Below are 230,686 nucleotides of genomic sequence, written 5' to 3' on the forward strand. Positions count from 1 at the left end.
TCTATCAATATGCCCATGTTTGTGTCATACCGAGCTTATATGAGCCTTTCGGAATCGTTGCCTTGGAGGCAATGGCCAGTCGGCGGCCCCTCGTACTCTCGGATACAGGCGGTCTGGCTGAAATCATTCGGCATGGCTTGGACGGCTACAAAGCTCTGCCGGGACATGTCGATTCGCTGGCATGGCATATTACCGAAATGCTGCTGCATCCCAAATTAGCCACCAAAATGGCCGACAGTGCCTACCAACTGCTGCTGAAAAACTACCAATGGAACCATATCGCTGCGCATGTTCAGGAGGATTATCGCAAACTAACCCACAAGCTCTCCGACATTCCAGTTACAGTAAAAAGTTAATAACTCTGAGGAGGACCCACTATGAAGGCTGTTATTATGGCTGGAGGCAAAGGCACGCGGCTTCGCCCCCTTACCTGCCATCTTCCCAAACCCATGGTGCCTCTCCTGGGAAGACCGTGCATGGCCTATATTATTGAGCTGCTGCACAAACACGGCATCCAGGACATTGCCGTCACGATGCAGTATAAACCTGAAGTGATTCGCGACTATTTTGGCGATGGAGAAGCATTTGACGTTAATCTCCACTATTTTGAAGAAATGAGTCCACTGGGTACAGCCGGAAGCGTCAAGCAGGCGCACGAGTTTCTCAACGATACCTTCGTCGTCATTAGCGGTGATGCCTTAACCGATTTCGATTTGGAACAGGCGCTCGCTTTTCACAAAGAAAAACAAGCCAAAGCTACGTTACTGCTGACCCGTGTCCCTCATCCGCTGGAATACGGTGTGGTCATGACCGATCAAAACGGCCTGATTACCCGCTTCTTGGAGAAACCAAGCTGGGGGGAAGTGTTCAGCGACACGGTGAATACCGGCATCTATATCATGGAGCCGGAGCTCCTGGAGCGCGTGCCGCCGGGTCAGGAATTTGATTTTAGTCAGCAGCTTTTTCCGGCATTGCTTCAAGAAAATAGAGGGCTCTACGGCTACGTCAGCAGCGGATACTGGATGGACATCGGCAACTTGCAGCAGTATCGGCAAACCCAGTTCGATATGCTCGATGGCAAGGTACAGCTCCATATCCACGGCACCCAAATCCAGCCTCGCGTCTACATCGCAGACGATGTAGAGACCAGTGAAACAGCCCGCGTCGTTGGACCTGCTTTTATCGGTAAAGGGAGTAAGCTTGAGGACGGGGTGGAGCTCGGAGAATACTGCATCGTCGGGGAAAATAATCGGCTTTCCAAGGGCAGCAAGCTCACGCGCAGCGTGCTATGGGACCATAACCACATCGCCCCCCATAACGAATTAGAAGGTTCTACGCTAACCAGCCGCATTGTTTGCAAAGAAGCCTCGTATCTCGGCGAAGGGTCGGTCGTTGGCAATCATGTCATTATTGGGGAAAAGAGCCGGATCGAGCCTCATGTGAAAATATGGCCCCATAAACAAATTCGCGATAAATCCCGCCTTCATACTTCTCATATATGGGGGGAGCATGCTGCCAAAACGCTATTTAAAACCCGCGGAGTCAGCGGCCTTCCAAATCTGGAGCTAACGCCCGAGATGACCGCCAAGTTCGGCACAGCCTACGGGGCAACTCTTGCTGCCGGCAAAACACTCACTGTAAGCTGCGCCCCGCATACCTTCACTCGTTTGCTCAAGCGTGCTTTGACGGCAAGCTTGCAATCCGTCGGCACGCATGTCATTGATTTGGGAGATTGCCTGGCTCCGGCAGCTTCGTTTGCCATTCGTCACTTGGGCGCCGCAGGTGGTATCCATCTGGATTGGTCCGGTAAAGAGAACGAAAGGTGCCTGCTGGCCTGCATGGATGCCGAAGGGCTGCCTATTACAAGATCCGCCGAGCGCAAAGTGGAAAACAGCTTTTGGCAAGAGGATTACGGACGGGCATCAATGGAACACCTCGGCAGCTATAAAGATGAAACACATTGGTTTCAGACCTACGTCCGTACGTTGTCTGATGAAATCGCAGATGAAGGAGAAACATTGCCCCTATCGAGAATGAAGATCGTCATTGAAGCCAGCCCTTGGCTGCAGCCTTATCTGGTGCCGTTTTTCGAGAAATTGGGACTGGAAGCGATCCATGTGACCACAGCAAATAATCAGGTACCACTTCCCCTGTTCACATCGCTAGCCGGGGCTAACTTAGGTTTGCGCATGTTGGACGACGGCCGCACCTTGCAGCTTGTGACAGAGAAGGGAGAGCTTGTCGATACGGATTTGCAAACCGTTTTCCTGTACCTGTGCTACCTGCACAGTCGACCAGGAGCAACCATTGGCGCTCCAGTCAGCGCGCCTGAGCTCCTGGAGAGCATGGCCGAGGGACTAGGCGCAACAATCATTCGCACCAAGGAATGGGAACGAGCCATTCTAGAAGCCACGGAGCAGGCGCGGATGCATCCTTTGTTCGACTCGCTTTTTGCCATCGGACTTGTCGTTCTTCATCTGGGGAGAACCGGTTTACCGCTGTCAGAGCTTCTATCTCTGATTCCGAGTTTCTATCTGCACCGCGAGCAAATCGATTGCCCATGGGACGCCAAGGGAGAAGTGATGCGGAGTATGATGAACAAGGCCAAGGACACGCCTGTTGATTTGGTGGACGGGATCAAATTTTATCATGAAAATGGTTGGATTTTGCTGCTGCCCGATAGTGAAGACCCTGTTTTTAGGCTTGTCGCCCAGTCTCAGAATCCGGCTCTTGCCGAAGAGCTTGTCCATTCGTACCGAGACCACATTCTAAATGTGTTGCAATAAGCATACTATATGACAGATATATCCATTAGCGGGTGATCCGAAGTCTTAAGATGAAGGGGAGAGCGGCGTGAATATGATTCCAAGTGTTTCCAGGCAGATCGCTTTTGTGCAGTATGACGATCAATCTTCCAGTATGACGGTTCAATATCATACCGGTTTCAAGGCATCTTATACGAATATTAATCAGGATGATTATCTGTTGATTCTGAGTTCTGTCAATCGATATGATTCTTTAATGAGGCTTACGGAGACCCGGTACATGGAAGGTCAACCTCCAATTAAGTAAAGCACATACAGGAGATCTCCCCCTTCTTGAAAGGAGGAGATTTTTCGTTTCCTAGGTGCGTATGCTACAATGTTGTCCGAATGGTTTATCCCATTTATTTCCCATTACGACCTAAGAAAAGGTGAGTCTGATTCCTACTCAAGCTTTCTCTGCCCATTCCAATGACAGGGACACACTCCACTTGTTGGTGCAGTCATCGGCTAATCTTTTTGCTTATTGGCAGCTCTCTTCGAGGAAAAAAAGGATGGTGCAGGATCACTTCGGAGCGGACTGGCTCCTGCTTCAGCCCACTCTGCGTTTTTATGAAACAACTGTCGAACAAGCCGTCAGCACTCATCTGTCAGATACGATTTCTGAACTCCCCCTTCCACAAGGAGAATGCTGCTTCCTGAACGGTTTTCTACCCGGCCGATTGTACTTCGCAGAACTCGGCATTAAGAATGAGCAGGGACAATTTCTCCCGCTTCTGCGTTCTAATACGATTCAGACTCCCCATATACATACGAAGCAAGAATTTCCTTCAAACGCTGCAACACTGGAAAACCAAGTTACCTACAGGCCTGCTGCCGTTTCCATTCAGCTTAAGGCTCCTATAGCTCATGAGTATTTCTCGGCCTACTCCGTGTACTTACCCAAGTGCACACCCCCAGCAGATTCGGAATTCGGAGGCGATCTCGATTGAGCTCAAACGTACACGGTTATGTTGCTTTGCTCCTGCATGCCCATATCCCTTACGTGCGTCATCATAAAGCGGAAATCACGTTAGAAGAACGTTGGTTTTTCGAAGCGGTTGTGGACAGCTATCTGCCTCTCATTGAAATGATGGATCGGCTGCTTGAGGAAAGCGTGCCCTTCGCGCTGACTTTATCCCTCTCTCCGCCGCTGCTTGCTATGCTGGAAGATACCGGCTTGCAGAAACTGCTTCGCAAGCATCTGGCCTCCCTCTGCGAGCTTTCCCAGCGCGAGGTGATTCGCCTATGGGGCCATGCCGACTTCGGCCCCACGGCCAGGCTCTACGCCGATCACTATCATCGGCTGCTTGCTCTGTACGATCGCCTGCGTGGCGATCTGATCGGGAAATTCCGCAGCCTGAGAAGCTCAGGCTGCTTAGAGTTAATAACGTGCGCCGCGACACATGCCTTCTTGCCCCTGGTCAAGAACGACGCCGCGCTGCGCGCGCAGCTTGAAGCCGCCGTCCAGGAATTCAGGCGGCATTTCGGATCCGCTCCAGCAGGCATCTGGCTGCCGGAGTGCGGCTACACGCCTGCCGTGGAGCCGCACTTGCAGGCGCTGGGGCTGCGCTATTTCGTTGTGGATGCCCATGCGTTTGCCGCGTCTGGGGCATCCACAAGCCATCCCCTGCGCACGCCAAATGGCGCGTGCGCCTACGCTCGGGACCTCGAAGCCGGCGCTCAAGTATGGAGCGCCGAAAGCGGTTACCCGAGCGCCCCCGACTATCGCGAGTATTACCGCGATATCGGCTTTGACCTCGGCCGCAGCGGCGGGGCCGAGTGGGAGTACTTGAAGCCCTATGTGCTGCCGGACGGCGCACGCATTCATACGGGCTTCAAGTACCACCGCGTCACCGGCAAAGGTGACGCCAAAGCGCCCTACCACCCGGCGCTCGCCGCGCAGAAAGCTCAGCAGCATGCTGAGCATTTCGTCGCCAGCCGGGTGGCGCAGCTTCGGCGCTGCGCGGAGCAGCAGCCGCAGCCGCCGGTCATCGTATGTCCATACGATGCCGAGCTGTTCGGGCACTGGTGGCACGAAGGCCACCAGTGGCTCGAGGCCGTGCTGCGCGGCCTTGCCGCTGCGCGCTGCGAGACGGCGACATTAGGCGGCTACGCAGCCGTCTATGCGCCGACCACGGCGGCCACGCTGCCGGAGTCCAGCTGGGGCCGTGGCGGCTTCGCCGAGGTCTGGCTGCAGCCGCGCAGCCAGTGGGTGCATCCGCTGCTGCACGCGGCGGAGGATCGCTTGGTGCTTGCGGCGTTTAAGCACCGGAAGCCAGAGCTGCTCAGCGGCCTGCAGGTTCGTGCGCTGAATCAAGCCGCGCGCGAGTTGATGCTCGCGCAAAGCAGCGATTGGACCTTCATCCTGGATGCGGAAACGGTAACCAGCTATGCTGTGAAACGAATCGAGACACATCTCGATTCTTTCCATAAATTATTAGATACAGTTGACGGTGATACGGGTGAAATAACAGACAAAGCGCTTTCCGAGCTTGTGCTGACCCTGGAGCGGCAAACGCCTTTTTTACCCGAGGCGCATTACCGTCTTTTTCAACCCGCTTCATCGATCAGCTTTTTCCCTGATGCCTCCGAGCGTTCATGCCATGTCCCTTCACAGCCGGATACGCTTAGGCCTCTACGCGTTCTGATGCTGGCCTGGGAATATCCGCCACGAGTTATCGGGGGTCTCGCCAGAGCCGTTCGTGATCTATCTGTTCAGCTTGCTGCGAGTGGTCTGGAGATCCATGTCGTCACATGCTTGGCTCCCGAATGCTCGTCCTACGAGCTGCTCGACGGCGTGCATATTCACCGTGTAGACGTATTTTCTTCCGCTGAACCCCTTCATTTCCTGGATTGGGTGTTTCAGATGAACCTGGCCTTCTCGGATACCGTCCAGCGCTTATCCGCTCAAGGACAACAATTCGATATCATTCATGCACATGATTGGCTCGTCTACTATGCCGCGAAAGAGTGCAAGATGGTCCTGCACCTCCCTCTGCTGGCCACGATTCACGCGACGGAGTCGGGACGCAATCTGGGCAAGCTGGATACGCCCGCGCAAAAGCGCATTCATGCCCTAGAAACTAAATTAGCGCACGAAGCCGATCACCTGGTGGTCTGCAGTCCTTATATGCTGCAAGAAGTTATGCACCTTTTTCATACTCCTTTTCATAAAATGACCCATATCCCTAATGGCGTTATGCCATTTCGGGTACCGGGTGCTCATGGTTCAGCGGTTAACCCGGAGCTTTCTCGCGTACTTTTGGTGCCGCATGGAGATGCTGCTCGTCCCATTATCGCTTTCCTCGGAAGGCTTGTTTATGAGAAAGGCGTGCACCTCCTCATTAGCGCCATGCAGCACGTTCACAAGGAGTATCCTATGGCTCAGTTGGTTATTGCCGGTACGGGACCGGAACTTGAAGCGCTCCAACTCTCGGCTGCCCCACTCGGCGACAGTGTCCATTTCACCGGTTTCCTGGACGAATGGGACAAAAGCCTGCTATTACACCATGCTGAACTTTGTGTATTCCCCAGCCTTTACGAGCCGTTCGGCCTTGTGGCCTTGGAAGCGATGGCCAGCGGTACACCGCTTATCGTTTCGGATACGGGAGGTCTGTCCGACATCGTAGATCATGGAATTAACGGATATAAGGTTCCTGCAGGTGATGCTGACCTGCTTGCTTGGCAAATTGTTCAGCTTTTACAAAATCCCGCTGCCGCTTCTGAACTTGCCGCTCAGGCTTTGGCCACAATTCACGACAACTTTGGATGGGAGCAGATCGGTGCCATCACAGTTACTTTGTACACGAAATTAATCGCTCACGAGCAGTCATCGGGTATAATCCCGCATCAAAAGGAAATAATCAAATAATATGGACATCTATGCCAAATGAAAGCGCACCCAGTTGAAATTTTCAGAATTTTTTCAAAGAATCATTGATTCCTTGGTAATTATTAGGTAACCTATTGGCAGGCCTTGTGCTCGCAGTGCTCGGTTTTGAACAGATTTTGCACTTGGTTGAACTTACTGAACAATCAAACAAAAGAGTGGGGAAGTGATTGTATTGCCTAGACATCTGGTCATCGGAAACGGAAAATTTCTTATTAATCTCGATCAGCATTCCTATATGCGAGATCTGTACTATCCTTTCGTAGGCCAGCTTAATCATATTGGCGGTTATCAGTGCCGTGTCGGTATTTGGGTGGATGGTGACTTTGCCTGGCTGAATTCCCCCGAGTGGCAGTTCCAGCTTGGTTATGTGGAAGATTCTCTTGTTACTGAAGTAAGAGCTACGCATCCTGGTCTTGGCATCACTTTACTCATGAATGACGGTGTTCATCAGCGAGAGGATATTTATATTAAACGGATCCAAATTACGAATCACAAACATACCGTTCGCGAAGTGAGGATGTTCTTCAATCAGGACTTGCTCATTAATGAAACCGAGGTCGGCGATACCGCTGCCTTCTATCCTTTGACGAATACGGTATTCCACTATAAAAAAGACAGATACTTCATGTTCAATGGCAGCACCGGAACCGAAGGCATTTATCAATACTCTACAGGTGTCAAAAGATTCTATAACGCGGAAGGCACATGGCGCGATGCGGAAGACGGGCATCTCATGGGCAACGCCATTGCGCAAGGGTCAGTCGATAGTACGATCTCCTTTCGAATGTTTGTGCCGCCAAATGCCGACCAAACACTCTTCTACTGGATGGGTGCAGGCAAAACGCTTGAGGAAGTCAAGAAGCTTGACGCCTACGTCAAAGACAGCCACCCCGGCAAGCTGCTCGATCGCGTAACGGTTTACTGGCAGCGGTGGGCGAATAAGATCGAAAGGGATTACGGAGATTTGAATCCCGATGTGCAGCGCCTTTTCAAACAAAGCTTGCTCCTTGTCAGGACGCAAACCGATGTGAACGGCGCGATTATCGCCGCGAACGATTCGGACATCATGCAGAGCAACCGCGATCATTACAGCTACATGTGGCCTCGGGATGGCGCCTTGATCGCTTACTCCATGTCCATGGCCGGCTACCAAGGGATGATTATTCCTTTCTTCAACTTCTGTGCGAATGTGCTGTCTCCTGAAGGTTACCTGCATCATAAATATAATCCGGACGGCACCGTAGGCTCCAGTTGGCATCCTTATATTCATTCCGGACGTGTCCAGCTCCCTATTCAAGAAGATGAAACAGCCCTTGTGCTCTTCGCTCTCTGGGCTGATTTCCAGAAAAATGGAAGCCTTGAGTTTGCCCAATCTCTCTATCGCAATTTAATTCGCAGAGCGGCCAGATTCATGTCCACTTATATCGATCAGGAATTGAACCTGCCGAAGCCGAGCTACGATCTATGGGAAGAGCGTTACGGGATCTATACCTTTACCGCCTCAGCGGTGTATGGCGGACTTATCGCAGCTTCCAACTTCAGCAACCTCTTCGGGGATGAAGAGCGCAGCAATCGCTATAAGCATACGGCGGAGAAAATTAAAGCCGGTATTCTCAAGCATCTTTGGGATGAAAATGAAGGCCGATTCGTTCGCGGTTTGTATATGGAGGACGGCGAATGGGTCAAAGATATGACGCTCGAAAGCTCGGTTTACGGAATATTTGAATTCGGCGTCCTGCCTGCCGATGATGAGCGTGTTGTCGGTACCATGAAAGCGAATAAAGAAGGTCTCAGAATTAAAACAAATGTCGGTGGCATTGCCCGCTATCATCATGATTATTACTTCCAACGTTCCACCGATATCGAGAATGTACCCGGAAATCCTTGGATCATCTGTACGCTCTGGATCGCTGAGTGGGAAATCGAATACGCCAAAACACTCGCTGATCTTGAAGCCCCTCGCCAGACGCTAGAATGGGTCGTCAAACACGCTATGGAAAGCGGCGTCCTGTCGGAGCAATTGGATCCTTTCTCAGGCGACCCGGTCTCCGTCGCTCCGCTTACCTGGTCGCATGCGACTTATGTGCTTGCCGTTGTGAAGTACTTGAACAAATACAAACAGCTTTCCAAACAATAATGTAACCGGAGCCGCCGTGTTAACACTTTTTCTGAATAAGTGCTAACCCGGCGGTTTTTTTGCTGCCCCCATTAACTTCGATTCAAACCTTTGCTTTGGACATAACGTGTAAAATGATGCACCGGTACTTTGCTTTGCAGCACGGCGACATGCTTGTGAGACCACGTATCATTGCGTGTATTCTCATTACGGCCCGCATAATAGGCACTCATCTGCTCATCATACTGATCAATCTGCACTAGCTGCTCCTCCCTGCTGGCCATATAGTGATTCTCAAAATAAACGGCCGGCACCGGCAGCCGCGGCTTAATGTCCGTGTGTTGGTCCGGCACGCCAATCGCCATGGCAAAAAGCGGCACGACGTACTTGGGCAGCTTAAGCATCGTATCTAGACGGGCGATGTCTTTGGCGATAGCGCCGATAATCACCACGCCAAGCCCCAATGACTCCGCAGCTAAGGCTGCATTCTGGGCAGCAAGCGCGGCATCGATTACGGCAATTTGGTACAGCGCCGAGCTCTCCAGCATTGACTCCATGTTCTTCGCTTCCTCTTCCGTCCCCCGCACCGTAACACGGTGAAGATCCGCACAGAAAATGAATAGGTGGCCGTTGGTAGCCACATAAGGCAATCCGGTAATAGCTCCCAGCTCCTCTTTCATTGCCGGTTCTGTAATCCCAATTAACGAATAGGACTGCATGAAATTGGACGATGACGCCATTTGCGCAGCCCGCACAATTTGCTCGATTTGCTCGCGAGGCACCTGTTCCTCTTTGAAACGTCGAATCGATCGGTGGTTCATCATTGTCGCCAGCACTTCATTCATTATTCCTTCACTCCTTTGGGTTTTGTGGGGATTAACCCCTTTTGAAGTATTGTTTCCTGGAAACCATATTATCGCAAGGGATTTGCATTGTCAATATTGTTTCCTGGAAACTTTATTTGCAGGAGCTTTTTTGTTATACTTATCCTGAATAGAGAGGCGGGTATGACCATGATCAATAAGCAAAAAGAGCCCTTTGTGCGCGAGATCATCGCTTCTTTTACGAAGCTGGCTCAGCGTGTTCAAGAAAATGATGACGAAGAGCATCAATGGCTTATTCAGCACTGCAGCAATCCAGCTCTCATTGACATCATTAAAGAGATGACCGTTATGATGCTGCACGTGCTGGATGCCGTCGGTAAGCTGGAACCGGTAAATGGCATTACCATCTCCAAAAGATTCGACATTCCGAAAGGCAGCGTCTCCAAAATCACGAAAAAGTTAATAACGCTCGGGCTTATTCAAACCGAATCACTGCCCGGCAATAAAAAAGAAATCATTTACCGCACCACTTCACTCGGCTTGGAACTCTTTCACCTGCACGCTCAGCTGGATCGCCATCTGGAAGAGCACACTTTCCGTGTCATGGACAAATACGACGCCGATCAGCTTCGTTTCGTCAGCACTTTCCTGCAGGATCTCATGCAGACTTCCTGGATTGAGCAAGAGCAGCCGCCTGCACCAATAAAAAAGCCGCAAGACCCTGTTAAGTAGTCTTGCGGCTTGACTTGCAGCTTGCAGCTTGCGGCTGGCTGTACCCTCAATCAAACGAATAACTCGACGCATACGTCTGCGCATCCCACAGCTGCTCCAGCTCCGATGGCTCGCTGCATGCTACTCTGAACAGCCACCCTTTATCATAGGGCGACTCAATCAGCATCATCACTGCCCGCTCCAGCAGCATATTAACAGCGATGACCTCGCCGGATAACGGCGCAAGCAAGTCATGCTCATTTTCGGCGGTCTCCAAGGAGCCGGCATAATCACCTTGCCCAAGTACAGCTCCACGTTCCGGAAGCTCGATGAATAACACCATCCCCCACGCAAGCAAGCCGATTTCCGTTAGGCCGACGACAGCCTCATTCCCTTCTATGCGTATCCAATAATGATCTCTTGTATATTGCAGATGCGTTGGTACGGTCACGTTCATTCTCCTTCATGAAGAAAAGCTCCCCTCGCCGCATTCGCATGCCAGCTAAGAGGAGCTTGTCTATGTAAAAAAAGCTTATTTTACGACAAGGTTTTTGTCGCCTGGTTTCCAGTTCATTGGGCACAATCCGCCGGATTGAAGCGCTTGAAGCACACGAAGTGTTTCTTCTACGCTGCGGCCTACATCGTTGTGGTTAACAACTTCGTATTTCAATTCGCCTTCTGGATCGATGATGAAAAGACCACGAAGTGCGATACCTTCTTCTTCGATAAGAACGCCGTAGTCACGTGCTACGGATTTCGTGATGTCAGCAGCAAGTGGGAATTCCAATTTGCCAAGACCGTTGTCGTTAACAGGTGTATTGATCCATGCTTTGTGTGTGTGGATGCTGTCGATGGAAACGCCAAGAATTTCAGTGTCCAATTCTTTGAATTGAGCAGCAGCATAGCTAAGCGCTGTAATTTCTGTCGGACATACGAATGTGAAGTCCAATGGGTAGAAGAACAATACTAACCATTTGCCTTTGTAGTCGGACAAAGATGCTTTGCCAAACCCTGTACCGTCACCTGTAGCTGTCTCCATTGTAAAATCAGGAGCTTGTTTACCAACTAAACGCTCTGCCATGTGTATAATTCCTCCTCAAATCTATCTTCTTCGTATAAAATGGTATCATCCGAATAGATGAAAGTCAATAATTAGACCACATACAACATAATAATTACTTTAAAATATGAAAGGTCTTTGAACACGTTTAATTCCGCTTCCTTTTCCATCCAAGTTGGCGCTGTGCTGCCTTCGTTTACCTATTTCCCCCATAGCCATAATAGGTTGACACCACCACTTTTTAAGCGCGTGGCCTAGACAGTCTCATTCTATGTTTACCCACTCATTTTCCCCAAGCATCACTAAAAAAAGAGCTTGCTCGCTGCAGCACAGATGCTTAGCGGACAAGCTCTTATTCTTATTTGCGCATAGCGTCTACAATCAGTTGGCCCATAGCCAATGTTCCGATTGCTTTGCTCTTATCGACAGCGATGTCGCCCGTGCGGTTGCCTGCATCAAGCACTTCTTTTACAGCGCGTTCGATGGAATCCGCTGCATCGTGGTAACCGAACGTCAAGCGGAACATCAAAGCAACGGATAGAATCGTTGCGATTGGGTTGGAGATACCTTGGCCTGCAATATCAGGCGCAGAACCGTGTACCGGCTCATACAAGCCGAAGCTGCCTTCGCCAAGCGATGCGGATGCCAGCATCCCGATAGAACCTGTCAGCATTGCAGCTTCGTCGCTCAGGATGTCGCCGAACATGTTCTCTGTCACGATGACGTCGAAGGAAGACGGACGGCGCAGCAATTGCATGGCACAGTTGTCTACAAGCACGTGCTCAAGCTCAACATCCGGATAGTCAACCGCAATACGGTTAACCGTTTCACGCCATAGGCGGGAAGTTTCCAGAACGTTTGCTTTGTCAACGGAAGCAAGCTTTTTGCGGCGTGTGCGGGCAATGTCAAACGCTTGACGAGCAATACGCTCGATTTCAGAAACGTTATACGCGCAAGTGTCTACAGCTTCTTGACCGTTTGCCGTTTCGCGACGGAATTTCTCACCGAAGTAGATACCGCCTGTCAATTCACGAACAACGATCAGATCCGTTCCTTCAAGTACTTCCGGCTTCAATGTGGAAGCTTCTTTCAAGCAGTCAAAAATGAAAGCCGGACGAATGTTAGAGAACAAACCAAGCGCTTTACGAATACCGAGAAGACCTGTTTCCGGACGCGTTTCTTTCGGGTTGTTATCCCATTTCGGTCCACCTACAGCACCTAGAAGAACAGCATCTGCGGATTGACAAACTTTCAATGTTTCTTCCGGAAGTGGTGTACCTGTTTGATCAATGGCAATTCCACCGAACAAAGCATGCTCTGTTTCAAATTGGTAGCCGAAAAGCTCTTCGGTACGTTTCAATACTTTTTCCGCTTCTGCAACGACTTCTGGACCAATGCCGTCTCCAGCGATTACAGCAATTTTTTTCACATCTGCCATGACTGTCATTCACTCCTTAAATTAGTAAAGCTGCTTGGTAAGCATCTCTATCGACTATATGATGCTCTCATTGTAACATAAGATAACCCTTTTCATTAGATATAAAATCTATTGCTTTAATAGGTTCCTCCTATAACCTTCTAAAACAGAAACTAAGCTCCTTCTAAAAATAAGGATATTGACACCTTTCTGAGTAGTAACTATAATAGTTACAACGGTGGTGAATGGTTTTGAAGCAAATCAGTACACGTTTTTCAATCGCTGTACATACACTTTCCCTGATTGCCGTAAGTTCGACCGAGGACTGTACAGGGGATTACATTGCGGGAAGTGTGAATACCAATCCTGTGGTCATCCGAAGAATTATGGGTTTGTTGAAAAAAGCAGGATTAGTGGAGGTACGCCCAGGAGTTGGGGGCGCTTCTCTGCTCAAAACACCGGAGGACATTACGCTTCTGGATATTTACCGGGCTGTACACGTCATTGAAGATAACCAATTATTCCGGTTTCACGAAGATCCCAATGAGGGGTGCCCCGTCGGGCGGAACATCGAATCCGTTCTTCAGTCGGAGTTAAGCGAGGCTCAATCCGCTATGGAACATAGGCTGGCACAGACGACTTTGAGTCAACTTACCATGAAGTTCAAATAAGTAGGAGCTCCATATAGCGAGCTTTTATTTTATATATAAGTTGTAACAGTTATTGTTATAACAAAAATGATTACAACAAAAAATTTTAGGAGGATTATAACATGAAAATTTTAGTCACAGGCGCGACAGGGAAATTGGGATCGAAAGTAGTAGAAACATTGTTGAAAACAGTACCGGCAAGTCAACTGGCTGTGAGTGTCCGTAATCCGGAGAAAGCCGAAGGCTTGCGTGCTCGCGGCGTAGATGTTCGCCTAGGGGATTTTGATCGTCCAGAAACCTTGCAAACTGCTTTTGCAGGGATCGATCGCTTATTAATCATCTCCGCGGATGGAGATACGGAAACAAGAATTCGTCAGCACACCAATGCTGTAGCTGCTGCAGAGCATGCTGGCGTTACATTTATTGCCTATACGAGCATAGCTAATGCAAGTGACAGCACCAATTTCCTGGCTCCGGTGCATCGTACAACAGAAGAAGCCATCGTCAAAACCGGCATTCCTTATACCTTCCTGCGCAACAACTGGTACCTGGAGAATGAACTGTCGAGTATTCAAGGCGTGGTGGCTGGAGCTCCGTGGGTGACCTCTGCCGGCTCTGGCAAGGTGGGTTGGGCACGGCAGCAAGAATACGCGGAGGCGGCAGCGGCTGTGTTAGTTGGAAATGGACACGAGAATAAAATATATGAGCTTTCAGGTCAACTGCACACGCAAGATGAGCTCACGTCCGCTCTTGGTGAGGTGCTAGGCAAGGAAGTTCCTGTACAGCAGGTCGATGATGCCACTTATGCGGATATTTTGAAAAGCGTAGGGGTACCCGACTTCGTCGTCCCTATCCTTGTAGGTATTCAACAAGGTATCCGGGAAGGTACGCTTGAGATTGAAAGCGATGATTTCGAGAAGCTGCTGGGCCGCCCGGCAACGCCAATTCGCGAAGCACTGGCACAGATCGTGAAGTCGAATTAATTTTCGCCCTTATAGATATATAACAAAAGGACTATCTCAAAAGTAGAAACATCTACTCTCGGGATAGTCCATTCTTTTTATACGCTTTGAAGGTAAGATTCCATGGCTTTCGCCAGTTTTTGCATACCAAGAATCGTGTTCTCACGATCTGTGTGCGTGTAGTTCAAGCGCATCGTATTGTACTGTGGGTTCTCCGCATAAAATGTGGACCCCGGAACAAAAGCTACGCCTTCTTTTACCGCTATTTTCAGCAGATCTTCTGCGCGAATACCTGGTGGAAGTTCCACCCAGATGAACATGCCGCCCTTCGGTTCTTCCCACTTCAGACCCGGCCAATTCAACTCTTTCAATAGACCCGACATGAACTTCATCCGATCCAAATATTGCTCACGAATCAGAGAAATGTGCGCGTCAAGATCAAAATGCTCAAGCAGATGATACAGGGTTTGCTGATCAATCGTACTGGAGTGCAAATCCGCCGACTGTTTGAAGCGAGCGATTTGACGAATGAGCGTCTCATCTCCCATCACCCAGCCTGTCCGGAAAGCAGGCGCTACCGTTTTGGAGAAAGTGCTCGTGTACACCACATTACCACCCTCGGCTTTACCGCCAAGCGAGAAAATGGATGGATACGTTTCATTCTCATCAAATTGAATTTCACCATAAGGGTCATCTTCAAGAATCAGGACATCCGCTTCGCGGCAAATGTTCAGCAATCCTTGACGACGCTCTAAGCTCCACGCACGGCCTGCGGGATTCGAAAATGTCGGAATGACATAAACCAGCTTCGGATTATGCTCAGCCACCTTGGCAGCCAAATCCTCAAGAATCATGCCGTCGTTATCGCTATCAACGGAGTAAATTTTCGCGCCTTTGGCTTGAAAAACTTGAATCGCCGCCAAGTAAGTCGGTCTTTCAACCAAGATGATATCGCCTTCATCAATGTATACGCGCGTCAACAAATCAATCGCTTGCTGAGAACCTGTCGTTAGCAGCATCTCGTCTGGTGTGACGTGCATGTTTTTGGCAGCCATACGTTTGCATAAGGATTCGCGCAGCGGCTTGTACCCTTCGGTTAATCCGTACTGCAGCGCTGATTTCCCTCCGCCAACAACTCGTTTAAACGCATCGCTTACCGCGTCCAATGGGAAAAACTCTTCCGCTGGCAATCCGCCGGCAAAAGAAATAATTGAGCTGCCTTGTGTCAGCTTCAGAATTTCTCTTACCGCCGAGGATGAGAAACCTTCTAGCGATTTGGAAAATCGATATTTCATAATGGACGCATCCTTTCGCATTTGTAGAAAGCACCCCTCCTCTAGCTTGGAGGTGAGGTGCTTATCTAGTAGTCCCGTGGACTTAGGGTTATTAAATCAACGTAACGTTGCTTCTATTGCTTGTTGGGGTTTTGCGTTTATCAATAAGTCTGTTCACAGCGTCCAGGTAAGCCTTGGCGCTTGCTTCCAGAATATCTGTCGAGATGCCGCGTCCTTGAACGGACACATCGTTCTGCTTCAGAACGACATGCACTTCCCCGAGCGCATCTTTCCCGTGAGAGACAGACTTGATGGAGTAGTCATCCAGCTCGACTTCTTCCTTCGTCGCTTTGTCAATGGCGTTGTAGATCGCATCAACAGAACCGTTACCCACAGCGCTTTCCGTCACTTCGCCGCCGTCTTGGAAACGAACGTGCACGGTCGCTGTCGGTGTCATTTGATTGCCATAGGCCACTTGAAGCGTGCCAAGCGCAAAAACTTCCGGCGTTTCGATCAGCTTCTCTTCGATCAGCGCACGGATATCTTCGTCTTCCACCTGCTTCTTGCGGTCGGCCAAATCCTTGAACTTGCCGAACGCCACGTTCACTTGCTCGTCTGCGAGGTCGTAGCCGAGGTCGATCAGCTTCTCACGGAACGCATGGCGTCCGGAGTGTTTGCCCATCACGAGCTTACTCTCCTTGACCCCAATGGTCTCCGGGGAAATAATCTCGTAGGTCGTTTTCTCTTTGAGCATCCCATCCTGATGGATGCCGGACTCATGAGCGAACGCGTTAGCGCCGACGATCGCTTTGTTGCCTGGCACCACCATGCCGGTCAGCTTGCTGACCAAACGGCTGGTGCGGTAGATCTCGTTCAACACAAGCGATGTTTTCGCTTGGTAGAAGTCCTGGCGTGTTTCCAGCGCCAGCACAACTTCCTCGATCGAGGTGTTCCCTGCTCGCTCGCCAATGCCGTTGATGGTGCCTTCGATTTGATCGGCACCATTCAGAACCGCCGCTAGCGCGTTAGCTGTCGCCATGCCAAGATCGTCATGGCAGTGCGCGCTCAGCTGGATTTTCTCAATGCCTGGGACCGTGTCCTTCAGCATTTTGAAAATATTCCCGTAGTCGTACGGTGTCATATAACCGACTGTATCGGGAATATTCACGACCGAAGCGCCGGCGCGGATCGCCATTGCCGTTACTTCTGCGATGAAATCAAGCTCCGTACGTCCGGCATCCTCGAGTGAAAACTCGATTTTGCTGAAATACTTCTTCGCATATTTAATCGCAGCTTCCGCTGTCTCCAGCACTTGGTGCTTCTCCATCTTCAGCTTATGCTTCCGATGGATCGGGGACGTCGCCAGGAACAAATGAATGCATGGGTCTTGAGCGCCCTGCAGCGCTTCACGGACAGCCTCGATGTCCGTCTCCTTCGAGCGGGACAGACCGATTACTGAGGCGTTCTTAATCGCTCTAGCTACGGCATTAACGCCTGCCAAGTCACCAGGTGATGCAGCCGGGAAGCCGGCCTCCATCCGATCGACACCCAGCTTCTCTAGTTGAAGCGCGATTTCGACCTTCTCCTGTGTGTTCAGGTTCACGCCTGGCGATTGTTCTCCGTCTCTGAGCGTTGTATCAAAGATGTAGATTTTGCGCACCATGGTCACCTCCTAAAAGATTTCTAGTAAATGAGTTAAAACCTAATTCAAACTGCTGACCGTTGCGATCTTCAGTATTTGTCTCCGATCGTTTCTTGAAAACCTGTCCCCTGATTGGAATGAAACAAAGGTCGGGACATGTTTTCAAATACGAACGCTTCGCTTCTCCGACAAACACTGAGCTCTCCACTGAGCATTTCGAAGAAGGCTTTAAAAATTTACGCCTAAATTTTTACTCGTCTACATAGTATTCACAGGGAGTGACTGGGAAATTCTCCGCAATCACTCCCTGTGGGATGAATAACTATATGATTTAATAAGGCATTACATTACTTTTTGATCCAGTGCATCATTTCGCGCAATTGAGCACCCGTAACTTCGATTGGGTGTTGAGCTTCGTTGCGGCGAGTCGCGTTCATGAACGCGAAGTTGGATTGGTTCTCCAAGATGAAGTCGCGAGCGAATTTACCTTGTTGGATGTCAGCAAGAACAGCTTTCATCTCTTTTTTCGTTTCAGCTGTGATGATGCGAGGTCCTGTTACATAGTCACCATACTCCGCTGTGTTGGAGATGGAGCTGCGCATGGAGGAGATTCCGCCTTCATACATCATGTCAACGATCAATTTCAATTCGTGCAAGCACTCGAAGTAAGCCATTTCTGGAGCATAACCAGCTTCAACCAATGTTTCAAAACCTGCTTTAACCAGTTCAGAAGCACCGCCACAAAGAACTGCTTGCTCACCGAACAGATCCGTTTCTGTTTCTTCACGGAAGGAAGTTTCGATAACCCCTGCGCGAGTACAGCCAATACCTTTTGCATAAGCAAGTCCGATTGCTTTTGCGTTGCCTGTAGCGTCTTTCTCGATCGCGATCAGACCAGGAACGCCGAAGCCTTCAACATAAGTACGACGTACCATGTGACCTGGGGATTTAGGAGCAACCAAGAATACATCTGTACCTTCTGGAGCAACGATTTGGCCAAAATGGATGTTGAACCCGTGGGAGAACATCAAAGCTGCGCCTTTTTTCATGTTCGGTTGAATGGACTCACGGTATACGCGAGCTTGCGTTTCATCCGGCATCAAGATTTGAATAACATCAGCGCGTGCTGCTGCTTCTTCAACGGATACAACTTCGAAACCGTCATTTTTTGCTGCGTTCCAGGAACGGCCTTCACGAAGACCAATAATTACGTTCAAACCGCTGTCACGCAAGTTTTGTGCTTGAGCGTGCCCTTGGGAACCATAACCAACAACTGCAATCGTTTTACCTTTAAGTACCGCTAAGTCTGCATCTTTTTCATAGTAAGTAGTAACTGCCATTTCGTATAAATCCTCCTTTGATATGATGAATCCGTATTGTCTACCCCTTGAGTGGGTGTTTCAACGATTAACTCTGAACAACTAGCCTTTTAAAGCGCTAAAGAGTCCATCGCTCAAAGCCCCACTCAAGGAGGCTTTCCCTACTTTTTCATATTGTTGACTATTATTTTATTTAACTGAGCCCCGAATCATCGCCGTTGCTCCCGTACGGGAGAGCTCACGGATGCCGTATGGACGAAGCAATTCTACCATAGCATCTATTTTATCTGAATCTCCGACAACTTGCACGATAATTGAAGATGGACCGATATCGACAACCGCGGCACGGAATGTTTCGACAATTCCGAGTATTTCTGGACGCATGATAGGTTCAGCATTTACTTTAATAAGTGCTAATTCTCTAGCGACCATCGGGTTGGAGCTGAGGTCGATGACTTTAATGACATCAATCAGCTTGTACAGCTGCTTGGAAATTTGCTCCAAAGTGCTGTCATCCCCCGTTGTTACAATAACCATTCGGGAAAGTCCGAGTTCTTCGGACTCCCCTACAGTAATGCTTTCGATATTAAAGCCTCTGCGTCCGAACAAACCGGATACTCGCTGCAGAACACCAGGCTGATTGTTTACGAGTACGGAAACTGTATGTTTAGTTGTCGTCATCATTCCGAATCCCCCATTAACATGTCGCTAATTGTATCGCCCGCTTTAACCATCGGGAACACGTTCTCTCCTTTTGGTACGACGAAATCAATCAAGACCGGTCCAGGTGTATCAAGCGCTTCCTGCCAAGCTTTTCTTGCTTCTGCCTTCGTCGTGGCACGCAGGCCTTTCACGCCGTAAGCTTCGGCCAGCTTCACGAAGTCAGGGCTGCCGGCCAAATCAATATGGCTGTAGCGGTTGTCATAGATGATTTCCTGCCATTGACGAACCATGCCAAGTACTTGGTTATTCAAAATAACAATTTTCACCGGAATGTTGTGAATTGCACAGATCGCAAGCTCTTGCGCGCACATTTGAACGCCGCCGTCGCCATTGATGGATACAACCAGCTTATCCGGGTTCCCCATTTGCGCACCAATTGCGGATGGGAATCCAAAGCCCATCGTACCAAGTCCACCGGACGTTACCAGGGAGCGAGGGTTTTTGAATTTGTAGAATTGAGCAGCCCACATTTGGTGCTGACCTACGTCAGTTGTAACAATTGCTTCACCGTTTGTCGTTTCGCTGATCATTTCAACCACATATTGTGGCTTCAATTCGGTTTCTGTATCACCGTATTTAAGCGGGAACTTCTCTTTGTTCGCTTGAACTTCAGCAATCCAAGCTTCGCTTTTCGCAGGCTTCGCTTTAAGATTCGCTAAAGCAAGAACAGCTTTCACATCGCCAACACACGGGATATCTGTTTTAACGTTCTTGCCGATTTCCGCAGGATCCACATCGATATGTGCGATTGTTTTCACCTTTGGTGCAAAACCGTCCAAGTTCATTGTCACACGGTCATCGAATCTCGAACCGATGGAAATCAGGAGGTCCGCATTCTGAATGGCTGTGTTCGCCGTGTACGTTCCGTGCATCCCCGGCATTCCGAGCCATAGCTCGTGGGCACTTGGGAATCCGCTGAGTCCAAGCAGCGTAGTCGCTACCGGAATTTGCGTAGCATTCACGAACTCGATCAGCTCTTTGGAAGCGTCTGAGTAGACAACGCCGCCACCTGCGATAATCACTGGACGTTCAGCTTCTTCAATCGCTTTGAGCAACTTGTCAACTTGCAGCTTGTTAGGCTGAACAGTCGGGTTATAGCCGCGGATGTTTACTTCATTTACCGGCTTAAATATCGTTTTATGAGCGGAGACATCCTTTGGTATGTCAATGAGAACCGGACCTTTACGACCTGAGTTCGCAATATGGAACGCTTCATGAATGATGCGCGGCAGATCTTCTACATCACGAACCAAGTAGCTGTGTTTCGTAATCGGCATTGTAATCCCCGTAATATCTGCCTCTTGGAAAGCATCCGTACCGATAAAGTTCGTTGCAACGTTCCCTGTAATAACAACGAGCGGAACAGAATCCATATAGGCGGTAGCTATCCCAGTGACGAGATTCGTAGCCCCCGGTCCTGATGTAGCGATACATACGCCAACCTTGCCTGTGGAACGTGCATATCCATCGGCAGCGTGAATGGCTCCTTGCTCATGTCTTGTCAGTAGGTGGTTAAAATCGGAAAAGCCATGCATCGCATCGTAGATGTACAGAACAGCGCCGCCCGGATATCCAAAGACGCAATCCACACCCTCCAGCAATAAGCTTCTTAGCAAAATCTCAGATCCTGTGATCAGATCCGGCTTCATCAGCTTGTCAATCAGTTCTTCTTTTGACCTCTTTGGTTCAGTTTGAACATTCATTGTGATCCTCCTCTCAAAAAGTAAGTCCATGTTATACTTCGAGCTTTCTTAGACAATAAGAAAAACCCCTGTTCATCCCGTACACGTACGTAACGTGTTAAACGGGACGAAAGGGGTTTAAGCTTCCGTGGTACCACCCAAATTTGCTACATGCCTCACAGCATACAGCCTTAGCAGGTATGTTCGCATAGAACAATACCCTCAGCACGATAACGTGTGCTTTTCCGATTCTCCCTAGTGCTTACAGACAATGCCGTAAGTCTTCAGGAAAACAGCTCCGAGGTGACTTCGTACGTAAGGGATTAAGGCGATGGTTTCAGCAAGTCCAACGCTCTCTGCGCATAAGTGCCCTTATGACTTCTTCCTCTTCATAGCCGATTTATTCGTGAACACCATCCGTTAAGATGATATTAGAGATTATTATATGCATCCCCGGAGCATTAGTCAATAGCATATCGAATAAAACAAACGAAAGTGAGGGAATATACTACCAATTCAGGAAATGAGGGCTTCGCTGATGACATCTTCTCTGAAACCCGCTCTCCCTTTATCGACCGATTTGCATACGAACATCTCGAGACTGAGAGAAGCGCTTGGCGATTCTCCGGACATCATTATTCGCTTGCTCGATATGCAGGTTACACAGGATCACCTCTCTATTGCTTTACTCTACATAGATGGGCTTGTCCAATCAGAATCTATCCATAAGCACCTCATTGAGCCCTTATTAAATGTTCAAGCAACTGAGCAAACAAGCGAGCAATATTGCGGCGTTCTCGAAATCCTGCAGCAAACCATTTCCGTTGGCGAGCTTTATGAAGCCAAATATGATAATGAGCTGCTAAATGCTATTTTAGAGGGCAGCACTGTTATTTTAGTCGATGGATTCGATGAGGCTTTTTTCGCCTGCACGAACGGCTGGGAGAAACGAGCGATCGAAGAACCGCAATCGCAAACCGTGATTCGGGGACCGAAGGAAAGCTTCACGGAGGATATTCGAACAAACTTGACTCTGCTCCGCAGAAAAATCAAGTCAGCTGATCTTCGCTTTGAAAGTATGAAGATTGGACGTTACACCCGGACGGAGATCATCTTGGCCTATCTGGATGGTGTCTCCAACGAGAAAGTGCTGAGTGAAGCACGCAGACGGCTTAAACTTATTGATACGGACAGTATTCTGGAGAGCGCGTATATTGAGGAATTTATCGAGGATAAGGGCTATACGCCTTTTCCCACCATGTTAAACACCGAAAGACCCGACACTGCAGCAGCCGGTTTGCTTGAAGGACAAATCATCATTATGGTCGATGGAACACCCTTCGCTTTAGTGGCTCCCGTGACGTTCTTTAAGTTCCTGCAATCCAGTGAGGACTACTACCAACGATATGATATCGCATCCTTCGTGCGCCTGATCCGCTACGCATCTTTTTTCGTCTCTATGCTGCTACCGTCTCTCTATATCGCGATTACCACGTTCCATCAGGAGATGCTGCCCACAACACTGCTCATCAGCCTCGCTGCTCAGCGGGAAGGTGTGCCTTTCCCAGCGCTTGTGGAAGCGTTCCTGATGGAGATCACGTTCGAGGTACTGCGGGAGGCAGGTGTGAGGATGCCCCGCGTTGTCGGGCCCGCGATCTCCATTGTAGGCGCGCTTGTCCTCGGACAAGCTGCTGTACAAGCCGGCCTCGTATCCGCAGCGATGGTCATCGTCGTGTCATTTACAGCCATCTCCAACTTTGTCACGCCCGCGATTAACTTGGCTGTAGCAGCACGACTCATCCGCTTCATGCTTATGCTGCTAGCTGGTTTACTCGGACTGTTCGGCATTTTATTCGGCTGTATGTTCATTCTTATTCACATGTGTTCACTTAAATCATTCGGCCTTCCTTATATGGCGCCGATTTCTCCGTTTATTCCGTCCAATGTGAAAGATATCTTCATTCGTCTTCCATGGTGGAAGTTAATCACAAGGCCGTTGGTTCTGACCAAGAACGTGTATAGACAGCGTCCAACAGCAAAAAATCCAAAGAAAAAATAACTGCGCACGGAGGAGACTGGATGCATGCGAACCAAGCGCCGAGTGGTGTTGACAAGCCTGATCTCTCTCGTTATTTGCTGCTTATGCACGAGCTGTTGGGACCGGACTGAACTAAACAAGATCGCCATTACCGCAGCAACCGCCGTCGATTGGGAGAATGACCACTGGAAAGTCTCTTATCAAGTTGTCATCCCTCAGTCCATTTCCAGCGCAGGTGGAACAGCGATTCAGCAAGCTCCTGTTTTGGTGTTCTCTACGAACGGGGACTCCATTCAATCTGCCGTCCAAAGAGCCAGTTTAGAGATGCCTCGTACGATGTTCTTCGCTCATAACCGAGTCGTTGTCATTGGCGAAAGTGCAGCTCGGAAAGGGATTTCTCCCATCATTGACGTTTATTTAAGAAGCGCGAACTCCAGGGAAACCGTAAGCTTGCTCGTGAGCAGAGACGAAGGACGAAAAATTCTGGAGCAAATTTTACCGCTTGAAAAAATTCCAGGCGCCGCATTAAGAAACATGGTGCTCAACGAGGACAAAACCGATGGCAACCTTAAACAAGTCATGATTTATCAGCTCGCGATGAGAATGGCTAGCGATTCCGGTTATTCCACCCTCCCTGAAGTGTTTATCTCAGGCAAGGGTATCGAATCGACCTCAATTGAAAATTTAAAGAGCACCAATTTCGATACCAAGCTCAAAATGGGACGCATTGGCGTTTTTCAAAAAGATAAGCTCGTCGGCTGGATGACCGGACATGAAGGTTACGGACTCAGTTGGCTTAAAGGAGAGATCAATCAGTCCACCTTATTTTTCGGGTGCTCGGAGAAAAGTGAGAAATCTCGCTCCGCCATACGTATTACCAAGGCTTCAACCAAGCTGACCCCCGTAAATATCCAAGGCAAGTGGATCATCCAAGCTGCTGTAAAAGCCAGCGGACAACTGCTTGAGAATGGGTGTCTGATTGATGCCTCAAAGCCGGAAGGCAGTCGTGAAATGGAGAAGCTTATCGGAGAAACGATTTCGGAGCTTATGTTAACTTCCTTAAGTAAAGCTCAAAGCATGAAAGCAGATGTCCTTGGATTTGCAGGTCTTATTCATCGAAAGGATCCGAAAGCTTGGGAGAAGTTAAAGCCAGACTGGGAAGAATATTTTGCCCAAATCAAGATGGAGTCCTCTTTCCAAATCGATATTGAGAACATTGGCATGAACAGCAAGTCCGTGAAGCAGCTTATTGAGATCGACAATCGCTAATGGCACTCGGAAGAAGAAGGAGTCTAACCGCATGGAACGAATCAGTAACTACCAAATTGCCGTTATGATTATTCTTTTCCAAATCGGCAGCACGCCTTTATTTGCCATTGGCAGCAAAGCGAAGCAGGATTCATGGGTTGCTATGATCGTCGCGGCAATCATCGGCTTAATCCTGCTGCGAATGTTCCTCTATATCCAAAGCATCGCGCCGGATCAATCTCTCATCTTCTTAATGCGAATGTGCTTCGGCAAAATAGCAGGCGGCATGCTAAGCTGCTGCTTTCTTATTTACTTTGCTTATGAATCCATGAGAAACGTGCGCGACTTCGGCGAAATCACAAGCGTTACCCTGCTCACGCGAACGCCCAAATTTGTCGTCATGCTGCTCGTCATCCTGCTGGCCGCCTATACGATCATTATGGGCATTGAAACCTTTTGCCGCGTTGCCGAAAGTTTAATATTACCCATACTTTTTAGCTATAGCATCCTTTGTCTCCTCATTTTTGGTTCCAAATTAGTCAAGCTTGAGCGGATACAACCCATTATGGAAAAAGGCTTCAAGCCCGTTCTAACGGCAGCTTTTCCCGACCTGGTCTCTTTCCCGTTTGGCCAAATGGTCGTCTTCCTGATGTTTTGGCATCTCATGTCAGACAACAATAAAGTGAAACGCATCAGCATTTCCACCTATCTTGGCGTAGCGGTATTCCTTGTTGGCATGAATATGATAAATGTATTGGTGCTTGGCCCTTCCTTAATTGGCAACAGCACCTTGCCCTTTTTGCAGACCGTGCAGTTAATTCAGGTTGGCGATATTTTTGAACGGCTGGATGTCTTCGTAACCCTGCTGCTTTTTCTCGGCCTATTCGTGAAACTCACAGCGTTCTTCTGGGCGGCGTCTTATGGGGTTTCCCAGCTCACAGGCTGCAGAGCCAAGGTTTCTATTGGTATAGTCGGCGCTGTAATTTTCGCTTCTTCCTTTCTTGAGCCTAACTACACCTATCACATCTGGTTGGGTCTAGCGGTGAGTGTTAAGCTGTTCCCTATTTTTCAAATTCTGCTTCCCCTCGCCATGTTCATCGCCATTTTATTCCGCAAGCTCAAGAAAAATCCACCTTCAGAGGATACACCAGCCCCCCGCGAGAATGCTTGTTAAAATAAAAAAAGCTTGCCCCCTTGCGGGGACAAGCTTTCAGTACGCGAAGCGAAGCTTACGCGTTTACTTTTGCTTTTGCAGCTGTTGCCAAATCGTTGAACGCTTTAGCATCGTTTACAGCCAAATCAGCCAAGATTTTGCGGTTGATGTCGATACCAGCCAATTTCAGGCCGTGCATCAATTTGCTGTAGCTCAAGCCGTTTTGACGAGCGCCTGCATTGATACGAGTGATCCACAGTCTGCGGAAATTACGTTTCGTTTGGCGACGGTCACGGTAAGCATACACTAAAGATTTCATTACTTGCTCTTTAGCTGTTTTAAATAAACGGTGTTTGGAACCGAAATAACCTTTTGCCAATTTCAAAATTTTCTTACGACGGTGAGCGCGAATAAATCCGCCCTTGACTCTTGCCATTGTTAACTACCTCCTGGGATGTATAAATAATGTTCGAATGCTAAAGAATTAACCTTTGATTAGTGTCAGTTGTTGTTGCAAACGACGTACATCGCCAGGAGCCATTACTGGGTTCGTGGACAAAACGCGTTTTTGCTTGGATGATTTACCGGAAAGCAAGTGGTTCTTACCTTGTTTGTATCTCATCACTTTGCCTGTGCCAGTAATTTTGAAACGGCCTTTCAGGCTGCTGTGTGTTTTCATTTTCGGCATGGTGTGTTGTTCCTCCTAATTTAGTATACCGCCTAGGTTGTTGCCTTCGGCGTTAAGATCATGATCATGCTTCTTCCCTCAAGCTTAGGAGCGCGCTCCTGTGAGGAAATGTCGGCTGTTTCAGTAGCCAGACGTTCAAGCACTCTGCGACCAATCTCCGAGTGCGCTATTTCGCGCCCGCGGAACCTGACGCTGGCTTTCACTTTATCGCCATCGCCAAGGAACTTAATCGCATTGCGAAGCTTCGTTTGGAAGTCATGCTCATCGATTGTCGCGCTTAAGCGAATCTCTTTGATATCCACGATCTTCTGGTTCTTACGAGCTTCTTTCTCTTTCTTCTGTGTTTCGTAACGGAATTTACCGTAATCCATAATGCGGCATACCGGCGGCTTCGCCGTTGGTGCCACATTTACCAAATCCAGGTTCGCGTCTTGTGCGATTTGAAGAGCTTCGCGAATTGGCGTAATGCCAAGTTGTTCTCCGTCCGCCCCGATCAGGCGTACTTCCTTCACACGAATCTCGTCATTAATCATATGGTCTTTGCTAATAGTGTTCCACCTCCAGAAAGTATGTACCTCTATCCAATATAAAAAAGATGTGGGCACGGTAACGGCCCACATCTTCATCAATAACAGGTTTAAGCAACCTATTGAGCATTCATGATGATTCATTCAAACCAGCCAACAGCGTAGTTGGTCAGGTGAGAAGCGGGCGCTTCTGCTTTTACTTGAAGTATAATATCATCTCGGTGAAGAAAAGTCAACTGACTTGTTTACTTTTCATTTCATCCAGGCGAATGACGCGTGTATGCTCCGTGTGGCTCCATTGCTTGTTGTTTTGCGTAAAGAACGCAAAGAACGTAATCGGCCACCAAGAGACCATAAACACAGGATATAAAATTAAATATTTATATACTTGGCGCGGCGCCTTCTCAATCATCATAGAGATTGGCAGCAGCACGAAAATGGCAAAACTTACAGAGTTAAAGAAAACCGGATTGATGTCAGCAAGCATCGGTGTTTCGGACCAGCCCGGCGTTACGGATTTGATCCATAGCAGCACGGTGATAATCGCTCCGAAGAAAAAGTTATATACGTTAGCGGAGTAAATAGCCGCGTCAATCTTCGTCCAACTGCCTTCTTTGATCCCTTGCCACAATAGCGGGAAGAAGTAACGCTTGGCTACGTCAAAGTGTCCTTGCATCCAGCGCAGACGCTGTTTGGCAGAAGCTCTGAACGTAAGCGGCTTCTCATCGTAAACGAACGCTTCGTAATTGTAAGTCGGTCTGATTCCCATCTTGATACAACGCATCGAGAATTCCAAATCCTCAACAAGGCTGGTAGCTCCCCATCCAATCTGCTTCAACAGCTTGGACTCAAAACACATGCCCGTACCGCCTAGGTAGTTGGCAAGGCCCAAGTTCGTGCGGGGCATCTGCCAGAAACGGTTTGCAAAGTAATACGAAATTGCGTAAGAACCGGTAACCCAAGAATCGTTCGGATTCTTGCTATCTAAATAAGCCTGAATAACTCTGGAGCCGGAGCATAGATCATTGTTCATGTGAATCAGGTAGTCCGGGCTGGCGAGATTGTCGGCATCGAACATGACAACCGCGTCATACTGGCGTTCGCGCTTCCAAAGCTCCTTCAGCATCCATTCAATCGCATACCCCTTGCCTCGCAGGTTCGGGTTGTGGCGCTCCATGGCATAAACGCCATGACTGCGCGTAATTGCAGCCGTGTTATCCGTACAGTTATCACAAATCACGAAGATATCATAGAGCTCTTTGGGGTAATCCAAAGACTTCAGATTCTCGATCAATGCGCCAACGACTTGCTCCTCGTTATGAGCTGCAACCAGGACAGCAAACGATTTCTGCGGCGCAAATTTCTGTTTGTTTCTTGGACGGTACCATCCGAAGAATGTTAAGAAAAACTGATACGCACCGACGAGCGCCAAGCCAATCTGAAACGTAAGCACAATCTTGTCAAGCATGAAGCAAAGTCCCCCTTTTTGTTTATGCACACAAGCTATCTTTTTATACGCATAGTGCGCAATTATGTACAGGTGAATTAACCGTTCTTGATTTTCCTCTCTTTCCCCCTATTTGTCAAAGTCTACAAAAACCGAAAAATAGCCAGTTCTCAGAGATTTAAGGGGAACGGACACATACTTTACCGCATGTGCTTGAAATCAGATCGTTAAAGTCCTGTTTTCAACGTTTTTCATTTTATTGTGTACAAAAAGTTCACCATTTAGACCAACCAGCAACCCCTCATGTGTTTCGGGTTTATTATAATTCACGCGAGCTTCCCCTGACAACTTTTGCCGGGTTCGATCAAGCAACCGTTCCTGCGAGCTTTTCTGAGGTATCCTTCATAACATTCGCTGGGTTTCCACGCAGAGAGTCCGTCATCAGAAAAACTCATTCACAAGAACCATAACACCCGACTTACAGCATAACGGACTTCGCAACGTCGATGCCATACGACCTAAGCACTGACTTTCTTTCGGGCATTTTCAGCCTGAACCGCGCTGCATCGACATCAAATCCAATAAATCCCAATTTGAAAGGGGTTACAAAACAATCGTAATGGAACGGGATAGCACTTCGACATTTAGGGTAAAATGAAAGGAATACTCTACCATTATTTCCATCATTCCATCTTTTTACCCGAGCTTAAAAGTGTAAACGTATGGTTTCTAAAAATTTATTACTGCGTTAATCTCCTTTTAATAATTGATCTATATAATTTGAAATAACAGATATCTCAAGTTTCGAAGGAGGCTACTACTCATGAGCAGAGTCGTGAACTGGCTTCAGCATCATGAAACACGCATGTTCCACTTTGTGAATCAACGTATTCAGCACTTCTTCCTCGATCACTTCTTTTCTAGAATTACGCATTTAGGAGGAGCTACGGCGACGATCGTGATTTCACTTTGCTGTGCTTTATTTGGGCAAGGAGCATTGCAAACCGCTGGTATTCAAGCGCTAATCGCCTTAACCATCAGTCATATACCGGTTGCTATCATTAAAAAGAAATATCCGCGGCTCCGCCCTTATCTCGTACATCCTCAAACGATCACGTATAAAAATCCATTAACGGATCATTCTTTTCCGTCCGGACATACAACCGCTATCTTCTCTATCATCATTCCGTTTGTGGCAGCCATGCCTATTCTTGGTATCATTCTTTTGCCGCTTGCTTTCATCGTTGGTCTATCACGTATCTACCTAGGGCTGCATTATCCTTCGGATTGTTTAGTCGGCAGTTTGATCGGTACGGCAGCATCACTAACAACTGTAGCTCTATGGGGGTAAAATGAATGGATGCTGGTCAGGGTAAAAAGCGGGTTCTCATCCTCTCTGAAGGTTTCGGAGCAGGTCATACGCAAGCAGCTTATGCGCTCGCTGTAAGCTTAGAAAAGCGATGCACAACGATTGAAACACGTGTATTGGAACTGGGGTCTTTCCTGCATCCGACTATTGCGCCATGGATTATCCAGGCTTACAAAAAGACGCTAACCACAAATCCCAAGCTTTATGGCCGGTTATACCGCTCTCAGTACAAGAAATCGTTAAATCCGTTGACGCAATTAGCACTGCACCGCATTTTTTACGCACAGACCGCAGAGATTATCCAGAACTGGGCTCCCCAAGCGATCGTCTGCACACACCCTTTTCCCAGTGTCGTCGTGTCCCGGCTCAAACGAGCTGGCCTTGCCATTCCGCTGTGCACCGTCATCACGGATTATGACGTACACGGAACATGGGTCAGTCGTGAAGTGAATAAATACATGGTCTCTACAGAGGATGTCAAAAATAAGCTGCTTGGTCGGGGAATCCCCGCGGCTCAGGTCGAAATTACAGGGATTCCTGTCCACCCGAGTTTCCGTGTGGCGCACGATAAAGCCATCATCCGACAGCAGTTCCAATTAGCCGCGATGCCTACGGTACTCGTCATGGGCGGCGGTTGGGGGCTAATCGGGGGCGATTCGCTCAGCGAGCATCTCGTTGAATGGAGAGACCGCGTGCAGTTCATCTTTTGCCTGGGAAACAATGCCAAAATATTAACGAAACTTTCCGCGGACGAACGGTATCAGCACCCGAACATCCGCCTGCTCGGATTTACGCCAGACATCGATAAATTAATGGAAGTTTCAGACTTATTGGTTACCAAACCAGGTGGAATGACCTGTTCAGAAGGTCTTGCCAAGTCCATTCCGATGCTGTTCTATGATCCGATCCCAGGACAGGAAGAAGAAAACGTGCACTACTTTACCGAAAAAGGTTTCGGTGAACCGATCCGTTCCGCCGATACAATCTCAAACTGGTTGGCGATGCTCGTCAGCCGTTACACGGATGTCCAGGCCAGACGCGTATGGAATTACCGTCAACGAATGAACACGCCTTCAGCGGATTGTTCAGAGGTTATTCTTCAAGTGATGGGCTAACCATCATGAAACGTACAAAGAGGCTGCCCCTCAAGTCATCGAATGACCAAGGGGAGCCTCTTTTTTGATTAACGCTAAGTTTATTCCGCTTTCGCTTTGTTCAATTGATCGAGATGAGCGGCCAGCACGTCCTGACCAATCACCACTTCACAACGATGGATATTCATTCCCTTTGTGGCGAATTTCGTTTCGTACTCCGTCATAACATGATCCGGGTGAAACCCTTCAGCATGCAGATTCAGGGAAATATTGCGCATTCTTAAACCCATATCGGCAAAAGAATTCAACGAGAATTCAAACAGCGATTGCGAATCGGTTTTCAAATGAATCTCGCCGTTTGCATTCAAAATTTGCTGATACTTGGCCACGAAACCTGGATGTGTCAACCGTCTGCGAGCATGCTTTTTCTTCGGCCACGGATCACTGAAATTCAAATAAACCCGCTCCAACTCCCCTTCAGCAAAAGCTTCTTCAATATGTTCGATATTGAACAGCATCAGCTTCAAATTCGGGATATTAGCCACTGATTCTGATTCAGACTCTTCTTCGGTATGAATCTCATGAGCGATCTTTGCTTTCTCACTCGCTTTGCGGATCAGCTCATCATACATATCAACGCCAATGAAATTAATATCGGGATATTTCTTGCTCATTTCACTGATGAAACGCCCTTTCCCCATCCCAAGCTCAGCATGAATAGGGTTATTATTGCCAAATAACTCCGCCCACTTGCCTTTATAATCTTTGGCATTGAGAACAACGAGTTCCTTCTGGCGTTCAATATCTTCTCGAATTCCTTTTCTTCCCCGTAACCGCATCTATTATTTGCCTCCTACACGTACAAGCTATCGAATACAAATCATAGACCATTCTTGGGAAAAAATCAAAGGGAATTACACTTCCAGTTCGTGATATTCAATGGTTTTGGAGGTGGCGGGGAACAACTTGCGATCCAGGGAGCGAATCAGTTTTTGTCTGGCTTCCTTTGATACATTCGGATCGGCCACAAATTTCACACCGCTGCTTAACGCTTGAGCTTCCTTCACCGTAAGTTCAACGGACAAAGTGTCTGTCGATAAAGTAGAAGTCATCACGAATTTTTCACCTGCTCTCCTATTCAGCTTTTAATGGTAGTTTCGGTTTGGAGAGATAGGATTATGAATGGCAGATCATGAGAAAAACTTATTCAGATCCATGCCGAAGTGTACAGGCGTTACAGCAGTGTTCTATGTTGTATTTTTTGCAATGAAAGACAGCATTTACCGTCAAATCAAGCATTTTGTTGTATAAAAAGTAATGTAGGCCTGGCGTATTATGGGTAAACTTCGCCTACACAAGAAAAACGCCCTCCGTCAGGAAGGCGTACATTATTCATTCGTTATTTGTAACTCTCGTCTCTGTTTCTATTGCCACCTCTTAATCCCGCCAACCCTATTAACCCAACCAGTCCAAGCCATCCCCAATTCATACTCTTGTCAGATGTCGTGGTCGCATAAGCGCGATAAGATGACGTATCATAATTGCCGCGATTCGTTCCCGTGCTTGTCGTGCTCATCCGATCCATAAGATTATTGCCATAGCCATTGATTTGGCCTAAAACGCCAGTACCCGTGCCGGTACTTTTTCCCGTATACGTATTAGTCGTTGTTCCGTCATTTCTATACAAGCCATCTATTCTGTGTGGATGAGCAGTTGGAGCCACAGCATTTGGACTTGTAATCGGAGTTGTAACTCCATTATACGTATTCGTGTTGGTCATCGTCCCCGTTCCGTTCAATAAACCAGTTCCAACGCTAGTCCCCGTCGTAGCGTCGTAAGTACTTCCCGAATAGCCCGATGTCGTCGTAGTCCCCGTCCCCAAAGTCCCTGAAGTACCCGTATGAGTGTTCATTGTCGGTGTACTCATGTTAGCGTGCGCCCCAACTGCCCCAAAGCTCAATGCTGTCGTCAAAGCTACCGCCAATGTCACTGTACGAAACTTTTTCACTTTTTCATTTCCCCTCTCGGCATATGATCGTCATGCAAAGTTATCATGCTCCGATAAGCCCTCTTTTAACGGGGAAGTTGGTGGAAAGACAGGGGTCGCTTTCATGTTTATTTTTCGCTACAATAGGGTGGAAGGAAAGGAGTTCTAATCTGATGTCTACAATGATACAAGAATCGCCTCAGCTCTGGGGGGATAAACGTTTCCATACATGGAATTATGAAATGCGCGAAGCCTTCGGCGGCAAAGTGTTTAAAGTCATGCTGGACGCAGGCTTCACTTGTCCAAACCGCGATGGCAATATTGCAACCGGCGGCTGCACGTTTTGCAGTGCGCGTGGCTCAGGCGATTTCGCTGGAAGCCGCCGCGACGATCTCGTTACGCAGTTTAACAAGATCAGAGATCTCCAGCATCAAAAGTGGCCGGATGCCCAATATATCGGCTACTTCCAAGCTTATACCAATACGTATGCACCCGTGGAGCAGCTTCGCGAGTATTATGAAGTCATTTTACAACAGCCAGGCGTAGTAGGCTTATCCATTGCAACGCGGCCCGATTGCTTGCCGGATGATGTCATTGAATACTTGGCAGAGCTGAACCAGCGAACCTATCTTTGGGTCGAAATGGGCTTGCAAACCGTTCATGAATCAACGTCCCAGTTGATCAATCGAGCACATGACACTCAGTGCTATTTGGATGCTGTGGCTAAGCTCAGGAAGCATAATATCCGCACGTGTGCGCACATTATTTACGGATTGCCTGGGGAAACCCATGAGATGATGCTGGACACCGGCAGAGCTGTCGCTCAAATGGATGTGCAAGGCATCAAAATTCATTTGCTTCATTTAATGCGTAAAACACCTATGGTGAAACAATATGAAGCCGGACTGCTCCAATTTCTTGAAAAAGATGAGTATGTGAAGCTCATTGTCGATACGCTCGAATTTCTGCCACCGGAAATGATCGTTCACCGGCTAACCGGAGATGCTCCTCGCGATTTGCTGATCGGACCGATGTGGAGCCTTAAAAAGTGGGAAGTACTAAATAGCTTCGATAAACTATTAGCAGAAAGAAATACATGGCAAGGCAAGTATTGGAAAGGCAATATGGCAAGTCCAACAAATAAATAACGGCTGGGATCAAACCCATTTCGATTTTGAACCGTTTCCTATTATATAGTGAGAGCTTATATGGAGGAGATGGGTGCGATGAAGAAAAGGGTTGGAGCAGCTTTTGTTGGGTTCATGCTAGTCCTGTCAGGATGCGGAGCGGCGCCGGAAACATCGGCGCCGGTTTCTGTATCGCCGTCATCGTCCGCGACGGCAAGTGCCACGCCTGCCCCAACGGCGCAGGTGGCGACACCTACAGCCGCGGCCACGCCAGCGGCAGCTACAACAGCGCCGGCCACACCGGTGCCGGCGGCAAGCAGCACGCCGCAGCCAAGCGCAGCGGCGGCGACACCTAGCGCAGCGGCAGCAACCGCTGCGCCAGTGGCGTCGGCTACGGCGAAGCCGACGCCGGTGCCTACACCGACGCCCGCGCCTGCGAGCGCGGCGCCAACGCCATCCGCGAAGCCGGAGGCTGCTGATGGGGGAACCACCACAGCAGCGCAGGCGCAAGCGCTGTTTAAGGAGAACTGCATGGCCTGCCACGGGGCTGGCCTTGAAGGAGATTTTGGGCCGAACCTGACGAAGGTCGGTTCGCGCAAAACCAAAGATGAGATTGTGCAGCAAATCATCAAGGGCAGTGGCGATATGCCACCTTTCCAGAAAGCCTTAAAGGCGGAAGAGATCGAAACGCTGGCCACCTGGCTGGCAGCCAAAAAATAACTGTCGCTCACCAGCACATCAGCATGGAGGCTTTCTTCATATGGGTTTTGTTTCTGTTTTAGGTTATGCTCATCAACTAATCGGCCAGCGTGTTCAACCAGGCGATACCGCCATTGACGCGACACTCGGCAACGGCGTCGACACCGTCTTCCTCGCGAAGCTGGTGGGACGCCGCGGCCGCGTGTACGGCTTTGACATCCAGCAGCAAGCGCTGGATCAAACGAAGATGCGTCTGGAGAAAGAACTCCCGGACGCATCTTCTTCTGTGCACATGAGCCTGTGCAGCCATGCGCTCATGGAGACGGCTGTGCCGGAGGACCGCCACGGCAAAGTGGCCGCGGTCACCTTCAACCTCGGCTACCTTCCAGGGGCCGATCCAGCAACGATCACGAAGCAGGAATCGACAATTCCTGCGTTGGATGCCGCGCTCCGCCTGCTTCGCAAAGGCGGCATCGTGACCATCGTGCTGTATAGCGGGCACGATGGCGGCTCTGAAGAAGCCGCAGCCGTCGAAGCTTGGGCACAGCAGCTTCCGCTCGCAGCTTATCAGGTGCTGCGCTATCAATTTATGAATACTAGTACGCATGCCCCCTATCTCTTGGCTCTAGAAAAAAGATAGACCCATGGTATAATGCTAGAGAGTAGTAGGTTTACTCCTTTACTACCTATTAAATACATAGAGAGAAAGTAGGGATAGCAGTGAAATCATACCCGCTTCAATTTCAACCTGAAATGAAAGAACGTGTCTGGGGAGGCAGAGCCCTGGAGAAGTTTGGATTTCAGCTGCCGGAAGGCGCGATTGGCGAAGGCTGGATGATCGGCGATCACCCGAACGGAACAACGAAAGTGATTAACGGAGAGCTCGAAGGTCTTGGGTTGGACGAAATCCGCGAAAAATACGGTAAAACGTTATTCGGCACCAAAGGCTTTTCCGAAAAAAACGGACGTTTTCCACTCCTGATTAAACTTTTGGATTGTGAAGACGATCTGTCCGTTCAAGTTCACCCCAATGATCACTATGAACATTTGGCCGCGGGAGAACTAGGCAAAACCGAAATGTGGTACATCCTAGACGCCAAACCCGGCGCCAAAATTATATATGGCATGAAGGAAGGCGTTACACGCGAAAGTTTGGCGCAAGCCATTAGCGAGAATCGTATTTTGGACTGCCTGCAGGAAGTTCCTGTAGAAGCCGGCGATTCCTTCTACATCCCTGCCGGTACTGTTCATGCGCTTGGCTCTGGCGTATTGGTGGCGGAAATTCAGCAAAACTCCGATACGACTTACCGTCTGTATGACTACAACCGTCCGGGATTGGATGGCAAACCGCGCGATCTTCATATTGAAGATTCACTGAACGTCATTGCCTATGAAGGTTCAGGCTCCACGCGCATGAAAACAAACCTAAGCGAAACGAGCACATGGCTGACACTAGCCAAGTCTCCTTTTTTCATCGTCGAAAAAGGTTTGGTAGGACCTAAGTGGGAGCTTAGCACATCACCTGAAAGCTTCGTGATTCTCGTCATTGCTGACGGAAATGGCACGCTTCAATGGGAAGATGGCAGCATCTCCACCAAGCCGGGCGACTGCTTCCTGCTTCCAGCTGATCTGGGCAGCTACGCGTTAGAAGGAAACATGACGGTGATTCGCAGCTACTTGCCTTAATACTTAACGGGCACCAGCCACATACAAAAAGCGCTCCAACCGACATCAAATCGATGTGGTGGAGCGCTTTTTATTTAGGAGTGCCGCCTATTCTTCCGATAGGGAGCTTTCTTTTAAAATAACGTCATGTGCGCCGCCCTCTACTAGGCTGGTTGCCGAAACAAGCGCAATTCTCGCTTTGCTTTTCAGCTCATCCAAAGTTAGCGATCCGCAGTTGCACATCGTGGATTTAATTTTGCCAAGTGTTTTATCCAAGTTCTCTTGCAGGCTACCCGCATAAGGGACATAGGAATCCACGCCCTCTTCGAATAAAAGCTTGCTTTTGCCACCTGTGTCATAACGCTGCCAGTTGCGGGCACGGTTGGAGCCTTCGCCCCAATACTCTTTCACGAAGTTGTTGCCTACTTTCAGCTTTCTGGTTGGACTCTCGTCGAAACGGGCGAAATATCTGCCAAGCATCACGAAATCAGCACCCATAGCTAGAGCTAGCGTAACGTGGTAGTCATGCACGATACCACCATCGGAACAGATCGGAATATATGTCCCAGTTTCTCTGAAATACTCGTCTCTCGCTTCGACGACTTCCATGATGGCGGAAGCTTGACCGCGGCCAATCCCTTTTTGTTCCCGTGTGATACAAATCGAACCGCCGCCGATTCCTACTTTCACGAAATCTGCACCCGACTCCACGAGGTAGAGGAAGCCTTCACGGTCGACAACGTTGCCGGCCCCGATTTTCACGTTGAAATTTTCTTTCACGTACTGAACCGTTTCACGTTGATATTCACTGTAGCCATCAGAGGAATCGATGACCAGAATGTCCACTCCCGCCTCAACAAGAGCAGGAACTCTCTCTTTATAATCCTTGGTATTGATGCCCGCACCAACAATATAACTTTTGTTAGCATCAAGAAGCTCCATCGGATTTTCTTTGTGCTCATCGTAATCCTTGCGGAAAACAAGCGTTTCTAGCTTCAATTGCTCATCGACAATCGGCAAACAGTTCAGCTTGTGATCCCAAATTAAATTGTTCGCCTCCGATAAAGTAATACCTGATTTTCCGTAAATCAGTTTATCAAAAGGCGTCATAAACTCACGAATCGGACGATCCAGCGGATCACGGCTTTTGCGGTAATCGCGACCTGTTACAATACCCAGCAGCAAGCCGTTCGCTGTACCGTCGTCCGTAATCGCTACTGTGGAATGCCCCGTCTCTTCTTTCAATGCCAGCACATCGCTTAATGTATGATCGGGCGTCAAGTTAGAGCGGCTTACGACGAAGCCAGCCTTATACCCTTTCACTTTCCGTACCATCTGTGCTTCCTCTTCGATCGACTGCGAGCCAAAAATAAATGAAATCCCGCCACAACGCGCCAAAGCAATAGCCATTCCATGATCGGATACGGCTTGCATGACAGCAGATGAAAACGGGATATTGAGCGAGATTGCAGGCTCCTCGCCTTTATTGAACTTGACAAGCGGTGTTTTGAGCTTAACATTCGCCGGTGTACAAGCTTTTGTTGTCAGGTTAGGAATTAACAGAAACTCGCTGAATGTGCGGGATGGTTCCAAGTAATACGTAGCCACTTTACAATTTCCTCCTCATCGATCCATAGGTAAATTTTTTCAATCGTATCATTGAACCTCACCTGTGGTCAATGGTTTTTTCAGGAAAACGTATATTTACCCCTTCCAGATCTGCGTTCCAGCCTCACCGTTCATATATTCCATGTACGAAGGCGTGATGTCGAGGACGACGTAGTTGGGATCCTGCGGACCATCAAACCACTTTGCCATCTCGTCTGTCCACAGCTTTTCACGCAGCGTATTATCCTTGCTTATCGTCGCTGTCGCTTGAATTTGCAAAATATCAGAGGACTTCCTCCCATCATACCCAACCAGGATATGGACATTGGGATTGTCCTTCACCTCGTCCACTTTATCCGTCTTTCGATTCGTAGTTAGATACAGGGTCAGCCCTTCATGATGCAGTGCCATATAGCGCACTTTCGGCTTCGTTCCTTCAACCGTGGCAAACGAACAAATTTTATTGGCATCAAGAACTTGTTCAATCTGCTCTTCCAGTTTATTCTTCGTCTCAATCATGCAGCAAATCTCCTTTCAGATCAGGTGCTAGTTTAGCAAGTAAAGCAAGCAGCCTATGGGTCAACTCCCCTAGATTACCCTGAAAAGGACTGTTTTTATGCGAAAAAAAGCCCCGCTCCCCTCATTATGACGAAGGGCGTGGGGCTTTCTTCTAGACAGTCGCCGTCTGGTGCAACGGCATACTGTAGCAGCTAGCCGGTAGCTGGGCATCCGGCGGGAAGTGTACGATAAGCAGCTCCTGACTGGAGCTGTCGATCTCACCCGTTTGCAGATAAGTCTGCAAAGCGAAAGGCAGTACCTCAAGCATCGCATGCTTGTGGAGATCTTTTTCATTGATGCGCAGCAGATGGAAGTCGCCGCTTGCCAGCTCCGGCTGCTCGGCCAGAAGCTTGAGGTAAGCGTTCTGTTCGGATTTCTCCAATGTGAAATCCCACCAGATTTTACGCGGCTTATACTTATGTCCCAGGAAATAATCCAGCTTCATGAGACCTTCGATAACAGGCATGTTCTTCGCTTCACGCCCCAGGAGGAACTCGCGCAGGCGGGTAAATAAATCCTCGAGCTGATGCCCGATTTTCTGCCAGCCTCGGCCTTCCCAGAAGTCTCCGAACTCTTGGAAGAAATCGAAGGCCGACGCAAATTCATGAGCGATCAAATATTTGACCGTATGGTCCATACGGTGCGCATTCCAGTATTTCTCGAGCACGTCCTCTACTCGCTTGATGCGAATTAGATCCGTGAACGGGAGGATGTCATTGCCCAGAATTTCATACGGCGCATGATCCATATAAACGTAGCCATATTTATGCGCGTCTTTGCGCATCCCAGTGCCGCGCAGCATTTTGAGGAAACCAAGCTGCAGCTCTTCCGGTCCTAGCTCAAAAACATCATTAAACGTCTTACGGAATGATTGGTAGTCCTCTTCAGGAAGACCAGCGATCAGATCAAGATGCTGATCGATTTTGAAACTGTTTTTCACCTTGGAGACGGTTCGGCTCAGCTTCATGAAGTTTTGTCTGCGCTGCACCAGCTCATTCGTGGTGTCATTCGTGGACTGTACGCCGATTTCAAAACGGAACGTGCCCGGCGGCGCATTTTCAGCCAAATAATCGAGAACCTCCGGCCGCATAATATCCGCCGTAATCTCGAATTGGAACACGACGCCGCGGTGATTGGCAATTAGAAATTCGAAAATTTCCATCGCATAATCCCTTTTGATATTAAATGTCCGGTCAACGAATTTAATCAGCTTCGCGCCTGAATCGATTAAGTACAGAAGATCCGACTTTGTCCGTTCCATATCAAAGTAGCGCACGCCCACCTCAATACTGGAAAGGCAGAATTGGCAGGAGAACGGGCAGCCGCGGCTCGTTTCGAAATACACGACACGGTTCGCCAAACTCGGCAAATCTTCTTTGAATCGATGCGGTGATGGGATGTCATCGAGCTTGAGCTTCGGTCGGCCCGGCATAAGCACGACTTCTTCACCTTTGCGGTACGCAAGCCCGTATACGAAGTGGTATTTGCGCGTCGTCGAAATTTCCGTCAGCAATTGGTGGAAGGTCTCTTCGCCTTCGCCCATAACGATGAAATCCACCTCTGGGATGCGCTCCATCCAGTACTCCGTATCGTAAGATACTTCAGGGCCGCCGAGCACGATGAGGATTTCGGGCCTGATTTTCTTAATCATTTTAATAATATGAATCGTCTCTTCAATGTTCCAAATGTAACAGGAAAAGCCCAGCACGTCCGGCGCCCTCTGGTACAGGTCGGAGACAACGTTCATCACTGGGTCTTTGATCGTATATTCGGTAATTTCAAAATCAAAATCCTTCTCGCAGAACGCTTTCAAATAGCGCAGCGCCAAAGATGTATGAATGAATTTGGCATTCAGTGTCGTTACTAGTACTTTCATTGTAAAAAGACCTCGTTCTATTCTCGTTTATCGTACTCTCTAATTCTACACGAAAACCGAGGAAATACAAAGGTGCAGAGAAAGGTGCACGCTTCGCAACGGTTACAGCACCATATCATCGTCCAGCTGCGGATTTTCATAGGGAAACTGCAGATATGAGGCTTCTTGGATCGCATTTTTCCATCTTTCGGCATAAGATTGCAGCTGCTGTTCGACGTCTTGAATCCTTTGCTGCAGATCGCTGCTGCTCTCAGCCGTGCCGCTTTGCAGCGCCTGCTGCAGGGATGTGCGTTCTTCGAACCACTGCGTTAATTGATATAAAAGCATAGGGAACCCCACCTTTTCTCACACATTGAGTAAGTATAAGTATTCCTTAAGTATTCCCTATGCCGGGGGTGCGCATACTGATGTAAGACGTCGCCTCAGCGCGGAATTTGCTTCACTGCCACTGAGTTGCATCGATTACTCCTGCTAATTGCCAGACTCCGATCCACTTTCTCGCAGACTAACTGGAGTTTCACCTCATCTGCCAATAACAAATTCCAATAATTAAGCGATGAATTCCGCTTATGCCTTACTCAGGGAACTCCGGTCCCCTATTCTGGGGAATATAGCTGTTTCCCCTAACATAGGGAAACTACAGGGTCTTACTTCGTGTCATTGACATGAATTTCACGTAAAACCGGTAAAATAGCGGACGCTAGTTCCCATCGCAGGCGAAAACCGTGCCTTTTCTGCGAAATAGCGCACCGTAGTTCCCCCGCCGCAAAAAACATACTGCAAAAACCAATCGATGAATTCCGCTATGGCCTTACTCAGGGAACTGTGGTCCCCTATTCTGGAGGAATACAGTTGACATTCACACTAACAAACTACGAAAGCAGCGCCCCGTCCTGCACAAGCAAAGCCTGCAGCTCGGCAATATCAATCTCGCTCGGCAGTAGGCCGTGCTTAACGGCAAGGCCGGCAGCCGAGCCAGCCGCTTGCCCCGTTGCCATGCAGCTCGGAGTCAGGCGCGTCGTGGCTAACGCTTCATGCGTCGTCGAGATACAGCGCCCTGCGGTGAGCAGGTTCTCGATCTTTTGCGGGAGCAGGCAGCGGTAAGGGATGTCATAGGCGCCATCGCCTTTGACCCAGGCTGCCGTTACGCCTTTGCCGGAAGGATCATGGATGTCGATCGGATACCCGCTCCGCGCGATGACATCCTCAAAATGGCGGCCTTGCACGACATCGTCCACCTGCAAAGCATACTGGCCGTCGATGCGGCGCGTTTCTCGAATGCCGATCTGGGCGCCAACCGATGAGATCGATGCTTTTTCGAAGCCAGGCAAGTTATTTTTCATGAACTCCGCCACCATCAACACCTGCTTGCGTCCAAGCTCTTCCGCTTCGGTCAAATCCTCCACGTTAGTACCGTCAAGCCCTTGTACACGCGTAGTATTGACCAATACTTCGTCCTCTTCAGGCCCTGTGAAGAAAAGCACCTGATCGCGATTGATCGGCAAATTCGCTTCCTTCCAGTGCTTGAAGTAACCCAGAACACCGGACAACGGCAGTTCAGCCAGTTCAGAGAACGGTGTTTTTTTATAAAACTCATCCGGATGGTCGATCATGTACTGCTTCACGCCCGCCAAATCCACGCCGCGCATACGGAATTTCATCGTCATCGGCTGTGTCAGCTTATCCCCGTCACGGCCTTGCAGGCACGGAGCGCCAGATAAGTAAGCCAGATCGGCATCCCCCGTCGTGTCGATAAATATTTTGCCGCGTACATCGATTCTCCCGGATTTGGACGTAAGCTGCACCGTTTGAATACGGTTATGTGCGGTCTCCACCTGATCGACAAAGCTGTGGAAAAGCAGCTTAACCCCCGCTTCCTTGAGCATATCCACCGCCAGCACTTTGTAAATCTCAGGGTGGTACGGCGTTATAGTGTTCACGAATCCAACGGTATCTCGGAGATGCCCCGGGGAAGCATTCATCGCCATAAGACGATCGATGATCTCCTGCGCAAGTCCTTTGATCACCTGCTTGCCTTCCGTCGTATGAAAGGTCATCCAAGGATATACAAGCGCAGCCGTTGACATCCCGCCAATGAACCCATACTTTTCGATTAAAACCGTCTTAGCCCCGCTCCGCCCTGCAGCAATAGCTGCATTAACCCCTGCCGGACCTCCCCCAACAACAACAATATCCGCTTCTATGATTTTATTCATCTCGATCTCTCCCTTGTATCGAATTCAGAACTTAGAATTCAGGCTGCTGTCTCGCTTTTCCCAAGTATAGTTGAAATTTAACTTTCAATTTAGTTTAAAATTAGTTTAAAATTACTACATACTTGTACAAGGGGACTCCGGAATTTATGCGCAAAAGAATAACGCTCCATGATCTCGCCGCTCAGCTTGGCTTAACGATTCAAACGGTGTCCAAGGCACTTCGCGGATTGCCTGGCATGTCTGAACAAACACGAAGCGAAGTATTTAAGCTTGCGCGCGAGCTTGGTTACATGACCAAAGACCAGAAACAAACACTGCAGCTTGATCATATCTCTCCGTACCCTGTCGTTCAGCGCAGATTTGTACTCGTTCAAAATAAGATGTCTCTGAATTTCAATCGCTTGCTGCTGCAAGGCCTTCATGAGCGGTTCATGGAATTCGGACATACCGTCCAACCGCTGCTCATCCCGCCGGATTTAAAGCCCTCACAATTTGAAAGCTGGGCGGAAGATCAGGAGCTGCTATATGCAGAAGGGATCTTCATCGCGCCGAGAATGAATCACGATCTATTGGAACAGAAGCTGCTGGAGCTGGCGCTGCCACGGATTTTGCTCAATTTCCCCCCACCGGAATCAAAAGTGGATAGTGTCATTTGGGATGTGTACGAAGCGATGTTCCAGGCCGTACGCAGGTTATTCCGAATGGGACATCGGAATATTCTGTACGTGGGAGATACGCAAGATCAGCGGGGTTTCGTTATTCGGTGGCAAGCGTTTTGCGAAGCCATGAAGGAAGCCGGCTATGCCGTCGAACCGCGGGAGCACGTCACCAAACGCGATGGCACAGACAAGTGGCTGCATGATGTGGAGCAGCTCTATCAACAGCGCAAGCCAACGGCTGTTATTTGCGGCATCGACGAAGAGGCTGCGCCAGTGTACTACACCCTGCGCCGAATGGGCGTCCAAATTCCGCAGCAATGCTCATTCGTCGCGCTGCTCAACGAGCAAACCGATACGCTCCCGCTGTGCTCGCGCCCGCAGCTGCCGATCCGGGAATCGGGCTATCGTGCCGCAGACCGGATGCTCTGGCGGATTGCCAACCCGCATTTACCCTTCGAACACGTGCGGATGCAAGGGGAATTTTTCATGGGGAGCACACTATCTATGCATAAATAATAAAAAGAGGGCAGCTTGACTAAGCTCCCTCTTACTCTTCTACACTGGTATAATAGTTAGCGAGTTTTTGAAGTTCGGCTGCTTTCATGACATTCCCCCGCTTCTTCTCCTGTCCAGACAACCAAGCCGCAAGTAAACCTAATCTGAATTCTGCTCTTGCTTTCTTCTCAATGAACCATTGGTCAAAAATACCTGGCATAATTTCCTTATTGCGCATAAAACGAAACAATCTAGTACAGCGATCATACATCTCCGCTTCGTTATCCTCGTGATGCAGGGTCTGTTTGATATGTTCAAAGAAATCAGGAAGATCGCACTCGATCTTGCACTGTAAATATAACTGCTTACGATCCGTTTTTAAAATTGAGTTTTGATCTTGATCATAGGTAAGCAGCTTTTTCAAATAATTAAGATAAACCTTTAAATTTTTCAGGGCAATAGGTAACGGCACCGTTGGAAAAATCGCATCGCACAAATCTTCTCTGGTTGAAGACGGGTGCAAAACCAAATAGACGAAGATATTTCGGGCATAACGTTTGTTCCAGCCATCCAAAATTTCCTGTCCGTTCACGCTCACCCGAAATCCGAATAAAAGTTCCACTTTCATGACGGGTTCCGGATTTTTTCTGCTAGGGATCAACGTTTGAAGGTAAGTATCCCACATGTGTTGAACGGAACTTGCCATTTCCGACGGCTCCATGTCTTCCACTTCTGCCGGTCGATTCATCTTCCTTTGAATAAAACCCTTGATCCATTCGACCGTTACATCAGGCTGATCGATAAATATGGCATTTGCAGCATTGGGAACGATATAAAACGTAGCGTCCGGAATAAGCTCGGCCGTCATATTTTGGAAAGAAGAAGGATAAACTGTATCACATTCCCCAGCAAGCAGCAGGGTCGGACTTTGAATCCATGATAATTCACTGACAGGTCGTTGCTCAATATGCAGCTTAAATAGTTTCATGTAACTTTCAACAGGCATTTCTGCATACATGTTGTACAAACGCTGAGCTTCCTCATGTCGAAACGGATGGACCGTTAACGAAGGGAGAAGAAAATGTTGGAGCATATAGCCCATACCGTATTTTTCAATCAAATCCATATAGTTCTTAATGACAGTGCTCCCACTCGTCTCTGGAAACAGCACGTTAATCGAGATAAGGACGAGACATTTCACTAGCTTCGGGTACCGGATGGCGAAGAAAATGGCCAAGGACCCTCCAAAACTATGTCCTATCAGATGAAAATTTTGCAGATTCAAGTGCCCAATTAACGTATACATATCATCGACAAATAAGTCCCATGAGATTTCGCCTAAGGTTGGTTCACTTTTTCCACATCCACGCAGATCAACAAGCAGCAGATGATAATCCTCTTTTAAGCCGTCAATCAAGTGTCCCCATCGTGAGGAGTCAAAACCGTTTCCATGAAAAAAAACGATCGTTTCTTCGGAGTCGCGCGTGGATGTAATAAATTCGTAGTAAAGGCTAACGCCATTGACTTGCGCAAAAGACACCGATGCACCACCATTCCGTTCTATGTTAGGTTCTATCATATAAGGAACGGGGCATTTAAACAATATGACTAGCTGTACAAAAATCTTTGGAGGTTTCCACCTTCTATACAAAAAAAGCGCAATCCGCAGAGTGCACCTTCCAAAGCTTTCTATTTAATTCGCAATGCGCAGTGGCGTTTTCACAATAACCATGGCGTTCGCGATAGTCACTCTGTAGCCTAGATTAACAGCCTCAGAAATAATCATGACAACTTGCTCTTGATGCAAAGCGGTTGCGGGAAAAAACTTTTGGTAAACAGTGCGAACATCCTCATATACCAACTCCAAAACTTCAAACGGAGGTAACACCGTGTTATAGTACTCATCAATAAAAGCATCGCTTTCTATAAATACATCTTCCGTAGGCAGGTTGTAGCCCCTGGTCTCCAGCACAATTTTGGCAATGCGATTACCTTTAATTGCTGCATAACAAATAATATTGTCTCTAAATAGCTGCATTTCTTCCGGATTCAAAATCTTCAATTGCGGCGCTGCACCCGTCAGGAAAACCTCCCACATGGTTTCCAGCATAACCTGCATATTCTGCAAGAGCGTGTCCGCATGATCGTCGATCGCCGCTTTCGTGTTGCACAAAATCGTTTCACGGTTCTCATTTAGTCTTGTATTCACAGTCGCCATATAAGAGTCCAACTTCGCTTGATTCCGCTTGATGGCTGCAATTTCTTTGGCAACAACGCCTTTTTCCATCTGCTCCTTCACAGCCTCTAGGAAGGGTCTCTGCTTCGTTACGTACCAATAATAACGACCAGTCCCCTGCTCAAAAGATCCCTCAATCCAGACAACAGGCTGAGAATCAATCGTATCAAAACCCAAGCCGGTCGTATGCAGCAATGGGAATCTTTCCATCTTTTTTTTATTTCGGTCAAAGAATGCGATATAATGGTTCGTCACCGCAAGAATGCCCTGATTGGCTTCTGGGTGACTTGCCTCTGTAAGAAAATGCGGCGTTTCGCTTGTTTGCTCCCGAACATACGTGATTGCTCTCGTTCTATACAAAAATTGAATCCCTTGCATGAAGATCCTGCGTGCTTGCCGGAACGTTAAGAAATCGAACGATTTTCCCATTTTGAAAAGTACCCGCCCTTTCATCTATGTAAGGAGCAATATTCTTTTGATATGTTCTAACTATACGCTTTCAGAGGTTACACAAAAGTTACAGACGCTTAGTTTTCCGCTTCTACACACATGAAATTCCATGTTAACGTTTCTATTGTTTTTGTGAACATGATATATTGTTAGACATACACGATTAGATCGGCGTGCGTTTTTATTGAAAAGGAGGTCATTTTATGCCAAAAAAGCAAGGCAACCATCAAAGCCCTGGCAAAAATCAAAATCACAACCCCAAGCTCAAAATCAGCAAGAGCCAAACGCATAAACCGGTTTCAACCAAAGCCATTACGGAGGCGAACACGCGCCAGTATACGGTTAAGGAAGCAACGGAACTTCTGCCCTTTTTATTGGAAAAGCTTTCCGGTGTTGGCCGGAATTCTGTGAAAGCGACCCTCGCACGCGGTCAGGTTTCTGTGAATGGAAAAGCGGTCACCGCTTACAACCACCCCCTGCAGCCTGAGCAAACGGTAACCATCAGCAAAGAGAAGATCGTAGAAAATATCCCGCTCGCCGGGATGTCCATTCTGCATGAAGATGAGGATGTTATCGTCATTCAAAAGGATTCCGGGCTTCTATCGATCGCAACCAATCCGGAGGAAAACCAAATTACCGCCTACCGCCAGCTGACGGCACATGTGCGTAACCTTGATCCGAAAGCCCGGATTTTCGTTGTGCATAGACTCGACAGGGATACTTCAGGTGTCATGATGTTCGCCAAAAACGAAAAAGCTCAGCAGCATCTGCAAAACACCTGGCAGGATAGTGTGAAAGAGCGTACATACGTAGCCCTGGTGGAAGGGTTGGTCAAAAAGTCAGAAGGAACCGTTACTTCCTGGCTGAAGGAGCATCCCAAGTCTCTTAAAATGTACTCAACACCTTATCCAAATGACGGCCAGCACGCCGTAACGCATTACAAAACGCTACAAGCGAACCGGAGCTTCTCCCTGCTTGAAGTTAATCTGGAAACCGGACGTAAGAATCAAATCCGCGTCCACATGCAGGACATCGGACACCCAGTCGTCGGCGATAAGAAATATGGGTCGAAGACAAAAGAAATCGGCCGCCTCGGACTTCATGCGCGCGTACTTGCCTTTTTGCATCCGACAACGGGTGAGCTGCTGCGTTTTGAAACGAACATTCCCAAGGTGTTCATGAACCCTTTCCGTGAATTGCCCGCAAAAAAATAAGCCAGTAGGAGTTACTACAAATGCGAATTGTTGTGCTTGACGGTTATACGTTAAATCCCGGCGATTTGGACTGGGACGGTTTACAAGCTCTCGGAGAAGTGATTGTCTATGAACGCACCGCTGAATCACAGATTGTGGATCGCGCGGCTGATGCTGACATCGTGTTAACGAACAAGACGCCGCTTTCCGCAGCCACGTTACAACAGCTTCCTAAGCTTCGCTACATTGGCGTCCTTGCGACGGGTTATAACATCATTGACTTACAAGCAGCTAAGGAGCATGACATTCTTGTGACCAATGTTCCTGCATACGGCACGCAATCGGTTGCTCAGTTGGTTTTTGCTCTATTGCTGGAGTTTTGCAACCGAGTACAGCAGCATAGCGATAGCGTTGTAAAAGGGGGCTGGTCCAGCTCAATCGACTTCTGCTACACGGTATCTCCTCTCATGGAGCTAAGCGGCAAAACGATCGGCCTTATCGGCTTAGGCCAAATCGGCAAGCAAGTAGCGCTCATCGCCAAGGCCTTTGGCATGAACGTAGTAGCAACAGGCAGCGGTAGACGTACACCTGAGCCTGTCGAAGGTCTTACTTGGGTTTCGCTTGGCGAGCTTCTGCAGCAGTCCGATGTCATCTCGCTCCACTGTCCATTGACCCCAGAGACCAAAGAGCTTATTAATGCAGACCGAATTGCACTTATGAAGCCTACGGCTTTCCTCATCAACACGGCTAGAGGCGGTCTTCTGAATGAGGCTGATGTTGCGCAGGCCTTGAACCAAGGGCGTCTGGCAGGCGCCGGGCTCGACGTCTTGACGGTAGAGCCGCCAACGCCGGATAATCCCTTGCTGCATGCGCGAAATGTGCTCATCACCCCGCATATTGCTTGGGCGACCAAAGAAGCACGCGCCAGGCTGATGATGACAGCCGTTAACAATGTGCGTGCCTTTCTTGAAGGGCAGCCACAGAATTTGATTGGATGATAAGCGGACTGAGATTCAACAGATATGAGATAGAGGAAGATTCAACAGATTTGAGATAGACGAATGAGTTGCAAGAGATATGAGATAGAGGAATGAGACGCAACAGATATGAAAAGAGGACCGAGACTCCCGCCTTTGTGGGGATTTCGGTCCTCTTTAGTGTTAATAGTGCTACCTTTGTGTCCTTATGGAACTACATGGCGCTATTTGGCGTGAATTGTGGGAAATAGCTAATTTGGCGGAACTATAGGGCGCTATTTCCTTGCTCACGGTCGGTTTTCTCCGAGAATCGGGAGAATAGCGGACGCCAGTTCCCTTCCCTGCCGGAAAAGGTGGCTTTACGTCTAAATAGGGGACTGTAGTTCCCCTGTTTGGTACGGCTAGTGCTGCAGATCATAGCCAGGGCGAGTTAGCGCAAGGCCTACTTCAACAGTGCCGCATAATCCATCTGCGGCACAATGCCTGCCTCTGCTGCACGCTGAAGCAGCGTCAAAACAGCGCCATACCCGTCATCGCCAAGATTAGCGGTGAACTCATTCACGTACAGGTCGATGTGCGCCTGAGCGACCTGCGGGTCCATCTCCTGCGCGTGCTGCATGACGTAGTCGCGCGAAGCTTCCGGATGCGCCCACGCGTACTCTACCGAGGCGCGGGCCCAGCCCGCAAGCGCCTCAAGATCCATCGAGCGCCGCGCTACAATGGCGCCGAGCGGGATTGGCAAGTTGGTGTCTTCTTCCCACCAACTGCCCAAATCTTTGAGAAGCGCTAACCCGTACGACGGGTAGGTAAAGCGCGCTTCATGAATCACGAGGCCGGCGTCAATCTGGCCGTCCCGCACCGCGGGCATGATCTCGTGGAACGGCATGACCACGATTTCGCCGACGCCGCCGGGGACGTTCTGTTCCGCCCAGAGGCGGAACAGCAAGTACGCGGTCGAGCGCTCGCTTGGCACGGCGACCCGGCGTCCGCTTAGCTGAGCCGGGTCAGGATTTGTTCCGCCGGACTGCGTCAGCACGAGCGGGCCGCAGCCTCTGCCCAAGGCGCCGCCACAGGGCAGCAGGGCGTACTCTTTCAGCACCCATGGGAGTGCGGCGTAAGAGATTTTGAGCACGTCGGGTCCGGTGCCGTCGGCAGCCAGCTTATTTGTAATGTCGATGTCGGCATATAAGACATCCAGCTCCGGAGCGCCGGGGATTAAGCCGTGCGCCCAAGCATGGAACACAAAAGTATCATTGGGACAAGGTGAATACGCAATTTTCATTTTAAAGCACCTCCGCTAAGACTGAACTTGCTGCTTCTAAAGCTTGTAGAGCGTCCCCGATGCGCCAGGCATCGCGGTCACGCGGACCAACCGCGTTGGAAATCGCGCGGATTTCAATCACAGGCACGCCGCGCAGTGCAGCGGCCGTGGCAATGCCGAAGCCTTCCATGGCTTCGGCGGCGGCTCCGGGCACGCGCGCTGCAAGCGCGGCAGCGGTAGCGGCCGTCCCGGTAGCTGTCGCTACCGTGAGCACCGGCGCTGTGCGCGCGCTAAGGCCGGCGGCTGTGAGCGCCGCCGTCAGTCGCTCGGCTATGCCGGCCTCAACGCTGACGCGCGTTGTGCCGAAGCCGAGGTCGTCGAGGGAGCTGAAGCCGTCCAGCAGCTCCACCCCAAGATCCGCGGCGATGATTTCGCTCGCGACGACAAGCGATCCGATCTCCGCTTGTCCGGGAAATCCGCCGGCAATACCGGCGATAACAACCAAATCATACGGTGCTGCGGCCAACACCATGGCACCATTAACGGCTGCTGCCGCAAGGCCTACGCCAGCTAATGCGAATTCAAACCTGCTGTCATGGCCAAGCCCCCGCTGCACAGCATCCCTTTCAGGCGCTACTGCCGTCATTATAAGTACACGCATTATTAGGCCAATCCCCTTTTTAATCAAAAACCATGATGAATACTCTGTCTATTATTTTACATGACTAGAACTAAATAAGAAACTTTTGAGCACTTCCGCTCCTGCCGTCTTGACTTCGCAATCTAATTTAATTAATATCTAATTAGATAAATAATAAATTAGTTTTGTAAAGAAGGTGCCCCGCCATGCAGTTAGATAAAATTATTACCTACCATAAAGCGCTGTCTGACGCGACGCGTATTCGCATGCTCATTTTGCTGAGAGACGGGGAACTAAACGGTCAAGTGCTTGCGGAGAAACTAGGCGTTACGCCCGCTACAATTACGCATCATGCCGCTAAGCTCCGTGAAGCCAGCCTCATTCACGAACGCCGAGACAAGAATACGATTTATTTCGCGTTAAATGAGTATTTTATCCGCAGCAACGCCAGCGCGACAGCCGATCTCATTTTCAAAAATCAGAAAGGAGAATCCGCAACCATGCAGTCCGAAGACACCCGTCAGAACCTGAAGCAGTCCATCATTCGCAACTTTTTCACACAGGACGGCAAGCTAAAGCATATCCCTGCTCAGCTTAAAAAGAAGCTGATCGTTCTGGGACACCTCATTGACCAGCTCGAAAAGGGGCGCACCTACACGGAGAAAGAGCTGAACGAATGGATTAAACAATATCATCCCGATTTTGCAACGATTCGCCGGGAGTTTATTATGCATCAGTTTATGTTCCGGGAAAACGAAGTTTATGAGCTGAATCCGCCCGAAATGTGGGCCAAATGGGAAACTCTATCGTGATCAGCCCCGCATCGCAACGTCAAGCGGATACATCCCCAAATAAAATGAATCACTATGGACATTCATCCATACATCATCTAGATGAATGACATATAGTAATTTTGTGAAGGGAGGGATAGACATGAGTTGTGGATGCGGAACAACCTACAATGGAGCTGCTGTAGTCCTCGTTTTATTCATCCTCTTGGTTATCGTATTAAGTACCTTCGGATTTGGTTGGTAATGACGATTACAAGCGGCTGGGACGATGAATTCGTCTCGGCCGCTTACTTTTTTATGAGCTTTTACGTTATAATGAAAGCCTGTATCAATCTCTACATATATGACCTATTCAGGATGGAGACGAGGTATTGTGGCTACTCCGATTTTAACCATTGTGGTCCCTTGTTATAACGAAGAAGAAGTTCTTCCGGAAACGGTATTCCGGCTTAGTGGTGTCATCGACGCCCTCATTACCGATCAACTGGTCGCAAGCACAAGCACCATGCTCTTGGTTGATGATGGCAGCAAAGACGCAACGTGGTCGCTGATCGAACGCTTTCACGCCTCAAACACCTTTGTTACCGGGCTAAAACTGGCTCGAAACGCGGGACATCAAAGCGCCTTGCTTTCCGGTCTTATGCACGCCAAATCTTATTCCGACTGCGTGGTATCGATTGACGCGGATCTGCAGGATGACACGGATGTGATCCGAGAGTTCGTTCTCAAATTCCGCGAGGGCTTCGATATCGTCTACGGTATCCGGCAGGACCGGTCTGCAGATACCTTTTTCAAACGGGCAACCGCGCAAGGTTTTTATAAGCTAATGACTTCCCTAGGGGTAAAAATACATTACAATCATGCGGATTTTCGCTTAATGAGCAAGCGTACTCTCGATAATTTGGAGAAATTCCAAGAGGTTAATTTATTCTTGCGTGGCATGGTGCCGCTGCTTGGTTTCCCGTCCACTCAAGTGTATTACACTCGGAAAGAACGTTTCGCTGGAGAATCCAAATATCCGCTGCGCAAGATGCTTGCCTTCGCTTTCGACGGCATCACGTCTTTCAGCGTAACTCCGATCCGTTTCGTTACATTAATGGGATTCGTCCTGTTTCTTCTTAGTGTCGTTGCCGCCCTCTATGCTATTGTCGGCAAACTGCTGGGAGCCAATGTGACAGGCTGGACTTCACTGGTTTTATCGGTTTGGTTCATTGGCGGTGTGCAACTGCTGGCGCTTGGTTTAATTGGCGAATACATAGGAAAAATTTATAAAGAAGTGAAGCAACGGCCGCTTTTTGTCATTGAAAAAGTATTGAAAGGGAGCGCTCAGGATGCTCAGGAGCAAGAGGAGTTGCCCGTAACCCCTCCATCCATCCCGGCTGCTTCAAACCGACGATAACATGATACAACAACGATTATTGTCATTGTTATCAGGAAGCTTCTTACGATTTTTACTTGTCGGCGTTTTTAATACTTTGGTTGGTCTATCCGCCAGCTTCGCTTTTTTTAATGTGCTGCATCTGAACTATTGGCTCTCAACATTCGCGGGAAATACGTTAGGTGCTATCGTCAGCTACACGCTAAATCGAACGTTTACCTTCCGCTCTAAGGCCAGTGTGGGCAGCAGTTGGTGGAAATTTGCGATCGTTATTTTAAGCTGTTATGGCTTGTCTTATAGCTGCAGTCTGCTTTTGGCTGAAGCCGCAGGCGTACTGTGGCCTGAGTTGCGGGCGGATTGGCTGCACAATGGCGCTATTTTGGTTGGAAATGGCTTGTACACCATTGGGAATTATTTGGGGCATAAATATTTTACATTTCGGGCTAATGGTCCCACCAGCCGTGGGGTATCCTAATCACCAAGAGGTGATGCCTAATGGCACGTAGAAGAAGCAACCGGGCCATCGTGCCCGGATCCGAGCATGGACTCGGAATTCTTAAAGCTCAAGTCATGCGAAATCAAGGCTATAACGTGAATCCAGAGCGGCCTGATTTGGTCAAATATGAGGTCGCCCGAACGTTGGGAGTTCCCCTGCAGCAAGGGTACAACGGCCAACTGAGTTCGGAAGACGCGGGTAGGGTTGGCGGTCCCATTGGCGGGGCAATGGTCAAGGAACTCGTGCGCATGGCGCAGCAGAAATTAGCCGAGCAGCGCCCCCCGCAATGATCCGCTTCCCAAGAGATGCCATAATCCGCCGCGGCTGCACATAAACTAATAGCAAGCTGCTTGCAGCGCTATTTTCTATGCAAAAGTCAGGTGATGATGGTCGATGAATCCTCCAGGCAACCGTCCGCCAAAGCCCGATTGGAAAGGGCTCACGGCGCAAGCCGGCGATGTGCTGGGCCCTGAATTCTGGCAGGACATTGCCAGTATCATCCCGTTAACCGGGCCAAGAATCGATATGTATGAAACACCGCAAGAGCTTGTCGTTGTCGCGGAGGTTCCCGGGTTGTCTGCCCCCGAGCAGATTCAACTATCATTTCGCGATCAATCGTTGTTAATCCGGGGACATCTGGTCCGGCCTTATCAGGTGCTTGATGAGCAAATGCGGCTGTCCGAGCGTTTCTTCGGAGCTTTTGAGCGGACCATTCGCTTACCCGGAAGAGCTTTGACCGAACAAATGCGGGCGCAATATCATAACGGTCTGCTCATTATCCGCATTCCTTTGGCGCCACCCGATGGGGAAAAGGTTATTCCTATTCAGTTCACATAACGTTCAACCGCCTTATGCCGCCGGAGACGCTGTCACCTGCCCGCAATAGGATCGAGGTTGAGCGTTATTTGTTTTGGGATTTTTGGAAAAGAGAAATGAATCTTCGTTTGTCCCCATATAATTAAAAAGAGAACATTCGGAACAGCGGATTTGGAGGGGATTATTGTGGTACGCATCCAATTTCAATCAATTCATATCGACAGCCTCGCGGCATCATCCAGTGTGAACAAGGGAACGAATCGGATCGTCGGCAGGCGGCACTCCGTGAAGACCAATCAGGGACTCGGAGAAGTGGATGGCGAGGGCAATGTCGTGATCGGCGGTAAACATGTCGTTAGCGATGGGGACCGCATTGATTTCCAACCTTTTATCCGAAAGAGCTGAGAATCAACCATGTGGTTTCAAAAGAAAAAAACGCCGCCTCCCAAACCACCAGGAGCCAGAGAGGTGTCGCCACCGCCTTCACCAACCGGAGCGACCTTACGCGCTAGATCTGAGCCCACTTCTACTACTACGACTTCCCTTACTGTTCAACAATTAGAAAAGCGCCTGAAGAAACTAGAAGAAGAGTTATCCAACCTGACCGCCAAGCATCCACAGATTCATATAGATACTCTGCATGTTCATCAGCCTGTCTTAGAAAATCTAACCTTTCGTTTGGATCACTTGGATATCAAGGAACTGAGCGGCTCCTTAAATCTGGGTAACAACTTCGGGGCTAAGCCCAATGAGAAAAAAGACCCTCACGATGAGGCAATGGCACGTGCTCAAGTGACAAAAGAGCCGCCCGCTGGCGCTTCAAGGCCAACCCCTCCCCCTGCTAAGGGATCGTCACCCGCTTCAGCGGAGCCGAGCAGCGACGGCGCGGCGTCAACGACAGAGCGTACCGCCACTGGCTACAAGTACACACCACAATCCAAAACGAAATGAGGTGTTTCGCCTTTGTCCTCCTTCATGTCCCCGACGTTTATCATCGGCTCGATCCGAATCGGATCGGTTGAAAGTGCATCCTGTATCAATATGGGCAACAATTGGCCAACCGATTTTCAGAGCAACCAGAAGACTGTACAAGGTTTTGGCGCTGTGGAAGGCGACAACAACCAGTTAGTCGGAACACGCTCCATGCTCAATGACTCCGACTTCCTCGACATGCTCAATGTCGGCGATAATGAAACGCCTGATTGGCTTCAGGAGATGATTACGGCGCAGGCGGAAGCCTCCGGCTTTACCCCAACGCCAGGAGCCAAGAAGCCGGAAGAAGTCATCAGCACGACACAAACGCCTGACTAAAGGTGAATGGAAGCTGCTTTAGACCCGGCCAATAACGAGATCTCCTTTGGTATAAGGCGCGTCGATAATATCATTATCATGAACCGTGTTAACATTATTCACGACATAATTGTTCTCGCCGCTTACTTCACCTAAGCCGGAATTCGCTTTGCCGCTTGTTGTCCAATACACTTGTGTATTCGTCCCGATAAAAATGCCGGAAGCATCCGATATCGCATTCACATGAATGGCGTCAAACTGAATAAGCGGTGGATCTAGCGGAATGGCCGAAAGAGCTGCTCTCTGCATGCGACTCACCTCACTCGATTAGGCTTGATTCGTGACAGCCGGTTTGAAATCCTGATCATTAATTGGAGCATCAATAAAGTCATTATCAAAAATCAAATTCACGATGTTGGCGGAAATCGAATTCCCGATGAATTCACCGGTTCCGTAATTGTTCTTACTGTGGGAATCCCAGCTCGACTGTGCATTCTCACCGATCCCGATGGTGGCATTTGTATTCTGATTGTTGATATTGATCATGTTAAAAACGATGGAACTCGGCATAGTGCTCACTCCTATCATTGGTTGACAAGGCTATGGGATAAATCCTGTATGCTAGCCTATTCATTCGTCAACCAATTGGTGTACGAATAACCAGAAGGTCGTAAGTGCCAGGAGTCCACTCGGTCTTGATATCCACAAAAAGGGCTGCGCCATTTTGGCACAGCCCTCACCTTTTACCTTACTACCAGAAGCCACCGAAGCCAGGGCCAAAGCCAGGGCCAAAACCACCAAAGCCGAAGCCAGGGCCAAAGCCTCCAAAGCCGAAGCCAGGGCCAAAGCCACCACCGAATGCAAAAGGTGAAGTACCAATTGCTAACAGATCAAACAGTACCAAAGGGATAATCGCTTTAACTTGAACTGTTTTACCTTTTTGTGGAGCTACGATCAACGTGTTTCCACTGATTCTTACCAATTTACCGGACACGCTTGTTCCGTCTTTCTTAAGAGCCACAATTTGTTTGCCGACCAATTTACGAACGTCTTCTTTACGAATTTGGGATGCCACGAAACGTCCACCTCCTTTTAGCCACCAGGGATACATTGCTCTACAGTGTACTCCTGTGTAGGTAACATCGCTTGGATAGCTGTCCACCCACCCGGAAAAATAGTCGTTTGTCTATAAAAAAATGCCATTTTTCCAGGCCATACACCTAGAAAAACAGCATTTTATCAATAATGGCTTATCCCTTACGAATCTTTCCAAGCTCTGTTGTGATAGCGTCGATCTCGCTGATACTGAATCTATCTTTACTTGCGACCATGTCGTACAAATCTTTGAGGTCCTCATACACTTCCGCTTTCACATTAGAAGCCTTAATGGAACCTCCCGTAGCCATGCGCAGCTTCCTCTTTATTTCTTCAAACATAAATTCCACGTTCTCTTCCGACCATTGATTTAAATCCATGTTAGACCCTCATCCTTCCCAGCTATTCTTCCCCTATATTAATGCACATGGGGGCTAATGTAAAATACAAGCTTCACATAGGCAAAAAAAAGAAGAAAGACCCTCGTCTCTCTTCCTTAAGCTAGTTATATGGCATTGGTGATCGGCACATGTGGACCAACCATTTTGACAAGCGGCCGCTGCTGCTCATAAGAATCTAGGTCCAAGCTTACGCAAATGAGACGAATGTGCTCATCAGCCAGCTTGCGGGCTTCTTCATAAGTAATTTTAAACTGGATGCAATACGAGATGAGGCCGTGTAAAGACATAAACAAATTCCAAGGAAGAGTAAACTTTCTGCTTTCGAAACCAGGCTGGTCCGTAACAACCTGACGAACGACGATGGAGAACATTTCGAGGCATTGCGCTTGTTCGGTACGGGAATACTGCTGAAGTTCAGGTTCATTCAGCATGAACATCATTTCATAGTGGTTCGGATTGCTAAGTCCAAACCAGACGAACTCCATCATTAACTTTTGAAGCAAATTCACGCTAAATCCATGTTCACGCACGATCATTTCTCGTTGACGCTGCATCAGCATGGAGAAATCGTCTTTAATTAACGCGTAAAACAATTCCGCTTTCTCAGTAAAATGATAATATAACGCACCATGACTGTAACCCATTGCTTTTGCGATGCTGCGCATCGTTAAAGCGCGATAGCCAAAAGTGGCGAACAAATCCCGCGCCTCGGTAAGTATTCGTTCTCTGCTAAGCTCTTGCGCGACTGCTTTCCTAGCCATTCCTATCCCTCCGCATCCTTAGCCTATTTAATTTTGTTTAGTCTTGAACCTGCCTATTCGGGCAGGTTCTTGTGAACGATGTACTCGTTCTCTCCAGCGATAATAACACCTTGACCTTGCGTAAAATCTGTTGCCCAGTTGATAAAAGCATCCGCTGCCGCTGCCAAAGGATAGCAAGTTACTGTAACCTTGTCAGTAAAATCAATATCCCCGAGAAGCATTCCCTGATTTCTCAGTTCATTCTCGATTTTGCCATACCACGTATAATCAACCTCAATCATCACCCTCTGATGATTCACTTTGTAAATCGGTTGTGCAGCTTCAATGCCCACCACGGCTCCATCCGTATAAGCCCGAATGAGTCCGCCCGCGCCGAGCATGATGCCGCCGTAATAACGGGTTACGACGATTGCGATATTCTTGAGCCCTTGATGCTTAATCACTTCCAGAATCGGCTTACCTGCCGTGCCGCTCGGTTCTCCGTCATCAGACTGTTTCTGAATCTGGTCCCTGTCTCCGATGACATACGCACTGCAGTTATGTGTAGCCGTTTTGTGTTCCTTCTTGATCGCTTCAATAAAGTGGATAGCCTCTTCTTCTGACTCCACAGGCTTGGCATGACCGATGAAACGCGACTTCTTGATGATGATTTCCGACGATCCGTACGATTGGATTGTTTTGAAATTTGCTAGCATAGCCGACCTTTCTTGGTAGAAGGAAACAACTGTTTCATTACATTCTACACACATCTTATGACTTCGACAATATTGTAAGAAAATTTACCACATAAATAATGGTAATTTTCTATGAAAAAAAACGACCTATCCGATTGGATGGATCGTTTGGTTCGTTACGTTCGTCATTTACTTCTGTAAACGTGCTTCCAGCTCCGCTTTTTCTTTCTCATAACCAGGTTTACCCAGAAGCGCAAACATGTTCTTCTTGTAAGCTTCAACGCCCGGTTGGTCAAAAGGATTCACACCCATCAGGTAACCGCTGATGCCGCACGCTTTTTCAAAGAAGTACACCATATATCCGAAGGAGTAAGGCGTCATATCCGGCAGCGTAACGATCAGGTTCGGTACGTGTCCGTCCGTGTGAGCAAGCATGGTTCCTTGGAACGCCTTTTTGTTCACGAAATCCATCGTTTTTCCGCTTAGGAAGTTGAGACCGTCCAAATCATCAGCATCTGTACCGATTGTAATATGGTCAGCCACTTGGTCGACTTGAATTACCGTTTCAAACAAAATGCGATTGCCGTCTTGAACGAATTGGCCCATGGAGTGAAGATCTGTCGAGAAGTCTACGGAAGCCGGGTAGATGCCTTTGTAGTCTTTCCCTTCGCTTTCGCCGAACAGCTGCTTCCACCATTCCGAAACGAAATGCAAGGACGGCTCATAGTTAACGAGAATTTCAATCGTTTTGCCTTTGCGGTAAAGCGCGTTACGAACAGCAGCGTATTGATACGCTTGGTTCTCGCTAAGCTTCGGATTCGCAAACTCGCGTTGAGCATCCGCAGCACCTTTCATGATCGCTTCTACATCAATACCAGCTGTCGCGATTGGCAGCAAGCCAACAGCCGTCAGAACGGAGTAACGTCCGCCTACATCATCCGGGATGACGAAAGATTCGTAGCCCTCTTCATTGGCCAGCGTTTTCAAAGCGCCTCTCGCTTGATCTGTTGTTGCGTAGATACGTTTGCGAGCGGCTTCTTTGCCATATTTCTTCTCCAAAAGTTCACGGAAAATACGGAAAGCAATCGCCGGTTCTGTTGTCGTACCGGATTTCGAAATCACGTTAACGGAGAAGTCCTTGCCTTCCAACAATTGAAGAAGGTGTGTTACATATGTAGAGGAGATGTTATTTCCAACGAAATAAATCTCAGGCGTTTTTCTTTTATCTTTCGGCAAAATGTTATAGAACGAATGAGAAAGCATTTCAAGCGCAGCGCGTGCTCCCAAATAAGAACCGCCAATCCCAATAACGACAAGCGCTTCGGAATCGGATTGAATTTGTTTAGCAGCCGCTTGAATGCGAGCAAATTCCTCACGGTCATATTTCTCAGGCAGATCCACCCATCCTAAATAATCAGAGCCGGCACCTGTTTTGTTATGCAGCTGATCATGTGCCAGTTCTACCTGTCCAGACAAATAATCAACCTCATGTTGGGATAAAAAGGACAATGCCTTGCTGTAGTCAAATTGTAGCTTAGAGCTCAATATGCTCGCCTCCATCTCTATTTTTTTCCTTTTCCTAGCATACTTATTTGCTTGTACAAAAGCAAGTAAAGAAGGCATTCACAGGTTAGATTTCCCATGATAAAATGATTCCAGAGGTGAATGATCATGAAACGTATCGGCTTTATCGGACTTGGCACAATGGGCAAACCCATGGCTGCTAACCTTATTCAAAAAGGTTTTATGGTAACCGTTTATAATCGTACTCCCGAAAAAGCGGACGAGCTGGCTCGTCTTGGCGCTGAAGTGGCTGCAACACCCGCGGATGCCGCCCGTCATTCAGATGTACTGATTACCATGCTTAGCAATGACGCTGCTTTGTTGGATATATTCTACAGCGAAGAAGGCGTTCTAAGCGGTATTCATCCGGCTCTTACGATTATTGATTCCAGTACCGTTTCCCCACAAACAAGCCAAAAGCTGGCCGAGGAGCTTGCCGCCCATTTCGTCGATTTCCTCGACGCGCCTGTCACAGGCAGTAAACCTGCTGCCGAAGAGGGTTCGCTCGCGTTCATGGTCGGCGGCAGCCAGGAAGTGTTTGAAGAACATGAGCAATTGTTCCTTGCGATGGGCCGTAAAGCCCTTTATCTAGGTCCCTCCGGCGCCGGTTCCTATGCCAAGCTTGCGAACAATACCATGGTGGGTATTAACCTGCTTGGTTTTGCGGAAGGCTTGTCTATTGCATCCAAAGCAGGGGTTAACCTCGAGAAATTTCTAGAAATTGTCCGCTCTGGCGGCGCAAACAGCAGAATAGTCGACCTCAAAGGCGATAAAATATTAAATCGCGATTTCAGCAATCAATTCTCCTTGAAGCTGATGCTCAAGGATCTCTTGCTTGCTCAAGGACTCGCTAGTAACTTCCAATTACCGGTTCCACTGCTGCAAACAACGGCGGGCTTATTCCAAATGGGATTAAGCAAGGGCCTCGGCGATGAAGATTTGAGCTCCATCATCCAATGTTACGAAGACTGGATGGGGCAGCAAATCGCTAAACCTAGCGAACCTGCTGCTGCCCAAGAAAAGTCGGCATCTCCGCTTTCTGGCCGTGAACGCCGTCGGAACACACGTGTGAAGCTGGACATCAACTTGAAGTTGTCCATCTATCAATGGGAGCAGGAAGGTTCCTTCTCCGGGCAAAACATCGACGGCACGCTTTTCGACTTATCGGAAAGCGGACTACAAATCACTACCGCTGCGCCACTTGCACCGGATATGTTCATCGTTATCCACTTCCCGCAGGAAGCGGAGCTCCCACCAATCACCGCTCGCGTGATTCGGATCGAGACCAATGGCGATAAATTCCGCTATGGCTGTATGCTTTCCGGCCTGCCGCCTTATGTGCGGATTAAGCTGGAGAAATATATTGAAGAGCATATTGCTTATGCTTTGTAGAGGTTAGAAGTGCTTGAAGCATGAATAAAAGAAAAATATGAAACTATGAAAACATAGTTTCATGTAAACTCATTGATGTGAAGAACACCGTCTTTCCTATTGGGAGAGGCGGTTTATTTTATTTGGAGGCACGGAAGCTTTGGAACAAGTAAGAGACTTTTGAGGCTTCTATTTTGATACATATTAGCTTAAATGCAAGAATAAGAGTCGGTAAAGACTCTTATTCTTACAGGCTCATCACAGCTGCCCGGATGCTTTCCGGAGCTCGTCCGCCAAGCGATGGAACTCCGCTCTAGCTTCTGCATCCTCGGTGATTGTCCAAGCGGCGGACAGAAACATAATTATTTTATCCGCATCTTCACAACTCATCATATACTCCCCTTTCCCTTCAATCTGATCAAATCTCGTGAGATCGCTCCCTTCAATAATACGAATCAGTTTGTCCGCATAGAGCGGATCGGTTGCGTAACCTGCTTGCTGCAGCTTCTGGCAGGCCAATCGATAGTCCAGTTCATGCAAGACATTGGCATACCTGGGATTCTGGGTAAGAAAATAGGAATGGTCACGAATGCTTTCATACCAACTGTCATAAACACAGAAGCCATCTACAATTTGCAGCCATCTGCCGTTAATAAACTCCTGAGTAACTAACTGTTGCCCGCTCCCCTTGATGCCAAACAAATTGTTGCCTGGCGCATGGTTGCCCCAGCCACTTTCCAAAATTGCCTGAGCTATCGTCACGCTAGCCAAAATACCGAACTCCCGCATATTTGCTTGGGCAGCAGGTGCCACTTGCTCGATAAAACGATCTTTGTTCATAGACCTTCACTCTTGTTGCGAAGCACTTGAATCATTTGTTTCAAAAAGCTGGGCAGCGGCAGCCCTAACCGTCCATAATTTTCAGTGATCGAGATAAACTCATTGGCCAAGTAAAAATAGATTGCCCCCGTCATCATGATATTCGTGTCGAGTAATAGGTCCATGCGGTGAGCCAGCATGATGACAAGCAGCATCATTCCTTTGCGGGTAAGCCCCCAGAAGCCAACTTGGCTGTTCAGACCGCGCTGTTCCTTCATGGAGGCCGCAATACCTGTGACATAGTCTACGGCGATTGTCATAAGGAAGAGTCCCAGTAATTCACTCAACCCGCCGAAAGCATAGGTCACACATGCGCTAAGCGCAGCCAAAATCGAGCTGAACATAACTTGGTTCATCGGTTTCGCTCCTTTCTTTTGAGATGAGAGGAAGAATGGTTGTGTTTTCAAAATATTTACCATGAGATAGATGCCACACCCTCCATGCTGTTCGCTGATTCGACGGTCATTTTTAACTCCCAATACTTGTTGATGTTGGTCGTTTTGTGGGTGAGACTGTCTGTGAACAATGTCTTAAATTGATCAATCGTATGTGGCTGAAGTTTGTTGCTAGCTTTCCAAATGATAGGTTCAGAGACTAGATCAGCTATGATTGCGTTGAGCATCGTGTTGAGATTCGTTTGTGCTTCGTAGTCGAAGTCGTAGGTGTGGTTTGCGCCTAAAACATTGGAGGTGAAACCTGATAGTATTGCTGCGTTGCAGGCTGCGTTGAGTTCGGCTGTTTTTGAGAGTTTAGCGTTGGCGATCTGGGACTCGGGTGTTGGCTGCATGGCTTTCCATGCGGATTGTAGTTCTTTTTCCGTCGGTTGCGGTTGCTCTAGGTGCCATTGCGCGATATATGGCCCGTTGCCGTCTGAATCGTCTTGGACGATGAAGTCGGTTAGTGGCTGTGCATGCGGGAATAGAGATATGATTGTTTGTGGTATGTTCATGGTTTCCTCCTATGCGATTCTAGTAATATCAAGTGCTGAACCAGGAGCGAGCGCTGTTGCACTAGACGTTGTGATGTAAAACTCTACATAATCACCTGCTAACAAATCGATCATTGCTGAGAAAGGAATGGTTGGACTTGATGCGGCTGTTCCGTTGTTTACATTTAGGTAACGGATAGGTGAACCGTTTTTATACATCGTAACAATATAATTTAAAGACGTTGTCATACCTGAAGAGAAGGTTAATGAGCCAACGAAACTATATGTCCCCGCACTACCTTTTGCTGTAAATCTACTACTAATAAATTCGGAAAGATTATCTGGCCCTGAGGCTTGAAATAAGATCTTAGTTGCTGTAGATGCTGTAAGACTTTGTATAGTGTTACTTGCAGCGGCAACTCGGCTTCTTGAATCGCGTGTGTTATCTCCCCAAGGGTTGACAACAAATCCTTTATTGATCATACCAACGTTATACGTTCCGAATTGAATGTTTCCACTTGGGACCGAACCACTGTATGTTAAATTGGCTCCATCTGCTGCAACTAAAACATAATTATTTGAAGTTCCAGTGCAATTTGAAACAAGTACACTAGATCCATACTGTGCAGCAACAGCATTTTCTTTGTTACTAATTGTGCAATTGAGTACTTGACCGTTTTGGGAAACAATGCTAAAACCTGCAAATGATGATACACTAATTGTTTTGCAATTATTAAATATTGTCATTCTTCCGTATTCTGCATAGAACCCGTTGCCTGTCGTGGAAGTACATGTAAATCCTTCTACTACTGTGGTTTGACAACGAATAATAGATATAGCATTTAAGGAAACCACACCAGATGCAACTAATTGAACCACACCAGAACCATTAAACCCGTATAACACCGCAGTTTCCGCATATGTTCCTGTTGCCACGTTTACACGTACGGTATGATTTACCATTTGAGGAATTACGGATATAGCTTTATTAATTGTCTTAAACGGTTTTCCTACGCTCCCGTCATTGTTATCTGCTCCATTTGTAACATCGACATGCAAAGTTATATCCGCGGCAGTCTTTTGCGGTAGGCTATAAATCTGATATGCTAAAGTCTCATTAGCTCTGATTCGGGCATCATTATCCGCTTGATTAATTACCAATTGATCGAGAATTACCTTAAAGTTGCTTGCAACTTCACCTGTTACTGCTTGTACTGGTGACGTGAATAAGTGTTGATCTAACGCTACATAAGAGACTTCATATGCTGCCGTTTTGTCGTAGTTCAATATAGAAGATATAGTTGCTGCTCCACCTCCATACCAATAATCAGTTGTGTTATTATTAGAAAGTTGCCAAGTAGGGTCTAACTTACCGTTTCTATAAACAGATAGAATTCGATTTGTTCTTTTCATCAATGGAGACAATGAGATTTGATTTAACTCTACGGACGTTCCTGATACAATGTCGGGTATCACTTTCTCACGAACAATAACACCTTGGCTCACTTCGATCTGATTAAGTCCTTTGTGTAGAGACATGCTGCCGTCTACTTGAATTTCTTCAAATGTAGGCGTAACTAATTGATAGCTGAGCTTATAAGGAGTGAATGCTCCCGTACTAGGTGCAGGCGATGTTGGAAGTATATTTGTACCACCTGCCATAGTGCTCTCAGTAGGCGCACTGTTATACGTATTTAATCTGTAGCACCAGCCCTTATTACCCGTTCCATTATATTTATTTACAGGATTCCCCGTCGTAATATCATACATGACCCAGCCGTTGAAATACGCTTGTATCTCTTGTGATGTAGGTATGTAGCTTTCGCCCCAACCACTATCTGCGTCTGCAATCCCAAGATACAAAAATTTATAATTAGTATCTGCCCACATTACATCAGGAGCATTTACGTTTTTAGCTAAAATTTTTCCGTTGTGCTTCACACCATTTGGAAAAGTTTCGCCAATATTAGGTAGCGATAAACTAACAGTTTTGCACCCAGAAAAGCTAGAACCAAAAGTCCAATTCAAATTTCCATCCAACACCATATCTTTGAAGCGCTTCTCTACGTAGAATCTGCCATTTCTTTCGAACAATGTGTCATACACTGTACCATCCACACTTGAAGCAAGTTGTACGTTAGGAAACGCAAGCATATCATCATTGCGTGATGTGAATGCCTTAGCTGTTGATCCAAGGTTTAACATGACATTGCTGAAAGTGAAAGTACCTGCTGCATCATTATTGCATTGTGCAACCGCGTATACTGCATTAAGTGGGGCAGTACCGCTTTCACCTGAATCTGAGATTAAATTTTTACTTACGTCCAGCCAGCGCATATTAAAAAATCCATGTGAACCACCTGTTCTCACTCCACTAATTGTATACGATTGACCCGGTATAACTGAAAACATGAAACTACAATCCTGATATGCGCTCGTTGCATTAATTGTAACTTTGTAAGGATCGTTAACAATGGCGTTGGCATGTATTATCCACTCATTAAAAGGTGGTAATAAATTTTCACCATATTTAATTACATAAGGTGCATTCACATGTTTAACATTGTCTACATATGGGTATTTAGCAGCGACCTGTGTTGATGTCATATCTCCAATCGCATTGTACTCAGTTTGCGATAATTCATAAACACGAATTGCATCAAAGTATCCATACTGTCCAATTGAACCGTTAACCACTAAATTTGCAGTTGTATTAGGTTTATCAACTGATGGGTTTGCTGTTACATATACGGTTTGGAAGTTCGATGTATTTGTCACAACCGGAGAGCTACCTAAATCTCGCCCATCTATGCCACCCCACGAAACAGCGGATCCAATCGAGGAGTTTCCATTCTTCACATCCCCAACCAAAATATAGTATTTACCCGCTTTTAATCCACCAGGAATGAGATAATTTGTTGCCGCATATGTGCCCATTGCTAGTGTCACTTTAAAACCCTTGTTACCTAACGTCTTATTCGCAGAGTCAAGTACATGTATAGATTGGTAGTCTCCCCACCTCCCCACATCCTCACAATTCCCATCCCGCCCCAACAAATTAACCAACGTCCGCCCCGTTATCCGCAAATTCTCCAGCGGTGCCGTTTGCGGAACATCAACCACCTGCAGCCCGTTCACTAAATTCACGGGGGTCGGAGCCGCGTCGGCGAACTGTGCGCCGAGCTGTGCATCAACTCTATCCCAGTTATCGTTGAGCATCATATTAATATCAAAGGTATCATTCCCGTCCGTAGACGGGTTTTTCTTATAAAGTCCCAAGTTCGTGGTCGTGCTAGGCATAAGCTTGCTCCCTCCTTATGAAACGGGAATAAATGGCGCAAAGTCGGTCATTTTCCTCGTTTGCAAGTCTTTTATAGTCATCGTCTGATGAAGTTGGTTAAGCAGAAAATATTTGTACTGGTATACGACCTGCAAATGGGCCGGCTTAATTTCCTCAATGGCCGCCTGCAGGTCACCCAAGTTCGGCGGCGTACCCAACGTGTCGACGAAGCGCACGGTGAACTGGTACAACGCCGGCTGCTGCGTGACCTCGACGGCACCACGTTCATACGCGCTGGCCACGCTATGCAGCAGCTCAACGGTGACGGTGCCGACACCGCGCAGCTTCGCATGGATCACCGCCCGGCGCTGATCGTCAGGCTTGTCCGGCACCGTCGCGATGCCGAGCTCAGCCTCCCAGGCATCCAGCCCCCACGTAGCGGAGCTGACAAAGAACTGCTGCAGTGTCTCCTCCAGGGAGACACGCAATTGATCCAGCTCCGCGCCCTGCGCTTGCAGGATAGAGTCCATGACCCGCGACGTTTCGTAATAGTCGGGCAAGTAGCCCTTCATGCGCCTTCCGCTTGGGGAAGTGACGAAACTCATGTGAGCGTCACCTCCCCCAAGACAGCAACGCGACCGGCAGCTACCACAACGTTGGCGCTCATACCATTCACCAGCAGATTGCTGTAATCTTGCACCCCCTGTGTATCGAGCAGCAGAGAACCAATACGAACGTAACGTACATTGGGATCAGAAGAGAACGCCAGTTCGGATAAATAGTTACGAACAGCCACGGCGAAATCTTGTTTCACCTGATCGAGCGTTCTTGTGCCATTCAAGGAAAGATTGGCCTGCAGAGCGATGGCAATTTCAGAAGCCGGCTCGACGGTAACGATCGCACCGATCGGTGCTTTGCCCGTCAGTGGCGGAGCCGGGTAAATATACTGCTGCACGGCAGCCACGGTGGAAGGGGACGCGCTTCTTTTATCCGTGCCGATGATGACAACCTTCACCGTCCCGGGGCCGTTCCATAGCGGCTGCACCTGAGCAGCTCCAACGCCGGCAATATCAAGCGCCCAGTTGAGATAGTCAGCTCGATTACCGCTTGTACCCGGGGAGCGTACTTTGGCATAATAACGGTTCAGCAGCGAGCTGTCGCTTTCAGTATCTTCACCGCCGACCATCGGGGTGACATTCGTCACGCTGGTGATTCCGGCGACCGGCGCTACAACGAAGACAATGGACTCACTCGGAACATTACTGCCCAAACCTCCTAATACAGCCTGAGCTTCCAATGTCACGCTGCCCGAGCTGTCGATAACAGCGGGGACCATCGTTTCAAAAAGCAAGGATGCCGTCCCCTGCACGGCATCCGCCAAAGTGCCGATACGCGTGCCTGGTGGAACCGCCGTACCCGGCGAACCCGTAAACCGTACGGTGCCGGCGGCCTTCACTTCAGCCTTGCGCATTACTCCGTGCTCCGCACAACGCAGGTCCAGATAAGGACCGTAAGTCGTTCCGGCAAATCCCCGCCGCAAGACTTCCTGCGATTGAATCGCCGCCAGCGCTAGCTCAATAGAGGCCGGAGCCAATGCATCCCACATGTAGGAACCTTCGGATTTATCCAAATCGGAAGGCAAATTGCCCAACATACGGCCCCGAATCGCTTCTTCTGTTTGTTCAGCCAAATAATTCGGTATAACGGTCATGTTAATTAATCACCACATTTCCTTGAATATTTTTCTTATCGCCTCGCACATTTATAATTTGGCATTGAAACGAACACTCGCTTTGATTCCACGTCCATGTAAAAGGCCCTACACTCGCCGTACGCGGATCAACCATCAGAGTCTCTTTCGTAATACGGGCAATTTCCATTTCATTGGCTGGTTTGGATAATTGTCTGGCTATCAAATCATCAAACTCCTGACCATAAGCCCGTGAATAGGCCAGATAAGTATAACGCTGGGTGAGCAGAGCTTTCTGACACCATTGCAACCAAGCCTCCGTGTCGCTGCACTCGGCTATTCGTCCTGTCTGCGTCAACACGAACTCCCCAAGGGCATAATCAAACTTCGGACTACGTCCGAATCCAACTGTCCCCCTTCCCGTACCTGTTCCTAGCAATGGCAGCTCACTCTTTTCTGTAACCGCGAGCGGAAATAAATTCGGCATCTATTTCACCACCTTGCACAAAATTACGGCATCATTCCCATCATTCACAGGTATGGTCAGCACACGGTCCCCCACCTTCAAGCCGGATTGAAACGCAATCCGTACTTCTTCAACCTCTGATTCGGAAAAAGCAAATCTTCCTTGCCCGGTTACCGGCACATTACCACTGGTTAAGCCCGTAACCGTACCGCTGATCGTAAAAGACGGCAGAAACAGCTTGGTCATCCAATCCGCCACATAGTAGTCAGAAATCTCATGTTTGAAACCATCAAGTTTCAACCCGCCTGCTGTGATTGTCCCTAGCTCAGCGGGCATTCCTACTACAGCTGAGCTCGCGTGAACAGACATGCGGTTGTCTAAAGCAGCTGCCAGTTTTTTATACGGATTCATTCATATAAAACCTCCTTCGAACCAACTCAGGGCTGCCCAGTTCCAGCACCATTTTGCCGGGATCCCCAAGCTCGTGTCTGACCGTCATAGCAATCAACTCCATCCCGCTTCCAGCCAGATCGACCTTATCACCAGCACGAATAGTGTTAATATCGAGCGATGTTACACTAATTGTTTCCTGTATGCCGGAAAGCATGGCTTTCGCCGCTTCTTTGGCTTCGCTAATGGATCGATAGCTGCTGTCCTGCACGATTTTCTGCAGTGTACCCAGTTCGGCATACTCGCCTTCTTCGATAACTAAAACTTGGGCTGCGCTCTCATCTCCTGCATCTTTGGTCCCGAGTACTTTCACTTTGGTTACAGCACCTTCCAGCGTTCGTTTTTGCATGATGTTCATGACATTTTCACTCGGCTCCAGCGACCATACGACAGAGTTAGAACCGATTTCTACCAGCTCCAGACCGTTTACTGTCATACGTGGCCGATACATCGATCCGCCTTTCCGAGCGGTTTCTTTCAAATCTTTCATGATCATGTTGTAAATCGTCTCTGCTCGATAGATGGACTTCGCAAGCTTAACTTTTGTGTCCGGCAAATCCCCCACATTAATATTCCAGCCCGTGGCATAACGGCGTATGCGTTCACTTGCCGTCATTCCTGCGGGAAACACAAATTCATCCTCCGACTTAGCCAAATAAATCGTACGATCATACATCGTCACTGTCAGACGATCAGCCCGTTCATAGCTATTTTCGCACTGCCAGACAACGGCGGGATGGAGTAAATCTTCTTGCTTCGAACTACCGTAGGGTATGCCTACGACTCGTACATCCTGACCTGGTTTCATACCTGGAAAATCCGGAGTGACGACGATTGTAGCCTGTGCCCTGTATGAAATTTCATCAAGCGCCTCTTCAAGTGTCAGCTCATAAATGAAGTCTCGAAGCGCATAGGACCCATCCAGCCAAATATCATAAGATCCATCCGAAAGGTTATTTGTCATACCGGCATCACCAACTCCTGCCCAGGTAAAATCAGATCAGGATCGTCGCCGATAAGCGTACGATTCCCTTCGTAGAGGTCACGCCAGCGGCTGCCTGAACCGAGCTTCATTTTCGCAATAGACCAAAATGAATCACCCGGCTGTACCTGATAAGTAGCAGAAACCGGCTTAATATCAGGCCTTGTCTGTCCACCCGAACTGCCGCTGCGCTCATCCAGTGTTCTAATTTTGTATTCTTTCCATGTACGAAAAATGAGATCAAAATACACATCGCCGGGCTCCCCGCCCTTGAAGCTGCTATTATGAGCAGACAGCATTACAAGTACGTTGACATCTGTGCCAGTAATGATAAGCCGAAGCGGATCTCGCCCCTCCATCCACGTATTAAGCTGATTCATCGCCGTTTGGGGATCAGGCAGCTGCTTATATTTGCAATAACCCGCATCGTACACCGCCGGGAAAAAGGATGAGAAAGCAATCTCCTTCACTTTTACACCTTGCGGAACATCCAACTCACCGCCACGGATTATAGTGATGGTTTCAAAGCTCTTGTCGCGTCGAATATTAACTTCGGACGGATTTACCGGAAACCATAGAGAAATGCCGTTTGGATCCTCCAATGTAAAATTCATTTCTTTAGTATCCATAGGCTCGGCCTCCGTTCTCCGCACGATTTTGGATAGCTGCTCCAATTTGCATAACAATCTGGTGACCAATGGTAATTGCCAGTTCCTCCATGTCCACTTTCTCCTTCGGCATATTAACCGTAATACCATCCACAGAAATGTTGTAGTTTTTCGAAGTAACGCCTTCGCTCACACCAGCACTCGCTGCTGAAGCAGACATCAAAATAGTCTCGCGCCCTGCGGGCAACAGCTCAGTCCGCGCCTCTTTCGGAGGTTCTTTTTCTTTCCCCGAAAACCATTTATTGACGATCAACTCTCCTGCTTTATCCCCCAGCCAGCCACCGATAATGCCCCCAACAGCTGTACCGGCGCCAGGAACAATAGAACCGGCGAATGCACCCAGAGCAGCTCCAGCCACACCGGCTCCTGCTTGGATCGCAGCGCCTACTTTATTGTCCGAGGTCAGAATATCCAGTGCAGACAACCCGATACCTAGTGGTTTGAGCACTTTACCAGTCGTTCTGAGCAGCTTGGAGGCTCGGCTAAACTTACCTAACCGGTTAGACGTTCTTGGCTCAGCCGGATGTCCTCCTCTATCGCTTTGATCGATTTGACGACCTAGGTCCTGTCCGCCGTTTCTCGTTCTAACCCTAGATTTGTTCCTACCGCCGCCTGGGCTCGTATTTGTACGGTCACCTGCCCGTGTTCTGGTCCTGGCTCCCGCCTTATTCTTCGACCTCGCGCCTGTCTTGTTCTTCGTCTTGGTACCTGATTTGGATTTGGTCTTCGAATCGGCATCAGATTTCGTACGTTTACCGACATTATCCTTGCAAGGGTCCTTGCATTTCTCTTTCTTACCGCCGTTTCCGGCAAACAAGCCTTTTAGAATTTTGAGCCCCTGTGCAAAGCTTTTAAATCCATTGCCAAAAGCCTCGAAGGCCTCACCAAGTAACTTCACAATCTCGGCCATGATCAAAAGTCGGTCAAGCCACTTGTCCAGCTGACCTTTCTCAGGTGGGGCAGCAATGATTACAGCAGCAGTTGCTGAAGCGGACGCCGAAGCTTTCGCCTTTCCTTCCAAACTTCCGGAAAACTCGCCGCCAAGACCTTGCAGCAACTCTCGAAGATGCTTCGCCGTCTGAATAATTTGATCGTTGATCATTAGTTTCACATCAACCTTCGTATGTCCCAAGTCCGCCAGCTGCAACAGCATGCGGTCTATGACAAAAGAAAAGTAATCCCGACCTGCAATCGCAGGCCTTACCGTAATCTGGCTCAGCTTCGTTCCGGCCTCAGCCGCTTTATTAAATAAGCCTGTCAGCCGCTGCGTTGATGCTCCTGTCCGTTCTACCAAACTGCGCAATCGCTCTTGCGCAGCCATGACTCGTGCCAAATTATTAACCGTCACGATTTCACTCATCACTTCACCTCCTTGCGCGTTCACGCTCCCGCTCCAGCGCATGTTCATGCTCCAGCTCTAATTCCATACTGGCAAGCAGGAACTGCTGCTCCCCGCGAGGCAATGTCCAGAATACTCCGGGGCGCAGATGATGACGCATCCATATCGCGTGGAGCATCGCCGGCAGCCCCCCGGAGGTAATTAGTTTTTTACTTCATCCAGCGTTGTATTAAATCCGCTCAAGTCCAGCACTTCATCGCCAAGCGCAGACAGCTCGCCTGCGAGCAAGATGCGCTTAATCACTTCCTCACCGGAGCTGGCCTGGTACTTCGCAAGCAGCCGAGGGTCCCCCCAATTGGGGGAGACGGTTGCAGCGAAGATTAGAGCGACGTTGAACTGCTCTTCATCGAGCCGATCGGTCTGTACACCTCGACGATCGGCACGTTCTGTGCATCGTTCACGGAGTGTGAACACCTGCTTTCCAGTCAGACCTCGCAGTAAAATGGGAACACCGAATCTAGCGATTGTCACGGTTTTCTCCGGGAGTTGATCAGCCTCAAGCAGCTTTTGCAAAATTTGTTCATCTGTTAACATCATTTATTCCTCCTTAAGCTCAACTGATTAAATAGCCCTGATAGGATCATTAAGCGTGTAGCCTTCAAATGTAAATGCTACTTCTTCCTTCACTTCCTCCCCTGCTGTCCAATTGGCCAACTGAAGCTTATCCAGCATGACATTGTTGAGCGTAATCCGCTCGAAACCATATGCATCAGGATCATTCAACTTGGATACAAGACTAAATTTGTCAAATCCTCTGGCGATCATATCGCTCGTAACTTTGAAACCGCTGAGTGTCCCGGTGCCTTTCATAGCACCTTTTTTATGCCGAACCCACGGGTCTCCCGCAAGCTGGAGCTCTTTCTTCTGCATCTCCACATTCGCTTCCAAATGATTGAAATTAGTCTGCCATACACCACCGATAAATACCGAACCATATGTTCCTAAAATTACTCTGCTCGCATCTAAACTCATTCGTAATCCCCCTTAATGTACGATAAAAGTGCCAAAAATTTGTTCCATCACATCGGTCAACTGCGCATCCCACTTGATATATACTTGATCAGGTTCTGGTGTCAGTTCAGCGGTTTCTCCGTAATAAGCCGGGTCCAGATACACATCGAAGCTCGTTGCTTCAATGACGCCGGCTTGTGCCAATGTCTGCATATACTGCTTGGCTGACTCCACCAGAGCAAGACGACCTTCCTCCGTGTTATTTACTTTTCCGATATACCCCTCTTCCGCTGTTCGCAGAAGATCCTGATTGATGGCATCCATAACACGAATCGTACGGATTTTCTTCCAAGCTGCATTTTGGCCTTGGCGCAATGAAACGAGTGAATTCATTCCACGCAGCGATTTCACTCTCTGGCCGTCATGATACAGCAGGAAAACGCCGTTTTTCACTGAACTCTCCTGTTCGCTGCGCGTCCATCTCCGTGTCACATCACTGAACGGAGCAGCCGCGTAAGTCGTAGATTCACTCAGCTTTTGACCCGCAATCAGCCCCGCTACATAGGCTGCTACCCATGCCGAGCTATAGCTTGTACCCGCGAGAATCGCTCCTGTCCCGATATTGACAATTGCTTCATGATTGAACAAAGCGCTGCGTGCCGCTGCCCGACTGGCTGCATCAGAAGCGGTATCATCAGCGGTAGAACCGCCAAGTACCGTTGTGATGCCTTTCCCTTCAGAACGCAAACGACTCGTCCAAGCAGCAACCGATGCTTGAATGCCCGTATCTGTGACTCCATCCAGCGCAAGCACATGGAATTCCTGTGTCTCTAGTGCGCTTAGAGCATTCAGGTAATCCGCTGAGGCAATCCCGCTGATACCCGAACTGCCGCCAGTTAGCGCACTGCCTGAGACGGCAGCTAGCGTACCATTGCCAGGGGCAAGAACGGTTGCTGTCAGCCAAGGATTACTGCCGTCTTGATTTAAAGCATCTGCTGCAGCCTGAACGGTCCCCCCCGAGAATGTAAATGTCTTCAGAACAGAGGAGCCTTCAAGCAGCTTCAAATCCTTTTTCGAAGCATCCACGGCATTCGTCTGAATAATGACCGAGAAGCCGTTACCTCGCGCACCTTCGTACTTAGCTTCTAATTTCAATACATTGGCCGACGCCGAATCTTTCAGCGTTAAAGCTGCTTTGGCTGCTGTGGCATCCGCAATTCGGTAAGCCAACACCTTCTTCGGCTTACCCAGCAAGGCCAGCTTCAAAATTGCTTGCGCGGAAGCCGAGCCGCTTTGATCGCGACCGAAAGCATCATAGATGCCCTGCTCACTCGTAATTTCAACAAACTGTCTCACGGCTCCCCAATTTGCTTTAACCGGCACAGCAACAATACCTTGACTTCCAGGCAAGATTGCACTTAACGCCGCCGCCTCAAAATTCATATAAAATCCTGGTAATACCGGTCGATCCGTTCCACTCCAAGTTCCACCCGCCATTATTCCTGCACCTTCCTTTGTAAAAAGTTTTGAACCGCTTGATTGACATATGCGATTGCATACATCGTTTCGGAATCTCCTTGTAAGGCACCAACGATCACTTCCGGTGCACAATCAAAGAGCTCTCTAGAATTTGTCATTAGCTCTTCTTTGTCATACATCACGATTTCATCACTCGTATTGCTGCTTGTTTGTGTTTTGTTTTGTTTCAAAATCAGTCACCTCTTTATTAAATTTTTGGTTCAGTATGCACACCAGCTATCAACGGACTTGCACCAGGTGTGACCCCGGCAGCACCTGTCAATGTCACTGTCAGCACGCCCGTTGACAAATCACCGGAGCGAATCGCTGCTTGAGCTTCCAGCACTGTTAACCATCTGTCGCCTAATCCACCAAGTGGCAATTTGGCCTGCTCAGCCAAGCCAAGCATCAGCACTTGCGCTGCCAGCTGGTATTCACTTGCCGATCTAGCGGCAATTTGACCGACGAATTGCTTGGACAGCTGCTGAACACCTCGCGAGGCTGCTGCGCTGTGCCAACCTGTACACTGCCATGAGACTGCGGGTCGGCAGGTACCGTTGAAACCGCGATAGACACGCCATTGCACGCCAAGTGCGGTTTCCGTGAATTGTGAAATAGCTTCCAGCCACGATTCGACGACAGGCTTGATCTGCTTAAGCAGGAAGACGGCTTTCATAGAAGTTCTGCCTTGTGCATCTAAAGCTTGTCCTGCCGGCAGCGACGTAATTTGTACCGTATACAGTCCACCATCCACCTGAATGGTACCCTCCTCCGGCTCCAACATGCGGCCAATGAGACGCCAAATTTTCTCCTGCGCACCCTCAGCGGTTGCGCTTCTAACCAGCAGGCTCAGCTTGCGCCAACTGCCAGGAGCGTCCAGCTTGAATTCCGCGCTGCCCCCGACATGGCAAAGGGTAATAGCCTCATCGGAGCTCTGAGAATCGCTATCCACAAACAGATCCGTGCCGAGCGTTCCCTCTCCTTTCGCTTGTAAAAACAGCGCCAATTGTTTGGCCATGTTAATCATTCATTCTCTCACCTCTTTTCTTGTTTTGTTTTGAAATTCAAAACATTTTTTTCTTTACCTCAACCACATCCTTTCATCTACTCCCAATGAGCCTTGCTTAAAGACTTCAGGAGATTGATTACTTCGATCTTCTTCAGCAGCATCACCGCCTTCTTGGTCTACACATCGATCTTACCACGCCTCCACTCCCTTGCATTGCCAACAAGCGGCCAACTAGCAACCACATTAACCAAGTGTCCGGACCACCTCCGCCCTAAGCATATAGGCCAGTTTCTCCATCGCACGTGCCTTCACCCTTCGATAGGTACGCTCGCTCATATTCACCTCGTAACATAGTAAGTAATCCAGCACTTTCTCCTTCTGCAAGTAGCGTCTCCGTATAATCTCCTCCTCCTGCTCGTCCAGCCGCGACAGCGCCTGCTCAACCTCAGCATATAAGAGCGCTGCCTGCTCCTCCCGTGCAGATGCCACGATATATTCAGCAGACATTTCCGCCACCTTATGCACATCATGCATCCCACCGTCTCTGCGAACACTTCCGAGCGTGTAGTACAAACGAACGGTCTCCAGCAGACTCTCCACCCTTTTCCGCGTAGCCCGCTTGTCGATCTGATCTTGCTCTATGTGTAAAACTTGTTCCAACATCCTCATCATCTCCCAAAATTTGTCGTTTTGAAATTATAAACAAATCATACGCTAAACTTGTTTATAATTTCAACACAAAAGTTTTGAGAAACGAAAAAAATACTTGTTTTTTGCACCTCAAACCATTTACAATAAGGAACAGGTGATGAATCGATGAAAGATATGGTCCAGTTCGGCCTTCAAATCCGGCAGCTGCGCAAGATGAACCATCTTACCCTTAGAGAGCTTGGAGAGCGGTCCGGTGTTAGTTATTCATTTATTAACTCCATAGAAAATAACCGCTTCAATCCATCCAGGGAAACGGTCATTGCGTTAGCTGATGCGCTTAATCGCGCTGACAAGGACGAGCTCTTGCTGCTCGCTGGCTTTGCGCCGACGGATGAAGAGTCACTGGATACCCCTTCCGGACCCGGGGTTAGCGATATCGATGATCCTGAGGTCAGCCTATTCTTTAAGGACTTCCAAAGTGCGCCTAAGGAACGACGGGACGAAATGCTTCGGTTCTGGCACTTCATCAAAGAGCAGCAGATTAACCGTACGCCGGATAGTGAGCAATAGTACATATGATAAGAAGTTAAGCCCCTCGGGCTTTTCTTTATCCCTATAAATCGAACATATATTCTCATTTTAATCATAACGAGGTGTTTTCCCTGTTTACTCACTATCAAACAACCCCTCTGGAACAATGGGTCGAAGCTTTATATGAACAGCATGAAATCACAATGCCCTCTCAGCTTTGCATGACGCATTTGGCGGCTAAGCTGCGCATTTGGGTGTATACCATGGATATGAACAGTATGGCGATCGAAAGTAACGGGCAGTTCAGCATTAACGTTGACCGTCGCCTCTCCCCCAAGGAACAGTGGGAAGATTTCTTGCACGAACTCTGTCATGTTCTTCGGCACTCCGGCAACCAGATGGCAATGCCTGATCGTTATGTAAATTGGCAGGAGCAGGACGCATCTGCTTTCCAACTCTACGCGGCGCTCCCCCTCCCCATGCTGAGAAACCTCGCGCTGCCCGAGAACAAAAATGAATTGATCGCCTATCTTTCTGAAGAATTCCAAGTCACTTACCGGCTTGCCAAAGCGCGGATCGACCAAATTGAGAGGCGCGTCCTGCAGGGATCCCTGGACTACGAGTTTCAGCAATATACTCAGAATCAGTCAAACAAGAAATACGATCCGTCCAATTGGTCAGAAGCCACCCGTTTAATCATGAACAAGCTGGAGTTTTTAAAATCTAGGGGGGTGCCCGCAGGTGGCAAAGCTAACCGTCTTTTATGATTATCATGAAGAGGGCATCGTTCCGATCCTTCTATTGCTGCGGTTTCGGCCAAACGAGCTTGATTTCAGCAAAAATTCGCTCTATGTGCCGCTGGGATCACCTTTTCAGCAGCTGAACATGGAGGAGATTAACGAGTTCGATGCCGGCATCACCGTGCTGTTGGAGGACCTCATCGTCCATCCGGAGCGTCCCCACGCCATTGGTATTTCCCTCTCCAGTTTAAAGCTTCGACATGCTACACATCTAGAAGGACTCTTCGATATCCAACAGCTATGGCTGCGGATGAATGATATCGAAGAGGTGCTTCAGATGGAGGTCCGCACTTTGTACCCTTGGAGTGACTCTCGCAAGCTCCCCAAATAAAAAAAATCCCACACATCCATGAACAATGTTCATCCGATGTATGGGATAGGATTACCTATTCACTAATATAAGAGCAAATATAATCGCTAACTGTTTTCACATCAAGCTTGAATTTTGCATTCGCTGGAACCGTGAATTCACCTTGTCCCTTGATGCTGATCCATTCACTGCTGCCTGGAAGAAGTACGTTCAGCTCACCAGCTTGGATTTCCATAATTTCTTTCACATCAGTTCCGAATTCATACTCACCCGGAAGCAAAATTCCCAAAGTTTTTTTCGTACCATCCGCGAATTGTACCGTGCGGCTTGTTACTTTACCGTCAAAATAAACGTTAGCTTTCGTCAATACTGTTACATTTTCAAAGCTGGACATGATCAATAGTTCCCCCTCTAAAATGGCTATAAAATAAGGCCAAGCCCACGCATGGTGGGCTATGGCTTTGTGAATAACGCGGCTATGTTTGTTCTAAGCCAATAGAGCTTTAACTCTAGCTGCAACGTTCTCTGGTGAGAAGCCGTACTCTTTCAGAACCAAATCGCCAGGCGCGGATGCACCGAACGTGGAAATGCCCAAGATGGAACCTTCATCGCCAACATAACGTTCCCAACCAAGTGGGAATGCCATCTCAACAGCAAGACGCTTTTTGACATCTGGAAGAATGACGGAGTCTTTGTATTCTTTGGACTGTTTCTCGAACAGTTCCAAGCTCGGCAAGCTGACAACGCGAACGTTGATACCTTCAGCTTGAAGCAGCTTTTGCGCCGCGACAGCCAATTGTACTTCGGATCCTGTTGCAAGAATTTGAGCATCCGGCTTACCGTTAGCTGCATCGGATACTACGTATCCACCTTTGCTCAGGTTCGCTTTCGCACCTTCAACCGTTCCTTCGAGGATCGGCAGATTTTGACGAGTCAATACGAGCGCAACTGGTCCTTTAGCTTCAGCAACCGCATAACGCCATGCTTCGGAAGTTTCGTTACCGTCCGCAGGACGAATGACTGTAATGCCCGGAATAACACGAAGCGCTGGCAATTGCTCAATCGGCTCATGTGTCGGTCCATCTTCACCAACTGCGATACTGTCATGTGTAAGAACATAGATAACCGGAAGCTGCATAAGTGCCGCTAGACGGATAGACGCACGCAGATAATCGGAGAACACGAAGAATGTTGCACCGTATACTTTCACGCCGCCGTGAAGTGCCATACCGTTCATGGCTGTACCCATACCGAACTCACGAACACCAAACCATAGATTGCGGCCCGCATAGTTGCTTGCGCTATAGTTGGACTCGCCTTTGATCATCGTATTATTGGAGCTCGCCAGATCCGCGGAGCCACCAATCAATTGTGGAAGCAAAGGAGCAATCGCGTTGATCGCATTACCGGAAGCGACACGAGTTGCCATAGGCTTGTCCGAAGTGCTGTAAACCGGAAGGTTTGCATCCCAACCTGCAGGCAGTTCGTTATTAACCGCTGCACTGAATTGGTTACCCAATTCCGGATAAGCTTTAATGTAATCATTTAAAAGAGTGCTCCAAGCTTGTTCAGCTGCAGCGCCTTCTTTACCAATTTCCGCATAGTGGGCACGAACTTCATCAGGAACCAAGAAATCCGGTTCTTCCGGCCAGCCATATGCTTGTTTCGTCAATTTCACTTCGTCGCCGCCAAGTGGGGATCCGTGAGGTCCGACGTGTCCGCCTTTTCCACCTTTGTTCGGGCTACCGAAACCGATTGTTGTTTTCACTTCAATCAACGTCGGACGAGTTGTGTCAGCTTTCGCTTCAGCAATCGCTTTGGAGATTGCAGCCAGATCATTCTGCTCTTCTACACGCAGCACTTGCCAGCCATAAGCTTCAAAACGTGCCTGCACGTTTTCGGAGAATGCCATATTTAGCTCGCCATCCAGCGAGATATCATTTGAATCGTAAAGCATAATCAATTTGCCCAGTTTCAGGTGAGCCGCCAAGGATACCGCTTCAGAGGAAACGCCTTCCATCATGTCGCCATCGCCACAGATCGCGTATGTATAATGGTCGATAACAGGGAAGTTTTCTTTGTTATATGTCTCTCTCAAGTGAGCTTCCGCCATTGCCATACCTACGGCCATACCAATCCCTTGTCCAAGTGGACCGGTTGTTGCGTCAACACCTGGCGTGTGACCGTATTCCGGATGTCCTGGTGTTTTGCTTCCCCATTGACGGAAGTTTTTGATCTCTTCGATCGGCAAATCATATCCACACAAGTGAAGAAGGCTGTATAGGAGCATGGAGCCATGACCCGCAGAAAGTACGAAACGGTCACGATTAACCCATTTCGGATTCGCCGGGTTGTGCTTCATATGCTGCTTCCACAGCACATACGCCATTGGAGCAGCCCCCATGACCATACCAGGGTGACCGGATTTAGCTTTCTCAACGGCATCGATACCTAACGTACGAATCGTGTCAACTGCTAATTGTTCGATTGTTTTATTTGTTACTGTCATTTCGAAAATTCCCTCCTATATGTCTCTACTTACCTAAGTCTTAACTTGTACATACAAGTGACTTTTCTCGCTTGCATTATTGTACCATTTGCTTTGAGGCTTTGCCACAATAAACCGTTAAAACTCGTCGGATTTGCGCATACCAGCAAAAAAGACTGCATCCTCAATTGGATACAGCCTAGTTTTCCCATCAATTGAAAACAACAGTCTTATTATTATGAACAATAATGCGATCTTCCACATGCCATGCAACAGCTCTGGCTAGAACGATCCGTTCAATATGGCGGCCGATTCGCTTCAAGTCTTCCACATTATCGCGGTGGCTAACCCGTTGAACGTCCTGTTCAATAATAGGGCCGCCATCTAATTCTTCCGTCACATAATGTGCGGTTGCGCCAATAATTTTCACGCCGCGGTTATGCGCTTGGGCATACGGCTTGCCACCTACAAAAGCAGGCAAGAAAGAATGGTGAATATTGATGATGCGATTGGAGTAATGCTTGATGAAAGACGGTGAGACGATCTGCATATAGCGGGCCAGAACAATAGCGTCCACTTTGTCCCCCACTACTTCCAGCTGGCGGCGCTCCGCTTCAGCCTTCGTATCTGCCGTAACCGGAATATGGTAATACGGAATACCGAAAGGCTCTACCAGCGATTGCATGTCTGGGTGATTGGAAATCACCATTGCAATATCCGCATTCAAATCGCCTGCACGCCAGTGCCAAAGGAGCTCAAGTAAAGCATGATCTTCCTTCGAAACAAAGATCGCAATACGCTTCTTCTGACTAGCAAGTGACAGGCTCCAATCCATGGAGAACTTGTCAGCAACGACAGAGAAAGCTTCTTTCAATTGCTGCACGCGGTTTTCTAGGTCATCCAAGTCAAACTCGATGCGGATGAAAAACATCCCGCCTTCCGGATCCATCGTATACTGGTCGGACTGCACGATATTCGCGCCATATTCAAACAAAAACTGTGACACTGCCGCCACGATGCCCGGCTGATCCGGACAGGAGATCAACATTCTTGCTCTATTCGCCCATTCGCTCTCCCTGCGAGTCAGACTGTTTGCATTTCCCCGTTCCATGTGAATCCCCCTAGTTGCTTTCTACTCGAAAGTTATCTGTATCTGTATTAAGCCTTCTTCAATATATCCTGACCGGCAAGCCAAACGATAAGACGTTGGTTAAGCTGCTCCTCGCTTAGGTCGGACAACAATCTTTCTTCATGCAAAATATCGTACAAGCGTTCTAACGGCTCGCGGCCGTCCGCTTTTTTCGCTTTCGCATCGTTTTTAAGAATCTCCCAAGTTTTCAGCACATAATCGCGGAAATGAATATCCTTTTTGCCAAACATATGGTCGATCCGCTCTACATGATCCAGGAACTCTTCGCCGAAGCGGCCTTTGAGGTTACCGGACAAAAGGGCGATCTCCGCCTCGTACATTGGACGCTGTGTTTTGTCTTCTTTTCCGATCCAAGGCGTCTCTAAAATCATCGGCAAATGCTGCAGCTTCTCATGATTAGCCACATTGTTCATTGCTTCAAAGCCGATCCAGCCTGAGCCTAACGGCGCATGACGGTCTTTTGAAGCCCCGCGAGGATTCTTACTGTCGTTTAAGTGAACGACGCCTAGTTTCTCTAAGCCAATGACTTTATCGAAATGGTGTAGAACGCCATCCAGATCATTAACAATATCATAACCGGCATCGTGAATATGGCAAGTGTCCATACAAACCGTCAGTTTGTTGTTAAACTCCACGCGCTCCATAATTTCCGCAATTTCCTCGAAGCTGCGGCCAATTTCGGTGCCTTTGCCAGCCATAGTTTCCAGCGCAATATTAACGTCTGTGTCCTTCACGCCAGCCAGTACTTCGTTCAAACCTTCAGCGATACGTTCAATACCGTACTCTGCATCCTTGTCTGTATAGGCGCCTGGGTGAAGAACGATATTGCGCACACCGATGTAGGCCGTCCTGCGAATCTCTTCTTGAAGGAAACGAACAGCCAGTTCAAAGGTATCCTCTTTATAGGAACCCAAGTTAATGATGTAAGGAGCGTGAACGACAATTTCGTTCATTGCATGCTTGTCCATCACAGCTTTGCCTTCTTCAATGTATTGATCTTCAATGGGTTTGCGGCGCGTATTTTGTGGTGCGCCTGTGTATATCATAAACGTGGAAGAACCGTATGAAACTGCTTCTTCAGCTGCATTTAACAAGCCTTTATCTGAGAACGAAACGTGTGAGCCAATTTTGGGCATGGTTCATTGCTCCTTTATTGAGTGTCTATCTACTACCTTCCTATTTTACTCGGATTGTCGCAAGAAATCTAGAAATAAGGTATAATTCTTATCATATATGACCGTTTGGTAGTGAGGTGACAAATAAATGGCTAACGATTTTTTCATGTGGTTCATTATTTTCTGGGTGTTTGTCCTGCTATTCTTCATGTCTGTAGGCGGATACTTCATGTTTCGCAAGTTCCTGAAGGTGCTCCCCAAAGAGGACGGAAAGTCGAAGCTTGATTGGCAAAATCATTACGTCGACAACTCTCGCCATCTTTGGACAGAAGACTCCAAATCATTCCTGGATCAGCTGGTTTCTCCCGTGCCAACAGCTTTTAGAGATATTGCCAAGCATTCCATCGCGGCTCGCATCGGACAGGTTGCTTTGGAGGCAAACGCCAATGAGGTAACGAGAGCTCACTGTATCGAGGGGTACATTCTTGCGACTCCGAAGCGTGATTACCGCAGCTTGACCAGCTTCCTTGAGAGAGAGCAGATCGACTATAGCGCCTACAAGCATTTGCTTCAGTAAAATGAAAAAGCCACCCCTTATAATTAAGGGATGGCTTTATTTATTATGACGGCTGTCAAACAGACTCATGGTCATGCCTCCTATGTTGTAAATAAAAATGCGGAGGCTTCAAAACCGGAATAACAAATCTGCGAATTTCCGGACAACTCAGCACTTAATTTCTCCAAACGCTCATTGGCGCAGTCCTTGCAGTGACACAGAGGGATCGTAGTCTTATAATACCCTGTTTTGAACACTTTCTCCGCGTTGTTTCTGGACATCACCGATTCGCATTTCACGCAAAACACCATATCTAAGTTAAACATAAATTTCTCCCCTTTACTGAATCTTAATGTCGTTTATTGTTACATTATGTATATATAAATGATTATAAGATACATTTCGTAACTTAACAAGGGGTTTGTTCCTATTAACAGATATAATTGACCACAACGTCATCATAATATCGATCTGGTTCGTAGCTTTTTGTGATTCTGGCAAATTCTTTATTATGTAAAGTTGCAAGTTGATTTATTTCATAAAGCAATTCGAATTCTACGTAGTCATTAGGTTGAACTGCCGCTTTATACAAATAAATATCTTTGTGCTTACTCACAAGGTCTATGCAACCCTCGCAATGGAACGTTCGATTCGCAACGATAAGCTCAAAACCGTATATGATTTCGTTATCCGTAGGTAATATCAATGAACTTTCGAAAGTAAATTGTGACTTCTCTAATTCCAAAATATCGATTAGTGCATACTTCGTATGTATATTTCTCCCATACATTTGAACAATTGTTAATTTACCTTCTAAAGGGGTAGTCAGTGTTAACTTGCTTCTTTTTCCGATCGTCAAAGCCTTCACACCACCTTAATACATATTGTATCTAGTCAAATGAATCTTTGCTTTGTTATAATGGTTTTCTGGTATATTTGGTTAAACACCGTGGATATAATGGTAGAAAAATAAACAGTGAGGAATGATCAAGCTGAAGTATGGAGACCGTATTGCCCTCTTACGTGAAAAAAGAGGACTGACCCAAGAAGAATTATCCATTAAAATTGGTATATCCAGGGCATCCCTTTCTCACTATGAAACAAGCCGTCGCGAGCCCGATTACGAAACCATTAATAAAATAGCGAACTTTTTTAATGTTTCCATTGACTATTTGCTTGGACGCACGAACCTTCAGCAAACTGTTCTTGATAACGATGTTCGGGACTTTGTAGAAAATCTTGATTTAACAGATGAAAATATTTTGCAAAAGTTTTCATTAACCGTTGATGGCCGAAAGCTTTCGCCAGATGAAGCCAAACGGTTCATTGCCTTTGTAAGGGCTGAGCGTTCGTTGGAGTAGTTGATTGCCGAGCAAATTGGACTTTATGAGCCTGAAATTTCTGTTTGTCGATGCCAAGATAGAGAAGAATCTGATGAATATCGATTGAAATCTTAAGTTCTTGATTCATATGTGGACCTACTCCCAACGCTCAGCTTTTCTTAAAAAGTAAAAATTCATTCTCCGTTACTTGCGATACGTTATGTATCTGTCATGAGGCAGAATAGCGATGTTCGCCTGCTCCTACTTATTTACACCGATATACTTCAAGGTGACGGATGGCGCGGACTGATTAAACAAATCTCTAAGTACAGAGACATTTTTCGTTTTTAAATAGTAATGATAGCCATATGTTTTACGGAGTGTGTGAGTCCCAATATCTGTTAATCCAACTTGTTTCGCCGCTTGATTTAAAATTCGATACACGCGAATTCTCTTGATGGGATTGCCCGTTCGTTGGGACGGAAATAAGTAATTATCCTCGTCCATATATTGAATATACTCCTTGATAAAGGCCTTAAGCTGTGAAGAAAGCTGGAATGTCTTGACTTTACCCGTTTTTTCCTCCCGAACACTTACCACATTTCGATCCCTCACATCTTTTACTTTCAATGATAGAAGATCGCTGAGATGGAGTCCGGAATTAATCCCGATTGTAAAGAGAAGCCAGTCCCGAATTGATTGTTCTTTTAAAACTTCTTGTAATTGTTCAATTTTCTCTTGATCTCTTATCGGTTGAACAACTTGCATGAATAGCACCTCACATGACCATAATCAAATTTCATTGTATGTATCCATTTTTTGCTATTACATATGAACTCAAGGTACTCTATTCTATCAATCCTCCTAATTATTGTATGTTACATATTGTATCACAAATTTGATAAATGATCTATGCCTTTTCCTGTTCTCAAAAGCTAATATCTACGGTATAATTCTTAATAAAGAACGTTTTCATCCTTTAACAACTCATGGAGGGAGGCCACGTACATTGTTAAAAATTGCTAGGTTTCTATTCATCCTTCTCATTTTCAGCGCTATAACGTTTCCAGTATCCGCTTACGCTTCGGGTTATGAGTCAAGCACTTCTCAGAAAAACAGTTTTTTATCACAGTTTACTTCTTTGTTTAATCTGAGTAAGTTATTTAGTTCAAGTACATACCAGAATAACAATAACAATAGTAATAACAACAATAATAACAATAATAATCACAGCAACAGTAACAGTAATAGTAATAGCAACAACAACAATCATAACAATAACAGCAACAATAATAACAACAATCACAACAACAATTGGTATGAAGACTGCTGGGACGACATCGATTGGGATAATAATGATTGCCCGGATTCCTACGATATTTGGAAAAAGTGGTTCTGCTATTAACCAACAAAAAACTCCGTCAGCATCAGCTGGCGGAGTTTTTGTCGGTTATGGCTGCTTCGTTTCCAGGACAAACACGGTAATTTCAGGCCGGCAATTGAACCTTATTGGAAACAATGTAGTTCCTATGCCGCGGTTTGTATAAACGTGAAATTCACTTTTTTCGAAGGTATAAAGTCCTACCTCATATTTTTGTCCCAGATCTGGTGTAAATAGGCTCCCGTAAAAAGGAATCCGAATTTGTCCGCCATGACTATGACCTGAGAGCTGCAAATCAACAGGAAATTTCAAGGCAGTATCTGCGAAATCTGGCTCGTGTGCAAGCAGCAGCACGAACTCGTCTTCTTTGGTACCTTTTAAGGCGAGAGGCAGATCCGGTTTACCATGGAACATTTCATCTATTCCTGCTATCCATAATCGGCTATTTCCGCGTACAATCGACTTATTTGCGTTGACTAGCACAGTAAAGCCTGATCGTTCAAGTACATCCTTGACCCGCCCAGGGTCCAGGCGCATATCGTGATTGCCGAGAACCGCGTATTTGCCCAATTTGGCTTGAAGCCGCGATAGAATCGGAATCACATCGTCACTTATTTGACCATAATTAGAATCAAATAAATCTCCTGTAAAACAAATCAAGTCAGGCTTTTGCCGTTGAACCAGCTTGACCACGCGAGCCAATTGGTCCAAGCTATAGTACTTACCGAGATGTGTGTCGCTGAACTGAACAATGCGCATGCCCGCGAATGCTGCCGGATACCGACGATACGCAAGTGGAACTGTTTTTAACTGAATCCAATACCTCTCACCGAAAATGCTATATAGACCGCTTACTCCCGCAAGCGCCACCAAAGATCCTACCGCAGACATACTATACTTAAGAAACGCCCTGCGATTCATACGTTTATTGGTCACTAGATGTCCCCTTCCCTTACGAGTATCTCTAGGTCTAACTGCGGAGGATCATGCGGAATATGTCGAGGGGAATCACATAAACGTCGATACAATTTGTATAATTTTAATATGATCGGGATTGATTTCACGGAAAAAACGTGCGATAATAAATTACCAGATACGATTTGTATCACAAAGAATGCTTTGGAGGGGTCACTTGTGAATCATCAGATGCATCAGACGGATTTGGAAGAACTTGATACGGAGTGGATCGAACTTATTATGAACGCACGTAAGATGGGTTTTACGATGGACGAAATTCGCGCATTCCTAAGAAGCCCTTTCCAAACGACTCAAAAATCACAAAATTCAGCTGAAAATGATCCTTGTATGTCCCCATAGATCTACACAAGGTTATCTGGATTATTCATCGTTAGGCCGCTTCATTCTCCATTTGTTAAAATCCAGAAATTCACGAAACTGCTGCTTATCAACCCCAGATGACATGGCTTCTTTAATAATGTCATACCATTCCTGATCGAGCTGAGGCCCATCCTGAGATGTCTCATCCTGCTCATCGATTAATCTCTCGACAGGCACTTTAAGGACAGCTGCAATTTTCTCAAGAAACTGAATAGAAGGATTCTTCTGAATATCCCGCTCCAAGCTGCTAATATAAGATTTAGCAACCCCTGCACGTTCAGCGAGTTCTGTCAATGACAGGCCCTTCTCTTTCCTCAATTGTTGTACGCGTTTTCCAATCATTTCATATCTTCCCTTATCTCAAAGTGATGGATGCTCTCATAATTATATCAGAATTCCCTTCAAAGAACAAATATGTTTCTTATTAAGAACAATAAGAAAAAAGCCCCCTGCGGGGCTTTTGCTTCTTGCTATGATTCATCTATAACAGCAGTCAGGATCGTGCAAACCGATGACTTCAGAATACTCACTAGTTAACTTTATCATTATGCCATTTCATGAACTCTATCAAAATTTTTAATTCATGAATGCGTTCTTTGGCGATACCGGATTGTTTCAAATCAGCTATAAAATCCATCCATTCTTGATCCAGTTGATGATTCGTTCCCGTATCTTCCGTAATTTTCAGTAAGAGCTTAAGATCCACATTAAGAACCTCTGCGATTTTTTCTATCACATGAATGGAGGGGTTCTGTTTAAGATTTCTTTCAATATTGCTTAAGTAGGATTTGGAAATACCTGTCCGCTCTGAGAGCTCAGACAATGTGTACCCCCTCTGCTTCCGTATACTTGAAATATTTTGACCGATCATGGTTATCATCACTCCACGGTGACACTTTTGGCAAGATTTCTTGGCTTGTCAACATCGCAACCTCGATATACGGCTGCATAATAGGCAATTAATTGTAACGGAATGACCGAAACCAGCGGGGTAAGATGCTCGTGAATAGCAGGAAGGACGATCTGATCGTGTTTTTCTTCCATCCCCTCCATGCTGATCATACAAACATGAGCACCTCGTGCCAGAACTTCTTGGACGTTGCTCCTAATATTGCCCCTAATATGAGATTGGGTTAACAGTGCAATAACGGGCGTGCCCTCTTCAATTAAGGCAATGGTTCCATGCTTTAATTCTCCGCCGGCGAATCCTTCGGCTTGAATATATGAAATCTCCTTAAGCTTTAATGCGCCTTCCAGACATGCGTAGTAATCCATGCTTCGCCCTATAAAAAAGCAGGTGCGTGACGCATTCAAATACTTCCATACGTTCTCTTCCATCATCTCCTTCTTGTTAATCATAATTTCCATCGCATTCGCGGCAATACTTAACTCGTGGAAAGGGTTGGTTTCCTGATTGATTCCTTTTGCACGCGCGCTGTCAAATGCGAGTATCGCTAATACAGCAATTTGTGCTGTATAGGCTTTTGTTGAGGCTACCGCGATTTCGGGTCCGGCATGAGTGAGCAACGTGAAGTTCGCTTCACGTGATAACGTGGAACCTGATACATTGGTAATCGTTAATGTCGGATAGCCCATTTGCTTGATGGCTACTAATACACCTCTGCTATCCGCCGTCTCACCGCTTTGAGAAATAAAGATAAAAAGTGGGTTCTTGGAGAGAATCGGTCTATTATACAAAAATTCACTTGCGATATGAGTTTCAACGGGAATCTCGGCTATTTTCTCAATCAACTGTTTACCGACCAATCCGGCATGATAACTTGTTCCGCAAGCAATGATATAGATCCGATCCGCTTCCTTCATGCTATTGCGAATACTAGGATCGATAACCAAATCTCCATTGCCATCTTGGTATTTGGACACGATTTTACGAATGACAAAGGGCTGCTCGTCAATTTCTTTCAGCATATAATGCGGATATATCCCTTTCTCAATATCGCTAGCATCAAGCTTGACTTGAAAAGGCCTCCTCTGCATGAGCTCTCCGCTCAAGGTTTTAATCGTTTTTGAATGTTGGCGAAGAATGACCATCTCCTCATCCATCAATTCCACGAACTGATTCGTTAGCTGCAGCATCGCAATAGCATCGCTTGCAATAACATGAAAATCTTGGCCTAGTCCAATGAGCAAGGGGCTTTTATTTTTACCAACATAAATCGTATGGATATCTTCGTTATCTAATAAAGCAACGGCGTAAGAACCTTTCATTGTGACGAGCAATTGCCGAAAAGCTTCTTCAACCTCTAAGCCGCTTTCCACTAATTTCTCCATCAACTGTACAATCACTTCTGTATCCGTATCGCTTGCGAAAGGTACTCCAGATAGAAGCTGCTCCTTGATTTCCTCGAAGTTTTCAATAACCCCATTATGGACAATAGTGAAGCGACCGCTGTTGCTTTGATGAGGATGTGCATTCCTGCGGCTAGGTTTGCCATGTGTCGCCCATCTTGTATGACCAATACCAACTAACGCTGTCTCCTGTTGATCAATCACATCATTAAGGGCAGCTATTCGTCCCTGTTCTTTATATATATGTGTACCTCTTTCATTCAATAAAGCAATTCCGGAAGAATCGTACCCTCTGTATTCCAGTTTCTCTAAACCTTTAATCAAGATCGCTTTCGCGTCCTGATTACCGATATATCCTACAATTCCACACATTTTAAATCTCCTTTAAAATAAAATTCTTAATAAAGAACAATCGAGTAATAATTCGCTATAAATTGAATACATGCTCCAATTCCCACATAAGTTTTTAAAAAGGGAGGGATTCTGTCATGTATTCACTTTCGACGAGTGTATGGAAAAAGGCGCAGCGTACTTACCATAAGGTCTTGCATGCATACAATTCCATACTTTATAGAGACTGCCTTGATATAGAAATGAAAGAAGCATTATTTGAAAAGATGCAGCATCACAGACAGAAGATGAATGAAGGCGCTTAAGCATGGCGTAATGTTAAACACTAAGGCTTTTGGCCTTAATCAATGACTCCTTGATGCATGCGATAACCCGCATCTGCTCATCTTCCGACAAACTGGATCCGGATGGTAGACAAAGTCCCCTTTTAAACAATTGCTCGGAAATAATCTCATTGTCACTATGCGGGTAAAACTTAACCCCTTCGAATAGAGGCTGCATATGAAGCGGTTTCCAAACTGGACGTGCCTCGATATTCTGTTCCGCCAGTGCTCCCAATAACGCATCAACTGATACACCGGCTTCATTTTCGTCCAAAGTTAACACAGTAAGCCAACGGTTCGAACGCGTATTGGGCAGCTCGGGCATAAACGCGATGCCTGGAACATGCGCTAACTCTTGAACATATCTTTTGAAGATCGCTCTTCTGGCGTTAACTCTTTCTTCCAGCACCTCTAACTGAGCTCTACCAATCCCGGCGAGCACATTGCTCATCCGATAATTATAACCAGTCTGGCTATGTTGATAGTGGGGCGCATAGTCGCGCGCTTGGGTCGCCAGGAAACGAGCTTTATTCAGCTCCTCGCCTTCGTTGGAAACCAGCATCCCCCCGCCGGAGGTCGAAATAATCTTATTGCCATTAAAGGAATAGATGCCAAACTTCCCGAATGACCCGCTCGCTCTCCCTTTATACGTGGAGCCCAACGATTCCGCTGCATCCTCGATTACAGGGATATCAAACGTTTGGCAGATCGCCAAGATTTCATCCATCTTCGCACTTTGGCCATACAGATTAACAACGATGACTGCTTTGGGCAGTTTCTTTTCTTGAGCAGCATCGTATAAGGCACGTTCTAGCGCTTGAGGGGACATGTTCCACGTTTCTGGCTCCGAATCAATAAATACCGGTGAAGCTCCCAAATAAACAATCGGATTGGCACTTGCAACAAAGGTTAGACTCGAACAAAAAACCGTATCCCCTGCTTGAACATCCAGCAGTCGCAGAGCCAAATGAATAGCCGCCGTTCCGGAGCTGACCGCAGCCGCGTCGTTAACCCCCACATAGGAGGCAAGCTCTTTCTCAAATGCATCGACATGGGGGCCAAGAGGAGCGATCCAATTGGTATCAAAAGCATCTTGAATATAAGTCATTTCATTCCCGCTCATGTGGGGAGGGGAAAGATATATTCTTTTTGTATGCGTGAACACAGGCTATGCACTTCCTTTATTTGGGTTCTTGGGACAAAAAAAGCGCCCTGGGCGCTGTTAGGCGAACTTTCGGCTGCTAATAATTTTGGCCGGAGTTCCTACTGCTGTACTATTCGTCGGGATATCACTAATGACGGTGGCACCTGCTCCGATAATCGCCCATTCTCCGATGCTTTTCCCAGGAATGACGGTCGCTCCCGCACCAATCATAGTCCCTTCTTTTACAATCACGGAACCGGTAAGTGTAGCTTTAGGAGCAATGTGGGCATAGTCACCAATGTGATTATCGTGCTCTACGATGGCACCCGAGTTAATAATCACATGATCGCCAACGCATGTATCGGCACTGACAATGGTGTTAGCCATAATAACTGTACCATTCCCTATAGAAGCACTCGAACTGACAATCGCTGTGTGGTGAATGAGTGAAACATAGTTTTCCTTGGCTAGGCCAAGCTTTGTCACAATCGACTTTCGAACCTCGTTATTCCCGATCGCAATCACAAATTTAAGATGATTCATTCGACTCAATAAAAGATGTGCGGAAGAGGTCGGCCCTATATATATCTCATTGATTACAGATAATTCGTCATACTTGTCATCCAAAACGGCAATGATTTTAACATCACTTTTTGAATGTACCAAATCCTTGATGACCTTGCTGTGGCCACCCTCACCAATAACGACTAAATCCAACCTGTACCAAACCCTTCATGATAGATTTGATCCGGAGAATTTCTCCATGGTCACATGATTCCCGTGGCTGATTCCATCCGATTTAATCACTTTGACAAAAGTTAAAGCTAGGATTTTGAAATCAAGGAGAAGGCTTTGATTCTCCACATACCAGACATCAAGTCTGAACTTTTCTTCCCATGAGATGGCGTTTCTCCCGTTAACTTGAGCCCATCCCGTAATTCCAGGGCGTACTTGATGGCGTTTGGCTTGCTCTTCCGTGTATAGTGTCAAATAGTCCATTAACAGCGGCCTTGGACCAACTAAACTTAAGTCTCCCTTAATCACATTCACCAATTGGAGTAACTCATCAAGGCTGTATTTTCTAAGGAATTCCCCAAAGGAAGTTAACCGTATGGAATCGGGCAATAAATTCCCTTCGTTGTCCCTTGCATCTGTCATGGTTCGGAATTTATAGATATTAATTGGCTTGCCGTGCAATCCTGGTCTTAACTGTGTGAAGATAATCGGAGATCCTAGCTTTACTCGAACCAAAACAGCAACAATGCCGATAACCGGGGAAAAAAGGAGTAATAAAGGAATTGAGATTAGTAAATCAAAAAATCGCTTCATCATGATCATGCTCCTATTGGTCTTAACTAAAAATTTTGATTTCAAACGGTTGAGCTTCCATACAAAATAATTGGACTTCTGGGTACTGTGACCATCGACAGCTACTAACCACTGATTATCATCAATCATTAGCTGGTCAATATGGTGCATCCCATCTTTTCTCCAATCGCCATCTTTTTTCGTACCGCACAAGATTAAGGAGATTTCCTCCTCCTCATATTCGAACTCCGTTAGCTTGTTTACCTTGAACACTCTTACTGAATCGCCATAATGAGGATAATCCGCTTGTGTGTACCTGTAGATCTTTCCATCTGAAAAAATGAATCTTCCTCCGGGTCTGCTAATCATTAAGTTACTAGTAATTATTGGGCTTTGGGGATGTACGAGATAAGGTCCTTCCAATTGCGCCGAATGGAATAAGTGAAGATTCCCACCCTCAGTCCCTGCAAAAATCCACCATTTATTATCGTATTTGATAATGGAGGGATCCATGAAGTTACCATTTAGCAGTTCACATGCAACTTCCCATTGATTAGGAAACTGCTTGGCTTTGTACAATAAAACACGATTGGTTTCTATCGTTTCAGGCAGCATAAACATCTCGTCCTCAACTTTAAAAACCTGAGGATAAGATAAATGGAAGTTTTCGCTTAGAACGACTTGTTGATACTCCCATTCCAACCCATCAGCACTTATGGCTAAGCCAATTTGCCCACGTTCAAGTTCTTTATTAAAGATCTCAAAAAACAGATAAAACCTCGAATCATCTTTGACAATAAAGGGATCTGCTACAAATTCAGCTGGCGCATCATTTACGTCTGAAGCTTGTATAGACGGTTTATCCATGTCTAATTCGGTTTCATTTAGTAACGTCTTTATCATGTCAGCGGAACTGAAAACCTTGATCGACCAAATCTGAGTCACAATTCCCTTCTTCATAAGGGAAATTAACGTCTTTATTCTTTTAAGAAATTTCCGATTTATAGGGAACAAACGTTCATCCCCCTTCAGTCAGTACCGACATACTCATGAGTAAGCCCTCGCTATACCGTTACTTCTTCTTCTTTTTTATGAAAACCATATGGATTATGGGCTTGCCATCTCCAGGAATCCAGGCACATCTCTTTAATGCCTCTCTGGGCACTCCACCCTAACTCACGTTTAGCCTTGTTCGGATCCGAAAAACAGACGCCTATATCACCTGGTCTTCGATCTGTCATCAAATACGGAATATGTTGTCCGGTTGCACTTTCGAATGCTAACACCATTTCCACAACGCTATACCCCTGCCCCGTACCAAGGTTGTATGCCTCTACCCCTGTACTTGCCATAATCTTCTCCAACGCTTTCACATGCCCACATGCCAAATCGACGACGTGGATATAATCCCTGACACCCGTGCCATCTACAGTTGGATAATCATTTCCATAAATCATTAATTCCTTTAATCTCCCTACTGCCACTTGGGTAATGTAAGGCATTAAATTATTCGGTGTACCGTTTGGATCTTCGCCTAATCTACCACTGCTATGAGCCCCAATCGGGTTAAAGTAGCGTAACAGCGCAATGCTCCATGTTGGATCGGACACGTACATATCCTGCATGATCTCTTCGATCATCAGTTTTGTACGACCATAAGCATTCGTTGCGCCTAGAGGAAAGTTTTCTGTAATTGGCACTTGATCCGACATCCCATATACGGTGGCTGACGAACTGAATACGATTTTTTTCACCGCATATTCCTGCATAAGCTCACATAACACGAGCGTGCTCGTTATATTGTTGTGGTAATATCGCAGTGGTAAACGAACGGACTCGCCAACTGCTTTTAACCCTGCAAAATGAATCACAGCTTCAATTTTATTTTGTTTAAAGACCAACTCTAAATCCTGGCGGTTTAACAGATCAATCTGATAAAATGCAAAGTCTTTACCTGTTAGTTCTTTTACTCGTTTCAAAGACTCTAGGCTGCTATTGCTTAAGTTATCAACAACAACAATTTCGTATCCTGCGTTCAGTAACTCTACACAAGTATGACTTCCGATATAGCCGGCTCCACCGGTTATAAGTATTGGCATTTTAAACCTCCTGACCGTTAGTTAAAATTTTAAGTAGTCACTTTTATAAAATAGATGTAAAGTAACCACGTTCTCATAGTAAAAATAAATGAGGTAGAAACCTAAAATGGCGTAATAGATAAACTTTCGTTCTCTCCTCACAAATAGGCTAATGACCCACGACATGAGAATGATATTGTATAATCCAAAATAGATGGTAAACCTGGCAAAAATCCAATTTTGTGTCGCGACCGCCATGACAACAAAATTCAATAAAGACATGTTCACGACATAGTCACCGTAAGGAAATAACTCTCTTAGTTTATTTCTCCCCAGGTATGCCAAAATCAATGGAACTGCTCCAATAGCCACCCTGATGACATTAGCTCCACCTTCTTGAATGCTCTGATATTCACTGTAATGGGTATCGGCAATTGCATTGAATATGGCGTCAGAGAGCACGCTATATCCTACAATGAGTAACACGGCAATAGTCAAGAGTACAAAAGTTGAGGATGTCCATGCCTTTCTCCTCACAATAAAGTAAATAGGAATAAGGATTAGGGCACTTTGATGAAACAATGAGGCAAACACCACCACAAGAAAATATTTTTTCCAGTTTCCTTCAAATAAGAACTTGGTAGCAGCGAATACTATTGCAGAAGCCAAAAATTGCCTTACTCCGTTCATGGAAACGATGTAAAGCCCAGAAGTAATATAGAGGTATATGCTAAGTTCAAATAACTTGGAATATTTGTATAACACGTAAACAATAAGAACGTTAGTAACTAAGGCGGTTAAGAATATTAATACCTGTGGATCTTGAGTGTATGACTTTAAAATCATTTGTAAGATCCCAAAACCAATATCTTTCTCAGCCTTAATTTGTTCCCATGTAAAATTATTAACGGTGTAAGCATGCATATAGAAAAATGTATCACCAATATTATTCCTAAGCCCTGAAACAAGTACCATTGAAGCCATTGTAAAAGAAACTAGTAAAAGATTCGGTCTTACAGCTGCTGAAACTGGCGAACTTCTTACAATTAATCTTGAACATAAAGAGAAAATATAAACAAACAATAAATTTAAGTACAAAATGGCCAAGATACCAGTTCCCTTCAAGATACTACTTGTTAATTACGTTTCATTACAGTAGCTCTACTAGTATTCCGAATATAAAAATAAAGCAATACACCAAAAGGCGTTGCTATCAAAGTCGTCCATTTGCAAGGTGATTCTACTATAAATTTAGAATTATTAATCATTAAATTAGTAGAAACATAATGAATGGCTTCACGTAATTTATCTTTATATGTAGGAGCCAGTTTCATGGCAACTTTCCTGAAAAATAAAAAACCTCGTGGGTTTTTTATATATTGTTTTATAATGTTCATACTCGAACCATCAACTAAATACTCAACATGACAGAGTACCTCATTCATGATGAGCAGAGGACATTCTTGGTCAATAAGAATATACTTATAGCTTAGAGGACAATACTTTTCTCCAGGAAATATTGGGTATGGAGGGGTTTTGCGTGTAAGTTCAGAACGATAAATTAACTTCTTATCTCCTTTAACTTTATGTTTAGCATGTAAATGAGAAAGGGTGGATGATACTAATTGATCTGGCAACCTGGTACCTATCACATTTCCGTCCGTTGTTGCATCTAACCCTATAATTCCGGCATAGCCTACATTTCCATGCTTTTTCCAGAAAGAAATTATTTTATCCACAGCATTGTCAGCCATGTAATCATCTGAGTCTATACAAACATTTAGTTCTGTATCCAGCAGCTCGTAAGCGGTGTTATGAGCGCCATGCATGCCTTGATTTTCTTGAAAATAGTACTGAATTTTTATCGCACCTTCGCTTATCCATCCTGCCACAAGTTCACTAGTATCATCTGTAGAGCCATCATCAATGATTAGCCAAACAAAGTCATTGCACGTCTGTCGCTTGAGACTCTCGTAACACAAATGCAATGTGTATGCACGGTTATAAGTAGGTGTAAAAATAGTAAGAGTTGGTTTCAAGATAATTCCCTCTCTAATTGTACCGATTTATAGTCCCCATATTGCAAGGCCGCTAAAATACTTTGAAAGACTATCCTGTCAGGCCTTACAAAATTATGATAGTAATTATAATTATTAACCATCATTTTATATCGAAATTCATTATCTTGCTTTAATCTGTAGATTTTATCGATGCAGTCACTAGGCGTTCGAAATGCCAAATAATTTTGTCCTTCGCGAAAATCACCTGGAACATCATAGTGCAGTTCTTCTGTTGCTATTGCTTTGCTTGCAGCTACATATTCTGCAAATTTCCAACCAATTGATTCATGTAAACCCATAGTTGCAATACAAATTGAAGATTTCTTTACTCTTTCGATATAATGGTTACGTTTAGTCACTTTTTTATCATCAATAATGAGGTCTGCGTAGTATTTACTTGCATAACCCGTGGAATTAACACCACCGTAAAAACTAGGGCCAAATTCTTTTTTGCACAGTCGTATGCAACTAGCTCTAAATTCATTTATGTATCGTCTCTCTTCTTTTTTTGAAGAGGATAGTTGTCCTGCATAATCCCCTTCTACATCCCATAATCTAGCCATGAATAATATTTTTGGATCCTTCTCCAAACTTGGAATTCCTTCAAAAAAATTCATATAGTAGCGTCCATTATAGTACTCAGAAAAAGGAATCATTCGGATGATTTTTTTTATTTTCTCCTTTTTAGGATCCTCTGGTGTAGGAAAATGAGCAGTATTACCTGGAACTGTAACCATATAATTTAATCCAAGTGGAAGCATTTTACTCGCATGTTTTAATTTAGAATTCTGATGAGGACTAAAACTTCTTTTAAAACAAATATGAAATTTGTTCAGCAAAGAATCTAAAAAATCAACAAAGTCCTGACCTTCCCTGAGAAGATTGTCATAACCGTCGTTAAGGTCGTATAAAACTTGAATTCCGTTCACCCTGGCTTCGATCATATTGTAGGGCAGCCGTTCGGGATGTCCTTTTCCTAGCCTCTCGACTTTTAAATCTATTATTCCTTGTCTTTCGAGCAATATAAAACCTGAGATGATATGATAAAGGTGTAGCGGTACTTCACCTAGCCTAATAACACATAAAATTTTGGACATGTTGGGCTCCTTTTACGATGTCATCCACTCTTCTGTTTGATCTAGATAAAATTTTTGAAGCCATTTTGCTGGTACACGAATGTCGAATCCTTTTTTTTGTATATGATCTTGTACCTCTAAAACTCTTTTATTCTGTTGGATCACTCTTTTTGCCCAAGCATCAGACGGTTTATTTAAGTTTTCAAATTGAACTAATCCAGCACCCATATCAACTTCCGACGTAATCACATCCGATATGATACAAGGCAATCCTGATCCCTGCGCCTCTATTAGGGTAACGGGTAATCCTTCGTGCCATGAAGGAAATACAAACACATCAAATGCTTGGAGCAATCGATTTATGTCATTGCGTATTCCGAGAAAAATTACTTTGCCTAATAGATTCAGATCCCTTACTTTCTTTTCTATATCTAAACGCAACGGACCATCCCCCGCTAACACAAGAACGGAATCTGGATTATCATTATTTAATTGAGCAAAAATATCGATAAGAAATGAATGATTCTTCTGATGAGCGAATCTACCTACATGCCCGATCACAAATGTATCACGTGTGAGATTTAACTCCTGTCTTACTTGATTTCTTACCTCTGAATTAAAAACATATTGATCACTTTCTATTCCGTTCTTCAAAATTGTGGCGTTTACTACTTTATCTTCAAATAACCAGTTAGCAGCTTTATCTGAACATGCAAAATAATGTGTTGCGCAAGGCAAAATATATTTCCCTGCAATCCACTTGTATGCCTTGGCTACAACTCCACCTTCACTACTAGTATTATGACTATGAGCAATACGAATTGGAGTGTTGGTCCTTTCGGCTGATCGGAGAACAAATCCACTCATTTTGTCCAAATGGGAGTGTACAATTTTGTATTCAGAATGTGATGAAAAGAATTTATTCAAAGCCTTTATATATGCATAATGCCCTACATCACTAACATAAGGAATACGATGTATTTTTCCACCCATCTTTAGTATCTCTACATCAAAAACCCCTTCTTTACTAGTTAGAAAATCAAACTGAACCTTAGAATGATCAATATTTCGATACAAATTCATCAATAAGGTTTCTGCTCCGCCCCGATTCATATTGACTACAACATGTAAAATTCTTATTGGGTCGCCCACATGAATTCCACCTTTTCATCCATATATATGGAATAAATAGTACTCTTTTCAGCTAGTATTTTATTAATGGCATATTTTCGTTCAACCATATCACGTCCGGACTTGCCGAGTTTATACTTCAATTTACCATTTTGAGCAAGCAATTTTATTTTTTCAGACATTTCATATTTGTCATCGGTAGCTATGATCCAACCGTTCTCGTGACTATGGACTAGTTCTCTGTGCCCCCTGTTATCACTAGCTATAATCGGAAGGCCACAAGCCATGGCTTCCATAATGTTTACAGGAAGTCCTTCACGAAGGCTGGAAGCAACCGCAACATCACAGATTGGTAAAATTTCGTGAATGTCATCCCGATAACCTAGAAAATCCACCTTTTCAGAAACGTCTAGCTGTTTTGCAAGCTCCCAGCACTGTTCTTTTAGTAACCCAACTCCAGCAAGCAGTAGTTTTGCTTGGGGCACCTCATCTTTGATTAATGCTAATGCATGAATTAGCAATTGCTGATTTTTGTTTTCGTTGAATTCAGCGGCATAAAACATTAAAAAATCCTCAGAATTGTAACCGAAATTTCCCCTTGTTTGGCGTTTAACTGTTTCGCTAACAGGCTTAAAGAGGTCTATATTTACCCCAACTCCATGAACGTGTTCAATTCTCTTTGCTTTAAGTCGCCGATTCACCGCAAGAGCATAATCTTCCTCATTTATGGTTATCAGACAATCTGTAAAATTTGAAAGAAGCCTCTCAATTGGGTAATATACAAGCCAGTTGATAAGCGGAGCTCCCTTGCAAAAATGAAAGCCATGAGCAGTGTAAATCACTTTGGTTCCATACTTCCTGTTTCCCCGTGCTGCCAAACGTGCAAGAACTCCACCCATAGGGGTATGGCAATGTATAATCCCATATTTATTTTCATTGATAATGGATTTCAATAAATTATAGTTACTGATGTTTTTTAACTTAAACGGAGATCTTTGAATGGGTATGTTGTATTTCACATCAACATATGGAAGCTCTAGTTGGCCAGATGCCGCTATATGAACCTCCCACCCCTGCTCTTTGAACCATTTCATATAGGGCAAGTGAAAAGCTTGAAAATGATAATCAACGGTCGCACAAAAAAGCACTTTCTTTTCCATCTTCTTAGCCACCTATTTAATTAGTTCTTTTTCCAAGACTAGCGTAAGATACTTCAATAACTCGTATCTTAAATCCTCACGTTGCAAGGCGTAATCGATCGTAGTTTGTATAAATCCCATTTTTTCTCCAACATCAAATCTTGTACCGTTAAACTCATATGCATACACTGACTCATATCGGTTCAACAAAGCAATTGCATCAGTGAGCTGAATTTCTCCACCAGCTCCAGGTCCTTGATTATTTAGAATTTCAAAGATTTTTGGGGTAAGAATATAACGTCCCATGATTGCGAGATTTGATGGTGCTTCCTCTTTTTTCGGTTTCTCTACTAAAGTATTAATACTATGTAAACGTTCCTTGATTTCAAAACCGTCGACAATTCCATATCTGGATATCTCGTCGTCTGTAACGTGCTTCACACCAATAATTGAAGCATTATGGTATTCATATTGTTCCATCATTTGTTGCAAACAAGGTTTATCAGCACGTACAATATCATCGCCTAACAATACCGCAAACGGTTCATTTCCAATGAACTTGCGCGCGCACCAAATTGCATGGCCTAGACCCCTAGGTTCTTTTTGACGAATGTAATGAATATCAACCATGCTTGATGTTTTTTGGACTTCACTCAATAAATCGAACTTCCGTTTCTCCAATAAGTTTTGCTCGAGTTCAAAGGAATTATCAAAATGATCCTCGATAGCTCTTTTCCCTTTTCCGGTTACGATGATAATATCTTCGATCCCTGATTCAATCGCTTCTTCTACAATGTATTGAATCGTTGGTTTATCAACAATTGGTAACATTTCTTTAGGCATTGCCTTAGTTGCTGGAAGAAATCTCGTTCCGAGCCCAGCTGCTGGGATAATTGCTTTTCTTACTTTCATTGTCGGATTCTCCTTCTTGTTAAACAATTGAAATTAGTTTCTTCGAAATCGGTATCACATTTCCATTAGTTAAATTTAATAATTGTTCCCTTATGCTTGCCTTATCAAGCGATGCAAAGGTCGAGATAATTTCTAAAATTTCTTCCACATAAAGATCCGCTGTTTTACCAATATAAATTTTCGGATAAACTTGTTGTTCACCGACCTCGTCAGCTTTCAACAACTCTTCGTATAATTTCTCTCCTGGCCTCATACCTGTAAATTCTATTCCGATCTCTTCAATTGAATTTCCAGAAAGCTTAATTAAATTTATTGCTAAATCAACAATCTTTACTGGTTCTCCCATGTCTAAGACGAAAATCTCGCCACCTTTAGCTAAGGCTCCAGCCTGAATGACCAACCTTGAAGCCTCAGGAATCGTCATGAAATAACGAATCATATCTGGATGAGTAACAGAAACTGGTCCACCTTTTTCAATTTGCTGCTTAAAACGAGGGATTACGCTTCCCCTGCTTCCTAGTACATTGCCGAATCGTACCGCAACAAATTTCGTTTCACTATTTCTATCCATATCTTGAATAATCATTTCCGCCATTCTTTTGGTAGCCCCCATTACACTTGTTGGATTCACGGCTTTATCAGTCGAGATCATAACAAATGTATCTACCCCATTCTTACTCGCTGCCTTTGCAACGTTCATCGTTCCGATTACATTGTTCTTTATTGCTTCTTCAGGGTTACGCTCCATTAATGGGACATGCTTATGTGCAGCAGCGTGATAAACAACATCGGGATGATATTTATTCATAATTAACATCATCTTTGGGGCATCTTGTATATCAGCAATCTCTGTAGTAAATTCAATCTGCGTATGTAAAGAGCTGTCTTTCAGTTCCATTTCAATGGAGTAGATACTGTTCTCTCCATGTCCCAGCAAAATAAGTTGTTTAGGGTTGAATTTCGTGATTTGCCTACAAATCTCCGAGCCAATTGACCCACCTGCGCCGGTTACCAAAACCACCTTATCCGTTATAAATCCAGATATACTTTCAATATCTAACTCAACTGGCTCTCGACCTAATAAATCTTCAACCTGTACATCCTGAAATTGATTGACCGATAGCTTCCCTGTTATTAGATCCTCTAGCATAGGTAGTGTTTGTGTTTTGGCATTCGTCTTTGCACATTCCTGAACAATCGTGTTTAACTCCTTTTTACCAAGAGAAGGAATAGCAATAATAATGTTCTCTATATTTAATTCTATAACTGCTTTCTTAATCCGATTAACGCCACCGATTACTGGCAGCCCCAAAATATCAAGATTATGAATTTTGACATTATCATCAATAAATGCAACAGGCAGTAGCTCTGCATCACTATTTTTTATTAGTTGTCTTGCAACCATAGTACCCGCTGAACCTGCTCCAATAATAAGTGTCTGTTTTTTATCCTGTGCTTTACTGGTAAAAGTACCTCTAATTAATCGCCAACAGAACCGAGAGCCACCGATAAGCAAAATGTGCAGCATCCAAGTTACGGCAAGCAACCTAAAATAAATATCTTGAACAATGATTTGTTGCATACAAGCAGCAGTAATGATGGATATAGTAACCGCCTTGAAAATAATCAACAATTCGCCTACGCTAGCATGCTCCCAAGCCTTTTTGTAGAGTTTATACATCAAAGAAAATAAATGATGACTGAGCAGCAAAGTAATTGAACTTATTACTAGCGGCGTAGTTATAACATTAAAATCTGCACTCAATAAAAATCGGCTGAAGAAAATAGACGTTATGACAATAAAAGAGTCCGCAATGATTAGCAATGATAATCTTTGACGGTATGACAATATAATTCACCCTTTCAATAAAGTACTTAAGTATATGGCCTTTTGAAAAAAGACCGTATAATTAAACACTTTATTTTTTTCTAGGGCATCTAACCCTTCCTCGCGCCACACTTTCGACGACTCGCGTCTAAGGTCTATTTCAACCCACAGCATGGCCGAGTGCCTCCTTTGATAACGGTAAGGAGGCATCACCGAACATTATATTTGCCCTTATTTTCCTAATAATATTTTCTTTATAAAGAACACAAAATCATTCAGTTACTCAAAAAATATTATAAAGAACGATTTTATTATATATAATTCTTTATAAAGAACATTAATCTAAATTTTTTTTCCTTTTTCCATTCCATCTATGTATTAACCCAATTGTAGTTCTTTATAAAGAACGTGTCAACGATAAATATTTAGCGATTGTTATTACTTCATTCGGAACTATTTCATCTAGTAAATCATACACTACTATAAAAGTAGATTGAGGTGATTATGATGATAAAAGTTAATCTTAGGGATCTAGATGACACAAATTTAACAGCCACTCTTCCTATGAACAATGACGTGTTGACTTATGACAGTACTCAATCAAGCTGGATTCCAAAGAAACCTTCTGTGGCGAGTGTTACCTCGAATCCATTTGTGATAGATTTGAACAGATGGAACATCAAAAATGATGGAACTGAGTCTACCACTACAACTCAAGGTATTAATGATGCATTAACTTGGGCAAAATCCCAAGGATTTAGTCATATTATTTTACCAAAAGGAACATATACATTAAAAATGGATAGTACTTCATTTTCATGCATTTACATGCAAAGTGATTTGCATTTTGAAATGGCTGATGGTTGTACGGTGCAAATAGAAACAAATTCCTCTCCTTGGTACAGAATCTTTGATGTCACAAATGTGAAACATGCAAAAATTTCTGGCGGAAAAATAATTGGGGATAAAAAAACTCATGTATATCAAATAGGTGTAAAGTTCATAAGAGGCGGAGTTAATTCCGATGGTTCACTAAATAGCAACCCTAATTTTATTCGCAGCGAAGTAATAGATAGATATTTAAACCCGGGCTTACTTAAATCTTTTAGATTATGGAGTATCAGCGGTGTAAGCGCTACAGGATATAATTTCTACCAATATAAAGACTCAATTTCTAGTAATTCTTTAGTTGGATATAGAACAAATGGACAATTCGCTCCTGCGGCTCCAACAGGACGTGGTTGGTTTGCAGATATTGATAGTGTTAACAAAATGTTATTTGTAATTGATATTACATCAACACCATTAAGTGACACTCAAATTGCTCAGATCAATGCAAAAATCGATAGTCAGGGTTACACCCATGAATGGGGACAAGGAATAGAAATAAAAGGTTCATTTGATATTGAATTAGAGAATATTGAAATAAACTACTGTACCGGTGATGCTATTTCAACAGGTTGGTTGGAATATAAAACTAATCCAGCTGATTATACTCAAGACCAGATGGGTTCAAATATTTATATTCATAGTTGTGATCTTCATCATTGTAGACGGCAAGGTATTTCTCTTGGAGCATCAAACGATATAAGCATTATTAAAAATAAAATACATCATATTGGGAAGGCTGATGACGGAGTAACAGAAGATGGAACTGCACCTATGTTTGGGATCGACATTGAGTCCATGTGGTCAGAAACAAACATACCTACCTGGCGACCTGAATTAAATCAAGCAGGATTTGAGCTTAACACCAGAATTTATATTAGAGATAACTATATTTATAACAATAGCCGCGGACACGTAGTGAATGCGGATGGTATTAATGTAGTTTTAGAAAGCAACACTTTTGAAGGGTATAATATCGGTGGAATAAGTTCTTATCCCAACAATATGTATGTTAAATATCTTAATAATACTATGATTGGTTGTGAACTTGTTGTTAAAGGAGATAATTTCTTAAATGGCGCAGTTTGCTATAACGGTAATGTTAAAATTGCGGATATTGCTGGAGCAGTAATTATGAATTGTCAAATAAAGAATGGATTTTTTTACGGCTCAAGTGTATATGGATATTTTGGCACTCCCACGGTCGATGTTCCTTCAAGCACGTTCACTTATAGTTCGCCGCACGGAATGGGAAACGGTGCAAAGATTTCTTTTGAACAGTGGGTTGGTAAAGTCCCTACTGGCATCAGTGTGGATAAACTCTACTACACTTTAAATGTTAAAACAAATAGTTTTCAAGTATCAGAAACACTAAACGGTACTCCTGTAGCGATAACAGACAGTGGGATAACTGGGTTCAACATAAGCAGATTTAATTACGGCAGATGTTATATTTCAGATATTGTTGTGGAACGGGATTGGAGAAACGACAATACGTTATCCCCCAATTTCCAACTGATTCTGACAGGTGGACTCATTAGAAATGTTACTGTTAAAAACTATGAAATTGATATTCGCCCCCTTGCTAATTACGTAGGTAGACCCATACAGATAGATGGCATTACCCTTATTGAAGGTGGAGCTAACTTCGAAGGGTGTAATTTAATCAATAGTTCCTTTACCAGAAGTAAAACCGGAATTCTTGGTGGAGATATTTCTCTCGGAACGAATGATGCGCGCTATACAAGAAAATTAGTTGTCGATAACTGTACATTTCAAAATGTAGGCATAAACTTTAATGGAAACGTAACAAACAATCGCAGCACTTTTATCACTTCAAGTATCGGTAAAGCTGATAATGTCAACATGGCTGTCATCAGTACTAGCTATCTTGAAGATACAAAACTCAATTTTCACTGGCTCACACGTGATAAATCCATGACAATTGCAAGATGTATATTCAAAAATGTTACAGCAGACACTAACTCGAATACTAGAATGATCGATAACATTAGCCTCTAATTGCAATCAGAAAAGGGAAGATTGGGAAATCCCCCGTCTTCCCTTTTCATTTGTTTAATTGTTATCGTTAATATCGTTGGCCTTTAAACTAAAATTTGCATTTTCCAAAATATTACCGTCAATTGTGAATGCAGGTGCTCCAACTCCAGCATATATCGTAGATATCCCAATCGCTTCAATATTGGAGGTGATTTTATTACTTCTAATGGATGCCGATAAAATATCGTATGGCTTGTCTTTTTGCCAGTAATCATTCATTTTAATAATTTCTGTTGTTTTTGTAGTAATCCCATTCGCAACGATCACGTTATTTTCAATTGTGACCTTTTTAGCTGAATTTACAGAAATGGCAGCTGTATTTCCAGTCGTATAAAATGTTGAATTCGTAACTGTAAGATCCAAGTTCGGATTCCCAGCACTAAGTCCGCCATATCCAGTGAATGAGCAATTATTGAATATATATTCTCCAGATTGCCCTACACTTGGTACTGCTTTCCCTCCATCATTAGGCCCTTTAAATACACAATTGTTGTAAGTCCCCGGCGGCAAATCCAATCCGTAGGTTGAATTGTAATCATTAACTATTAGATTATCAATAATATTTCCTTCAACCTTGCCACCTGAAACTGATCTTAATGAGGGGGCTCCATTGATTGTGATATTAGTCAAATGAACAGGATTTTGCCATATCGATAAGCCAGCATTTGAAGTCCTCTTTGTTATATTAATAACTACATCTGAAGCGTTTACACCAAATGGAACCGAGCTGCTGATAGCAAAGTTCGTATTTGTTACAGTCATCCCTTTAATATTGATATTGGGGCCTTCAAAATGCGTTAGTGAATCAGTCATCGTATTTCCAATAAACGTCACATCATGAGCTGCATAAATACTTGTACCTTCAAAATTATTATTTTTTATTGTAGCACCTGTAAACGGGGCTGACACTGCTAAGCCAATCGCTCCAACAGAAGCTAACTGATTACCTTCTAGCGTCCCATCATTTCCATCGTAGAAAATAACATCGTATCTGCTATTATTATAAAATTCATTATTTTTTATAGTTACGTCTTCATTGATATATCCGTTATCTCCTGCGCCTCCCTCAACATCAATTCCTGCCATTGGAGCAGTTCCACTTTTGCCACCTATATCATGAAACTTGTTGTTTTGCACCAAAATATTTTTACCGCCACCTATGGTCAATCCTTGTCTGCGGTTAAAAGAAGATTCCGAATTCTGAACAGTAACATTAGTCGACTGTACCCTGTTCCATATCTCTAAATATTGTCCTTTTTGAATAGTCCCTTTAAAAGCAAGCCTAATGGAGTCGCTCCCGGGAGGAATAGAAATATACTCTCCTTGACTTTGATGTTTTGCTTTAGATATGAGCGTGCCATCAGCCTTGTAAAAGAAAATATCAAACTCACTTGAAAGATACTGCGCATTGTCAATGATAACAGCGTGTGTTAACTCATACGAAGGATGCGTAAGTTTCCAACTCGACTTGCTTCTGACTTTTGTCTGATCAGATATAAGTTTTCCGTTGTCGTCAATCCCCCCAGTTTCAAAATCCTTCGCATACAGATCCTGCATAGTACCATTTCCGCCGCCTACACAAAGCCCGTCTCCTGTAAAATTTAAAGTCTTTACACCATCAATAATTACATTGTAAGAACCTTTTGTAATAATCCCATATCCACTCTCGTGAGTGCCTCCACTCGAGTAATCATGAGTGTCCCTGTCGCCGCGGTATGTACCACCCTTAATGATTACATTCTTGACACCAACGTTAACTAACAATGTCGAATAATCTGCATAAGCATTTGTTTCTTTTTGAATTACAGCCTTATCATCAAGCCAAAATGTCATGTCACTGACCATGTTGATGCGTCCGCGAGGGTCCCATTGTCCATTGGTTCCTTTCGCTATGCGATACGTTCCTGCGGGAACTCTGAAAACAGTATATCCTTGCTCATGAGCCCATATAAGTGCATTATTTATTCCGTCTGTTGTTTCAGCCGCATGAGAATTATCATTATAGATACTCCACTTTTTTAAATCTAGCTCATACACACGCTCTTGATTAGACACAGAAAACGTGGTCTGTGCTTCTGAAGCACCAGGCCACGTTAAGAAGAAAAGCATGAAAGCTGACAATGCCATAAAAACAACCCTACACATTTTAAAATTTCACTCCTTATAAGATTATCTTAAACCCAAAACTGTTATTAAGAATCCTTGAAGCGGTTTAACTAATTTTCATTATTTACAAACTAAGATAATTTATAACCCCCTCTGTTTTTATAGAAATAGAAACGACACAAAGCGACTTCCTTCTTCTATTATACAAAAATTTGGAAATAATCAGGAAGTTCAATTAAGTCTAAATTTCGAAATATTCTTTATTAAGAACAATGATATAGTAATTATCTAGTAAGTTAATAGGTTTCAGTTCTACCTTTAGGCATAAATTTTTGCTGCAATCTAGATATTATACTTTTGACTATTCCCATTAAATATTTAAACTCGTCACTTTTATGAAATAGGAGTATGTAAATGAAGTTAGGCAGGAGCAAACATGTAAGCCCCTTCATCACTAGCGTAATTATCGTATTTGCAACAAAAAAATGAGATGCGTAGTACGTGATTAGGCAAGTGCCAACTCCAACTCCTGCATAGTAAAAATAATGAAGGAAATATCCAATTAGTGGTTTTTGGAATACTTTCTTATATACAAAGTATGGTGTCGTCCAGAAAGGAACAATCATTGCACTTATTAACGTACCGATAAATACACCAGCAATCCCAATGGATTGAACCAAAATTATAGAGAATACAAGATTGACTGCAGCTTGAAACAATGGAACATACCTGTCCTCATGAAATATTCCCGCTGTTGTCTTCACTGTTGTGATTGAGTTTCTCATTCCTCTTTCATAGAAGGTAACCACTAATACAACTAATATCAATTTATCCATAAGAAACTCTGGGCCGATCCATAAGGTTATAAATGGTTCCAGAGTTACAAATAGAATAATTGCAAACATGGAATATAACCAGAAATTAAGAAACATCGTAACCTTATATACAGAATATACTTTCTCTTTGCTTTCTTTAGCCACTAAATTACCTACACTATGATAAATATTATTAAATATTTGATTAATAAAAGTTCTGCAAATTTCAATAAGCATGTAATAATTGGAGTATAACCCAACAGCCGCCACACTTACATAATAAGAAATAATAATATTATCAGTACCAAATACCAGGTAGGAACCAATGTTTTGCAAGATAATTGCCTTTATATTTTTGATCAGCTTACTCTTGGTCAAAGCATCGATGTTCTTTGCTATTTTCTCCTTTAAGAACGGGAATAACTTATTAGCAATTATCGATAAAATAACATTGTTTATGATTGTTATAATACTATCAATAATTAAATATAATAAAAAGTTTTTAGTCGCATAAAGAATACCAATTTTCAAACACATGGATAGAATGGATGATATTGAAAACAATCCTGTCACAATATATCCTTTTTGGTTCACATTCAGGAAAGAATTTTTATGTTGAAACAAATAAGGTGTAACCGTATTCACTAAAAAAACGAGATAGATCAGATGAATATGCTCAACCTTTGTATCTTTTACAAAATATGAAAGGAAAGGCATTATAGATAGCCCTAACATTAAGACAATTAATGCTATGGCTAGATACGCCTTTTTATATAATTTCATAAACATTATGATCTTTTCTTTATCATTATCCGCGACAGGCTTGTATAGATTATAAATAATGCTAGAACCAATTCCAGCCTCAGCTAACGAAAGCATTGCTAAGATGTTTGTAAATAGCCCGTTAATGCCTAAGTATTCCACCCCAAGCGTATGAATAAAAACCGTTCGGGAAAAAAAGCTCAAGAACGTAATAATAAGCTGATTACCTAGTCCAAAAGAAATATTGATAATAGAATTTTTTGTTCTCATACTACAAATCCCATCTCGTTCATTAATTCTTGATACATTTTATCCTTATTATTAGCGGAAATCTTTCCTTTAATCGTATAACTATGATCATACGTATGACTTTTTTCTATTAAATGGTTAGTTTTATTTAAATACTCCTGAACTGTAGCAACTACTTTTGCAGGGTTTCCAACGGCAACGCTATCAGATGGTATCGATTTAGTTACAATACTCCCTGCACCTACAATAGAATTCTTACCGATTGTAACTCCAGGCATAATGAGCGCTCTTGCACCAATAAATACATTATCTTCAATTGTAATGCTTCCTAACTTCGTATAATTAGTAATACTTTTAGTGCTAGCATCATGCGTGAGCAGGTAGGCTTGAGGAGCTATAGTCACATTGTTTCCTATTTTAATTAACCAACAGTGAGAGTAATCAAAGATTACTCCAGGTTGAATGGAACAATTTTCTCCTATTTTCATTCCCATTTTTATATAATCCTCTAACCAAATCTCCTCTAGAATATACTTTTTAAGCCTGGCCCGAACGAAGTTAAATATTCTATTCATCATCTTAATCACACTACCTTGTAGCTTATTTGGGAGTTCATCATTCTAATACAAAATCCTTGAGTAAAAGGAAGTATATTAAACAACATCGAATATACACCTATATCTTTCGTATCTCCTTGAGAGAAATCAACTGCCCCATTCCTTCTTGTAACCTTCATCAAATAGTTGGTAGCTTTCTTCGCGCTGACTAAACATTCTTCAGATATTTCTGTGATCTGAGAAGCATTGAGCATGAACCATCCTAATGTAGCTGTTGTTGAGGAGTCTGGTCTACTCTCTCCCCTAGTTACAGTCCAATTCCAATTACCTTGATCTTGTTGAAATTGAATAGCAGCTTTTGCGAATCTTTTGACACTTGTTTCTAAAACACCTTTATACACATGTTCTTGGGGTAGTTCATTCCAAGCATCTATGAGACCTATGGCAAACCAACCGAGGCCTCTTCCCCACCCAAACAATCCAAGAGGTACTTTGCTATTTATTTGGTAGGCATGGCTTGGAATATAATATCCTTCAAGCATACCGTGTTCTTCATAGGTTCTTATTTGTTTTACAGCCAACTCTATACATTCTTCATGACCATATCGAATACCGTATGCAACCAGAAAAGGGCAAATAAATCCGATAGTATCCACATACCTATAATCCTTCATGAATTTTCGATAGGTAACAGAGCCCTCTTCACCAATATGCTCTCGAATTAATTCCCATGTAGAGTCGAGCGCAGCCTTATAGCGATCTATGTCGACAAAATCTAACTTCATAACAGCGTAAGCAAGTATAGCCGCATCTACATGCTTTGGTCTATTTATCCAATCACCTTGTTGATTGAATTTTGAATCCAAGAACCTAATGATTCCTTGTTTAATTTCTTTATCCGGATTATTCTTTACATACCCAGCCAATCCTAATAATAGAGAGGCTTCTTGCCAATATTGAATGGCATTTTTGGTATAGTTCCCTTGTAGCATATCGATGGCAACTAATCTTGTCTGATCTGTCACTTTTATCTTGGGAGTCGATTGTAACCATTTTATTCCTACATTAGTTATGGACTTATTCCATACCTGTTTTTCTTGAAATCTTCCGATATGAATTCGACTTAACCAATCCATAAAAATAGGAATTATATCAATTAATATAACGATTCCAACTATCCCTAAGAATAAAAGTCCTATTATTTGAAGAATCATTGTTTTCTGTCCCTTCCAATCAATTAAACAGCGCATAAAGCTTATGGATTTCATCCTCAGTGCCTAAATGTTCATTAGATAAATTAAATTTAAATTGATGTCTCAAGTCCTCATTATCAATCAATGTTTTAATTCCCTCACTTATAGATTCAGCGGTCATATCTACAATGATCCCATTTTCAAGATTACTAATTTGATCTTTAGCCGTGTTAAAATTAGTTACAACAATCGGCTTCTGTAGAATCTTGGCTTCATCGATGGCAATTGATTTCCCTTCAAATCGGGATGTTTGAACATAAATATCCGCTTCTTTTATGTAAGGATAAGGATTTTCCTTAATGCCTAAGAGTATGAAAATTCCTTCCAACCCCTGCTCTTTTATCATTATTTCGAGCTTAATTCTTTCCTCTCCCTCGCCAATGATATACCATTTCACAGAATATCCGGCCTGGACAAGCATTTTGCACGAATCAATTGCAAGCTCGAAGCCCTTTTGGTAATTTAATCTTCCAACAGATACTAATTTAATCTCGGTATCATTCATAGCTATCTGTTCGTTTGATAATTTATGAATAGCAGTTGGAGATACAATATTATGCATCACATCTACTTTGTGGCTGTGCATCGGAAACCTTCTTTTCAGAATGTTGCCACATTCTTCTGATACGGTAACCAAATGATTCAACTTATCGAAATAAGGCTGATCCAGAGTAGGATCCATGCCTAATTTGTCATAATCATTATGAATAAAGCCAATTCTATTATCAGCGTTGACTTTATCTATACAAAAATAAATCGGATTTTTTTCAAGGTATCCGATAGCAACTTCATATTTCATATTTATATCTTTTAATGATTTCGATATGTATTTCCAGACTCGCTGTTCACATCGAATCTTATTTTTTTCACTCTTATAAATGGCACCAGCTAGGATTCTATAAAGAGCAACATCCAATTTTCCATTTTTAATGCAGTCTAATACTGCCGTTTTAATAGGCATATCATAATACTTATATTCTGATGGTTCTTCTAACAGGTTCACTTGCTTTGGAATGTTATTCAGAAAGAGCCCTTCATGTTTAAGTAAAAATAGATCGACATCGTATTTCGAGTAGTCTATGGTCTCCAATAATGAAATGAGTGCTTTTTCGGCCCCACCACACCATAAATTGTTCATTACAAAAAGCACCTTTTTTTTCATAACATCACCTATTTATGATATCGTATAATTTTTCGATTTCTTCTTCTGTACCCAATTGCAAATTCGCAAGATTAGTGGTTAGTCTTTTTCTAAGATGACTATCCTTAATTAACTTTTCAATCCCGTCTGCCATTGCAATAGCATCCATATCTACAATTAATCCATCGATTTCATCATTTACTTGATCCTTAGCTGTGCTGAAATTTGTAACAATAATTGGTTTGTTCAATATTTTGGCTTCATCAATAGCTATAGACTTCCCTTCAAACCTTGATGTTTGTGCATAAATATCAGCTTGCTTGATATAAGGATAAGGATTTGACTTTAAGCCTAGTAGCTTAAAATTGTTCTCGAGATGGTTTTCTTCGATTAGCTTCATAAGCCTTTCCTTTTCTTCACCATCCCCAATGATATTCCATTGTATCTTGTAACCACGATCTACCAATAACTTGCAAGACTCAACTGCCAAATCAAAGTTCTTTTGATAATGTAATCGGCCAATGGAAAGAATGATTATTTCGTCTCCTTGCTTTTCATATACATCTAGGGCATCTGGTGTTGCCATTTTATTAATGATTGATGGAGATACTATATTGTATATAACTTCTACTTTATTCTTTTGTTTAGGAAAGCGCTTCTCAAGAATATGAGCACATTCTTCCGAGACGGTAACAATATGATCCAACTTTTCAAAATAATCATTATCGAACCGCGAATCCATTCCTAGCTGATCATAGTCAATATGAACCCAACCTATTTTTCGATCCGCGGCGACCACTTTATCCACACAAAAGTATGTAGAGGTTTTTTCTAGGAACCCAATAGCAGCATAATACTTATCTTGTAAGTGCTCTAACGATTTTGAAATATGTTTCCAGCTATATTGTTCTTTTTTTGCTATATTTCCCGGGAATCTATTCTTTATAGAGAACATCAATCTATTAAAGGCTAACCCACCATTGCCTCTAAGCAAAAATCCCTTGACTGAGTGCAACAAAGGTAATGAAAATAAATGATAGGTTTCCGGTAACGGTAAAAGGCGTACCTCACTCGGAATAAACTCCATAAATATCCCTTCGTGAGATAATAGAAACAAATCTACCTCATAGACCTTGAAGTCAATTCTGTTTAGTAGAGTGACCAAACTTTTTTCCCCGCCACCTGCGCTTAGACTAGGCATAACAAAGAGTAATTTTTTTTTCATTGTATACCTCATTTTATTGAACTAGTTGGTCTAAATACTCAACAGCTTTATAGGACATTTGTTTGATACGAGGAATAGACACTTGCAAAGTCTCTCTGATTGTTTCTTCTTCTCTAACCATCTCATCGAATTTAGAAATTAAACGTAGGCTATTCGATATTTCTTCGATGCCTAAGACCAACTTTTCTTCTCCAAAAATATCCTTGGCTATGCCCTTGGACTTCACGCTGTATCCTAGAACCATCGTTGGTACAAAGTTAGAATAAGCTGCTATTGTTGCATGTGTTCTAGCTCCAATAAAAAATCTCATTCTTGATATATAACCCTTGTACTGAATGGCATTTAGATGACTCGGCAATAAAATCACCCGGCCTGTATGCCGAAACTCCTCATAGTACTTCTGAAGAATTTCATGATCATTATTTCCATTTTCAATTACATGAGGAGTAAGAGCTATGGTCATATCAGTTGTTTTTAGGATATGGGTAATGAGGTCTTTGACTGCCGTTTGAGATTTTTCATTTTTCTTCCACACCAAAGGACTAAAGTTAAGACCGACAGTGTTTCCAGATTGCCACCCACTAGGCAGATCCAGCTCTTCCTTCTCCATTGTGAAAGCGGCGTCTGCACATAATTTGACGTTATTCAAACCCTTGCTTTTTAACATCTGATACGTCAACGTTTCTCTAGCAAGAATGAGATCAAACAACTTTAAGTCTTCTAATTTCCGGTCTGACATATCTTCATGACCTATCGAACATCCCCATAGGACTAGCTTTTTGCCTTGTGCTTTTACTCTTTTGTTAATTTCATACCAGCCAGGTTGTTCACCATAACAATAATTATCCCCACCAATGGAAAGGCAAATATCCATTTGAGGAATATGCTTAACGATGTTATTGTGTATTTTTCCAAGTGCATACGATTCATTGTTAAAAAGCTTTACGTTAACTGATGAGAGAAGCCAGTCATACGAATATCTCTTAATAGCACGAGGTGATCCGTCATAAATCCCATCTATTTTGGAAATGATACGATCCGTCTCCGGTTTCCCCGAGGCTAAAAATACTTTGGCTCCTTTCATTTTCTCTTTAATAATAGTAGTTGAAGCGCGAACAATTGCCTCACAACCTCTATTCAAACTGCCATCATGAGCAAACATCATAATCTTCATGTTCTGATCTCCTTAACTCGATTTATTTCTTATTCGGCTGTAAGTCGTGGCGCAGTATAATCCTATGGTTGATTTCCTTCGAATCATATTCACGACAAATTTTTCATACCTACTTAAAGTCCCATAGACTTCATTGTAGTAAAATGGTAAGGCTTCTCTTACATAAGGGTTATTTATCATATCACTCACATAGCCAAGTCTTTTGCTGAAATTTAACTCTTTTGATGCATTTAGATATACATAAACATAAGACATTACACTATGAATTAATTTGATCGATTTTAGTTGCTTATGCCTTAATGGATTCACAACTCTCAAAAGCGCTTCTGGCATGGCGAGTGTGTATACTTCCAATGCTCTTTTGAAATAGTCCTTTTCCAAAATGTTTCTAGTCGCACTTCCCGCCACTTCACGGTAATGATAGCCTGTATAATCAATATACATTGCACTGCCTGCACGGCTAAAAAATTGCAAATTAAACATGCCATCCTCACCTAATGCAACTTTCTCCGGAAACTTTGCTTGGAAGTCAATGATTGCTTGGCGTTTATAAAGCTTGTTCCATGCTGTATTTAATTGATCAGACTGTAAGAAGAAAGGTACTATGTTCTGCTCAATGTATTCCCTTGAAAGCATGGTATTGGTTGGAAAAGGATACCTTGTTGTAACCTTCCGCCCTTCAATCTCGCTTTCAAAATTCGAAATAACGACGTCATAGTCACCTTCATGAGCTGATTTAAACAATGTCGCATACATGTCCTCTTCAATATCATCATCTGCATCAACAAATCCGATATATTCACCAGCAGCTTCCTCTAGCCCCTTATTTCGAGCCATACTTACTCCTTTGTTCTCTTGATGAAACAATTTTATCCTGGAATCGTGCTTCGCATAGCTTTCAATAATTTTCCCGCTTTGATCTCTGGATCCATCATTAACAAAAATAAACTCACACTCTTGTAATGACTGACTAAAAAGAGAATCCAAGCAAGATTTTAAATAGTTTTCAGCATTGTAAACAGGTATGATTACACTTACTTTAATATTCATGTCTACATCACCCCATACAGCTTTTCTAATTCGTACGTGTTACTGTAGTCTTGATTCGTAATATGGTTAATTAATTTGTTTCTTAGCTCATATTTTTTGTAGAGCCGCTCTATTCCAGCTGCTATTCCTTCTATATTAAGATCACAGATAACCCCATCAATACCATCCTCGACCTGACTCTTCGCGGTAGCATAATTCGTAATCAAGATAGGCTTACCTAAAATTTTCGCTTCCGTTACGGTGACTGCCTTTCCTTCATACCTGGATGGCTGGACATACAGATCACAAGCTTTTATGTACGGGTAAGGATTTGTTTTCTTGCCTAATAGGAAAAATTGGTCCTCTAATCCATTATTTTCAATTAACTCCCTTATCGCTGCCTCGTCCCCGCCGTAGCCAACAACGTACCATGCAATATCCTTGTAGCCTCTATCTTTTAAAAGCTTTAAAGCCTTAACAGCATTATCAATCCCTTTGGCATGTGATAGTCTAGCTACGGTCATTAATTTAAATCTTTGGTCATTCATCATAGGTTCAGCTGATTCTTTATCAGCCATAACTTTAATAAAGTCTGGAGAGGTAATGTTTTCTATAACGATTACCTTATTTTCTAATTCCCCATATTTGGATAAAAACGACTCTTTACATGCATCCGAGACTGCTACAATGTGATCAAATTCTCTCCACATTTCCAGATCCATCTGTACGTTTGTTTCTACATTGGAGTAATCGGTATGAATCCAGGCTATCTTCTTCTTTGCCTTAATCTTATGGGCTATAAAATAATGAGGCCATAAATAACTGATTGCCACGTCATATTCTTTCTCAACTTGAGGTAAATAGGGCAGCGCGTATTTCCACATCAATTGCATTTGATAATATCCCGGCTCAGCCACCCGCCTGATTCGTCTAAACATTTCCGCGTGTAATTTGGATAAGACTCTTGATATGCCAATCGTGTAATGCTTATCTTGAAAGGTCTCTCCAATTGACTTTCTAAAAGTGGTGTACTGCGGGACTTCACTTAATAAATTAGTTTTATCATTAATTAAATTCATAAACTCACCTTGATGTTTGTAGAGCATTAAATCAATCTCATGCGAGTTATAGTCAAACTGATCAAGCATGCTGACCAGACTTCTCTCTACTCCCCCTACTTCCATATCGAAGGATGCAATTAATATATTCTTCATTGGATCCTCCTGAGAGCTTCCCTCATTCTTGCGATATTGTTGCCACCAATTACTTTGGCCAGCATCCATTTCATCTGACCTTTAAACCGTGCTTTAGGCGGCAACCAGCTTTTATAAAAATGATGCATGGCATAAGTGTTATTGGACATAAATGTTCTGCAGTTAATGTAATCATAGGGGGAAAAATACGTTTGGGGATAAAAAGTCCCAACCTCGCTTATCTCTTGATAGAGGCCATTGGGCTTAACTCCCCAGTCTCCTAACATCCTCGTTATCAAGGCAACGTTGGTTAATGAATCAAAGGAGCCATCTTCCCGAATGAAGTTCTTATCCTGATAGGAATTCATAAAAACTTTGATCAGCTTATTTTCTTTCGCAGCCCCGATCGTACTCGTTGCAATAAAATTCTCCTGCTCAAATCCCCAGAATGACTCATGATGCAGTAGGTCGTCAAAGGATTTGAACACTTCAACATCCGTGTCTAAGTAGATGCCGCCGAAGTGATATAGTGCAAACACCCTCGCATAGTCGCTAACGAATGCAAATTTACCTGCTTCATAAGCTTGTTTCACATAGACATTTCTGTTGACATCAAAGTTGCTTTCATTCCACTCTATGAATTGATAGTCAGTTAAATGGTTATGCCAACTGGCTATGCACTTTTTAACGATTTCTGGCCGCTCGTTTTTGCCAAACCAGCAATAATGGATAATCTTTGGAATCCTGTTGCTTTTATTATTCAAGGACATTGCCCCCTAGATCATATAAATATTCCAGAGCTTACTACTGGGATCTCATTCGTTCTTTATAGTGAACTATTACGCGTGAATAATTAAAGCCTTAAAGAAGTGAAATGTTTACTGACATGTCTTTCATATCAATTGTAGTTCTTAATAAAGAACATGTCAATGATCCGGATTATTAATTTTAGATTTACGTCGCAGCCGTCGTTTGCAAGTCTGTCAATTGATTCCGTAGAAATTTTGCGAACAGCCCATTTTTTTCTTCCGCTAATTTGTTAAATCCGCCACTTTGAACGATTATCCCTTGATCCATGACAATAACTTGATTAGCATTTCGTATTGTTGACAATCGATGAGCGATGACAATAATGGTCAGCTTGCCTTGAAGCCGATCCAGCGCCTCTTGAATCTTCGTCTCATTCTCTGTGTCTAACGAACTGGTCGCCTCATCCAAAATTAGGATGGAAGGTTTGCGTAATATGGCTCGCGCTAAAACAAGTCGTTGTCTTTCTCCACCGGACAATCGGATGCCTCTGTCTCCAATGAGTGTATCCAGCCCTTGAGGAAGCTTCCTGACAAATTCAGCCGATGCGGCGAACTCTAAGGCATCCCAGAGCTGCTCTTCTGTGGCATCCGGAGCGATCATTAGCAGGTTTTCACGTATATTTCCATTAAAAAGGAACGGATCCTGGGGGACATAACTGATCGATTTTCTCAAAGATAATAAATTCGTTCCTGTAAGAGGAACTCCATCCACAAGGACCTGCCCTTTCTCGGGCTGCAGCAATCCCATCAGGATATCAATTAAAGTACTTTTGCCTGCGCCGGATCTACCAACGACTGCTGTCATTTGATTGGCGTAAATTCGCAAGTTAATATCTTGGAGTGAACGAACCTCTTCATTGCGATTATATCGAAAAGACACATCACGGCATTCGAGGTAATCCTCAATATGAAGTGGTTTCACATAATTAAAGTCACGGTTCTCTTCTTTAACTTCCCTGGATGCTCGACATTCATTTTGTAATGCCTTCAAGGATTTAAAAGCAGGAATTGCCGTGGCGATTTGTTCGAGATTCGTCTGAACACCTTGAAATCGAGGCCAAAGTCTAAAAAACACGAGGATAATTAACATCAGCTGCTGTCCTTGTGTATGGAAGAGCATAACGGAAGCGTAAATAAAAACAGCAATGATTAGAGAGGACGAAACCTTGTAGTACAGCTGGGAATTCGCACTAATTTTAGCAGCTGCGAATCGTTCCCGGGCGAATTGTTGACACCAATCTATCATCCAGTTACGGCGTGACTCCTCTAGCATATTGCTTTTAATGTCCTTGATTCCATTGAAGTGATCCGTGATTCCGCCAATATAACTTCTCCCGATCTCCAAAGACTGATTTCCAATCTTGTTTGCTTTTTTAATAAATGTGCGAGAAAAGAACGCTACAACTAGTCCGCAGCATAGGACAAAGACGGTCAATTTGACGGATAACCATAAGGCAATCCCTACTTGAATCAAAGTAAATATAATCGATGTCAAGAACTGCATAAAAACATAGGATCCCGTTGTTACATGCCCCAACTCTCCAGTCAACGAGTTAATAAGATCTGATTTTCTTTTTTTAATGAAAAAATCCCAGTTCGCTTGAAGTAAGGCGTTGTATGTCTCTAATCTGACGTGATTAATAAATCCGGTGTGGATTTTGATATCTCTAAGGTTGAGATTCCGCTGAATCAAACTTTGACCTGTTATCAGTGCAATATACGCACCTACGATGATGATCAGCGAGACTGACTTAGGTAGCTCATTCAGTAATTTAATGATGCCTAGATGGGAGCTCCATCCCGTATTTATGTCCATGATACCGCTGATGCCGAGCAATGGGAGCAATAAAAAGATCCCCATGCCGTCAAGGAAACTGATAAGCATCATAGCCAGAAGGTTCACATATAAAATTTTACCCGCGTAGCCATGCAACTGTTTGATAAAATATAAGAGATGTTCCATTACACTTCTCCCTGTGACAAGTTACGCTTCCATGTTTTTCTCCATGCCCACAAGACAGGACGTAAAGGGAAGTAGAGGAACTGCAATGGCTTAGGTAAAGGCAGTGTCTCGGCATCTTCCGGGTATGGATAAAAGAAACTCATGACGAAAAGGATCTTATGTGGAGTCGGCATCAGTGAAAATAAATGACGTTTATGATAATTAGCCACATGCTCCGGTAAAGGAGGCGTATGAAGATTAATCATTTGCCCAATATAGAATAGGGCGTCATTTGCTAATTGTTTAGCATTCTTGGATGCAGTAATTGATTCCAGATCCATGGTTAACGGAGTATGAAGAAGCTGTTTAGCCAAAATAAGCGCTTGTGCACCAATGTGGAGCAGTCTGAATTCCTTCAACAGTTTGTAAAGCTTAGGGAAGTCCAAGTTTTGCCTGGAAATCCGATCGATATCGGCCAACCAACGAAGACGGGACCATCCATGGCGAGCCCCATGTGCAGCAAGAAATAGAAATAAATCCTCTCTCCCTAAGTAATAGACAGGATTACTCGTAATCGTACTTATCCGTTTCCGTTCCCACAATTCATCGAAAGCAGGCTCTTTCCCAGGACCTGGGCCTAATCTCCAATGCACCTCGAGGGTAACTCTCGTTATTTCGTGGATATAGGTGACATGATGATGTCTCCATTTCCAATCATTCAGTATCGTCTTGTATTCCTCTTCTTTCACGTAGCCGTATCCTTTGAGCAATTCCTCTGCTTTGTTCAAATCATGTATGGGAATCAGGATGTCTAAGTCGCGTGATGTTCGAAGGGATACATCGCCATAAAGATCAGCTGCAAGTACGGGTCCCTTCAAGACGATAGCGCGGATATCCGTTTCGGAGAACTGCTTACAAAGTTCTTCCATCTGTGCGCTCAAGCGCAGCATATTGAAGGTGTTACTTTCAAAGTCTTTTTTCAGAGCTTGCTTGACTTTCAGTGGAATCCCCACTTCATCTGTTTTCCTGAGATGGTTAAAAAGAATGGAGTAAACCCGATGATGTCTTCCGAGTGCCAAGAATTTATCCCAATCGATATTCGTTATTTCTATCTGATCCTCTCTCATGATGGATAGCAATAAATTCAATTCATCAGAAAAAGGCGCCGAATCCAAGCGAACATTATTGTCCATCATTTCTGCTCCTTCATTATCTACCGACTGATATATTTTGCAAATTTACCTACAACCGCGTATCGTTCCATGCCATCTGCTCCGGTTATATAATAGGGACCGCTGCGGAGCCAAGCGTGAGCTACCATTTTGCCAGACTCGTCTCTGCCGGTCCCAAGATAAAGTGTGCTTTCAATTTGACGTTTTTCAAGCATTTTTAAAGCAGCTATAGCCTTAACGAGACATTTACTCTCCCAGAACGTATGTTGACTCATAATCTGAATCGCATCGTGAACTCTGCTTAATGTGGCCTTGTTAGGTAAGGTTTGGCTATTCGTTGTTTCCTCCATCTGAGCGCCTAACGAAGGTGCGACCCTAGAAAAAGGAAGAAAGAGTAGCAAACGCGCCCACCCCAAATAGATATAAGCTTCTATAAATAAAAGCATTGTTTTCGCATCTAATGAGAAAAAACTTCTAACTTTATTCACGATGCCCATCGGCTCCAACTTGAACCAAACCTTCTCCTGCCATATGTGCTAAGAAGGATATTACATGCTGCTCGCACTCGTTTTGGTCCACATCATATTCCTTCATTAATGTAGAAACTAACTGGCCAATGGAAATAGGATTTTCAATAGAATCCCATATTTTACCGCCAATTTCTCCTAAATTGTAATACTTTCCGTTCTGAACACTTAGCATGACTTTTTCGCCGCCCATATCGCTGACGATGTTCCCTTTTCCTTGACATACACAATCTTGCAGTGAAATTGTTTCATGATTCATCATGGTTTATTCCCCCAAATTTAATGTTCCCAGGATGGTCGAAACCAATTGAGGCGCTGTAAAGCTGGATACTGGTCGACTTAATTGAAACATTTGAATATGATGCAAAATGCTCGCAGATGTTTTAAAGTGCCAATCGACTAATCCTAGACCAGGAATAAAGAAATTGCGATAGGTATGATAAAATAGCGGATAGAAACGTTCGAGCTTTTCAATAAGACGAATCTCTATATCTTCATTCGCTGTTTTCACAAGTTCAATCACGCCGGCGAGAGGTAAGGATTCCGTACAGTAGCTAGTGGATACCGGGATATAATATTTATCCACTCTGCCATATAAAGACTGATAATTACTGGATACCAGACCAAACTTGGTAAGACTATCTTGCCATAGCTTCTGTTGTGGATAGGATGGAGTAACGTATGGAATGTTATCCTGTGACAACGTGATTGCTATCACATCATCACTTAGAAGCTGAAATCCTCGAGTTATGAACGCTGAAGCTAGCGTTGACTTCCCCGCACCTGAATCCCCAACAATTGCGTAAGCCTTACCATTAATTGCTAAAGCACTGCCGTGCAGAGGAAATATTTTTCTCTGCATCAAGATAGCACCCATGCATGTTCCAAGAACGAGAAGTCGAATCTCGCCTTCTTCTGCTTCTTTCATCGGTGAAACCGTGATTTTTTTCCCATCCTGAATAGAGAACGTTGCGATTTCAGGAATATGAAACATCGTTAAATTCTCTTTGACTAGAAATTGATTGGGATCATCGGATAAATCAAAGTATAATGGCGTGAGATCCGGGTCAATACGTATTTCAATATCCGCTACTTCTTGCTGCTCACTCACTTTGATTAATTCCGGCAAATCCATATCGCTTAATATGGTTAACCCGAAGGCTTTATAGATAAGTTTTTGTTTGACTTCTAACATTATTTCACTCCATTGTTACCATGATTATGTTAAAGCCCCTATACTGTCTAGATGTATAAGGGCTTTAACATATGTAAGAAATCTAGTTAGTTTTTAAGCTAAGTTAATCTTAGCTCCATGTTAATTGGTCTTTAGGCGTTCCTGTCGGATAATTATGATCGAGGTGATTCCCGTTTTTAGGATCAAGCATTGTCATGTTTACATTCAACACTTCTAATTCCGGTTTTTGCCATTCTTTTTTCATATATATTCACCTCCTTTCAAGCAAATTTTTTCATGTATCGGTATAGGATTAAACTGCGCATTAAAATCTTATAATCAGCATCGGTCGCATATTCCGGGATAGCCCCAGCTTCAACCTTTGCCAACGCAGCATTTAACACATCACCATCTAAATAGCTCAAGATTCTATCATCCTTGCTGAGTTGTTTTAACTCAGCTTTATATGTATCCCAATGCGGAATCATCCGATGAACCCAGTCAGCACCCTGAACCCCTCGATAATGCAGATTTAACCTGACCTTATCCGGCAATAACTTTTCTGTAGATCTTCGTATAAGAGACCGATCAACACCGTTTTGCACATATTGTTCTTCAGGTACAGAAAGGCAAAACCGGATCACCCGTAAATCGTTGGTTGGATCACGCTGCCATAGCGAGTAACGTAATGACAACTTTGCCGTTAATGTGTTTGTCGTATTCCAGTGGAATACATCCTTGAAATGCTTTCTCCTTAGTTCATGCAGATTAGCAGTAGAGGAAAACCAACCTGTTTGATCTATACCGTAGTCTTTTAGTCTGTTAAATACATTCGTTCTTTTAGCTAAATTCTGATTAATGATTCTTGGGAATATATAAGATTTATCCTCTGATGGAAATATTCGGTCGATGAATGGAAAGGCTACTCTAGCCACTTCTGGAAGCCTCCGCAGTCTTGGCCCTCCCACTTTACTACTGTAGTGATGCAGCTCTTGTACAAGACGAACCCACTTCATTTTTTTTAAAAGTAGGGCGTAATGCTCGTAAGCGGATCCCCAGGATATGCTTAAATTCCCTCGTGCGCCGCTTAATAACACGCCAATTCCTTCCTGCTGCGCTTTCTCAAATATCCCTTTAATCCAGAAGGAGTTCTCGAAATATTTATAGGGAAGCTCCGTTATTTCCAGAAAATCGTCAATTTCTGTATACGAGTTTTTACCCTCAAGATCCAAGTAATGATCGTTAATGCCACCCACATGCTGCACGGTCGATTGAATAAAGGGTCGTTCATCCGCCATTAAATGCCTGGGTGTATAATCCTTAAAATCTTTAGGAGGAATATAGCTAAATGTATGCAATCGTTTGGCATTCTTGCTTAGAGAATTAGCAGCAAAACTGACAATGGAGCCAGAATCTAATCCGCCGCTTAATTGAGCACCGACCCCACGATTCGTCCGTAGACGCGATTGGACAGCTGTTCGAAAAACATCTTGGAAAGCTTCTACGTACTCATCATTTGATTTCAGCTTTAACCGCTCTCCCGCAGTTAGCGTGCAATATCTAGTAAGCTTTATTTGCCCGCCGGTAATCGAAATGCTGTGAGACGGTAACAATTGATCAATATGTTGATACGGTGTTATTGAAGCATCTACCGCTTCAACCACAGCAGAAATCGCCAAATATTCCGCCAGCCATTGTTCGTTCAGTTCCTTCTTCACATAGGGTAGCGTCAACAAAGGCTCAATGGCCGTACAAAACGCAAACCGCTTTGCATTAGAGTGAAAATAAAGCGTCCGACTCCCCGAAAAATCCCGGGCGCCAAAAAGCATTTGCTTCCTCTCATCCCAAATCATAAAGGCAAAATCGCCAATCAAATGCTTCGGAGCATCCTCGGCCCATTTGTGATAGGCCAGTAAAATCAGCTCACTATCCGGTATGCCAGCTCTCCGGTCTCGCTCTATTTGAAGCTTCTCAAATAATTCATCTCGGTTATCAATGATCGCATCAGCGGTTATCGCTAATTTTCTATTCTGATCATAGTAGGGTAATCGCTCACCAATCGACTCTGGCGTGATCCACTGTGCATGACAGCCCAGGAAGATCTTCTCATGGTGCCATACCTGAACATCGTCAGCTGGATATTTCTCTAAATCGAACATCATACGATGACCATGTTCCGTATTTATCGGTTCCTGATCATAATGGAATATCCCGGCTATGGCACTCATTTTCTACCCCACTGTACAATTAGTAATTGATATTTCACTGCGTTGACGTTCTTTTTAAAGAACGACCGAGTGAACGTATGCCTTATAATTCTTGTTCAATTCCCCGACTTACTTTTCATTTATTTGACCACTTGTCGTTCTTTATCGAGAACAATTTCAGGATATCATCTTCGTTCTTTACTGTCAACTGCTTCCTAAAACTTTTTCATCTCGTTCGAAAACATCATTTTTCCTAGGTTACATACGAATTGAACGAGCGCTGCCCATGAATGTCCAAGGGAATCAAAATTGAAAAACTTATCATAAACTTTACTTACAAATTGTTTGAAATTTCGACGGCTTCTTCCCCTGTACGCCCCCTGAAAGTTGAGCTTACTTCGAAGCGGCAATGGCAACGGCAATTCCTTGATCTCCGATAAATGAGGAAAATAACGATACACGATAAGCAATGTTCTTATCATTCTGCGCAGCGTTTTATGTGCAGCGGCATCCTCTAATAACCGATTAAAGTCAATCTGATCATGCCTTGCCTGAAGAATTTGGATAATATCTATGAAATATTTGGGCGAATTCATATAATGGCTCCAGCCATGTAGGCAAATCATATAAAACGAATGGTAAACAGACAGCTCCTTGACATATTGGAAGGAGGCCATCGGCAGCGCTTCTCCCCAAAATTCGTCCATATTTAAATTCGAAGTTTTCTCGATCAGGAAATCCCAATGGAGTTCAACCGTGAGCGGAACCGGACAGTGGGGCAAAGGTTTGGATAAGCTCCAGTGGAAATGCGACATCGTGCTCTCTTGCTGGGTGGTATATCCCAGCGACTTCACACACTGAATAGCCCGCTCCAAATCATGCTTCTGCACCAGCACATCAATATCGGTTGTCCCTCTAGCTCCAAGGTGACCAAAATATTTTTCAGCCAAATAGACGCCTTTAAGCGGAATGACAGAAATCGCCAACTCCTCGAATTTCTTCAGCAGCCGGTCCGTTTGATTTTTAATAAAAAGATTGAGATATAACGTTTCGTCATAGTCTTGTTTTAATCGTTCTTGAAAAAAGAGCGGAACTTGCGGCCCTCTGCCTTGTTGTTGGATTAAGAAATAAACCTGTGAAGCTACGCCAAAGTACGCAATATCCTCTAACGCTTTTTCATAAAAGGTAACATCCTGAGGAAAAGAAGCCCGCGGATCATACAACGCGTGTATCAAAGGAATGATCATCACTTAGAGCTCCTTTCTCCGACTGCAACCGGTATAATCGACGATACAGTCCTTCCTGCCTAATGATCTCTTCATGACGGCCCATTTGCACGATCTTTCCTTCATCCATAACAAGGATGAGATCCGCATTTTGTACGGTGGATAGTCGATGAGCAATCACTAATGTGGTGCGATTATGCAGCAGCTTTTCCATCGCCTTTTGCACATGATACTCCGTTTCGCTGTCCAAGGCTGACGTGCCTTCATCCAACAAAAGAATAGGAGCATCTTTTAACAGGGCACGTGCAATAGCCATACGCTGACGCTGCCCACCGGAAAGTCTGGAGCCTCTCTCCCCGATTTCGGTATCATATCCATTCGGAAGAGTGGTGATAAAGGTATGAATGCCGGCAATTGACGCCGCCTGTATCATCTGGGCATCTGTGATGCCAGGTTTGGCTAGCTGCAAATTCTCTCTGACCGTACCGCTGAACAACACGGTTTCTTGGGAAACATGAGCGAATAAGCTTCTCTGTTCGGAAACGGTCAGCGCAGCCGTCGAATGGCCGTTGATTGTAATGCTGCCTGATTGCGGCAAATAAAAACCCTGAAGCAAATGAAACAAGGTGCTCTTTCCTGCCCCGCTTAAACCGACAATTGCGACGATCTTTCCGGGCGGAATTTGCAAATGAAATTGATCGAAAACAAGCTTTTGCCCATCATAGCTAAACGAAACATCTTTGAAATGAATGGCTGACAGCATAGGCTTATAGGCAATCGCCTCAGGCAAGCTGTCGGATTCAATCTCTATATCCAGGACCTTAAATATCCTTTCCATGGCGGAAATAGATTTTTGAAGGCCTGCCCATTGTCCAGCCAGCTCTGTCAACGGATATACCAAGTGATTAACAAGATTGATAAACGTTAATAGAGCACCTACGGTTAAGACACCGCTTGAGACGTAGTACGAACCCAAACATAGGCTTATCAGAAATGTGACGGAAGCAGCAGCCTGACTCCCCACATAAAACCATCCGCGCAATTTGGCATTCTGCAGCTCCAGTGCGTATAGTTCCTGATTCCTATTTACATATTTGGCGAAAATGAACTTTTCCATGAGGAAAGAACGGATAACGAACAAACCGCTGAACGTTTCATTCAGCAACACGTTCATTCGAGCTACTAAATCCTGAATAAGCCGGTTATTTTTCCGAAGCATGAAGCCAAAAATAAGCCCGGAAACCATGGCGACAGGCGCCACAAACACGCTAACGAGCGCCAGTTTCCAACTGATTTGAAGCAAGTAAATGAAAACAGCCACATAAATAAACGGTAATTTGATCAAATAAATAAGGCTGCTGCCAATAATGCCATCAAGGTTATGAATATCATTCGTGAAATGCGCCAACAAATCCCCGGAATGTTTACCATCGATGTGCTTTCCAGGCAGCTGCATGATATGTTTGAACACATCAGCGGAGAAGTCCCTTTTTACTCCATTTGTTGCGATGGTCTCCCACAGTGTGGTGAGATACGTCGCCGCAATACTTACGGCAACCAGAAACGCGCCTAAAGGCACCAACCATTTCATACGTCCAAAATGACTATGAATGGCCGCATCCGTAAGATGGCCAAAGAACCATGAGAAGGATAACGTTAAACCGATATCCACGAATAACAAAAGGAATAGCCCCATGTATGCCTTACGATGCGCAATCATGTAGGGCTTCAATATGGAGTAAGTCGTGCGAACATCTTTTATGGCCAATCTTCCCATCATACCCGCGACACTCCACTGAAAGATTAGACTTGAAAGCTTTCTTTCCGATTTAGATAAAATCTTAATAATAGCGCAATCATTGGAAATGTCAGAATAATTCTTCCCCAAACATGAGCATATAGATCCGTTGTATGGATGATCCGCCTTTTCCGCTCAATCCAAGTCAGTTTCCCGATCAATTGATCCAGCCCAATTGCTTCATCATGCTTTAAATTGGTGTCACCTTTACATAGGTAATACAACTGCTTATTCCTTGTGACCATCCGGCAAAATCGATGTGCAACCAAGTTTCCGCCTAATGTACGAAACAAGAGGACATCGCCTTTTTTTATACTTTCCGTGGTAGTAACGCTGAAACGGCAAATGTCACCTTTTTTGATAAAAGGATACATGCTCGTTCCTCGTGCCGGAAGTTCAATCCAGCCATTTTTGGCTAACACACGTGTAAGAAGTTGAATCGATTCTTTAGGAAACAGCATATTGGACCAAACCCCGCCCTATCATCTCCGTCAAAAAGGCTTCAACATCCTCTTCGACGCTCTCGCCGACGGAGGCATACTCCTCACGAACCGCTTCGCTTATGGAGCTTACTGTCTGTGCCACACCAAGTAACGACCAGCAGTAACCGCCTACTTCGTTTAATTTTGTCAACGTAAATTCATCCGTGTTCAAAATAATACATTCCATATCCAGCTGTATGAATTCATAATCATTCATTCGAAGGTATTTGGTCATTAGGATATCAGCTCCCAAAATGTCTCGTTTTTTTGAAAATGCAGCTCGGAAATCGCAACCGAATGAACGACTTGCTGCAGCAGTCGGAAGATGTTCCTTGTTTCTTCCAAGCTGTGAGACCAATAAAACACTTTATTCATAAGAAAAAGAAGGCTGTTCGATTTGCTAAGCGGAACGATCTGATTATCCATGGCCTGATGCAATAGATAGATGTAGGTTAACGGACTAGTCTCTCCTGCACCTGTTCTAACCAGTTCACTTCGAAATGGAGAATCGTAAACCGTGATCTGACCAGGAGTGATTTTAATAATGGTTGCCTCATCGGAAAGCAGCTCCCGGGGATGCGACAGCTTAGCCGCCGTAGATTTACCGGCCCCCGAGTGTCCCGCAAACATATAGGCTCTGCCTTTATCTATCGCACAGGATGAGTGAATCAGCAGTCCGCACTGATGGTAGACCAGATAGGAGCTGTATAGATTCATCAGCGCGTGTTTTAACGCCAACTCATTATGCACAGAAATGTTGGAGTCCTGATAATCCAAGCTGGTCTCGATGCAATAATCGGCCCTTTGAAATAAGATCTTGTGCGATTTTTTGGAAATCTCCACGTGATAGTCAACGAAAGGAGTCCCATATCCCCCTGTAAGTTGAATGAAGAGATCCGGGTTCCGATTGCTCGTATCTACCACGGGGAAATTCCGCTCAATCCAGTACGTCATCTGATCGGAGTCGCAAATCAATTGAACCAGATGCTCTCCAATCGTTGTGTGAATGCGCGCCATTGTACATCCCCTTGGGACTTTATTGATCGTTGAGGTCAACGGCAGTTAGCCGTTAACCTCCTCGAATAATTTCACTTATTCTTGCCGTTTCCATTGCCATTATGAGGTCCGGTATACGGAGGGTTGGGATAATTAATACCGCCATTCCCTTTACCAGGGTGATTCAAATTGCCGTGGCCTTTATTCCAGCTCTGCGCTGTCTCAAAGCGAACCGGCTGTTGACTTAGAACCATGGGGCGAGTATACAATTTGGGTACCTTTTTTGTTTCCTCTTTCATCGCATTCGCTCTCCTATCGTTTCACAGTTTGGACAAGGCGTCTTGCTTCACCAAATGGCGTATCAATGATTTCATAGATCCGAAGATAGACGGTATTTTCCAATCGGTCCGCGTTAAAATCGATGGATTGTGCGCCGCTAACCAGCTTATTATCGCCTGTAAAGGTTAAGACCTTGGAAGCCATGATTCTGTTTTTGGCATCGGCGAACTCAAGTCTCATTTGGGAAAAGCTTTGATCAACGACGATTTCATCCTGAAGTTTAATGCCGAAATCCAGATTGTTTTTATACGAGTAGGGGACACTTCCTTGTCCCATATTGTAGTTGATTCCAATTGACCAATTATTCAACGTGACTTGGAAAGGAAAGAAGGCGGCATCCTTATCGTCCGTCTCGTCCATAACTTTCGTCTTGAAGGCTGCGACTGGCAGGTTGTAGGGCTGTACACTTTTCCCATCCGTAATTTCCATGGCTAACTGCTCACCGTTTTCGGCATTCGGAATAATAAAGGAATAGTAGATGACGTAGCTTAGATTAGGAATGAGTGTGTCTACCTGCGTATTTTGTCTTGTACCCAAATATTTATTACCGCTGCTGCTTGTTAGGACCGTCTGAAAGAGAGGAACCTGCAAGGGGCTTTCACTCTTATTGAGCAGCTTGAATTTGGCCACAGCGGCTTTAAATCCGCCACCCGCACTTTCATAGACGCGAAGATCTACCATGGAAACACTGATTTCTGGCCGAATCAGCTTCGTTAATGGGTCTATCTGAAGCGGTTTATTCCACTCATATTGTGACAGTTGATTCATAAAATACCGCACATCGTTAGCTCCTGGCGGTGTGATCGTCAATCTGCCAATCAAATATTCGGTATGTTTGTTGTCTTCACCCACAAAGTCTTCTGGCGTCAGGACCGACAAACTTTTCAAATCCATCTTATTTCTGATCGGAATGGCATAATGGACATAATTTTCTTCCCCAGGTTCGAGGGTGATCGGATCTTTCTCGATTCGCTTTCCGCTGTAAATCTTATTCTCTGATTTGCCATTGATCCGAAAGTCAGGGATATTGGTTTTCTTATCCCCCGTATTCTTAGCCAGCAATGCCACAATGGTCATAGGCCCGTCCGGTGTATTCTGTTCAGCAAGACTGACCGGCTTGTATGACAGCGTGCTGGACAGCACCGGGATCGTAAACGAATCTTCCCACGTCTTCGTCGTAGAAGGATCGGTAAGGACTGCCTTTTCACCCTTCCATTCTAAGTCTGAAATCGGCAGGGATATAATTTTCTTTTCTTGCTTGGGATAAACGAATTCATCTACATCATAGAAGGAAAGATCCGTTAATGAAAAAACATCAAAGCGCTCGATGTTCGTCATGTAACTAAGCTCTACCGTCTCTTTGGGCTGAATGTTTTTGGCATTAGCCTGACTTGGACGCATGATATATTCCAAGCCCTCTTGCGTCTTGGCACGAACTTCATACTCCGGTACGCCCGTCAGGCGATCCCCAGCGTTATACAAACGTACAACCGTGCCGATTCTAGCTCCTTCGGGGGTTGATTCGTTTAAAATACTTTTCACTTCTACCTTGATATCACTTGTCAACGAATAGCTTTTCACCGTCGTTGTTGATGCATATTTTTCATCGGCTGCTACATGGAAAGCTGCTGATGGAATCACGAGTGAAACGGATAAAATGAACATAACCATCGTATGTTTCCAATTTATTTTCAAGTCAAGTCACTCCAATTTTATTTATTGCTCTTCAATAGCCGTCATTTGAACTTTTTGTTTATTGCTTAACTGACTTGGACTCGTTTTCACAACCAGTTCTCCCTCTTTGAGGCCTGAGAGCACTTCTTGATTAGGCTCGTTCAATCTGCCTAGTTGAATGCTGCGCTTTTCTACGGTGTCTCCATTGAGCACAAATACGAAAGCATTGTCACCCTCTTTAACAATACTGTAGGTAGGGACGGTCACTACAATCTGGTCCTGCTCTTCCGTCAGTTGAAGCTTCAGCTTCATGCCAGGTTTCAATGCCAAATCTTTATTCGGCACCTCGAGATTAATTTCATAGGCCTTCGTTTCCGGATCGATCACTTTGGAGAGATAGCTGATGGCTCCCTTGTATTTCTCATTTGCTCCCACGACGAAATAAGAAAGCTGAGTTTTATTACCGATTTGGTTCGTTTCCGCTTCCGATAGCTGTGCTTTAATTTTAATCGGGTCCAGCCTTTGAATAATCCCGACCTTAGATCCCGCCTGCAGCGCCATCCCTGCCTCCATCGGCATCTCCGTCAATAAGCCGCTTACCGTAGCTCTCACTTCAAGGTTTTTCATCGATTGGTCAAGCTGCTGCAGGTTAACCTGAGCATTTTTGAGCTGCACGTCCAATTCAGGAGAAACTTCCTGCGGCTCTACAGCGCTTAGTTTCTGTTTAAGCTGATCCAGATCCATGCGGGCACTCATCATTTGAGTCTCCATCTGGTATAGCTGAGCTTTCGTAACCAGTCCGATATCATAATCGTTTTTCATTTTATTGTAATTTCGCATTAAACCAGTCATCGACAGTTCCATCTTTTGAATGGCATTGCTCATATCTAACTTTTGGTTTTGCGTCTCTTTTTTAGCTCTTATTTTCGCTTTTTCTATTGCATCCTGAGCCGTTTGTACAGCAATAGCCGCGGTTTCTCTCTGTGTCTGGAGATCGCCGGATCTCAACCGGAGAATCACATCGCCTTCTTGAACCATATCTCCGCGTTTTTTCAAAATTTGATCAATATCTCCGGATGCCTTGGATGAAATGTCAAATTGAGCTGATGATAGTGCTTCTGCCGCACGTTCCAACGGATCACCGATTTTTTGTTTAATGACCTTGAAAGCTTTAATGCTTTTCGGCGCTTGATCACTATACATGGAATTGCTGTCTGCATTGTTCACTGCCGTATCCGAGCACCCGGCCAATATGCCAATGCTTAAAGTCAAAATACAAAGGGTTCTCACGACTTTCGGTTGATGCTTCCGCCGTTTTTTTCTCATAGGATATAGACTCTCTCCCCTTACTTTGATTTCCCGCAACGATTAAAGATACGACGACGCATGATCGCTTTTCACTTCATTCATGACGACGCCAATTAAATTCACATTGGCCAGATGGAGCTCTTCTTTCACTTTCTTGGCGATCCCGCGTTTGACTTTACCGGATTTGACGATAAGGAGCGTCCCATCGCACTTTGTTGCCATAATTTTGGCATCCGTTACTGTTAGAATGGAGGTTGTGTCCACAATAACCATGTCATATGTCGCACTAAGCTCTGCCAGCAAGACATCCATTTGATGGGATGCCAGTAAGCCGGAAGGATTTTGAGGAGCAGGACCCGACGTAACGAATGATAAATTTTCAATATAAGATTCCCGTACGATCTCGTGCAATGTACTTTGATTAGCCAGATAATTGGTCAGCCCTTTAGCATTATCCTCACGAAACGTTAAGTGAATGGAAGGATTTCGCAGGTCGGCATCTACGAGCACCACTTTCTTGCCCGTTTGTGCATACGCAACGGCTAAATTAATAGCCGTCGTTGTTTTCCCTTCACCTCTGCCTGAAGATGTAACGGTAATCGTCTTTGCTTCACGCCCGAATACCGAACAATCGATATTAAATCTTAAAGATCTATAAGCTTCGGATGCAGGAGAGTTAGGATTCTTTTGCATCGTTATGGAAGAATCAGTGGATAGTTTTGGCATATGCAATATCCTCTACTTTTTTTCTGGATTTATTTTTCTGCGCCGCCCTTAGTGCTTTGGTTTTCACTTTCGGTATGTAAGCTAAGGTTGAGAGTTCAAAAGCCTCTCGAACATCCTCATCCGTTTTTAAAGTATCATCTAAAGCGTCCAGCAGAAGAATGATACCAACTGTAACAGCGAGCGATGCAACAAAACTAAGAATGATGTATTGATTTGACTTTTGATTCACGGGTATAGGATTGTCCTGAACTTTGGCTCTATTCAGGATGGTGATATTATCGACCTTCATAATTTTGGGGATTTCTGTTTGGAAAACATCCGATACGGCATTCGCAATCTTCACTGCTCGATCATGGGAAACATGTCGGGCCGTAATCGACATCACTTGCGTTTCATTGAGGTTCGACACATTAACAATAGAAATTAATTGGTCGGTAGATACGTTGAGGTCAGGGTAGCGTTGAACGACTTTATCCATAATCGCCGGGGTTCTAATGATTTCTTTGTAAGTATTAATGAGGGCCATATTAACACCAATGGCTCCATAATCGATTTGCTCCGTGCCTAGTTGACCTTGTTCAGATGTTTTGTTGACAATCAATTTTGTCGAAGCCTGATAAATCGGAACGTAATTGGCTGTCGTATACATGGCGGTTAGAAGCGTACAACCACATACAATTAATGCAATTAGCCACCAACGCTTCTTTATAATCATCAAATAATCTTTTAAATTAATTTCCATGTTTCCCCTCCGTGAGAAGTCATCTTTTTCGAAATTCAATGATACTATTTGTATCTTAATTCTATTACTACTTTAAGATACTTTTCGTATCATGTCAACAAAATATTCCATTTCTAAGTTCCAAATTGTATCACCTAAAATGCGCATAAAAAAAAAGAAAAGCACCTCGAAAGGCCTTCTCTTTCTCTTAATTCATCCCCACGGATTTCACTAAATTCTTCTCACTTGTAAGCCCTGAAACCATCAATGCTTGCTGCAAAAGTAGTGCCAGCAGCCGGCGCATCGAGCCAATGCCAATTTTGCTCATAATATTCGCTAGGTGAATCTTGACTGTTTTCTCGCTGATGCAACAGCTTTCAGCAATTTCCTTATTTGTGTACCCGTGAGTTGCGATCAGGGAAAGAATTTCCGATTCTCGCTGCGTCAGTCCATAATTCGTGAAAAATTGTTGCAAAACTGTATTCTCTGCTTTTGAATTATGCATCATACAACAACTTCCTTTATATGAATGTGGCGTTCTCGGCTAAGGTCTACAAATGCTTCATCGACTCTTACAAGTGGATTTGTATCATCTGTAGGATTAATATAGACGACTTCCGCCCATCGACCATCCGTCAATTTCACTTTTCTGCCAACTAAACTTCGAATGATATTTCTCAGAAACACGGATACGATATGAGGATCCAACTCTCCAAAAAGACCTGCGCGCATCTGTCGCACAACCTCGTAGAACGGCATCATCTCATGATAAGGTCTATTCGAGGACATGGCATGGAAGACATCGGCAACGGCAACAATCCGGCTCAAGCGATCGATTTGGCTATCTTTTAAACCCATTGGATATCCGCTTCCGTCTGCTCGCTCATGGTGCTGCAAGGCAACAAGTGAGACTCGGTAGTTGACTCCAACAGTCTCCCTCAGCATGTTATAGCCCCGAATGGTATGCTGTTTCATGGTGTTAAATTCATCTTTTGTTAATTTCCCCGGCTTTTGGAGAATGTCTTGCGATATTTTAATTTTACCAACATCATGCAAAGTAGCCGCTAGCGTCAACAAGGCTATCTCTTTATCATTCATCTTAAGCCACTTACCGATTAGTGTCGAAAGTACGCCTACTCCGACATTGTGCTGATGCGTGTACTCATCTTTGGCTTTGACAGCTTCAAGTAATTCGAATAAATCAGGATGTTCGGCAGCTTGCTGAACAATAGGAATGAGTTGACTCTTAATTTCAAGCAATGGGATTTTATTCTCTGACTCTATTTGCTCGAATATTTTCTTGGCGAGCTGAGAAGCTTGCTGTACTAGAATTCCTGAAGAATCTTGGGTGTCGGCGACGACTAGTTCTTGTTCCAGTTGCTCTTGGGGATTTGTCGTAATAATGTCCATGAAGTCAATACGATGCTGTCTAAATAAATCTAAATGCTCTGCCGTAAGAACGGTTAAGCTTGGTGCCAATACAAGCCCATAGCTCGTTGTTACATCGTATTTCAACATTTTCCCCGTAAGTTCTTTCAATTAACCCCGCCCCAATTATTTCAAAATATAACCAATTTCTATTATATACGACAAATTAGGTTCCAACCATGGGAGGTAAATCCCGTATTTTTCCTATATTACTAGGATAAAAAGCCTAGGGCCTTCATAAATCAAAATATAATTAGGACTAATGGTATAGTTTGGCAAAATCTCTCCTCTAGACCAGTTCTACCCGTGACATTCGTCTAGCCTCCTGCATATAGTAAGTATCGACTAATCCGCTTTAACCTAAGGAGGAACTTACATCCATGACTTCAAACAAAAAACAAGAGACTCGGCAATCGGAACGGGAAACTGACGTATTGCAGCAGCCCGAAATTAACCCTGCGTATGCGGAAGCCTATCCTCAAACCGCGCCTTATGCATACGGCTATCCTGTACCGCAAGCCTACGCTTGGGTACCTGTATATGACACTCGCATGTTCGGGCTTCCTGGCATGCCTGGTATGGGCTTGCCTGGATTCCCGGGGCAATCCGGATTTCCAGGGCAGCCTGGATTCCCGGGGCAATCCGGATTTCCAGGGCAGCCTGGATTCCCAGGGCAGCCTGGATTCCCAGGGCAGCCTGGATTCCCAGGGCAGCCTGGATTCCCAGGGCAACCTGGATTCCCGGGGCAACCTGGATTCCCGGGGCAACCTGGATTCCCGGGGCAACCTGGCGTGCCAGGCGGCAATGAGCAAGCGCCAACTTCGGCTCCGCCTGCGTATACCCCGCAAAAGCCGCAATCTGTGGCTGGTTCTACATTCGCTGTAGATCCGGGTGGCATTAGACGCTGCATGTTCCGCTTTACCTATGTATGGCTAAGCAATGGCCAGCAGTTCTGGTATTATCCGACTTTTGTCGGTCGTACTTCCATTGCCGGCTTCCGTTGGAATGGTTTCTCCTGGATGTTCTTCGGTATCGATTTACGTTTTATCGAATCCTTCACCTGCTAATAGAGCAATGAAAGCGCAAAGTCCGACACACACGTTAAGTGGGTGTCGGACTTTCTGCTTTATACGGCGGCTGTATAGATGGCCATCCCCGCCAGACCCGGATCGCCAGTTACCCGTCGTACCTCCATATTCAGTACGCCGGCCTTCACAGTGACACTGTAAGGGCCATATCTGGCCCAGTTGTTTAGAGCTAATAAACCGATTGGGACTGTTGTTACCTGCACACCTTCAAGAACTACATCAAATGAGCATGGATTTGCTTGAGAACTTTCAAGAGACCAGACATACACTTGATAATTGCCATTGGACAGCGCTTGAGCAACCGTAAAACTGGATTCTGAAGCATAAATTTTAGAATTAAGCATTACGCTTGAAACGCTGTCAACAGCTGGAACCGGTGTAATTGCCGGCGAATTGACGTAAGTTTTAATATTGGAGGAATACGTGAATAGTACATGATCTCCCGCTAACCATGCTTGCTCATCCATCGTGACAGATGCTCCTCCGAAATTAATCCCACGAACAAAACCCGTATAAATGGCATCCGTTGTCACCGTGAGCGGTGGCGTAAAAGCAGAATTATTCCCCGCAGCATTTTTTGCTTTTACAAGAAAACGGTACGCCGTATTCGCCGTCAGACCCGTGACCGTAAAGCTTGTCGTGGTCGTAGTTCCCGCTAAAATTGTGTTATTCACATAAACTTCGTACCCCGTAACGCCAATATTATCTGTGGATGCCGTCCATGTCAGTGTAACCGAAGTCATGGTCTTGGAAGACGCCGCCAAATTCATCGGCATTGTCGGTGCTTGCGTATCCGGAGTCGGTGTTGTGGGGATATTGACCTTACTTCGATTCAACATTCTTTCTACGGAAGTCGAGTATAAGGCATTTCGCTGAGATGAGGTATTATAGTCATATAAATAATTTGCCCACTCCATAAACCATACCCATTTGGGTTGCTTCGCAAAGGTTGAGCTCGGAAATAATTGGCCGATTTCTGCAATAGCAACCGGTTTTCCACCTGAAATAGCGATGAGACCATCATAATATTCCTGCTTAAAGGGTTCACTGCCATACATATATAAATCTGTTCCTAAAATATCGCATTTGCTTGTCCCTACGAAATGTGTCAAGTAAGGGTTGATATCTGAACTCTTAGGTGCATTTGCATTCCAAACCCAAAGCAAATTATTTAAGCCATGATAATTCGTGAACCGATCATACATAATGTCCCAAAGGAGTTTAAAATTTTGCTTCTTCCCCCACCAGAACCAGTTCCCGTTCATCTCATGGTACGGGCGCCATAGAACGGGAACATCGGCATCTCTGAGCTGTTTCAAAAAAACCGCAACCTTGTCATACTCCGAAATCAGCCAATTGTACTCTGCTGTTCCTGGCGTGCACACACGGTTGAACTCCGCATCCGTCGTATTCCTTTGAACATTGGACCAGGTGTAGGTTGTGAGTGGATAGTTCTGATGCCACATCATGGTCACGAGACCGCCACTTTGAACATATTTCTTTGCTGCATTCGTTACATTTTGCCTTTGAGCTGTGACCTGCGCAGCTGTCTGGCCTGAAATAGGCCCCATCTCGTACCCGGCGATACCAGGGTAATCACCGTACAGCTTGTTAATTTCATTGACATAACCACTCGGGTCCTCCAGCCAGTTGTGAATACCTGTTAATGTTTTGGAACCTGATATCGCATACAAATAATTCAAAACATCAACGGCTCTCTGGCTAGCCTTTGCATTAATCGGAAGCATCCTCCTACTCACCTCACAATGTATTGGTATAATGGCGTACATGTTATATGAATCTAGCAAGTTTTATGACTGCCATACTCCTATACTATGTATCTTTAGCACTATTTGCTTAGGTTACCTGTAGTAAATTGTAGAAAATACAAAAAAACCTCTAATATATCGAGAGAATCTCTCTCGCATACTAGAGGAAAGAGCTATTTCCTGTCAGAAATCGACAAAGAAAATAGAACTTTTTGAATATAAAATCCGCCGTGACAGGTTATCTTCAATCCCTGCTTGCCGGTTCCCTCAACCAACTCTTCAGCTTAACGATCTCTGTGCCCGCCAGCATCATAATGCCTACCCCGTGGTTATCGTTCGTAACGGTAAGCAGATCCTTTTTGTAATAATCCGCTGTAAAAGCGTACCGCGAGCCGCTGCAAACACCGTGCACGTTACCCTGCGCGTCAATGGCATACCGCGTTAAGCCATCCCAGGCTTTAAGCCCAGCCTGGATGTACCGCTGCGGCTCGGCAAGCCAGCCAAAGCGGACGCCTCTGGCAAACGAATACGCAAACATCGCCGTACAAGAAGCCTCTTGATACGCATCAGGATCATTCAACACCTGATGCCATAGTCCGCTTGCTGCCTGCAGCTCGGCATAGCCTGCGCACAGCTCGTTAAAAAAGCGGACAAGCTCAGCGCGAAGCGCATGATCTGCCGGCAAAGCCTCCAGCACCTCGGTCAGGGAGAATAAGGTCCATCCGTTGCCGCGCCCCCACGGAATCCTTGTCGGCATCCCGTATTTGAAGTCAAATACGTGGGACATGATGCGCTGCTCCGGCATAAATAAGTAGTTCCGGAATAACAGGAACTGCTTCGCCGCCTCATCCAGCGCTTCACGATTTCCCGTTACCGCCGCATAGCGGCACAGGAACGGCGTGCTCATATAGAGGTCGTCCGCCCACATGGTATTCTCCGAATACTCATCCTGACACACCCGATAAAAGGCTCCGTCTTCTTTCCTCTCCAGCTGCTGAAGCATGAAGTCGGCAATCCTGTGGGCAATCGGCAGGTAACTCGCATGCTGATCTTCTTTATACGATTCCAACATGGCCGATCCGAAGGATCCGCAGTTGTCGAGCATTTTCATCATCACCAGTTGCTGATTGATGGCCGGGAACCCGTACTGCTCGCGGTCCCATAGCGAGTACTCGAACATATCCGTACAGCTCTGGACATGCTCCAGCGCATACGAGAGAATATCCGGCCGTTCCAGCAAACGGCCGGTTTGCAGCAGCCCGTAGATGGTCACCCCGAGCGGATAGTCCCAGCGGGCAAAGTTGGTCACATTGCCAACGGTCCATTTATTGCTCAGCATGGCGTTCTCATAATAGGGACGAATCCACGTCTCCGGGCGGTCCAAGCGCCAATAATTGCCTGCAAAAACGCGCTTCGTCGTAGCGATTTCATTCTCGTTCAGTTCCACATTGGCATCAAAAGGACCCAAATAGAGCCAAACCTCATCCGAGCCATGCACGTCCACTGGCGCATGGAACGGTACCTGATCTCCGCCTGCATAACCCTGCACGGTGAAGCCCCACGAGAGCGAAGCCGGTTCGCACTCGCTGCGGATTACTATATCGTGCTTGCCGAAGGCCAGCGGCACTTCCACTTCGAAACTGCCCGCCGTCTGAACCGCAGCTACTGGGTGACCGTTCACCGAAACCGTCAACGGCCCGGTTGTGGTCCCTTTTAACACATAAGGAGCCTTGCCCATGCCGGTAGCGTTCAGCTGGGTCCATGCATAAGCTCGCTTGCCTGGCTGAAGGCCGAATAAGCGCTCGCAAACCTGTAGAGCCAGCTCCTCTTCACGCCAGTCGGATTCCGGGAGCCAATTGACGCCCTGCTCTTTCTCGGAAGAGAACGCTGCCGGCAGCGGACTCTCCTCGAACAGGTCAGCGTCGATTGGAGCGGAATATACCCATCCCGCTTGCGCCATTCTTTCAGCAAAAGGAGAACGCACATTCAAAATTCTTACTTTGGCTTCATCCGAGCCGAATAAACACCCGAATCCCGCCGCCGTCACTTTCGCTTTTATGAACAGACGATTCCAGCCTTTGACGAAATTGAGGTTCAGCTTAACAGTCGCATCCGGCTTCAGCTCATCTATAACGTTGGAACGGTAGGATAGCTCATCATTAAAGTAAAACTGAATCGGACCCAAACAACGCATCAACACGTCCAGATTCCGGTCACTATCACTCCATACAAGCGAGTAAGCATAAGAAATTTGCCCCTGCTTTGCCTCTGGGAATCTGTGACGAAGATTGAGATCAAATAAGCCCTCGTCATTTTGCAGAATACCTGCTCGATTGAACGCCCGAAAGGCAAACGGCACAGGCGGATTGGCTCCGATATAGCGATCAGCAAGCACTTTCAGCGTGCGTTTTTCGTCCTTACCTAAGCGGGACTGGATGCTCTCTTGTTCATTGAAATAGGTGGTCATCTCTCCACAATCCTTTCTACAGCAGTCGTACCGTGAAGGTTCGGTCAAACGGCGTTACCAAGTTCACATGGACATATTGGCAGCCTGCCGGGTGCTGGTCTTCACGAAGGATAGGCAATACGTGTTCGAAAGCTCCTGAAGTTATTTCAATGCTGTCTTCCTCCACCCGATAGGTCATAGACCCGCTTTTGAGGAAATATTTCCCGTCGCCTGCATCCTGCAGATCTTCTCCCTCTACGGCTCCTTCATTACCCAGAATAAAGGTTAGCTGCGTAAAGACGTCTTCCCGCTCATCGGAATGTATGCGCACCGTCCAGTCGGACGAATTTTGTTTAATTTCCACCTGCAGCTCATGGGTTTGCAAATGCGTCATCGGCCGGTGCTGATGCGGCAGCAAATACCACGGACTTACCGGCCCTTTCGCCGAAAGGGGAAGGTGCTGCTGTGGAACAGGTCCATTGTAGCCTTTTTCCATAACGACACCTAGCCGATAGACGCCGTCTTGGGCGGTTAGCTGATCAAATTTAACGATACCCGGAGAAAAGGATGTGGACAGCTTAATGCCCAGCAGCCTGACTTTCCCATGACGAAGCGAGAAAAAGGATGGCGTTTGCGGCATAATCGTTATGCTCTTATCCTTCTCGCGAATGCGCACCACCGGCGCTCCGAATGCCAGATGCATGGAACTGTGCTGAATTTTCAGATGATGGCCGACAGCATCGATTAAGCCCAGGTGCTCATTCATAGGATGATGCTGATTCAGCATACAAGCATATTGATCGGGAAGTTCGGCGCGTTCCAAGTCACGAATGGTTTCTTCTACTTCCGGGTAAAGCAGCACATGCAGCAGAGCGTTATTGTTTACACCGTCAGGACGCTTGACGAAACCAGCGGCATAATCGCACATGGCGGCGAAGAGCGGGTCCTTGTCATGTGCAGCCATTAAGCGATAAATCGTATAATAGGTAGCCATATCATAGGTTTGGCCAAAATCCTGCCGGCCCGAATAGTCGGTTACCACTTCACCTGACGGATGGATGAGGTAGACCATCATCCGCAGATTCCGGCGCACGCTGTCCAACAATTCGGGACGATGCAAGACGCGAGCCGTATGATACAGCGCAACATTGCTGACGGCATTATAAATGCCGTTGCTCCGCTCCGTCCATTCGCCATCTGCCGTAATGTCCAGGCCTTCTGCGAGCCATTCATCCGCTCGTGCGAGGAGCTCGGGCCTTTGGAAAATATCATACAACTGGGCTAAGGCAGCCGTAAGCACCCATCGATGATTCGGCGTATGGCAGCCGCCCGTCAGCATGGCCGGTATCGTCCGTTCAAGAAATAGCTTTAGTTTGGCCGCTATTGGCTGTAGGACAAACCACTCATGACCCGCGAGCAGCTGATAAATCTGCGCTACGCCGCCAATTACGAAGCCGGTGTCAGGCGGGGAGTTGTAATTGGTTGACCCCAGCGAAATCGTCCCGTCCGGATGCTGCCTGTTCAGCATGAACGCTGCTGCTAGCTCCAAGGAAGCTGCTAGTGTCTCGCTATGGTAGAATCTGGAGTCCGGATTCACCAAGGCCGCTGCCCAGGCAGCTATATAAACAGGCGTACTATGATGACTGGCGCGCGCAATGCCCGTCTCATCAATAATTCCGCCGTAATACTTGGATGCTGGATCAAGCACTTGGCTTTTAAGCGCAGATGCTGCCAGTTCGTCGTTATTTTCCACCAACCGCTTATATATGAAGTCCATGTGTCTCACCTATTGCCCTTTCCCGGCCGCTATTTTACTTGTGATCAGTCTGTGGCTCTCCTCGATCTCATCTGGTTGACATACAGCCTTCAACTCGTACACTTTAACCTTGGCAATGTCGATAGCCTCAAGGAAATGGTCAAAGAAATGCAGATCTTTGCTATGTACATAAGGGCACCAATGGTCGGAAAGCCCGAGTGTTTCATGAATATGAACACCGTAAATATACGGCTTAACTTCCTCCAGCTCTTTCAAGTTGTCGTACAAACCCATTCGATCCATCATCATGGCGTGACCGATATCGTACCAAAGACGAACGGGACTTCCCCCCAAATTTTCACAAATCGTCTTGGCTTCCATCAGCGTCGGCATCTGATACGATCTCGAGCGGGTTTCAATGCCAATCGCGATATCCCAGCCTTTTTTCGCTGCATAATCACTCACTTCGTCCAAGCTATCCTGAATCCGTTTCGTATACCGAGGACTGAGCCTCTCGCGCCTTTCCAGCATATTCTGCCACAGCCCTTGATACTCCGCCGACGCCCTTCCATGCTCCTGGTAAAACTTCTTCAAATCCAGATCAATATTATACTCAAAAGGGACTTCGCCAGGATGTACGACTACGGCTTTCGCTCCATAGCGGTTAGCATATTCCATGGATCGAATGAGCAGCTCAACAGAGCGTTTACGCTTCTCTTCGTCATCAAAGCCCAGCATCACGGAATCGGTATCATAATCCTTATCGTCGATGAACGGAAATACATTGTGCACACTCGAAACGCCTATTTCCCCTTTTTCAATCATCGGTTCAATGGTTTTCATCATCTCTTCAGTCACATTGTAATTCAGTTCTACATATCGAAAGCCAAGCCCCTTAATTTCCTCCACCATGTCCCGGCCGACGGTATGTTTCTTAATATTCCAGCACGTTGAAAATGAATATTCCCCTTTGTCGATCATCTACTTGCCTCCTTCTATTATGACAAAGACCAGATCACCCTTCATCTATATGCAGGGGATGAACTGGCCTTTCTGCGGAAATGCCGCCTTATTCGGTAAGATCTCGCAAATAAATAGCTGTGCCCGTCTGTGCCGATTGCGTCGATGCTTCCATTAAACGTGTTAAATCAAGCGCTAATTGAATGTTCTCTGAAGCTGTTGTTTGGTTCTGTATATGTGACACCCACTGTTCGAATGGAGTCGGCAGACTCGCCGGAAGTTCCTGCGCCGCTTGCCATTCTGCTGCTGCCTCACCTGATAACTTGGAGCTGCGGATATAGACCCGATCATCGGTGCGAGAATACTTCATGCTTCCCTCGGTCCCTTGCACCTCAATATCGAATTGCGAGTAGCTATTCACAAATCCCGCTTCAACAATCCCCAGTGCTCCGCTTGGATAACGCAAAGTAGCTACTGCACTATCCTCTACCTCGCGCCCCGTGATGTAGCCGAAGCTGGCGCTGACGCTTTCCGGCAAACCCAGAAATAAGCGGGTTAAGTACATCGGATGGCAGCCAAGGTCCATCAAGGCTCCTCCTCCGCACGACTCCAGATCAAAGAAATACGAAGGCAGCGAGCCATTCGGATTACTCTTTGTTGGGAGTGCGCCGTTATGAGCAAGCCGGATACGCACCGTCGATATCGTGCCAAGATGGCCTTTATGAATAGCCTTCATGATGCTTTGCGTGAACCCGGTGTACAGCCGCGGCAAAGAGACGGTGAACTTCACCCCAGCAGCTTCAACCGCCGCTAGTATTTCTTTGCATTCCTTTGTTGTAGTGGCAACAACCTTTTCTGTAAAAACATGCTTACCCGCACGAGCCGCGGCGATAATTACATCGCGGTGCGCCGTTGTGGGTGTATCCACAATAACCGCATCGATCTCAGGATTGATCAAAAGCTCCTCAAGATTCTCATAAAACCTGACGCTGAACTCACCGGCTTTCTCTCTGCCACGCCGCGCATCTTCATCCCAAACAGCCACGATTTCGGTGTCGGGATGCTGACTTGCCATACGTGCGTAGTCTTTGGCATGAACATGCCAAAAGCTCAACATCGCAACTCTAATCATCGTTTGAGACTCCTTTTCCGATCTTTTTTCGATCATTTAGTCAAAATATACGGCTTTTCCAGTTCGATTCGATTCATATATCGCTTCAAGGATTTCCGATACGATGCAGGACTGCTCTGGCGTTACGATCGGCTCTTTATCATGCATAATGGCATCAATCCATAGACGAATTTCCTTATCCTGCATGCTTTCTTTCTTGCCTTCGTAGAAGTCTGCGCCCTTGGCCTCAAACTGCAATTGGTTCACATATAGACGGCTATGGTTCTCGCCATTAATGCGCAACCCGTCCTGCATATCCGCTCCCCCTTCGGTACCGCAAAGCGTACACTTCGCTTCCTTGGTATCGAGCGTATTGAGCGCCCAACTGGCCTCCACCATAATGGCCGCCCCATTTTTCATGACAATCATAGCGAATGCCGAATCCTCAACCTTGAATTTATTCGGGTCCCACGGTCCCCATGCATTAGCGGCGTTCTCTTTGCGTGACAATTTATGATAAGCAGTGCCCAGCACCACTTTAGGTTCGTAGTTATTCATCAACCAAAGGGTTAAATCAAGAGCATGCGTACCGATATCGATCAGCGGCCCTCCACCTTGTTTATCTTCATCCAGGAAAACACCCCAAGTAGGGACGCCGCGTCTGCGAACGGCATGAGCTTTCGCGAAATAAATCTCGCCCAAATCTCCGTTTTCAACGACCCGTTTCAAATACTGACTGTCTGCGCGGAAACGATTGTTGTAGCCAATCGTTAATTTTTTGCCTGTCCGTTTGGCAGTTTCCACCATACGGCGGGCATCCGCAGCTGTTTTCGCCATCGGCTTTTCACACATGACATGCTTGCCTGCTTCCAAAGCAGCAATCGAGATTTCCGCATGCGTATCATTCGGCGTACAAATATGTACAACATCAATCGCAGGATCTGCCAATAATTCGCGGTAATCGTCGTATACTTTAGCACCGGGAGCGCCAAATTTCGCTGCTGCTTGGTGTGCGCTTGCCGGAAAGATGTCGAAAAAACCGATGATCTCCGCTTCCGCAACCTTGCTCAAGCTAGGCAAATGTTTCCCCGTTGCGATACCGCCACAACCGATAATAGCTACTTTAACTTTGTTCATTATAATTTCCCCCATGATGCAAGATGCTGGATACCAATGAGGGGCCTGAACGCGCAGGCAACTTCATCGGTATCCAGCCCTTCTTCAAGAATGACTTACTTAACTGTCTCCATCTGTTGTTTCGCGATAATCATCGCATCCTTAGCCAGGAATGCTGTATCTTTATTCTCTTGGTACCATTTGTTCATGAAATCCTCGAGCTGTTGACCGCCTGCTTTCGCCCAAGCCGCTTGTGAGTCTTTGATTGCTTGCTCCGGCGTGTACTTAGCACCGCTAAGAATGGCCTTCACGAATATGTCGCCTTTTTCTTTCAAAATCGTGGTGTTAATGACTTGCAGATCTGCGCTGTACACCGGCATGTGGTCGCCTAAAGCAATTCCCGGATATTCTCTTTGCGGATCAAAATAGAGCTTCTGCACTTCTTTATACATATCCATTCCTGCTTTTTGCGCTGGTACTTCAGCATTGAAACCATTCAGTACATACGTACATTTATCAACGCCCGATGAGAAGAACATGGTATAGTCGTACGCATAGCTGACTTCGTTCTTGGACTTTGCAGGATCTATCGCTTGCGGACAACCATTGGGAGCTTTCTTCCAGTGTGTGCCTTCGTCTCCATTGACAATTTTATTAGCGGTTTCCGGCTTCATAATAAAGTCAAGATAGCGGCCAACGGCTTCCGGATCTTTCGCTTTAGCGTTCACAACGGTTGTCATTTGAACAGGGTTATCAATGGCGCCAGTAAATGTCCCAAGCGGTGACTTCGGATAACCTAATGGAGCTACTTCCGCCCCAGGCGCGTTTTTCTGCAGTGTCGTAAGATCGTTCATAATAAAGTCATACCAGCCGCCTGTAAACTTCACATAAATGCCGATCTTCCCATTCAAAAAGTCCTGTTTCGCCTTGGCGCCATCTTTATCGTTGATATAGTCTTTGTCGATCAGGCCTTCATCGTAGAGCTGCTTCTTGAAGGTGAGAGAAGCAAGCTCTTTGTCCCACGCACGGACAACTTTGCCATCCTTCAGATCCCAAGCCAGCAGCGAGCTCGAGGAGCTCTCGCCAAACATCTCATTGATGGCTTGCTCGGAATACGTGCTCATATTCAGGCCGTATGTATCTTTTTTACCATTCCCATCAGGGTCTTGGTCAGCGAATGCCTTAGCCACTTTCAATAACTCATCCGTTGTCGTCGGCATCGCCAGATTCAATTTCTTCAACCAATCGGTTCGAATGAGCAATATATGGGCAGGAACCGCCTCTTTGACTTTTCCAATTTCGTAGAGCTTGCCATCCGGCTTCGTCCCTGCCTTTTTCAATTGCGGATATTGCGTCAGCAGCTTCTGGTATTCAGGCATATATTGCAAAATGTTATCAATAGGAAGCAGTTGTTTCTGATCGTACAAACTTCCTCGAAACGGTGTGTTGTACTCGTTAACGATATCCGGAGCGGAACCCGACGCAAACAGAACGTTCAATTTCTTGGTTGAATCACTACGGAGGATAGGAACATACTTCACGTTGGCAGGTCCGTTTTGATTGATCCATTTGCTCCAGCGATTCTCTTCATACGATCCTTCGGATGCAGGTACCGCACCCCGATCGTACATGGATACCGTCACATCACCACGCTTAGCCGGCTTCTCTTCACCCGGTTTGCTGCTTGTCGTCGCTGCTGTCCCTTCTTTTTTGTCACTGCTGCAGCCAACCAACGTTGCACCAAGCGCGACAACCCCTACGGTGATTCCAAGCCACAGTTTCAAGTTTTTCATGCGCATTTTCCCCCTGCAAAATTTTATAGTGAAGTTTTGTTAAACGGGAACACCAACGTTTTTTTACCCCTTTACGGATCCAAGCATGACGCCTTTGACAAAATACTTCTGCAAGAAAGGATAAATCACCAGCATAGGCACAACCATCACAACAACGCCCACGGCTTTCACCATCTCTGTAGCAACCGCTGCTTGCTCCTCCGTATTCAGGGAAGGAGAGTTCAACAGATCGTTTTTTTGCAGCATGGCTTGCACAACGACCGTTAAATTCATCATATCGCTTTTATTGATATACATTAGAACACTCATGAACGCGTTCCAATAGTTAATGCCATAAAATAACGCCAGAGTCGCCAACATCGGCAAGGATAAGGGTAAAATGACTCGAATGAGCAGTGCGGTGTCACTGCATCCGTCAATGCGCGCAGCTTCCTGTACTTCATAAGGAATATTCTCAAAATAGCTTTTCATCAGCAGCATATTGTATGTACTAATGAATCCTGTCAGCCATAAAGACCAGTAGGAATCGATAAGATGCATGTTTTTTACAACAAGATAAGTTGGAATTAAACCACCGGCGAATAACATCGTAAACACCATGCCGAGAACCAGATAGCGACGAGCGAACAAATAGGATCTGGACAACGGATAAGCCGCTAAAATAGTGCCCAATAAACTTAATACCACGCCGACCACGGTGATGAATATGCTATTTTTGAAAGCGTTAAATGCCGGGCTTGCGAGGAAGAAAATTTTATATGCTGTGAACTGCAGTCCTACCGGCCAAAAGAAGACATGGCCTGAATCTACAGATGACCGATCGCTAAGCGATAACGCTATGATATGAATAAACGGCAGGATGCAAGTTAAGGCAATGAGTGCAAGCAGCACGTAATTGACCGTATAGAAAATCTTTTCTCCTCTTGTTGCTTTCACTACATGTCCTCCTCTCTAGAACAGGGCTTGATCAAATTTTTTGGCAATCCGGTTAGCGATCAACACGAGACTGCAGCTAATAACCGATTCGAATAGTCCCATGGCCGTCGTTAAGCTGAATTGCGAGCTGCCTAGTCCTATTTTATAAATGTAAGTACTGATAACCTCCGACACGTCTGCAACGGCAGCGTTCTGTAAGTTATAGACTTGATCAAATCCAACTTCCATAATTTTACCCATCGCTAATATCAGCAATAAAATAATGGTGTGCCGAATGCCGGGAAGCGTTACATGCCACATCTGACGCCACTTGGTAGCTCCATCCATACAGGCCGATTCATAAAGCGACGGATCAATGGTCGTTAGAGCAGCCAGGTAGATGATCGTGCTGAAACCCATTTCCTTCCAAATGCCAGATCCGATAAAAATGCTTATCCATGAATGCGATTCATATAAAAAAGTAATTGGCTCCAGATCGAACAGCTTGAGCACCTTATTGATGGAACCATAATCGGTTGCAAATAACGATAATACGATACCTGACACAATGACCCAAGAGAAGAAGTGCGGTAAGTAAATGATCGTTTGCACCCATTTTTTGAACCACGACTTCCGGACCTCATTGAGCAAAACAGCGAGGAAAATAGGAACCGGGAATCCGAGCACCAAGCTTAGAAAGCTCAGCCAAAATGTGTTCCAAATGATTTGGAGCGTATTGGAGCTGGAAAACAACAATTTAAAATTCTTTAGTCCCACCCAAGGGCTATTCCAGATGCCATCTGCAAAGTTATAGGTTTTGAAAGCGATAACAAGTCCGCCCATAGGCCAATATTTGAATATCACATAATAAGCGATAACTGGAATCAGCATGATGAACAAAGGAATATTTTGTTTCAATCGCCTGCTCCGCTTTAAAGAAGCTGTCTTGTGCAGGTTCACTGATGATGAAGTGACAGGGGGTTCTCCGATTCGACTGCTCATGCTTGCTCACTCCCTAATTCGTTGGTATGCATCCTATCATACTCGGGTTCGTGTATCAAAACCCTTAAAAAATTATAGAAGATTCTATAAATTCATTTGGTCATGTTTGAAAGCGATTTTTATATAGCAGAAATATTGTATAATGACCTCAGCAACGTTATGGCTTGCAAACTATAAGCAAATTGGGGAATCTGAGATGCAAATCTGGCGACAACTACTCATAGGCATCAACCGCAGCTTTCGAATTCGACTCATTATTAGCCTGTCCGCCATCATTTTACTTGCCTTCGGGATTACCGGTTATTTGACTTATCAGTATAATCTGAAATTATTCGAAGAGGAGATCAGCAAGCAGTTTTCCCGTACGAATGAAGAGGCTTTGGCCAAAATTGAGATGAAGGTTCAGGAAATTGTGCGCGTATCCCAGACCGTAGTATTCAATCCGCAAATTGAAATGCTCATCAAACGTATCAATTCCCAAGAGGATGCCGATGCCTTTAATCTGTACTATGATAAAAAGCAAATCGAAGAGCAGATTTTCCAAATCAAATCAGACGCGCCTTATATTACAGGGATGTATCTGTATGACTTAAACGGCAATCCTTCTTATTTCAGCTATACGACTTCTGCGATCAAAAACTTGGATGAACCAACCTTTCAAACGATCCAATCCAAACTAAACGATACCTATGGGAATCTCGCCTGGATGAGTATGCCTCTGCCCAGCTCCATTGAACCGAGTGGCTTCAGGCAAACCATAATTATCGCCAGGCTGATGAAAAATAGCGCTCTGCAAACCTATGGTGTTCTCGTCATGGCTGTGGATGAATCCTTTTTTGCCGGGATATTGAAGGAGTTAATCAAGGACGGGACAGGCGAAGTCTATTTGTACAACGAAAACAAGGAATTGCTCTATAGCAATTCCACGCTTGAAACAGCGGAGAAAGCCCAGATGCTGCAGGATATGAGCGAAACCCGGGTGATGAACAATCATCTCTATGTACAGGGGATATCCAAAGCAACATCCTTTAAGCTTGTCAGCTCAACATCCCTTTCCGACATTCAAGTTAAAAATAAAATTTTATCCAAACGTATTGCGTATACCGGTTTCATCAGTATTTTGTTAACGAGTATTCTCATCGTCATCTCGACAGGCAAACTCTTGAGGCCGATCAAGGATCTGCTGCTTGGGCTTCGCAAAGTACGTTCCGGTGACTTCAGCGCCCGCATTGAAATCCGTACCAAAGATGAACTCGCCTATATGGGCGAGAGCTTCAATGCCATGGCTGAGCAGGTCGGCAGGTTGATTACAGAAGTCTATCTCACCCAGCTAAGCGAAAGGGAAGCAGAGCTCAAAGCGCTGCAGGTTCAGCTTAACCCTCATTTTCTGCACAATATGTTCAACGAAATTTATTGGAAGCTTTATTTGCAAAATGAAAAGGACACCGCTGCCTTAATCGCCACCATTTCGGAAATGCTCAAGTACTCCCTGATGCCCGTCCGGACACTGACAACCGTGCAGGAGGAATTTCAGCAAATTCGCAATTATGTGAAGCTGCAAACCGAATTGTTCGAACCGGATTTGGAAACGATTATCCAAGCGGATGAGCAAGTGCTGGACAACGAGATGATGCGTTTCCTTCTCCAGCCTCTCGTAGAAAATGTATTCGTACATGCCTTTCGGAATAAGGTGTCACATAAAATCTTGGTTATTCGAGCTCGTCAGCATCTTGACCATTTGGAAATAGAAGTGACCGATAACGGCTGCGGCATGGATGAATCCGCGATCGCTATCCTGCTGGGGCCGAAGGGGACTTCTCTGCCTCAGCGCTCGGATGGACGGGAACACCTTGGCGTTCGCAGTGTTGTTAGACGGCTGGAGCTCGTTCACGGGCAGCCTTACCGGCTCGAAGTGGAGAGCGTTGTGAATAGCGGAACGACGATGCGCCTCATCCTGCCTAATCACCCAACTAAAAAGGAGCTGAGCCAGCATGCTGAAGGGTAACGTGGTCATCGTGGAAGATCAGCCCAACTTCCGTAGGGGCTTGATCAAAATGTTCGAAGAAGGGCAAGTTGGCTGGAACGTTGTCGGGGAGGCCAGCAATGGGCAAGACGCGCTGGCCTTGGTAGATCGGGTCAAGCCTGATCTCGTGCTTACGGACATTCGCATGCCTGTCATGGATGGGATTGAATTTGTAGGGCACCTAAGGAAGCATTATCCGGACCTGCTGGTTATCATCCTTACAGGCTACAAAAATTTTGAGTACGCCCAGGCAGCCGTCAGACTCGGAGCCCTCGATCTGCTTATCAAGCCTTGCACGGAACAAGATGTCATGCAGGTCATGAATAAGGCTTCCGAGCGGTACTACGAGAAATACGCGCAGCAGCAGCATCTTCTCGCCCAGCGCAAATTGCAGCAGGATCAAGAGCTGCGTGCAGCTTTATTAGATCTGCCTTCGTCTTACGAAGCCATGAAAAACATGGATGAGGTTCTTCTGACGAAGGAGCTGTGGCTGCTTCAGCTGAACAGCGAAGACTTGGCCCTCAAAAACTATGGCAAAGCCGACCTGAGCCTCATCCAATTCGCCTTCTCCAATATCGTCGAGGAGCTGTTGAAGGGCGCCGGCCTTCCCGCCAGGCTCCTCTTGGTCGAACATGATCGTTTCGTCGTGGTCGCCGACCAGCCTGGACCGGACGAAAGCTTCATCCAAGCTGTGCAGGATGCTTCCTTCGAGTACTTGAACATTCGTGTGAACGTTCAAGCTATGGGTGCAGCTCCCCCTTATAAGCAGTTGGCTGAATTCTATGACCAGTTCAAGAGCGGTGAGACCCCTTCGGATTCTGACGGCGAACGAATGGATAAAGAAGCGGGTACAGGCTCAGGCATGACGCTTTCCTTAAATCAGGCGAAAGTCAATGAGTTGGAAATGAAGCTAATGTCCGCAATTCTGATCGCACAGGAAAACGCGCTGCAGCAGCTTCTTAATCAGCTGCTTGCCGATTTGTCCCATCAGCCGCCTGAAGATATGAAAATTCAGGCGCTCACGCTCTCGATTGCTTTGCTGGGAACCATTCAGAAACAGTTTGATCCCGACGGTCGTGAAGCGACAGCAAGAATACCGACCGATATGCCGCAAGCCCATTGGACGGTGGAGGAAGTCCTTCGCTGGGCAGACACACAGGTGAACAACTTCCTGCTTCTGTTCAATAACTGGCAAGCGTCCAAGAGTGACAATGTCATTGAGAAAGCTACAAAGTACATCGAGGAGCACTACAACGAGGAGTGCCGCCTAACGGATGTAGCCGCTCATCTTCACCTCAACTCCAGCTATTTTAGCGTGCTGTTTAAGAAAGCAACCGGGGAAAGCTTCACCCGCTTTGTGACCCGTCTGCGCATGGATAAAGCAGCTCTGCTGCTGCGAAACACGGATATGAAAATATTCGAAATCGCATGTGCCATTGGATTCGACGAGCCAAACTATTTTACCAACGTATTTAAGCAGCAATTTCAAATGTCTCCCAAGGAGTATCGGAATCATCGGTAACAGGGGTGTCGTTAAATCGACATCCTTCTCTCCAACACTTAAAAAACGCTAAAAAAAATCATCAAAAATTAACGAAATTCGTGACATAAACCGACATATATTGAATCCAACTTCGTTTATAATCTAACAATATGAAGATTGCCAATTCTATACAAGAGTCGGGAGTGTTATCCGTTGGTCATCAAGATAATCAAACATATAGGTATCCCCTTTATTTGTTGCTTGACCATGGTATCATCCATAGCAATGGGGAATGCACCAAATACCACTGCAGTCATCCTATTAGGCTGCGCTTTTTACCTCAGCATCGCCCTCGAGCGAAAGCTCCCTTTTTTACCCAACATTCAGTTCATCTTCCTCGCCCTGTTTCATTGGTCCAGTCATCTGAATTGGTGCTTGCTGCTGTATTATATGTTGATCGGCTTTTCTATACAAAATGGGCAGAAGTATACCTACACCATGCAGAAAGCGCTCATGTACATCGGTTTATATACGTGCATACGCTTATCCTATGTGCCTTTTACCACTTACAATCTCTTAGTTTCGATCTACGATATTGCAAGCGCCGTTATGTTCGTGCTGCTTGTCCAATATGTGATTAAATCCGAGTCGGAGAAGAAACGTTTACGCGAAGAAAAGGATTATCTCACGACACATGACCCGCTGACAGGGCTATTGAATTATGAAGGTTACGTAACCACCGTTGAAAACTTAATGGTTAAGCGCTTCAGCTTTGTTTTAGTTTTGTTGGACTTTCAGGACTTCAAATCGGTCAATTACGAGAATATCCATAACGGTAATGAAACCTTGAATCAGATTGCGCTGTTGCTGGGCAGCATTTTCTATGATTCCTATGCGATATCCCGTTACGCGGGAGACCGGTTTGCCATTATTTTACCTGCAAAAGAGAACCTTATTTCTAATATTAGCGAATCCTTGAATTCCAATATATTAGGCTTTCAAGTGACTTACAGCTTTGCCGAGCACCCTCTGGAGGCTGCAACGAAGGAAGAACTCATCTCTTTGGCCGAGGAGCGTTTGTTCAAGAGTAAACGGGAAATATGGCTCAAACGAGAGGAGCATTTATTCCGCTCCGAGAAAATGAAGATGATCGGCGAATTGGCGGCGGGGATGGCGCATGAAATTCGAAACCCGCTTACAACGATCAAAGGCTTCATGCAAATCGCGACCAAAAGCCAATATAATATTCAACCATGGCATGAATTAATTATGAGCGAGATTCGAAGAATGAATGAGCTGACGGCGGAATTCCTGCAATTTTCCAAACCGCATATCAGCAACATGAAGCCGGAGTCCATCACGGAGTGCCTGGATCGGGTTCTATCCTTAGCGGAATCGGATGCGCTTTATCGCGGACACACCATCATTTTCGAGGATACGAAAGAGGCTCTTTATATCTTCATCGATCGGGATAAAATTGTACAAGTCCTGCTGAATCTAATCCAAAATGCATTCGAAGCGATGAAGCATCCCGGCGATGTTCACGTGCGCATAAAACAGGAAAATGAACTCGCGATCATTGAAATCGAAGATTCCGGCGAAGGCATGTCCGAAAGTGAAATGGAGCAAATCTTCAATCCTTTCTATACTACCAAAGAAAACGGGACAGGTCTGGGTCTCTCCATTTGCCAAAAGATCGCCGTTGACCACGGCGGCTCGCTGGAAGTAAAAAGCGCCATTGGCCTGGGCTCCATCTTCAGCTTTAAACTGCCGACGGTTGAAGTTTAGCCGCGGCTCCATTCTTCCACACAAAAAAGCAGATCGGGAAGTTCCCCGACCTGCTTTTTATTTTATGAAGGCTGCCCAACAGCCTCAATTTCAATTGAAATTTTGACCTCGTCGCCAATCAAGACTCCGCCAGTTTCCAACGCAGCATTATAGGTTAGGCCGAAATCAGCACGTTTAATGCTTCCCACCGCACTGAAACCAGCTTTCTCATTCCCCCAAGGATCTTTGCCGGTACCTTCAAATGTTACTTCGAACGTCTCAGGCCTCGTAACGCCGCGTATTGTCAAATCGCCGGTTAACGCGTATTCTCCATCTCCGGTTTTTGTAACTTGAGTGGATTGGAATGTCATCGTAGGGTGCTTCTCGCTATCAAAGAAATCGGCTGAACGCAGATGTGCGTCTCGATCCGTATTGCGAGTATCAATACTTCCTATATCCACCTGAAAGTGAATATCGGCCGACGAGAGATCCGTCGCATCCGCTTCAATCTGTGCTTCGAACGAGTGGAATGTGCCTTTAACCTTAGCAATCATCATGTGCCTGACGGAGAAGTCAATACTGCTGTGACTTGCATCTACTGCCCATTTTGACTTGGCCATAAAAGTTACGCCTCCTAAGTAATAACTTATTAAAAATAATTTACTAACTATTACTCATTCCATTTTATCGTAACTCGGCGGCCTATCTTTTGTCAAACAATTTCTGGAAGAAACACGTTGTTTAATTCCTTTTACCGTCATACATTAATGTATCGGCAGTAGTCCAAAAAAATCCCCTTTGTAGGAGGAAACAGGAATGGCGGCAGAATCGAATAAACCTGTGTATTATGATGGAAGCGGTATCATTCAATTGCCACCCGGGAAGAGCGTTCCGACGGACATCACGATTAAACCTGCCAATGTGAACAGTGCGCCCATCCCAATTCCGTATTTTCCTTATTTGCGCTAGAAAACACATTAAGACCGCCAAGGCCCCGAGCCCTGACGGTCTTCTTTCCTATGCCATATGGTTCAAGACAGCTTGCATATAACGCGCCTCAAACTCCTCTGCCTTTAAAGGAGCTGCAAACAAATAACCTTGCACCTGATGGCAGCCATGACTTTTTAAATAAGCAAACTGTTCCTCGGTTTCTACCCCTTCGGCTATCACTTCCAGCTTAAGGCTGCGGCCCATGGCGATAATTGCGTCAATAAGCGAATTGTCCGAATCAGGACCGGAAATGCGTTGAACGAAGGATTTATCAATTTTAAGGGAATTGATCGGGAATTTCTGCAAATAACTGATCGACGAATACCCTGTGCCAAAGTCATCCACAGCCAGTCTTACCCCCATCCGGTTCAGGGCTCGGAGCTTCTCCAGCATGCTGCTGCGATTAATTTCGATGCTTTCCGTCATTTCGAGTTCCAACCATTTAGGGTCCAATTGATACGTTTGCAAAATATCCTGAATCGATGGAATAAACTGCTCATTGTGCAGCTGCACCGCCGATATGTTGACTGCCATCGAGACGGCATTTAATCCTGCATCCTGCCATTTCTTCATTTGCGCCGCAGCCGTATGGAGTACCCAGTGGCCGATTTCGATGATTTGACGGGATTCTTCGGCCACCGGAATGAACATCTCTGGTGAAACGCATCCTAACTGCTCGTTATTCCATCGAAGAAGTGCCTCCATCCCCACCAATTCACACGTACGCGCATCAAACTTAGGCTGATAAACTAAGGTTAGTTCATCATTATCAATCGCATGACGCAAGTATTGTTCAATCGCAACTCGGTAAGAAAACTTGGTTTTCATATTTTTACGGAAAAATCGGTAATTGTTTCTCCCCTGCTCTTTCGCCGCATACATCGCCTGGTCCGCATTTTTCAGCAATATTTCTGAGGATTGTCCATCTTGTGGATACAACGAAATCCCCATATTCGTAGAAACATCAAATTCTCTTCCATCTACTTGTAAAGGTATTTCCAATCTTTTCATGATGTCTAATGCTTGGTGCTCAGCCATTTCCCTGTCTCCATGCGGCAATAAGATGACAAATTCATCCCCGCTAAGTCTTGAGGCCGTGCCGTGCTCCGGAAGGTTACTCGATATCAACGCAGAGAACTGCTTCAGCACATGATCGCCAACAAGATGGCCAAAGGAGTCATTGATCCATTTAAACCGGTAAATATCCAAAAACAATACTGCCACAGTCTCCTGATTTTTACCGGCGTGATTTAGGGTATCTTCAATAAGCTGATTGAACTGGTTGCGATTAGGCAGACCCGTCAGATGATCGAAGTAAGCTAACTTCTGAATGAGCTCCTCCGACTTTCGGATTTCCGTCAAATCGCGCAGATAAGCCGTATAAACGAGTTTGCCTGCATAAAAGAGATTCGTGATCACGATTTCAGCCGGAAACTTCGCGTGATTGGACCGGTAGGCCATAATTTCAAAGCGTTTACCAATGATGGAGTCAACCTTTTGCGTTAACTGTTTATACAAGTCTGAAGCATCCTGTCCGTCTTGATCGAATAGAAACAAAAGGTCGAAAATGGTTAAGTGAAGCGCCTCTTTGCGTGTATAACCAAAAATCTCTTCAGCAGCTGGATTGAATTCAATGATTCGACCCTGCGCTTTGAACATCAGAATGCCGTCAATCGCTGACTCTAATATGGAAGCTTTCAGCGCAATTTGTTCAGCTAACCGTCTGTCGGACGATAGGGAGCTAATAAAGCTAAACGCGAAAATCAGAATGGCTCCGAACGCAACATACATGGCGACCACGAAAAAGTCCATACTCACACCATTTTCACTTGTATGATGCGAAGTATCCTGCATGGTCATCACGGCAGCGGCCATACCCGTATAGTGCATGCCCGTGATCGCTATCCCCATGATCAAAGCGCTGATGGCAATTTTTTGGCTCCGTTTTAAAAATAGGTAGAGAGCCGTTATTGAGGCCAGAATAGCAATAATAATGGATAAAATAAACGTTACGGGGAGATAACGAATCGTTATATGCTGCAGGGCAGACATCCCGATATAATGCATGCCGCTAATGGCAAATCCCATCGTCGTTCCGCCAATGATGAGCTTCGTCTTAGTGAAGTTCTTCTGGAACGCGACAAAAAGCCCGACGAGCGCGCCACTGACCGCTACGATAATGGAAATGCTGACGATGGAGAGGTCATAAGTCACTCCTGCCGGCAATACACAAGCCAGCATGGCGATAAAATGCATGGACCAGATGCCTACCCCCATGACAATGGCACTGCAAATCATCCAGCTTTTCTGATACCACCCCTCCGAGGACGATACTTTACGCGCCAAATTAAGGGCTGTAAAAGAGGCAAGCAAGGCGATGGTGAATGACAAGAGAACTAGGACGAAATTATAACTTTCTGTTATCGGGTGATGCATATGTGATCCTCATTTCTTCATTACTGTTGGAAGTTACTGGAGAGAAAAGGTAAGCTTAGTCTTCCTCATGATGTCATTGAGTGTATGGCTATGTTCTTCCAGTTTGTCGGCTAAATCTGACGCTTTATTAATCAGTAAGTCCTGTTGATCCGTTCGTTTGCTGACTGATTTCACATTGTCGGTTAGTTGGCTGGATAATAATGAAATTTCCTCCATAGTAGCACTGAATTGCTGTGTACTTGCCGACATCTGTTGCGATGTACCGCTGATCGTGCGCATTTGCGTAGCTACAGAATGGATGGATCCCAGGATGCGTCCAAAAGCTTGTCCCGCAGAAACAACGGCCTCATTTCCTTGAGCAAAGGTACCAATGACTTGATCCATCGCATGCATGGAGGATTGATTGTTCATTTGTATATCTTCAATCAGCTCTGCAATTTGTTTAGCGGACTCGCTCGTTTGCTCGGCTAATTTGCGGACTTCTGTTGACACAACCGTAAACCCTTTCCCATGCTCACCTGCACGCGCTGCTTCGATAGCAGCATTAAGAGCTAGCAAATTCGTACGTGAAGCAACATCGGTTATCAAATTGACGATTTGATTAATCTCTTGCGATCGTTCTCCAAGTAATTTCACTTTCTCGGCGGTTGTATGAATGGCGTGATTCATGGATTGCATCTGCTGAACAGCCAGCTGAATGGATTGATTTCCCTTTTCAGCTTCATGGGCCGCTTGACTGGATAGCTCTGACGCACTGGCGGAATTCTCAGCAATATGGCAAATATCCGTGAGCATTTCGCCTATTGCCTTCCGGCTAACTTCTACGCTGTTTTCTTGATCGTTGGCAGCCTGCTCCACCTGATGCATCGTTTGAACAACTTCCATCGTCAAGCGATTGAGTTCATTGGACTGAGCGCTCAGACCGCTGGAGTTCAGTTGTACCTCTTGAGAAGTATGGGCGAGACTCTCAATAATTGACCTTACGGTTTGCTGCAGCTTTTGATTTTGTTCCTTCTCGAAGCGCTGCGTTGCATGCCGGTTGGAGATGATTTGATACAGCACTGCGCCGATGAACAGGATGACGAAAATCAAATGTATCGCCACCATTGTAAACGCATACACTTCGGAACCGTAGACCAGTTCAGGAAAAAAGAAGAACCCGAGCAGATGCTGGGCGGCAAAAAGAACCGTACTGCTGAGCAGCAAGGTAATATTGTTATAGTACATCAAGATAGCTAACACCATGAAGATGGAAAAATGATACTCCACCATGCCATTGCCCCCGGCAATAATCGACATCGAGCACAACGTTAACGACAACATATGAACAAACGGGATCCAAGGATGTTCAGCTTGGAGGCGGGACAGCACGGCTCCGATGATAACAAGCCCAATCGGTGTCCAGAAAAACATTTGATTTAAAAAACCGTGTGAGAACGCTGAATGCATGACTACGTGTTCCATGAGCGAGTGATGAGCAATGTGGTTTAGTGCATGGACCAACAAACTTAGGACGAGTGTCCCGATGACAATTAGTTGCATAACACGGTTTTTCTCTTTCAAGCAAATTGCCTCCTTGGATGATGTTTTGACGAACAAAAAAGACCACCCCGAATAAAGGATGATCTTGATCCTTCCTACCCGGTAACCTGTCAACCATATCATACAAAAATGTATGTGTTAGGCCATGGCTTTGCGTCTCATTGTTTCCAATGATTTGCCTTTATCAATTAGTCAGTCATTCGTACATGCTGTTTGTCTTAAATCTGATACTTATTATAGAGCGATAAATTTTAATATGTACATAGCAATAAATGTTGTATCGTGTCGAAACAGATTAAAATATGATAAGGTTTATAAAATGTCAACAGACCGAAAGATGTACTTTTGACAAAACTTCATACTTATCGACAGGAAAATTCGTTAGAGGAACTCGAGGCCACTATTGCAAGGAAAACGACCTGATTCCCCTCCGAGCGGAACTACAGGGTCTTATTCTGCCATCATAGCAGGTTTTCCGGGGTGAAATCGGTAAAATAGCGGACCGTAGTTCCCCCTGCAAGTGGGAATCGCCCCTTTTCTGGGGAATAGCGGCCTGTAGTTCCCTCCCCCAAATAAGAAAAGGCACCCTAAGGGGTACCTTTCAATAACCTAAACCAGTTCCACGTCAATGAGCTTAAACTGAGTTACGTCGACTATTCCACGGTTTGAAATCCGAATTTCAGGGATAACCGGCAGAGCTATCAATGAAAAAGTCATAAACGGTGCGTTTAACGGACAGCCAATTTGTTTCCATGCTCCTTCAAGCTGGGCAACTTCGTCAACGACTTCAAGCAGAGATTTATCGGACATAAGGCCTGCTATCGTTAACGGCACTTGAGCCAGCACGCGGCCGTTCTCTACGACGATGGTGCCGCCTCCCAATTTCACAAGCTCATTTGCAGCGAGAGCCATATCCTGCTCATCAATGCCCATAACAATCAAATTATGGCTGTCATGCGCCACAGTAGACGCTACAGCGCCGGATTTCAATTGAAATCCGCTCGTGAAACCAAGCGAAATTTCGCCTGTGCCGCGGTGCCGCTCAATACAAGCCAGACGGACAACGTCCTGCTGGATATCCGGTTGAATAATGCCATCCTCGACGCTTAACGTGGCTGTCATTTTCGCTGTTCTTGCACTATTTTCAATCACCTGAATGACATTGACGCTTGTTCGCTCATCGTTACCGCGGCTAGCAAGCTGAAAGTCCTGCGCCGTCAGCTCCCGCTTCACATTCATGGAGCTGCGAATATGCGACGGATACACATACGTAGGGAAATCTGCAACAATTTGGCCCTGGTCAAAGATAATGTTCCCGTCCGTCATGACAGTGACAGGCTCAACCTTTTGCAAATCATCGAGCAATAAAATGTCTGCGCATTTTCCTGGCGTAATGCTGCCTAGATCCTTCTCCAGGTTAAAATAGCGCGCCACATTAATGGTCACCATTTGAATCGCGGTAACAGGATCGACGCCCTCTTCAATCGCACGGCGCACCACATGGTTGAGATGTCCTTTTTCCACTAGCGTTTGCGGACTGACGTCATCCGTGACGAGGGAAATGTTAGAGGTGTTCACTTTATCTTCGGTAACCACCTTGATGACCTCTTTGACATCATGCCAAGCGGAGCCTTCGCGAATCATCAAATGCATGCCCATGCGGACTTTGTGCAGCCCTTGCTCGCGTGTTACGGTTTCGTGATCGGAGGTCACGCCGGACGCGATATAAGCTTGCAGCATACGGTCATCTTCGCTTGGAAAATGCCCTGTGACGGCTTTGCCGCTGTTAATCGTCGCTTCAATTTCTCCGCACATTTTCGGATCCCCGTAGACGACACCAGGGAAGTTCATCACTTCACCAAGTCCGACTACATTTTCCCACTGCAATCCTTCTTCAATATCCTTCACTTCCAAGCTGGCACCCGCATCTTCCAAGTCTGTTGTCGCAGGCACGCAAGATGGAAACGTCGTGAACACTTTGAGCGGCAGCTGCTGCCCCTCTTCATGCATCAGCTTTACTCCTTCGGAACCGAACACATTGGCAATCTCATGAGGGTCCATGAAGATTACCGTTGTTCCTTTGGGTAGAGCCGCTTTGGCAAACTCCGTAACAGAAAGCATCGTGCTTTCAACATGCATATGACCGTCTAGGAATCCTGGAGCTATGTATTTCCCGGCAGCGTCAATAACAACTGTTTGCTCGCCAATCGTGTGGTCGGCGTTCCCGACAAATGCCACTCGTCCCTCAGCCACAGCGACATCCATATGCGCAATTAATTCGCCTGAATACACATTGACCAGCGTACCGTTTTTAATGACCACATCCGCATAAGCGCTGCCCATGGCGACTTTAGCCAACTTGCCGCTCACTTCAACCAGTTTATTTCTTTTATATTGAGTCATGTTATTTCTCCCTATTATGAATTTCAACTCCTATTATAGCCCATTTAGATGACAACCCAAAGCCGGGGAAGCAGAAAAAGACTATCCCTGCAACGCTGCAGAAAATAGTCTTCCTATCGCAAATCATGTATATCAGCCCTTATACCTGTACCCGGCGACCCGCTCAAAAAAATCCACGCCGCCAACTTGACCGCCCTTGAGCACGAGCTCCAGACCATCAAACGAAGGCTCATTGGCATAAGCCCGGCATAGCGGTCCGCCAGGGTCAAGAATGGAAATGCACTCTAGCGCATAGACGCCAAGCTCTCTAGTCACATACCCTGAGGTATCTCCTCCCGCTATCAAAACACGCGAAATACCGAGCTGACGAACGAGCTCTCTAGTCAACTCACCTAGCGCATGGCCAAGCAGACGGCTGCTGTCTTCCGATCTAATCCCCCGGGCGGACAGCACCTCTCGCAGGCGCCCAATGCTTTCATCGTTGGGCCCCGTGGCCGAGTAAACAATGACGCTTCTGCCGCCAGCCAGCCATTGCTGCGCTTCTTGCTGCAAGGCAATCTTTGCCGCTTCCCGCGTTTCAGGGCTAAGCAAGTCCTCCATCGGAACGCGAATGCCTGCGAAACCGGCTTGCAGCGCATGCCCGATCTGAGCCTCGGTTATAGGCGAACAGCTGCCTGAAACCACCAACAGTGGCCCAGCCTGTGATGCCTCCACTCGTAACCTGCGGCTTTCCGCTGCGGCATCCGAAGTCCCCGCATTTTTTCGCCATACGGCTCCGAGCGCGTATTCGACACCGGAAGAACCGATGACGAACAGTCCGTCATGCTCCGCTGCCTCTTCCCAAATCATTCTCCCAGCCGCTTCCAAGCGCTGCTCATCCAATACGTCAAATAGCAGCAGATCCGGCTGCTCTTGACGGATAACCGTCTCCAAGCGCTCCCGCACATCCGCATACGAGCCGTCTAGCGCCTTAATATCCAGCAAAGCTGTTTTCAGCGCTGTCTGCTGCGCCAAATGCTTGCGAAGATCAGACTCCGCCATAGGCGTAACCGGATGCTTGGACATCGTTGGATGGCGATCCAAGCGATGCACCGTTCCTCCTGCGCCGCCAGCTGCAAAATGGTTGCCGAACAGCGTATACCGGCCCAGATACGGAACGCCGACAAGCAGCGGAATGTACCGGCCGCCAAATACATCGCGCCCGATTTCCGCCGCTTTGCCGATGCTGCCCGTGCCGGGCGAGGAATCGAAGGTCGAGCATATTTTATAGTGCACAACGGCGGCTCCGGCAGCTTTTAGCGTCATAAAAAGCGGACGCAGCTCCCGCTCCATCTCCTCGGGCGTTAAGGAGCGTCCCACACCGGCGACGCCGAAACAATCGACGTCTTGAAACTGCTCCTGCAGCAGCTTGGGCGTGGGAGGCTCCAGAAACAGGACGGTTTTTTTCAGTCCAGCTTGAAACAGCGACTCCAACACATCCGTAGACCCGGTGAAATCATCACCGTAGTAACAGAGCGGCCTTCTGGCGGCTCGCCCAATAGCCACTTCCTGTTTAAACACTTTAGGGGTATCTTCCATCCACCTTCACCCCTTCCCGTATTTCTCAATCGCCTTTTGCAGGGAAGGATGCTGCGCCGCATAGGCGTCCAGCGGTATCCCCTGAACCGCCGCTTCCCAGCCCAACTTCATGCTCTCAAAGCCGGCCGCAGGACCATCCGGATGAGCCAGCATGCCTCCGCCGGCCAAGTGCATCACATCGACGGTCCCCGTTGCCGCATACGTAGCTGGAGCCATCCCCGCCCACTGGGCTGAGGATACGACAGGCATCGCTTTGTAGCCGCCAAGCAGCGGCGCCGTGCAAGCCGCAATCGACCGAACCACCGATTCGTTACTTTCATAAAACTTACTATTTAAACCGTTAACATGCAGATGATCAGCCCCGGCTAACCGGCAAAGCTTCTGATAAGCCGTGAATTCAATGCCCAGCAGCGGAGACCGCGTCAGCATACCCCATTGATTGCGATGTCCGTGAATAGGAACCTCGCTGAATTGGTTCAAATACGTCAGCCCCGATAGCCCGACGCTCAGTATGCTGACCATCACGCAGGTGCCGCCGGCTTTTACAACCAAATCATGATTCCTGCGCAGTTCGTCATAATCCCCTGTGATATTAAAAGCGTACATCAGCTTCTTGCCCGTAGCATCTGCAGCTCGCTCGACTGCCTCCATGACCGCCTTGACTTTGTCCGCTAATGGCGCATAAGGGGGATTCGCATTTAATTCATCGTCCTTGATGAAATCCATGCCCGCTCTCCCCAGCTTCTCCACCAAAGCTGACAGCTCCTCCATGGATAAGCCTACGCTGGGCTTCACGATCGTCCCAAGGATCGGCCGGTCATACACACCCGTCAGCTTCCGTGTCCCCTCTAGCCCAAATTTTGGACCAGGGTACCGCGTAGTAAATGCCTCCGGCAGCTCCAAATCCAAAAGCCTCAGCCCTGACAATTCTTGAAGCTCATATAAATTGCCCGCAACAGCAGACATTAAATTCGGTATGGAAGGCCCGAAATTATGAAGGGGAAACGATACCGTCACTCGCCCACGACGATATTTGCCGTCATGACCCTGCGGCGTCTTCGCGCCCGGCAGGGAGGGCGTATCCGTATCGTCCAACGGATCGATACGCTCCACTCTTGCGCCATGCCGCTCCTTCACGGCGTCCGTCTCTCCAGGCACAGCTGTGAACGTCCCCGTGGACTGCTCGCCGGCGATGGATGCGGCAGCCCGCTCCAGCGAATACGCCGTTTCCACTAGATAGACGGCTGTAACACGATCTTGATCCATATGGTTTCTCCCCTCTCTCTAAGCCAAATCGCTTTAGGACCCTGTCTTCGTTTCTTTGGCTGCTTCAAGAACAGCCTTCACATGTTCTACGCCGGATCTTGGGGATGAAAGCACAGGCTTGCCTGTTGCTTCTACCAACGCTTGCTCCATGCGCGCCATGGAGCCTTGCGCCAATACCAGCACATCGGCGGCATCTGTTGCCCGTTTCGCCGTTTCCAGCAGCAAACGGTCGTGCTCTTCCGGCTTGCCGCTGATCAAGGCATCAAAGGCGCCTTCCGCGAGTCCGCTCACAAGCTGCACCTCTCGGCCGGCTTCATCCGCCTTGCGCTGAATAAGCCGCAAGGTTGGCTCCAAAGTAGATGGCAGCGTTGCCAGCACGGCAATCCGCGTGTAGCCGGCTACCGCTTTGGCCGCCATCCATTCGTCGATTCGTACGATCGGAATGCCGATGGCCTCCACAGCCTCATCCGCCACATCGCCAACGGAGGAACATGTGTTGAGAATCACATCTGCACCCAGCTCTTCCGCGTGCCGGTAATACTGCACCAAATGGCGGGACACGACTTCTGGAATGTGCCCGGCACGCACGACATCGCCAATCAAGCTGTCATCGATAATATTTACGAGCCGAATATCCGGCAGCATCTCTTGAAACACCTTTTTCAAAGGATCGGCCAAGCCCTGACCTGTATAAATCGCAACAACGGTTTGCATCGAACTCCTCCTAGTCGCTTTCACTCCGAAAGCAGATGGTCTTTCACTCATTTGCTCATTTGCTCATTTGCTCATTTTTCATTTGCTCATTCACTCATCTATGCCTTCACACAATTACCAAACAAATTCCTTATCCAATCGACGATACTCCCCAGCCCGCATAGGTGCCTCTTCAAATACCTTCCGTCCACTGTACAAAGGTTTCTTCGTTCCCTTCGGTGTAATATTTACAACATCATCCCCACGCCATTCCGTCTCAAAGGTTTGACCTACCGCATTCTCCAACGTTTTGCGGAAGCTCAGCGGGAAGGTTACCGTAATTTTCTCACCTGCGACAGCTGCCCCCAGCAACAGGAAGTGCTTGTTCACCCAGCTGCTCGCTTCATTGCCTTTGCCTTCGATGACTTCCCCACCGCGTTCGCGAACATACTTGATTTTCGTAAAGCCGGCCCACTCTGGGATTCGGATCTGCAAACGAGAGATATCCGTGTGAATATCGAGCACGACTTTCCCTTCATGCGGCAGGTAGGAGCTGACATCCAGCCATTTGGAGCCGCGATTCAATAGAAAATTGACGCTGATTGTCCCTTTTTTCTCCGTAATCGTGTTACTCCAGCCCATGAAAAGCCCGCGTGTGCCTGAGCCTAAGCAGCAAATTTGCAAATCGTTCGTATGACCGCGTCCCTCATTCACATCACAAACGAAATCATTAGGCGCCGAATAACCTGCAAAAGAACCCCGTGTCCGCTCCGCTACTTTATAGAAGCTTTTATTCGCAGGAATGTCAGCCGACTTATCATCCGCTTCCTCCACCCAATCCAGATCCAGCAGCTGTGATTCCGCCAGATGGTTGCGCAAAAACCGTTCCACCGTTCCCCAATATTCCACATAGCCGCTTTGAGCCAAGGTAATGCCTGTCGCGATTAAGTCAACCAAGGAGCATGTTTCATGCTCATAAGCCTGCTCGTGCAGATCGCCCGGTGTCCAGCCGAAGTTCGTGCATTTGGTCAGCGCCCAATCGTAGCATTTCTTGACCCAAGCGAGCATAGCCGCATCGCCCGTATAGACGCCGAACCTCGCGATGGCGTCAAGCGTACCAATCCGCGTATGGAAGTGTCCGCTCCGGTAGGCCAGCGAGTCGTTGAAGCTGCCGTCTTGATTGAATACACCGCTGCGCTCCATAATTAATGCCGTAAAAAATTGGCATAGCTCATAAGCATCCTGATTGCCCGTCAGCTCATGATATTTCAGCAAAGGCATGACTAAACGGCCGCAGAAGGCTGCCGGATCGGGCGCCAAACGCAGTTGGATCGCGTTATTCGACGGCCAGCCCGTTTCTTTGTATTCCGAAGCCGGATAATACCAGACATCGCGCTCTTTGATCGCGATACGCTTGAGTGCCGCCACGTGGCGGTCGGCCGCTTCTTTGACCTTCGGGTCTCCCGATTCCATAAACCAAGTCGTCAAAGATAAAATAACCGCCCGCTGATCAATCAGGTTCGCATTCGGCTCCCAATTGCGGGTTGGATTGATCTGTCTGTAGCTCATCCCGTCTTCTTTGAAAAAAGACAACAGGTTCGCGCGATAACGCTCCTCGACCTCTTTGCCAAACTCTTCTCCTGACATGTGGCGGGCAAGAATTAATCCGTCGATCATCCGTCCGTGCGAGGAACCGTAGTCCCAATCGCCATGCGTCATAAAAGCAGGTTTGTGCATCAAATCAGCTGCAAAAAAAGGAATATAGTTATGGTCGCGGTCCGCCATGCCGATCATGGCATTGATGGCGTGTGCAGCGCGTTCTTCGAGCATAAGCGTATCGGGAATTAACGGTTTCGACATACGTGTTCTCTCCTTATTGGTCCGCTTGACCGATGGCTTTGCGGTATTCACCGATGGTCATGCCGATTTTTCTTTTGAAAATTTGGCTGAAATACCGGTAATCCTCATAGCCCACCTTTTGCGCGACTTCGTAGTTTTTGTATTTCGATTTATTCATCAGCTCTTTGGCCTTATGCAAACGGATATCGGTTAAATAATCGACGAAATTTTTCCCCGTCATTTTTTTGAAAATCCGACTTAAATAGTCAGCATTTAAATAATAGCTGCTGGCAATTTGATGCAAGGAGAGAGACTGATCGTAATTGCTCTCCATCCATTTTTTCAGCTCGCTGACGACCTTCTCTCCTTGCTTTTCCCCGGATTGGCCGTAGAAACAGAGCACAGCAGGCAGCAGGTCATCTTTGAAAATCTTTTTCATCGCGTCCACGTCGTTACGTTGGTGAATCAGCTCCGAATACATGTGCGTATTTTTGCCGCAAATCTCCTCTAATCGTACATCCTTCGCCTGAAGCTGCTTCTCCACCGCATGCAGGAGTAAATCCGCACTCCACTGCAAATGCCCCACCGTCGTAACATCGCTTACGAATGCCGCAAACAACCGCTCGAATTCCTGCTCCACAGCCTGCTTATTCCCGGATTGAAGCACCCATAAGAACGAATTCTCTTGGTCCTGCGGATACATGCCGGATAAAGGCACCGCTTTGTTCTCTGCAAAAAGCAAGGCGTTCACCGCTGACAGGAGTTTCCCAGACAAAGCCTTTCTCGCTTCGTGATAAGCCTCCCCCAGCTTAGCAGCCTCCAGCTTCCTAGTGCTCATGCCAAAGCTGATACTAACGCTTCCCGCCTGCTTTATAGCAGCTAATACACTTGTGTGCAGCCGGCTAAAATCTTTAGCGTCCAACCGAGCCCCGCAAAGCGCAATCGCAATCTCCCGGCTGCTATCGTGCAGCGTCGTAACCTCGTACTCCCACCGCCCCCCAAAAAGGAAGGGCTTCATTCGGTTTAACTGCTCATGAATCACCGGCAGCAGACGAGCATGATCGCAATGCTCTTGGAAAGTGTCCGTGTGACCGAGCATCACGGCATATTCACCGGCTTGCCAGCTGGAAGGAACGAAGGCTTCCTCCCCTTCCTCGGCATGCAGCAGAAGCTGCCGCAGCCAATCCTCTCCCTGGACGCGGGAGGCTTTGCGTTTCTCCGCTTCGCGCCGATCCAGCTCGAGAAGCGCCTTTTCCACCACCGCAGCCAACTCTTCCTTTTTCACCGGCTTGAGCAGGTAGTCAAAGGCTTTATGGCGGATGGCTTCCTTCGTATATTCGAAATCCGAATATCCGCTGATCACAATCGTCAGCAAGTCCGGAAGCTCTTGGCTGAGCATGCCCAGCAGCTGCTTACCGTCGAGGCCCGGCATCCGCATATCCAGGAAGAGCAGGTCCGGCTTTTTGTCCAAAGCCATCTCATAGCCTTCTCCCCCGTCACTTGCTTCGCCAACAAGCTCCAAGCCCCATTCGTTCCAGGAAATAGACTGAATTAATCCTCTTCGTATCCACTTTTCATCGTCTACAATGATGACTCTTCGCATTTCCTGTACCTCCTCAAAGACTTAGATTTCGCATGACTCAACCTTTCATGGAACCCGCTGTCAGCCCGTCAATAATGTATCTTTGCAGCAGTAAATAAATAATCAGAATCGGAGCAATGACAAGCACCATGAAGGCAAACACAACGCCCCAATTCGTGCTGTACATCGTGACAAAATTGAAAATTTGCAGGACAATCGTCCACTTCGTGCTATCTGTCATCAGATAGAAAGGTCCGAAGAAATCGTTCCAAACCGACACCATCACGACAATGGATACGGTTACAAGCACGGTAAGCAGCAGCGGTAAAATCATCTGCCAATACAACCGGAAATAGCTGCAGCCCTCCAGCAAAGCCGCTTCATCCAATTCTCTTGGAATCGACTTCATAAAGCCCACGAGCAAAAACACAGCAAAAGGCAGCAGCACCGCCGTATAATACATAATCAAACTGAAATACGTCCCTTTAATATGAAGATCACCCAAAAGCTTAATCGTAGGCACAATGGAGACCGGAACAATCAGCCCCATAATGAACATGTAATAAGCTCCTTGCAGAAACCGATCATCTCTTCGTTGAATGATGAAAGCAGCCATGGAGGCAAATAAATTCACACAGACGACAACAAGGACGGAAATAAGAATACTATTTTTAAAGCCCCGCCAAATGTTTGCCTGCTGAAAGACTTCTTTGTAATTTGTAAAATGCCATTCGGAAGGAAGGGATAGGCCGAACAGCGCCGATTCCCGAATGCCTTTAAACGAATTGACCAGAATCATCAGAAAGGGAATCAGAATCAGACAGGCCAAGCAAACTGCGACGATTTCCAGTATCCAGAGTGTCCACTTTTTTCTCATCACATCTCGACCTCTCTCTTCTTCATCGCCATCAGTACCGGAACGCCAACAATGGTGACTAGGACGAATAAAACAACGTTAACCGCCGTCGCGTAACCGAATAACCCTGTGCTGAACATCCCGCGAATGTAGGTATAAAATACTTCTGTGGTATAACCCGGTCCACCTTCTGTCAGGACCATGACCATTTCAAACACCTTCATGGAACCAATCATGGAGAGAAGGACGTTGACGGTAAGTGCCGGAGCTAACAGCGGGAATATAATGGAGCGGAAACGCTGCCAATATTGCGCCCCATCCATGGATGAGCTTTCAATCAAATCCTTCGGAATAAACTGCAAGCCGGCCAAATATACAACCATCGAAAATCCGGCAACACGCCACAGGTCCGTCACAATAATTGAGAATAGGGCATACTTGGGGTCATTCAACCAGTCCTGCGCCATCACATGCAGCCCTACTGCATCAAGTACCGTGTTGACAATGCCATGCTCAGGGTGATAAATCGCTCGAAAAATATAACCTATGACAATCGGCGCAATCACATAGGGCAGAAAAAAGATCATGCGCAGCAGATTTCGCAGTTTAAGGGCTTCATTCAGAATTAAAGCTAATCCTAATCCCAAAAAGTTTTGCATCAAGGTCACAACTGCCGCAAAAATCAACGTATTGATCAAAGCCGTTTTCAATCTGGGTTCTTTGAACAGCTCGATATAGTTATCCAGCCCGTTGAAACGAATCTGCTCTGCATTGATATTCCAGTCCGTAAAGCTGTAATAAAACCCAATGATCGTTGGAGTAATGAAAAACAATAGAAACACGGCGAGAGCCGGGAATGAAAAATAAAGCGGGTATTTCGTCTTTCCCATCTCGTCTCCCCTCCCTCTTTATAAAGTGTTCCGGCCGGAACCAAGCTCCGACCGGACAGACAGAATTGGAACGAAATCTCCTTATTTAAAGCCGTCAAGCAGCTTGGCTTTGCCATCTTTCTCATAGTTCGCCGAGAATTCTTTCAGTGCTTTGTCGACATCTCCATCAATGAAGAACGTTTGCAACGTTTTTTGGAAATCGGCGAAGGTTGGTGTCAAACGATTTTGCACGTTAATTTTCGCTTTATTCGCGTCGATCAAATCCTTCACCGTTTGCTGCACAGGATACAAGCTGCTCTTAGCGCCTTGGAAAATTGGGATACCTGGGCTCGTTTGGTAGTACAGGTCCACCATCTCCGGTGAAATCATGAATTTAACCAGCTCAGCAGCCACATCGGCATGTTTCGCTTTATTCGGAATCATCAATTGGTTCGGCGGCGTGATCATAGCTGTTCCTGCATCCGCAGCGGACGGGAACGGGAAGAAGCCGATTTTATTCGTTACAAATTCTTTCCCGAATTTCTTCTCCAATTGCGGAATAATGCCGTCAAGCATGAAGGCCATGCCGACTTTGCCTTCGCCCATCAAATTTTGCAGCTCATCAAATGTGCCAGCCAGCGGATTGGATTGAATTAATCCAAGATCTTTTAATTCCTTCTGTTTGGCGAAAAGGTCTTTGAGTGCCGGAATATCGGCCAGTTTGAGCGCATTTTTCTCTAAATTTTGAACCCCTGCATCCCCGATCGCCGGGTCTACATTCGATACCCAACCTGTGAAGTAGAACACTTGCGGCGGCCAGCCATCTTTGACACCTTCATAGAAAGGCGTGATACCTGCTGCCTTGATTTTCTTAGCGCCTTCGATCATATCCGCATAATTTTTGGGAGGCTGAATGCCCGCTTTGCTGAATACATCCTTGTTATAATAGATGCCCATCATCCCGGTAGCGCCGAAAGGGACACCATAAATTTTCTTGTTCGCATCCGCCTGAAAATCTTTCATCGTCGGAATAATGCGATCCCATACCGCCTGATCCCCCGACCACTCGCGAAGCGTTTCAGAAGCTCTCAGCTTAACGTACTGCTTAGGGCCTGGCTGCATGAGGAAGAGATCCGGGAAGTCGCCCGTGGAGAAGCGCGTTTTCATCATGTTGTCGAAATCGCCGCCAGGCAGCGCCTGCAGCTCGACCTTATTGCCTGTTTTCGTTTCAAACTCTTTGAAGATTTTATTAAAAGGTGTGGCATCAACCGTATTGGCGATCGCAAACGTCAGTGTGACAGGATCTTTTTTCGCTGGAGCCGCTGTTGCTGCGGCTGTTGATGCAGCGGGCGTTGCAGCTGCCGGTGTGCTGCTCATTGTATTTGTGCCTGCGCTTCCACAAGCCGTTAATGCCATAACTGCCGCAACCGAAGCAGACAGTGTTACCGTTTTCATTTTCTTCATTTTCTGTACCCCTCCTTCAATATTCCTTACAGATTTGATTATATTGCAACCGCTTACTTATGCCCCATGCACGATAACGACTTTCTATGTTGAATATTCCTACATCCTACTCTCAACCAAGTTGCTGAAGCAGTTTCAGCGTCACTTCCGTCCCTATTCCTTTTCTGCTTTCAATTTGGAATTGAAACTGCTCGCCGTAACGAATCGTATACCTCGCATATACGTTCTGGACGCCAATCCCTCCGCTTGCGGCAGACAGCTTATATTCTTCCTGATAAAGCGGTTGTCTCAGCGAGGCCAGAATCTGCTCCAGCCGTTTCTCCGAGATGCCGACACCGTCGTCTTTGACTTGGATATACACCCATTCCGCTTCCCTCCAAGCCTTGAGGCGAATCGTGCCTTTCCCTCTTTTACGTTCGATCCCATGGAAAACCGCGTTTTCGACCAGTGGCTGCAGAGTCATTTTTAACATTGGAAAATGGTACAGGTCATCTTCGATTTCCAATTGATAGTCAATCTTACCATCGAAACGGATACTCTGAATGTTGATATACGCGTCAATCTGTACGAGCTCTTCCTGCAGCGTAACGATTTCATCCGTATTTTTCGTGTTATAACGGAACATATCGGCTAACGATTGCGACATCTGGCCAATCTCTTCTACGTGATGATAATCGGCCATAGCTTTGATGCTATCCAGCGTGTTATACAGGAAATGCGGGTTAATCTGCGAATAGAGCATTGCCAGCTCCACCTGCTGCAGCTTAATTTGATAGACATACTTCGTCTCGATCTGTTTCTGCAATTCATCCTGCATGGCGTTGAAATTCATCGCAATTCGGCCGATTTCATCTTTCCGCTTAATGTCCACCCTCACGGAAAAATCGCCACGTTTAATGTGATTAACGGTTTTATATAAATCCAGAATCGGATTGGTAATGCTTCTTCCGAACAACAGCGATAGAATCGCAGTCACCAGAAAAGCGGCCAAAGCTGTCCAGATGGCTGTCGTTTTGATGGAATCCAGCGGGCTGAATATTTCTTCTTTCGGCATGATGAGCACGGTTTTCCAATTGGAGTATTGGGAGCGGGTGTACGAAACCAGCATCGTCTGATCGCCGCTGCCCGTCCAAAACTTACCGCTGTCCCCTTTAATCTGGGATAAAGCCTCTGCCTCCATATCGGCCGTATGCCCGTCTGCGGAATCGTAAATCGGATTATTAATCTCATTTAAAATAAGAAAACGGCTGTTCTTCGTCAGGTCTGCACGCTGGCCAATGCCTTTAAACAGACCGTAATTATAGTCGGCGCGCACCACAATAAAGCCGGTCGGATTCGAGAAATCGCGAATAAGCATCGAAGTCGAATAGGCTGTCGGACTTTCCTCCTGCCCACTTACCGGGGGGGAAGCGAAGAAATTCACGAGCCCGTCTTTGGCTATTGTTTGCTTGAACCATTCGGCGTTCAGCACCTGACTCGGGCTGCCGAAGGAGGTATTATCGGAGGAATTCAGCAGTTCACCATCGCTGTAATAAATCTGAAAACGGATAAAATCGGGAATCGGCGTAATGTTAAAGCTTTTTAAAAACAGATCCCCAAGCTTCTGGCGGAATAGAAATTTATTTTGGCTGTCCATCGTCGGGTAAGCATTAATGTTGTCAATATATTCCTGTGTATAGTAGGGGGCGAGGAGCAGATTTCTTTTATTATGAAAATCATTATCCATGTTAAATTCGATCTGCCGGACGATTTGCGAGCTGGCGGTTTCTACGCGTTCCGCCATGGAATTGTAGGAGATATAAAATGAAGCGGTTCCAATCAAGGCAATGCAGAAAAGAATAATGACGAAATAACTCAATAACAGCATCGTTCGAATTCTAGGAAATAAGGTCTCTAATCTCTTCCTTAAGCTTTCCATCCAACGCATCTTGATGACCCGCCTTTCTATCTATGCGAAAACAGCCGGAATCGGTTTAGAAGGCTGCGCTACCCGCTCACCCTCTATCCGATTCCGGTCTGTTTGACTTGCCTTTAGTTTAGCATAGAAACGTTTTCAAACACATAACTTCCTGAACCTACCTTATGCACAGCCGCAGATGGCCCTGGGACATGAATGGTTGCTGTCGTATTCGCAGGCACATTCACTTGAAGATGGAAGTCCCCATCCTCAGATAAACGCCATTCTACCGTTACTACGCCGTAAAGAGATTCATAACTTGCCTTCACCCAGCTCAAGTTACCGCCCGGCTTCGGCCGTATGATGACATGCTGAAAGCCTGGAGCCGCAGGATCTGCTTCAATGCCTGCCATATACCGGAACATCCATTCGCCAACAGAACCAAGGGAATAGTGATTGAAGGAATTCATCGATGGCGTCTGAAAGCCTTGCTCCTCCGTCCATCCATCCCAGCGCTCCCAGATCGTGGTTGCCCCGTGTTTGATGGAATACATCCAAGACGGGAACGCCTCTTGCGTCAAAAGCTTGTAAGCGACGTCCAAGCAGCCATTATCCGTCAGCGCCGGCAATAAGTAGCCTACGCCGAGGAATCCCGTTGATAAACGGTTGCCGCGCCCCTGAATGTCCGCCACCAGGCGTTCCCGCGCTTGCCCACGCTGTTCTTCCGTTAGCAGCCCGAACTGCAGCGCTAATACGTAAACCGTCTGCGTATCGCCGTGAATGCGCCCGTCCTCAGCGACAAAAGCTTTGCGGAACGCCGCAGCAATATCGCCAAATAAAGCTTGGTATTGATCTGCTTCCTCGTTTTTCCCTAATACGCCGGCAATTTGCGCGAGCAGCTTCGTACTGTAAGCGAAATAAGCTGTTGCAAGCACTTCGTTTGGCGTGTCAGCCCCGATGGATAGCCAATCGGCGTAATTGGCATACCCTGGACGCACCAGCTCGTCAGTGGTGTTTTTTAGGTAGTGCACCCATTTGCCCATCGCCTCATAATGCGTTTCGAGGATACGTACATCGCCGTACATGAGATAGATCGTCCATGGGATAATGACGCCGGCATCTCCCCAACCGGAGTTGTCCGGGGCGAACCAGTTCAGCCTTGTATTCCAGTTTTTATGGCGAATCCAACCCGCGTCCGGAGCGACATCCGTGAATGCTCCTGAAGGCTGCTGGCAATCCACCATGTCCCAGACATATTTGCTGAAAAATCGGGAGACGTCCATGTTGTATGCCGCTGTACGGGCAAAAATTTGCGCATCTCCCGTCCAGCCAAGCCGCTCATCCCGCTGTGGACAGTCCGTCGGCACCGACAAGAAGTTTCCACGCTGCCCCCATGTAATGTTCGAATACAGCTGGTTCACCATTGCATCGGATGTCTCCAGCTTTCCGGTAACCGGCGTATCGGAATGAACAACTTTTCCCGTGATAGTATCCAGATCAGGTTCTCCCGGGTAGCCGATCAATTCCACATAACGGAAGCCGTGGAACGTAAAGTGGGGCTCGTAGCTTTCCAGTCCCTCTCCTTTTAAAATATAGTGATCCTGCTGGCAGGCCTCTCGCAAGTTATCCACATATAGTGTGCCATCCGGATTCAAAATCTCCGCGTGACTTAATGTAATCATCGTTCCGCGCTCACCTTGCACCGTTACAGCCGTCCATCCGACCATGTTTTGACCCATATCATAGATATAAGTACCTGCGGCCGTCTTCTTCATGCTGATCGGTTTCATCGTCTTGGTGATGCGGATCGGCGGCTCAATCGCTGCCACAAGAAGTCCGTTATACCCTGAACGCACATCCGGCGTTTCCCAGGCTGCGTCCACATAACCCGGCTCATGCCATCCGGTCAGTTCTTCCCTCGCATCGTAGGCTTCCCCTTTGATCATATCGGAATATTGAATCGGCCCTCTGGCCGTCGTCCAAGAGCGATCCGTGATCACTTTTTCCTTCGTTCCATCCTCATAATCCAAGCTTACCTGCATGAGGAAAAACGGTCTTTCCCCGTAAACTTTATCACCGAGAAATCCTACTGTTCCTGCATACCAGCCGTCTCCCAAAATAACGCCAAACGCATTATCGCCACCCTTCAGCTTGTCTGTAATATCGACGGCCTGAACCTGTACACGAATGTTGTAATCCGTCCATCCCGGAGCAAAACGGTCACCGATTCGCTCACCATTCACATGCAAGTCATAGACGCCTAATGCTGTCGCATACGCAATAGCCCGACGCACCTTTTTCTTGACCTCGAACGATTTTCTGAAAAATGGTGAAGGCTGCATGAGCGCGCCCGGCTCGGATTTGCGTCCGATCCATTGCGCCTTCCAATCGCCTCGTGACAAAATCCCCATCATCCAGAACGCCGTCTCGCTCCATTCCGTAACTGCGCCAGCGCCGTCCCAGACGCGCACCTTCCAATAATATTCCCCTTCAGACTCAAGGGGTTGCCCCTCATACGGAATATGAGTCGATGCATTCGAACTCACTTTGCCGCTGTCCCACATATCCGCTTGATCATTCGCTAACTTTTCCCGAGAAGAAGCAACTATGATGTGATAAGCGCTCTGTACGACTTCTTGTTTATCAGCTTCCAACTGCCAGAAGAACCGAGGTTTCAGGACGTCAAGGCCAATCGGATTCCTCATATATTCGGTTTTACAATGTGCTACTCTTGTCGTCATTAGGTAACCCTCCATTTATTGTGCTATTAATGGTGAAACAGGTCTCAAATGTATCTTAAAATTCATCGGCTCAGCTTTAATCAAATACTTGTCGAGCGTAGGCGCATAGCCGCAGCTATGATTGCCTAGACCGCTCTGTCTGGCATCTAGTTTGACAATGGTTTGCTCCACCCTAGTGAGGTGATGAACATGTTTCGTTGTTGTCAAATCCTCCGTCGTGTATTGGTGAACACTCGTGTCGAAGGTCGGCTCACCTGTGAACAACAGCCCGACTCCTTCTTGATTCCGAAGGGACGACCACCTTACGTCCGCTTTATTGCCATTCTCCTGCGGCTTGATATACGGCACGAACTGCTCCTGTACCGATCCGCTGTATACGCCCAGCTTGCCGCTCTCTTTACGATCCGCATAACATTCGTGCGGTCCACGGCCAAACCAAGACAGCTGGTCGAAGCTGTCCGGCATCACAAGCTCTACCCCGAACCTGGGCAGCGGCGGCAGCTCTTCCCTCGGTTCAATCTGCACGTCCAGCGTCATTTCACCGTCTGCGGCGATGGTATAGACCACGCGGGAATCAAAAGCGATCTTCCCGCCTCGCGCCCCAACAACAGACTTGACCGTTATCCGGCTGCCTCCCGCTTCCGTCCGGTCAACAGCAACCTCGCGCACATCCGTAACAAGCCGATTGTAGCCGGCTTTCACCCACTCTTTGGCGAGATGAACATCGTTATCAACCGGAGCACGCCATAGATGGAGCTTGGGGCCTGCCGTCAGCAAGGACACTCCTTTGTACGTCCACGCTGTCATTGCGCCATGATTTCTATCAAACACCACTATGAAATCTTGGCCCGTAAGCGTAATTTCATTGCCCGCTTCTTGCAGCGTCAAAGGAGTTGCCTCTTGAACGGCATCCTTTGGATCAGGTGCCTCAGGAACGCTTAACACCGGAATGTCCGCCCAGGCAATCTCATGACCTTTTTCAGCCCAAACAACCGGATCCCGCAGCATAAAATGGATGTGAAGCCAGTATTCACCCTTGTTTTTCAGCTTGAGTACATCGATAGGGACATGGATGTCCTCAGACTGCCCCGCAGAGGTGTGCAGCCTCGCAAGTTCCCCTTTTTCCACCATGACGCCATCCTGCCACAAGCTCCATAATCCCTGCAAATGGGATAAGGACACAAAATCATACCTGTTCCGTACTCTCAGCTTGCCTAGCGCTGCATCCATCACCTCGATTTTCACCGGTTCAATGGCTTTCTTGTATTCCAACAAAGAAGCTTTGATCGACCGATCCGGGAAAAGCAGCCCATCCAGGCAAAAATGACCGCTATGCGGCTCTTCGCCAAAATCGCCGCCATACGCGTACCAGGCTTCCCCTCGCTCCGCCTGCTGCTGGATGCCTTGATCCGCCCATTCCCAGATCAGACCGCCAAGCAGCCGTGGATACGTGTAGACCGCCTCCCAATACTCTTGCAAATTCCCCACGGCATTGCCCATGGCATGCCCGAATTCGCACATGAGGTAAGGGCGTTTATCGTCCTTGCAGCCTTCTTGTATAACGGTTTCCACCGCCGGGTACATCGAGCTGACGACGTCAACGACGGGTGCATCATAAGCACGTTCGTAATGAATCGGACGCGTCGGATCGGCCTCCCTGATCCATGCTGCCATGGCATCGTGATTAGCCCCGTAGCCGGACTCATTGCCAAGCGACCACATGATAATGGAAGGGTGGTTTTTATCCCTTTCCACCATTCGTTTCGCCCGCTGGACGAACGCTTCTTCCCACTCAGGCTGCTGAGCCAGATGCCCTTCATTCCCGTAAAAATGAAATCCGTGCGTCTCCAGATCCGTCTCATCGATGACATATAAACCATAACGGTCGCACAGCTCCAGCCATCGTGAATCATTCGGATAATGCGATAACCGCACCGAATTGATGTTGTGCTGCTTCATCAAAGTGATATCACGCAGCATCGATTCCCTCGTTGTCACATAGCCAAGCTCAGGGTCGAACTCGTTACGATTAACGCCCTTAATAATAATCGGACTGCCGTTAACGAGCAGTTGTCCCTCCTCGATCCTAATGTCCCGGAAACCGACGTGTACGCTTTTAACCTCTACGATTTGCTGTTTCTTGTCGTACATGGTGAGTAGTAACGTGTATAAGTAAGGCGTTTCCGCCGTCCACAAACGAGGAGATAGCACCTCATGAATTAGCTCTGCTATAGGTTCATCCTGCCGCACATGATGGTAGCGATCACAGACGATATGCCGATCCGCATCCAACAGCGTCGTTCGGAGTTGAAAGAAATCCGATTTGGAAAAAGACGCCTCCGTTACGCCGGCAAAAGCAACGCGAATCTCTAATTTCGCTTTGGCATAACCCCCATCCAAATGAGTCCTGACTCTGGCATCTCTCACCGATACTTGCGGGGAGGACAATAAATAAACGTCACGAAAAATCCCGCTCATGCGCCATTTATCCTGGCTCTCCAGATAACTGCCGTCGCTCCATTGATACACTTGTACGGCAATGACGTTTTGCCCCTCGTTTAAGTAAGGGCTTACATAAAACTCGGAATGAAAGTGGCTGCCTTGGCTATAGCCGACGAAATGGCCGTTTATCCAAACGTGAAAGGCGGAATCCACCCCTTCAAAAACTAGATGAACCCGTCGATTGTTCGTTGTCTCTTGGAAGTGAAACTGCGTTCTGTAGCAGCCGACCGGATTATGATTAGGTACATATGGCGGATTGATCGGAAAAGGATACGGACAGCTGCTATAATGGGGTCTCCCATATCCGTGTAACTGCCAGTTTGAGGGGACCGGTATTGTAGCCCAACCGTTCGGTTCAAAGCTTGGCATATAGAAATCAGCCGGCACTTCCGCCACAGATTCCCCGTATTTAAAATCCCATTCGCCATTCAGCGACTGCACATTAGGCGAACGTTCTCTTTCATTAGCGAGAGCACTCTCCCAATCGTCATATGGAATCAAGTCCGCATGCGGCGGCTCTGTATTTCTCTCTAGAATGCTTAGATTTTGCCAATCTGGAATGTGATCTCCAGGCATCATGTTATTCGCCTCCATCGTATATCCTTTTCAGCATAGTCTACGAGTAGCCATGGTGACTGTTCAAAAATCCGACCACTTTTGTTGTGAAAACTGTGCAGAAACAAGTCGGGATTTTCTACAGTCGATCCGCCTTGTCTATGTGATAATAAATTGAATGAATGATCCGATTGGCTAAGGAGTGATACGGTGATGGAAAGACGTGAATTCGGCGGAACCGGCATGCAAGTCAGCGCTCTGGGTTTTGGAGCAGCAGAGATTGGTTTTATTGGTGCTAACGCTGGCGAGATTGCGTATTTATTGGAAAGTGCGCTGGATGAAGGACTCAATTTGATCGATACCGGTGAGTGTTATGGGGACAGTGAAACGTTAATCGGCAAGGCTGTCAAACACCGCCGAAATGATTATTACTTGTTCACGAAGTGCGGCCATGGGAAAGTTGCCGGTTATGACCGGCCGGATTGGGAACCGGCGCTGTTGGAAGAGACGATCGACAGGAGCCTCGCTCGCTTGCAAACGGATTATCTCGATGTGGTGCATCTGCATAACTGCTCGGAAGCGATTCTCCGGCAAGGTGATGTGATTGATGTGCTCCTTAGGGCCAAGGAGAAAGGAAAAATTCGATTCGCGGGATACAGCGGAGATCATACTGCCGCCAAATATGCCGTTGAATGCGGAGCTTTCCACTCCCTGCAAACCTCCGTCAGTATCGCCGACCAAGAAGCCATCGAGCTGACGCTTCCGGAGGCGGCCAAACGGGGCATCGGCGTTGTCGCCAAGCGTCCTATTGCAAACGCGGTATGGATCGCACCTGAGAAAATTGCGAATGATCGGCATCAAGAATACTGGAACAGGCTTCAGCAGTTGGATTATGACTTCTTGAAAGTTGGCTCCAGCGATGCGATTGGGAACGCACTGCGTTTCACTTTATCCGTCCCCGGGGTGCATACCGCTATTGTAGGTACCGCTAAACAGGGCAGATGGCAGGAAAATGCAAAATGGTTGGAGCAAGGGAATCTGGCAGCGGATGACTATGCGGCTATCCGTTTGCGCTGGAAAGAACGTGCTCAGCCGGATTGGCGCGGATTGGGCTGAACGGGCTTTGTTTAGTTTGACTAGTTTAATTACCTGTTACCTGGAAATTCTCCCGTTAATATCTTCGTCTGATCGCCTTTAAAGCTATATTGCTGGAAAAACTCCCGTTATTTTCTACGCATTTGCATCATTGGCGTGCCAAGCGCTGATATAGATGGAGTTTTTCCAGTTATGTGCCCCGCTTCTTGTTTTAACTTACAATTAGCGGGAGAATTTCCTTGTAAACAGTTGTTGAGCTGCTACAACTTCCACTTACTTTGACGATACTCCGTGGGAGTATAGCCCATATGCCGTTTGAACATTTTGGAAAAGTGCACATAATCCGAAAATCCAACGGCCGCACTAACTTCGTAAACCTTATTAGCCGAATCCGAGAGCTGTTTGGCGGCTTTATCCATTCTCAGTCGAATCAGATACTGGCTGAAGGGAACGCCAAGCTCTGTTTTAAACATATGGCTGAAATTAGCCGGTTTGACTTCCAACTGTTGGGCAATTTTCGTTAGTGTAAGCTCAGGATCACCAAAATGTTTCTCCACATAGGCAATTCCCGCTTGAATCACCTTGCCGTATCCCCAGTTTCTCGTCCCTCGAATCGTCTTCATGGCGGCATAAATATGGGCAATAAAGGTGTCGAAGTGATGGGTGATCTTATCCAAACCTCGTGGAAACGGTAACTCTTGCCCTGAGACAGAACGAAATTCATCTTCCAACAAGGCGATATAACCCGTCAGTTTTCTTTCCATGTCATAGGTGGTCAGCTTGTTATTCATTAACTCATGCTGCAACGAGTTCAGCTCTTTCTCAATCTCCAGTTCCCGGAGATCCCATAAATCGCGGGCCAACTGCTTCGCACTCGTTTTGAATGACCATAACTGCTCTTTGTTGTCATGAACAATGCGTGCTTTCTCAAGCAGTATCTTCTCCCGCAAGGCATGTAAAGTTGGCAGCAGATGCTCCTCATTAATCGGTTTCAATAAATAATCCGCTGCACCAGCACGCAAAGCTTGCTGAGCGTATTCAAATTCCCCATAACCGGAAACTACGATGACCGAAGATGAAATGCCCTCCTGTTTAAGAGCCGACATTAAGGCTATTCCATCCATGACAGGCATACGAATATCCGTAATAATGATGTCCGGCACATGCAGCTTTGCCAGGGCGAGGGCCATCTGCCCATCCTCTGCTTCCCCTACGATCTTGAATCCTTCGGCTTCCGTCTCCATCAGAGCGACCAGCCCCATTCTTACGATCGGTTCGTCTTCGACAACGACGACGGTCATCATACGGATCGCTCCTTCCGATAAGGCATTCTAATCTCGACAATGGTTCCCGTGTTTTCTGAGCACACAATGGAAAGGCCATAGGGTTCACCGAACTCAAGTCTCAACCTGCTGTGAACGTTCCACATGCCGATCCCACCGAACGGAGCACTGGCTTGCAGCATTTGCTCCTCCGACATGTAGGCAAAAGCTTGGTTATACGTCTCCACCAGATCCGGCGGCATCCCCCTGCCCTTGTCGATAATCAGAAGTTTGATTCCCGCATCATCGAAGCTGGCACGAAGACCAATATAAGTGGGCTTAATCGAATAATCCTCATAGCCATGAATAAAGGCATTTTCGACAATCGGCTGGATCGTGAGACGAAGTGTATGAATTTCTTTCAAACTATTCAAGTCCAAATCGACGTCTACTTCCAAGCTTTGATAACGTTCCTTCTGAATGTGAATATAGTTGAACATGTGCTGGATTTCTTCAGCCAGCGATACCGTGTCCTCTGGATTGTCGATGCTGTAGCGAAATATATCGGACAACCATACCGTCATCTGACTGATCGGTTTCACCTTAGCGATGATGGCATAGGCATTGATAACTCCCAACGTATTATAAAGAAAATGGGGATTAATTCTCGCTTGAAGCATCTGAATCTTGGATTCTCTTTGGTGAATGGCCATTTCTTTTTCCTTCTGATGGGATATATGCATCATTTTGATCAGCCGATTCAAGTCTTCCAACATCAGATTAAAACCTCTGTTCAGACTTCCGATTTCATCCTTGCGCAGTGGAGCGCGAATGCTCAGGTCGCCCATCTCCACTTTTTTCATTAGATTCATTAAGTGCGAGAGTGCACGCGTGATGGAAAGTGAAAAGCTGAGAATCGTCACAAAGGCCAAAACGATGAGCAGTAAGACAAAACCGAGGGTTAGATTTCGAAAATAAATCAAATCTTCCATCAGTTCCCGCAGCGGAACCTCCGACACAATCGTTAATCCTGTTGATGCTGAGCGGTTATACACAACAATTGACTTGCCTGCTCCTGTCCCGTTTGTAAAGTAAGGCGTATTTATGTTTTCGAAATGACTCTTATATTTTGCCGGCAGTAGCTGCTGCCATTTTTGCGGATCAGGATGATACAGGTACTTGTCGTCCGTGTTCACGATGGAGATCATCCCTGTTTTACCCAGTTGGGCTTGGTTAATGATGTCAGTCGTTCGGTTCAAGGATAAATCAATGATTAGATAACCTGCCGTTACATACGTTTCATTATCGATGATTCTTCGAAAGACCGTAATAACCTCCGTACCGTCTCCTGTCATGCTGATGCCCAAAATCCGAAAATTGTCCTTGTTGTTATCAGCAAATTCTTTTCTGTAACTATCAACACGATCTGAGAAAGCTATGTTGCTATAATAAGGACCTTTCAGTGAAATAATGGACAGTCCATAAATATCATCTCGATTATAGACCATGTTGGGAATGAGATCCGCCCGGATACGCGAGCTTAAATCATAATAGTCATATTGATTATTAGGGTCTATTTTGACAAATTGCTGTACGAGTGGATGGGCAAGCAGAGGAAGTGTCGCCTTTTTTATATCAGAAAAATAGACATCAAGGTTATAGTTGATTTGACGCATCAGCTGTTGATTATTATTAATGGCATTATCCTCAATGGTTTCCATGGAACGATCGTACCAGAACTTACCGAGGATTAAAAACGGCAAACAGAAGAAGCCGAAGAAGAGCAGAACCAGCTTTAACTTAATCGTCATCGTCTTGATTCGCATACTGCATTCCCCTTTTTCTTCCGTCTGTGCTTCTAGGTTGTCTACTATAAAAATAACGTATTTTACGAAATCAAGAAACCCTAATCTATTCTTTGACCGAACCGAGCATCGCGCCTTTTACGAAATGCTTTTGAAGAAGCGGATATACGATGAGAATCGGCAAGGTAGCGACCAGCACGATGCCCGCTTTCATCATTTCCGGCGTAAACTGCGTACTCAGTTGGAAATCGCTCATTCCGGTATTGGCACCATTGTCTACAATGAGATTACGCAGCAGAACTTGAAGCGGGTACAAGTCCCGTGAGCGAATGTATATGGTTGCTGAAAAATAGGAATTCCATTGGCTGACGGTATGAAATAACGTAATAGTCGCCAATACAGGCATAGATAATGGCAATACGATTCGCGTATAGATGCGCAGTTCCCCGCAACCATCCATTTTGCCTGCTTCAAACAATTCCCCAGGAAGAGCTTTAAAAAAAGTTCGAATGATCAGAACATAAAATGCGCTCATCGCCCCAGGAATAATGAGAGACCAAAGCGAATTAATCATGCCCAGCTGTTTGACTAACAAATAACTCGGAATTAAGGGTACAGGAAACACGAACGTCACGACAATAAATTTTAAAATGATGGTCCGCCCCGGCATCTTCGGCCTCGTAAGCGTGTAGGCCAAGAGCGAACAGAGGAGCAGTGTCACAAGCGTTCCGACGACAGTAATATAAATGCTTACTCCCATGGCTTTCCAAATCTCATCTAACGCAAAAATAGATCCATATACATCAAACTGCATGCCTTTGGGCCAAAGCCCTACCAATTTGGCATTCGCATATTCCGGGAGGCTAAGCGACACGGCCAATAAATGAATTAATGGCGCGATCATGCTCAAACTGGTTATAACTAAAACAGCTATATTTACAACTGAAAACCATTGAAAGGAACGAGCGATTCTCAGGTCAATCCCCTCCTGTTTGTTCTAATAAACACTTTCACCTGTTGTCTTTTTGCTTAACGTATTCACCAACGTCAACAATATCAACCCAATGACGGATTTAAACACACCAATTGCAGTCGAGTAACTATACTGGCTGTCTAGCAAGCCAACTCTATAAATAAAGGTATCGAACACTTCACCAACATCTCGCACAAGAGGGTTTAAGAACATTAGCATTTGCTCAATATTAGCATCCAATAGATTCCCTACTCTAAGAAGCAGCAGAACGATAATGGCCGGCATCAGCGATGGCAGCGTAATTGACCATATTTGCCTAATTCGACTTGCCCCATCTACAGTGGCAGCTTCATATAAGCTCGGATTAATTCCGGCAAGTGCGGCCAAATAAATGATAGTCCCCCATCCAATTTCCTTCCAAATGCTAATAGATATAATCGTTCCTAGAAAAGTTGTCGAGTTCCCCAGGAAGTCAAAGGGTCCTAGGCCAACGTAATGAAGCAGTTGATTCATCCAGCCCTTAGCGTCAAGCAGATTGGAAAAGATACCGCCTACAATGACCCATGATAGGAAATGCGGCAAATACAACATTGTCTGAAGTGGACGTTTCAACCACATTGCCCGTAACTCGTTCAACAATAAGGCTAGAATCAAAGGCGCCGGAAAACCAAATAAGATGGAGTAAAGCCCCAGTTTTAAGGAGTTGCGCATAATAATCCAGAAATCATCATATCGGAACAACGTCAGGAAATGATCCAACCCCACCCATTTGCTGTGCATAAAACCTTGAAATAGATTGTAATTCTGAAATGCGATGAGATTACCTGCCAGAGGAATGTATTTGAAAGTAAAAAAGTAGAGTAACCCGGGGATTGCCATAAGAATCAGCACCCAGGACTCTTTGGATCGGATCTGTGCGAACAGGGCGTTCTCCCCCTTTGTGAAATAATGTGGATCGAGCAACAGGAGGTCCAAGTCGGAGCTGAGCTCGATCCACGCTTAACCGGGTCTAACCGTTATTTCGTATTGAATTTGTTGTACCATTCTGTCGCTTCTTTAATTGCGGCATCGCCGCCTCGCTTTTTCCACTCAACCACAAAGTTGTCGAACGCTGAATCCAGTGGTTCACGTCCTGTAAGCACTTTGGCAAACATGTCCAGGAAAAGCGTGCCTTGAGCAGCGCCAATATTTAATTCCGGATGGCTTGCGAGTGATTCCAAACGAGGCATATATTTCGCTTCATTCGGGATTAGACTTTCTTTGGACGTCGCATACCCTTTGGTAATCTTTTCGGATTCCGGCAGAGCTTTAAGCACAAGTGGAGCTGCGAAACCGATCTCACGCGGGTTCAATGACACTTGATACATTTGGAAAGCATTTTTCTCCACATTGACCGGCTGATTAATATCGTACTTAATCTGTCCGTTTTCTTCCGTGAAGTTTTGCCCTTTGATCCCGTATGCAAAAAATTGGTCAGCGTCAGGACTGCTGTAAGCCCACTCCAGGTACTTAATGATATTTTCTGGATTTTTTGTTGTGGCCGGAATCACCCAGACGAAATAAATCTCATCTGATTGCAGCGCCATGCCTTTATCACCGCGTGGACCTTGCGGGGGTGCAATCATGCTAACAGAAGCGTTGGGTTGGTTAAGGAACGTTTTTGCTGCGTTATCCTTGCCGTACCCAGCCAGGTATTGATAAACGGCAGCTCCCCATACCCCTACTTCCCCTTTGGCAATGGAAGCATTCTGTTCATCTTCTTTTTTCACAAACAAATTGGGATTGATGTAGCCTTTATCGTATAACTGCTTGTAGAAAGCGATCGCTTCCTTCATTCTTGGATCGATAATGTCCGGAACGAGCTGCCCGTTCTTGAGGCTCCACTTGTTCGTATGAACACCGAATGCAGGTGTGAAAATATCCGTCCAAACAATATTGTTGAACATGCCTAAACCATATTCATCATTTGGATCGCCGTTGCCGTTCATATCTTCTTTTTTAACTGCTTCGAAAAAGGCTAAGTAGTCGTCAAGTGTCTTAGGAGTATCCATTTTCAGCTTATCCAGCCAATCCTGGCGGATAAAGATAGAACGATCGGCCGGTACCCCACGGGTAACGGGTATGCCATAAATTTTACCGTCCTTGGAAATACGGGGACTTTTCCAGAATTCTGCGGGTATTTTCTTTTTTAGCGTAGGCGCGTATTTATCAATGAGGGGACCGAGTTCGAGAAAAACACCTTGATCGACAGCACCGCTGTGAATGGTAGATACGATACTGTCCGTCCGGATCAGGTCAGCCAGATCACCGGATGCAAACCGAAGGGACAACTGCTGGGCATAATCGCTATGTCCCAAGAAATCATACTTCACATTGAAACCGGATAATCGGTTCAGTTCTTTCTTGTAGATATCGTCTTCTTTGGCTTGTTTGGCATAAGCAAATTCGGAATGGGACAGAAGAATATGAATGGGATCGGAGGCCGATGCACCTGAAGTGGAAGTTGCTTTTGGATCATTAGAAGAATTACCGCAGCCGGCTAGCATAACAACAGACATCAAAGCTCCAACTATCGTGATAGCGCTCCGCTTGCGAAGGAAACGGGAGTTGTTCGAAAGTGCTTTCAAATGAAGTAGCCCCTCTCTATAAACTTTATTATCATGGGCCCATGATAGTTTTCATTATAGTAACACTTACAATAAATTCACATGTGTTTTTAGTCGGAATTATGTGTTTATTCAAAATACATAAATAGCAATTTGGACAAATGCAAAAGGAGCTAAGCGGCTTATACCTGCTTAACTCCCGGTGAAGGCTGTCCTCTTCGACTATTCATCATCTACGAAGTAACATCGTCGAAATTCTGCAAAAGGCGCTGTTCCAGACCTTTTTCGTCAGATATCAGTTCTTGCATAATCGGAATCTCCATATCGGTATCGGGGTTGTATTTTAGGCCCCAGCGCATAACGGCAAATACGACCGGAAACAGATCCAATGCTTTCTGCGTTGGTCGGTACATCGTTTGTGCACGGCTTGAAGCGCCTTCTATTTTGACAAGAAGGCCTGCATCCGTGAGGGATTGGAGGCGTGCACTCAAAATATTCGTTGCTATGCCCTCGCGTGAAGCAAGAAACTCGCGGTAATGCCGCTTATTATGGATAAGGACATCACGAAGGATGATGAGGCTCCATGGATCGCCCCATATGTCGAGTGCATAGACGATTGGACAAACTGTAGGGGTTCGTTTTTTCATGAGTCGATTATACTATCCATACTTGCATCTTACAAGTTAACATGCCCGACTTATTTATACTTGCAATTTGCAAGTAACAACTTTATACTAGGAGTGCTATTACCAAATATTGAGAGGAGATAGCTTGCATGAATCAAAACTACACCACTGCCTTTAATGTGGAGCAAAGCCCCGACGAAGTCTTCGCCGCTATCAATAATGTCCGAGGATGGTGGTCGGAAGATATTGAAGGCAGAAGCGACGAACTTGGCGAATTTAAGCACCAGTACCAGGACATTCACCGCTGCACCATCGCAATCACCGAACTCATTCCAGGTAAGAAGGTTGTATGGCACGTTATGGACAACTACTTCAACTTCGTAATGGACAAGAGCGAGTGGAAGGATACCGACATTATCTTTGAAATCACCGAGAAGGACGGAACAACAGAAGTTCGCTTTACGCACGTAGGTCTAGTCCCCTCATATGAGTGCTACAGCGTTTGCTCGGACTCCTGGGGCACCTATATCAACGGCAGTCTACGCAGCTTGATTACGGAAGGTAAGGGCCATCCCAACCAAAGCGAGCGAATTGCCAATAAACACGGCTTGGAAAACTCTTAGAAAAATTTGGCTATCCCTTATCCCTTGCCCACAATCTCAGTAATACAAAAAACCAAGGAGCTAAGCGAGAACAACTCGCTTAGCTCCTTGGTTTTTAAATTTCTTGGAAATCTGGGATGCGGTCGGAGGGATTTGAACCCTCACGCCTTGTGAGCGCCACCCCCTCAAGATGGTGTGTCTGCCGTTCCACCACGACCGCATAAGAGGATAAAAAACTGACCCGTAGGGGACTCGAACCCCTGTTACCTCCGTGAAAGGGAGGTGTCTTAACCACTTGACCAACGGGCCACGAAAGTCATGAAGCTTGTGCAGCCCATTTTGACGACAATTGTTATTATAAAGGATCAAATCTCAATTGACAAGTGCAAAATCTGGATCACTTCCGGACAAATATGGTATGCTGAAACCAATTCAACCTGACCGAGGTGTTTGGTTTGTCATCCATGCTCATATATGAATCTACACAGGCAACCGTCCACGAGGAAGAGGTGCGCATTCCAGCTCCAAACGAAGTTGTTTGGGTGCGATTGGAGAACCCGTCGCCCGATGAAGTCAAACATGTCCTTGGCGATGTATTCAAGTGCCACCCGCTCCTCGTTGAGGATGCCATCAAGCTAAACCAACGGCCGAAGATGGATACGTATAAAGATCACATCTTCCTGACCTTCTTCGCCGTATCCGAGGGGCTGGAGCCCCAAGAAATTGCGATCGTGATCGGCTCTAATTTTGTTATCACCGTTTACAAAGACAAGCTCCCTTTCATGGACCAGCTCTACCTGACATGCCAAGAAGTGCCTGAACGCATCAGCCATCCCGGCGTCATTTTGCATGCCATTCTGGACCGCTGTGTTGACGATTATACCGTCATCGTGGAACATCTGGACGATCGACTCGACCACATGGAGCAGTCCGTCTATCAAAATCCCGCGATTCGCATCGCGCAGGATATTTTCCAGCTGAAAAGAATCATGCACCAGCTCCGCCGCGTCATTGTCGATGAACGAATAACCCTGGCGGCTATTGCTCACCACTCTTTTCCGTACACACGGGAAGAAGATGATGTCTACTTCATGGATATTATGGATCATATTTCGCGCGTCGTAGATTCACTGGATATTTTCCGTGAGTCACTGACAGGGCTGCTTGAGCTCCAAATGAGCATGAAATCCGATCGCATGAACGAAATTATGAAAACATTAACGGTTTTCAGCACGATTTTTCTGCCGCTTACCTTTATTGTTGGCGTCTACGGCATGAACTTCAAAATCATGCCCGAGTTAGGCTGGGACTATGGTTATCTGTATGTCTGGATCCTGATGATTGGCATTGGTTTCTTGATGTGGTACTTTTTTAAACGTAAACATTGGTTTTGACTATTCATTGTGCAAAAAGCGAAAGGCACCCGCCGTGATATCCACAATCACCGGGTGCCTTTTTTCCTTATGCTATTTTAAAATAAGCAACCGATTCATTGAGTGTATTCACAACCGAGCGAAGCTGCTCGGATGCTGCAGCGATATTCTGCATCATGGCTAACTGCTCTTCCGTTGCAGCGGCAACGTTCTGCGATTTGATCAGAATCTGTGAAGAACTCGCAGCCGAGTGCTCCATCGTCGCAGAAATTTCCTGCGAGCTCGCCGACATTTGCTCCGTGATGGCTGAAGTCTCATGAATTTGCGTGACAATGTGCGTGACGGATGCCATGATCGTATAGAAACTTTGATTTACTTCCTGCATCATCGCAGATCCTGTACCAGCCTCTTGCTTCGTCACTTGCATGGACTCGGACACACTTGCAATTTCAACTCGCGTCTCGTGAATCAATTGATTAATGCCATCGGCAGAAGCGATGGACTGCGAAGCCAGCTTGCGGATTTCATTGGCTACAACATTAAATCCTCTACCGTGCTCGCCTGCTCTGGCCGCTTCAATAGAAGCGTTCAGTGACAGCAGGTTCGTTTGATTAGCGAAAGAGGTAATGCTCGAAGCAATTGACCCGATTTCATCGGATTTACGCGTCAATGATAAAACCGTTTGTGAGAGTTGATCCACCGATTTCAGGATGCTCGCGATTTGCTGCTGCAACTTCCCCAGCAGTTCATTGCCTAACTCCGCATGGCGCGAAGTTAGCGACGAGTGGTCCGCCATGACGCTCGAGTTTTCAGCCACCTTTTGAATACCAATCGCCATTTCCTCAATCGTTCTGCTCGTTTCTTCACTGCTTCTGACTTGAATCTCAACGTCATGCGTCATATCTTGAATGTTCGTAGCGACGTGCTCGGCAGCCGTAGCTGATTCCTTGGAGCTATCCGAGAGCTCGATTGAAGCGTCATGGACGAATTGCGTATTGGTGGCAATTACAGCGATCAAGCCTTTTATTTTCATAACCATCGTATCGACAGACTCTGTAATTTTCCCCAGCTCATCCTTCGCGTACTTGTTGCCCGGCTCATGCCGCAAATCTCCAGCCGCCACTTCAGAAGTGACCTTCATGATGGACCGGACCGTCCTCATTATTTTACGAATGATCATCCAACCGGATACGGCCAGCAAAAGAACGATAAATGCAACAGATGCATACACGGTTTGCTCCGTTTTACGATTTTGATCCTCGATCTGATCGATACTCGCATTCGCATAGGCGTCCAAAATTTCACCAATTTGGTTCATTCCTTCGCGCCCTTTCTCGAAAGTAGCCATAAGCTTAGGGTCATTGCTGGCATTTTTCCCTTTTCCCAAAGTCTGTACCACGACATCTGCTTCCTTCGCCCACTGATCAAAAGAGGCATGAAACCCGGCAACATTCTGCTCAATCGTCAGTTTCGTTTCTGCGTGTGCCACCTGATGAAGACCCTTCGCTTTTAAAATGCTTGCCGCCTGCTCGACTCTGGTATTCGCTTGTTCAATATTCTCTTTCATCGCTTTGAGCTGCGTCGTTGTTTCCTCCGCATTCAATGTGCCTGATACAAGCAGTTGGTATGCCACTAGCGCCTGATACATGTCCCGGTCCGCGTTCAAAATGAGCGAAGTACTCTTGTCCGTTGTTTCATATAGGGATGACGCCAACGCTCTTGTATTGTTTTTGTTTTGCTCCATTAAATAAATACTTGTCCCCAAATACAGGATGGAAGGCACTAAGAGCAATAAAATCAAACGCACTCGAATGGATAAACCTTTTACCATCTCTTCAGCCCCCGTCTAGTTGTCTGTTGTTTGTCATCACTATAAGGGAAAATCGTTTGTTAAATATTAGACAATTGTTAGCAAATTCATAGAAAAACTCACAAAAAAATAAGCCCAAACGGCGTAAACGCCATCTGAGCTTATTTCCAAATTCATACGGAGAGAGAGGGATTCGAACCCTCGCACCGCTTACGCAGTCTAACCCCTTAGCAGAGGGTCCCCTTATAGCCACTTGGGTATCTCTCCAAAGATATGGCTCCCCGAACAGGACTCGAACCTGTGACAACTCGATTAACAGTCGAGTGCTCTACCAACTGAGCTATCAGGGAATGAATAAGTATAATTTTATTATGAAGGGGCTTGTAAGTCAAGTGTATACGATTTCAATTTTCCCTTACATTTTCCACAGGCATACTTGCGGACGTCCACTTTTCGCTTTCGGAAATACTCCGTTTTGCAATTGACGCATTCCAGCCGGTATTTATAAGCCCTTTTCTGACGTGCCTGAGGCAGCGACTGACAGAAGCGAGACCCGCCAACCTGCTCCAACAGTGTTTTGAAATCATGATCGCGGTGCTTATAACCTCGTTTTAATATATGTAAATGATAATGGCAAAGTTCATGTTTAATGATTTTCTCGATTTCTTCACGGCCAAACGTCTCCCACTGCATCCAAGAGATTTCGATATCATGGGATTTGGTAAAATAACGTCCTCCCGTCGACCTTAATCTTCGGTTAAAACGCGCCTGATGAACAAACGGCCTTCCAAACGATGCCAAAGAAATCTGCTCAATCCACTCCTGAAGTTCCCGATCCTCCATCCCCTACGCTCCTTAGATTTTTCATTAAAAACTTTCTTCGCAAGATCATCTTAGACAAGTTCTCACTTGAATTTGTACCGTATGTACGGCTATACTGTCAAGTAGAAAAGAAAGAACGAAAGCTTTATACAGAGAGGATTTGACCAATCGAATGCCACAAATGCGATATGCCATTCTAAAGCTCGACCAGCAAGTAGAATTTGTTGCCATGCCATCTTCCTATTCCTATCAACTTACCGCTCTGAATCAAAGATTGCACAAAGAATTGGACAAACTGACAGCCGAAGATGTCCCTCAGCTCCCGCGAGTGATTGCAGAATGTGATGATCTGGAGCTAATCGGAACGACGTATACGCTCATTCAAGGATTAGAGTATATTAATCGTTTGGAAAAATCCTTTGCCGGCATCCAGGAGAAATCCTATCCGCTGATCTCGCTGCTAACTGAAATCCGCGCGCTTCAAGCACAGTTGGAACAGTGGTACGAAGAGGAATTTGAAGATTAATGTCAAAAGGACCTGCACCCTACTCCCTTCTCCTTCATATGCTATAAGTACATGGCGAAGAAGGGGATGGGCATATGCCGCAATGGCTCTGTAATCAATTAATGCGGGCCTTCCAGAACAAAAACCGCAGACAAATCCGATTGCTGAATGATAGCTGGTACTTTTACCGCACCCGCCGCTCACAAGAGGAGTGGCCTGACACCCAATCGACGGACGGACCGGGCAAACGTAAATTTTGATAAAAGGGCTAGTACTTGTTTGAGACAGGTGCTGGCTTTTTTGCCGTAACCCGTACATAGAAGCAGCAAGCTTTATGAAAAATATGTTGCATATTTGAAATGAGCCCACTATACTGTAAATAAATGTAATAGTCCGTTGAGTGAAGCACACTTGACCCAGCAGAATAATCTGCCGGTCGGTGTGCTTTTTTGTTATCTAAATATGTATAAGGGAGTCGATCATTCATGGTTTTACGTCGTAGAACGAAAAAAGGGCAAGGAGACAACGTATATTTGCTGCATGAAAGGAGGTCATCTTATTCTGTACATAACACCCCCACCCCCTCTACACCCGATCTGTGGGAGTTAAGGAAGCAAGTTATTCTCCAGGTTGCGAAGCGCCGTAATGGCCAAATCCGTATCCAAGACATCGCGGCTGAATGTAATGTCCCTTTTCGCATAGCTGCCGGGTGGCTGACCCGTTTAGCGCGTGAGGATGTGCTCACTGCGGTCGTTGGCCCGCAGCAGGCAATCGTTTATTTCGTGAAGGAGGTGGGACACAGAGAAGGATGATTCGCAAAAGAGAAAGGATGATTCGCAAAAGAGAAAGGATGATTCGCAAAAGAGAAAGGATGATGTAGAAGAAGCGAAAGGATGAAGCCAATAAGAGAGGATGATGCGGAAGAAGCGAAGGATGAAGCCAATAAGAGAGGATGATGTAAAAAAGCAGCCGGCAGCTTATCGCCGCCAACTGCTATCAATTTGCTTATTGCTGTGGCTTTTTCATGGTCAAGCCGACACGGCCTTTTTTCTGATCCACGTTCAGCACCCACACTTGAACAATGTCTCCAACGGAAACAACATCCATCGGATGTTTCACGAAGCCGTTCTTGAGCTGGGAGATGTGCACCAGCCCATCGTTCTTAATGCCGATATCGACGAAAGCGCCGAAGTCGATGACATTGCGCACCGTGCCGGTCAATTCCATGCCCGGCACAAGGTCTTCCAGCTGCAGCACGTCTGTGCGGAAGATCGGCGCGGGAACTTCCTCCCGCGGATCCCGCCCAGGCCGCTGCAGGCTGTCTAAGATGTCCCGCAACGTCGGGACACCCACGCCCAGCTTCGGAGCCATCTCCTCAGGCTCCAGCGTTTGCAGCAGCGACAGAAGCTGCTGCGAGCCCAGCTGCGCCAGTTCCAGGCGCAGCTCCTTGAACAACCGATCCACGACGTCGTAAGACTCCGGATGGATCGGTGTGTTGTCCAGCGGGTTCCCGCCGCCGGGAATCCGCATGAACCCGACACACTGCTCGAAGGTTTTCGCGCCAAGGCGCGGAACCTTCGACAGCTCCTGTCGGGAGCCGAACTTGCCGTTCTCCTCGCGATACTTGACGATGTTCTTGGCCAACGTCGCGTTCACGCCCGACACGTACGAGAGCAAAGACGGGGACGCCGTGTTCAAGTCCACGCCGACATGGTTAACGGCCGACTCTACGACGGCCTTCAAGTTCTCATCCAGACGTTTCTGCGAAACGTCATGCTGGTACTGCCCGACGCCGATGGCCTTCGGCTCGATCTTTACAAGCTCCGCGAGCGGGTCCTGCAGCCTCCGCGCGATCGAGATCGCGCTGCGCTCGGCGACGTCGAGGTCAGGGAACTCCGTCTGCGCCAGCTTTGACGCGGAGTACACGCTCGCCCCCGCTTCGCTGACGATCAAGTACTTGAGCTTCTGCTCCTTGATCTCGCCAATCAGCTCCGCAACAAACTGCTCCGTTTCACGGGAAGCCGTTCCATTCCCAATGACGATCAGCTCAACGCCGTGCTTGCTGATCAATTGCTTGAACTTCGCCTTTGCTTCCGCCACCTTATTATTCGGAGGTGTCGGGTACGTCACGGCGATTTCAAGCATTTTCCCGGTGTCGTCGATGACGGCCAGCTTGCAGCCTGTCCGGTAAGCGGGATCGACACCGAGCACCACGTGCCCTTTGACGGGCGCTTGGAGCAGCAGATTACGCAGATTTTCTGCGAAAATCTTAATCGCTTGCTCCTCGCCCATCTCTGTCATCTCTCCGCGCACTTCGCGCTCAATGGACGGTGCGATGAGACGCTTGTAAGCATCTTCGACAACCGCACGAAGTACATCTTGTACGACGGATTGCCCTTTGATAATCTGCCTAGCAATATAATCATGAATTTTATCTACGGCAACGACCAAGTTAACCTTGAGAATTTCCTCGCGCTCTCCACGATTGATGGCAAGAATACGGTGTGGCGGGAGACGCTTCACCGGCTCCTGATAGGCGTAGTACATCTCATAGACGGACTCAGCTTTTGCATCTTTTGCCTCCGTATGTAAGACCCCTTGATCCTGCGTGTATCTGCGTACCCAGGCTCTAATCTTGGCATCGTCCGCAATGTTCTCCGCCAAGATGTCCATCGCGCCCTGGATCGCGTCAGCCGCGCTTGCTACCTGCTTGTCCGCGTTTATGTAGCGCTCCGCTTCTTGTTCGAGCGAGCCGTTTCTAGGCTGCTTCCAGATCCAATCCGCAAGCGGCTCTAAGCCGCGCTCTTTGGCTACGCTGGCTCTCGTCTTCCGCTTTTGACGATACGGCCTGTACAAATCTTCGATTTCTTGCAGCTTTGCAGCGCCTTCAATCGATTTGCGCAGCTCATCCGTCAGCTTCCCCTGCTCGTCGATCAAACGCACGACCTCCAGCTTACGATCTTCGAGGTTACGCAAGTACTGCAGACGCTCCTCGATGTCCCGCAGCTGGTTTTCGTCCAGCTCGCCCGTCATTTCTTTCCGGTACCGAGCGATAAAAGGAATCGTATTCCCCTCATCCAGCAGCCCCATCGTCGTTTTTACTTTCCCTGCAGGCAGTTGGAGCTCAGCGGAGATCTGCTTCAAGATTCGCTCTTGGATCTCCGCTTTCTTCTCTTCAGTAAGGACGACCTTTTCCTTCGGCTCTTCCTCGTATTTGTTCTTTGCACCTTTGCTTCCCGCCTGCTCTTCTTCCGCTGCATTTGTCACACCTGTACTTCCGGATGTTTCGCCGGCTGCGTGGAACCATTTGTTCATCATCGTTTCCAATATTGTCACAGTCATTCCCCACTTCTACTTAGATTCAAGTATGTATGCAAACCAAAAAACGAGGGAACCACTTCCCCCCGTCCGTTCCTGATCCTATTCAAAATTCTATCAGTCCCACGCTAATTTGCAAAGCGTCGTCAACCTTTCGCATCGTCTCTTCATCCAAATGCGTAATTTTGTCCGTTAGCCGTTGCTTGTCAATCGTTCTGATCTGCTCAAGCAGAATGACCGAATCTCGATCGAAACCATGCGTCTCCGCGTCGATTTCCACATGCGTGGGCAGCTTCGCCTTCTGGATTTGAGCGGTAATCGCTGCAACAATCACGGTTGGGCTAAAGCGGTTGCCGATATCATTTTGGATCACGAGAACAGGACGAACTCCTCCCTGCTCCGATCCTACTACCGGCGAAAGATCTGCGAAAAATACATCGCCACGTTTCACAATCACTTCTTACACCCCGCTTACTAAGCGATCAAGCGTACCGTCCGCTTCTTCCTCCGCTTGAAAAGCTTCAGATGCCATGCTGAGATTAATTTTCGCCATCTCCATATACCCACGCTGCATGGATTCGCGTAGACTGCGCTTTTTGCGTTCAATTAAATACAGCTTCATTGCCTGGCGAATAAATTCGCTGCGATTGGAGTTCTCCTTCTCGACAATACCGTCCACTTCTTGCAACAGATTGTCAGGCAAGCTAATCATGATCCTTTTCGTATTATGCGCATTACTCACACTCTCGCACCCCCAAGAAACGATACAAAGACAATATTACCAGTATGTCAAATTGAAAACCAAATTATACAATAGATATATGCAACCAGTATATCAAATATGTTACACCTATGGATATAAGATTCTACACTACGTATTCGATAGCCTACTCTAAATTCCTCCAAAGGAAGGAACATTTTTAAATGGTAAATTCATCTAAGTTAGAATGAACCCCGATTTAGTAACGATGACGCATCAGCGGATTAATGGCATCCACCCGTTCACCGCCGCGTACATACACACGTGCGACCCGATGTGAAATCATACAAATGACTTCATAATTAACTGTACCTAGCTGATCTGCAATATCTTCAGCCGTAATTCGTTCTCCGTCCTGCTCCCCGATCAGCACAACCTCATCGAGAGACTGGACACCTTCGACGTCAGACACGTTGATCATGCATTGGTCCATACAAATTCGACCGACCACCTGCACCCTTTTGCCACGAACCAGAACTTCTGCCTTACCCGAAAGCATCCGTGAATACCCATCCGCATACCCGATTGGCAGCGTTCCGATCTGCTCTTCGCCTTTGGTATGATAGATCGTTCCGTAGCTGATCCCGGAGTCTGGCGGCAATGTTTTGAGATGGACGATGCCTGTTTTGAGACTAAGCACCGGTTTTAACGCAATTTTGGTTTGATCCACATCCCCGGAAGGATATAGCCCATACATTGAGATACCCAAACGTACCATCGAATAAGTGAGACCAGGCAAATCAATAGCTGCTGCACTGTTGCCAGCGTGTATATATGGAAATGTTACACCTTTATCCGTAAAATAGCTCACAATCCGCTCAAAACGGCGGTACTGCTCCAACGTATAGCTTTTATCCACTTCATCCGCATTTGCGTAATGAGTAAACAATCCTTCAACTTCAACATTCGGCAGCGTCAACGCTTGCTCGATGAAAGGAATTGCATCCGCTTCCGTATGCAAACCAAGACGACCCATGCCGGTATCAAGCTTGATGTGGATTTTCAGCTTTTTCTTATGCTGCTGCGCCTGCAGCTCCTTTAGGACATCATGACTATAGACCGCGATCGTAACATCAAGCTCTCGTGCCCGCTCGACTCCCTCTGGGGGCGTGTAGCCAAGCACCAGAATAGGTGCGGTTATTCCTGCATTCCTAAGCTCCAGCGCTTCATCAAAAAACGCCACACCCAAGTAATCCACACCTGCGGCTAAAGCCTCTTTGGATACTTCTACAGCCCCGTGTCCGTACGCATCCGCTTTAACGACTGCCATCTGCTTCATTCCTGCCGGCAGTATCTTCTGAAAACCTTCAATGTTGCTTCGCAGTGCATCTAACGAAATTTCAACCCACGTGGGACGATAAAAAGCATCCACCAGCGTTCACCTCTTTTTCCAAATGCAAAGGACAAGGGAAGGCCCGCTCCATGCGAGCAGCAGGACTCCCCCTCCAATAATTCCGAACCCGTTAGGACCGATAAACCTATGTTAAACCGAGTCACGAAACACTGTCAACCGTCCTTTAGCCTTAAATAAGGCGAAATCGCGTCATATCCAAACGACTCTTTTTATGAGCATGTCTGTTCGCATCGCCATCTCCGAAAGGAAATCGGCTCAATGCTACTCCCCTCGTACATTTGCAGCCCATTCAGTTCTTTTCTTAAAAGTATGATCTTCCATTGTATTCAATCCCCCATTGGCATACTTTCCCACATTAAATTTCTCTGATAAAAGCCCGAGAAGCCAAAAGGAAAGACCTGCTCCTAAGAGCAGATCTTTGGTTAGCTACTTACCGGATTGGCCTTCCGTAGCCATGGCCACTTTAATCATTTCATTTGTCGGCAAATCACCCGTCGTTAATCTGAACTCTACGCCGTCATTCGTCCAAGTGAGAGTCTTCTTATCTTCCCCTGTGAGAACGCCGATCGTGAATCCGAGATCCACAATATCACCTGGCTGCAAAGATACCGACTTCGCCTGAGGTCTAACCTCAACCATACTAAAGTTGTACTTCCCTTTATATCTCAAAAGAACAGCCGCGTCTTCACCCAGTTTCATATCCGTAATGTCCTGTTTCACGACATCCTTAGGCAGATAGCTCGGCTCGATAATACCGATACTTTGCGGTTTGCTTGCCGCGGCATTTGACTTCGTTGCATCCGTTTTTGTGCCTGTAGACGTTGTCGGTTGGGTTTGATCCGATTGGCCGCCTGTTGCGGTCAAGTTTTTGTCCGTCACACCAGCTGCCGGATGATCGGCATCCGTCACCTTCACATCGGACATTGTCGGCAATGTCTGCATGTTCCAGCTCGTCATGTTGCGCTCCATTTGGAAGAAATCCTTATCAAACTTCGCATCGAATTCGAACTTCGTGAAATTCACCTGCACCATCACATTTTGGTTCGCATCCGACACTTGAACCTGCGTAGGTGCCAGCGTCTTTTTATTCAGCCAAATTTTCTGGCGGGACAGCTGCTCATTCTGATAATTCGCCGCCACATCGAACACATAAGCATCATTGTCCGTTGTAAACTGGCGATCCTTGTCCGCAATAATACTTCTAGCTAGAGATTGGAACAAGTAAACCTGTCCCTGATTCTCTGGCCAATCACTTTGGAAACGGAAGCTTTTCTTCAGATGCGGCGTTAAAACGAAAACGCCCTCTTCATTACGCAACACAATTTGCGTCACATCTTTCGATGCATTCGTCAGCGAAATCCGGTAGAAATGTTCCGGCGAAAACGCCACCTCCACCTGGTACTCCTGCGGCTGTGACCCCGTGTGCAAAATCATGCTGCCAGAAGCCTGATAGCTATCCGCTTTGCTGATCACATGATCCAAATCCTTTACGATAGATCCTGCATCTTTCTTGCCTATCCCGCATCCCGCGAGAACCAATGCTAAGCACATCACCACTGCTACCATCCATGTGACCCGGCGCATTCGATCATCCCCTCACTCATGATTAACATCAACATAGTACATGCATATGAGGGGACTTGGCCGATTATGCAGCCAAGCTACCGGCTTGGACCCATTTAGGCAAAAAAAATAAGACTAGCTCCGGATTCGTCTAATCTTATAAATGAATCCCCCTATTCAGCTCAACTAAAATTCAGCAACCCTTCAGGTTCCAGACATAGTTTCTTCACAGTCATCTGGCATAATGATCAATTGAAGATTCATTCATGAACCGGAGGAATTTCCCTTGAATAACAACCAAAAAATCACGCTTCAAGCCTCAAGAGGAGCGGCGGCATTTTTTGTGCTGCTTTTCCATACGTCAGCCATGTCTTTCAAGTATTATCAATACGACTTATTAGGGATCAGCTCGATCGGGAGATCAGGCGGCGTAGACTTCTTTTTCCTATTAACCGGATTTCTGCTCTTTCGTACATATGGCCACAAAATAGGAACCCAAATGACCGTTTTGCCCTATTTAACGAATCGTCTCATACGTATCTATCCCTTCTACTGGCTAATTACACTCATTGTACTGCCTGTCTACTTTTTCGTTCCGAGCTTTGGATACGGCTTTGAGACTGATAAAGATACCATTATTAAATCATTCCTGCTGCTCCCTCAAGCACATGGCCCCATATTGCCGGTGGCTTGGTCGTTAAGCTACTTTGTACTGTTTTACTTGGCTTTCAGCCTCCTCCTTGCTCTTGGGAAAAAGCCAGCCTTTATTTTCGCTTCAATTTGGATTGCATTAACTTTATGCCATTTTTTGCGAATACCCTTCATTAGTGCAGATATAGACCGTCATTTTTATCTAAACTTTCTCTTTAGCGATGTGAACTTGGAATTCATAGCTGGTTGTTTATTGGCCAAATGGGTGGAGCAACATAGAAGTAAACATTACAAATGGTTGATTGCGATCGGAATGTTTGGATTTTTACTGATATGGATCAATAACAAATATCAATTTGCTCCTTTTCATAGTTACCTGCTATACGTTATTCCGGCCATATTTGTACTGCTAGGTGCTTCCTCCGTACCTGAACGGATCCAGCTGCCAAAGTGGGTTATTTCCCTCAGCAAACTAGGGGATGCGTCATACACGATTTTACTAACCCATCTGATATTTATCTCCATATTAATGAAATTAAGTGTGGCTACTCATTTGGTCGATTATTTGGGCCCTCTGCTCACAAACTTAATAATTGTAATATGTGTAGTACCGCTATGTCACATGGCGTACAAGTTAGCTGAGAAACCGCTTGTCACTGGACTTCGCGACGTCATAAAAGTAAGTCCTTCCCGCTCTTCAAAACCTGTCTCCTAAACAAAAAGACTGCCTAAGGCTATAAGCCCTAGCAGTCTTCTTTTATTTATCTTCACCAAATATACACAATACCGGCAATAATACCTGCCCAGATCAGGGAACCGAACACCACGCCAACAATCAAACCTTTGCCAATTGAAACGCGTTCATCTTGGTAAGCGTCATCATGATCGATCATAAAAAAACCTCCCCGCACACTAAGTATATGCTTAGTATGGGGAAGATGTTGACGATTCATGCGGTTGCGGTGAAAAAAATTAATTAATAGGCATTTTTATTGATAAAGCCATTAATAATGGTTCGCCAAATAATTTTAATATCGAATAAAAAAGTCCAATTTTCAATATAAAAAATGTCGTGTTTGATACGTTCCTCAATCGATGTGTCTCCACGCAAACCATTGCTTTGCGCCCATCCCGTAATGCCAGGTCGAATATGATGCTTCACCATATACTTCGGAACCTCTTCCTTGAATTGTTCCACGAAATAAGGGCGTTCCGGTCTTGGACCAACAACACTCATATGACCAAAAAGCACATTGAAAAACTGAGGTAACTCATCCAAACTTGTTTTGCGAAGGATGGTTCCAACCTTTGTGCGCCGCGGGTCATTTTCAACCGTCCACTCCGTATTAGAAGCACTTTCGGACAACACATTCATACTGCGAAACTTATACATCATAAAATTCCTGCGGTTCAGTCCAACACGCTCTTGCTTGAAAATGATCGGCCCTGGAGAAGTTAATTTAATTGCAATGACCGATGCAAGCATGACCGGCGCTGTAAGGACAATAGCCGCGCTAGCGAATAGTATGTCAAAAGCCCTCTTGAACAACCGATTTCTGAACTCATCCAGAGGAATATCCCGAACATTAATGAGCGGCATCTCCGCAAAATTATCGAAATAAGGTCGTGACGGTAAGAAGTCATAGAAGTCTGGTATGATCAGCGTTTTGACACCAATTTTCTCGCAGACATTGATGATATGACCGAATTTACGATGGGCATCCAGCGGAAGAGCAATAATGACCTCATCGACTATAGTATCATTCAAGATGGACTCTAGATCATCAATTTTGCCAATAATCGGCTTATAATTCTGGTAAGGAATCTCGTGTTTTTCTTGATAATCATCAAGGAATCCGACAACCTCGTACCCTAGCTCCGGATGCTGTCTGAGTTTCGTGTAAAACTGTCTACCAAGCGAACCCGCTCCAAGAATAAGGATGAATTGCTTATTATAGCCCTTTTGCCGGACTCGTTTCAGCGAAATTTTAATCATATAACGATAAAAGCTAATGACAAGGATGTTGTTTACTAGGAAAAGCAAGAGATAAGACCGCGAAACGTCTACTTCTTTTAAAATAAACAAAAGGCTTAAAAGCAGTAGCAAGCTGAATACATGCACTTGAATAATTTTAAATACCTCGAATGAAAACTGCTTTTTTCTTTTTGGCGTATAAAAATTTATCATATAACTTATGAAAATCGCAATTAACGCATAGCTGACACTCCACATCAAATAATGCTTAATTGGCAGTGGAGAATCAAAATGAATCCAGCCGCTTTTAAACTTCAGCCACCAGGAAAGTAAAAATACGAGCTGAATACATATGAAGTCGGCCAGCGCGTAAAGTTGGGTCAAAAAACCTTGACTCTGTCGAATCAATGTAAATCACCTCGTTGGTTTTAGTTTATTCCTTGCCAAAGACAGACCGAACTTCAAACCTACACCTATGTAAACCGCCGTGTTGGTCAGCCACGAATACTTCTTACGGTAGTGTTTGTTATGAAATAAAATCATTGCACGATGGAATTCATAGATAATTTTATAAGGCTTCCTTCGGCTGCTCGCGCCTTTGTAATGGATGATTTGCGTCTTAGGGTAATAATAATTGACCCAGCCCGCCTCTTTAATTCTATAACACCAATCTATATCCTCACCATACATAAAAAATTCCTCATCCAGCATTCCGACCTGATCAATCGCCTCGCGGCGTATTAACATGAAGGCACCTACAAGGGAATCGATACCGTATTCTTCGTCTGGATTCAAGTAGCCCAGCTGGTATTGATTGAATCGTGGAATTTTCGGAAATAGCTTCGAAAAGCCGAAGGCATAGTAAAAGGACGCTGACGGCGTCGGGAAGCCCCGTTTGCAGGCTTTGTCGAGCGAACCGTCTGGCAGTACGATTTTGCAGCCGCTGGCACCTACGATTGGATTCTCATCCATGAAACGCAGCATAGTTTCCAGCGTGTCTTGTTGAACGACGGTATCAGAGTTCAGGAGCAGCACGTATCTCCCTTTTGATTTGCGAATGCCTTGATTATTGGCTCTTGAGAAGCCTACATTGTCTTTATTTGCGATACTGGTGACTTGGGGATACTTTTCGTTAACGGACTTTATGATGCCATCTTTCGAGGCATTGTCGATTAAAATAATCTCATAAGTGTATGCTGTAGCTGACGAAAATACTGACTTTATACAGGCTAAGGTTAAGTCATGTGTTTTGTAATTAACGATAATAATTGATAAATCCAAGGGGAAACCTCACTTGTCTTAATTTCATTAACCCTATTATAACATGCGAATATTAAAATTAGCCTAAAAAAATAAGACTAGCTTGTGCTAATCTTATGATCTGAACCACTTATTAAGTTCGCTTGCTGATACTTTTTGCTTAATGCGTATTGATTGTCTCTTCTTACGAAGATCCGAATATTTGCGAAAGAAGTCAGACCATGCTCCTAGCAGCTTTGGTTCTCTTAAAAGAGAGTAAGCCAAGCTGAGGCATTCGTATATGAAAAGTGGAACAATGTGCTTGAGCATCGCTGAAAGCGTATCGTTTTTTACCATCATTTTGTAACGGTTAATGTAGGACAGTCTCCTGACAAAAAGGGGCTTACTGCTCCTACCGCCTTCTTTCCAACCTCGTTCGTGATACGCGATTGCAGATGGCTCGTACAGTGCCTTCCAACCGAGCAGTTGTGCTCGCCATGCGACATCTACATCTTCTTTATACGCAAAGAAGTCTTCATCGAAAAATTCGCCATCTAAACTAATGTCATTGATCATCTTGCGAGAGTACATGGCCGCGGCACCTGAGACGCCGAACACTTCCTCAGGAAGCTGAAAGAGATCGCTTGTCTCATGTGTGCCGCGGTCAAATGCTCTACGAGCTTTGTTGATGATAAGCCCCGTGCTGTCAATGTGCTTTGGATCGGCTTTGAAAAGCAGTTTCCCTGTGGTACTGCCTGCACTTGGTGTGTTCTCTATTGCTTCTATTGTTTTAAGCACGTAGTCTTCATCGAGGACTACATCTGGATTCAAAATCAAGCAAAAGTCCGTGTCTGTCATTCTTAATGCTTGATTGTGTCCGCCGGCGAAGCCGTTGTTTTTAGTATTCTTAACTAAAAGAATCCTGTCCGACCACTTTTGTAACTTCTCAAGTGTGTTGTCTTTTGAAGCATTATCAATAATAACGATTTGATTTATGGGGTAGGATTGCCTGATGACTGCATTTAAGCAATCGTCGATGTGTTCAGAGCTATTGTAGGTCACTATATGGATACTAGCGGAGTACATTACTCACTCCAAGTTCCTCTAAAAAAGCTTGAAGCCCCTCACGCCATGGTCTCAAATCTTCAAATCCATTTGCCCGAATGGCCATATGCTCCATCGCCGAGAAACGCGGTCTTGGGGCAGGTCGCGGGAACTCTTCTGTAGAACATGGCATTACATTTATCTTCTTACCGCTTTCCTCAAAAATCGCGCCAGCAAAATCAAACCACGAACAAACTCCAGTGTTTGAAGCATGGTAAATGCCATAACGTTCAGTTCGAACAAGCTGCTCCAAGAAATTCGCAAGATCAACCGTGTACGTTGGTGATCCGAACTGATCATTTACAACCTTCAAACTGTCGCGATCCTGAGCTAGTTTAAGCATGGTTTTCACAAAATTCGCTCCATACAAACCATAGACCCACGATGTCCTGACGATAAAGTATTTCGTAGAAAGCGTTTGAACGAGGAGTTCCCCAGCTCTTTTAGACTTCCCATAAATACTTTGAGGATTCGTATTGTCATATTCTCGATATGGCGTTGTACCAGTCCCATCAAAAACATAATCTGTGCTTATATAGCAAAGCTTCGCTCCTACTTTTTCAGCAGCAACGGCAAGATTCCTTGTTCCAAATGCATTAATTTCATAAGCCTTGTCTTCTTCCGTTTCAGCTAGATCAACAGCTGTGTATGCAGCGCTATGAATGACAATATCCGGATTAAGGGATTCTAACACTTCAAGACATTGATACTCGTTCGTAATATCAAGCTGCTCTCTTCCAAAACCATATATTTCATGGTTACTGCCCAAAATTTTAACGATATCCTGCCCTAGTTGTCCATTCGCCCCTGTCACTAAGATCTTCATCTCTAAACTCCTAGGCGCTCGCCGTATTGCTGGGCGAAATATTGTTGGTATTCACCAGTCTGAATTCTTTTCCACCATTCCTGATAATCCAAGTACCAACGAATCGTTTCATGAATGCCAGTCTCAAAATTATGTTTAGGCTCCCAGCCTAGCTCTTTTGTAATCTTAGTTGCATCTATACCGTATCGGCGATCATGTCCAGGACGATCTTTAACGTACTGAATTAATGACTCTGGTTTCCCCAGTTCACGAAGAATCGTCTGCACGATTTGAATATTTGTTCTCTCGTTATTTCCGCCAATATTGTAAACTTCACCATTAATGCCTTTATGTAAAACTAGATCGATTGCACTACAGTGATCCTCTACATACAACCAGTCACGGATGTTAAGACCATCTCCATATACAGGGAGAGATTTATCACTCAAAGCATTAGCAATCATTAATGGGATTAACTTTTCTGGGAATTGATAAGGCCCATAGTTATTGGAACAACGAGTAATGTTCACAGGGAGGCCAAACGTCTCATGATAAGACCTAACTAGAAGATCCGAACCTGCTTTGCTAGCTGAGTATGGGCTGTTTGGAGCAAGAGGAGTTTCTTCTGTGAATAAACCTGTATCTCCAAGTGTTCCATACACTTCATCTGTTGACACATGGACGAATTTCTTAACATTATATTTCCGTGCGGCTTCAAGCAGCACTTGCGTGCCAAGAACGTTTGTTTTCACGAAAACATCTGGCTCTAAGATGCTCCGATCCACATGCGACTCCGCGGCGAAATGAACGACAGTATCTACTCCTTGTTCGAATAGACTATTCACAAGCGTCGAGTCAGTGATATCGCCTTTTACGAATGTATAATTGTCGTTCTCTTGAATTGATCTAAGATTCTCCAGATTTCCTGCGTAAGTTAATGCATCCAAGTTAATGATTTGATAGCTAGGATAACGTTCCAGCATATAATGAACGAAGTTGCTGCCGATGAACCCGGCTCCGCCAGTTACGAGTATTTTCATCTGTGAAAGGCTCCTATCTTAAAAATTAATTTCCGCATCTCTAAGCAGCGGATGCTTTTGATCTTTATCAGAAAGGATTGGTTTAGATGTAGGCCAATCAATGCCAAGCGTTGGATCGCTCCAAAGAATTCCTCTATCGTGCTCCGGTGAGTAATACTCGTCCACTTTGTAAAGCACTTGTGTATTTGGAACAATCGTACAAAAACCGTGTGCAAATCCTTGTGGGACAAGTAGTTGTCGCTTGTTGTCTTCGCTTAGAATGACCCCAACCCACTGCCCGAAAGTAGATGAGTTTTTACGAATGTCCACCGCAACGTCATAAATTGCTCCAGACGTTACTCGAACAAGCTTTGTTTGCGCCTTGGGATTTAATTGATAGTGAAGTCCACGTACAACGCCAGTTTCCACGGACAGTGAATGGTTATCCTGAACAAAGGGAAAATCAATTCCATGCTCAGCAAATTTTCGACTGCTATAGCTTTCCATAAAAAAGCCACGATTATCTCCATGGACATCGGGCTCGACAATGTATAGTCCTTCAAGTTTAGTAGTTATGACTTGCATGATATGAACACCTCTTATAATTTAAGTTTCCCAAATTCTTCGCCAAACAGCATATCTTTAGCCAATTCATTTGCTTTAGCTAAAGAAGCATGTGTCCCAGCATCCGTCCACCAGCCTTGAAGGATATCATAAGTCAGTTCATTTCTTTCAATATACGCGTTATTAACATCAGTAATTTCAAGTTCACCGCGGCCTGATGGCTTAAGTGTCTTAACAATACCAAACACGGAACTATCGTACATATAAATTCCAGTTACTGCAAAACTACTCTTTGGTCTTTTCGGCTTCTCCTCAATGGAGATAATTTTATCTCCATTGAGCTCAGGAACCCCATATCTTTGAGGATCTTGAACCTCTTGGATAAGAATTTTAGCACCGTTTCGTTGAGCCCTGAAGTTATTTACAAATGGGACGATACTTTCTTCAAACACATTATCTCCAAGTATTACGACCATTTGGTCATCCCCTACGAAGTGTTCAGCAAGATCCAATGCTTGTGCAATACCGCCAGCTTCATCTTGTACTTTGTAAGTGAAAGTTACTCCCAATTCTCTACCGCTACCAAGTAGGTTAACAACGTCGCCCATATGGTCCTTTCCAGTAACAATAAGAATATCACTTATATCTGCTTGCTTCAATTTGGCTACAGAGTGGAAGATCATTGGATATTTACCTACAGGAAGTAGGTGTTTATTTGTAACTTTAGTTAACGGATAAAGACGGGAACCTGTTCCCCCCGCTAGAATAATGCCTTTCATTATAAACACCTCGCCATTCTTCTTTTTACAAGTAACTTTTTAAATGAATTATGGGCATGATTTTCACATTAGATCCATTTAAGTTACATGATTAAATAATACCATGGGTAAAACCTGGCCGGAACATGCTAATTAAGATAGAAAAGTCGATTTCAGTGTAAATATATTAATCAAATTAAAAAAGCCTAAACTCTTACTTTAAATAAGGTTGTGCTTAGGTTTTTCCAGCTATTATTTTCTCCTTCTTTTCCAAACGCTGTCTGTCTTCACCAAAGTTAATTCTTTCCTTTTCTACTACCAACGGACGTTTCAATACCTGAGTATGGATAGAACCAATATATTCACCAATAATCCCGATAAAAAATAATTGCACTGATGAAAAGAAGAACAATCCAATTACAAGTGGGGCAATACCTACTTCAAAGTAATTCCAGAATATTAACTTTGCTAGTAAATATAGTATTGCTACAATAAAACTAATAGCTGACATACCAAAGCCCAACATGGCTGCTAATCTTAACGGAATCTTTGAATGATTAGTAATTCCTAACATTGCAATATCATATAAGGTATAAAAATTATTTTTAGTTATCCCTCTCTTTCGAGATGGTTGGATATAATTAATTTTATAACTCTCAAAACCAATATCTGAGATTAAACCTCTAAAATACGGATAAGGATCATCAATATCCCTTAAAACCTTTATTACTTGTTGATCATATAAACCAAATCCTGTATTATTTTTTGTTAGTTCAATTTCAGACACTTTATTAATGAAGTTATAGTACATTTTCCTTATAGCAAACATTAATCGAGATTCTTCACTCTCATTTTTGACACCTAAAACAACTTTATATCCTTCTTCCCATTTTTGAACAAAATCCCTTATCATTGTGGGGGGATCCTGAAGATCTGCAACCATAAGTATTACAGCATCCCCTCTAGCTTGAAGTAAAGCATGATATGGAGATCTGATGTGTCCAAAGTTTCTTGAATTAACAATCACTTTTACATTCGGATCTTGTGATGCTAGCGTCTTTAATATAGATACGGTATCGTCTTTTGATGCATTATCAATAAAAATATGTTCATACGTGTATCCAATAAGGCTATTACAAATCTCCTTAACCTGTATGTACAACTCTTCAACATTAGTTTCTTCGTTATAACACGGCGTTACTATACTTAGTAATTTCATTTCTTCACCTTATAATCTTTATTTGGAGATCCATTGTAGATATATCTAATTTCTTCTTTTATACATTCAAGTGAAGTGTATATGGGGTAATAGAGTAACACAGTTTTACTCTTTGTATTAATTGAATAATAATTATTTTTCACTCCAGACGGTGAAGTCAATGAGTACGAATTATCATTTTCAATTTTAAGGCCATATTCCTCAACAAAATAGTTAAGTATATCAAATTTAGAAATCGGACCTAAACTATATACATCAAAAACATCATTAACAACTTGTTTAGAAATACATAGTTTGATTAATTCAATAAAGTCTTTCGGGTGGATGTAATCTCTCACTATATTGATATTATTTGTCCTAAGAACCTTATCCTCTCGTAGACATTGAATAATGTCAGTAAGTAAGAATTTTGAATTTATATCAATAAATCGGCTAAAAAAACTAAATACCCTCAAATCAACGATATTAAGATTATCAAATGCTCTATGTTTAGCTTCTGTGTATAGCTTTGTAATCCCATAACTATGTGTTGGGAGCAAATTGTTAATTTCTATTTCGCTTTTAGTATTCTGGTCAACTGCTTGATCAAATTCTGTAGAGTATGCAGCACCACTACTTAGGTTAATATATAAAGCTTTGGAATAGGAGTGCAAATAATTTAATATTAAATTGTCATACTTCTCAGTCACAGTAAATACTTGTTGCTGTTCTTTTTTAGATTTAGTGGAATCAACTATACCAATACAATTGATAATCACATCATATGAATATAGAGAGAAATGTTCCATATTATATAATGTAAACTTACTTTTCATCAACAAATTATCATTTAAAAAGTGTTCTATTTTTGAAACCGATCGGGCAAACAGAACCAAATTATATTTTTCTTCTTTTGACAAGTAATAAATCAAATTTTTCGCTATATGCCCTGTTGCCCCTAAAATAGCTATCGTTGTTGTTTCCTTTATGGAAGTATCCATATACTGCCTCCAAAAATTAAAACCTATTTAGGTACTTCCATTTCTTCGACTAAGTCAATCAACATTAATCCTCTCAACTCATGTCTTTCTAGATGAGGTGACATATCTTCGATAGGTCTATTGACTACTAGTTTAGGATTAACGGTTGTATTTTGTTCTAACGCTACAGATATAAATACTGGACCTTCAATTTTAAATGCTTCATCAATCCTAGATTTTGCTTCATCCATTGTTGCTATATGGAATGCGGGAATATTATACGCTTGAGCAATTTTCAATAGATTTGGTGAGGAATACACTGTAGATTGCTTTCGACCATCAAAATACAAATCCTGGAACTGCCTAACCATCCCTAGACAATTATTATCCATTACAAATATTTTTATTGGGAGATTGTGTTTAGCAATCGTATCAAATTCTTGAATGTTGACCTGTATGCCCCCATCACCTGCTATAACAATCACTGTATTTTCATTTACTAGTGAAGCCCCAATCGCAGCAGGCAAAGCAAACCCCATTGCACCCATTCCACCAGAGTTCAGCAACCTTTGTTTTTCTTTTATTTTAAAAGACTGTGAAGCCCACATTTGATGCTGTCCTACATCTAAGCAAATTACATCACCTTCACAACTCATCGATGATAGTAATTCCATAAATAGGTTAGGATCTATATGCTCTTGTGGTGAGTCATAACAGCGTGTAGGGAATTTATCTTTCAAGTTTTTAATTGTTTCATTCCACTTTACATAGTCGGGCTTTTGATATTCCTTGAGATTTTCATTTAATTTGCTTAAAAAACTCTTCACATCACTTTGAATCGCAATGTCCACTTTAATTTTTGCATTCAATTCATTGAAATCGGCATCCACATGTATCTTTTTCGCGGCTCGCCCAAAGGTATCTGGTCTTGTCCCTGTTTGTCTGGAGTCAAGTCTAGAACCTAATATTAAAATTAAATCACTATTTGCTAGAGCTATATTACTGTATCTGTTCCCATAAGAACCAATTAATCCAATAAACTCATCGTTTGTATGCGGAATTACATCGAGACCCATTAATGAAGTGACCACTGGAATTCCAGTCAACTTTACAAGTTGTTGTAATTCATCAGCTGCATTTGCAGTTCTGACTCCTCCTCCAGCTAGAATAACAGGTCTCTCTGAATTTCTAATCAGTTGTAAGATGTCATTTAGTTCTTTGTCTGAGGCAATCTTATTCAATTCTGATTGTAATTCTTTATATTCTTCACTGTCATAAAAGCTCAATAAATTCTCAGGGTTAATACTTTCCCTTTGTAGATTCATTGGAATGTCAATTAATACAGGACCCGGTCGACCATTTTGAGCCAAAAAAACAGCTTTCTCGAGATGATATCTTATCGTTGAGGAGTCAGTTACAAGTTCTGCATATTTAGTTAATGATTTAACAACACTTACAATATCAGTTTCCTGAAATCCAATCTGCCTTACAGGCCTATCAAACTTATATTCATACGTATTTACCTGACCCGTAATGAATAAACAAGGTACACTATCAAAATAACAACTACCAATACCAGTAACCAAGTTTAAAGCTCCTGGACCGCTTGTTGCCATGGCTACCCCAAGTTTACCATTCAATCTTGCATAAGCCTCTGCAGCAAAAGCACCTGCTTGCTCATGACGAACCGAAATACAATTGATATCATCTCGTAAATAGACAGAATCCAAAAGATGTGCAATGGCTCCACCAATAAACTCAAATACATGAGAGACTCCTTCTTCTGCAATAAAATCAATAACATAATCCGATAGTTTCATTTGCCTCACCTCATCCTTATTATGTTCTAAATGATATCTTACTGCAGACGACAAGAAGTAACATAGTCATTAATCTGTTCTAGACATACCTGTCTCATATCTGCACCTTCGCGATACTTATGGGTCCACAAAACTATACTTTTCAAAGTTTTTTCCAATTTCCAGCGCGGCCCCCAATTTAAATGGGATTTTGCCTTGGAACAATCTAATTTTAAATAATGGGCTTCATGAGGGTTTTGACTTCCATCAATCCGATAGTGGCTTTTCTCTCCCCAGATATCACATATTTTATTTACAATCCAACTTACCGGTTTTGCATCATAGTCTGATGGACCAAAATTCCACCCTTCAGCATATTGAGTACCGTGCATATATAATTTTTCAGCTAAGAGCATATAACCACTCAATGGTTCTAAAACATGCTGCCATGGCCTTATTGAATTCGGATTTCTTATAATAATTTCCTCTTCTTGTAAAAGAGATCTAATACAATCTGGAATTAATCGATCTACCGCCCAGTCACCACCACCAATTACATTTCCTGCTCTTGCTGAAGCTACAGCAACACCATGCTCGTTGTATTTCTCACGATTAAAAAAAGAATTTCTATAGGCGGATGTCACTAGTTCTGAACAAGCCTTACTATTGGAATATGGATCATATCCCCCTAAAGGTTCATTTTCACGGTAACCCCATTCCCATTCATTATTTTCATAGCATTTATCCGTTGTCACGTTAACAACAGCTTTTACGCTTTCAGTTATTCTTACTGCTTCAAATACGTTTACTGTACCCATAACATTAATAGAGTACGTATCAACCGGGATTATATATGAATCTCTAACTAGTGGTTGTGCAGCCATATGTATAACAATTTCCGGTTTAAAGTCGGATATTGCTTTTTTTATTGATTCTAAATCTCTAATGTCTGCTATTGTTGATTTTTCAAGTAGTCCCTCTATATTACATAGTTCAAATAAACTTGGTGATGTAGGAGGTTGCAAAGCATACCCTGCTACTTTTGCTCCCATCTGTGTCAACCATAAACATAACCAAGACCCTTTAAAACCAGTATGCCCCGTTATGAATACTCGTTTATTAATCCAGAAATCAGTCATACATTTTTCACCAAATCTTTTCCCCAAGTTTTCCATGGTGCTTCGTTCTTCGCCCATAGATCTTCCAAATGATTCTTATCTCGCAATGTATCCATAGGCTGCCAGAAACCATTATGTTTATAAGCAGATAATTCCCCACGTTTTGCAAGATTTTCTAACGGCTCTTTTTCAAATATAGTTGAATCATCACTAATATAATCAAATACTTCTGGCTGACATACGAAGAAACCAGCGTTAATCCAAGAGCCATCTCCTCTAGGCTTCTCTTGAAAGCCGCGAACCTCATTTAAATCAGATATGTCCAATGCGCCAAATCTGCCATCAGGTTGAATAGAAGTAACAGTTGCTATTCGTCCACTTAATTTATGGAAATCAACTAATTCTTTAATGTTTACATCCGAAACACCATCACCATAGGTGAGCATAAAGGGTTCGTGTCCAATATAAGGCTGAATTCTCTTAACCCGGCCGCCTGTCATCGTGTCTATTCCAGTATTTACAAGAGTGACTCTCCATGGCTCGGCTGAATGATTATGGATTATGTTCTCGTTATCGTTTCTGAAATCAAAGGTAACATCAGATTCATGAAGGAAATAATGAGCAAAATATTCCTTAATATAATAACCCTTGTAACCAAGACAAACTACAAAGTCATTGAATCCAAAGGAAGAATAAATCTTCATAATATGCCAAAGAATTGGCCTTTGTCCAATCTCGATCATTGGTTTAGGTTTCAGGTGAGATTCCTCGCTTATTCTTGTACCATATCCACCTGCTAATATGACTACTTTCATTGACATATCCCCCTAGTCACTAATTCTGTTTAGTTTTAACAAATTCACTTATCTTAAATACCATATAATCTATCATTTCATCGGTTAATCCGGGGTATACACCAACTAGGAACGTATCATTTAAAATTTTATCAGTATTTGTCAAATCACCATGTATCCTGTAATTAACTCCTTGAAAAGCAGGCTGCCTTGTTAAATTACCAGCAAACAGCATTCGAGTTTGAATTCTGTTACTTTCTAAATACTTTACTATTTCATTCTTAGTAAAACCTACATTTTCCCGAAGAGTTAGAATAAATCCAAACCAACTTGGATCAGAATTTCTAGTTGCTCTAGGTAAGATAAAATAATCATTTAGATCCTTCAAACCTTCGGAAAGTCTATTAAAGTTTCTTATTCTTGCTTCAACAAACGAGGGCACTTTTTTAAGTTGCTCTACCCCTACTGCCGCTTGCATGTCAGTTACTCTAAGATTATAACCAATATGAGAATACGTATATTTATGATCATATCCATATGGTAGTGTTCCAAGTTCCCAGCCAAATCGCTTCTTACAAGTATCATCACATCCAGACGGACACCAGCAATCCCTACCCCAGTCCCTAAATGATTCAATAATCATTTTTAGTTGAGGATTGTTTGTATAGACAGCCCCACCTTCCCCCATTGTCATATGGTGAGGTGGATAAAAGCTGGATGTGGCAATATCACCAAATGTACCTGTTAATTTCCCGTCAAACTTGGATCCCAATGCATCACAGTTATCTTCAATTACCCAGAGATTATATTTCTTAGCGATGTCAATGACCAAATCTAATTCAAAGGGATTACCCATTGTATGAGCAATCATTATTGCTTTGGTTTTTGAAGTAATAGCTCCTTCAATTCGATCTACCATAATATTATATGTTCCTAATTCAACATCAATGAAAACAGGGATTGCCCCGTTCTGTACGATTGGAGTTACAGTAGTTGGGAAACCAGCAGCTACAGTAATTACTTCATCCCCAGGTAATATACGGCGCTCTCCTAATTTAGGAGAAGTTAGAGCCGAGAAAGCTAGTAAGTTTGCTGACGATCCTGAATTTGTTAGTAATGCGTATCTTACACCAATGAAGTCTGCAAATTCTTTCTCAAATTGCTTACTAAACCTTCCTGCTGTTAACCAAAAATCTAAAGAAGAATTAACAAGATTTTTCATTTCTCTTTCGTCGTAAACACGCCCACCGTAGGAAATAGATGATAATTCAGGGTTAAATGAATCGTTTTTCTCATGAAATGTTTTGTAGAAGACTTCTACTTTTGAGAGTATTTCAAGTCTCATTATCTTCTCTGCTACATCTCTAGGTACAATACTTAAAAAAGTTATTTCTGTTTCCTCATAAATACTTTTTTCCCTGATATCAAATAATGTATTAGTCTTTCCTTCAACGTTAATAACAATTTGAAAATCTGGTTCTGTTAGCTCTTTCATAGTTAATTTTACAACCTCAAACTTACTTACTCCGACATTAACGCTAGTAATAATAGCTAACTGATCAGTTAATTTATTTCGAACTAAATCATTCACTTTTAACATGTTCTTCACTCCAATTGTGTAGTTTACTAATTTTAAAACTCCAATACTTATGACCAACGAAACTAATTAAAGTCGTAATAAACAATGCAAATAACTGAGAATACAAAGGGGCTATTCTTAGATAATTAACTAAAATATATAGCACTATTAAATTAATAAAAAATGAAATAACGTAAACTCCTAAAAATTTCAACAAGTTTTTAAATGTATAACGTCCAGTTTTAAAGGTCCATTTGCTATTCCAAGTATAACTGTGAATTACCCCAAGAATATGAGCAAATATCAAGGAAATTATATAATTAAAATTAAAGAATCTCAAACACATGAAATAAACTGTATAACCAACAATGGTATTTAGCAGTCCTACAACCAAAAATTTAATAGTTTGAAACCTCATTATTTAAAGAACCTTTCATGTTTTAATTTCAACGAGCTCAAATTTATTGTTTAAATCTCCCAAACTAATCTATCAATATTTCTCAATCTCAACATATACGCAATTTCATTTAAACTTTTGCATCATTAAAAGCTTATATTTTAGACACAAAAACATTCTTTATTACCGAGAAGTTATTAACATATACGCTAACTTATTCACTAACATCAAATGCTGACTTTCCAAGCTTTACAATTATATAATCACCAAAATCTTTAATATAACCATCATTAGGGTAATTTGGCATCCCTTTAATTTGTTCTTTTATAATATTTTCATTTGTTTTTGCCTGTATGATGTGATAACCATGCATATTTATAAAGTTATATGGTCTATTAGAATTTAATTCTTCACTAGTCAACCATGCTCTATCTAAGTAGAATATTGAAGAACCTGTAACCTCATAATGTCTAGTATTGTAAGGTGGTAAAATTCCAACAAATTCAATTGGCTTTTGAATAGTAATACCACCTAAATCATGCATTATATTATTCATTACAGTAACATCTAACTGGTAACGTTGATAATTTGTAACGAACTCTTCATTCATTTCCTTTGTTTGATAAAAAACAGTTAAAACTAGCATGAAATTAACTGCAAATGTAAAATAACTCCTCTTTATTGTTTTGTTAAATTCTGAGCCCTTAATCAAAATATGCAGTAATACAAAAGCAAATCCACATAACATACCGAATGGAATAAAAGTACGTTCTGGTAGATAATTTACATTTCCTGTTATTAGTATCAGAGAAAAACTCGAAATTATTACCAAAATACCATCCAATAGTAGATATACATTCTTTAAACGATAAGATTTATATATAGAAATTATAAGCACGATAAATGTTGAAATGAAAATAAAATTATAAATTATATAACTTATGCTTGCTCTTCTTACAAGTATAGGAACGAAATTTTGCATAAACACCAAGATAGAATTAATAAATGCTGACAAACTACTCAAATTGTACACTATCATATTAGAGGTATAATCACTAGGCTGAATATTATTTACAAAAAGCAAAAAATTAGCAATAAAACGCCATAAAAATATTGCAAGAATAACAATAAGAAATATTTTCAATAAATTAATTAAATATAACTTAAAGATTGTTTTTTCACTATTATCATCAAAGAATTTATTCAAAAAATGCACAATAAAAACACCTATTAAAAACATTATCATAGAGTTTTCACTAAAAGAAACAGCATATGCTAATAAAAAAGATGCACAAAAAAGATTTAACAATTTATTATTTTTATCATTTAAGTATTTCAAAGTATAATAAACAGCAATAGGGGTAACAAAAAAAGACATACCCAGCGATAATTTTGTAGAAACATAAATATAATAACGAGACATAAAACCAAAACTTAAAAAAACACTAGTAAATGCAATTGCTATTTTTTCATCAAAATGCTTACGTAATGCATTTTGAAAGATATAGCACCAAATAGTGGATGAAATAACAAACAATGTTAGAGCAATGACTCCACGCCAAAAAGGCAGAAAGATATGATAATCAAAAATTCTTGTTGTTAAATAATCACCCCAACGCCCTTGCTGTAAAATTCCAAAAGGAGAATTGAAAAACCATTCATCATCTGGGTATACTGTATAGTTTATTATTGCAAAACCATAAGCCAATAAAGCAACAAATAATGTTATAACCCAATAGTATTTACTTCTAGCTTTTAATGCATTTGAAATCATATTTCACTTCCTCAAATTTTAAAAAATAGTATACTTATTCTAACAATCAATAAAGTGCGAAAATTCCGGGAATATATCGGAATAAAAAAGATTAAGTGCAAGTTTTTACGACATATATCATAAAAGTGTTTTTGATCTGTCAAAAAGCCACTAAAAAACTGCACTTAATCAAGTTATAAATTTGATTCCAAAATGATATTTCCTAAAACTCTATTCTTTTCTTACTTTTTCCACTGCATTTTTTGTTGCTTGAAGATATGCATAACCAAATTGTTTATCTGGCTCTAAATAAGTTCCTTCTCCCCACTCATTCCAAGCATTAATAAAAACAATATTATCATCTAAATCTTTATTTTTGCTTTCTTCTAATACATCTTTTAACCATTTTTCATAAAGTTTTGGACTGGCTCCTTCAAATATCATGCCTTTATTATTTCTTCTTGCTGTGTTATCCCACATCGGCATTACTGAACGGTATAATTTGTCTGTTTGATATTTAAAATATTTTTGATTTTCAACTAAATCTCTATAATCTAGTACTTGCCCACCAAAATCATTTCTAATATAATTAAGTTCATTTGTTATATCCTTACAATATCTATAAACAGTTCCTGGGTGGAACTCCCCTACTCCATTAAAACCTTTTCCTAACAAATCTAAGTCAGCAGTATGTTCCTTTATTGCTATTATATAAATATCACCAATGCCATTTTCTAAACAGTAATTTCTCCAATAACTAATCACCTTATCAAAATCTGGAATATGAGATGGTCTATAAATAACCAATAATTTCTTCCCATTAACTTCAATATATCTGCTATCCCTCATATATCTTGAGATATCTTTAATGACTTCTTGATAGCTTTCAATTGTTTCAGGCTGGCACATAATAACATCTGAGTTAGTACCATCAAATCTTCTAGTCCAGTTTTCATTTGCCCAACACAAGCAAAATGGAAAATCTAAATCCTTGTCTTCAACTAGCATATCTAGTGGTTTTTCCAGCAATCTTTTTCCATCAAACCAATAGTAATAGTAACAAAAACCAAAAATCCCATACATTTTAGCTAATTCAATTTGTCGAAATATATTTTCCTTTAACCTCAGATCATAATAACCTAATTCTCCTGGAATTCTAGGCTGGTAATGATCAATATACTGAGGCACTGCTTTTGAGACATTATTCCATTCAGTTGTGCCCTTCCCCCACCATTCATCATTCTCTTTAAAAGGATAGAATTGTGGAAGATAGTAAGCTAAAATTTTAGGATCACTCTTTTCTCGTTGGAAATGATCCGTTGTAATTTCTATATAATTTTCATTCATTTTTTCAGGTATAGATAGAATTTGTTGAATATATTGGGCTTTCATATCCTCAGAAATATCTTGATTAATATTGTCAAGCTTAATGTTAAGGTTATTAAACACCAAATCTACCATTTCTTTAGTTTTTTCTAACCAAGTATTATCTAGTGCTTCTTTCCTTAGAATTGCTAAATAATTAGGATCTTTGATGCTATTAACTGCTCTATCTAAGAGTTCAATAAAATGTTCTTTGTTATCAGCTATAATACATGATTCATATTTTTTACATTCCTTCATTCCATAAGTAACGATAGGTTTGCCTGCTGCCATATACTCAAATAACTTTACAGGTGAAACTGACTCTGTTATATCATTTAATACAAAAGGAATTATTGCGATATCATATATGTAACAATATTTATTCAATTCCCAATAGGACTTATGTCCAACATAAACAACATTTTCATGTTTCTTTAGTCCACTATCTGCAAAACTTAAATCATGTTCATATCCAATGATCAGAAGCTTATATCTTCCATCATCTGCTATCATTCTTAACAAATCATAGTCTAACCACTTAGCTAAAGCTCCATGATAACCAACAATAATTTTATTATCTTCTTTTATTCCTCTAACATCCATAGGAACTGTGTAATTTGAATCAGTAAAATTCCAATGATCAAAATCTACTCCGTTGCAACTCAACCTGCAGTTTCTTACTCTATATTTTAGTACGTCCTCAAACAACTTATCAGAAGTGGCAATAATACTAACCTTTTCATTTTTTAGTATTGCTAAGTGCCTCTCAATAACAAAAGATGGAATATCTCCGGTTATTTCTGGAGTTATTTCATCAATATACTCATAGACGATATGATAATTTCTGTCAATAAAACTCTGTACCTCTTCAAGGGTAGTTGCTAGGTCAATCGACTGTAACCTAATAAATTTAACAACATTTTGACGATCTAAAATCTCGAAAAATTTCTTTTTAACATCAAGGTTATCAAAATTAACTAAAAAAAGTTTATCATTCACACGTTTTATAAACTGAACATCCTTATCAACTGTAGGATGAGCCCCATAAAATGATATTCCGTTCAATTGACCTACGTTTAACGATATATGTTGAAATCTCTGGAATAATGGAGTGTCCCATCCCATAGGTACATGGAAAATATCAATGAATTCAGTTTGACTTTTATTCAGCTCAATTATTTTTTCTAAAGATTCCCAATAGTGACCGTCGTTCGTCTTCGATAATTGGTATCCAAGATATTTATTTTTTATTTTTAATTCAGAATACTCTAAAACCCTCTTAGCTGTTTTAACTAGGCCAAATTTCTTATAGAAAATTATTGATTTTTTAACTATACTTGTCTTCAAATTTATCATCCTTATCTAAATTAAATTCATTAATTTTAGAGGCTGGCTTCGTTCTAGTTCTAATACCATTTCCAATACTATTACTTATTAAAATTTGAATATGTGGTAAAGGTATTTCTATTTCTAACCATCGAGTAATCAGCTTCCTTTTTTTTTCTTTATAAAGTTAAATAACTTTAATTTACTTATTTTGCTTGATAACTTCCACGAAATAGTATTATGAATTTGATCAATGTAGAAAGAATATTGTTCAATTGTCTGATTTCTATTGATTAATTCTTTATTATATTCATCAAGAAAATAATCCTTTTGATTTATTTTTTCGATTTGTTCCTGTATAATTTGATCTTTTTGATGAATTTCTTGCTTTTGTTGCTGAAGCTGTCGTTTTCTCTCTTGTATCTCTTCAGTTTGCTGTTGAAGCCATTGGTCTCTTTTCTTTATTTCTTCAGCTTGTTGTTGAAGCCACTCATCTCTTTTCTTTATTTCTTCAGCTTGTTGTTGAAGCCACTCATCTCTTTTCTTTATCTCTTCAATTTGTCTCTTTACTTCCTCAGTCTGTTGTTGAAGCCATTGATCCCTTATAGTAACTTCTTTCCCGAGTAATTCGATTTTGCTTTCATGTTCTATTATTACACTATTAACTTTCCTTTGAGAAGCCATGAAATGAGTATCTATCTCGTCATTTAAAAATTTATGAATTCTATTCATAACTATATTTAAAGTTTCATGAGCTGATATTGGGAAGTTCGACTCTTTAAATGATCTTCTCTTATCTGCATACTTGTCTTCGTAAAGAGCTGAATATATAGCATGCTCTAGCTCATCTTTATTACTTGTACTCGGAATAATATCATCAACAATAATTTGCTGTTCGAGTGGAAGAAACCCTTCAAATGGTTCTGCACTTTCAGGTTGAAAAATAACCACTGGTGTATCGGTAACTATAGCATCAAAAATAGCACTGGAACCGTCAGATAAAATAACATCAGCTTCCTGAATCAAATCTGCTAGAGGGTATTTATGGTCAAAAACTTTTTCTGTTAATTCTTCTGCAATTGCTTTATTATGAGGTTCTAAAAAAGTAGTTCCATGATGAAGTTTGATTGTGAGATTATATTTTCTTTGTAAATCCTTTAATACATCCTGAAGCTGTTCAATTGAACAAGCCGATCCATAAGTTGGTAGATATAAAATATTAGGTTTTTCAGAGTTTGGCCTTTTTTTTTTTTTGAAATTAGCAAATTTTAAAAAACCTGAAATTTCACATTTTGTATATGCTCTAAGAAAAGAATAGTCATAAATTCCATTACAAAAAATCCAGTCAAAATTTGTACTTTTAGTGCTAAAATTCCATGTAGGCTTTGCCATTCCATATTGGTATCTAATTTTATAGTCAGTTTTCAAATCCAAATAATAAGGAAGGTACGGATAAAAAGCAATTTTATATTTTTTTTCTGGGTTTGAATCAAGATTCTTAACATTGTAGCCCAACGCTAAAAGATGATCATATGTATCTTCCGCCATTTCTTTCCAACCTTCTGTTTCAATACTTGAAACCAAAATATCATAATGGATATTCTGATTTTCCAGTTCAGTAATCAAAGGTTTTAACGTATCAAATAGAACCAAATTGTGAATAACAAACCCTATCTTTTTTTCCATCATAAAAATTTCCTCCGTTGAATAACTTAATTGTTACTCACTTTCATTCCTTAATTTTACCAATACCTCATTTAGAAGTGTAGAAGAAATTCCTTTTGTATATGGAAAATATAAAATTTTAACTCCAACATCTTTAAATCTATTCTCCATTTCGTTCCATTTTTCGCTATTGTGCCAATCGTCTCCAACAAACATAAGGTCGAAATGCAATTTTTCCCATGCCTCAAATTTATCCAACGATTCTTGAGGAATAACGCAATCTACATATTTTATACTTCTCACTATTTCCATTCTCTCTTCAAATGGAATAACTGGTTTCTTATATTTGTATGAAACCAATTCATCTGTAGTAACTCCAACAATCAATTTATCACACATAGATTTCGCATTTTTCAATAAATTCAAATGTCCTATGTGAAATAAGTCGAATACACCTGTGGTATATCCAATAATCACAATACTTCCTCCAATATTTTCATATTTAATTCAAACCAATTGTCCATATCGGTAGTACCAACATTTTTGTTTGTAAAAATACTTTGGAGATTAACTGGAAAGCCTACTTTCTTACGAGTTATGATCTCTTCAGGCAAAATATCTTTGAAGACCCTTTTTAACGGAGCTTTTACTATTCCTGAATTCATTCTGTAATCAAAAGATGTCCCAGCTAACCTTTCAACTAATCTATAATCTAAAAAAGGCCCTCTCGCTTCCACACCACACAACATTGTAGCGCGATCCAATCTCTTAAGCAGGCCATTTAAGTGTGCAATTTGAAAAAATGCTGAAACGATATTTAATGGAGTACCATATTTTAGAAAGGGCTCGATTGCATCTTCAACAATTTCTAAATCTCCGTGTGAACCATAAGAATAATACTCCGAGAATGCTTGCACATCCCAATTATTTACTGATGAAGCCCATCTAAAAATCCTGTCGTATCCAAAAAACAACTCATCCGCTCCTTCACCAGAAAGAATTACGGTATTTTTTTTCTTTACTTCTTTGGTCATTTTATAAAGAAGAACTTCATTCGGGACTGAAATGGGTTCTTTTGTTTTTTGTATTATTTCCTTTGTTAATGCAATAAATTCTTCATTATTTATAATAATTTGATGGTGTTTCATATCATATTGTTTTGCAACTAAACTTGACCATTGAAATTCATTAAAACTTTCAAAACCAACAGTCCAGCTATCTCTAACACCAGACAATATTGTAACAATTGAACTATCTAGTCCACCACTGAGATAGCTTCCAATACTTACGTCTGAAATCATCCTATATTGAATTGCTGATTCTATTAATTGTCGCAATTCTTCGTCACTTGGCGAAATCTTTGGCTCAAGATTCAATTCCCAATATTTTTCTAATTTTCCACTTTCCATATAATGAGCAGCAGGAAAGCTTTTTATATTCTTATAAATAGTTCTGTTGTTAAAAAATGATCTCATCATTTTGTATTGCCTTATAGCTACTTCATCAATTTGAACAGATCCAATTAGCTTAATAATTGAACTGATCTCTGAACTGAAAATAAAGTTGTTACCCTCAGAGTAGAAATATAAGGGCTTAACGCCTAGTCTATCTCTAGCTACAAAAAACTTTTTTTCTTCCATATCAAGAATAACAAAACTAAACATGCCATTTAACCAGTTCAACATTTTATGACCAAATCGAATATATAAATTTAAGATTACCTCTGTATCTGAAGAAGTTCTCATATCTATATTAAATTGTGATGCTAATTCCTTATAGTTATAAATCTCCCCATTAAAAACCAAGACATAACGCCGGTCATCGGAGAAGAACGGTTGATCACTTCGGCTATCAATATCGAGAATAGCCAGGCGATTATGTCCTAGCTTGTAACTACTAGTTTCATAATAGCAAAGTGTTTTATCAGGACCTCTATGTTCTATTTCCTTCAATCCTACTAAAAAATCATCTTTGGATATATTTGGTTTATTTGTAAATAAAAAACCACACATAATAGATACCTCCAAAAAATTCAAACAATTAACTTGTCAAATGCTCTTTAAATCTGACAAAAGATTATTCATTAATCACATTAAGCTCCATATCATTTTCAACAAATAAGAGTCCCGGAACATAATTATTTTCTGGACCTGATACTTCAAACACCAATGCTGTTCCTATACTATCAAAATAGAAGGGTTCGAAGGGCTTAGGTTTTAAACCTATTGAAACTGTGTATCTCCCCGATTCCGCTAGACAATTAGTGAAGGTAAAAAACACTTCAATTTGTTGGTTTTTCTTCATTTTAGGTAGAAGCTTTGCCTTATTGTAAATATTCATACCAAATACATCTACTCCATTATGGTTCCTCACCATGTAACCAACCGTTCCCTCAGTGTTTACATCTTCAAAATATTTTATTAGTAATCGAAGTGTTGCAACTGCACCAAATGGGACTACATTGCTCTTTTTCCCGTCCACAAACAATTCTGCTCGAATAAATTTTGCCCCACCACTACCCGAACGAAATTGGTTTGCCAATTTGACAAATCCTATATCTTCTTCGTAATCTTTTGAAATTATGTTATTTCCTTTTTGTTCTGATAAGTTAGCCTCAAGGGATTTCATTTTCTTCACTCCAACAAAATCTTGATTAATCATCTTTTCATATGTTTGAGTTACTGTTTTGACATCACCTTTTATTACTAAATTACCCTTATTAATTAGAATTGCTGAACTACAAAAACTTTTTATCATATCCATCGAATGGGATACAATAAGAATGGTGCATTTCGTGGCCATTTCTTTCATTTTCATCATACACTTAGATTGAAAGTAGATATCTCCCACAGAAAGTGCCTCATCAACAATCAAGATATCAGGATCCACATTTATCGCTACAGAAAATGCTAGTCGAGCAAACATACCACTTGAATACATTTTTACAGGTTGGTGTACAAAATCTCCTATGTCAGCGAAAGCAACAATTTCCTCCATCTTTTCATCAATTTGCTCTCTACTATAACCCATCATAGTTCCATTCAAGTAGATATTCTCAATACCGGTAAATTCTGGATTAAACCCAGCGCCAAGCTCTAAGAGCGCGGAAACTCTCCCATTTACTGTAATATTTCCAGAGGAAGGAGTTAATACTCCTGTAATCATCTTAAGTAATGTCGATTTTCCAGAACCATTTGTTCCAATGATGCCGATTCTCTCACCTTTATTTACTTGAAATGAGATATCTTTCAATGCAAAATGGTCCTTGTGGTAAACTTTATTTGTGACACTGAGTACTTCCTTCAGTCTATTAATTGGTTTTTCATAGAGTTTATATACTTTACTAACATTTTCGACATTAATCGCTGTTTCTTCCAACTGTAACCCTCCTCTATAATACATCCGAGAAATGTGGTTTCAACTTTTTGAACAAAACAACTCCAACTAGGAAAATCAAGATTGTAATAGTCCAGAAATAAAAAGTTTGATTAAACCTCTCAAAAAACCACACGTGGTAAATAAGTGTGTCTCTAAAACCTTCTGAAATATAGAAAAAAGGGTTCATTTTAAAAATCCATTGAAAGTTGTCAGGTACTATTTCAAAACTCCACATAATCGGAGTCATCCACATGCCAATTTGTAAAATTATTAATATAACTTGCGATAAGTCCCTAAAAAACGGGATAATTGATGTGGTTATATATGTCACTCCTAATGCTAAAACTGCAGCACAGAATGAGTAGTACAACAACTGTATCCAATAAATATTTGGATAGAATCCGTATAAACAGAATATAAGAAAAATAAACCCGAGAAAAAACAAATGTACAAAAAAAGCTGAAAGTATCTTTACAATTGGTAGCACACTTATCTGAAATACCACTTTTTTCACCAAATAGCTATACTCTAACAAGCTGTTTGCCGCGGATGATACTGCATCTGAAAAAAAGAACCAAGGTACAATTCCTGCCACCAACCATAATACAAATGGAAACTCTTTTATTGGTGCCGATTTAAAACCGATTTGAAAAACAAACCAGTATAAAAAGATTGTAATGATTGGCTGTATAAAAGCCCAAACAATTCCTAAATATGAGCCAGTATACTTAGATTTGAAATCATTTATAGATAAACTAAAAATTAATTTACGCAATAGTAATAAACTGAACAATTCCACTCTCTTATGAATAGCATAAAGTATTGTTAGACTAATAACGAATGAAGCAATCAAACAAACAATTAATTGCATCACTATTAAGCTAACTTTTTGTTGAAAAAATAACTGATATATACCAAAGTTACTGCTAGTTTCGAGTAATAACTTATTATCTCCCTGGTGAACTTGTTGAAACATCGAAAGAGTGCTAATTAAAAGCAGAAAAATAATTGGAATTAAACCGATTAACATCTTTTTTTTCCTCATTGAAATCTCCTCGCGAAGTATATATGTTTATAACTGAGATTTAGTTTTTGTATGAAAATAAAGTTGCATGAAACCAAAAATCTCTACACTTTTCGAAAACCTATTTATTGAATAAACTAATCGTCTTTATTTCCTAAGTCTTTCTAAAATAATACAAAAGCATTTTTCACCCATTATCCATATTGCCACTTCGAATAAAAAGAGCACTGGGTCACTTTTAAACGTTTTTAGAAATGTAACAGTCATCTTTTTATTTTTTAACAAGTGTAAACGGGACTGAATTAAGGATGAAAATTGCTTTGCTAGAATTTGATTATTTTTCGACAGCGAAAGTTTTTTTTCAAGATAATCAATTCTATCTATTTGATCAAGTAATCTAGCCTTAATATAGTCATTCAAATTATGAATTGATTTCAACCGAGATTCGCCAATCTGATTCCCAGCATGAATCCTATACAAGACTAATGGTTTTCTAGAATAAGCAATTTTACCTTTCACAGCAGCACAAATTGCTAGCCAATGATCATGTACATAAATTCTTTTTTCAGGAAAAGGTATTGAGGCTTTTGCAATTTCAGAATCAATCAACATTGCACAACCGCTGACGCTATTCCTACTGACGAGATGCGAAAATGTATTTTCACCATATACATGTTTTAATCTAAAATTACTTTTCTTAAAACTTCTATGAATCATCAGATCATTTTCATTAATGAGACTTAAATCAGAATAGACTAGTTTACTGTCATTATCAATCGCTAGTCTCAACAGCGTTTCAACCTTTTCCGGCAACCAAATATCATCTTGATCACAATAACAAATAAAGTCGCCTTTGGCTTCTTTCGTTAATCGTTCAAATGTTTTGTTACTTCCAATATTCATCTTGTTTCGAAGTAGGGTTACCGAAAATTTAGTGATACAGCGTTGTGCTAAGTCTTGAATCTTAAAAAATTGCACATCATCTGCACTATCATCACAAATCAGCACCTCTATATTTTCATAAGTTTGGTGCTCTAGACTTGTTAATTGTTTGATAAGGAAAATTTCTGAGGGGAAATAAGTCGCTAATACGATAGAAACCTTTGGATTCAGTATTGTATTGTTAGCTATTGTAATTCCCCCTTTCAAAATCAAACATAAGATCAGATCGTTAAAATCATGAGACTCCTCGTTAATTGGAATTTTGCTTCCAGTATGCTAAAATAAAGTCGAACTTTAGCGAAGAAGGAGACTATTTTCTCATGAGTGCAAGTAAGAATGCCTACACGGCGTCGCGTGCAAAAGCGAATGGTACGATAACGACAGAGAAAAGCTCTGTTATCTTTTGGATTTTAATTGTGTTTACGGGCTTATTCATGTTCTGGGCGCCGTTTCAGCGGGCGTTGTTTAACGGAGGGACGTATGATTTCGAGCGCTCGATCTACTCGGCTTCGGTGTGGTCCTCCATCATTATGCTGCTGATTGCAATCCTGGCTTTCTTTGTTTTCAAGCTTAAGGATCGGAAAGATGTATTAACGATTCTAGTACTCATTATGCCTCTTACTTATGTCATTTCTTTGTCGAACTCGGGCTCACACTATTTGGCAACCAATATGGTCTATATCCAAATGCTGTATGCAACCTTCTTCATTTTAGGTGTATTTCTGACAAAAAACAAGCTTGGTGTGTCGATAGTTGCAAGTTTATTGATGATATCGGGATATTTCATTGTTTTATTCGGACTTTTGTACTGGCTCGGCAATGGAAGCTTTGCAGCACAACTGGTTAGCTGGTTCGCATTTATGGATTCACCGAATTTATACCGCGATGCGATCATGACGGACTCTAACGGTTTGCGTCTGACTTCCGTTTTCCAATACGCGAATACATACGCGGCTTTCTTAATTACTTTATCACTCGGAGCGTTGTTCTTCGTAGTGAAGTCTCGCAAGTGGCAAACGGTTCTCCCACATGCGTTTTTGCTAGTGCCCATCCTTGTTTCATTTTGGTTGACGCTTTCCCGCGGTGCGATCGTGGTTATTCCGGTTGTTTTCTTGATTATGTTGTTCTTCTTTTCAATCAGCAGACAGATTCTTGCTCTCCTTCAGTTCGGACTAGCTTTCCTAACGTCTATCCTGATTCTTCAAAAAGTAACGGATATCGGAATCGGCTTACAAAAGCAGCCTAGTGCTTCTGAATCATGGCACGGCTGGTCAATTCTGCTCATTGCTTCTGTAGTTTTCACTGTGGTTGCTATCGTTATACAGCTCTTCGTAGCTCCATGGTTAGAGCGAATTACCGCTCGTTTTGATGCAAAAAAATATGCCACTTTCATTCTTCCGGTAGCGGCTATCGTTGTTGGTGTTCTAGGTGCCATTCTAATCCTAAGTGATACAGGCTTCAAAAACATCCTTCCTGACAATGTAAAAACTCGGATTGAAAATATTAACTTCCAACAGCACAGCGTTTTGGAACGCGGAACGTTCTACAAAGACGCAGTTAAGCTTTGGACGGATTATCCGATCATTGGTGCCGGCGGGGGAGCCTGGGCTTCTTTATATGAGAAGTATCAAAACAATCCATACACTAGCCGACAGGCTCATAACTTCGCCCTTCAATATCTGGTCGAGACCGGAGCGCTCGGATTCCTGGCTTTCGTAGGCTTCGTAATTGCAGTCATGGTGTTCTATATACGAAGCTATATCAAAAGCTCACAGGAGAAACGAGATCTGCATTTCCTATTTTTCATTGTAACGATTTCACTCTTGGTCCACAGTATGATTGACTTCGATTTGAGTTATGTGTACTTGGGAGCTATTCTGTTCCTTGCTCTTGGTGGACTGCTTAGTAACACGTCTTCAGCACCGCTTCGTTTTAAAAACGATTCTGCTGTGATTCACAAATCATTCCCGGCGCTGCTGGCCATCTTGTCGCTTGTGATGTTCTACATTTCGGTTCAGCTACTCTCGGCAAATGGTTCTTATAAAGAAACGCTAGCGGTTATCAAAACTAGCCAAGATTACAATCAAATTATTCAACCATTAGACAAAGCAATCTCTTTACACCCTGCACATCCGGATTATTTGTTAACGGGCCAAGTCAGCAGAATTGGAATTCTGCTTCAGGTCTATAATCAAGTGCAGAAAGAAGATCCAACAAAAGCGGAACCTTTTTTCAATCAAGCCCAAGATCTAATGAATCAGCTGTTGAAAAAAGAACCGCATAATCGCGCGGTGGCCATGCAGCAGCTTAATATGCTTCTGATAAAAGGCAAGCACGAAGAGGCGCTAAACTGGTCGAATTCTCAGATTATTAATTACCCATGGTACACGGAGATGTACGAAAAAAGTATAACGCTGAATATCGATCTCGCGAATCAAGCAAGTGCCAAGAACAATACACAAGAATACAATAAAAGACTTGATGATGCTCTTGCCACTTATAAAGAAGTTCTAGCTCGCGTTGATTCCCTGAAAAACCTGCCTAAAGAGCAGGCACAAGGTCGTCCTTTTGCCGTAACACCAAATATGGCATTGAATGTCGGTCAAATCAGCTATATGCGTGGAGATTACGCTGGTTCATCTTCAACGATTCAACCTTATATAACAGATAATCTCGATGACCAACCGAATCGTACTCTGATTCGATGGTATTTGGCTGCTTTACAGAAACAAGGCAAGAACGATCAAGCCCTTCAGGATAAATTAATTGCTAAAGATCCTGCTGAGAAGCAAAACATTGAAGCGATTGTTACTGCAAGCTTTCCAAAATAGTAAAAAGAAAAGGCTGTCTCAAAGGTCTAATAGACCTGAGAGATAGCCTTTTTTGTATCCGTTATTTCTCCACCCACTC

213 protein-coding genes, 4 tRNA genes, 1 riboswitch and 1 other annotated feature (2 of these 219 running past the window's edge) are annotated in these 230,686 nt (G+C 44.6%); of the genes, 51 read left to right on the forward strand and 166 right to left on the reverse strand.

The window, feature by feature from the left end:
• The 6 genes from ACKTT9_RS33225 to ACKTT9_RS33250 all read left to right on the forward strand — a co-directional run.
• Positions 1–356: the end of a 1,4-alpha-glucan branching protein domain-containing protein gene (locus tag ACKTT9_RS33225; RefSeq protein ID WP_407869361.1), read on the forward strand. Its footprint begins 2,479 nt before the window's first position; the window shows 356 of its 2,835 coding nt (coding positions 2,480–2,835); its start codon lies beyond the left edge, outside the window; the stop codon is at positions 354–356.
• 21 nt (positions 357–377) lie between these two features.
• On the forward strand, positions 378–2,786 hold the full coding sequence (locus ACKTT9_RS33230) for a sugar phosphate nucleotidyltransferase (RefSeq protein ID WP_407869362.1): 2,409 nt from the start codon (positions 378–380) through the stop codon (positions 2,784–2,786).
• A 73-nt stretch (positions 2,787–2,859) separates the two neighbouring features.
• The gene (locus ACKTT9_RS33235; protein WP_246069161.1) at positions 2,860–3,072 is read left to right on the forward strand and encodes a hypothetical protein; all 213 of its coding nucleotides are present in this window, start codon (positions 2,860–2,862) and stop codon (positions 3,070–3,072) included.
• A 121-nt stretch (positions 3,073–3,193) separates the two neighbouring features.
• Positions 3,194–3,754, forward strand: coding sequence for a DUF4912 domain-containing protein (locus tag ACKTT9_RS33240; protein ID WP_407869363.1), 561 nt, complete (start codon positions 3,194–3,196; stop codon positions 3,752–3,754).
• Positions 3,751–6,675, forward strand: a complete 2,925-nt coding sequence (locus ACKTT9_RS33245) for a 1,4-alpha-glucan branching protein domain-containing protein (protein WP_407869364.1) — start codon at positions 3,751–3,753, stop codon at positions 6,673–6,675. Before ACKTT9_RS33240 ends, ACKTT9_RS33245 begins: the two co-directional genes overlap by 4 nt.
• 193 nt (positions 6,676–6,868) lie before the next feature.
• Positions 6,869–8,833 carry a glycoside hydrolase family 15 protein gene (locus ACKTT9_RS33250; RefSeq protein ID WP_407869365.1) on the forward strand — a complete coding sequence of 655 codons (1,965 nt, stop codon included), beginning with the start codon at positions 6,869–6,871 and terminating at the stop codon, positions 8,831–8,833.
• 71 nt (positions 8,834–8,904) lie between these two features.
• Here ACKTT9_RS33250 and ACKTT9_RS33255 read toward each other — a convergent pair whose 3' ends face one another.
• Entirely contained in the window at positions 8,905–9,657 is a 753-nt protein-coding gene (locus tag ACKTT9_RS33255) for a nitroreductase family protein (protein ID WP_407869366.1), read from the reverse strand.
• A 168-nt stretch (positions 9,658–9,825) separates the two neighbouring features.
• Between ACKTT9_RS33255 and ACKTT9_RS33260 the strand changes: the two genes are divergently transcribed.
• The gene (locus ACKTT9_RS33260; protein WP_407869367.1) at positions 9,826–10,368 is read left to right on the forward strand and encodes a MarR family winged helix-turn-helix transcriptional regulator; all 543 of its coding nucleotides are present in this window, start codon (positions 9,826–9,828) and stop codon (positions 10,366–10,368) included.
• Between the two features lie 46 nt (positions 10,369–10,414).
• Here the strand turns inward: ACKTT9_RS33260 and ACKTT9_RS33265 are convergent, their stop codons facing one another.
• From ACKTT9_RS33265 to leuB, 3 genes are all read right to left on the reverse strand, one after another.
• Entirely contained in the window at positions 10,415–10,798 is a 384-nt protein-coding gene (locus ACKTT9_RS33265) for a glycine cleavage system protein H (protein WP_407869368.1), read from the reverse strand.
• Between the two features lie 81 nt (positions 10,799–10,879).
• The gene (locus ACKTT9_RS33270) at positions 10,880–11,428 is read right to left on the reverse strand and encodes a peroxiredoxin (protein ID WP_157318017.1); all 549 of its coding nucleotides are present in this window, start codon (positions 11,426–11,428) and stop codon (positions 10,880–10,882) included.
• Between the two features lie 337 nt (positions 11,429–11,765).
• Positions 11,766–12,845, reverse strand: a complete 1,080-nt coding sequence (gene leuB / locus ACKTT9_RS33275; RefSeq protein WP_127455529.1) for a 3-isopropylmalate dehydrogenase — start codon at positions 12,843–12,845, stop codon at positions 11,766–11,768.
• A 230-nt stretch (positions 12,846–13,075) separates the two neighbouring features.
• Here leuB and ACKTT9_RS33280 point away from each other — a divergent pair, with 230 nt between their 5' ends.
• The gene (locus ACKTT9_RS33280) at positions 13,076–13,495 is read left to right on the forward strand and encodes an Rrf2 family transcriptional regulator (protein ID WP_407869369.1); all 420 of its coding nucleotides are present in this window, start codon (positions 13,076–13,078) and stop codon (positions 13,493–13,495) included.
• A gap of 101 nt (positions 13,496–13,596) precedes the next feature.
• On the forward strand, positions 13,597–14,457 hold the full coding sequence (locus tag ACKTT9_RS33285) for an SDR family oxidoreductase (RefSeq protein ID WP_407869370.1): 861 nt from the start codon (positions 13,597–13,599) through the stop codon (positions 14,455–14,457).
• A 77-nt stretch (positions 14,458–14,534) separates the two neighbouring features.
• On the opposite strand, the gene ACKTT9_RS33290 is transcribed toward ACKTT9_RS33285, so the two are convergent.
• The 5 genes from ACKTT9_RS33290 to ilvB form a co-directional block, all read right to left on the reverse strand.
• The gene (locus ACKTT9_RS33290) at positions 14,535–15,731 is read right to left on the reverse strand and encodes a PLP-dependent aminotransferase family protein (protein ID WP_407869371.1); all 1,197 of its coding nucleotides are present in this window, start codon (positions 15,729–15,731) and stop codon (positions 14,535–14,537) included.
• Between the two features lie 91 nt (positions 15,732–15,822).
• Positions 15,823–17,370 (reverse strand): 2-isopropylmalate synthase, encoded by a 1,548-nt coding sequence (locus ACKTT9_RS33295; RefSeq protein ID WP_407873165.1) that lies wholly within the window; start codon positions 17,368–17,370, stop codon positions 15,823–15,825.
• Positions 17,371–17,699: 329 nt separating this feature from the next.
• On the reverse strand, positions 17,700–18,692 hold the full coding sequence (ilvC, locus tag ACKTT9_RS33300; protein WP_127455524.1) for a ketol-acid reductoisomerase: 993 nt from the start codon (positions 18,690–18,692) through the stop codon (positions 17,700–17,702).
• A 168-nt stretch (positions 18,693–18,860) separates the two neighbouring features.
• On the reverse strand, positions 18,861–19,352 hold the full coding sequence (ilvN, locus tag ACKTT9_RS33305; protein ID WP_127455556.1) for an acetolactate synthase small subunit: 492 nt from the start codon (positions 19,350–19,352) through the stop codon (positions 18,861–18,863).
• Entirely contained in the window at positions 19,352–21,097 is a 1,746-nt protein-coding gene (ilvB, locus tag ACKTT9_RS33310) for a biosynthetic-type acetolactate synthase large subunit (protein ID WP_407869372.1), read from the reverse strand. Before ilvB ends, ilvN begins: the two co-directional genes overlap by 1 nt.
• A 517-nt stretch (positions 21,098–21,614) precedes the next feature.
• Between ilvB and ACKTT9_RS33315 the strand changes: the two genes are divergently transcribed.
• Genes ACKTT9_RS33315 through ACKTT9_RS33325 form a run of 3 tightly spaced genes read left to right on the forward strand, consistent with a single transcriptional unit; the run spans position 21,615 to position 25,536 of the window.
• A complete protein-coding gene (locus ACKTT9_RS33315; RefSeq protein WP_407869373.1) occupies positions 21,615–23,135 on the forward strand; it encodes a spore germination protein in 1,521 nt (506 codons plus the stop codon).
• 24 nt (positions 23,136–23,159) lie between these two features.
• A complete protein-coding gene (locus ACKTT9_RS33320) occupies positions 23,160–24,383 on the forward strand; it encodes a Ger(x)C family spore germination protein (protein WP_407869374.1) in 1,224 nt (407 codons plus the stop codon).
• A 31-nt stretch (positions 24,384–24,414) separates the two neighbouring features.
• Entirely contained in the window at positions 24,415–25,536 is a 1,122-nt protein-coding gene (locus ACKTT9_RS33325) for a GerAB/ArcD/ProY family transporter (RefSeq protein ID WP_407869375.1), read from the forward strand.
• Positions 25,537–25,591: 55 nt separating this feature from the next.
• Here the strand turns inward: ACKTT9_RS33325 and rplT are convergent, their stop codons facing one another.
• The 4 genes from rplT to ACKTT9_RS33345 all read right to left on the reverse strand — a co-directional run bounded on the left by rplT (position 25,592) and on the right by ACKTT9_RS33345 (position 28,198).
• On the reverse strand, positions 25,592–25,951 hold the full coding sequence (rplT, locus tag ACKTT9_RS33330) for a 50S ribosomal protein L20 (protein ID WP_127455519.1): 360 nt from the start codon (positions 25,949–25,951) through the stop codon (positions 25,592–25,594).
• 48 nt (positions 25,952–25,999) lie between these two features.
• Entirely contained in the window at positions 26,000–26,203 is a 204-nt protein-coding gene (rpmI, locus tag ACKTT9_RS33335; protein WP_145658092.1) for a 50S ribosomal protein L35, read from the reverse strand.
• A gap of 32 nt (positions 26,204–26,235) precedes the next feature.
• On the reverse strand, positions 26,236–26,736 hold the full coding sequence (gene infC, locus ACKTT9_RS33340; RefSeq protein WP_127455517.1) for a translation initiation factor IF-3: 501 nt from the start codon (positions 26,734–26,736) through the stop codon (positions 26,236–26,238).
• A gap of 50 nt (positions 26,737–26,786) precedes the next feature.
• Positions 26,787–26,932 (reverse strand) — a sequence feature (ribosomal protein L20 leader region).
• A gap of 30 nt (positions 26,933–26,962) precedes the next feature.
• Complete coding sequence (locus tag ACKTT9_RS33345) at positions 26,963–28,198, reverse strand: glycosyltransferase family 2 protein (RefSeq protein WP_157318010.1); 1,236 nt, start codon at positions 28,196–28,198, stop codon at positions 26,963–26,965.
• A gap of 802 nt (positions 28,199–29,000) precedes the next feature.
• Between ACKTT9_RS33345 and ACKTT9_RS33350 the strand changes: the two genes are divergently transcribed.
• Together ACKTT9_RS33350 and ACKTT9_RS33355 are read left to right on the forward strand one after the other, a co-directional pair.
• Positions 29,001–29,528 (forward strand): phosphatase PAP2 family protein, encoded by a 528-nt coding sequence (locus ACKTT9_RS33350; RefSeq protein WP_407869376.1) that lies wholly within the window; start codon positions 29,001–29,003, stop codon positions 29,526–29,528.
• 5 nt (positions 29,529–29,533) lie between these two features.
• Positions 29,534–30,661: an MGDG synthase family glycosyltransferase gene (locus tag ACKTT9_RS33355; RefSeq protein ID WP_407869377.1), complete on the forward strand. Its 1,128-nt coding sequence runs from the start codon at positions 29,534–29,536 to the stop codon at positions 30,659–30,661.
• 80 nt (positions 30,662–30,741) lie between these two features.
• Here the strand turns inward: ACKTT9_RS33355 and trmB are convergent, their stop codons facing one another.
• The 3 genes from trmB to ACKTT9_RS33370 all read right to left on the reverse strand — a co-directional run bounded on the left by trmB (position 30,742) and on the right by ACKTT9_RS33370 (position 32,648).
• Positions 30,742–31,479, reverse strand: a complete 738-nt coding sequence (trmB, locus tag ACKTT9_RS33360) for a tRNA (guanosine(46)-N7)-methyltransferase TrmB (protein WP_407869378.1) — start codon at positions 31,477–31,479, stop codon at positions 30,742–30,744.
• Positions 31,480–31,554: 75 nt separating this feature from the next.
• Positions 31,555–31,755 carry a hypothetical protein gene (locus ACKTT9_RS33365; protein ID WP_407869379.1) on the reverse strand — a complete coding sequence of 67 codons (201 nt, stop codon included), beginning with the start codon at positions 31,753–31,755 and terminating at the stop codon, positions 31,555–31,557.
• 284 nt (positions 31,756–32,039) lie between these two features.
• Positions 32,040–32,648 carry a WGxxGxxG-CTERM domain-containing protein gene (locus ACKTT9_RS33370; protein ID WP_407869380.1) on the reverse strand — a complete coding sequence of 203 codons (609 nt, stop codon included), beginning with the start codon at positions 32,646–32,648 and terminating at the stop codon, positions 32,040–32,042.
• 152 nt (positions 32,649–32,800) lie between these two features.
• Between ACKTT9_RS33370 and ACKTT9_RS33375 the strand changes: the two genes are divergently transcribed.
• The 4 genes from ACKTT9_RS33375 (at position 32,801) to ACKTT9_RS33390 (ending at position 36,139) form a co-directional block, all read left to right on the forward strand.
• Positions 32,801–33,775 (forward strand): TIGR01212 family radical SAM protein, encoded by a 975-nt coding sequence (locus ACKTT9_RS33375; protein WP_407869381.1) that lies wholly within the window; start codon positions 32,801–32,803, stop codon positions 33,773–33,775.
• Between the two features lie 78 nt (positions 33,776–33,853).
• Positions 33,854–34,474, forward strand: coding sequence for a c-type cytochrome (locus tag ACKTT9_RS33380; protein ID WP_407869382.1), 621 nt, complete (start codon positions 33,854–33,856; stop codon positions 34,472–34,474).
• A gap of 40 nt (positions 34,475–34,514) precedes the next feature.
• On the forward strand, positions 34,515–35,093 hold the full coding sequence (locus ACKTT9_RS33385) for a class I SAM-dependent methyltransferase (RefSeq protein ID WP_407869383.1): 579 nt from the start codon (positions 34,515–34,517) through the stop codon (positions 35,091–35,093).
• An 80-nt stretch (positions 35,094–35,173) separates the two neighbouring features.
• Positions 35,174–36,139, forward strand: a complete 966-nt coding sequence (locus ACKTT9_RS33390) for a type I phosphomannose isomerase catalytic subunit (RefSeq protein WP_407869384.1) — start codon at positions 35,174–35,176, stop codon at positions 36,137–36,139.
• An 87-nt stretch (positions 36,140–36,226) separates the two neighbouring features.
• Here the strand turns inward: ACKTT9_RS33390 and ACKTT9_RS33395 are convergent, their stop codons facing one another.
• From ACKTT9_RS33395 to ACKTT9_RS33415, 5 genes are all read right to left on the reverse strand, one after another.
• The gene (locus ACKTT9_RS33395) at positions 36,227–37,726 is read right to left on the reverse strand and encodes an IMP dehydrogenase (protein WP_315953928.1); all 1,500 of its coding nucleotides are present in this window, start codon (positions 37,724–37,726) and stop codon (positions 36,227–36,229) included.
• A 96-nt stretch (positions 37,727–37,822) separates the two neighbouring features.
• A complete protein-coding gene (locus ACKTT9_RS33400) occupies positions 37,823–38,245 on the reverse strand; it encodes a pyridoxamine 5'-phosphate oxidase family protein (protein WP_407869385.1) in 423 nt (140 codons plus the stop codon).
• Between the two features lie 151 nt (positions 38,246–38,396).
• The gene (locus ACKTT9_RS33405; protein ID WP_407869386.1) at positions 38,397–40,160 is read right to left on the reverse strand and encodes a B12-binding domain-containing radical SAM protein; all 1,764 of its coding nucleotides are present in this window, start codon (positions 40,158–40,160) and stop codon (positions 38,397–38,399) included.
• Positions 40,161–40,262: 102 nt separating this feature from the next.
• Positions 40,263–40,487 (reverse strand): hypothetical protein, encoded by a 225-nt coding sequence (locus ACKTT9_RS33410; protein WP_407869387.1) that lies wholly within the window; start codon positions 40,485–40,487, stop codon positions 40,263–40,265.
• A 545-nt stretch (positions 40,488–41,032) separates the two neighbouring features.
• Positions 41,033–42,376, reverse strand: coding sequence for an FAD-dependent oxidoreductase (locus tag ACKTT9_RS33415; protein WP_407869388.1), 1,344 nt, complete (start codon positions 42,374–42,376; stop codon positions 41,033–41,035).
• Between the two features lie 146 nt (positions 42,377–42,522).
• Here ACKTT9_RS33415 and ACKTT9_RS33420 point away from each other — a divergent pair, with 146 nt between their 5' ends.
• Positions 42,523–43,551 carry a LacI family DNA-binding transcriptional regulator gene (locus ACKTT9_RS33420; protein WP_407869389.1) on the forward strand — a complete coding sequence of 343 codons (1,029 nt, stop codon included), beginning with the start codon at positions 42,523–42,525 and terminating at the stop codon, positions 43,549–43,551.
• A 31-nt stretch (positions 43,552–43,582) separates the two neighbouring features.
• Here the strand turns inward: ACKTT9_RS33420 and ACKTT9_RS33425 are convergent, their stop codons facing one another.
• Both ACKTT9_RS33425 and ACKTT9_RS33430 read right to left on the reverse strand, forming a co-directional pair.
• The gene (locus ACKTT9_RS33425; protein ID WP_407869390.1) at positions 43,583–45,070 is read right to left on the reverse strand and encodes an alpha/beta fold hydrolase; all 1,488 of its coding nucleotides are present in this window, start codon (positions 45,068–45,070) and stop codon (positions 43,583–43,585) included.
• 153 nt (positions 45,071–45,223) lie between these two features.
• Positions 45,224–46,195: a hypothetical protein gene (locus ACKTT9_RS33430; RefSeq protein WP_407869391.1), complete on the reverse strand. Its 972-nt coding sequence runs from the start codon at positions 46,193–46,195 to the stop codon at positions 45,224–45,226.
• Between the two features lie 224 nt (positions 46,196–46,419).
• Here ACKTT9_RS33430 and ACKTT9_RS33435 point away from each other — a divergent pair, with 224 nt between their 5' ends.
• Positions 46,420–47,430: an RluA family pseudouridine synthase gene (locus ACKTT9_RS33435; protein WP_407869392.1), complete on the forward strand. Its 1,011-nt coding sequence runs from the start codon at positions 46,420–46,422 to the stop codon at positions 47,428–47,430.
• A gap of 20 nt (positions 47,431–47,450) precedes the next feature.
• Positions 47,451–48,407, forward strand: coding sequence for a D-2-hydroxyacid dehydrogenase (locus ACKTT9_RS33440; RefSeq protein WP_407869393.1), 957 nt, complete (start codon positions 47,451–47,453; stop codon positions 48,405–48,407).
• 421 nt (positions 48,408–48,828) lie between these two features.
• On the opposite strand, the gene ACKTT9_RS33445 is transcribed toward ACKTT9_RS33440, so the two are convergent.
• Both ACKTT9_RS33445 and ACKTT9_RS33450 read right to left on the reverse strand, forming a co-directional pair.
• Positions 48,829–49,668, reverse strand: a complete 840-nt coding sequence (locus tag ACKTT9_RS33445) for a 1,4-dihydroxy-6-naphthoate synthase (protein ID WP_407869394.1) — start codon at positions 49,666–49,668, stop codon at positions 48,829–48,831.
• A gap of 1 nt (position 49,669) precedes the next feature.
• Complete coding sequence (locus ACKTT9_RS33450; RefSeq protein ID WP_407869395.1) at positions 49,670–50,308, reverse strand: futalosine hydrolase; 639 nt, start codon at positions 50,306–50,308, stop codon at positions 49,670–49,672.
• Positions 50,309–50,493: 185 nt separating this feature from the next.
• On the opposite strand from ACKTT9_RS33450, the gene ACKTT9_RS33455 reads away from it, so the two are divergent.
• The 9 genes from ACKTT9_RS33455 to ACKTT9_RS33495 all read left to right on the forward strand — a co-directional run bounded on the left by ACKTT9_RS33455 (position 50,494) and on the right by ACKTT9_RS33495 (position 55,079).
• Positions 50,494–51,099: a metalloregulator ArsR/SmtB family transcription factor gene (locus ACKTT9_RS33455; protein ID WP_407869396.1), complete on the forward strand. Its 606-nt coding sequence runs from the start codon at positions 50,494–50,496 to the stop codon at positions 51,097–51,099.
• A 121-nt stretch (positions 51,100–51,220) separates the two neighbouring features.
• Positions 51,221–51,322 carry a YjcZ family sporulation protein gene (locus ACKTT9_RS33460; protein ID WP_157317989.1) on the forward strand — a complete coding sequence of 34 codons (102 nt, stop codon included), beginning with the start codon at positions 51,221–51,223 and terminating at the stop codon, positions 51,320–51,322.
• Positions 51,323–51,451: 129 nt separating this feature from the next.
• The gene (locus ACKTT9_RS33465; RefSeq protein ID WP_407869397.1) at positions 51,452–52,477 is read left to right on the forward strand and encodes a glycosyltransferase family 2 protein; all 1,026 of its coding nucleotides are present in this window, start codon (positions 51,452–51,454) and stop codon (positions 52,475–52,477) included.
• Between the two features lies 1 nt (position 52,478).
• Positions 52,479–52,931: a GtrA family protein gene (locus ACKTT9_RS33470; protein ID WP_407869398.1), complete on the forward strand. Its 453-nt coding sequence runs from the start codon at positions 52,479–52,481 to the stop codon at positions 52,929–52,931.
• 20 nt (positions 52,932–52,951) lie between these two features.
• Positions 52,952–53,242, forward strand: coding sequence for an alpha/beta-type small acid-soluble spore protein (locus ACKTT9_RS33475; RefSeq protein ID WP_315953914.1), 291 nt, complete (start codon positions 52,952–52,954; stop codon positions 53,240–53,242).
• A 103-nt stretch (positions 53,243–53,345) separates the two neighbouring features.
• Entirely contained in the window at positions 53,346–53,789 is a 444-nt protein-coding gene (locus ACKTT9_RS33480; protein WP_157317986.1) for an Hsp20/alpha crystallin family protein, read from the forward strand.
• 165 nt (positions 53,790–53,954) lie between these two features.
• Positions 53,955–54,173, forward strand: coding sequence for a hypothetical protein (locus ACKTT9_RS33485; protein WP_127455489.1), 219 nt, complete (start codon positions 53,955–53,957; stop codon positions 54,171–54,173).
• Between the two features lie 63 nt (positions 54,174–54,236).
• On the forward strand, positions 54,237–54,719 hold the full coding sequence (locus tag ACKTT9_RS33490; protein WP_407869399.1) for a hypothetical protein: 483 nt from the start codon (positions 54,237–54,239) through the stop codon (positions 54,717–54,719).
• 12 nt (positions 54,720–54,731) lie between these two features.
• Positions 54,732–55,079 carry a hypothetical protein gene (locus ACKTT9_RS33495; RefSeq protein ID WP_246069154.1) on the forward strand — a complete coding sequence of 116 codons (348 nt, stop codon included), beginning with the start codon at positions 54,732–54,734 and terminating at the stop codon, positions 55,077–55,079.
• Between the two features lie 18 nt (positions 55,080–55,097).
• Here ACKTT9_RS33495 and ACKTT9_RS33500 read toward each other — a convergent pair whose 3' ends face one another.
• From ACKTT9_RS33500 to ACKTT9_RS33530, 7 genes are all read right to left on the reverse strand, one after another.
• Entirely contained in the window at positions 55,098–55,367 is a 270-nt protein-coding gene (locus ACKTT9_RS33500; protein WP_157317982.1) for a hypothetical protein, read from the reverse strand.
• 18 nt (positions 55,368–55,385) lie between these two features.
• Entirely contained in the window at positions 55,386–55,628 is a 243-nt protein-coding gene (locus tag ACKTT9_RS33505) for a spore germination protein (RefSeq protein WP_157317981.1), read from the reverse strand.
• Positions 55,629–55,809: 181 nt separating this feature from the next.
• A complete protein-coding gene (locus ACKTT9_RS33510) occupies positions 55,810–56,133 on the reverse strand; it encodes a hypothetical protein (RefSeq protein ID WP_326059289.1) in 324 nt (107 codons plus the stop codon).
• Positions 56,134–56,308: 175 nt separating this feature from the next.
• On the reverse strand, positions 56,309–56,533 hold the full coding sequence (locus tag ACKTT9_RS33515; protein WP_157317980.1) for a DUF1128 domain-containing protein: 225 nt from the start codon (positions 56,531–56,533) through the stop codon (positions 56,309–56,311).
• Between the two features lie 125 nt (positions 56,534–56,658).
• Positions 56,659–57,315 carry a TetR/AcrR family transcriptional regulator gene (locus ACKTT9_RS33520; RefSeq protein ID WP_127455483.1) on the reverse strand — a complete coding sequence of 219 codons (657 nt, stop codon included), beginning with the start codon at positions 57,313–57,315 and terminating at the stop codon, positions 56,659–56,661.
• Between the two features lie 53 nt (positions 57,316–57,368).
• The gene (locus tag ACKTT9_RS33525) at positions 57,369–58,010 is read right to left on the reverse strand and encodes a YigZ family protein (RefSeq protein WP_315953908.1); all 642 of its coding nucleotides are present in this window, start codon (positions 58,008–58,010) and stop codon (positions 57,369–57,371) included.
• A 168-nt stretch (positions 58,011–58,178) separates the two neighbouring features.
• Positions 58,179–59,534 carry a glucose-6-phosphate isomerase gene (locus ACKTT9_RS33530; RefSeq protein WP_127455481.1) on the reverse strand — a complete coding sequence of 452 codons (1,356 nt, stop codon included), beginning with the start codon at positions 59,532–59,534 and terminating at the stop codon, positions 58,179–58,181.
• A 126-nt stretch (positions 59,535–59,660) separates the two neighbouring features.
• On the opposite strand from ACKTT9_RS33530, the gene ACKTT9_RS33535 reads away from it, so the two are divergent.
• Positions 59,661–60,944 (forward strand): NAD(P)-binding domain-containing protein, encoded by a 1,284-nt coding sequence (locus ACKTT9_RS33535; RefSeq protein WP_407869400.1) that lies wholly within the window; start codon positions 59,661–59,663, stop codon positions 60,942–60,944.
• Positions 60,945–61,181: 237 nt separating this feature from the next.
• Here the strand turns inward: ACKTT9_RS33535 and ACKTT9_RS33540 are convergent, their stop codons facing one another.
• The 18 genes from ACKTT9_RS33540 to ACKTT9_RS33625 all read right to left on the reverse strand — a co-directional run bounded on the left by ACKTT9_RS33540 (position 61,182) and on the right by ACKTT9_RS33625 (position 75,806).
• Positions 61,182–61,763: a glycoside hydrolase family 73 protein gene (locus ACKTT9_RS33540; protein WP_407869401.1), complete on the reverse strand. Its 582-nt coding sequence runs from the start codon at positions 61,761–61,763 to the stop codon at positions 61,182–61,184.
• Positions 61,760–62,158 carry a holin family protein gene (locus ACKTT9_RS33545; RefSeq protein WP_127455478.1) on the reverse strand — a complete coding sequence of 133 codons (399 nt, stop codon included), beginning with the start codon at positions 62,156–62,158 and terminating at the stop codon, positions 61,760–61,762. Before ACKTT9_RS33545 ends, ACKTT9_RS33540 begins: the two co-directional genes overlap by 4 nt.
• Positions 62,159–62,214: 56 nt before the next feature.
• Entirely contained in the window at positions 62,215–62,751 is a 537-nt protein-coding gene (locus tag ACKTT9_RS33550; protein WP_407869402.1) for an XkdW family protein, read from the reverse strand.
• Between the two features lie 9 nt (positions 62,752–62,760).
• Positions 62,761–66,030: a right-handed parallel beta-helix repeat-containing protein gene (locus tag ACKTT9_RS33555; protein WP_407869403.1), complete on the reverse strand. Its 3,270-nt coding sequence runs from the start codon at positions 66,028–66,030 to the stop codon at positions 62,761–62,763.
• Between the two features lie 15 nt (positions 66,031–66,045).
• Positions 66,046–66,615 (reverse strand): YmfQ family protein, encoded by a 570-nt coding sequence (locus ACKTT9_RS33560; RefSeq protein WP_407869404.1) that lies wholly within the window; start codon positions 66,613–66,615, stop codon positions 66,046–66,048.
• Positions 66,612–67,721, reverse strand: coding sequence for a baseplate J/gp47 family protein (locus ACKTT9_RS33565; RefSeq protein ID WP_407869405.1), 1,110 nt, complete (start codon positions 67,719–67,721; stop codon positions 66,612–66,614). Before ACKTT9_RS33565 ends, ACKTT9_RS33560 begins: the two co-directional genes overlap by 4 nt.
• A 1-nt stretch (position 67,722) precedes the next feature.
• Entirely contained in the window at positions 67,723–68,187 is a 465-nt protein-coding gene (locus ACKTT9_RS33570; RefSeq protein ID WP_407869406.1) for a DUF2634 domain-containing protein, read from the reverse strand.
• The gene (locus tag ACKTT9_RS33575; protein ID WP_407869407.1) at positions 68,188–68,577 is read right to left on the reverse strand and encodes a hypothetical protein; all 390 of its coding nucleotides are present in this window, start codon (positions 68,575–68,577) and stop codon (positions 68,188–68,190) included.
• Entirely contained in the window at positions 68,564–69,580 is a 1,017-nt protein-coding gene (locus tag ACKTT9_RS33580; protein WP_407869408.1) for a phage portal protein, read from the reverse strand. The genes ACKTT9_RS33575 and ACKTT9_RS33580 overlap by 14 nt, the downstream gene beginning before the upstream one ends.
• Complete coding sequence (locus tag ACKTT9_RS33585) at positions 69,577–70,227, reverse strand: LysM peptidoglycan-binding domain-containing protein (RefSeq protein ID WP_407869409.1); 651 nt, start codon at positions 70,225–70,227, stop codon at positions 69,577–69,579. Before ACKTT9_RS33585 ends, ACKTT9_RS33580 begins: the two co-directional genes overlap by 4 nt.
• Positions 70,217–71,626 (reverse strand): hypothetical protein, encoded by a 1,410-nt coding sequence (locus ACKTT9_RS33590; protein WP_407869410.1) that lies wholly within the window; start codon positions 71,624–71,626, stop codon positions 70,217–70,219. Before ACKTT9_RS33590 ends, ACKTT9_RS33585 begins: the two co-directional genes overlap by 11 nt.
• Positions 71,627–71,630: 4 nt before the next feature.
• Positions 71,631–71,783, reverse strand: a complete 153-nt coding sequence (locus tag ACKTT9_RS33595; RefSeq protein WP_164819622.1) for a hypothetical protein — start codon at positions 71,781–71,783, stop codon at positions 71,631–71,633.
• 23 nt (positions 71,784–71,806) lie between these two features.
• On the reverse strand, positions 71,807–72,202 hold the full coding sequence (locus tag ACKTT9_RS33600; RefSeq protein ID WP_127455469.1) for a phage tail assembly chaperone: 396 nt from the start codon (positions 72,200–72,202) through the stop codon (positions 71,807–71,809).
• A 24-nt stretch (positions 72,203–72,226) separates the two neighbouring features.
• The gene (locus ACKTT9_RS33605; RefSeq protein ID WP_127455468.1) at positions 72,227–72,637 is read right to left on the reverse strand and encodes a phage tail tube protein; all 411 of its coding nucleotides are present in this window, start codon (positions 72,635–72,637) and stop codon (positions 72,227–72,229) included.
• 12 nt (positions 72,638–72,649) lie between these two features.
• Entirely contained in the window at positions 72,650–74,113 is a 1,464-nt protein-coding gene (locus ACKTT9_RS33610) for a phage tail sheath subtilisin-like domain-containing protein (protein ID WP_407869411.1), read from the reverse strand.
• Positions 74,113–74,325 (reverse strand): hypothetical protein, encoded by a 213-nt coding sequence (locus tag ACKTT9_RS33615; protein WP_407869412.1) that lies wholly within the window; start codon positions 74,323–74,325, stop codon positions 74,113–74,115. Before ACKTT9_RS33615 ends, ACKTT9_RS33610 begins: the two co-directional genes overlap by 1 nt.
• A 17-nt stretch (positions 74,326–74,342) precedes the next feature.
• The gene (locus ACKTT9_RS33620; RefSeq protein ID WP_407869413.1) at positions 74,343–75,161 is read right to left on the reverse strand and encodes a minor capsid protein; all 819 of its coding nucleotides are present in this window, start codon (positions 75,159–75,161) and stop codon (positions 74,343–74,345) included.
• A gap of 225 nt (positions 75,162–75,386) precedes the next feature.
• On the reverse strand, positions 75,387–75,806 hold the full coding sequence (locus tag ACKTT9_RS33625; RefSeq protein ID WP_407869414.1) for an ArpU family transcriptional regulator: 420 nt from the start codon (positions 75,804–75,806) through the stop codon (positions 75,387–75,389).
• A gap of 153 nt (positions 75,807–75,959) precedes the next feature.
• Here ACKTT9_RS33625 and ACKTT9_RS33630 point away from each other — a divergent pair, with 153 nt between their 5' ends.
• The 3 genes from ACKTT9_RS33630 (at position 75,960) to ACKTT9_RS33640 (ending at position 77,456) form a co-directional block, all read left to right on the forward strand.
• Positions 75,960–76,364 (forward strand): helix-turn-helix domain-containing protein, encoded by a 405-nt coding sequence (locus ACKTT9_RS33630; RefSeq protein WP_407869415.1) that lies wholly within the window; start codon positions 75,960–75,962, stop codon positions 76,362–76,364.
• A gap of 182 nt (positions 76,365–76,546) precedes the next feature.
• On the forward strand, positions 76,547–77,092 hold the full coding sequence (locus tag ACKTT9_RS33635; RefSeq protein ID WP_407873166.1) for an ImmA/IrrE family metallo-endopeptidase: 546 nt from the start codon (positions 76,547–76,549) through the stop codon (positions 77,090–77,092).
• Entirely contained in the window at positions 77,067–77,456 is a 390-nt protein-coding gene (locus ACKTT9_RS33640) for a hypothetical protein (RefSeq protein ID WP_407869416.1), read from the forward strand. The genes ACKTT9_RS33635 and ACKTT9_RS33640 overlap by 26 nt, the downstream gene beginning before the upstream one ends.
• Positions 77,457–77,511: 55 nt before the next feature.
• Here ACKTT9_RS33640 and ACKTT9_RS33645 read toward each other — a convergent pair whose 3' ends face one another.
• The 4 genes from ACKTT9_RS33645 to ACKTT9_RS33660 form a co-directional block, all read right to left on the reverse strand.
• On the reverse strand, positions 77,512–77,829 hold the full coding sequence (locus tag ACKTT9_RS33645) for a pyrimidine/purine nucleoside phosphorylase (protein WP_127455460.1): 318 nt from the start codon (positions 77,827–77,829) through the stop codon (positions 77,512–77,514).
• Positions 77,830–77,922: 93 nt separating this feature from the next.
• Complete coding sequence (gene tkt, locus ACKTT9_RS33650; protein ID WP_127455459.1) at positions 77,923–79,944, reverse strand: transketolase; 2,022 nt, start codon at positions 79,942–79,944, stop codon at positions 77,923–77,925.
• Positions 79,945–80,134: 190 nt separating this feature from the next.
• Entirely contained in the window at positions 80,135–81,034 is a 900-nt protein-coding gene (gene purU / locus ACKTT9_RS33655; protein ID WP_407869417.1) for a formyltetrahydrofolate deformylase, read from the reverse strand.
• Between the two features lie 47 nt (positions 81,035–81,081).
• On the reverse strand, positions 81,082–82,209 hold the full coding sequence (locus tag ACKTT9_RS33660; protein ID WP_407869418.1) for a deoxyribonuclease IV: 1,128 nt from the start codon (positions 82,207–82,209) through the stop codon (positions 81,082–81,084).
• Positions 82,210–82,336: 127 nt separating this feature from the next.
• On the opposite strand from ACKTT9_RS33660, the gene ACKTT9_RS33665 reads away from it, so the two are divergent.
• The gene (locus tag ACKTT9_RS33665) at positions 82,337–82,765 is read left to right on the forward strand and encodes a DUF2621 domain-containing protein (protein ID WP_157317953.1); all 429 of its coding nucleotides are present in this window, start codon (positions 82,337–82,339) and stop codon (positions 82,763–82,765) included.
• A gap of 80 nt (positions 82,766–82,845) precedes the next feature.
• Here ACKTT9_RS33665 and ACKTT9_RS33670 read toward each other — a convergent pair whose 3' ends face one another.
• On the reverse strand, positions 82,846–83,070 hold the full coding sequence (locus ACKTT9_RS33670; protein WP_407869419.1) for a hypothetical protein: 225 nt from the start codon (positions 83,068–83,070) through the stop codon (positions 82,846–82,848).
• A 104-nt stretch (positions 83,071–83,174) separates the two neighbouring features.
• Positions 83,175–83,603, reverse strand: coding sequence for a hypothetical protein (locus tag ACKTT9_RS33675; RefSeq protein WP_407869420.1), 429 nt, complete (start codon positions 83,601–83,603; stop codon positions 83,175–83,177).
• Positions 83,604–83,736: 133 nt separating this feature from the next.
• Between ACKTT9_RS33675 and ACKTT9_RS33680 the strand changes: the two genes are divergently transcribed.
• Complete coding sequence (locus ACKTT9_RS33680) at positions 83,737–84,105, forward strand: helix-turn-helix domain-containing protein (RefSeq protein WP_174806797.1); 369 nt, start codon at positions 83,737–83,739, stop codon at positions 84,103–84,105.
• Positions 84,106–84,327: 222 nt separating this feature from the next.
• Here ACKTT9_RS33680 and ACKTT9_RS33685 read toward each other — a convergent pair whose 3' ends face one another.
• Together ACKTT9_RS33685 and ACKTT9_RS33690 are read right to left on the reverse strand one after the other, a co-directional pair.
• Positions 84,328–84,834: a tyrosine-type recombinase/integrase gene (locus tag ACKTT9_RS33685; protein ID WP_127455452.1), complete on the reverse strand. Its 507-nt coding sequence runs from the start codon at positions 84,832–84,834 to the stop codon at positions 84,328–84,330.
• Between the two features lie 682 nt (positions 84,835–85,516).
• Positions 85,517–86,383: a metallophosphoesterase gene (locus ACKTT9_RS33690; protein WP_407869421.1), complete on the reverse strand. Its 867-nt coding sequence runs from the start codon at positions 86,381–86,383 to the stop codon at positions 85,517–85,519.
• A 198-nt stretch (positions 86,384–86,581) separates the two neighbouring features.
• On the opposite strand from ACKTT9_RS33690, the gene ACKTT9_RS33695 reads away from it, so the two are divergent.
• Positions 86,582–86,764 carry an anti-repressor SinI family protein gene (locus ACKTT9_RS33695; protein WP_309492628.1) on the forward strand — a complete coding sequence of 61 codons (183 nt, stop codon included), beginning with the start codon at positions 86,582–86,584 and terminating at the stop codon, positions 86,762–86,764.
• A gap of 21 nt (positions 86,765–86,785) precedes the next feature.
• On the opposite strand, the gene ACKTT9_RS33700 is transcribed toward ACKTT9_RS33695, so the two are convergent.
• The 14 genes from ACKTT9_RS33700 to ACKTT9_RS33765 form a co-directional block, all read right to left on the reverse strand.
• Entirely contained in the window at positions 86,786–87,127 is a 342-nt protein-coding gene (locus ACKTT9_RS33700; protein WP_127455449.1) for a helix-turn-helix domain-containing protein, read from the reverse strand.
• Positions 87,128–87,314: 187 nt separating this feature from the next.
• On the reverse strand, positions 87,315–87,665 hold the full coding sequence (locus ACKTT9_RS33705; RefSeq protein ID WP_407873167.1) for a helix-turn-helix domain-containing protein: 351 nt from the start codon (positions 87,663–87,665) through the stop codon (positions 87,315–87,317).
• Positions 87,665–89,467: a glutamine--fructose-6-phosphate transaminase (isomerizing) gene (glmS, locus tag ACKTT9_RS33710; protein ID WP_407869422.1), complete on the reverse strand. Its 1,803-nt coding sequence runs from the start codon at positions 89,465–89,467 to the stop codon at positions 87,665–87,667. The genes ACKTT9_RS33705 and glmS overlap by 1 nt, the downstream gene beginning before the upstream one ends.
• Before the next feature lie 297 nt (positions 89,468–89,764).
• On the reverse strand, positions 89,765–90,877 hold the full coding sequence (locus tag ACKTT9_RS33715) for a DegT/DnrJ/EryC1/StrS family aminotransferase (RefSeq protein WP_407869423.1): 1,113 nt from the start codon (positions 90,875–90,877) through the stop codon (positions 89,765–89,767).
• Between the two features lie 114 nt (positions 90,878–90,991).
• The gene (locus ACKTT9_RS33720; protein WP_407869424.1) at positions 90,992–91,630 is read right to left on the reverse strand and encodes an acetyltransferase; all 639 of its coding nucleotides are present in this window, start codon (positions 91,628–91,630) and stop codon (positions 90,992–90,994) included.
• A gap of 15 nt (positions 91,631–91,645) precedes the next feature.
• A complete protein-coding gene (locus ACKTT9_RS33725) occupies positions 91,646–92,242 on the reverse strand; it encodes a sugar transferase (protein ID WP_407873168.1) in 597 nt (198 codons plus the stop codon).
• Positions 92,243–93,285: 1,043 nt separating this feature from the next.
• Positions 93,286–94,320: a UDP-glucose 4-epimerase GalE gene (gene galE / locus ACKTT9_RS33730; protein WP_407869425.1), complete on the reverse strand. Its 1,035-nt coding sequence runs from the start codon at positions 94,318–94,320 to the stop codon at positions 93,286–93,288.
• 21 nt (positions 94,321–94,341) lie between these two features.
• Positions 94,342–95,406 carry an EpsG family protein gene (locus tag ACKTT9_RS33735; RefSeq protein WP_407869426.1) on the reverse strand — a complete coding sequence of 355 codons (1,065 nt, stop codon included), beginning with the start codon at positions 95,404–95,406 and terminating at the stop codon, positions 94,342–94,344.
• A 29-nt stretch (positions 95,407–95,435) separates the two neighbouring features.
• Positions 95,436–96,338 carry a glycosyltransferase family A protein gene (locus ACKTT9_RS33740; protein WP_407869427.1) on the reverse strand — a complete coding sequence of 301 codons (903 nt, stop codon included), beginning with the start codon at positions 96,336–96,338 and terminating at the stop codon, positions 95,436–95,438.
• Positions 96,335–97,456 (reverse strand): glycosyltransferase family 1 protein, encoded by a 1,122-nt coding sequence (locus tag ACKTT9_RS33745; RefSeq protein WP_407869428.1) that lies wholly within the window; start codon positions 97,454–97,456, stop codon positions 96,335–96,337. Before ACKTT9_RS33745 ends, ACKTT9_RS33740 begins: the two co-directional genes overlap by 4 nt.
• A gap of 12 nt (positions 97,457–97,468) precedes the next feature.
• Positions 97,469–98,587 carry a glycosyltransferase family 1 protein gene (locus ACKTT9_RS33750; RefSeq protein ID WP_407869429.1) on the reverse strand — a complete coding sequence of 373 codons (1,119 nt, stop codon included), beginning with the start codon at positions 98,585–98,587 and terminating at the stop codon, positions 97,469–97,471.
• A complete protein-coding gene (locus tag ACKTT9_RS33755; protein WP_407869430.1) occupies positions 98,572–99,726 on the reverse strand; it encodes a glycosyltransferase family 4 protein in 1,155 nt (384 codons plus the stop codon). The genes ACKTT9_RS33750 and ACKTT9_RS33755 overlap by 16 nt, the downstream gene beginning before the upstream one ends.
• 12 nt (positions 99,727–99,738) lie before the next feature.
• Positions 99,739–100,617, reverse strand: coding sequence for a UTP--glucose-1-phosphate uridylyltransferase GalU (gene galU / locus ACKTT9_RS33760; protein WP_315953872.1), 879 nt, complete (start codon positions 100,615–100,617; stop codon positions 99,739–99,741).
• 19 nt (positions 100,618–100,636) lie between these two features.
• Positions 100,637–102,466: a polysaccharide biosynthesis protein gene (locus ACKTT9_RS33765; protein ID WP_407869431.1), complete on the reverse strand. Its 1,830-nt coding sequence runs from the start codon at positions 102,464–102,466 to the stop codon at positions 100,637–100,639.
• A 483-nt stretch (positions 102,467–102,949) separates the two neighbouring features.
• Here ACKTT9_RS33765 and ACKTT9_RS33770 point away from each other — a divergent pair, with 483 nt between their 5' ends.
• Positions 102,950–105,355, forward strand: a complete 2,406-nt coding sequence (locus tag ACKTT9_RS33770) for a right-handed parallel beta-helix repeat-containing protein (RefSeq protein ID WP_407869432.1) — start codon at positions 102,950–102,952, stop codon at positions 105,353–105,355.
• Between the two features lie 54 nt (positions 105,356–105,409).
• Here ACKTT9_RS33770 and ACKTT9_RS33775 read toward each other — a convergent pair whose 3' ends face one another.
• The 29 genes from ACKTT9_RS33775 to ACKTT9_RS33915 all read right to left on the reverse strand — a co-directional run bounded on the left by ACKTT9_RS33775 (position 105,410) and on the right by ACKTT9_RS33915 (position 135,538).
• On the reverse strand, positions 105,410–107,521 hold the full coding sequence (locus ACKTT9_RS33775; protein ID WP_407869433.1) for a right-handed parallel beta-helix repeat-containing protein: 2,112 nt from the start codon (positions 107,519–107,521) through the stop codon (positions 105,410–105,412).
• A 275-nt stretch (positions 107,522–107,796) separates the two neighbouring features.
• Positions 107,797–109,347, reverse strand: coding sequence for a lipopolysaccharide biosynthesis protein (locus tag ACKTT9_RS33780; protein ID WP_407869434.1), 1,551 nt, complete (start codon positions 109,345–109,347; stop codon positions 107,797–107,799).
• Complete coding sequence (locus ACKTT9_RS33785; RefSeq protein WP_407869435.1) at positions 109,344–109,904, reverse strand: acyltransferase; 561 nt, start codon at positions 109,902–109,904, stop codon at positions 109,344–109,346. Before ACKTT9_RS33785 ends, ACKTT9_RS33780 begins: the two co-directional genes overlap by 4 nt.
• Positions 109,905–109,909: 5 nt before the next feature.
• Positions 109,910–111,097: a glycoside hydrolase family 88 protein gene (locus tag ACKTT9_RS33790; RefSeq protein ID WP_407869436.1), complete on the reverse strand. Its 1,188-nt coding sequence runs from the start codon at positions 111,095–111,097 to the stop codon at positions 109,910–109,912.
• A gap of 19 nt (positions 111,098–111,116) precedes the next feature.
• Positions 111,117–112,298 (reverse strand): glycosyltransferase, encoded by a 1,182-nt coding sequence (locus ACKTT9_RS33795; RefSeq protein WP_407869437.1) that lies wholly within the window; start codon positions 112,296–112,298, stop codon positions 111,117–111,119.
• Positions 112,299–112,302: 4 nt separating this feature from the next.
• Positions 112,303–113,502 carry a glycosyltransferase gene (locus tag ACKTT9_RS33800; RefSeq protein WP_407869438.1) on the reverse strand — a complete coding sequence of 400 codons (1,200 nt, stop codon included), beginning with the start codon at positions 113,500–113,502 and terminating at the stop codon, positions 112,303–112,305.
• 13 nt (positions 113,503–113,515) lie between these two features.
• Positions 113,516–114,676, reverse strand: coding sequence for a polysaccharide pyruvyl transferase family protein (locus ACKTT9_RS33805; RefSeq protein ID WP_407869439.1), 1,161 nt, complete (start codon positions 114,674–114,676; stop codon positions 113,516–113,518).
• Positions 114,677–114,688: 12 nt separating this feature from the next.
• Positions 114,689–115,726, reverse strand: a complete 1,038-nt coding sequence (locus ACKTT9_RS33810; RefSeq protein ID WP_407869440.1) for a glycosyltransferase — start codon at positions 115,724–115,726, stop codon at positions 114,689–114,691.
• A gap of 2 nt (positions 115,727–115,728) precedes the next feature.
• Positions 115,729–116,919, reverse strand: a complete 1,191-nt coding sequence (locus tag ACKTT9_RS33815) for a glycosyltransferase (protein ID WP_407869441.1) — start codon at positions 116,917–116,919, stop codon at positions 115,729–115,731.
• On the reverse strand, positions 116,916–117,662 hold the full coding sequence (locus tag ACKTT9_RS33820; RefSeq protein WP_407869442.1) for a glycosyltransferase family 32 protein: 747 nt from the start codon (positions 117,660–117,662) through the stop codon (positions 116,916–116,918). The genes ACKTT9_RS33815 and ACKTT9_RS33820 overlap by 4 nt, the downstream gene beginning before the upstream one ends.
• 190 nt (positions 117,663–117,852) lie before the next feature.
• Positions 117,853–119,670, reverse strand: coding sequence for an ABC transporter ATP-binding protein (locus ACKTT9_RS33825; RefSeq protein WP_407869443.1), 1,818 nt, complete (start codon positions 119,668–119,670; stop codon positions 117,853–117,855).
• Positions 119,670–120,842, reverse strand: coding sequence for a nucleotidyltransferase family protein (locus tag ACKTT9_RS33830; protein WP_407873169.1), 1,173 nt, complete (start codon positions 120,840–120,842; stop codon positions 119,670–119,672). The genes ACKTT9_RS33825 and ACKTT9_RS33830 overlap by 1 nt, the downstream gene beginning before the upstream one ends.
• Before the next feature lie 20 nt (positions 120,843–120,862).
• The gene (locus tag ACKTT9_RS33835; RefSeq protein WP_407869444.1) at positions 120,863–121,318 is read right to left on the reverse strand and encodes a lasso peptide biosynthesis B2 protein; all 456 of its coding nucleotides are present in this window, start codon (positions 121,316–121,318) and stop codon (positions 120,863–120,865) included.
• On the reverse strand, positions 121,302–121,610 hold the full coding sequence (locus tag ACKTT9_RS33840; protein WP_407869445.1) for a lasso peptide biosynthesis PqqD family chaperone: 309 nt from the start codon (positions 121,608–121,610) through the stop codon (positions 121,302–121,304). The genes ACKTT9_RS33835 and ACKTT9_RS33840 overlap by 17 nt, the downstream gene beginning before the upstream one ends.
• A gap of 3 nt (positions 121,611–121,613) precedes the next feature.
• Positions 121,614–122,543 (reverse strand): HPr kinase/phosphorylase, encoded by a 930-nt coding sequence (locus ACKTT9_RS33845; RefSeq protein ID WP_407869446.1) that lies wholly within the window; start codon positions 122,541–122,543, stop codon positions 121,614–121,616.
• A 109-nt stretch (positions 122,544–122,652) separates the two neighbouring features.
• Positions 122,653–122,787: a paeninodin family lasso peptide gene (locus ACKTT9_RS33850; protein ID WP_157317924.1), complete on the reverse strand. Its 135-nt coding sequence runs from the start codon at positions 122,785–122,787 to the stop codon at positions 122,653–122,655.
• Between the two features lie 16 nt (positions 122,788–122,803).
• Positions 122,804–124,750, reverse strand: a complete 1,947-nt coding sequence (locus tag ACKTT9_RS33855) for a lasso peptide isopeptide bond-forming cyclase (protein ID WP_407869447.1) — start codon at positions 124,748–124,750, stop codon at positions 122,804–122,806.
• Positions 124,751–124,944: 194 nt separating this feature from the next.
• Positions 124,945–125,976: a nucleotidyltransferase family protein gene (locus tag ACKTT9_RS33860; RefSeq protein ID WP_407869448.1), complete on the reverse strand. Its 1,032-nt coding sequence runs from the start codon at positions 125,974–125,976 to the stop codon at positions 124,945–124,947.
• Positions 125,945–127,735: an ABC transporter ATP-binding protein gene (locus tag ACKTT9_RS33865; protein WP_407869449.1), complete on the reverse strand. Its 1,791-nt coding sequence runs from the start codon at positions 127,733–127,735 to the stop codon at positions 125,945–125,947. The genes ACKTT9_RS33860 and ACKTT9_RS33865 overlap by 32 nt, the downstream gene beginning before the upstream one ends.
• A gap of 23 nt (positions 127,736–127,758) precedes the next feature.
• Entirely contained in the window at positions 127,759–128,214 is a 456-nt protein-coding gene (locus ACKTT9_RS33870) for a signal peptidase I (RefSeq protein ID WP_407869450.1), read from the reverse strand.
• Positions 128,201–128,470 carry a PqqD family protein gene (locus ACKTT9_RS33875; RefSeq protein WP_407869451.1) on the reverse strand — a complete coding sequence of 90 codons (270 nt, stop codon included), beginning with the start codon at positions 128,468–128,470 and terminating at the stop codon, positions 128,201–128,203. The genes ACKTT9_RS33870 and ACKTT9_RS33875 overlap by 14 nt, the downstream gene beginning before the upstream one ends.
• Positions 128,470–129,252: a hypothetical protein gene (locus ACKTT9_RS33880; protein ID WP_407869452.1), complete on the reverse strand. Its 783-nt coding sequence runs from the start codon at positions 129,250–129,252 to the stop codon at positions 128,470–128,472. The genes ACKTT9_RS33875 and ACKTT9_RS33880 overlap by 1 nt, the downstream gene beginning before the upstream one ends.
• A 71-nt stretch (positions 129,253–129,323) precedes the next feature.
• Positions 129,324–129,530, reverse strand: a complete 207-nt coding sequence (locus ACKTT9_RS33885; protein WP_407869453.1) for a hypothetical protein — start codon at positions 129,528–129,530, stop codon at positions 129,324–129,326.
• A gap of 13 nt (positions 129,531–129,543) precedes the next feature.
• Positions 129,544–131,265, reverse strand: a complete 1,722-nt coding sequence (locus ACKTT9_RS33890) for a hypothetical protein (protein WP_407869454.1) — start codon at positions 131,263–131,265, stop codon at positions 129,544–129,546.
• 21 nt (positions 131,266–131,286) lie between these two features.
• Positions 131,287–132,570: an efflux RND transporter periplasmic adaptor subunit gene (locus ACKTT9_RS33895; RefSeq protein ID WP_407869455.1), complete on the reverse strand. Its 1,284-nt coding sequence runs from the start codon at positions 132,568–132,570 to the stop codon at positions 131,287–131,289.
• A gap of 42 nt (positions 132,571–132,612) precedes the next feature.
• Positions 132,613–133,278 (reverse strand): CpsD/CapB family tyrosine-protein kinase, encoded by a 666-nt coding sequence (locus tag ACKTT9_RS33900; protein ID WP_407869456.1) that lies wholly within the window; start codon positions 133,276–133,278, stop codon positions 132,613–132,615.
• Entirely contained in the window at positions 133,259–134,020 is a 762-nt protein-coding gene (locus tag ACKTT9_RS33905; protein ID WP_127455414.1) for a YveK family protein, read from the reverse strand. The genes ACKTT9_RS33900 and ACKTT9_RS33905 overlap by 20 nt, the downstream gene beginning before the upstream one ends.
• 187 nt (positions 134,021–134,207) lie before the next feature.
• Positions 134,208–134,507 carry a response regulator transcription factor gene (locus ACKTT9_RS33910; protein WP_407869457.1) on the reverse strand — a complete coding sequence of 100 codons (300 nt, stop codon included), beginning with the start codon at positions 134,505–134,507 and terminating at the stop codon, positions 134,208–134,210.
• A complete protein-coding gene (locus tag ACKTT9_RS33915) occupies positions 134,504–135,538 on the reverse strand; it encodes an HD-GYP domain-containing protein (RefSeq protein ID WP_407869458.1) in 1,035 nt (344 codons plus the stop codon). The genes ACKTT9_RS33910 and ACKTT9_RS33915 overlap by 4 nt, the downstream gene beginning before the upstream one ends.
• Before the next feature lie 467 nt (positions 135,539–136,005).
• Between ACKTT9_RS33915 and ACKTT9_RS33920 the strand changes: the two genes are divergently transcribed.
• Positions 136,006–136,494, forward strand: coding sequence for a collagen-like protein (locus tag ACKTT9_RS33920; protein ID WP_407873170.1), 489 nt, complete (start codon positions 136,006–136,008; stop codon positions 136,492–136,494).
• A 59-nt stretch (positions 136,495–136,553) separates the two neighbouring features.
• On the opposite strand, the gene ACKTT9_RS33925 is transcribed toward ACKTT9_RS33920, so the two are convergent.
• The 9 genes from ACKTT9_RS33925 to ACKTT9_RS33965 all read right to left on the reverse strand — a co-directional run bounded on the left by ACKTT9_RS33925 (position 136,554) and on the right by ACKTT9_RS33965 (position 149,272).
• Positions 136,554–138,263, reverse strand: a complete 1,710-nt coding sequence (locus ACKTT9_RS33925) for a glycosyl hydrolase (protein ID WP_407869459.1) — start codon at positions 138,261–138,263, stop codon at positions 136,554–136,556.
• A 265-nt stretch (positions 138,264–138,528) separates the two neighbouring features.
• Complete coding sequence (locus ACKTT9_RS33930) at positions 138,529–140,751, reverse strand: glycoside hydrolase family 105 protein (RefSeq protein WP_407869460.1); 2,223 nt, start codon at positions 140,749–140,751, stop codon at positions 138,529–138,531.
• Positions 140,752–140,767: 16 nt separating this feature from the next.
• Positions 140,768–142,507, reverse strand: coding sequence for a hypothetical protein (locus ACKTT9_RS33935; protein WP_407869461.1), 1,740 nt, complete (start codon positions 142,505–142,507; stop codon positions 140,768–140,770).
• A 9-nt stretch (positions 142,508–142,516) separates the two neighbouring features.
• On the reverse strand, positions 142,517–143,467 hold the full coding sequence (locus tag ACKTT9_RS33940; protein ID WP_407869462.1) for a sugar phosphate isomerase/epimerase family protein: 951 nt from the start codon (positions 143,465–143,467) through the stop codon (positions 142,517–142,519).
• Between the two features lie 88 nt (positions 143,468–143,555).
• Complete coding sequence (locus ACKTT9_RS33945) at positions 143,556–144,578, reverse strand: Gfo/Idh/MocA family protein (protein ID WP_407869463.1); 1,023 nt, start codon at positions 144,576–144,578, stop codon at positions 143,556–143,558.
• A gap of 36 nt (positions 144,579–144,614) precedes the next feature.
• A complete protein-coding gene (locus ACKTT9_RS33950) occupies positions 144,615–145,694 on the reverse strand; it encodes a Gfo/Idh/MocA family protein (protein ID WP_407869464.1) in 1,080 nt (359 codons plus the stop codon).
• Between the two features lie 95 nt (positions 145,695–145,789).
• Positions 145,790–147,466, reverse strand: coding sequence for a hypothetical protein (locus tag ACKTT9_RS33955; protein ID WP_407869465.1), 1,677 nt, complete (start codon positions 147,464–147,466; stop codon positions 145,790–145,792).
• A 63-nt stretch (positions 147,467–147,529) separates the two neighbouring features.
• On the reverse strand, positions 147,530–148,402 hold the full coding sequence (locus tag ACKTT9_RS33960; RefSeq protein WP_407869466.1) for a carbohydrate ABC transporter permease: 873 nt from the start codon (positions 148,400–148,402) through the stop codon (positions 147,530–147,532).
• Positions 148,403–148,417: 15 nt separating this feature from the next.
• Positions 148,418–149,272, reverse strand: a complete 855-nt coding sequence (locus ACKTT9_RS33965; RefSeq protein WP_407873171.1) for an ABC transporter permease — start codon at positions 149,270–149,272, stop codon at positions 148,418–148,420.
• A gap of 307 nt (positions 149,273–149,579) precedes the next feature.
• Between ACKTT9_RS33965 and ACKTT9_RS33970 the strand changes: the two genes are divergently transcribed.
• From ACKTT9_RS33970 to ACKTT9_RS33980, 3 genes are all read left to right on the forward strand, one after another.
• Complete coding sequence (locus tag ACKTT9_RS33970; protein WP_407869467.1) at positions 149,580–151,388, forward strand: sensor histidine kinase; 1,809 nt, start codon at positions 149,580–149,582, stop codon at positions 151,386–151,388.
• Positions 151,375–152,928 (forward strand): response regulator, encoded by a 1,554-nt coding sequence (locus ACKTT9_RS33975; RefSeq protein WP_407869468.1) that lies wholly within the window; start codon positions 151,375–151,377, stop codon positions 152,926–152,928. The genes ACKTT9_RS33970 and ACKTT9_RS33975 overlap by 14 nt, the downstream gene beginning before the upstream one ends.
• A gap of 228 nt (positions 152,929–153,156) precedes the next feature.
• The gene (locus tag ACKTT9_RS33980) at positions 153,157–154,677 is read left to right on the forward strand and encodes an ATP-binding protein (protein WP_407869469.1); all 1,521 of its coding nucleotides are present in this window, start codon (positions 153,157–153,159) and stop codon (positions 154,675–154,677) included.
• A gap of 62 nt (positions 154,678–154,739) precedes the next feature.
• Here the strand turns inward: ACKTT9_RS33980 and ACKTT9_RS33985 are convergent, their stop codons facing one another.
• Positions 154,740–155,276, reverse strand: a complete 537-nt coding sequence (locus ACKTT9_RS33985) for a YceI family protein (RefSeq protein WP_407869470.1) — start codon at positions 155,274–155,276, stop codon at positions 154,740–154,742.
• A 196-nt stretch (positions 155,277–155,472) separates the two neighbouring features.
• Between ACKTT9_RS33985 and ACKTT9_RS33990 the strand changes: the two genes are divergently transcribed.
• Positions 155,473–155,625, forward strand: coding sequence for a hypothetical protein (locus ACKTT9_RS33990; RefSeq protein WP_407869471.1), 153 nt, complete (start codon positions 155,473–155,475; stop codon positions 155,623–155,625).
• Between the two features lie 48 nt (positions 155,626–155,673).
• On the opposite strand, the gene ACKTT9_RS33995 is transcribed toward ACKTT9_RS33990, so the two are convergent.
• The 14 genes from ACKTT9_RS33995 to ACKTT9_RS34060 all read right to left on the reverse strand — a co-directional run bounded on the left by ACKTT9_RS33995 (position 155,674) and on the right by ACKTT9_RS34060 (position 179,893).
• Positions 155,674–158,082, reverse strand: a complete 2,409-nt coding sequence (locus ACKTT9_RS33995) for an EAL domain-containing protein (RefSeq protein ID WP_407869472.1) — start codon at positions 158,080–158,082, stop codon at positions 155,674–155,676.
• A 33-nt stretch (positions 158,083–158,115) separates the two neighbouring features.
• Positions 158,116–159,645: a methyl-accepting chemotaxis protein gene (locus ACKTT9_RS34000; protein WP_407869473.1), complete on the reverse strand. Its 1,530-nt coding sequence runs from the start codon at positions 159,643–159,645 to the stop codon at positions 158,116–158,118.
• A gap of 77 nt (positions 159,646–159,722) precedes the next feature.
• A riboswitch (cyclic di-GMP riboswitch) is annotated at positions 159,723–159,814 on the reverse strand.
• Positions 159,815–160,233: 419 nt separating this feature from the next.
• Positions 160,234–162,027, reverse strand: a complete 1,794-nt coding sequence (ade, locus tag ACKTT9_RS34005; RefSeq protein WP_407869474.1) for an adenine deaminase — start codon at positions 162,025–162,027, stop codon at positions 160,234–160,236.
• Positions 162,028–162,159: 132 nt separating this feature from the next.
• Positions 162,160–163,605 carry a four-carbon acid sugar kinase family protein gene (locus ACKTT9_RS34010; RefSeq protein ID WP_407869475.1) on the reverse strand — a complete coding sequence of 482 codons (1,446 nt, stop codon included), beginning with the start codon at positions 163,603–163,605 and terminating at the stop codon, positions 162,160–162,162.
• 6 nt (positions 163,606–163,611) lie between these two features.
• Positions 163,612–164,871, reverse strand: a complete 1,260-nt coding sequence (locus tag ACKTT9_RS34015) for a ribulose-bisphosphate carboxylase large subunit family protein (protein ID WP_407869476.1) — start codon at positions 164,869–164,871, stop codon at positions 163,612–163,614.
• A gap of 33 nt (positions 164,872–164,904) precedes the next feature.
• A complete protein-coding gene (locus ACKTT9_RS34020) occupies positions 164,905–165,585 on the reverse strand; it encodes an aspartate/glutamate racemase family protein (protein WP_407869477.1) in 681 nt (226 codons plus the stop codon).
• Between the two features lie 114 nt (positions 165,586–165,699).
• Positions 165,700–167,424, reverse strand: a complete 1,725-nt coding sequence (locus ACKTT9_RS34025) for a hypothetical protein (protein ID WP_407869478.1) — start codon at positions 167,422–167,424, stop codon at positions 165,700–165,702.
• Between the two features lie 13 nt (positions 167,425–167,437).
• Positions 167,438–169,006 (reverse strand): response regulator, encoded by a 1,569-nt coding sequence (locus ACKTT9_RS34030; protein ID WP_407869479.1) that lies wholly within the window; start codon positions 169,004–169,006, stop codon positions 167,438–167,440.
• A gap of 37 nt (positions 169,007–169,043) precedes the next feature.
• Positions 169,044–169,862 carry a carbohydrate ABC transporter permease gene (locus tag ACKTT9_RS34035; protein WP_157317894.1) on the reverse strand — a complete coding sequence of 273 codons (819 nt, stop codon included), beginning with the start codon at positions 169,860–169,862 and terminating at the stop codon, positions 169,044–169,046.
• Positions 169,862–170,731, reverse strand: a complete 870-nt coding sequence (locus tag ACKTT9_RS34040; protein WP_326059176.1) for a sugar ABC transporter permease — start codon at positions 170,729–170,731, stop codon at positions 169,862–169,864. The genes ACKTT9_RS34035 and ACKTT9_RS34040 overlap by 1 nt, the downstream gene beginning before the upstream one ends.
• An 81-nt stretch (positions 170,732–170,812) precedes the next feature.
• Entirely contained in the window at positions 170,813–172,174 is a 1,362-nt protein-coding gene (locus ACKTT9_RS34045) for an ABC transporter substrate-binding protein (RefSeq protein ID WP_157317892.1), read from the reverse strand.
• Positions 172,175–172,286: 112 nt separating this feature from the next.
• Positions 172,287–174,101 (reverse strand): sensor histidine kinase, encoded by a 1,815-nt coding sequence (locus ACKTT9_RS34050; protein WP_407869480.1) that lies wholly within the window; start codon positions 174,099–174,101, stop codon positions 172,287–172,289.
• Between the two features lie 104 nt (positions 174,102–174,205).
• Entirely contained in the window at positions 174,206–176,812 is a 2,607-nt protein-coding gene (locus ACKTT9_RS34055) for a family 78 glycoside hydrolase catalytic domain (RefSeq protein ID WP_407869481.1), read from the reverse strand.
• Between the two features lie 15 nt (positions 176,813–176,827).
• Positions 176,828–179,893 carry a glycoside hydrolase family 2 TIM barrel-domain containing protein gene (locus ACKTT9_RS34060; protein ID WP_407869482.1) on the reverse strand — a complete coding sequence of 1,022 codons (3,066 nt, stop codon included), beginning with the start codon at positions 179,891–179,893 and terminating at the stop codon, positions 176,828–176,830.
• 189 nt (positions 179,894–180,082) lie between these two features.
• Between ACKTT9_RS34060 and ACKTT9_RS34065 the strand changes: the two genes are divergently transcribed.
• On the forward strand, positions 180,083–180,985 hold the full coding sequence (locus tag ACKTT9_RS34065) for an aldo/keto reductase (protein WP_407869483.1): 903 nt from the start codon (positions 180,083–180,085) through the stop codon (positions 180,983–180,985).
• Positions 180,986–181,224: 239 nt separating this feature from the next.
• Here the strand turns inward: ACKTT9_RS34065 and ACKTT9_RS34070 are convergent, their stop codons facing one another.
• The 6 genes from ACKTT9_RS34070 to ACKTT9_RS34095 form a co-directional block, all read right to left on the reverse strand.
• Positions 181,225–182,268: a response regulator gene (locus ACKTT9_RS34070; protein ID WP_407869484.1), complete on the reverse strand. Its 1,044-nt coding sequence runs from the start codon at positions 182,266–182,268 to the stop codon at positions 181,225–181,227.
• On the reverse strand, positions 182,265–184,052 hold the full coding sequence (locus ACKTT9_RS34075) for a sensor histidine kinase (protein ID WP_407869485.1): 1,788 nt from the start codon (positions 184,050–184,052) through the stop codon (positions 182,265–182,267). Before ACKTT9_RS34075 ends, ACKTT9_RS34070 begins: the two co-directional genes overlap by 4 nt.
• An 85-nt stretch (positions 184,053–184,137) precedes the next feature.
• The gene (locus ACKTT9_RS34080; RefSeq protein ID WP_407869486.1) at positions 184,138–184,935 is read right to left on the reverse strand and encodes a carbohydrate ABC transporter permease; all 798 of its coding nucleotides are present in this window, start codon (positions 184,933–184,935) and stop codon (positions 184,138–184,140) included.
• 93 nt (positions 184,936–185,028) lie between these two features.
• Complete coding sequence (locus tag ACKTT9_RS34085; RefSeq protein WP_157317885.1) at positions 185,029–185,883, reverse strand: sugar ABC transporter permease; 855 nt, start codon at positions 185,881–185,883, stop codon at positions 185,029–185,031.
• Between the two features lie 137 nt (positions 185,884–186,020).
• Complete coding sequence (locus tag ACKTT9_RS34090) at positions 186,021–187,631, reverse strand: extracellular solute-binding protein (RefSeq protein WP_407869487.1); 1,611 nt, start codon at positions 187,629–187,631, stop codon at positions 186,021–186,023.
• A gap of 212 nt (positions 187,632–187,843) precedes the next feature.
• Positions 187,844–188,257 (reverse strand): winged helix-turn-helix transcriptional regulator, encoded by a 414-nt coding sequence (locus ACKTT9_RS34095; RefSeq protein ID WP_407869488.1) that lies wholly within the window; start codon positions 188,255–188,257, stop codon positions 187,844–187,846.
• Positions 188,258–188,385: 128 nt separating this feature from the next.
• Here ACKTT9_RS34095 and ACKTT9_RS34100 point away from each other — a divergent pair, with 128 nt between their 5' ends.
• On the forward strand, positions 188,386–188,859 hold the full coding sequence (locus ACKTT9_RS34100) for an SRPBCC family protein (RefSeq protein ID WP_407869489.1): 474 nt from the start codon (positions 188,386–188,388) through the stop codon (positions 188,857–188,859).
• Positions 188,860–188,976: 117 nt separating this feature from the next.
• Here ACKTT9_RS34100 and ACKTT9_RS34105 read toward each other — a convergent pair.
• Together ACKTT9_RS34105 and ACKTT9_RS34110 are read right to left on the reverse strand one after the other, a co-directional pair.
• Positions 188,977–189,058 (reverse strand) — tRNA-Leu (locus ACKTT9_RS34105).
• A gap of 17 nt (positions 189,059–189,075) precedes the next feature.
• Positions 189,076–189,147: transfer RNA gene (locus ACKTT9_RS34110), tRNA-Glu, on the reverse strand.
• 155 nt (positions 189,148–189,302) lie between these two features.
• Here ACKTT9_RS34110 and corA point away from each other — a divergent pair.
• Complete coding sequence (corA, locus tag ACKTT9_RS34115) at positions 189,303–190,232, forward strand: magnesium/cobalt transporter CorA (protein WP_407873172.1); 930 nt, start codon at positions 189,303–189,305, stop codon at positions 190,230–190,232.
• A gap of 67 nt (positions 190,233–190,299) precedes the next feature.
• Here the strand turns inward: corA and ACKTT9_RS34120 are convergent, their stop codons facing one another.
• The 4 genes from ACKTT9_RS34120 to ACKTT9_RS34135 all read right to left on the reverse strand — a co-directional run bounded on the left by ACKTT9_RS34120 (position 190,300) and on the right by ACKTT9_RS34135 (position 192,864).
• Complete coding sequence (locus ACKTT9_RS34120; RefSeq protein ID WP_407869490.1) at positions 190,300–192,042, reverse strand: methyl-accepting chemotaxis protein; 1,743 nt, start codon at positions 192,040–192,042, stop codon at positions 190,300–190,302.
• A gap of 157 nt (positions 192,043–192,199) precedes the next feature.
• Positions 192,200–192,288, reverse strand: a tRNA-Ser gene (locus ACKTT9_RS34125).
• Positions 192,289–192,295: 7 nt separating this feature from the next.
• A tRNA-Asn gene (locus ACKTT9_RS34130) sits at positions 192,296–192,371 on the reverse strand.
• A gap of 19 nt (positions 192,372–192,390) precedes the next feature.
• Positions 192,391–192,864 carry a SprT family protein gene (locus tag ACKTT9_RS34135; protein ID WP_407869491.1) on the reverse strand — a complete coding sequence of 158 codons (474 nt, stop codon included), beginning with the start codon at positions 192,862–192,864 and terminating at the stop codon, positions 192,391–192,393.
• 151 nt (positions 192,865–193,015) lie between these two features.
• Here ACKTT9_RS34135 and ACKTT9_RS34140 point away from each other — a divergent pair, with 151 nt between their 5' ends.
• The 3 genes from ACKTT9_RS34140 to ACKTT9_RS34150 all read left to right on the forward strand — a co-directional run bounded on the left by ACKTT9_RS34140 (position 193,016) and on the right by ACKTT9_RS34150 (position 194,160).
• Positions 193,016–193,369, forward strand: a complete 354-nt coding sequence (locus ACKTT9_RS34140; protein WP_407869492.1) for a hydrolase/acyltransferase — start codon at positions 193,016–193,018, stop codon at positions 193,367–193,369.
• A gap of 74 nt (positions 193,370–193,443) precedes the next feature.
• Positions 193,444–193,608: a cortex morphogenetic protein CmpA gene (gene cmpA, locus ACKTT9_RS34145; RefSeq protein ID WP_090818813.1), complete on the forward strand. Its 165-nt coding sequence runs from the start codon at positions 193,444–193,446 to the stop codon at positions 193,606–193,608.
• 225 nt (positions 193,609–193,833) lie between these two features.
• Positions 193,834–194,160, forward strand: a complete 327-nt coding sequence (locus tag ACKTT9_RS34150) for a hypothetical protein (RefSeq protein WP_407869493.1) — start codon at positions 193,834–193,836, stop codon at positions 194,158–194,160.
• A 193-nt stretch (positions 194,161–194,353) separates the two neighbouring features.
• On the opposite strand, the gene ACKTT9_RS34155 is transcribed toward ACKTT9_RS34150, so the two are convergent.
• The 5 genes from ACKTT9_RS34155 to ACKTT9_RS34175 form a co-directional block, all read right to left on the reverse strand.
• On the reverse strand, positions 194,354–196,690 hold the full coding sequence (locus tag ACKTT9_RS34155; RefSeq protein WP_407869494.1) for a Tex family protein: 2,337 nt from the start codon (positions 196,688–196,690) through the stop codon (positions 194,354–194,356).
• 82 nt (positions 196,691–196,772) lie between these two features.
• Entirely contained in the window at positions 196,773–197,123 is a 351-nt protein-coding gene (locus ACKTT9_RS34160; protein WP_028553893.1) for a type II toxin-antitoxin system PemK/MazF family toxin, read from the reverse strand.
• A gap of 3 nt (positions 197,124–197,126) precedes the next feature.
• Complete coding sequence (locus ACKTT9_RS34165) at positions 197,127–197,408, reverse strand: CopG family ribbon-helix-helix protein (RefSeq protein ID WP_028553892.1); 282 nt, start codon at positions 197,406–197,408, stop codon at positions 197,127–197,129.
• Between the two features lie 217 nt (positions 197,409–197,625).
• Positions 197,626–198,798, reverse strand: a complete 1,173-nt coding sequence (gene alr / locus ACKTT9_RS34170) for an alanine racemase (protein WP_407869495.1) — start codon at positions 198,796–198,798, stop codon at positions 197,626–197,628.
• Between the two features lie 408 nt (positions 198,799–199,206).
• Positions 199,207–200,364: a hypothetical protein gene (locus ACKTT9_RS34175; protein ID WP_407869496.1), complete on the reverse strand. Its 1,158-nt coding sequence runs from the start codon at positions 200,362–200,364 to the stop codon at positions 199,207–199,209.
• Positions 200,365–200,629: 265 nt separating this feature from the next.
• Between ACKTT9_RS34175 and ACKTT9_RS34180 the strand changes: the two genes are divergently transcribed.
• Positions 200,630–201,709 carry an acyltransferase family protein gene (locus tag ACKTT9_RS34180; RefSeq protein ID WP_407869497.1) on the forward strand — a complete coding sequence of 360 codons (1,080 nt, stop codon included), beginning with the start codon at positions 200,630–200,632 and terminating at the stop codon, positions 201,707–201,709.
• 52 nt (positions 201,710–201,761) lie between these two features.
• On the opposite strand, the gene ACKTT9_RS34185 is transcribed toward ACKTT9_RS34180, so the two are convergent.
• The 23 genes from ACKTT9_RS34185 to ACKTT9_RS34295 form a co-directional block, all read right to left on the reverse strand.
• Positions 201,762–201,887: a hypothetical protein gene (locus ACKTT9_RS34185; RefSeq protein WP_258567639.1), complete on the reverse strand. Its 126-nt coding sequence runs from the start codon at positions 201,885–201,887 to the stop codon at positions 201,762–201,764.
• A gap of 83 nt (positions 201,888–201,970) precedes the next feature.
• A complete protein-coding gene (locus ACKTT9_RS34190; protein WP_407869498.1) occupies positions 201,971–203,377 on the reverse strand; it encodes an undecaprenyl-phosphate glucose phosphotransferase in 1,407 nt (468 codons plus the stop codon).
• Between the two features lie 6 nt (positions 203,378–203,383).
• On the reverse strand, positions 203,384–204,250 hold the full coding sequence (locus ACKTT9_RS34195) for a glycosyltransferase family 2 protein (RefSeq protein ID WP_407869499.1): 867 nt from the start codon (positions 204,248–204,250) through the stop codon (positions 203,384–203,386).
• Between the two features lie 93 nt (positions 204,251–204,343).
• A complete protein-coding gene (locus ACKTT9_RS34200; protein ID WP_407869500.1) occupies positions 204,344–205,294 on the reverse strand; it encodes a glycosyltransferase family 2 protein in 951 nt (316 codons plus the stop codon).
• Positions 205,281–206,138 carry a dTDP-4-dehydrorhamnose reductase gene (gene rfbD / locus ACKTT9_RS34205; RefSeq protein ID WP_407869501.1) on the reverse strand — a complete coding sequence of 286 codons (858 nt, stop codon included), beginning with the start codon at positions 206,136–206,138 and terminating at the stop codon, positions 205,281–205,283. The genes ACKTT9_RS34200 and rfbD overlap by 14 nt, the downstream gene beginning before the upstream one ends.
• Positions 206,139–206,140: 2 nt before the next feature.
• Positions 206,141–207,157: a dTDP-glucose 4,6-dehydratase gene (gene rfbB, locus ACKTT9_RS34210; RefSeq protein ID WP_407869502.1), complete on the reverse strand. Its 1,017-nt coding sequence runs from the start codon at positions 207,155–207,157 to the stop codon at positions 206,141–206,143.
• Between the two features lie 18 nt (positions 207,158–207,175).
• The gene (rfbC, locus tag ACKTT9_RS34215) at positions 207,176–207,721 is read right to left on the reverse strand and encodes a dTDP-4-dehydrorhamnose 3,5-epimerase (RefSeq protein ID WP_407869503.1); all 546 of its coding nucleotides are present in this window, start codon (positions 207,719–207,721) and stop codon (positions 207,176–207,178) included.
• Between the two features lie 14 nt (positions 207,722–207,735).
• Complete coding sequence (locus tag ACKTT9_RS34220; RefSeq protein WP_407869504.1) at positions 207,736–208,479, reverse strand: sugar phosphate nucleotidyltransferase; 744 nt, start codon at positions 208,477–208,479, stop codon at positions 207,736–207,738.
• 214 nt (positions 208,480–208,693) lie between these two features.
• A complete protein-coding gene (locus ACKTT9_RS34225; RefSeq protein ID WP_407869505.1) occupies positions 208,694–209,677 on the reverse strand; it encodes a glycosyltransferase family 2 protein in 984 nt (327 codons plus the stop codon).
• Positions 209,674–210,657, reverse strand: a complete 984-nt coding sequence (locus ACKTT9_RS34230) for an NAD-dependent epimerase/dehydratase family protein (RefSeq protein ID WP_407869506.1) — start codon at positions 210,655–210,657, stop codon at positions 209,674–209,676. The genes ACKTT9_RS34225 and ACKTT9_RS34230 overlap by 4 nt, the downstream gene beginning before the upstream one ends.
• Positions 210,658–210,680: 23 nt before the next feature.
• Entirely contained in the window at positions 210,681–212,456 is a 1,776-nt protein-coding gene (locus tag ACKTT9_RS34235; RefSeq protein ID WP_407869507.1) for a thiamine pyrophosphate-binding protein, read from the reverse strand.
• Between the two features lie 38 nt (positions 212,457–212,494).
• Positions 212,495–213,574 carry a CDP-glucose 4,6-dehydratase gene (gene rfbG, locus ACKTT9_RS34240; protein WP_407873173.1) on the reverse strand — a complete coding sequence of 360 codons (1,080 nt, stop codon included), beginning with the start codon at positions 213,572–213,574 and terminating at the stop codon, positions 212,495–212,497.
• Complete coding sequence (gene rfbF, locus ACKTT9_RS34245; RefSeq protein ID WP_407869508.1) at positions 213,571–214,368, reverse strand: glucose-1-phosphate cytidylyltransferase; 798 nt, start codon at positions 214,366–214,368, stop codon at positions 213,571–213,573. The genes rfbG and rfbF overlap by 4 nt, the downstream gene beginning before the upstream one ends.
• Positions 214,369–214,387: 19 nt before the next feature.
• Positions 214,388–215,947: a lipopolysaccharide biosynthesis protein RfbH gene (gene rfbH / locus ACKTT9_RS34250; protein WP_407869509.1), complete on the reverse strand. Its 1,560-nt coding sequence runs from the start codon at positions 215,945–215,947 to the stop codon at positions 214,388–214,390.
• A complete protein-coding gene (locus tag ACKTT9_RS34255; RefSeq protein WP_407869510.1) occupies positions 215,931–216,344 on the reverse strand; it encodes a GtrA family protein in 414 nt (137 codons plus the stop codon). The genes rfbH and ACKTT9_RS34255 overlap by 17 nt, the downstream gene beginning before the upstream one ends.
• A 193-nt stretch (positions 216,345–216,537) precedes the next feature.
• The gene (locus ACKTT9_RS34260; protein ID WP_407869511.1) at positions 216,538–218,097 is read right to left on the reverse strand and encodes a glucosyltransferase domain-containing protein; all 1,560 of its coding nucleotides are present in this window, start codon (positions 218,095–218,097) and stop codon (positions 216,538–216,540) included.
• 210 nt (positions 218,098–218,307) lie between these two features.
• Positions 218,308–220,788 carry a glycoside hydrolase family 99-like domain-containing protein gene (locus ACKTT9_RS34265; protein ID WP_407869512.1) on the reverse strand — a complete coding sequence of 827 codons (2,481 nt, stop codon included), beginning with the start codon at positions 220,786–220,788 and terminating at the stop codon, positions 218,308–218,310.
• 138 nt (positions 220,789–220,926) lie between these two features.
• The gene (locus ACKTT9_RS34270; protein ID WP_407869513.1) at positions 220,927–222,456 is read right to left on the reverse strand and encodes a CDP-glycerol glycerophosphotransferase family protein; all 1,530 of its coding nucleotides are present in this window, start codon (positions 222,454–222,456) and stop codon (positions 220,927–220,929) included.
• A 30-nt stretch (positions 222,457–222,486) separates the two neighbouring features.
• Entirely contained in the window at positions 222,487–222,909 is a 423-nt protein-coding gene (locus ACKTT9_RS34275; protein WP_407869514.1) for an adenylyltransferase/cytidyltransferase family protein, read from the reverse strand.
• Positions 222,906–224,444 (reverse strand): asparagine synthase (glutamine-hydrolyzing), encoded by a 1,539-nt coding sequence (asnB, locus tag ACKTT9_RS34280; RefSeq protein ID WP_407869515.1) that lies wholly within the window; start codon positions 224,442–224,444, stop codon positions 222,906–222,908. Before asnB ends, ACKTT9_RS34275 begins: the two co-directional genes overlap by 4 nt.
• Positions 224,445–224,508: 64 nt before the next feature.
• Positions 224,509–225,810 carry an ABC transporter ATP-binding protein gene (locus ACKTT9_RS34285; RefSeq protein ID WP_407869516.1) on the reverse strand — a complete coding sequence of 434 codons (1,302 nt, stop codon included), beginning with the start codon at positions 225,808–225,810 and terminating at the stop codon, positions 224,509–224,511.
• Positions 225,811–225,823: 13 nt separating this feature from the next.
• A complete protein-coding gene (locus ACKTT9_RS34290) occupies positions 225,824–226,855 on the reverse strand; it encodes an ABC transporter permease (RefSeq protein WP_407869517.1) in 1,032 nt (343 codons plus the stop codon).
• A gap of 126 nt (positions 226,856–226,981) precedes the next feature.
• A complete protein-coding gene (locus tag ACKTT9_RS34295) occupies positions 226,982–227,989 on the reverse strand; it encodes a glycosyltransferase family 2 protein (RefSeq protein WP_407869518.1) in 1,008 nt (335 codons plus the stop codon).
• A 107-nt stretch (positions 227,990–228,096) separates the two neighbouring features.
• On the opposite strand from ACKTT9_RS34295, the gene ACKTT9_RS34300 reads away from it, so the two are divergent.
• Positions 228,097–230,607 (forward strand): O-antigen ligase family protein, encoded by a 2,511-nt coding sequence (locus ACKTT9_RS34300; RefSeq protein WP_407869519.1) that lies wholly within the window; start codon positions 228,097–228,099, stop codon positions 230,605–230,607.
• Between the two features lie 61 nt (positions 230,608–230,668).
• Here the strand turns inward: ACKTT9_RS34300 and ACKTT9_RS34305 are convergent, their stop codons facing one another.
• On the reverse strand, positions 230,669–230,686 hold the final stretch of the coding sequence (locus ACKTT9_RS34305; RefSeq protein WP_407869520.1) for a DEAD/DEAH box helicase. 2,937 nt of this gene lie beyond the right edge of the window; 18 of the gene's 2,955 nt are visible here — the last part of the coding sequence; its start codon lies beyond the right edge, outside the window — the gene reads right to left on this strand; it ends in the stop codon at positions 230,669–230,671.

The sequence above is a fragment of the Paenibacillus sp. P36 genome (assembly GCF_045866505.1).
Lineage (GTDB): Bacteria > Bacillota > Bacilli > Paenibacillales > NBRC-103111 > Paenibacillus_E > Paenibacillus_E chondroitinus.

What these genes read in the sequence shown, in the direction of transcription:
- ACKTT9_RS33230 (WP_407869362.1), top strand. Translation starts at nt 378, where the DNA reads ATGAAGGCTGTTATTATGGCTGGAGGCAAAGGCACGCGGCTTCGCCCC.
- ACKTT9_RS33235 (WP_246069161.1), top strand. Translation starts at nt 2,860, where the DNA reads ATGATTCCAAGTGTTTCCAGGCAGATCGCTTTTGTGCAGTATGACGAT.
- ACKTT9_RS33255 (WP_407869366.1), bottom strand. Translation starts at nt 9,657, where the DNA reads ATGAATGAAGTGCTGGCGACAATGATGAACCACCGATCGATTCGACGT.
- ACKTT9_RS33260 (WP_407869367.1), top strand. Translation starts at nt 9,826, where the DNA reads ATGATCAATAAGCAAAAAGAGCCCTTTGTGCGCGAGATCATCGCTTCT.
- ACKTT9_RS33270 (WP_157318017.1), bottom strand. Translation starts at nt 11,428, where the DNA reads ATGGCAGAGCGTTTAGTTGGTAAACAAGCTCCTGATTTTACAATGGAG.
- leuB (WP_127455529.1), bottom strand. Translation starts at nt 12,845, where the DNA reads ATGGCAGATGTGAAAAAAATTGCTGTAATCGCTGGAGACGGCATTGGT.
- ACKTT9_RS33285 (WP_407869370.1), top strand. Translation starts at nt 13,597, where the DNA reads ATGAAAATTTTAGTCACAGGCGCGACAGGGAAATTGGGATCGAAAGTA.
- ACKTT9_RS33290 (WP_407869371.1), bottom strand. Translation starts at nt 15,731, where the DNA reads ATGAAATATCGATTTTCCAAATCGCTAGAAGGTTTCTCATCCTCGGCG.
- ilvC (WP_127455524.1), bottom strand. Translation starts at nt 18,692, where the DNA reads ATGGCAGTTACTACTTACTATGAAAAAGATGCAGACTTAGCGGTACTT.
- ilvN (WP_127455556.1), bottom strand. Translation starts at nt 19,352, where the DNA reads ATGACGACAACTAAACATACAGTTTCCGTACTCGTAAACAATCAGCCT.
- ilvB (WP_407869372.1), bottom strand. Translation starts at nt 21,097, where the DNA reads ATGAATGTTCAAACTGAACCAAAGAGGTCAAAAGAAGAACTGATTGAC.
- ACKTT9_RS33315 (WP_407869373.1), top strand. Translation starts at nt 21,615, where the DNA reads ATGACATCTTCTCTGAAACCCGCTCTCCCTTTATCGACCGATTTGCAT.
- ACKTT9_RS33320 (WP_407869374.1), top strand. Translation starts at nt 23,160, where the DNA reads ATGCGAACCAAGCGCCGAGTGGTGTTGACAAGCCTGATCTCTCTCGTT.
- ACKTT9_RS33325 (WP_407869375.1), top strand. Translation starts at nt 24,415, where the DNA reads ATGGAACGAATCAGTAACTACCAAATTGCCGTTATGATTATTCTTTTC.
- rplT (WP_127455519.1), bottom strand. Translation starts at nt 25,951, where the DNA reads ATGGCAAGAGTCAAGGGCGGATTTATTCGCGCTCACCGTCGTAAGAAA.
- rpmI (WP_145658092.1), bottom strand. Translation starts at nt 26,203, where the DNA reads ATGCCGAAAATGAAAACACACAGCAGCCTGAAAGGCCGTTTCAAAATT.
- infC (WP_127455517.1), bottom strand. Translation starts at nt 26,736, where the DNA reads ATGATTAATGACGAGATTCGTGTGAAGGAAGTACGCCTGATCGGGGCG.
- ACKTT9_RS33345 (WP_157318010.1), bottom strand. Translation starts at nt 28,198, where the DNA reads ATGCTTGACAAGATTGTGCTTACGTTTCAGATTGGCTTGGCGCTCGTC.
- ACKTT9_RS33350 (WP_407869376.1), top strand. Translation starts at nt 29,001, where the DNA reads ATGAGCAGAGTCGTGAACTGGCTTCAGCATCATGAAACACGCATGTTC.
- ACKTT9_RS33355 (WP_407869377.1), top strand. Translation starts at nt 29,534, where the DNA reads ATGGATGCTGGTCAGGGTAAAAAGCGGGTTCTCATCCTCTCTGAAGGT.
- trmB (WP_407869378.1), bottom strand. Translation starts at nt 31,479, where the DNA reads ATGCGGTTACGGGGAAGAAAAGGAATTCGAGAAGATATTGAACGCCAG.
- ACKTT9_RS33375 (WP_407869381.1), top strand. Translation starts at nt 32,801, where the DNA reads ATGTCTACAATGATACAAGAATCGCCTCAGCTCTGGGGGGATAAACGT.
- ACKTT9_RS33380 (WP_407869382.1), top strand. Translation starts at nt 33,854, where the DNA reads ATGAAGAAAAGGGTTGGAGCAGCTTTTGTTGGGTTCATGCTAGTCCTG.
- ACKTT9_RS33385 (WP_407869383.1), top strand. Translation starts at nt 34,515, where the DNA reads ATGGGTTTTGTTTCTGTTTTAGGTTATGCTCATCAACTAATCGGCCAG.
- ACKTT9_RS33400 (WP_407869385.1), bottom strand. Translation starts at nt 38,245, where the DNA reads ATGATTGAGACGAAGAATAAACTGGAAGAGCAGATTGAACAAGTTCTT.
- ACKTT9_RS33405 (WP_407869386.1), bottom strand. Translation starts at nt 40,160, where the DNA reads ATGAAAGTACTAGTAACGACACTGAATGCCAAATTCATTCATACATCT.
- ACKTT9_RS33410 (WP_407869387.1), bottom strand. Translation starts at nt 40,487, where the DNA reads ATGCTTTTATATCAATTAACGCAGTGGTTCGAAGAACGCACATCCCTG.
- ACKTT9_RS33415 (WP_407869388.1), bottom strand. Translation starts at nt 42,376, where the DNA reads ATGAATAAAATCATAGAAGCGGATATTGTTGTTGTTGGGGGAGGTCCG.
- ACKTT9_RS33420 (WP_407869389.1), top strand. Translation starts at nt 42,523, where the DNA reads ATGCGCAAAAGAATAACGCTCCATGATCTCGCCGCTCAGCTTGGCTTA.
- ACKTT9_RS33430 (WP_407869391.1), bottom strand. Translation starts at nt 46,195, where the DNA reads ATGGGAAAATCGTTCGATTTCTTAACGTTCCGGCAAGCACGCAGGATC.
- ACKTT9_RS33435 (WP_407869392.1), top strand. Translation starts at nt 46,420, where the DNA reads ATGCCAAAAAAGCAAGGCAACCATCAAAGCCCTGGCAAAAATCAAAAT.
- ACKTT9_RS33440 (WP_407869393.1), top strand. Translation starts at nt 47,451, where the DNA reads ATGCGAATTGTTGTGCTTGACGGTTATACGTTAAATCCCGGCGATTTG.
- ACKTT9_RS33445 (WP_407869394.1), bottom strand. Translation starts at nt 49,668, where the DNA reads ATGAAAATTGCGTATTCACCTTGTCCCAATGATACTTTTGTGTTCCAT.
- ACKTT9_RS33450 (WP_407869395.1), bottom strand. Translation starts at nt 50,308, where the DNA reads ATGCGTGTACTTATAATGACGGCAGTAGCGCCTGAAAGGGATGCTGTG.
- ACKTT9_RS33455 (WP_407869396.1), top strand. Translation starts at nt 50,494, where the DNA reads ATGCAGTTAGATAAAATTATTACCTACCATAAAGCGCTGTCTGACGCG.
- ACKTT9_RS33460 (WP_157317989.1), top strand. Translation starts at nt 51,221, where the DNA reads ATGAGTTGTGGATGCGGAACAACCTACAATGGAGCTGCTGTAGTCCTC.
- ACKTT9_RS33470 (WP_407869398.1), top strand. Translation starts at nt 52,479, where the DNA reads ATGATACAACAACGATTATTGTCATTGTTATCAGGAAGCTTCTTACGA.
- ACKTT9_RS33475 (WP_315953914.1), top strand. Translation starts at nt 52,952, where the DNA reads ATGGCACGTAGAAGAAGCAACCGGGCCATCGTGCCCGGATCCGAGCAT.
- ACKTT9_RS33480 (WP_157317986.1), top strand. Translation starts at nt 53,346, where the DNA reads ATGAATCCTCCAGGCAACCGTCCGCCAAAGCCCGATTGGAAAGGGCTC.
- ACKTT9_RS33500 (WP_157317982.1), bottom strand. Translation starts at nt 55,367, where the DNA reads ATGCAGAGAGCAGCTCTTTCGGCCATTCCGCTAGATCCACCGCTTATT.
- ACKTT9_RS33505 (WP_157317981.1), bottom strand. Translation starts at nt 55,628, where the DNA reads ATGCCGAGTTCCATCGTTTTTAACATGATCAATATCAACAATCAGAAT.
- ACKTT9_RS33515 (WP_157317980.1), bottom strand. Translation starts at nt 56,533, where the DNA reads ATGGATTTAAATCAATGGTCGGAAGAGAACGTGGAATTTATGTTTGAA.
- ACKTT9_RS33520 (WP_127455483.1), bottom strand. Translation starts at nt 57,315, where the DNA reads ATGGCTAGGAAAGCAGTCGCGCAAGAGCTTAGCAGAGAACGAATACTT.
- ACKTT9_RS33525 (WP_315953908.1), bottom strand. Translation starts at nt 58,010, where the DNA reads ATGCTAGCAAATTTCAAAACAATCCAATCGTACGGATCGTCGGAAATC.
- ACKTT9_RS33535 (WP_407869400.1), top strand. Translation starts at nt 59,661, where the DNA reads ATGAAACGTATCGGCTTTATCGGACTTGGCACAATGGGCAAACCCATG.
- ACKTT9_RS33540 (WP_407869401.1), bottom strand. Translation starts at nt 61,763, where the DNA reads ATGAACAAAGATCGTTTTATCGAGCAAGTGGCACCTGCTGCCCAAGCA.
- ACKTT9_RS33545 (WP_127455478.1), bottom strand. Translation starts at nt 62,158, where the DNA reads ATGAACCAAGTTATGTTCAGCTCGATTTTGGCTGCGCTTAGCGCATGT.
- ACKTT9_RS33550 (WP_407869402.1), bottom strand. Translation starts at nt 62,751, where the DNA reads ATGAACATACCACAAACAATCATATCTCTATTCCCGCATGCACAGCCA.
- ACKTT9_RS33555 (WP_407869403.1), bottom strand. Translation starts at nt 66,030, where the DNA reads ATGCCTAGCACGACCACGAACTTGGGACTTTATAAGAAAAACCCGTCT.
- ACKTT9_RS33560 (WP_407869404.1), bottom strand. Translation starts at nt 66,615, where the DNA reads ATGAGTTTCGTCACTTCCCCAAGCGGAAGGCGCATGAAGGGCTACTTG.
- ACKTT9_RS33565 (WP_407869405.1), bottom strand. Translation starts at nt 67,721, where the DNA reads ATGACCGTTATACCGAATTATTTGGCTGAACAAACAGAAGAAGCGATT.
- ACKTT9_RS33570 (WP_407869406.1), bottom strand. Translation starts at nt 68,187, where the DNA reads ATGCCGAATTTATTTCCGCTCGCGGTTACAGAAAAGAGTGAGCTGCCA.
- ACKTT9_RS33575 (WP_407869407.1), bottom strand. Translation starts at nt 68,577, where the DNA reads ATGAATCCGTATAAAAAACTGGCAGCTGCTTTAGACAACCGCATGTCT.
- ACKTT9_RS33580 (WP_407869408.1), bottom strand. Translation starts at nt 69,580, where the DNA reads ATGACAAATAACCTTTCGGATGGATCTTATGATATTTGGCTGGATGGG.
- ACKTT9_RS33585 (WP_407869409.1), bottom strand. Translation starts at nt 70,227, where the DNA reads ATGGATACTAAAGAAATGAATTTTACATTGGAGGATCCAAACGGCATT.
- ACKTT9_RS33590 (WP_407869410.1), bottom strand. Translation starts at nt 71,626, where the DNA reads ATGAGTGAAATCGTGACGGTTAATAATTTGGCACGAGTCATGGCTGCG.
- ACKTT9_RS33595 (WP_164819622.1), bottom strand. Translation starts at nt 71,783, where the DNA reads ATGCTCCACGCGATATGGATGCGTCATCATCTGCGCCCCGGAGTATTC.
- ACKTT9_RS33600 (WP_127455469.1), bottom strand. Translation starts at nt 72,202, where the DNA reads ATGATGTTAACAGATGAACAAATTTTGCAAAAGCTGCTTGAGGCTGAT.
- ACKTT9_RS33605 (WP_127455468.1), bottom strand. Translation starts at nt 72,637, where the DNA reads ATGAGTTTAGATGCGAGCAGAGTAATTTTAGGAACATATGGTTCGGTA.
- ACKTT9_RS33610 (WP_407869411.1), bottom strand. Translation starts at nt 74,113, where the DNA reads ATGGCGGGTGGAACTTGGAGTGGAACGGATCGACCGGTATTACCAGGA.
- ACKTT9_RS33620 (WP_407869413.1), bottom strand. Translation starts at nt 75,161, where the DNA reads ATGATTAACATGGCCAAACAATTGGCGCTGTTTTTACAAGCGAAAGGA.
- ACKTT9_RS33625 (WP_407869414.1), bottom strand. Translation starts at nt 75,806, where the DNA reads ATGTTGGAACAAGTTTTACACATAGAGCAAGATCAGATCGACAAGCGG.
- ACKTT9_RS33630 (WP_407869415.1), top strand. Translation starts at nt 75,960, where the DNA reads ATGAAAGATATGGTCCAGTTCGGCCTTCAAATCCGGCAGCTGCGCAAG.
- ACKTT9_RS33635 (WP_407873166.1), top strand. Translation starts at nt 76,547, where the DNA reads ATGACGCATTTGGCGGCTAAGCTGCGCATTTGGGTGTATACCATGGAT.
- ACKTT9_RS33645 (WP_127455460.1), bottom strand. Translation starts at nt 77,829, where the DNA reads ATGTCCAGCTTTGAAAATGTAACAGTATTGACGAAAGCTAACGTTTAT.
- tkt (WP_127455459.1), bottom strand. Translation starts at nt 79,944, where the DNA reads ATGACAGTAACAAATAAAACAATCGAACAATTAGCAGTTGACACGATT.
- purU (WP_407869417.1), bottom strand. Translation starts at nt 81,034, where the DNA reads ATGGAACGGGGAAATGCAAACAGTCTGACTCGCAGGGAGAGCGAATGG.
- ACKTT9_RS33660 (WP_407869418.1), bottom strand. Translation starts at nt 82,209, where the DNA reads ATGCCCAAAATTGGCTCACACGTTTCGTTCTCAGATAAAGGCTTGTTA.
- ACKTT9_RS33665 (WP_157317953.1), top strand. Translation starts at nt 82,337, where the DNA reads ATGGCTAACGATTTTTTCATGTGGTTCATTATTTTCTGGGTGTTTGTC.
- ACKTT9_RS33670 (WP_407869419.1), bottom strand. Translation starts at nt 83,070, where the DNA reads ATGTTTAACTTAGATATGGTGTTTTGCGTGAAATGCGAATCGGTGATG.
- ACKTT9_RS33685 (WP_127455452.1), bottom strand. Translation starts at nt 84,834, where the DNA reads ATGCAAGTTGTTCAACCGATAAGAGATCAAGAGAAAATTGAACAATTA.
- ACKTT9_RS33700 (WP_127455449.1), bottom strand. Translation starts at nt 87,127, where the DNA reads ATGATTGGAAAACGCGTACAACAATTGAGGAAAGAGAAGGGCCTGTCA.
- ACKTT9_RS33705 (WP_407873167.1), bottom strand. Translation starts at nt 87,665, where the DNA reads ATGATAACCATGATCGGTCAAAATATTTCAAGTATACGGAAGCAGAGG.
- glmS (WP_407869422.1), bottom strand. Translation starts at nt 89,467, where the DNA reads ATGTGTGGAATTGTAGGATATATCGGTAATCAGGACGCGAAAGCGATC.
- ACKTT9_RS33715 (WP_407869423.1), bottom strand. Translation starts at nt 90,877, where the DNA reads ATGACTTATATTCAAGATGCTTTTGATACCAATTGGATCGCTCCTCTT.
- ACKTT9_RS33725 (WP_407873168.1), bottom strand. Translation starts at nt 92,242, where the DNA reads ATGAAGCGATTTTTTGATTTACTAATCTCAATTCCTTTATTACTCCTT.
- galE (WP_407869425.1), bottom strand. Translation starts at nt 94,320, where the DNA reads ATGCCAATACTTATAACCGGTGGAGCCGGCTATATCGGAAGTCATACT.
- ACKTT9_RS33745 (WP_407869428.1), bottom strand. Translation starts at nt 97,456, where the DNA reads ATGTCCAAAATTTTATGTGTTATTAGGCTAGGTGAAGTACCGCTACAC.
- ACKTT9_RS33755 (WP_407869430.1), bottom strand. Translation starts at nt 99,726, where the DNA reads ATGGAAAAGAAAGTGCTTTTTTGTGCGACCGTTGATTATCATTTTCAA.
- galU (WP_315953872.1), bottom strand. Translation starts at nt 100,617, where the DNA reads ATGAAAGTAAGAAAAGCAATTATCCCAGCAGCTGGGCTCGGAACGAGA.
- ACKTT9_RS33770 (WP_407869432.1), top strand. Translation starts at nt 102,950, where the DNA reads ATGATGATAAAAGTTAATCTTAGGGATCTAGATGACACAAATTTAACA.
- ACKTT9_RS33775 (WP_407869433.1), bottom strand. Translation starts at nt 107,521, where the DNA reads ATGGCATTGTCAGCTTTCATGCTTTTCTTCTTAACGTGGCCTGGTGCT.
- ACKTT9_RS33780 (WP_407869434.1), bottom strand. Translation starts at nt 109,347, where the DNA reads ATGAGAACAAAAAATTCTATTATCAATATTTCTTTTGGACTAGGTAAT.
- ACKTT9_RS33785 (WP_407869435.1), bottom strand. Translation starts at nt 109,904, where the DNA reads ATGATGAATAGAATATTTAACTTCGTTCGGGCCAGGCTTAAAAAGTAT.
- ACKTT9_RS33790 (WP_407869436.1), bottom strand. Translation starts at nt 111,097, where the DNA reads ATGATTCTTCAAATAATAGGACTTTTATTCTTAGGGATAGTTGGAATC.
- ACKTT9_RS33795 (WP_407869437.1), bottom strand. Translation starts at nt 112,298, where the DNA reads ATGAAAAAAAAGGTGCTTTTTGTAATGAACAATTTATGGTGTGGTGGG.
- ACKTT9_RS33800 (WP_407869438.1), bottom strand. Translation starts at nt 113,502, where the DNA reads ATGAAAAAAAAATTACTCTTTGTTATGCCTAGTCTAAGCGCAGGTGGC.
- ACKTT9_RS33805 (WP_407869439.1), bottom strand. Translation starts at nt 114,676, where the DNA reads ATGAAGATTATGATGTTTGCTCATGATGGCAGTTTGAATAGAGGTTGT.
- ACKTT9_RS33810 (WP_407869440.1), bottom strand. Translation starts at nt 115,726, where the DNA reads ATGAATATTAAAGTAAGTGTAATCATACCTGTTTACAATGCTGAAAAC.
- ACKTT9_RS33815 (WP_407869441.1), bottom strand. Translation starts at nt 116,919, where the DNA reads ATGAAGAATATATTAATTGCATCCTTCGATATGGAAGTAGGGGGAGTA.
- ACKTT9_RS33825 (WP_407869443.1), bottom strand. Translation starts at nt 119,670, where the DNA reads ATGGAACATCTCTTATATTTTATCAAACAGTTGCATGGCTACGCGGGT.
- ACKTT9_RS33830 (WP_407873169.1), bottom strand. Translation starts at nt 120,842, where the DNA reads ATGGACAATAATGTTCGCTTGGATTCGGCGCCTTTTTCTGATGAATTG.
- ACKTT9_RS33835 (WP_407869444.1), bottom strand. Translation starts at nt 121,318, where the DNA reads ATGGGCATCGTGAATAAAGTTAGAAGTTTTTTCTCATTAGATGCGAAA.
- ACKTT9_RS33840 (WP_407869445.1), bottom strand. Translation starts at nt 121,610, where the DNA reads ATGATGAATCATGAAACAATTTCACTGCAAGATTGTGTATGTCAAGGA.
- ACKTT9_RS33845 (WP_407869446.1), bottom strand. Translation starts at nt 122,543, where the DNA reads ATGTTAGAAGTCAAACAAAAACTTATCTATAAAGCCTTCGGGTTAACC.
- ACKTT9_RS33850 (WP_157317924.1), bottom strand. Translation starts at nt 122,787, where the DNA reads ATGAAAAAAGAATGGCAAAAACCGGAATTAGAAGTGTTGAATGTAAAC.
- ACKTT9_RS33855 (WP_407869447.1), bottom strand. Translation starts at nt 124,750, where the DNA reads ATGAGTGCCATAGCCGGGATATTCCATTATGATCAGGAACCGATAAAT.
- ACKTT9_RS33860 (WP_407869448.1), bottom strand. Translation starts at nt 125,976, where the DNA reads ATGATCATTCCTTTGATACACGCGTTGTATGATCCGCGGGCTTCTTTT.
- ACKTT9_RS33865 (WP_407869449.1), bottom strand. Translation starts at nt 127,735, where the DNA reads ATGATGGGAAGATTGGCCATAAAAGATGTTCGCACGACTTACTCCATA.
- ACKTT9_RS33870 (WP_407869450.1), bottom strand. Translation starts at nt 128,214, where the DNA reads ATGCTGTTTCCTAAAGAATCGATTCAACTTCTTACACGTGTGTTAGCC.
- ACKTT9_RS33875 (WP_407869451.1), bottom strand. Translation starts at nt 128,470, where the DNA reads ATGACCAAATACCTTCGAATGAATGATTATGAATTCATACAGCTGGAT.
- ACKTT9_RS33880 (WP_407869452.1), bottom strand. Translation starts at nt 129,252, where the DNA reads ATGGCGCGCATTCACACAACGATTGGAGAGCATCTGGTTCAATTGATT.
- ACKTT9_RS33885 (WP_407869453.1), bottom strand. Translation starts at nt 129,530, where the DNA reads ATGAAAGAGGAAACAAAAAAGGTACCCAAATTGTATACTCGCCCCATG.
- ACKTT9_RS33895 (WP_407869455.1), bottom strand. Translation starts at nt 132,570, where the DNA reads ATGAGAAAAAAACGGCGGAAGCATCAACCGAAAGTCGTGAGAACCCTT.
- ACKTT9_RS33900 (WP_407869456.1), bottom strand. Translation starts at nt 133,278, where the DNA reads ATGCCAAAACTATCCACTGATTCTTCCATAACGATGCAAAAGAATCCT.
- ACKTT9_RS33905 (WP_127455414.1), bottom strand. Translation starts at nt 134,020, where the DNA reads ATGGAAATTAATTTAAAAGATTATTTGATGATTATAAAGAAGCGTTGG.
- ACKTT9_RS33910 (WP_407869457.1), bottom strand. Translation starts at nt 134,507, where the DNA reads ATGATGCATAATTCAAAAGCAGAGAATACAGTTTTGCAACAATTTTTC.
- ACKTT9_RS33920 (WP_407873170.1), top strand. Translation starts at nt 136,006, where the DNA reads ATGGGCTTGCCTGGATTCCCGGGGCAATCCGGATTTCCAGGGCAGCCT.
- ACKTT9_RS33925 (WP_407869459.1), bottom strand. Translation starts at nt 138,263, where the DNA reads ATGCTTCCGATTAATGCAAAGGCTAGCCAGAGAGCCGTTGATGTTTTG.
- ACKTT9_RS33930 (WP_407869460.1), bottom strand. Translation starts at nt 140,751, where the DNA reads ATGACCACCTATTTCAATGAACAAGAGAGCATCCAGTCCCGCTTAGGT.
- ACKTT9_RS33935 (WP_407869461.1), bottom strand. Translation starts at nt 142,507, where the DNA reads ATGGACTTCATATATAAGCGGTTGGTGGAAAATAACGACGAACTGGCA.
- ACKTT9_RS33940 (WP_407869462.1), bottom strand. Translation starts at nt 143,467, where the DNA reads ATGATCGACAAAGGGGAATATTCATTTTCAACGTGCTGGAATATTAAG.
- ACKTT9_RS33945 (WP_407869463.1), bottom strand. Translation starts at nt 144,578, where the DNA reads ATGATTAGAGTTGCGATGTTGAGCTTTTGGCATGTTCATGCCAAAGAC.
- ACKTT9_RS33950 (WP_407869464.1), bottom strand. Translation starts at nt 145,694, where the DNA reads ATGAACAAAGTTAAAGTAGCTATTATCGGTTGTGGCGGTATCGCAACG.
- ACKTT9_RS33955 (WP_407869465.1), bottom strand. Translation starts at nt 147,466, where the DNA reads ATGAAAAACTTGAAACTGTGGCTTGGAATCACCGTAGGGGTTGTCGCG.
- ACKTT9_RS33965 (WP_407873171.1), bottom strand. Translation starts at nt 149,272, where the DNA reads ATGCTGATTCCAGTTATCGCTTATTATGTGATATTCAAATATTGGCCT.
- ACKTT9_RS33970 (WP_407869467.1), top strand. Translation starts at nt 149,580, where the DNA reads ATGCAAATCTGGCGACAACTACTCATAGGCATCAACCGCAGCTTTCGA.
- ACKTT9_RS33975 (WP_407869468.1), top strand. Translation starts at nt 151,375, where the DNA reads ATGCTGAAGGGTAACGTGGTCATCGTGGAAGATCAGCCCAACTTCCGT.
- ACKTT9_RS33980 (WP_407869469.1), top strand. Translation starts at nt 153,157, where the DNA reads ATGGTATCATCCATAGCAATGGGGAATGCACCAAATACCACTGCAGTC.
- ACKTT9_RS33985 (WP_407869470.1), bottom strand. Translation starts at nt 155,276, where the DNA reads ATGGCCAAGTCAAAATGGGCAGTAGATGCAAGTCACAGCAGTATTGAC.
- ACKTT9_RS33990 (WP_407869471.1), top strand. Translation starts at nt 155,473, where the DNA reads ATGGCGGCAGAATCGAATAAACCTGTGTATTATGATGGAAGCGGTATC.
- ACKTT9_RS33995 (WP_407869472.1), bottom strand. Translation starts at nt 158,082, where the DNA reads ATGCATCACCCGATAACAGAAAGTTATAATTTCGTCCTAGTTCTCTTG.
- ade (WP_407869474.1), bottom strand. Translation starts at nt 162,027, where the DNA reads ATGACTCAATATAAAAGAAATAAACTGGTTGAAGTGAGCGGCAAGTTG.
- ACKTT9_RS34010 (WP_407869475.1), bottom strand. Translation starts at nt 163,605, where the DNA reads ATGGAAGATACCCCTAAAGTGTTTAAACAGGAAGTGGCTATTGGGCGA.
- ACKTT9_RS34015 (WP_407869476.1), bottom strand. Translation starts at nt 164,871, where the DNA reads ATGGATCAAGATCGTGTTACAGCCGTCTATCTAGTGGAAACGGCGTAT.
- ACKTT9_RS34020 (WP_407869477.1), bottom strand. Translation starts at nt 165,585, where the DNA reads ATGCAAACCGTTGTTGCGATTTATACAGGTCAGGGCTTGGCCGATCCT.
- ACKTT9_RS34025 (WP_407869478.1), bottom strand. Translation starts at nt 167,424, where the DNA reads ATGTCGAAACCGTTAATTCCCGATACGCTTATGCTCGAAGAACGCGCT.
- ACKTT9_RS34030 (WP_407869479.1), bottom strand. Translation starts at nt 169,006, where the DNA reads ATGCGAAGAGTCATCATTGTAGACGATGAAAAGTGGATACGAAGAGGA.
- ACKTT9_RS34035 (WP_157317894.1), bottom strand. Translation starts at nt 169,862, where the DNA reads ATGAGAAAAAAGTGGACACTCTGGATACTGGAAATCGTCGCAGTTTGC.
- ACKTT9_RS34040 (WP_326059176.1), bottom strand. Translation starts at nt 170,731, where the DNA reads ATGGGAAAGACGAAATACCCGCTTTATTTTTCATTCCCGGCTCTCGCC.
- ACKTT9_RS34045 (WP_157317892.1), bottom strand. Translation starts at nt 172,174, where the DNA reads ATGAAGAAAATGAAAACGGTAACACTGTCTGCTTCGGTTGCGGCAGTT.
- ACKTT9_RS34050 (WP_407869480.1), bottom strand. Translation starts at nt 174,101, where the DNA reads ATGCGTTGGATGGAAAGCTTAAGGAAGAGATTAGAGACCTTATTTCCT.
- ACKTT9_RS34055 (WP_407869481.1), bottom strand. Translation starts at nt 176,812, where the DNA reads ATGACGACAAGAGTAGCACATTGTAAAACCGAATATATGAGGAATCCG.
- ACKTT9_RS34060 (WP_407869482.1), bottom strand. Translation starts at nt 179,893, where the DNA reads ATGATGCCTGGAGATCACATTCCAGATTGGCAAAATCTAAGCATTCTA.
- ACKTT9_RS34065 (WP_407869483.1), top strand. Translation starts at nt 180,083, where the DNA reads ATGGAAAGACGTGAATTCGGCGGAACCGGCATGCAAGTCAGCGCTCTG.
- ACKTT9_RS34070 (WP_407869484.1), bottom strand. Translation starts at nt 182,268, where the DNA reads ATGATGACCGTCGTCGTTGTCGAAGACGAACCGATCGTAAGAATGGGG.
- ACKTT9_RS34075 (WP_407869485.1), bottom strand. Translation starts at nt 184,052, where the DNA reads ATGCGAATCAAGACGATGACGATTAAGTTAAAGCTGGTTCTGCTCTTC.
- ACKTT9_RS34080 (WP_407869486.1), bottom strand. Translation starts at nt 184,935, where the DNA reads ATGATCGCGCCATTAATTCATTTATTGGCCGTGTCGCTTAGCCTCCCG.
- ACKTT9_RS34085 (WP_157317885.1), bottom strand. Translation starts at nt 185,883, where the DNA reads ATGGCAATCCCCGGGTTACTCTACTTTTTTACTTTCAAATACATTCCT.
- ACKTT9_RS34095 (WP_407869488.1), bottom strand. Translation starts at nt 188,257, where the DNA reads ATGAAAAAACGAACCCCTACAGTTTGTCCAATCGTCTATGCACTCGAC.
- ACKTT9_RS34100 (WP_407869489.1), top strand. Translation starts at nt 188,386, where the DNA reads ATGAATCAAAACTACACCACTGCCTTTAATGTGGAGCAAAGCCCCGAC.
- corA (WP_407873172.1), top strand. Translation starts at nt 189,303, where the DNA reads ATGCTCATATATGAATCTACACAGGCAACCGTCCACGAGGAAGAGGTG.
- ACKTT9_RS34120 (WP_407869490.1), bottom strand. Translation starts at nt 192,042, where the DNA reads ATGGTAAAAGGTTTATCCATTCGAGTGCGTTTGATTTTATTGCTCTTA.
- ACKTT9_RS34135 (WP_407869491.1), bottom strand. Translation starts at nt 192,864, where the DNA reads ATGGAGGATCGGGAACTTCAGGAGTGGATTGAGCAGATTTCTTTGGCA.
- ACKTT9_RS34140 (WP_407869492.1), top strand. Translation starts at nt 193,016, where the DNA reads ATGCCACAAATGCGATATGCCATTCTAAAGCTCGACCAGCAAGTAGAA.
- cmpA (WP_090818813.1), top strand. Translation starts at nt 193,444, where the DNA reads ATGCCGCAATGGCTCTGTAATCAATTAATGCGGGCCTTCCAGAACAAA.
- ACKTT9_RS34150 (WP_407869493.1), top strand. Translation starts at nt 193,834, where the DNA reads ATGGTTTTACGTCGTAGAACGAAAAAAGGGCAAGGAGACAACGTATAT.
- ACKTT9_RS34155 (WP_407869494.1), bottom strand. Translation starts at nt 196,690, where the DNA reads ATGACTGTGACAATATTGGAAACGATGATGAACAAATGGTTCCACGCA.
- ACKTT9_RS34175 (WP_407869496.1), bottom strand. Translation starts at nt 200,364, where the DNA reads ATGCGCCGGGTCACATGGATGGTAGCAGTGGTGATGTGCTTAGCATTG.
- ACKTT9_RS34185 (WP_258567639.1), bottom strand. Translation starts at nt 201,887, where the DNA reads ATGATCGATCATGATGACGCTTACCAAGATGAACGCGTTTCAATTGGC.
- ACKTT9_RS34200 (WP_407869500.1), bottom strand. Translation starts at nt 205,294, where the DNA reads ATGTACTCCGCTAGTATCCATATAGTGACCTACAATAGCTCTGAACAC.
- rfbD (WP_407869501.1), bottom strand. Translation starts at nt 206,138, where the DNA reads ATGAAGATCTTAGTGACAGGGGCGAATGGACAACTAGGGCAGGATATC.
- rfbB (WP_407869502.1), bottom strand. Translation starts at nt 207,157, where the DNA reads ATGAAAATACTCGTAACTGGCGGAGCCGGGTTCATCGGCAGCAACTTC.
- rfbC (WP_407869503.1), bottom strand. Translation starts at nt 207,721, where the DNA reads ATGCAAGTCATAACTACTAAACTTGAAGGACTATACATTGTCGAGCCC.
- ACKTT9_RS34220 (WP_407869504.1), bottom strand. Translation starts at nt 208,479, where the DNA reads ATGAAAGGCATTATTCTAGCGGGGGGAACAGGTTCCCGTCTTTATCCG.
- ACKTT9_RS34225 (WP_407869505.1), bottom strand. Translation starts at nt 209,677, where the DNA reads ATGAAATTACTAAGTATAGTAACGCCGTGTTATAACGAAGAAACTAAT.
- ACKTT9_RS34230 (WP_407869506.1), bottom strand. Translation starts at nt 210,657, where the DNA reads ATGGATACTTCCATAAAGGAAACAACAACGATAGCTATTTTAGGGGCA.
- ACKTT9_RS34235 (WP_407869507.1), bottom strand. Translation starts at nt 212,456, where the DNA reads ATGAAACTATCGGATTATGTTATTGATTTTATTGCAGAAGAAGGAGTC.
- rfbG (WP_407873173.1), bottom strand. Translation starts at nt 213,574, where the DNA reads ATGACTGATTTCTGGATTAATAAACGAGTATTCATAACGGGGCATACT.
- rfbF (WP_407869508.1), bottom strand. Translation starts at nt 214,368, where the DNA reads ATGAAAGTAGTCATATTAGCAGGTGGATATGGTACAAGAATAAGCGAG.
- rfbH (WP_407869509.1), bottom strand. Translation starts at nt 215,947, where the DNA reads ATGTTAAAAGTGAATGATTTAGTTCGAAATAAATTAACTGATCAGTTA.
- ACKTT9_RS34255 (WP_407869510.1), bottom strand. Translation starts at nt 216,344, where the DNA reads ATGAGGTTTCAAACTATTAAATTTTTGGTTGTAGGACTGCTAAATACC.
- ACKTT9_RS34260 (WP_407869511.1), bottom strand. Translation starts at nt 218,097, where the DNA reads ATGATTTCAAATGCATTAAAAGCTAGAAGTAAATACTATTGGGTTATA.
- ACKTT9_RS34270 (WP_407869513.1), bottom strand. Translation starts at nt 222,456, where the DNA reads ATGATGGAAAAAAAGATAGGGTTTGTTATTCACAATTTGGTTCTATTT.
- asnB (WP_407869515.1), bottom strand. Translation starts at nt 224,444, where the DNA reads ATGTGTGGTTTTTTATTTACAAATAAACCAAATATATCCAAAGATGAT.
- ACKTT9_RS34290 (WP_407869517.1), bottom strand. Translation starts at nt 226,855, where the DNA reads ATGAGGAAAAAAAAGATGTTAATCGGTTTAATTCCAATTATTTTTCTG.
- ACKTT9_RS34300 (WP_407869519.1), top strand. Translation starts at nt 228,097, where the DNA reads ATGAGTGCAAGTAAGAATGCCTACACGGCGTCGCGTGCAAAAGCGAAT.